Genomic DNA, 175865 nt, shown 5'->3' with positions numbered 1-175865 from the left:
GCGCGGCCGCGCCCTGCGCGCGGCGATCGCCGACGGCGTGGGCGTCGCGGTCGCCGCGGTGCCCGAAGGCCTACCCCTGGTCGCCACCGTGGCGCAATTGGCCGCCGCCCGCCGGCTGTCCCGTTACGGCGTGCTGGTGCGCGCCAACCGTGTGGTGGAGGCGCTCGGCCGCGTCGACACCCTGTGCTTCGACAAGACCGGCACCCTCACCGAGGGCCGGCTGCGCTTGACCGCGCTGGCCGATCTGGACGAGCAGTGGCAGCCCGATACCGATGCCAAGGGCGCGCGCCGGCTGCTGCGCGCCGCCGCCCGCGCCTGCCCCGATCCCGAGGACGGACCGGTGCTGCACGCCACCGACCGGGCCGTCCTGGACGCCGCCGCCGATATCCTCGGCGCGGACGCGCACACATGGGACCCCATCGACGAAATTCCCTTCGAATCCAACCGGGGATACGCGGCGGCCTTCGGGCAGACCGCGCACAAGCTGCGGCTGGTGGTCAAAGGAGCCCCCGAGGTGGTGCTGCCCAAATGCACCCGGGTACACACCGATACCGAACCCGACCGGTCGCTGACGAACCAGTTGCGCAAGAAGGCCGAATCGGTGGTGGGCGATCTCGCCGAGCAGGGCCTGCGAGTGCTGGTGGTGGCCGGCCGCGACCTGCACGAACATCCCGAAGAGATGGAGGACGTGGTCGAGGAACTCACACTGCTGGGCTTCCTCGGTATCGCCGACACTCCTCGGCCGCAGACTCCCTACCTCGTGCGCGCACTCCAGGAGAACGGGGTCGGTGTCCGGATGATCACCGGCGACCATCCGGTCACCGCCGCCGCCGTGGCCCGGCAGCTGGGCATCACCGTCGAGACCGTCACCACCGGCGCCGATCTGGACGGACTGGACGACACCGCGCAGACCGAGCTGATCGAACGCAGCACCGTCTTCGCCCGGGTCGACCCGGAACAGAAGGTACGCATCATCTCCGCGCTGCGGCGCACCGGCCATGTCGTGGGCATGACCGGCGACGGCAGCAACGACGCCGCCGCGATCCGAACCGCCGATATCGGCATCGGTGTCGCGGCGCACGGGTCGGCCGCGGCCCGCAACGCCGCCGACCTGGTACTCACCGAACCGGATCCGCGCGCGCTGCTGCATGCGCTGGTGGAAGGCCGCAGTATGTGGCAGCGGGTCGCCGACGCGGTGGCGGTGCTGGTCGGCGGCAACGCCGGAGAGATCGCTTTCACCCTGTTCGGCACCGCGCTCGGCGGTCGAGCACCGCTGGGAACCCGCCAATTCCTGCTGGTCAATATGCTCACCGATATGTTCCCGGCGTTGGCGCTGGCCCTGGCGGGCGACCAGGAGCAGCCCGAGCCGCAGGACGGTCAGCGCTGGGTCGAGCAGCGGGCCCACCAACTCGCCGAGATCCCACCCGCCCATCTCGGGGCCGACCTGGTGCGCGCCATCGCGGTCCGCGGCGTCGCCACCGCCACCGGGGCCGCGGCGGCATGGACCATCGGCCGCTACACCGGCTCGCGGCGCCGCGCCGATACCATCGCGTTGGTGGCCCTGATCGGCACCCAGCTGGGTCAGACCCTCATCTCCGGCTACCGCAGCCCGTTCGTCTGGCTCACTACCGCCGCCAGCGGTGCCGTCCTCGGCGCGATCGTGATGATCCCCGGCCTCGGCGCCTATTTCGGCTGCACCCCGTTGGGTCCGTTCGCCTGGACCATCGCGACCTCCTCGGCCTTGGCCGCCACCGCGGGTTCCACCCTGCTGCCGCGGTTGCTGCCCCCGCCAGAGCCGGCCGAACCCGAACAACTCCCGGCGCTGCCACCGGTCCTGGAAGAGTCGAACCTTCCCGTACTGGAGCAGAGCCCCAACGGCCAGGTCGTTACTCGGTAGGCTCGGTGATGTGCCGGGGCAGGTGGAGTCTGCCCCGGCACACCCGTTATTCGGCCCGCGCCAAGGCCACCCGATGCTTCTCGGGGTCGATATCCAGGATGCGCACGGTCAGCGTGGCCCCGACCGACGGTTCGGCGGACCACTCGGTGATGTGCAGCAACCCGTGGACGCCGGGCGCGACCTCGAGGAACGCGCCGAACGGCACGATATCGACCACGGTCGCTTCGAGTACCCCGCCCCGCGAATGCCGGGCGATGAAATCAGACCAGCGGGACTGTGCTGTTTCCGAATGAGACATGTCTTCACCTCCTTCCGATGTCCCTGTTTCTCATGGGATTTCGGGAAAGAGGTGGCGGGCCCCTGGCCCGCCGGGTTATCACAGCGCGGCCGGGCAACCGATCTGTGCGCGGCGTATCGCCGACCCGGCAGTCATGTCGTCGACCTTAACCCGCCATATCAGGTACCGGCGAGGGTCACTCGAAATCCCGGACCGCCGTAGACGAATTTCCTTCGGATACGAGGCTTTTACTACCCGTCGATCCCGACCGCGTACCGGTTGTGGCCATTGGGTTCTCGCGCCCTACGAAGTCTTCCCCTACACGAGTGAGCGCCGGACATGCGGCCGCCGAGACACCATGCGGGCCATGGCTCGATGTCGTGGTCCCGGTTGAATAGCGGAACATTCGAGGCCATGGTAGGCGACCTCTCGACGACACCCCGGCGGCCATCGTCGCCCGCCGCTGTGTCGAGGCGATCGACGGCACCGATAACGAGAGAATCCTCCGGCCCTGTACCCAACGGCTCCGGTCGCGTCGTTGGACGGAGTTCGTGTCCCGGACGTCTATGATGATGCCGCCATGCAGCGAACATTCGACGATTTGGTGGCCGAGGCCGAGTCGGCGCCGATGGACGGCTGGGACTTCTCCTGGCTGAACGGCCGCGCGACCGAGCAACGCCCCTCCTGGGGATATCAGCGTTTGATACGTGATCGCCTGGCCGGGGCATCCGCGGCCCTCGATCTTCAGACCGGAGGTGGAGAGGTGTTGGCGGGGGTCGGCGAACTGCCGCCCGTAATGGCCGCGACCGAATCCTGGCCGCCGAATATCGCCAAGGCGACCAAGCTGCTACGGCATTTGGGGGTTGTCGTCGTCGCCGTCCTCGACGAACCTCCGTTGCCGTTCGCCGACGCAGCCTTCGATTTGGTGATCAGTCGCCACCCGACGGCGGTGTGGTGGCAGGAGATCTCCCGCGTGCTCGAACCGGAAGGCACCTACCTGGCTCAACATGTCGGACCGGCCAGTGTTTTCGAGCTGGTTGAATACTTCCTGGGCCCGCAGCCGGAGCGAGTTCGGCGCGAACGCCACCCGGACGACGACCGGCGCGAAGCGGAGAACGCCGGCCTCGAGGTCGTCGACCTGCGGTTCGAGCGGCTGCGGGTCGAGTTCTTCGATATCGGGGCGGTCATCTACTTCCTGCGCAAAGTGGTCTGGATGGTCCCCGATTTCACCGTGGACCGCTATCGCGACCGACTCCGCGAGCTCCACGACCACATTCGAGCGGAAGGTCGTTTCGTCGCCCACTCCACCCGATTCCTGATCGAGGCGCGCAAAACGACCTGAGCGGGATCGGTCCTCGCCGTTCCGGTACGTCCCGGCCGCCATTGTCGCCGGTGCTATGCCGAGGCGGTCGAGGGCAGCTCCGATTTTCCGCGGTGGCGTCGGCGAATCGGGAGGTCGGGGTACAGCGTTCGCGTCACTTCGCGGGCCGCGTCGACCACCAGCGGCGCGATACGCTCGAGCCGCGCGGTACGCGTCTCACCGCACAGCGAGACAGCGGCGACCGGGCCGTCGTGACCGCGCACCGCCGCGCCGACGCAGGAAATCCCGCGCACCGATTCGCCCTCGTCGAAGGCGAGCCCACCGCGTAGCCGGATGCGGTTGAGCTCGTGATGGAGAGCCGCGGGATCGGCAATTGTACGGTCGGTGCACTGACGGAGAGGCCGACCGTAGAGATCATCGATGATCTCCGGCTCCAGCCACGCCAGAATCGCTTTTCCGCCGGCGGTGGAGTACGCCGGAGCATGACCGCCCACCCGGGAGGGCAGGCACGTGGCAAACCGCCCACCGATCTTGTCGAGGTACAGGCTGTCGCCACCGTCGAGCACCGTCAGGTGTACCACCATGCCTGTCTGTAGGTGCAGCTCATGCAGTAACGGTGCCGCCGCTGCCCGGATTCGGCCGTGCCGGTCGCCACCGCCGAGGCCGAGCGAACGGCGGCCCGGACCGTAGCCGAATGATGCGTGCTCGACCCAGTCCAATCGCACCAGCTGGTGCAGGATGCGGTAGGTGGTGGAGCGCGGCAGCTGAGCACGACAGGCGACCTCTTCGAGAGACAAACGCGAGGCGTGACTGTCGAACGCATCCAGAATTCGGGTCATTCGTTCGACCATGGATGAGGGCAGGTCCGGCTTTCGGATCTGCCTCGCCGGCACCGAGTTCACGACCACCTACGGCCACTGCTGTCGGCAGCGGCACCGGCACATCACGTGAGCTCGCGGCCGCCGCTCAGCACCACCGTGCCTGTCCCCCGTCGAGTGGGATCGTCGCCCCGGTCAGGTAGCCCGCATCCGGACCGACCAAGAATGCGACCGCACGACCGATATCGCTCTCGCAGTCGCCGATCCGGCCGAGCGGGATCGTCCGGATGAATTCGACGGCCTCCTCGGGGTTGTGCTCGGTCCACCATTTCAGGCCGGGTGACAGGGCATGGGGGGCCACCGCGTTCACCCGAATCCCGTCGCGCCCCCACTCACTGGCCGCGGTCCGCGTCAGCGAGCGCATCGCCTCCTTGGACGCCGCATACAACCCGTAGCCGGTGGCGTCCCAACGCACCGCGGCGGAGGTGACCATATTGATGATCGCTCCGCCGCCGCAGGCCTTCATATACGGATGGCATGCCTGCATCAACCGCAATGTGGCAACAGGCCCGGTCGTCAGGGCCTTGTCCATGAGTTTCGGGGTGATGTCGAGCAGAGGCCCGGGCGCGACCTGATTGGCATTGTTGATCAGGATGTCGATACCCCCGAAGAGTTCGACGACGTGGTCGACCATCGGCCCCAGGCGCTCGGTGTCGCCGAGATCGCACACCACCGGCGCTGCCCGCCACCGGCGGCACGGATGTGATTCGTAGTGTCGATGAGCTTGGATTCGGTTCGCCCGACCACCACTATCGTCGCGCCCGCCTCGGCGAGTGCGAACGCGATCCCCTGTCCCACCCCCTGGCCGGCGCCGGTGATGATGGCCACCTTGCCGTCCAATGTACCCATTGCCGATCTTCTCCCAACGTTCGATATGAGGTGGAGCCGCCGCGGCCCTCGGATTCTGCCCGTTCCGGCGAGATTCGCGCTGTTCACCCTGCCTTCAGCACACAACGGGTGCTGCGGTAGATCGTGGTCATACACTTGTTGCAGTGGTTGCACAGCGACCTGGTGTTCTCGTCGGCACGGATTTTGTTCACCATTTCCGGATCGCGCAGCAGCGCACGGGCGACGGCGACGAAGTCGAACCCCTCGCCCATCGCCGTGTCCATCACGGCCTTGCTGGTCACACCGCCGAGCAATACCAGTGGCATCGTCACCTGGGAACGGATCTGCTTGGCATCCTCGAGGAGGTAGGCGTCACGGTAGGGGTACTCGCGCAGAAAGTGCCTGCCGACCAGTTTGACCGGCTGCGGCATGGCCTCGGCGAACTTGTGCAGCGGGGCGTCGCCCTTGAACAGGTACATCGGGTTGAGCAATGAACTGCCGGCGGTGAGTTCGAGCGCATCCAGCGAGCCATCCGCCTCGAGCCACCGGGCCACCCGAATGGCTTCGTCCAGCCAGAAGCCGCCGGGCACACCGTCGTCCATATTGAGCCTGGCCAGGATCGCGATCTTGCCGCCGACGGCGTCACGAACGGCGCGAGCCGTCTCACGGGCGAAACGTGCCCGGTTCTCCAGCGATCCGCCGTATTCGTCCCTACGTTTGTTGATCCGCGGACTGAGGAACGAACTGATCAGATAATTGTGGCCGAAGTGGAGCTCGACCGCGTCGAACCCGGCCTCGACCGCGCGGCGCGCCGCATCGGCATGCGCCAGAACGATCCGGGTGATATCGGCCTTCGTGGCCGGTTTGGTGTAGTTCTGTGTGGTCGGCCAGAAGCCGCGGCCGGGCGCCAGTGCCGCCGTCCCGAGGTATTTGGCGGCTGCGACGGGTCCGGCATGGCCGATCTGCGCCGATACCGCGGCGCCTTCGGCGTGGACGGCATCGGTGAGTTTGCGCAAACCGGGCATCACCTCGTCGCGCCAGTAGATCTGCCCTGGCGCGGTGCGCCCCTCCGGCGCGACCGCACAATACGCGACCGTGGTCATACCGACCCCACCCGCCGCGAGTCGACGGTGGAATTCGATCAGCTTGTCGGTGACCAGTCCCTTCGGAGTCAGGCCCTCGAACGTGGCGGCCTTGATCACCCGGTTACGCAGGGTCACCGGGCCCAACTCGGCCGGCGCCAATGGGTCGACGGGACCGCCGGAAGATATCGTCATAGGGGATTTCCTTCGCTGAAGATGCCCGCACGCTAGCCATGCGTCACCACCCGCCGTGGGCGCAGTCTCACTCAGTGGTAGTAAAAGCCGGGCCTCCCGACGTGCCGTGAGAAGTTGCTCTCCGATATGCACCCTGAACGAGAGGGCCGCCACCATGACGACACCGGTGGACGCGCAATTGCGCCTGAACGAAGTGATCACGCGGCTGACCGGCCCCGGTGGCCGGTTCGAAATCACCTCCGAAGAGGTTCTCGGTACTCCCATGCCGGTTATGCGCCACCGTGGCCGAGCGGTCGGGGACCTGCTGGCCGCCTCGCAGGCCTGGGGTGACCGCGATTACCTGGTGACCTTCGACCGCCGCATGACGTATGCGCAGCATCTGGACGCGGTCGCCGCTCTCTCGACCGCGCTGCGCGAGGACTACGCGGTGACCAAAGGTGACCGGGTGGCGATCCTGGCGGCCAACAGTCCCGAATGGGTGGTGGCGTTCTGGTCGGCGCAATGCGTGGGCGCCATCGGTGTCGGCCTCAACAGCTGGTGGGCGCCACGTGAGATCGAGTACGGGCTGCGGCACTGCCGCCCGACCGTGCTGATCGTCGACGCCAAACGCGCCGACCTGCTGGCCGATATCGACACCTCGGGCATCGCCGTCCTCACCGTCGAGACGGACCTGCCGCGCCTGATCGCCGCCCACTCCGGCGCCGAACTCCCCCGGATCGATATCGATGAGGACGACCCGTCGGTCCTCCTCTACACCAGCGGCACCAGCGGTCGGCCCAAGGGCGCGTTGCATTCGCACCGTAACCTGTTGGCCGTCGTCGACTACCACCGCTTCACCGATGCGATATCGGCCGAGATGGCCGGCCGCACCTATGTCGATACGGAACCCGGTTCCGCGCGGTATCTGTTGACATCACCGCTGTTCCATATCGCGAGTCTGCACAACCTGGTCGTCCCCCGGCTCGCGACGGGGAGCACAATGGTGATGAACCAGGGTTCCTTCGACGCGGACACCGTACTGCGCCTCATCGAACGCGAGCGGGTCACCAACTGGGGGGCGGTGCCGACCATGGCGTCGAGGCTGCTCGATCACGGCAACGTCGAGAAGTACGATGTCTCGTCACTGACGGCGTTCGCGCTGGCATCCGCCCCGTCATCGACCGCGTTCAAGAACCGGCTTCGGGAGCGACTCCTCTTCGCTCGCAACGCGTTGGTCGACAGTTACGGACTCACCGAGTGCAGCACGGCGATCGCGGTCGCCTCCGCCGCCGATCTCGAACAGTATCCCGGCACGCTCGGCCGGCCGATACTCATGGCAAACCTGGAGATTCGTGACCTTTTCGGCGAATGTGTACCGGACGGTACCGAGGGAGAGGTGTGCGTACGCAGCCCGTACGTCATGCTCCGGTATTGGGATGACGAGGAGGCAACTGCCGCCGCCATCACCCCGGACCGCTGGTTGCGGACCGGGGACTTCGGTGTCCTCGAGGAAGGTCGACTACGGCTGACCGGCCGACGCTCCGACCTGATTCTGCGCGGGGGTGAGAACGTCTACCCCGCCGAGATCGAGCAGTGCCTCGATGAGCATCCCGCCGTCCACGAATGCGTCGTCATCGGTGCCGAACACGAGGATCTGGGTCAAGAGGTGGCGGCGGTGGTCGTGGCGCGGCCCGGCGCGACGGTCACCGACCAGCAGTTGCGTGAGTTCGCCGCCGAGCGGCTGTCATACTTCAAAGTGCCGACCCGCTGGCGAATCACCACGGAGCCCTTGCCGCGCAATGCGACCGGAAAAGTGATCCGGCGCGATATCACGGTCTGAGGATGCGCGAGAGGAGTTGCACGACCGGTTCGGCCGAACGTCGGTCAGTAGGTCTCCGCGAAGGATCGCGGCCACTCCGAGAGCAGCAGGTCGCACGCCGCCCGAAGGTCCGACTCCGCATCGGGGATGGTGATCCGCCCGTTGAGACAGGATTGGATGATGCCGAAAACCGCGTGGGTCAGTACCCGTATCAGCGCGGCATCCCGCTCCGTCGCTCGTTCGATACCGGCTGCGTCGTACAACAACTGCCGGAAATTCCGGTCGACCCGGGCCGTGTCCGGAACGGCGGACGCCTTGGCCGTGCTGTTCGACTGAATCATGGCGGTTGCCAATAGCGGACGACGCAGCAAACCGCGAACCATCTGCAGCAACGTATCGTGGACCGCATCCTTGGCACTCGACTCCGGATGAGTCCTCCGAGCGAACTTCGCACTCATCCGGTCGATCTGATCGAGCATGACCGAGACGAACAGATGTGTTTTCGACGGGAAGTAGCGATACAACGTGGCGACCGCCACGCCCGCGAGCTTCGCCACCTCGTGCATCTGCACACGTTCGAGCTCTTTTTCCGTGGCGAGCACAGCGGCAGCCTCGAGTATCCGTATTACCCGAGCGTGTTGCTCGGTAGAACTCGGTGCCGCAGCATCGCGCACTTCGGCGATTCTCGGCATCGCTTCCCTTTCCTCGTCGAACCGCTCACAACTCGCTTACATGCTGCCAGGCTCCCGACCCGAAAGGGGGGTCTGTCCGTTGAGTGAGATCGACACCGTCACCGACCACGCCGACATGAGGAGAACTCGACGCCGTTCACCACGACCGTTCGCTTCCCACGGATTCAACGGATATTCGGCCCGTGGGGCCGGACCGGACAATGGTGCGCTGTGCTCGCTCGGATGTCCCTGTATCACGACGGCGCTCCCAGGAGCCGATGATCACGAGGGTCAACACGACATAGAGCCAGCCGAGGAGAACGTCCACCACATAGTGCTCACCGCCGTAGACCAACGTGAACGCCATGGCCGCCGGAAACACGACCAGCACGGCTCGCCACCACCACCGCTTGGCGAACGGCCACAGCGCCACGGTCACCAGCAATGAGAACGCGGCGTGCAGGGACGGCAACGCGGCCACCGGGTTTCCCTGCGCCTCGAGCCATTCCCCACCGATATCCACCGAGCTGAGGACGAACCCGAAGCCGTTGACACGATGGACCTCCCCGGCGAGGACCCCCTCCTGCGCGGCATACCAGGGCGGAGCGGCCGGCAGCAGGATGTAGGTCAGCAGGCCGAGATACGACAGCAGCAGAACCCGGCGCATGTACCGCGACCACCGCCGCCGCGACCGCACATAGAATATGGCCGCCACGAGCCACGGCAGGATGAAATGACTCAGGTAGACCACGCCGGTGAGCGTGGTCCACCACGGGTGCCGGTCTCCGAACATCAGCTGTTGTTGCAGCCATACGGTGGGGATCGTGTCATGGAACAACCAGTCCTCCACGGCGGCCGGCTCCCGCACTCGGACGGGCATCCCGAGGGTGTCGGCGACACCCCGGCTGTGGTCGTACACCACCAGCGCCGCGATGAGCGGAACCCAGTCGGTCAGAATCCGCAGGTGTTCGCGCCACGGCCGGTCCGGGGTGTATGCCGCGATACCCGCCATGATCCAGAGGGCCTGGTATATGCGGTCGGTCGGCACACCGAATTCCACGGTCACCACGGCCAGCAGCACGAGATATCCGCACCAGATCCCACTGCGCAAGAGCCGGCGCTTCGGTGATCGCCCCGGTGTGGTCGGTGCACTGGGCACACCCATCAACCCAGTTTCCACTCCCGAGGGCTCCGGTCATGACGCAACACGAGCACGTATCGGACCTGATACCGACCGCCATCCGCCCCCATGGACCGCTGCGCCGATGCCCCGGCCGCTCGCCACCTGCTCGCGCCACCGATTTCGGTATCCGACTCCGCCGGGCCGCGGCAGCGGCGTCCCCACATGCCCGAACCGGTGGAGTAGCGGTACCCGGACCTGCCGCCGCGCCCCGGCGGCGTGTGCCGCTGGACGCGGTGGTGGAATTCCTGGACGACGAGTGGCCGGGACATCGGCACCCGGAGATCGATACCGATGCCATGGCATCGACCGCCTACGACCTTCCCGCGGAAATCGGGGGCATCCTCACCCGTCGGGCCACCGCGGCGGGTATGCCGCTCGGCGACTACCTGCGCCAGGAGTTGATCGCCTCGGCGCGGCGCGGGACGGTCGACGATGTGGTATTAGAGTTCCGTGAGGCGATGGAACGCGATCCGAACCTGATCATCAATATGGACGCCGTGCGGGCGGCGGTCCGTTACGCGCACGGCGAATAGACGCCGACCGCACGCCCGCCGCCGACCGACGCGGGAGGACGTTATCGGCGCAGCAATTGGCGGGCCAGCGCTTCGCTCCACCAGCGCTCCACTCGCTCGGGTGACCAGCCGCGTTCGTCGGTGAGCGTGGTGTAGACGTCGATATTGCACAGGGCGGCGTATATGTCGACGGCGGTGGGGCGGTCCAGACCGGGACGCAGGGTGCCGTCCGGCCAGGAGGAGAAGAGCTCGGCCCGGGTCCGGTCGGCCATACGCCGGGCCTGGTCGTAGAGGGCGACCAGTTCGGTTTCGGTGCGTCCGGCCTCACGGATCAGTCCGATGAGGTCACCGGCGCGTTCGAAAAGCCTGCGGTCGTAGCCGGCGAGCGCGGCGAGCTGTTGCTCGGGTGTGGCGGATTCGTCCAATTCGGCGAGCATCCTGGGTAGGTCGGCGGATAGGTCCGCCGCATCCACCAGCGCCCAGACCAGGCCCGTCTTGGTTCCGTATGCGGCGTAGACCGTCGGTACGGATACGCCCGCTTCCCGCGCCACGTCGCGCACGGTGGTTGGCGCCCAGCCCCGCGAGACGAACAACCGTCGAGCCGCATCCGCTATATCCCTCCGCGTGCGCTGCGCTTGGGCGTGTCGGCGCAGGGAGTCGTAGCCGCGGCGCCGGGGCGATTCTTCCACTGTTACACCTCCGATTTTCATCACCTTATATTGAATATAATACACGTAAAACCAATATGGGAGGTCGCATTCTCATGAACTTCGCGGGCGTGGCGGGCCTGAGCGGACTCGGGTTCGTACTGACAGCACTGATCGTCAACATCGTCTACGTTCGTGCCCGGCTGCCTTTCCCGATGTCGGGCAAGGACATGGACGAGGTGGTGGGCTCGTTGGCCGCCGTCGGCGACGCGTTGAAACAACCGTCGACACTCGCCCCGCTGACGTGGTTGTGCACGACGGTGTTCGCCGCGGGCCTCATGGCGGAGTTGTGGCGGCCGGATCAGGGAACCGGGGCGTGGGCGCTGGTGGGCTTCGCCGGTGTGCTCATGCAGAACGTTACGTTCGTCGGCGTGGAGGCGCTGCGATTCGGCCTGGCCGCGGCCGCACCCCACGGTCGTGGCGCGACAACAGGGCTGTGGGCGTTCAGCAATGTGTTGTTCGAGTTCAACCAGGTATTCCTCGCCGTGGCACTACTGGGTTTCAGCGTCGCGGGCACCGGCACCGGCCTGCTGTCCGACTGGCACGGTTGGCTCGGCTACCTCAGTGCGGCCCTGCTGTTCGTCTCCTCGTCGGCGAGTCCGTACAACACCGAAGGAACGAACCGTACCGCCCTCCTCGGGCTGGTCGGCTGGCTCGGATGGATCGCGTGGATCATCATCGCCGGTATCGCCCTGTTGGGCGTGGGGACAGCGTGACACCTACCGCCGCCGAGCCCACATCCCCCGACCCGATCACGACCGGACGCCGGCGCTCTCGATACGGCCTCAGCGGATGGCGTCGTCGCTGCGTGGCTCGATATCGGAAGCGGGCACGAGATTCCACCGCTCCAGTTGTTTGCGAACCTGTTCGGCGGCATCGATATTGAGCGGCCCGCTGGTCCACATCGGATAGGGCAGGTTGAGGAAGCGTTGCTCCACGACGGCACGCAAACGGTTGATACCGGGCTTGGCACGCAGCATGGCGACCTTGTCGGCGAACGACTGCGGCGGGTAGTCGACGAACATGATCGCATCCGGGTCGGCGGACGCCGGCCGTTCCCAAGAGACGCGGGTCCAGGTGTCGGCGACGTCCTCGGTTACGTTCTGCCCGCCCGCGGCCGTGAGAACGGCCTGCGGCCCGCCGAACCGGCCGCTGGACAGGATGGTGTCGCTCGCGCTGTCGAACAGGAAGATCCGCGGCGGTCGCGAGGGTTTCGGCGCTTCGGCCAGGGCGGCGAGCCGCCGGTCGATGTCGGTGACCAGTTCGGTGGCGCGCTCGGCGCGTCCGGTGATGGCGCCGAGGTTGGTCAGATCCTCGCGCAGCGCCGTCCACGGTTCCACCACCCCCCGCGGCCGTTCTCCCGCCTGCTGCCGACAGCTCTCGGTCAGCACATAGGCCGCGATTCCGTCCTTGCGGAGGGAGGCCGGGGACAGGTTCTTCGCCTCGTCGAAACCGTAGTTCCAGCCCGCGACCATGACATCGGGATGCTGCGCCAGGACCGTTTCCCGAGAGGGGGATTCGCGCGCCACCCGGTTCAGACCGTCGACCGCGTGGCCGTAATGCCTGCGCAGGGTCGCGATATCGCTGTCCATGCTCGACACGGCCACCACTTGTTCGTGCGCACCGAGCGCGAGCACCATCGAGATCATATTGCTGTCGTTGACGAACACCCGCTGAGCCGGCGCGGGAAAGCGCACTTCCTGACCACAGTTGCGGACGGTGAGAGTACCGGTCACCGGGGGCGTCGCGGTGCACGCGGCGACGGCGACGGACAGCGCGGCGACGGCGGCCGACGTGCGGAGGGAAGGTTTCACGACTTCTCCCGAGGAGTGATGAGCAGATGGTTTTCGCCGGTGTCCGGATGCCGGACCCGGGTGGCGTGCACACCGAACACGGCGTTGACCACCTCGGGCCGCAATGCCGCCTCGGGGGGTTCCAGGGGGTGGGCACGGCCGTCCTGCAGCACCAGGACGCGATCGCAGTACCGATCCGCGAGGGTGAGGTCGTGCAGGGCCAGCACCACGGTGCGGTCCAATGCGCGAACCAGGGCCAACAACTCGAGCCGATGGGTGATATCGAGATGGTTGGTGGGCTCGTCCAACAGCAGCACCGGTGTGTTCTGCACCAACGCCCGGGCCAGCAGCACCCGCTGCCGCTCGCCGCCGGAGAGCCGGTGCACCGACCGGTCGGCGACACCGCGCAGGTCCACGGCGGCCAGCGCCTCGGCGACCAGGTGTCGCTCCCGCGCGGAACCGGCGCCCCACGGTGGCAGGTACGGTGTGCGGCCCAGCGCGACCACCTCGCCGGCACACAGATCCGCGGGTGGGCGTTCGTCCTGCGCCACCAGCGCCACGGTCCGTGCCCGGCGCCGGGCCGGGAGCTCGTGCAGCACTCGACCGTCGACCCGCACCCGGCCGCGTACCGGTTCGGCCACGCCGGCCAGCACGTGCAGCAGGGTGGTCTTACCGCTGCCGTTGGGACCGACGATGCCGATGGTCTCCCCGGCGCGGACGGTGAACTCGACGCCGGTCACGACCGCGCGCCGGCCCACCGCGCAGGACAAACCGGTTACCGCCAGCACCCCGGCACGCTCGCTCCCGTCCAAGCGCGGCGTGGTCGCGGTGGCGGTCATGCGTCACCGAACCGGTAGCGACGACGACCCATCAGGATCAGGAAGACCGGGGCGCCGATAAGACCCGTGAGCACCCCGACCGGAATCTCGCTCGGCCGCACCAATATCCGACCGGCGGCATCAGCGGCGACGAGAAACAGCGCACCGCCCAGCGCGCAGACCGGCAACAGGGCACGGTGTCGCGGGCCCACCACCAGCCGGGCGGCGTGTGGTACCACCAGGCCGACGAACCCGATCCCACCCGACACCGCGACCAGCACCCCGACCAACACCGCCAGCAGCGCGTACAGCCCGGCCCGCAACCCCGTCACCGGCACCCCGACCGATGCGGCGGTATCGGGGCCCAGATGTAGCGCATCCAACCAACCCGCCGTACCCACCAACACCGACGCCGCCGACACCACCACCGCCACCGGCAGCCCGATACGCGTCCAGTCCGCACCCGCGAGACTGCCCAGCAGCCAGAACAACACCGACTGCGCCGCGGCCGGATCGCTCGAGCGATACACCAGATAACTGCTCAGTGCCGCGAACGCCGAGCCGAGTACGGTGCCGGTGAGCACCAACCGTAACGGCGTGAGCCCGCCCTGGGCCACCGCCACGGCGAATACGAGTGCCGCGGCCACCGCGGCACCGGCCAGCGCCCCACCGGACAGCGCCCACAGCCTGGCGCCCGCGAACAGGCCCGAGGTGATAACCGCCGCGGCACCCACCCCCGCCCCCGAGGAGATGCCGAGCAGGAACGGATCGGCGAGTGGATTGCGTACCAATGTCTGCATCGCCGCACCCGCCAAGGCGAGTCCGGCCCCCACAACCGCGGCCAGTACGGTGCGCGGCACCCGCAGCTGCCACACGACGGTGTCCAGTCCGAGATCCGGACCCGGGACACCGGTGAGCCGGTGGGCCAACACCTCGACCACCGCGGATACCGGTAGTGTCTCGGCGCCGAAGCCCGTGGCCGTCACCATGGCGACACCCAGCAGGGCAGCGAGCAGCGTCAGGGCGACGGGGGTGCGGATACGTGAACGTTCACGGTGCTGTAGCGGCAAGTCGCGGCCTCTCCAGGTACTGCGGCGGGGGAGGTCTGACTTCCGCCCGGCGAGGGCGGTCACAGTGACGCGACCGTTCCGGATTTCCACCGGATTCCCGCACCCGCCGATATCGGAAATCCGACTCTACCGGTAGAACAGGTCGGAGCCGCTGTTCGGGCTCGCTCCCCGCGGCACGGATGGGCAGGCGTAGACGGTGGAAAATGGCTCGATCGAGCCGATGCGCAGTGCATACCCTCGGCCGGGTGACGGATGCGACCAATCGGCAGTGGATCCTGCGGCGTCGGCCCGACGGTGGCGTGCGGGACGAGGACTTCGAATTTCGATACTCACCGATACCGGTTCCGGGGCCGGGTGAAGCGCTGGTGCGGGTGCACTGGCTGGGCATCGATCCCACTCAACGTGGATGGCTCAACGACGCCGACAACTACATCGACGCCGTACCGCTCGGTGCGGTGATGCGCGGTAGCGGTGTGGGACAGGTGGTGTCGTCGAACCACCGGGACTATCCGGTGGGCGGTTGGGTCGCCGGCATGGTGGGTTGGCAGGACTATGTCGTCGCCTCCGGCGAAGGACTCTTCGGTCTGAACGCCGTCCCCGAGGGGATACCTCCGACATTGATGCTGAGCCTGTTCGGGGCACCCGGTCTGACCGCCTATTTCGGGATGGTGGATGTGGGTCGGCCGGAGCCGGGACAGACGGTGCTGGTGTCGGCTGCGGCGGGCGCGACCGGATCATTGGCGGGACAGATCGCGAAGGCCCTGGGCTGCAGGGTGATCGGAATCGCCGGCGGGCCGGCCAAGTGCGCCTGGACCACCGGACACGCGGGTTTCCACGCCGCGATCGACCACCGCAACGACGATGTCGATGCCCGCCTGCGCGAGTTGGCCCCGGACGGCGTCGACGTGTTCTTCGACGGTGTCGGCGGGCGCATCCTGGAACACGGACTCGCGCATCTGGCACGCCACGCACGCGTCGTCCTGAGCGGTGCCATCGCGTCCGGCTACCAGGGCGTCGACCCGCCGCTCGGCCCGCGCAACTGCATGCGGCTCGCCCTCGGCCGGGCGCGGATGGAGGGGTTCATCTTCCTCGACTACGTCGACCGCTTCCCGGAGGCGTTCGAGGCACTGCTCGACTGGCATACCCGGGGAGAGCTCACGGTCGCCGAAACCGTGAGCGTCGGTCTCGAATCCGCTCCGGACGCCCTGCGCGCGCTGTTCGAGGGCGGCAATCTGGGCAAGCAACTCGTCGAGGTGGTCGAGTCTCGGCCCGACCGGTAGCGCTCGAAGCGAGGCTCGGACACCGCATCCCTACCTCATCGCTGTTGCCGATCGTGGCGGCGCTGCACGGCCACGACCTCTGCCGTATGGCGGCGGATCCGGTCGAGGAACCGCCGCAGCGACTCCGTCGGTCCCTGACCGAGTTCGGGGAGTTCATAGCCGACCCGTGGCGGAGTGGCGGGCTCCACGACACGCTCGACGAGCCCGTGAATGTCCCTCCATATCCGAAGCTTTCCTTTGGGTATGGACTTACCGGCAGAAACCTTATCGGCCTACGCTCCTCCGCATGGTCGACGACCGGGCTCGCCCGGAGAACGCACCACCATCACCGGGCAGCGGCACGCTGGATCAGCGTGCCGCTGGTGGACCCCAGCAGCATGCCGGCCAGAACGCCGCGGCCGCGGCTTCCGACGACCAGCAGCTGCGCCGAACGCGACCACTCCAGCAACCGTTCGCGTGGTATGCCGCGGGAGACCTCGCGCCGCACCCTGACCTCGGGAAAACGCTCCCCCCGTCCGGCCAATCGCTCGGCGAGGACCGCCCGCTCGACAGCGGCGACGTCGAAGGCCCCCTCCACGCTCTCCAGCAACCGGCTGAACCGTCCCGCGTAGGGGTGGGACCAGGCGTATACGGCCACCAGGTCCGTTGCCCGCAACGCGGCCTCCCGGAAGGCGGCCTCGACCGCGATATCGCTCACCGGACTACCGTCGACTCCGACCACCACCGGCCCGGAGGACGGCTGCCCGGAAACCCCGCGTACCACCACCACCGAACCGTATGCGCGGGCGGTGACCGCGTACATCGTCGAGCCGAGTCGACCCAGACCCGCCCGATCGACCGGACCGCCGATCACAACCAGGTGTGCGGACGCGGAACGCCCCACCAGCAGATCGCTCGGTTCCGCCGCGCTCACCTCGGTCTCGACCGGCACCTCGGGGGCGGTACGCCCGGCCAGTTCCGCCGCGGACGCGACGATCCGCGCACCGACCTCCCGCACGGCGTGCGCGTTCCCGAAGCCGACCGGCCCGGCGGCGAAACCGGCGAGGTCCATTCCGTGCGCGATCAGCAACCCGCGTCCGCGGTCGGTGGCCGTCCCGGCGGCCCAGACCACCGCCGCGTCGGCGGCCGGTGTGCCGTCGACACCGACGACAACCGGCGCCGAGACGAGCTGATGCGGATCACCGTAACCGGGACCATTCACGGTGCCACTCCTTCGGTACGCCGACGGGTGTTCCTGACGGTACCGGGCCTCACCCACCTTCCGGTGTAGCCCGGAACCCGGTGTTCGCGGTAGGGCCCGCGGACCGGACTCCTCGCCCCTCGAGGGTGCGGACCGGCGATGCTGCAGGTCGGAAACCGGATGCCGGGTTGAGGATGGGTTGTTATGGTGGGAGCGTGAATTCCCCGGAGGCGTCCAGACGGTAGCCGTCCGGCCTCGGTGCCGGGCGGCGTTGTGAGTGTGGGTCCCGCCGGCCCTCGAGCGGCCGGGAACGGATGGGTATTTCGCAACGCCGGACGAGGTTGATTTCTTGCTGTCGGGCGATGGTTTCGCCCGATTCTTCGACCATCGGGTGTTGCCGCGCAGCGCGATGACACCCTGTATCCGGGGAGTTGTCCTTCTATGCCCATTGTGGTGTTCGTGCTGGCTGTCGCGGTTTTCGCACAGGGCACGTCCGAATTCATGGTGTCGGGACTGCTGGAGCAGATCGCCGCCGACATGGGGGTCTCGATCGGGACCGCGGGTTTGCTGACGTCGTTGTTCGCGGCCGGTATGGTGCTCGGGGCACCGGCGATGGCGATGGCGGCCGGTCGATTGTCGGTGCGCTATTCGATGACAACGTTTTTGGCGTTGTTCTGTGGAGCTCATATCGTCGGTGCCGTTACCACGGGCTTCGCGGTATTGCTCGCGACGCGGATCGTGGCGGCGATCGCCAATGCGGGGTTTCTGGCCATCGCGTTGACCGCGCTACCGCGATTGGTCGGCCCGGCCGCGGTCGGACGCGCCACGTCGGTGGTGGTGGCCGGGGTGACGGTGGCCTGTATCGCCGGTGTGCCCGCCGGGACGTTGCTGGGTCAGCTGTGGGGATGGCGTTCGGCGTTCTGGGCCGTGGCCATCGTCGGCGGAGCGGCGCTCGCGCCGGTGTGGGCAATGGTTCCTCGTGACGTGCGTGAGGGCGATCGCCCGGACGGGCGGGGCCCATCGCCGGGGAGTGAATGGACCGTGGTACTCGCCCGGCCGGTCGGTGTCGCCGCTGTGGTCGGTGTGCTGGTCAATGCGGCCACGTTCGCCGGGTTCACCTATCTGAGGACGATTACCGTCGGTATTCCCGAGGCGGACCGACGGTGGGTTCCGATCGTGCTGGCCCTGTTCGGCATCGGGTCGTTCTTCGGCGTGACACTGGCCGGACGTTACAGCGACCGCCACCGCCGTCGGATCTTCACTGCGGGAACGGTCGTGCTCGTGGGGGTCTGGCTGCTCACCGCACTGACTGCGCACACGCTCATCGGAATATCGATCATGGCGGTGGCGGCAGGCGCGGTCGCGTTCGGTGTCGGATCGACCCTGATCGCAGCGATCGTGCAGGCCGCTACGGCCGGCGCACCGCGTATCGCCGGAGCGCTCGCGACCACCGCCTTCAATGTCGGTGCCGTTCTCGGCCCCGCAGCCGCCGGCCTGGCCGTCGACCACACCGAGGATCCCGTATCGGCGCTGTGGTGCAGTACGGCGCTCGCGGTCGCCGCGGCGGCCGTAATCCTGGTCGACCGGCGCGGACGTCTCGCACCTTCGACCGAGGTGATACGAGCCGAGGCACGGTGAGGCACCGCCACCGGCGCGCACTGTGAGGCCCGTCGTATCGGTTGTTTCAGGAGATGTCGTCGGTGGACCGAGGGCTGGTAGTGGTGACCGGCGGCAGCCGTGGTATCGGTGCCGGCCGCGGCCCGCCGTCTCGCGCGCGAGGGTTACGCCGTCCACCTCACCCACCGCAGCCGGGCCACGGCCGCCGACGATGTGGGCACACCGTCCGTGCGGCGGGTGGACGGACCCGGGCCACCTGCGCCGGCCTGGGCAGCCCCGCCGATACCGATATCCACGCCCTCGGCGGCGATCCCGACCGGGTCGACCGCCTTGCCCCTGCCCTACCGATGGGCCGCGGCGGCCGGCCCAACGAGGTCATCGAGGCCATCGCCTGCCTGATCTCCGACGCCGCTTCTTATATGAGGAGTAGCCTTCTCGACCTCGCCGACGGCCGCTGATACCGCTTTCCCGGCCGTGAAGCGGTGCCCGAGCCAACCAAGGAACCCCGACGTCAACCTTCGGTTGACGTATCGGGAATCGTCAACCTATCGTTGACGCATTGCGGGCGTGGGCTCGCGTACAGGACGACAGAATCGGGAGCGGCAGTGACGAGTATCGAGAATGCGGCGTATCGTTTCGGCGAGCCAGGAGCGAAGCGAGTGGTGATCGTGGGGGCCGGTATCGCCGGACTGTCCGCCGCACTGAGGCTTCACCGGCACGGCTGGGATGTGCTCGTCGTCGAACGAGCCGAGACTCGTCGTAGCAGCGGTTATATGGTGAATCTGCACGGACCGGGATATGACGCCGCGGAACGACTCGGCCTGCTGCCCGCGCTGACGCCGCGTGATATCGGGTTCTTCACCTCGATTCTGGTCCATGCCGATGGCCGGGAAAAGCTCACGCTACCGGCGGCTGTCGCCGAGGCGGCCGTCGACACTCGGGCGCTGACCGTTTTCCGCGGAGATCTGGAAACGGTGCTGTACGAAGCGGTGGCCAACAGTGTCGAAATCCGTTTCGGCACCACCGTGCGGACCATCGCGCAGGATGCCGACGAGGTCCGCATCACGCTGAGCGATGGCACCCGGCTACCGGCCGATCTCCTCGTCGGCGCCGACGGCCTGCACTCCCGAACCCGCGAGCTCGTCTTCGGTGCCGCGACCGATCCCATGGTGGATATGGGTCATATGGTGTGCGCCTTCCCGCTGACTCGGATATCCGATCAGGTGCCGGAGAATGCCGGCACGACATTCATCGGCCCCGGACGGACAGCGGCAGTGATGAACCTGGGCCCGGAACGGTCCTCGGCGTTCTTCACCTACCGCAGTTCGACCCCGGAGGCCGAACTGGCCCGCGGCCCGGTCGCCGCGCTCACCGCGGCCTTCGGAGATCTCGGCGCGGGTATCTCCGACGCGCTCCGCCAACTCGAGGCCGACCCCGCGTCCGCCTATTTCGATTCCGTAAGCCAAATCGTGCTGGACGACTGGAGCCGGGGCCGAGTCGTTCTCCTCGGCGACGCCGCCTGGTGCGTCACCGTCTTCGCCGGCTACGGCGCCGCGCTCGCGCTCGACGGGGCCGACCGGCTCGGCACCGCCCTGGCGGCACACGACGACATCCCCGCGGCGCTGGCGGACTGGGAAACCGCGCTGCGCCCCGAGGTACGCAAACGACAGGCTCTCGCCCGCAAGGGAATGAGCCGCTTCGCGCCGCCGACGAGGGCACATGTCCTGGCCGCCGAGCTGATGTTCCGGGCCATCGGTCTCCCGGGTATCAGACAACTGGTTCAACGTTCCATCCGGCGGGCGAACAACTGAACGAACCGCCTGCGCTCCGCGCCCGGGGCAATCAGCGCTCGTCGGCACCGCCGATCGACGACTCCGCATAAGAGCGGTGAAATACCTTGCGGCCGCGCATCTTCCGTCGAGTCATGGTCTCACGGACAAGCCGGCGTATTCGGCGAAGCCGCACGGATATGCTCGAGAATTGCCGTATGATCGAACCATTGCCGTGACTGTGGCTACTGCGTATCGACCCCGATCGAAGGTGGTGGGTCCAACAATTTCCGCGTCCATGTTCGACGAAGCGCTACCGCGTGGCGAGATCGACGGTGTCGGCCTACGGGTCGGTGCGATCATCGACCGGGGCGGAGAAGTACTACTGCTGAAACCCCATTCGACGGGGCCCATCCAACCCACCCACAAACTTCCGGGTGCCACCGTGGCCCCGGGGGAGTCCGTGGCCCGATCGGTGATCCGGGGGGTCTTCGAGGAGACCGGGTTGACCGTCACCCGAATCGGCAGCCATATCGGGGATTTCGATTACCTGTCCTCCGCCGGAAAGCCGGTGCGTCGTCTGCACTTCGCCGTGGACGTCGCGATCTTCGGTCCTATCGTGCTCGGCGCGCACGCCGGGTATCTCTGGGCCCCGTTGGACGGCGACCTGCACGTCACCCCTTCCATCCATCGGATCCTGAACACCTATCGGGATACCGTGCGCGGCTGATCGGCTTCCCACCCACCTCGACTCGATACCCCACTCGGCAACGGCCGGCGCCCGCCCGGTGATGCCGCGATGCGGTTCCCGGCATCATGAAGGAGATATCCGATATCAGTCGGGGTCGGGCGGGGCGGCGTGTTCCTCGAGGCGAGCGGCGACCGCCTCGACGGCCTCGGCGGGCGTCCGACTGCTGTGGACAACGGTGCCGCGTTCCCCTTCCTGGAGCGGTTCGATCCCGGCGAGTTGCGAATCCAGCAACGAGACGGGCATGAAATGGCCGCGTCGAGTAGAAAGCCGCTCGAGCAGTTCCGGACGTTCGGCCGTCAAGTGCAGGAAATAGATTCCCGGTACGAAAGATCGAAGTATATCGCGGTAGCGCCGTTTGAGTGCCGAGCAGGCGACCACCGCGCCGGTTCCCGCCGCCTCGCGGTCGCGCAACCAGTAACCGACCGATGCGAGCCAGGGCTCCCTGTCGGCGTCGTCCAGCGGAATGCCGGAGGTCATCTTGGCGATATTGGCCCGCGAATGGAAATCGTCCGCATCGGCGAATGGAACACCGAGCCGGGTGGCGAGCAGACGTCCCGTCGTCGTCTTACCGGTTCCCGTCACCCCCATCACGACGACATACGGCGTCCGGGACCGGTCCGACACCCCCGAGGACCCACCGGCATTCATGGGCGTCCGCGCCGCACCCGAGACCGCTGCCCGAACCCTACGATCCACCGCCGGCGGATTGGTGGCCGGGGAGCACGCAGACCGTGTCGAGACCGAGTACATGATTGAGCCGGCCGAACGCCAGCCACGATCCGATGCACATACTGAGCTCGACGATTTCGGCCTGGCTGTAGTGGGCCGTCATCCGCGACCAGAAATCCTCGTCGAGATTGTGGTGGTCGAGGGCATAGCGTTCGGCGTACTCGGCGGCCAATCGGGCACGCTCGTCGAGGGCGTCGGTCTCGCGCCAGTCGGTTACCGCGTCGAGGAAACCCGCTTCGACCTTTCGGCCGTCGCGCTCGGTGCGCCAGTCCAGGCAGAAGAGACAGCCGTTGATCTGGGCGATCCGCAGCCGGGCCGCCTCGAATTCGCGCAGTCCGAGGGTGGTGTGCGAGTACACCGCCAGAGAGAGGTTCGACGCGGCGGCGCCGATCCCGGGCACCATCTCGCCCCAGACGTAGCCGATGGGGTCCTTGCCCTCGGGGATATCAACTCTCATGACCATTCCTTCCCAGCTTTCCGACCGCGGGGCGCAGCGGGACATCGAGCGCGTCGTAGAGGCCGGGCTCGGCGGCGACGAGCCAATCGATCGCGCCGACGAGCCGCCCGACGGCGGTGGCGTTACCCCCGGCCGCGTAGTTGTCGCCCTCGTCGGTCGCCTCGACGGTGACCTCGATCCGCGGCCGGCCGTCGATGATCACCCGGTGCGCGCCCACACCGTTGGGCGGCGCGGGCCAGTCCGGCGCACACGAGGGATGGATACGAGTGATGTGCTCGATGACGATCCGGGGCCGGCCTGCCACGATGCCCTGGACCTCGAACCGCATGGCGCCCTGCGTTCCGGCATCGAACCTCCCCATCGACGCGGTATCGACCGTGGCCTCCAGCGGACACCGTTGGACGGTCTCGCGGACCTCGTCGAGCTCGGCACCGAGCGCCCTGGCCAGCAACCGGATCTGACCGCCCCACACCATGGTCGGCACCCCCGGAGCCACCATCGGCGGTAGCTCGTCCATGGGTTGTCCCATACCCACCAGGTAGCGCACCGAATCGGGCTGGTCGTAGGTCGAATAGTCGAAGATCTCCTGGCAGCGGACCGCCTCCACGACACTGCCGAGGCCGCTGATCAGCAGCGGCAGCACATCATTGCCCCATCCCGGATCAATACCGGAGACGAACAGCGAACCACCGCCCCGTTCGATCGCGGCCAACACCGGTTCCCGTATCTCCGGCGGTGCGCCGCGCTGGTCGTAGAGGGCATACAGCGCGGGGGTGACCACCACGGCGCCGATACCGACGGCACGAACGATATCGGCGAGGGCATCGTCCGGGCGGATATCACCGGATGCGGCGTACACCACGGCATCCGGGCGGGCGGCCAGCACCGCATCGATATCGGCGCCGGCCACGACGCCGAGGGCCCGATCCAGACCCGCGAGTTCGCCCGCGTCCCGGCCGGCCTTGTTCGGGTCGTGCACGAGCACGGCCGTCAGAGCGAGTTCCGGATGGGCGTCCACCGCGCGAATCGCCGCACGACCCACATTTCCGGTCCCCCATACGACCGTCGAGATCATCGGCGAATCGTAACAAGCGCCCCGCCGCGGTAGGCCGGTTCCGAGATCTTGCGGCACGGTTCCTCGGTAGTGCCGTGGGTTGTCTCGTATCGACCCGCGGGTGCGGCGCACCGGTCGGTGCGCCGCACCCGGTGGCGATCAGGGTGAGGTCACAGATCGGCGCGGACGAGTTGCGCCGCTTCCACAAGGTTGTGCAGCGATGCTTCGACCTCCGTCCGCCCCCGAGTCTTCAGCCCGCAATCGGGGTTGACCCACAACCGCTCCGCCGGAACGGCTTCGAGCGCCTTGCGCAGCGACATCTCGATCTCCGCCACGCTCGGCACCCGCGGAGAGTGGATATCGTAGACGCCCGGACCGACACCGAGATCGAAGCCGACCGCGTTCAGATCGTCGAGCACCTCCATATGGGAGCGGGCCGCCTCGATCGATGTCACGTCCGCGTCCAGTTCGGCGATGGCGTCGATCACCTCACCGAATTCCGAATAGCACAGGTGGGTGTGGATCTGGGTGGAGTCGGCGACCCCCGAGGTGGCGAGCCGGAACGCCCCGACCGCCCAGTCGAGGTAGGCGGGCCGGTCGACGGCGCGCAGCGGGAGCAGCTCGCGCAAGGCGGGCTCGTCGACCTGGATGATTCGGATACCGGCGCCCTGCAGGTCGACCGTCTCGTCCTGGATGGCGAGTGCCACCTGGTTCGCCGATTCGGCCAGTGGCTGATCGTCGCGTACGAACGACCACGCCAGGATCGTCACCGGTCCGGTGAGCATGCCCTTCACCGGCCGGTCCGTCAGCGACTGCGCGTAGGCGATCCAGTCGACGGTCATCGGGTCCGGCCGGCGTACGTCGCCGTAGAGGATCGGGGGCCGCACACACCGACTGCCGTACGACTGCACCCAGCCGTTGTCGGTGACGCAGAAACCGTCCAGCTGTTCGGCGAAGTACTGCACCATATCGTTGCGTTCGGGCTCACCGTGCACGAGGACATCCAGACCCAGTTCCTCCTGCAAGGCGATCACATCGGCAATCTCGGCGCGCATGCGCGCGCGGTACTCCGTCTCGTCGATCTCACCTGTGCGGAGGGCGGCCCTGGCGATACGGATCTGTGCCGTCTGCGGATACGAACCGATCGTCGTGGTCGGCAGCGCGGGCAACCGCAGTGCCGACTGTGCCCGCCGGCGCTGCGCCGCGGGGCTGCGTGTCGGCTTCGATCCCGTGAGCGCATCCAGTCGGGCGCGGACCGTGCCGTCATACAGTCGCGCATCGGCACGCCGCGCGGATGCGGCCGCCCGCGCCCGCGCGAACTCGTCCTCCACCGCGTCTCGACCCCGGGTCAGGGCCGTCGCGAGAGTGACGACCTCGTGGACCTTCTCGCTGCCGAAGGCCAGCCACGACCGCAGCGCGGCGTCGAACCCGGTCTCCGCGTCGAGGGTGTAGGGCACGTGCAGCAGTGAGCACGACGTCGACACGGCCAGCGTTCCCGCGCTGCCCAGCAGTGTGCCGAGAGTTCCGAGGGCGGCGTCGAGGTCGGTGCGCCAGACATTGCGTCCGTCCACAACTCCCGCCACGACATGTTTGCGCGTGAGGGCGGGCACCGAGGCGAGAGCGTCGGATCCGGCGACCAGATCGACGGCCAGGCCCTCGACACCGGTCGCGGCGAGGGCGGGCAGTGCGTCACCGAGACCGCCGAAGTACGAGGCCAGCAGGATCGCCGGACGCTCCGGTACCGCCGACAACCGGTCGTAGACCCGCCGGGCGACCGCGATTTCCTCCGGTGTCCGGTCGGCCACCAGTGCCGGTTCGTCGACCTGCACCCACTGGGCTCCCGCCGCGGCGAGTTGCCCGAAGAGCTCGACATACAGGGGTACCAGTTCGTCGACCCGGTCGAGGAGCGGCGCGTCCGAGCCCACCGCCTTCGACAGCAGCAAGAACGTCACCGGGCCGAGGACCACGGGTCGGGCGGGAACACCCAGTGTCCGGGCCTGTGCCAATTCGTCCAGGACCTTTGCCGCGTCCAGGGCGAACACCGTGGACGGGGTGATCTCGGGGACGAGATAGTGATAGTTGGTGTCGAACCACTTGGTCATTTCGAGCGGCGCCACGGTGTCGGTGCCGCGGGCCGCCGCGAAGTACCGGTCGAGCGGGTCGGCGATTCCGGCCACACGGTCGGGCAGTGCGCCGAGCATGACGGCGGTGTCGAGGACGTGGTCGTAATACGAGAACGTGCCCACCGGAATCGAGTCGAGGCCCGCCTCTCGCAGCTGCGACCACTGGGCGCGGCGCAGTTCGGCGCCGGCGGCTTCCAACCCGGCGCGGTCGAGTCGACCGGCCCAGTAGGCCTCGACGGCCTTCTTGAGTTCGCGATTCGGACCGATACGAGGTGAGCCCAGTACGGTCGCGGTGAAAGTAGCAGTCACGGTGTCTCCATGTGCTGTTGCGTGAAGGGCCACCGCCGGCAAACGGGTACACCTCATGGCCGCGGCACGGACGGCGACACATGAAGATCTACGCGCCTATTCCCCGAGGCGGTGGACCGACGGGCACGGCGTGCCCGCCACAGTCGGCAGATCTTCGGACTCGCGGGCACCCGGCGCATCCGCCGGAACCTACTGGCCGTCGCTTCCCAGGCCCATGTGCCCAGTGCTGATGACGGCGGTCGTTCCCACTCACCGCTGCGGGACAGTCCCGGACTCTCACCGGGTTCCCTCTCACACCCCGACCCACGGACCGGTGTGCTTCGACGCGCGGCCCGGTCTTCGGGGCTCCTCACGACCGTGCCGGGCGAACCAGCTGCGTCGACCAGCGTATGACACCGCTGCCCGGCGTCGATACCCCCACCCGGGACGGTTCGCTCCACGGCCCTCTCACCGTCGGCCTCCGCGGTTCCCAGGACGCGCCGCCGGGCGTACGGTCGCTCGGTTCGAGGTGAAGGTCGGATCTCGTCCCTGGGGGCCGGGCAGGATGACATCGGGTCGATACCCGCCACGAGCGCATGTCTCCGCTCGGCTCCGGGCCGCAAGTCACGCGCATGCTCCCGCGGTACCGATCCGAGCAACCGGTGGGACCCGCGCCCGAGTACCGCGGTCATCGCGGCGCGTATAGGGCGAGCGCGTCCGGTGCGCAACGGTGAGACTTTTGACAGACTCCTCTGTGATTGCCATGGGCGATCCTCCAGGATGAGACGAAGGGAGTGAGTATGGTGTCTACGTGGTAACGGGGGCAGCATCCGGCATGGGAAAGGCCGTCGCCGAGAAGCTGACGGCCGAGGGGCATCAGGTTATCGGGGTGGATATCCAGGAATCCGATATCGTCGCCGACCTCTCGACGCGGGAGGGCCGACGCGCCGCCGTCGAGGGCGTGCGGACCGCTGCGAATGGTCGCCTCGACGGTGCTGTTCTGGCCGCCGGGCTGGGCCCGGTACCCGACCCCGCGCGCCTCCCGCTGATCGCGAACGTGAACTATCTCGGAGTGGTCGAATTGCTGGAGGGCTGGCGCGACGCCCTCGCGGCGACCGGTTCCGCCCGGGTGGTCGTGTTCGGCAGCAACTCGACCACCACCACACCGCTCGTGCCCGGCCGGATGGTCCAGGCCTTTCTCGCGGGAGATACCGCGAAAGCGGTGCGGACGGCGAAAATCTTCGGCAAGAACGCGGCCCCGCTCATCTACGCGGGATCCAAGATCGCGGTGAGCCGCTGGGTACGCCGCCATGCGGTGAAACCCGAATGGGTGGGCGCGGGCATCCGGCTCAATGTCATCGCACCCGGTGCGATCCTCACCCCGCTGCTCGAGCGACAGCTCGCAACCCCGGCCGAGGCCAAGGCCATCAATTCCTTCCCGGTACCCACCGGGGGATTCGGCAAACCCGACCATATCGCGGACTGGGTATCCATGATGCTGTCCCCCGCGGCCGAATTCCTCTGCGGCAGCGTTATATTCGTCGATGGAGGTTCGGACGCCTACTTCCGGGCGGACGACTGGCCACGCAATGTCCCGCTGCGCCGCATGGTCGGCTACCTCAGGAAGTTCCGGGGGTTCGCCGCGACCCGCTGAGAAGCCGCCCCGAGACGATCCCACGACATACCCGGACGGTAGAGGCACCGGACACGCACGCGTAGGAGTACCCATGACCCATCGGCCGCTTCCCCGACGCCGGAGTCGGAAGCGGCAATCGAATCGCGGAGGAGATGCCGTAATGGGTGGGATCAGGATGGGCCGGTCGTCACCGCATGACGATTCCGCCCGTCCCGGCCGTCGTACCGGCACGGCACCGCCGCGGAACCGGCGGCGAACCATCAGCGGACCGTCGGTGGGCTCTCCACGTGCACAACCTTGACGGTGGTCATCTCGTCCAGCAATTCGGGGCCGTAGCCGAACCCGGTACCGGAACGGCCCCGGGGCTGGGCCGCGCCGCCGGGCGCACCTCCGAATACCGCGTTCACCTTCACCGTCCCGACCGGAAGCGCCCGCCACGCCCACTGGGCATTCGCCATCGAACCGGTCAGCACGGTGGCCGCGAGACCGTGGGCGTCGGCGCGTGCCTCGTCCAGGCCCGCCGCGAAATCCGACACCACACGCACCGGCGCCACCGGCCCGAACGTCTCCTCGCGCAGCACCCGCATCTCCGGCAGGCAGTCGGTGAGCACCGTCGCCGGGTACACCGCGGCATCCCCTTCCGGAATGTATCCCCCCACCAGCGCGCGCGCCCCGCCCGCGACGGCGTCGACGACATGTTCGTGCACCCGGGCCCGATGGCGGGCGTCGACCAATGGCTGCGGGTCGGCGTTCCACCGCTCGGCCCGCTCGCACAAAGCCCTGACGAAGGGCTCGGCAACCGCGGAATGGACATAGATCCGCTCCACCGAGGTGCAGATCTGCCCGGCGTTGGCGAACGCGCCGAGCGCCGCCTGTTCGGCGGCCCATCCCGGATCCACATCCGCGTCGACCAGCAGCGGATCGTTACCACCGTTCTCCAACAGCACCTTCGCCCCCGTACGCGCCGCGGCGGCCGCGAGGCGGCGCCCGGTGTCGCTGCCGCCGACATGGGCGATCACGTCCGCCTCCGGCGACGCGGCCAGCAGGGATCCCACTTCCCCGCCGCCCGGCAGGGTCCGCAGCACGCCTTCCGGAACACAGTCGGCGATCAGTTCGCCCAGTAGCATCCCGGTGCGGGAACACCGCTCACTCGGCTTGTGCACCACCGTGTTCCCGGTGACCAGTGCCGCCCCGAGCAGACCGCACGCGATGGCCACCGGATCGTTCCACGGCGTCAGCGCGACCACCACACCGCGCGGCTCGGGGATCATCAGGTCGGTAGCATCCTGGGTGCCCTGCAGCGAATGGCCACGATGGACCGGTCCGAGTTCGGCGTACTGCTCCAACGTCGCGGCTCCCGCCGCGACTCCCTCCCGCCCCGACGCGCGTGGGCGCCCGGTCTCCCCTTCCAGTATCGCGGCGAGATCGTCGGCCCGGGCCCGCACGGCGGCCGCCGCCGCGCGCAGCATCGCGCCCCGTTGCGCCGCCGGCACCCGCGCCCACTCCGCTTGCGCCGCGCGCACCTGTCGCAGCGCCTCCTCGATCTCGTCGGCCGCGGTCGTCACGGGCGGCCGCACCCCGCCGACCGCGCTGTGCAGCTGTATCGAAGCATCGGTGATGTCGGTCATGGCGGCCGGGTACCGCCACCTACGCGAGGGAAACCTGTCAATCCAACCGAAAGGTGTTCGACCGCTTGAAGAGCGAGCGGCCGGAGCTGTCCGAGGTCGATTTCCAGGTGGGCGTCCCCGGCGATCTCGACCTGGCCATGTTCGCCATGGGCCCCACCCGGATGTTCGGCCATCGCAACGCGTTCGCCGAGGCCACCATTCGCGATATCACCGAGATCCGGAAAGAGTCCGGCGATGACGTGCTGTTCCAGCTGGAACTGCCGGTGGAGACGGTGTTCGTCGCCAAGTCGGGGCCGCTGGGCGGGCTCGTCGCGAGCAGGATAGCGGCCGGTGTCCACCGCTTGGTCGCGGCGGCCCCGGTCGGCACCCGGTTCGGTGTCCATCTGTGCTTGGGCGACCTCGGGCACAAGGCATTGACCGGAATCGGCTCGACCCGTGCACTGGTGCGACCGGCCAACGCGCTGGCCGCCAAGTGGCCGGAGGGGCGCACGCTGGAGTACCTGCACGCGCCGCTCGCCGCCGGGGACGAGCCACCGCGGCTCGAGCCGGCGTTCTACCGCCCTCTGTCGGGTTTGCTGTTGCTGGAGCAGACCAGGTTCGTCGCCGGGTTCCTGCACGAGAGCCGCACTCTCGACGAGCAGCGCCGCCTGCTCGACACGATCGAGACCGCCGTGGGCCGGCAGGTCGATGTGGCCGCGGCCTGTGGGCTCGGCCGCCGAGCCGCCGAAGACGCCTACCGGACCATGGAACAGGCGCGCGGCCTGTGTGAGCAGGGCTGAACTCGGCGACAGGCACCGCCCCGGCGCCGGATGACGCCGGGCTCACCGCACCATTTCCGGCGGTGAGCGGTATTACTCCGGATTCTCCGGGGTGTACCGGTATGGGCGTTCGGTTCGGTCGACTCGCTCCTGCACGATGTTGTCGTCGTCGGCAGGGGGCTCCGGATCATGCCATTCCTCGGCCCGGCTGGACCGGTTGCCGCGCAACGTACCCTGCAGTTCGTGGGCGAGTTCGTCGTCCCGGGCGGGTCCGTGCTTACTGCTGCCTCGCTCCATAGTGTCCTCCTTTGCTGATGGGTATTCGTTCAGACGTGCCGGAGCAGCGCTCCGACGCCGTCCATCGGCGCCGCATCGGCCGTAACGGGCGTCACGGTGCCGCCACGGACCAGCGCGGCCACGGGGAGCGCCTCGTCGGCACGACAGGTTCCGCCTTCGGTAGCCGCGGCGCCGAACGCGTCCGGGTCGCGCAGGACTTCCGGGTCCAGGGTCACCGTGCGGTCGCCGAGTTTCTCGGCATTGACCAGAAGGTTGTCGGTATTGGCCGTCAGTAGCGCCGAGGCCGTGGCGGGTAACCCCGAGACGGCCAGGCCGTGATCGCGACCCCGTTCGGCGGTGAAGCGCTCCACCACGTCGTCCCGGTGCCGGCGCGCTTCCTCGGCCACGATGTCGTGAACCCGGTCGTCGAGTGCGTCGGGATCGATGCCTTCGGCCCGGCCACCGACCTCCGTTTCGACGATCCGCGCGGTGGTGGTTCCGAGCGCGCGGCGCAGGGCGGTGCGAGCCCCGACCTCCCCGGAGAGCACGACCACCTCCGCTTGGATGGACCGCGCCAGGCGGGTCAGTTCCTCGGCGACCTCGTCGATATTGCGACGGACGGTCTCCTCGGCCCGCCGCCGCATCGACAGGTGCGACAAACCGCCACCGCGAACTCTGTGCACCGGATGACCGGACCCTTCCACGGTTTCCGCCACCGGGTTCCCGTGCGCGTCCACTCCGTACAGTTCGGAACCGAGCCGATCCACCACCGCGACCACGTGCGGCACCTCGCCGGCCTCGTACTCGATGAGCGGCAACAGATACGGCAGTGGCGACACCCGGACGATCTCGCGCACCGGTGGCCGGGCCACCGGTTGGTCGACCAGGACCGCTTCGGTATCCGCGATGAGTACCCGACCGCGCCGGCCCGGTACGGGCTCCCCGCCCGTAATCGCGTCGTCCAGCAAGGCCACCGTCTCATCCGGTGCGCCCGCCTGCTCCAGACGTTCCCGGGTGAAACGCCAGCTCAGCTCCTGCCGGCGCGCGGCGTCCTCGGTATCGTGAGTGGCGTCCAGGTACAGCGAGACGAACGGCCCTCGCCGCCGCGCCACCTCGGCACTGCTCATCCCGGTCACCGGCGCCGGCTGCTCCGCCTTGCCCGACCGAATCGGGGCCGCACCGCCACGTACCGGGTCGTGTCCGAGCGACATCAGCCGGCTCCGCCATCGAGCCTGGTCCTCGGCTCGGTCCGGCCACTTCGCACGGAGTGCCGATATATCGGCAATCGTCTCGCGCATAACCAGGATATCGGCGGAATCCAGGTCTTCGCGCCGCTTACCGAGGACCGCCAGCACTCGCTTGCCGAGCGGCGGTTCCGGTTGGCCGCCGGCACCCGCCTCCTCGGTGCGCAGCCAGTCGTGCAACTCTTGCGACGGCATATTGACCAGCCGGTGGAATTCGTCCCACAGTTCGTCGTCGACACCGGTGACGGCCATGGTGGCACCTCCTCGTATCACACTGCCTGCGGTGTCAGCTTCCGCAGCTGTTCGTCCAACTGCTCGCGGTAGAAGTCGAGGAAACCGTCCGGATCGGGCCCGGCGTTCTGCATCACCAGGTGATCGAACCCGGCATCGGCATAGGGCTGGGCGGCCGCGAGAAAACGCTGCGGCTCACAGCCACAGGCGAAGGCGTCGAGAATGTCCTCTTCGCGCACGGTGCCGCTCGACGCCGCGAAATTGGCCGGGTTGGGCAGCTCACTCATCACCTTCCACCCGGTCACCGCCCACCGAGATGTTTCCAGCGCGGCCTGCGCGGCGGTATGTTCGTCCGGCGCCCAGGCCACGGGCACCTCGGCGTAGCGGGGTCCGTTCCCGCCCGCCTCGCGATAGCTCGCCGTGAGCGCCGGTTTCGGTTCGGTGGCGAACAGTCCGTCGCCCAGCTCGGCCGCCAGCCGGGCCGCCCCACGTCCACCGGCGGCTATCGCGATTACCGGCGGTTCGTCGGGCAAATCGAATACTCGCGCCGCGGACAGCCGCAGATACCGGCCCTCGTAGGACCGGTAACCGCCCTGCCACAGCAGTCGGATGATCTCCACCGCTTCGCGCAACATACGCTGCCGCTCCGCGGCATCGACGCCGAAACCCGTCCCCACCACATGCTCGTTGAGCCGCTCCCCGGAACCGAGACCGAGCGTGAACCGGCCTTCGGACAGCAGTGCGAGGGTAGCGGCGGCCTGGGCGATGATCGCCGGGTGATAGCGCACGGTGGGGCAGGTGACACCGGTGGCCAGGCCGATACGCTCGGTCTTCGCGGCGATCGCGCCGAGCACCGTCCAGGCGAACGGGGAATGACCCTGCTTGTCGAGCCACGGATGATAGTGGTCGCTGATCTCCACGAAGTCGAACCCGGCCTCCTCGGCCCGGATGGCCTGACGCACGAGTTCGGCGGGTCCGAAGGCTTCCGCGGCGAGTTTGTATCCGATCTGCATGGTTCCTCCGCGCTACGCAGGTGGTGTTATCGGACGGCTACGCGGTACCCGCGGTGCGCCGGGAGAAACAGGACGGCTCGTCCCGGAGGCCCGGCCACGAACGAGGTCCCGCGGAGACCAGGGCGTTCGGCGTCGCAACAGCGCGCCGGACTCTCGCGCTCCACCACATGGGGAGGGTTCGCGTCGCAGATATGGAGGACTGCTCGTGCCCACTCCTATCGTCTACTATCCCCTCGACACGCTCCGGGCCGTGATCGAGGCCGTGATCTGCGTGATTCACGTGTATTCGTCCGGGACACCCTGCGTCGTCCCGCCGTGAGGCCCGGATGGCGGCCGGCTGTCGGTGGTGACGACCGCGCTGAGCGGTAGCAGGGGTTCGTCCACCGCCCGACCGCGCGGTACCACCTTGCCTCGGGCGCGCCGGCTGTCGGCACCGCCGCCCAGCTGATCGCGCTGCGCGTCGTCGAGGCCGTAGAGTGCGAGATGATCGCGGATGTCTTCGGCCGCACTTTCCTGGCCGCCGACCCGGACGGAAACCTGATTCTGGTCACGCCGGAGGACTGATCGCGGGCGTCCACGGTGGGAACCGTGGACACCCCCGTCTCCGTACGATGCCGGCCGTCCACCCGGTACCCCGGCCGGCATGGAGGTGCGCGGCGGACGAGATCGGCCCGGCACAGGCCCGGCCGCGATGCCGACGAGTTGTCCATTGCCCTTCTTCTGTCGAGACTTTCGCCCACAACGGCCAGTGCACGGTATCGATGGCGCCGGAGCGACGAAGCACCGAGTCGCCGCGACCTGGCCGATCCGCGCGGATCGACCGGATTCGAGCGCCCCTACGCACCCGCCGGTCTCGCCGCTGCGCCCGGCCCGACGAGGCGATAAGGTATGGACAGTCGTCCACGTGTCTGTGCACCGCTCGGGAGGAACCTGTGGAACCGAACTCACTACCGGCTCGGCTCGTGCGCGGTTTCAACGCAGGCGTGGTGGGGCTGCTCGAGGCGCCGGTCGTCGGGTCCCTGATGGCCAAAGGGTTCGCGGTGATCACCTACGCGGGCCGGCGGTCCGGCAAGACATTCAGTACGCCCGTGAACTACCGGCGGCGCGGGGACGAGCTCCTCATCGGAGTCGCCATGCCGGACAAGAAGAGTTGGTGGCGGAATTTCCTCGGAGAGGGTGGCCCCATCACGGTGCGCCTGAACGGGGCCGACCGAAACGGACACGCGGTGGCTCGGCGCGACGAGCGCGGCCGTGTCGAGGTGCGGGTGCGACTCGACGAGACGAACTGATCAGGAGACCGGCTCGAGGCTTGCCGCCGGACTCGGATCGCGTGCCTGCCGGCCGATGCCCCCCGTGCAACGAGTACTCGAGGGCCTGTCATCGCACCCCGTTCCCGAACCGGTCGAGTAGGAACTGCTCGAATGTAACGGTGCCATAGGGGTTGTCGGGCACGAGGTTCCACCCGTCGGTATAGCCGCGCGCGATCGCTCCCGGCACACGCGGCGACAACACCGGCCGACGCCGCTTCGCGATCGAGTGGTAGGCGCGGGCCAGATCACGCATGGTACGCACCTGCGGCCCGCCCAGATCGGGCGCGCGACCGACGGGTCCGCCGACGGCCAGGGCGGTCAGCCGGTCGGCGACATCGCCGACATCGATCGGCTGGAATCGGAAACCGGCCGGACGCGGCGAATACCCCCTGCTCATATCCGACCGATGGATGACGGCCGCTACCCCGACACCCGTCGGCAAAGATTCGATCACATCGCACGAGCTTTCGGCCCCCTGAGCACGGCGGGGCGGAAAAAGCGTCGCGATTCCGCATCGGGTGCCGGGTGGGGTTCAGGTTTTTCGCCACCGTTCTAGACTTTGGTGGTCGCAGATATGACCCGCTCCCGATGGAATCGACGTGCGTGTCACCACACACTATCGGCGCCGCGCTCGCCGCCACCGGCATTTCTCGTCCCGGCAATCCACCTCGAACCCGTGGCTCGGATGGTCCGCCTCGTACCGAAGGAGAACAGATGTCCAGCTTCGACTCGACCACTGGTTTCCGCGCCTCCACCACACTCGCCACCCACCTGCAGCGCGTCCTGGCCAATCTCATCGCGCTCCACCTCAACGCCAAGCAAGCGCATTGGAACGTCGTCGGCCACAACTTCCGTGACCTGCACTTGCAACTCGACGAGATCGTCGACGAGGCCCGTGAGGCGAGCGACACCATCGCCGAACGCATGCGCGCACTCGACACGGTGCCGGACGGACGCCCCCGCACCGTCGCCGCCGCCGAGCAACCCCCGATCGACCCGGGCGAACTGGACACCGGCGTCATCGTGGACGTGATCACCACGCAACTGCGTCACACCGCGGGAGTCCTACGGGAGGTTCACGACGAGGTCGATGCCGAGGACCCCTCCACCTCCGACCTGCTACACACCATCATCGACCAACTGGAGAAGCAGGCATGGATGTTGAGCTCGGAAAATCGCGTGCGTGTCTCACGATGACACCACCCGCGCCGATCAGGCAGGGGTGGCGGTAGTAGGCCGTAACCCACAAGACCGGCGGTCCCACCGCTCGTGCGCAGGCAAGGGGGCAGTCCATGCGGATAGCGATCATCGGGTTGGGCAGGATGGGGTGCGCGCTCGCCGAGCGGTTGCTCGACAGGGGTCACATCGTGAGTGTGTGGAACCGGACCCCGGGTCGGGCCGGCACGCTCCAGGAGCAAGGGGCCCGGGTCATGGGCTCTCCGGACGACGTGGGCGACAAGCGTGACGCCGTTTTCCTCTGCCTGGCCGACGACCGGAGCACTCTCGACGTGGCGGCTCCGAAAGGCGAGGCACGAGCGGGTTGGGCGCAGACCCTGGTGGTCAATACGGGGACCGTCGCTCCCGAGGTCATCACCGCTCTTGCGCACGCGTACGGTGACAGGTTCGTCGATGCGCCGATCCTCGGCGCACCGCAGGCGCTCCGATCGGGTTCGGCCACCTTCATCGTCGGCGGCCCGGCGTCGGCGCGTGCGGCGCTGGCACCCGTGTGGCAGGGGTTCGCCGGGGCGCTCGACGCGGGAGACCGTCCCGAGAGCGCGGCGGTCCTCAAGCTGTTGAACAACCAGATGCTGCTGGTGCAGCTGGCGGCGATCGCCGAGACGATACGAGCGGGCCGCGCCGCGGGTGTCGACGACGCGGCCCTGGCTGCCACATTGCGCGCGTCACCGCTTATGGCGGCGGGTCTGCGCAACCGCATCGACGGTTTCTTCGACCCCGCCCATGCCGGTTGGTTCAGCAGCGTCCAGGCCGTCAAGGATGTGACGCTCGCCTTGGGCCTGGCGGAGGGTGATGCGCCGCTGCCGGTTACCGAGGCCGCACGCGACGCCTACCGACAGGTGGCCCGGGAGGGATGGGAAACACAGGATGTCACCGCCCTCGTCGAATACGGTCGGCGCACGCCGTGAGCGAGGCCCAAGCGAGGTCCGCGACAGTCCTTCGAGTGTCGGAAACGTTGCGAATCCCACCGCTCCGCACCGAGCCACATGCGTCGACTTCTCGGCTTCAGTGGGTGATCGGCGTCCACACGCCGGCGCCGGCGTCGCTGCCGCGGCTCATGAGTCCTTCGGCGTCCAGTAGCCGGTGCAGGATCGTCGCGTGTGGGCGGACACGCAATTCGTTCGGGGTTCCGACGTCGACGATGCGTCCCGCGTCGAGAACGGCGATGCGGTCGGCGCGATCCAGTTGGCTTCGCAGACCGTGGCCGATCGACAGGATCGCCGTGTCGTGGGTGTGGCGGTAGTAGTCCAGGTAGTCGAGGATGCGGGCGGCGAGCGGTCGGTCCAGGGCCGTGGTTATCTCATCGCATACCAGGATGCGCGGATGCGCCAGTAGGGCGCGGGCGATGGCGGCGCGCTGGAGTTGGCCGCCGGAGAGTCCGGCCGGGAACCGGGCCGCTTGGTCGGGGCCGATATCGAGGTCGAGGAGCATGTCCAGGGCGGCGGTATGGGCGTCCGTCCGGGAGAGTCCGCGCAGCCGGACCGCGGTCGCGGCGACCTGGTCGACGACCCTGCGACGCGGGTCGAACGAGGACGCGGATTCCTGCCACACGTATTGGATCGCCGCGATCTGCGCGCGGGTTCGTCTGCGTAGCAAAGGCATCGGCTCGCTGTCGACGAGTATCCGACCGGAGTCGGCGGCGAACAAACCGGCGATACAGCGGGCCAGGGCCGATTTGCCCGCGCCGGAAACACCGGTCAGGCCGAGTAGTTCACCGTGGTGCAGTTCGAGATGGATCCGGCGCAGGACGGGAGTGTTGCGAACGTTCACGGAAACATCGCGTACTTCGAGCACCGGCTCGGTCCGGCGGCGGGTCGGCCGGTTCGCGGTTTCGCGGACGGTGACCGTACGGACGCCGTCTGCCACGCGCCCGTTTTTCACGGACAGCACGTGGTCGCTGATCCGGGAGACGACGAAGGGATCGTGGGTGATGAGCACCAACGCCTTGCCGGCGCGCCGCAATCGGGCCAACTGGGCCAGCAGTATCGTCCGCGCGATCGGGTCGAGTCCGACGGTGGGTTCGTCGACGATCAACACGTCCGGTTCACGGGTCAGTACCTGGGCGAGTGCGAGTCGGACACGCTCACCGCCGGAGAACTCGGAGGGGAACTTGCGCAACAGGAGGTCGAGGACGGCATTGTCGGTTACGAAGGCGGCCGATCCCAGTGCCTGCGTGACAAGTGCCCGACGCCGATTGCGGGTGACGCGGCCTGCCCCGGTGCTCCGTTGGTGGAGGACGACGAGTTCGCCGAGCACGGCCCCGATCCGCCGCGCGGGGTTCAGTGTCGCCGCGGCGTCCTGCGGCAGGTAGCCGACCCGGACCGTGTCACCGCGGCGGATCTCGCCGGACACGGCGATCCCCGGCCGTGTGACATCGGCCAGAGCCGCGGCGAGAGTGGTCTTTCCCGCGCCGGAGGGCCCGAACAACGTCAGAATCCGGCCCGCGTGCACATCGAATGTCGCCTCGTCGAGAAGTACGGTGTTTCCGGCGCGGACGTGCAGGCCGCGCACCGAGATCACCGGTGTCGCCCACTCAGACACGGCGTGCCCGGAGTTCGGCGCGGACAGCGAGGGTTCGCGGATCGGCGAGCAGGTCGTCGGCGAGCAGGTTGATTCCGACGACCAACAGCACGATCAGCCCGGCCGGCAGCAGAACCGACCACGGTGCGATGGTGAGCGCGTCCCTGTTGGCCGCCACCGAGACCGCCCAGTCCGTCGAGGTGGTCTCGAAGCCGAGGCCGAGGAAGTTGGCGGAGGCGAGGAAGTAGACGGCGGCGGTGAACCTCATCGCCAGGTCCGCGGCGAGCGGACGTGCCAGCTCGCGGACGGCGTACCGGCCGTAGCGGTAGGCGCGGCTCTCACCCTGCATGCGGAGCGCGTCCATTACGGGTCCGTGGGCGACATCGCGTGCGGCCATCCGGACGAATCGGGCGATGGGGGCCGTCAACGCGATCCCGATGGCGCAGGCGATCGCCACCGCCGAACCCTGGGATCGGAGCGCGGCGACCATGATGACGAGCAGAGACGGCAGGCACAGGAGCACGTCCACGGGACGCATGAGCAATTCGTCGAGCCGGGCTCGGGGCGCGGCAGCGGCCGTCACGCCGATCAGGAAGCCGAGGAGATAGGCGCCGAGGACCGTCGCCGCCGCGACGAGGATGAACGTGACCCCGCCGGTGAGCGCGGCGGCCAGCACATCCCGGCCGAGTCGGTCGGTGCCGAAGGGCGACCACTCCGACGGCCCGAACGGTGCCTGCCGGTGGGACGGTGCCGAGCGGGCCACGACCGGTCCGGCGAACGCGACCAGCAACGGCACCGCCACGAACACCGAGTACACCCCGCGCCGCCACGTCATCGGCGCACACCTTCCGCGGACCGCGGGACCAGACGCTGCCCGACCAGGTCGACCACGACATTGGTCGTGATCGCGGCCGTGCCGGTGATCAGGACGATCGCCAGGATCACCGGATCGTCCCGGTCTCCGATGGCTCCGATGAGCTGCGAGGCGATCCCGGGCATGACGAACACGGCCTCCACGATCAGCACTCCGGACAGCAGCCCGCCGCCGGTACGTCCGAGTTCTTGCACGGCCGGGGTGAGGGCGTTGGGCGCGATATGCCGTATCAGCAGCGAACCCCGTGCGACGCCCAGACGACGCGCCTGGACGATATAGGGCCGGTCCAGCACATCCACGACCCCGGCCCGCACAAGTCGCACCACGGGGACGGCCACCCGGACCACCATGACGACCAGCGGAAGAACCAGATACTCGGGGCGGCGCAGGATCGTGCTCGGCTCGGTCCCGAGGAAGGTCGCGGGCAGCAGCCGGAGCTCGAGGGAGACGGAGGTGACCAGCAGGATCGCGAGGACGAAATCCGGCACCGCGTCGAGCCCGACACACAGCGTGGTGATCACGCGGTCCCGCCGCGACCCCGGACGCAGCCCGGCCGCGAATCCCACCGTCACGGCCAAGGGCACCCACAGCAGTAATGACAGCACGGCCATCAGCACGGTCACCAGGAACGGTTCGACGATCAGGTCCGCGACGGGAGCGCCGTTGGCGTAGGAGACGCCGAAGTCACCGGTCACCGCATGGGCGAGCCAGTGGAGAAACCGTTGCGCCGGGGGCGCATCCAGGCCGAGCAACTCGCGGGCCGCTTCGCGCTGCTGCGCACCGAGCACGGGGTTGCCCTGCACGTCCGCGGCGTCGCCCGGCAGCAGCAGCGACAGCGCGAACACCAGAATCAGCAGAACCAGCAGCTGCCCGACCCCGATACTCACCCGCCACAGCACGAAGCGGCCGAACGGTATCGACGACACATCCACGGACGCGCCTACCGGATCCCGACCACGACACGGTCGTCGCCGTACTGCCAGACGATTCCGGCTTCGGCGAAGCCCGCCTCGCGGGCGAAGTCCAGGTAGTCGTGGACGGACGGGCGGTCATGCACGGTGTGCTCGAAACCACCGGCGCGCAACCGGACCAGTTCGGCAAGCTCGGGCGCCTCCTCGACGGCCGTCCACCACGCCGACCAGTCCTCCGCATCGGCGGTGCCCGTCCGGCGGGCGCGGCGCGCGGTCATGGAGCGGCCCAGAGCGTCGAGTCGGGGGCCGGCGGAACCTTCGTAGAGATGGTCGCCGTTGACGAACAGGCCACCGGCCGGCAGCGCCCGCGCGCACGAGCGGATCAGGGCGCGCAGTGGTAGGCGGTTCATCCAGTGCAGCGCCGTCGTACTGACGAACGCGTCGGGGGCGCGGGCCGGCGCGAGCGAGTCGAACCAGCCGTCCTCGCGCAGATCGGCCCGGACGCTGCGGAAGCGGCGCGGGTCCAGGGTGAGATCGGCCAGGCCCAGCAGGAGCGGGTCGGCATCCACCCCGATGACGGTCGCGTCGGGAAATCGGGTGAGCAGTCGATCCGTCAGAGTTCCCGGCCCGACACCGAGGTCGACGAGCAACGGGTCGGGGCGGTCGAGCAACTCCGTCACGACGTCACCGATCACCTCGAAACGCCGCTCGCGGTCGGGCATGTAGTGCTCCTGCTGCCGATCCCACCGGTCGACCCAGTACCGCGCGCGCTCCGCGTCGAGGACGGTGCGCGTCACAGCGCCGCCGTCCGGTCGAAGCGGGCCCACTCGGGTGAATCGGAGACGGAGGCGGGCATACCGCGGTAGCGCTTGTCGGCCGCGCTGTTCCAGTGCGTGTTTCCGAAGAACACGAGTCCTCCTCGGTCGTAGAGTATTTCGTGCATGGTCCGATAGATTTCGGCATGTTTTTCGGGACCGGGGGTCGATTCGGCCCAGAGGAATTCGAACGAGGACCCCCGCAGCACGATTCGCCATTTCGTACCGTCGGCGTTCGGTTCCGCCGAGACGGCCGAGCGCGGGAGCGGCGTCATGGACGAGGCGACCTCGAACAGCCCGTCGTAGACGGCCTCCATCCGCACCTCATCGAGGAACAGCGTGTTCACACCGGGGTCGATGCCCTCCCCCGCGCCCGATCCCTGGAAGGCCGCGGTGAACGTATCGGTGGGGCCGATCGAGGTCGAGCTACGACCGCAGCCACTCGGCAATGCTCCGGCCACGAGCGCGCCCCCGATCAGGAAGCCGCGTCGGCTCGGATCGGCCGCCCGGGCTCGTCGCATGTCCTGCTCCTATCGCGCTTGCTCACGCGACGACGACATGCGGAACCGGGCCGCATGTGGCGGCTCGTTCGGCGCATCGATCAAACCCACGTGATCATGACCGCTTCGTTACCTCACCCGCAGGTATCTGGCTTCGGCTCCCGAAGGAACCTCACAGTTGCGGGACAGCCCCGGACTCGCACCGGCCTTCCCTACGGGCAGGCGTCATCCTACGCATTCTCGGTTCCACCGATCTTCCGCCGTCCCGAACGGGATTCCTCCGCCGACGCAGGACCGGACACCTCGTTGATCGCGATGGTGAGCGACTCGGTCGGCGGTAATATGACGTTCGCCCTGTCACTCATGGCCAAGGAGCACGGTGATGTGTCCTTCGTTCAGCAGGTGCTTTCCCAGCCGGTCGCCCACACCGCCTTCGCCACCGCGTTGTACCGCGAGTTCACCGAGGGCTACTTCCTGACTCCCGGGTATGTGGTGGTTCCGCGTCCGGCACACCACCGGTACGGACTACAGCGCACAGATCGCCACGTCACCCTCGCGTGCAGATTTCGAGCAACAGGCCGGCTTCCGCACCGAGGCCGCTGTCGCGCAGGTCGTGGCGATACCGACCCACGCACTGCACAGCCGAAGGAGACGCCATGTGGCTACCGAAAGCACTCCGACAGATACCGGCCGCCTCGGGCATCGCGCTCGCCGGTATCGCGACAACGATGGTACCGGCGAACGCGGAACCGCTACCGCCGACCGTGGTATTGGTACACGGTGCGTACGCCGACACCACCAGCTGGGACGGTGTCGCCCGTGAACTCCGCGCCGATGGCTACCGAGTGGTCGTCCCCGAGAATCCACTGCGCGGGCCCGCCTACGACGCGGCGGCGGTGGAGGGTGTCCTCGCCGATATCGACGGTCCGGTCGTATTGGTCGGGCACTCCTACGGCGGCACGGTCATCACCGATGTCCAGGCCGATAACGTCACCGACCTCGTCTACATCGCCGCGTTCGCCCCGCAGGAGGGCGAACCGACGCAGCTCGCCCTCGACCCGATCCGCTTCCCCGGCAGCAGGCTGCTGCCGCCCGCCCTGTCGGTGAAGCCGGCGAGCGAGGGCCTCGGTCTCGACACCTACGTGGACCCCGCCTACTTCCACGAGGTCTTCGCCCAGGATGTCGACCCGGCCACGACGGCGGATATGGTGGCCCACCAGCGGTCGCTGGCACTCACCGCCACTCTCGAACCTTCGGGGCCCACCTCGTGGTCGACAAAATCCACCTGGTACCTGGTGGCCGGTGAGGACCGCGTCATCCCACCCGCCTCGCAACGCTTCATGGCCCAGCGAATCAACGCCCATACCAGTGAGGTTCCCGCCTCGCATGCCGCACTGGTGTCCCGGCCCGCCGTGGTCGCCGGGGTGATCGAGCAGGCCGCTCGGCAGTAGCGAGAACTCCGACATCCGTGGGTCAGCGGCTCGACGTGCTCTCGGTCGCCGTCCGGTGGGCCTCGATGAAGGGTTGCAGACCGTCGAGGAGCCGCCGCACCCCGAAATCGAATGCACGTTCGGGGTCGTAGGCGGCACCGAATTCGGAGCCGGCGGCGCTGCCGACCCGAACCGCGGTGGGATACCGGTCGGGGTCGAGGACGCGGGCGAGCGCGGGCCCGAACTCCTCCCACCACTGCCGGTCGGTCAGGCCGGTCTCGGCCTCTGCGCGAAACGTGTCGACGGCGGCACGGGCGGCGCCGCGCACATAGTCGTTGACGAAGCTCACGATGAGGTCCATGGCGACGTCTCCGAGGCCGAGCCCGTCGACGGCGCGGAGTTCGTAGTCGTATTTGGCGATGAGGTGGGGGCTGGGCAGGGGCCGCCCGGCGGCGATCTGCAACAACCATGGATGAGCGAGATACATCGTCCAGTTGGCTCGGGCGACGGCCTCGATGCGGGTCCGCCAGTCGTCGCCGATATCGTCGGACATCGGGTAGTCGCGGTAGGCCCGATCGGCGAGCAGATCGAGAAGTTCGGCCTTTCCGGGCACGTATCCGTACAGCGACATGGCGGTGACACCGACATCCTCGGCGACACGCCGCAGAGTGACCGCGACCAGCCCGTCCCGGTCCGCGATACGCAGCGCCGCCGCGGCGATATCGTCCACGGACAGTTTGGGTTTCGGACCGCGCCGCGGAGGCTGCCGCCTACCCCACAGCAGTTCGAGGGTGCGTTGCGGATCGCCACGTCCGATGTAGTCCATGCCGACATCATCCCAATGACGCACGGAACGGGCTCTCCGATGGAACACGACCGTTCACCTTGGGCACCAAAATATTCCTTGACAGGAATATTCCTATTGGAGAATATATCGGTGTGGTACGTGATGTCTTCGAGGTGCTCGCCGACCCCACCCGGCGGCGGATCCTCGATCTTCTGCGGGACGGTGAACGCACTGTCGGCGAGCTCGTCGATGTACTCGGCACCGCGCAGCCCAATATGTCGAAGCATCTGAAGACGCTCGACGCGGCCGCGCTGGTACGGGTGCGGGTCGACGGTCCGCGCAGACACTATTCCCTGGCCCCGGCCCGGCTCCGGGAGATCGACGACTGGTTGGCCCCGTTCCGAGAGATCTGGGCCGATCGACTCGACGAATTCGAACGCTATCTCGACACTCTGCCCGACGAACCCGAGGAGTGATATGACCCAACTGACCGAACGGCTCGGCGATATCCTGCACGACGGCAACCGAACCGGAGTGCGATACGAACGGAACCTCGCGCACCCACCCGCGAAGGTATGGCGAGCGCTGACCGAATCCGAACATCTGCGGTACTGGTTCCCCGCGGATATCGTCGGCGAACGTCGAGAGGGCGCCGATATCCGGCTGCCGTTCTGGCCGGAATCGGTGGAACGAGCGAGCACGGAACTCGAACAGGCGGGGGTCGATACGGACGATCCGGTCCTGCCGGGGCGTATCCTCACCTGGGACCCGCCGCGGGTATTCGAATTCACTTGGGATACCGAGCATCTGCGGTTCGAGTTGATCCCACAGGAAGCCGGCACCCGGCTGATCTGCACGGTCCGGCTCGGCACGCCCGGTCCACACGGGCCGGAAGGAACGGCCGCCGGCTACCATGCCTGCCTCGACGCGTTGCGGGATCTGCTCGATACCGGCTCGGCCGGCATACCGGATACCGAGACGATCGCCGTACTCGAGCGGCGATACGCCGAGGCGATGACGTCGAACTGACCCGCCTCCCTGCCGCCATGCCCGGAGGGCAGTTCCGGCAAGGCACGGAACTGCCCTCCGGCGAGGCCGACGACTTCCTCACCCGGGCGTGCCGCGGCAGGCCCCGGGGCCACCGATCGGCTGCGGGACCGGCGCGCTCACACGGCGTAGGGGTAGGTCTCCCGGGTTCCTCGGCGTCACGGCGAGAGACGAGATCGAGGGGTTGCAGGGCGGTGGTCTCGTCGAAATGGACGAGCGCGTCGAACCGGTCGGCGGGGCGGGCGTGGAAGTAGTGGCTGCGCCGTTCGGTGTCGGGGCGGTAGACCATGCCGATGGCGCGTTCGAGGAGCGCCGAGCGAAGTGCTTCCGGTACCGGGCCACGGTCGAACCGAAGCAGGAAACGGTCGCGGCCGGTGCGGTGCAACAGATTTTCGATGCTGCCGGGCAGCGATGGTCGGACACGTTCGACGTGGGCCGGGCCGTCCCATTCGTCGGCGGCGAGGACGGTGCCGGTGTGCGTGGTGAACCCGATAAGCCGGGATACGGCGGGATGGTTCTCCCGCACGAGCCGGCCGAGATTCAACTCGCCGGCCGTCCCCCTCTCGGTGGCCCCGGCATCCCCCACATGCGAGTTATGAGCCCATACAACGATTTTCGCCTCAGAGCCGAGGCGCTGTTCCACATGGTCGCGCAACGCGGTCAGCGTGCGGAACATATGTTCATCACGCAGGTTCCACGACGACACACGGGTACCGAACATCGCTCGGTAGTACTCCTCGGCGGCCGAAACCAGCCGGGCGTTCTGTTCTGCGCAGAACCGTTCATCGGGGTCGGCGCAACCGGATTCGGGCGCGGCCGGCACGGCGACCACCACCCGGGCGGGACGCATCCGGTAGACGGCCCGCACGGCGGCGTTCATGGTGGCGCCGGTCGCCGACCCGTCATCCACCACGATCACAGTGCGTCCGGTGACGTCGAGCAGCGGACGGTCACCTCGGTATGCCCGCTCGCGGCGGCGCAGTTCCCGCCCCTCCATGCGGGCGATCCGCTCCATCACATCCGGACCGACATCCTCCGCGCGCAGCATGTCGTCACTGGTGACGAACACATCCCCACTGGCCTGGCGATAGCCCCGAACGCCGGTTCCAAGTTCGCCGGGGCACCGAGTTTGCGGACGACCAGAACGTCGAGTGGCGCGTCGAGCGCACGGGCCACTTCGTAGGCCACCGGCGCCCCACCGCGCGGCAGGGCGGGCACCACGACATCCGAATCGCGGTACCGCCCGAGCGGCTTCGAGAGCACCCGACCGGCGTCGCGCCGATCGCGGAAAACGCTTCTCGCCATACCACCGCCCTACCCGGGCCCCGGCCGCGCAAACGGACGACCGCGGCACGGGTTTGTCGCGTCCCGCGGCGGGTATCGCGACGTGGCGAGTTCGCCTGTCCGCATGAACGAGGAGGTACGTCGATGGTGGCAACCGATGCCGATCGAGTCCGGCAGGCACTCTCTATCGCGGATTTCCCGGCCGAAAAAGCGAATCTGGTGCGCTGCGCGACGCGGGCGGGCGCCGACGACGATACGGTGCGCGCGTTGAACGCGATTCCGCCCGAGTCCTATACCAATGTGGGCGAAGTCCTGCAATCGGTGAACCTGGACCCGCAGCGGTCACCGGCGGACCGGGCGGGCCGGCGGCGTACACATACCCATCCGGGCCTGGCCGAGCAGGAGAAGGAGATCTCCGGCCATCCCATCGCCGATGAGCTCGGCGAAAATCGCGACAGCTGATACGGCCGGGCCGTAATGGCTGTCGGGCACCGAACCGTTCTCGCGAAGGTGCGGGCAGCGGCCCATCCCGCTCCGGAATCCCGCCGGGAGCAGGGCGGGGAGAGTATGCGCACCGTGCTCATCGCCTTCACCGCGAACGTCGCCATCGCGGTCGCGAAAACCATTGCCGCGACGGTCTCCGGCTCGGCGTCCATGCTCGCCGAGGCCGTGCACTCCTGGGCCGATACCGGCAACCAGATCTTCCTGCTGACCGCGAACCGCCGAAGTGTGCGCCCGGCCGATCTCGACCATCCCCTGGGGTACGGGCGAGAGGCCTATGTCTGGTCGCTGCCGGCCGCGGTCGGCCTGTTCGTCGCGGGCGCCACCGTATCGGTCTGGCACGGCATCACCGAATTGCTGCACGGGAACGAGACACAGGAGGGGTACGCCCTCGCCTATCTCGTGCTCGCGGTCTCGTTCGTGTTGGAGGGTACATCGTGGATGCGGGCTACCCGGCAACTTCGGGACGAGGCCGAAACCTACGACCGCGATGTGCTCGATTACGTCCTGGAGACCTCGGACCCGACCTTGCGGGCGGTGTTCGCCGAGGACAGCGCGGCGTTGCTCGGTATCGTCATCGCCTTTGCCGGATTAGGGCTGCACCAGCTCACCGGGGCGGCAATGTGGGACGCGCTGGGGTCGATACTGGTCGGCGTCCTACTCGGCGTGATCGCCGTGGTACTCATCGACCGTAACCGGCGATTTCTGGCCGGGGAGCCCGCATCGCCGGCTATCCGGCAGGCCGTGGTGCGGCAGATCGAGGCCATGCCGGAGGTGGCGGCGGTGCGGTTCGCGCGACTCGAATACGTCGGGCCGAAGCAGGTGTCTCTGGTGGCGGGCGTCGACCTCACCGGCGATCTGGTGGAGTCTCGGATCGCGCCGACACTGCGCAGGCTCGAAGGTGAACTCGAGCACAACCGACACATCGCCGATACGGTGTTGACCGTATCGGGACCCGAGTGACCCGAATGAACGAGATGTTGGTGCTCGGTGATCACCGAGCACCAACATCTCGAAGAAAGATCAGGGCTGCCGAGGGGGTACTCCGGGCGCAGTCCCCACAGACCGGGGTTGGTTCCGGCGCATCAGCCCGGCCAACCCTCCTAGTCCGAGCAGACCGAGCAAACCCCAGAGCCCGGTCTTGTCACTCTCGTGGTCGTCGTGGTTGTCCATGGTCTGGGCCACCTGGGCAAGGTGCTCCGATGGATAGGCAGGAGTCGCTTCCGCCGCGCCCACTCCGCCCAACGTGATAACGAGGGCCGTAAATGAAACCGCGATGGTTTTGCGCACGTTCTTCACTCCTTTCCTCGTTGACGCTGCCGCTTTACCCCGTGGAACCGTGCGGAAACACCCACGCCGGATACCGGAGAGCCCGTTTGTCCTCGGCCCTGTCGGGTACTGCCGAACCGAACCACCCGCCAAGCTGTCACGGTGTCGGATCCTCGTTCGAAGGGATACGCGATGCACTACATGGACAAGGCGAAGGAGCAACTGGCCACGCTGGTCGGCAAAGTGGCCGGTGTGGTCGGCAGGGGCTCGAGCAGTTCGAGCCACCAGACGATGACCATCGAACGCCCCCGGCCCGAGGTCGAGCGCTTCTGGCGCGAACCCGAAAACCTGGCCCGAACACTCGACGGGATCGCCGAGATCCACCCGACCGAACCCGATCACCTCGAGTGGACGTTCGCTCCCGAGAGCGAGCACCCGGTCACCTGGGAGAGCACCTCCGTCGTGGAGGAGAACGGACTGCGGTTCGTCGACGCCGCCGACCCCGATATCGCGGAGATCGCGATCGGCTTCGCCGACGCCCCCCATGACCTGGGCACCGAGGTGACCATCCGGGCGATGACGCCGGCGCCGAATCTACTCACCGGTGCGGCGGCGTTCACGGCGCTCTATCGGGCACGCGCGTTGCTGCAGACCGGGGAAGCACCCACGCTCGAGCACAACCCGAGCGCGCGCGGCCACTCGACGGACCAGGAGGAATGATGCACGCACTCTGCTGGAACGGCGTCAACGACCTGGCGGTCGAAACCGTACCCGACCCCGAATTGGTCAACCCTCAGGACGTGATGGTGCAGGTCCGGCTGACCACGACCTGCGGTTCGGATCTGCATTTCATCGACGGCTACCTCCCCGGCATGCGCGAAGGGGACGTCTTCGGACACGAGTTCATGGGCGAGGTGGTGGAGGTCGGCTCGGAGGTCACCGCGACGAAGGTCGGCGATCGGGTCGTCGTCCCCTCGTTCATCGGGTGCTCCTCATGCTGGTACTGCGAGCACGACCTGTATTCGGTATGCGACACCACCAACCCGAACGCCGCCTTCCAACAGCCGGTATTCGGATACCCGACCGGCGGAATCTACGGCTACACCCATCCTTTCGGCGGTTACCAGGGTTCGCACGCCAACTACATCCGCGTGCCGTTCGGCGACGTCAACTGCTTCACGATCCCCGACGGGGTCACCGACGAGCAGGCACTGTTCTGCTCCGATGCCGTACCGACCGGCCTTATGGGAGCGGATTTCTGCGATATCGCTCCCGACGACACGGTAGCGGTGTGGGGCAGCGGTGGCGTGGGTCTGATGGCCGGACACTCCGCCCGGCTGCTCGGCGCGGGCCGCGTCATCGTCATCGATCGGTTCCCCGAGCGGCTCGCCCTGGCCCGCGAACGGTTCGACGCGATGACGATCGACTACACCGAGGTGGACAGTGTTCAGGAGACATTGCGCGAGTTGACCGGCGGCCGCGGACCCGACGCCTGTATCGACGCCGTCGGTATGGAAGGACACGGTACCGGTCTGCAGCAACTCTACGACCGCGTCAAACAGTTGCTGCGCATGGAAACCGACCGCGCCACCTCATTGCGAGAAGCGATCCTGGCGTGCCGTAAGGGCGGTGTCGTCTCCGTACTCGGCATCTATGGCCTCACCGACAAGTTCCCCATGGGCATATTGACCAACAAGAGCCTCACCCTCCGCACCGCCCAGCAGCACGGACAGCGGTACATGCCACGGATGTTCGACTACATCCAACAAGGCGACCTGGACCCCTCCTACCTGATCACCCACGATATGCCGCTGGATGACGCCGTGCGCGGCTATGACCTGTTCAAGAACAAGAAGGAAGGGTGTGTCCGGGCGGTGTTCCGGCCATGAGCGAAAGCCGCCCTCTCGGCGGCTATGTGGCGACGATCCTCGCCTACGGAACACTCGTGGCGGCGGCCACGCTGCTCGGCGGATTGACCGATCGGCGGCTGCCGCACACCATGAACGTCCGTGACCTGCTCGTCACCGCGCTGGCGGCGCACAAGCTGTCGCGTCTGGTGACCAAGGGCGCCGTCACCGCGCCGGTCCGAGCACCGTTCACCCGGCCTGCCGGGGACGGTGGTCCCGGCGAGGTGACGGAGCAGCCGAAGTCCGGCGAGGGTGTCGGGCACAGTATCGGTGGATTGCTCGGCTGTCCGTTCTGTTTCGATGTTTGGCTCATCACCGCCCTGACCATCGGTCAAGTTTTCGCTCCCGGGTGACGCATATGGTGACGGACGCGGCCGCCGCCCTGGCCGGGGCCGACTTCCTGCACTTGGCCTATGCCATCGCCCAGCAGATCGCCGAAGGCGAGCACCCGGTTCTGGTCCACTGACCCGAGAGAAGCATTCGCCCGCCCGGAGCGGCGAACCCGTCCTCCCGCCGAGGCTCGTCGGTCATCGTTCTCGAAAGCGGCCTCCCTCGGAATGATTCCGTTCCGGGGGAGGCCGTGGCAACGCTCGAGGCCGGTACTCGCGCGCGGTGATGTCACCGTTTGGTCGGGTACTCCTGACCTGTGGCGCGATCGGCGAGTTCGTCGCCGTCGGACAGTATCTTGCGCACGGCCGGCCAGAACAGCTGTTCTTCCACCGCCTCATGCTGGGATGCGACCATCACCAGGCCGGTCGCCAGGTGATTACGGGACTGCAACTCGGCGTCGCTGTTGCCGCGGCCACGCTCGAGCGACTCGGTCATGCCGAGCGCACCTTCGTGGTCCGGGCGGAGAAAAGTCAACGCGTCCATAGGTTCTCATCTCCCCCCTACGGGTGGCCGTGGGCCTGTCCTATCGTCAGGCCGGGCTGCGCTGTTCATGCGTGAACGGCTTGCCTCCCATCACCGCGGGGCTCCCCTCGGGGTTCGCGGGTAACGCCCTGGTTCTCCCGTTTCTCGGTGCCGAGCCAGTCGCGAACCGGGTCCTCGACGTACTGCCATTCCACGCCGTCGGGCCACGGTCCCTGCCCCTCGTGCCACGGGCTACGATCGGAATCCCCGTCGGACACGGTGAACGCCAGATTCTGGAAGCGGTCGTCGCCGGGCAGGACACCAGGAGGGAAGTTCACCGGCAGATCGTTGAGCGCCGCGGTGAACTGTTGGAAACGCGCGACCTCGCGGATCATCAGGAACGACATCGGGGCCGCCACCGCGCAGCGCGAGGAACAGCGGGTCGGTGGCAACCTGGTGAATGGCCTGTTCCCGGCCGTCGGCACTGGCCACCACCGGCATCCGGTCGCACGTACATCTTCGGGTGCCTGCGCCGCAGCACGAATGCCCGACCGAAGTACTGCATCGCTGCCTCGAGCTCACCGTTGACGCCACCGAACTGTCCTTGCAACAGCGTGGCGAACCGTGGGTCGGGCCGGCTCACACGCACGTCGAACTGCAGATCCTTGTTGTGGATGAACATCGCGCACCTCTGGATGGTCGTCGGGGCAAACGCCGGCGACCTACCCCGGTGCGAGCTCTCCGAACAGGAGGTCGCCACATATGACGAACCGGCCCTGCTCCGCCTGTCCGAACGGGTCGGAAGGCCGGGCAAGGCCGGTTCGTCGTCGGGCCTACATCGCCGGGAGCTGCTCCCCCTGCACTACTTCGATATCCAGTTCGAGCTTGACCGTGGTACCGACGGCGGCCACCCCCGCACGCACCACCGCGTTGTAGTCGATCGCGAAGTCATTGCGGTGCAGGAGTGTCTCGGCGTGGAAGGCGGCGCGAATACCACCCCACGGATCCGGTCCGAAACCACCGTAGATCAGCTCGAGATCGATCGGGCGACGCTGCCCGTGCAGGTTCAGCTCGCCGGGCATCACCCAGGTGTCACCGCCGGTGCGACGCATCCCGTCGCTGGTGAAGGAGATCAGCGGATAACTCTCGACATCCAGGAACTCTGCCGAACGCAGGTGGTTGTCGCGCATCGAGATACCGGTATCGATACTGGCCGCTTTGATCTCGGCGTGGCCGCAGGACCGCTCGAACGGCTCGGCGATATCGAGCCGCCCACTCACCTCGGCGAAACGGGCCTTGATACTCGCGATACCCAGGTGGCGTGCGGTGGCGATCACCGTCGAGTGCACCGGGTCGATCGTCCACGGACCGGGCGGCGGCAGCGCGACCGTGCCCACCATGGATACGAGCGTGATATCACCGAGCGATCCCGCTCCCGTCGAGGAGATCTGGACGGTCCGTGCCAGCGGCTGATACCCCGGGGCGGTGAACACCGCGGTGTGGAAACCCGGCGGCAGTGGCTCTGTGGTCACCACGCCGGTCTCCTCGGCGATCGCGCGCCCGATCTGGCGTCCTCTCATGTCCGTCACGGTCAACACCGCGTTCGGTACCGGCCAGCCCTCGGTGCTGCGCACGTAGGCGGTCAATCCGGTCATGAACGGTCCTCCGTCCCATAGCCGAGTCGCACGTCGTACCCGGCTTCGTCACCGGATACGGTGACCTGCCCGGTAACCGGTGGATAGCCGCGGGCGACGATCGTGTACTGCCCTTCGGGCAGATCGGTCACGACGTAGCGCCCGTTCTCGTCGGTTCGTGCCGTGGCGGTCACATCGCCGGCCGCGTCGAGCACTGTGATCTGGATGTCCTGCACCGCCCGTCCGCCGTCGGCCCGAGCCGACCCGGTGAGCACGGCCATCGGGGTCAGCTCGATATCGCGCCGCAGCAGACCGCTGTCCGGAACGGTGAGGGTGGTGGCGCTGGGCCGCATATGGTCGGCGACGGCCACCAGGGTGTAGATGCCCGGGACCACGCCGTGGCAGACATAGGCCCCGTCGCCCGCCGAGGCGGCGGACCCGACGACCTCGCCGCGCTGGTCGGTCACCGTGACGGTCGCGCCGGCGAGCGGCTCACCGCCGCGGGCCGACCGGACCACACCCGACAGCTCGCCGAGCCCGGTCAGGGTGAGATCCAGCTGCTGCGGCTGCTGCGCCAGCGCCACATTGACAGCCGTGGGCTGATGCCCCGGCGCCGAGACGATCAGCACATAGCTGCCCGCCCGAGGCGCGCCGATCGTATAGCCGCCGTCCGGGGTCCCGGTTGCCCGCGCGACCTGATGGCCGTGCTGGTCGATCAGCGTCAGCGCGGCACCCGGCACGGGCCGGCCATCGTCGCGTCCGATACGGCCTCCGAGCGACCCACCGTCGAGGTCGGCCCCGGAGAACTCGGCGATCGACAGGGCGGGCGCCGGAGCCGCGGCCCCGTACGCGCCGTGTCCGTTCCGTTCGGCCGGGATGTGCCCCGCCATCACACCGACCGGAACTGGTTCGGGCCGTACCTGCGGGGTGTCCTCCCACACCCGTTCCTGGTCCCGACCCGATGAGCCGGCGCCGGCGGCGACCATGGTGTCGAGCTCGGCGAGATCGTCGGGGATCTCCTCCTTCGACTCCATATGGGCCGCCGCGGTGGGATCGGCCGCCGGTTCGATATCGATCGTGCGCCGCAGCGGCCGGTTCGGCAGCAGGGTCGCGGCGATGAACGCCACCGCCGTCGCCACCGCCGCGATGAGGAAGATACGTCCGGTCGCGTCGCCGTAGGCGAAGCGGACGATCTCGGCGATCGGTGCGGGCAGCGCGGCGAGGTTGAGGTTGGCGCCGCCGGACGAGGTGGTGTGGATCCCGAGTTCGGCGAATCGGGCGGTCGACAGTTCGCTCACCCGGGTGGCCAGGACCGAGCCCAGCACGGAGACGCCGATGGCACCGCCGAAGGTGCGGAAGAAGGCGACACTGCTGGATGCAGCGCCGATGTTCTGCACACTCACCGTGTTCTGCACGGCCAGCACCAGGTTCTGCATCATCATGCCGACACCCGCGCCGGTCACGGTGATGAAGGCGCCGATCAGCCACATATGGGTGGCATGGTCCACGGTGGACAGCAGGGCGAAACCCACGACCAACAGCGCGGCACCGCCGACCACGAACCTCTTCCACTTGCCGAACCTGGTGATCAGCGCACCGGAGATCACCGAGGAAACGAGCATACCGGCCACCATCGGCGTCGACAGCAGGCCTGCGGCGGTCGGGGAGTATCCACGCGCCGTCTGGAAGTACTGGCCCAGGAAGGTGGTGGCGCCGAACATGCCGACACCGACGGCGACCGAGGCGATGATCGCCAGGGCGGTGGTGCGTTCGGTGACGATCTTCAGCGGGATGACCGGGTCCTTGACGAGGGCCTCGACCACCACGGTCGCCGCCAGCAGCAGGACACCACCGCCGACATACAGCGCGGACTCGGTGGAGAACCACTCGTAGTATCCGGCCTTACCCGCGAACGAGACCCAGATCAGGAGCACGGACACACCCGCGGTGAGCAGGGTGGCGCCGAGCCAGTCGATCGACACGTTCTTTTTGCGGGTGGTCGGCAGGCGCAGGGTGTGCTGCAGCAGGAGCAGCGCGATCACGGCCAGCGGGACGCAGATGTAGAAGCACCAGCGCCAGCCCAGCGGACTGTCCACGATGACGCCGCCGAGAATCGGTCCGCCGGTCATGGACACCGCCATCACCGCGCCCATATAGCCCGAGTAGCGTCCGCGTTCCCGCGGGGGGATGATGCTGCCGATGATTGCGACGACCAATGCGGTCAGACCGCCCATACCGACACCCTGCAGGGCGCGGGCGGCGAGCAGTAGGGCCACATTGTGCGCGAGACCGGCGATCACCGAGCCCACGACGAAGATGACGATGCTCGTCTGGACCAGCGTCTTCTTGTTGAACAGGTCGGCGAGCTTGCCCCAGATCGGGGTCGAGGCCGCGTTGGTCAGTAGCGCGGTGGTGATGACCCAGGCATAGGCCGTCTGTGAGCCCTGCAGATCGGCGATGATGGTGGGCAGGGCGTTGGCGACGATCGTGGTGCTGAGCAGCGCGGTGAACAGCGCGGCCAACAGCCCGGTCATCGCTTCCAGGATTTCGCGATGGCTCATGACGAGCGGATCGCGAGAGGCGGGCGCCTCGGTATCAGACATCGGTTCTCACTTTCGAAATCTGCTGATTCTCGTCCGCTGCGCCACAGCGAGTTCGAGAGTTGAGGGAGCTCCGGAGCCGGCAAACGAACCGGTACGCCTGTTCTGCCTCCTCCTCGGTCCAGTCGGTCAGGGTTTCCTGCAGGTGCCGGGTGTGGAAGTCCCGGACGCGGTATAGGAGGTCGCGGCCCTCAGGGGTGACCTGAACGAGGGTGGCGCGGCCGTCGCTGGGGTCGGCCTGCCGGCTGATGTAGCCGGCAGCGGCCAGTTCGGTGATATGTCGGCTCATTGCCGACGGCGTGATACGGAGACCGGCCGCGAGGTCGACCTGACGGCAGGGGCCCGCGGTATCAAGGGTGCTGAGGACACCGAGACCGCCCGGCAGGAGTTGGCCCGCGTCCGTGTGGGCCAAGGTAGCGCGAAGCGCTCGGCTGACCAGAAACAGCTCGCCGAGTAGATTCTGCGCGGTATCGGAGGAGATGGGCACGGTGACTCCAAGGGGAATTAGTTTCCTTCGCTAATTAACCATAGTTCAGTTGTTTGCGCTAATCAATTAACCAGTGGCGTCGCTCACTCCCCCACCGGAACACCCGTCCCACCGACCGTGTTACGAGTATGTGCACCGCACGGCTCGGCCCTTCCGGCGCGAATGCCGGCGCACCGATCTTCCCCATGCCCCGAGGCGGCGAAAGGAGCACTATGACGAACCTGGACACGGCGCGACCCGCGGCCGAGCCCGGTGTCGGCTCGTCTCGGGCCTGGTGGGGTCTCGGCGTACTCCTGCTGCCGGTGCTGCTCGTATCGATGGATATGTCGGTGCTGTTCCTGGCCCTGCCCACCCTCACCGTCGATCTCGATCCCACCGCGGCCCAGCAGCTGTGGATTCTCGATATCTACGGTTTCCTGATCGCCGGGCTGCTGATCACCATGGGCAATCTGGGCGACCGGATCGGACGGCGCACCATTCTATTGGTCGGCGCCACTGTGTTCGGAATCGCCTCGGTGCTCGCGGCCTTCGCGCCGAATGCCGCCGTGCTGATCACCGCGCGGGCGCTGATGGGGGCCGGCGGGGCGACTCTGCTGCCGTCCAGCCTGGCGTTGATCTCCACCCTGTTCCCGAACGAGAGGCGGCGTTCCACCGCCATCGGGGTGTGGACCGCGTTCTTCGCGGGCGGATCGGCCGTCGGGCCGATCATCGGCGGATTCCTCCTGCACCACTTCTGGTGGGGTTCGGTGTTCCTGATCAATGTCCCGGTATTGCTGATACTGCTGCTGTTCGGCCCGCTGCTGTTGCCGGAACACCGTGCGAACACCCTCGGCCCCCTGGACCTGCCCAGCGTGGCGCTGTCGATCGGCGGAATCCTGCCCGCCGTGTACGCGGTCAAACACGCCGCCGAGCACGGGCTCGACGCCGAGGCACTGCTGAGCGCGCTGGCCGGCGTCTCGATGCTGACACTGTTCGTGCGCCGGCAGCGGCGGCTGTCGGAACCGCTGCTGGATCTGCGACTGTTCGGCCGGGCACAGTTCTCGGTCGCCATCGGGTCGAGTACGGCGGGCATGATGTCGCTGGCCGGTCTCAGCTATCTGACCAGTATCTGGTTGCAGTCGGTGACCGGCCGCGATCCGCTGGCAGCGGCGCTGCTGGGGATCCCGATGGCGATCACGGTCTTCGTATTCTCCATGACCGGATCGGCGGTGGGGCGTCGGCTGGGTGTGCGATGGGCGTTCGCCTCCGCGCTGGCGGTGGCGGCGGTCGGCAATCTGCTGCTGCTCGGGGTGGGGTTGGACGGCGGCGTCGGCTGGTACATCGCCGGCTCGGCGATCGCCGGTATCGGCTACGGCGTGGTCTTCACCCTGGTCTCGGAGGTTGCGGTCGCGTCGGTACCGCCGGAACGGGCGGGGTCCGCGGTCGGAATCTCCGAGACGAGTTTCGAACTCGGCAATGCCCTCGGGCTGGCGTTGCTGGGGTCGCTGGCGGCGCTGGTGTTCCGGTCCGGCGGTGATTTCGCCCCGACACTCGGCGAGACGATCCAGCATGCCGGATCCGATGCCGCCCTGGTCACCGCGGCGCGAGAATCGTTCGTCACCGGTATCCACGCGGCGCTGACGGCCGGTGCGGCGGTCCTGCTGGCAATGGCGGTAATCGCTTTCCTCCTGGCACGCAACGGCCGCACCGAAAACGAGCGCCACCGGACGACCGGAAACCGAACTCCTGCTGTCGAAGTTCCCCCGGAACAGCACGCATAGCGATACCGGGCCGGTTCTCGCCGGTGAACGGCGGTCTCGAGTCCGCGCGAATACCACGCGGCCGACGAAGCGCCGGCGCCGGGAAATCCGGGCCCCACCGCCTGTCGGCCGCGTGGTGCACCCGTGGCCGAGGTGACAGGCCCCTCCGCGGCAGACGATGAACGTCACGCCGAACAGGGCTTCGGCGTCGACATCGCCCCGGATATGCTCAACCGGCCGCGAGTCGATCGGTCGCGTCCCGCCCGGCCGCGCTGGTGCGTCGGAGGAAGCCGGCGATCAATTCGAGTTCGGCGTCGCTGTAGTCCGCGCAGATCTCATCCATGAGCGTGTTCATACCCGCATAGTGCCGGAACAGTTCCGTGTTGCGGCCGCGCAGCGGACGAACGGTGACGGCACGACGATCGGACAAGTCACGTTCACGAACAACCCACCCTCCGCGTTCCAGCCGATCGAGGATGCCCGTCATGGTGGCGGGATGCAGACCCGCGAGACGGGCGATACCACTGGGACTGAGGGGCCCCTGCCGGTTGACGATGTCGAGGCAATCGAGATCGACATCCTTGAGATCCACCTGAGAACCGACCTGATGGTTCAGCAAAGACATATGTATGCGCAGTTCGCGCAGCGACTCCTTGACGGTCGAGACCAACCGCCTACGCTGTCGGCCCGTTCCCGCGCTCGTCTTTGCCATACTCTCCTCACATAATCCGAGACTCGGATAATACGGTGTATCGATCGTATGCCGCCCGTTCCGGGACCGCCGGAGAGGACCGCGACGGCACCGCGTCCTCGAGTATCGTGGGGGCCGAATCGGCCGAATCGAGCGTCACGACCCGGACCCACGTGGACACAGTGTCCGGATCTCACATCACCGCTGTGACCTTGCAATACGCCGCCGCGGCCTGTTCGAGCACGCGCCCACCGACATCTCCTCCTGCACTGGTGATCGTCGATTTCATCGTTGACCTCCTGACTGCCCGGTGACGGCCGGCCGCATCGGCCCATATGACGGAGCGCGGCCTCCATAACACCGGAATCGGCGCCTCTCGCCACATCCCGGACAAACTTTGCAAAATGTCCTCATTCCCGTATGATACGGATATCATATTATCAGACCTAGATAGGAAATCTATGCGTCTCACTGCCCTGACAACCTCCCCGAGATCCGCCGACACTGTCGCCGCGGGCCATGCGACAAGCGATATCCCGCCCCCGCACCCGACGGACGTGGCGCCATATCCGCCGGCGACCCACGCGCCGATACCCCTGTCGGCGACCACAGGAGACGGCCACAGGTCACAATTCGGAAGGAAAACCCGTGCGTATCATTGTTTTCGGGGCCAACGGCCCCACCGGCCGCTTACTGACCGAGCAGGCGCTCACCGCCGGCCACGAGGTGGTCGCCGTCACTCGCAGAACCGGCGAATTCCCGATCGAACACCCCCACCTGACCACGTTCGAGGGTGACGTACACGTCCCGGCCGCGGTCGACGCGGCCATAGCCGGCGGGAACGCCGTACTGTCGACGCTCGGTGTTCCGTACAGCAGGGACAAGATCACCACCTATTCCGCGGGAGTGGCCAATATCGCCACCGCGATGCGCGGTCACGGGATACGGCGAATCGCGGTCGTCTCCTCCAGCGCGGTGGAACCCCAGTCGTTCGACGACGCCGGGTTCCTGTTCAACCGCGTACTACAGCCCTTTATCGCACGCTATCTGGGCAAAACCCTCTATGACGATATGCGCGCGATGGAAGCCCTGCTCACAGCGTCCGAGCTCGACTGGACGATTGTCCGTCCGAGCGGTCTGTACAACCTGCCGACCGTCACCGACTACACGGTGACCCAGGGGCGAGCCGCGGGCAGGTTCACCTCTCGCGCCGATCTCGCCGCCTCCCTGCTCCGGCTCGCCGAGGACGACCGCTATGTCCATGCGACCGTCAACGTCGCCACGACGTCGAACAATCCGAGCATGCTGGGCCTCATCCGTACCGAGGCCCTCGGAAAGAGCTGATACGCCCGCGGTGATGCGGGGAGCGCCGGCCCGGGACGCCCGACGCTCCTACAGTTCGCTACGAACAGTCCGCGTGCCGCAACGGCCTCGCACTCGCGATGGTCGATGGGTCGAGGGCCGAGTGGAGGAGGAACCGATGATGAACACCCGCGCTTCGAGCGACCGCACCCCGAGCCGGTGGGAGGAGATCACCGCAGCCGATCCGACGCATTCGACGTGGTACGTGGAACGGTTCCGGGCCATGGCCGCGGAGGGTCAGGATATTGTCGGGGAGGCACGGCTGGTCGACGCGATGCTCGGCCGCGGCGCGCGGGTGCTCGACGCGGGCTGCGGACCGGGTCGTCTCGGCGGCTACCTGCACGACGCCGGTCACGTGGTCGTCGGCGTGGATGTCGATCCGGTGCTGATCGCCGCAGCCGAGGAGGACCATCCCGGCCCGACCTGGCTGGTCGGTGATCTCGCCGCACTGGATCTGCCGGCCCGCGGAATCGCGGCGGATTTCGATGTCATCGTATGTGCGGGCAATGTGATGACCTTTCTGGCACCGTCCACCCGGAAAGCCGTGCTGGCGGAGTTCGCGCGTCACCTGACCCCGAACGGCCGGGTGGTCATCGGATTCGGCGCCGGCCGAGGCTACGAGTTCCCGCAGTTCCTCGGCGACGCCACGGCCGGCGGGCTGACGGTGGATCTGCTGCTCTCCACCTGGGACCTGCGCCCGTTCACCGACGACTCCGAGTTCCTGGTGGCGGTGTTCTCGCGCGCGGACCGACCCTCGACCTCGGTCGACAACACATCGACGAGTTCCTGAACCACCCGGTGGACCCGCGATGATTTTCGGCCCTCCGCGAGGTCTATTCCGGTGAGGCCGTTCGGCCTCACCGGAATCAGGAGGGACCGATGTCGACCATGGACCGAAAACCCAAGAGACGGCAGCGCCTCGCCGACCACCCGACAGTCGCACAGGTCACGGCGCATCCACGCCCGGCACCGGCACCGGTTCTGGCCGCCTCCCACCTGCGGCAGATCTGCCTCGAGGCGGGCGCCGACGATGTCGGATTCGTGGCGGTCGACGATCGGCGGGTGGCCGAGGAATTGGAGCACGCGCACGCGATCCTGCCCACCGCACGCACATTCGTCTCGTTCTGCGTGCGGATGAACCGCGACAACCTGCGCAGTCCCATGCGCAGCCTGGCCAATACCGAGTTCAACCACGCCGACGACGAGACCAACGACGTCTCACGCCGCATCACCAGAGCGCTCCAGGACGCCGGATACCGCGCCGTGTACCCGTCACCCGGATACCCGATGGAGGTCGAGCAGTTCCCCGGACGGATCTGGGTGATAGCGCACAAGGTGGTCGCGGAGGCCGCCGGGCTGGGCGTTATGGGCATACACCGCAACGTGATTCACCCGAAGTTCGGTAACTTCATCCTGCTGGGCACCGTGGTCACCGATGCCATCGTCGACGAACCCGGTGCGCCATTGGATTTCAACCCGTGTCTCGAATGCAAGCTGTGCATATCCGCGTGCCCGGTCGGCGCGATCACCGACGGCGACGGATTCGACTTCCAGGCGTGCTACACGCACAATTACCGTGAGTTCATGGGTGGTTTCACCGACTGGGCCGAAACCGTCGCCGACAGCGACAGCCGGGACGAGTACCGGGCGCGGGTGACCACGGGCGAATCGTTTGCGATGTGGCAGAGCCTGTCGTTCAAACCCAACTACAAGGCCGGTTACTGTATGGCCGTGTGCCCGGCGGGCGAGGACGTCGTCGGCGCTTATGTCGACGATCGAAAGGGCCACCTCAACGGGGTCGTACGGCCGTTGCAGAACAAGGCCGAAACCGTCTATGTGCTCCCCGGATCGGCCGCTGAAGAACACGTCACGCGCCGGTTTCCGAACAAGACCCCGAAACCGGTGACCAACGGTTTCCCGGAAGAGGTCAACATCCTTCTCGACCAGATCGGCCCCCGGCCCCGCGCCCGTGATGTACCGGACTAGGACCGGTCGGGCGTGCGGCGCAATGTCGCCAGGTAGGCATAGGCGGCCAAGCGCTGCCCTGCGCGGGTGAGAGGTCCGCCCAGCCGGGTGTACCAGGTTGCCGGGCGGGAGAACGCGGTGATGACCCCGTACACGGTATCGGTGGCGCATTCGTATTCGACGGCGAACAGTTCCTCCCCCGACGCCGGGTGGCCGTCCAGGGTTCCGTAGGCGAAGCCCCGCCGGTCCGGTTCGTCGAGGACATAGATCACCCGGCACGGCGCGTGCAGCGCGATCGGGCCGGCGCCCAGCACGAGAGTTATCGCGGCGCCCGGTTCGGCCACCGGAGTCTGTGCGTGTCCGAGAATGCGCAGGCCGCGCTGTATCCGGTAGGCCAGTACGGCATCGCCGAGGCGGGCGAAATCGCCGCGGCCACGGCCGAGCGGGCGGCGCACCCGCACATGGTGATAGCCCGGCGGCAACGCATCCCGGGTGGCGCCGACTTCCGGATAGGTGAACTGAGGGTGGTCCCGGCGTTCCGACACGGCTCCATTCTGCTCCCCGCCGGCGGATCGGGTATTCGGCTCGGAATACCGCGTCATACGACGTACAGGCGTTTCCTCGATACCCGTACCCAGGACGTCCCCGGTCGGTGACACTCCGAAGAGGGCGAGCCGACCTCGCCGGATACGCGGCAGATCGCCGCTCGGACGAACCGGGGACGGGGTCGCCGCCCACGGTAACGGGCCGGATACCGGACACCGCCGCCCCGAGGAGGGCACCGATGGGTATTGCCCTGACCGACGAACACCGGGAACTCGGTGAGATCGCACGCGCGATCCTGCACGGCCGGAAGGCGCGCCGGGCGGCCCGAGGTCTGCTCGACGCCGCCGAGGAGACCCGCAACCAGATCGCCGAACGAATCCTGGGCGTGCCGCGCGACCCGCTCGTCCGCCGGAAGCCCGGACGGCGCCATCCGGCGCGGCACCGATCCGGCGGCACGTGCCGAATGCCGTCGGCGTGCCGGTCTATTCGAAGAACTGTCGGTCGGGAATGACGTTGAGCGCGACCGTCAACCGATTCGCCGCCGCGAATACGGTGATGACGAGCAGGGCTTCGAAGATCTGCGCCGGTGTGTAGTCGAGCTCTTGGAGTCGCTGGTAATCGGCGTCCGTGACCTCGTGGGTGTGCAGCGCCACCTTGGCGGCGAGTTCGGCGAGCGCCCGCTGCTTATCGGTCAGTTCGGGAACCTCGCGATAGTCCAGGCCGATGCGCGTCGCGAGGATCTTGTCGCCCAATGCCTCGGTCAACGACTTCGTGTGATTGAGACGGCAATACGAGCAACCGTTCTCGGCCGAGGTGACCGTGGCGAGCAGTTCCCTGTCGGCGTAACTCAGCTCTCCACGGGACGGATCGAGCAGCGGGAGGATGTAGTCGATCAGGCGGACGGTATTCTCACCACCGAGTCCCCACGAGTTCGCCCAGTTCGGCAGGTACCCGAGTTGCTTTTCCAGCGCGTCGAATTGAGCCCGCAGCTTCGGCGGTAGGGTGGCGCGGTCGGGTACCGGTAGGCGCGAGATGCGGACGTCGCTGTCGATATGGGTCGTCATGGGTATCTCCTGGTTCTTCGGTTCCGAAGGTCGAATCCCGTCGCGCAGCGTCCGTTCGACCTACGAAACCGGACGTTGATGGGTCCGCGACTCGGTCACACCTGCACATGATGCGGACGCGGGACCATCCGGGACAGGCTTCTGCTCACGGTGAATCAGAAGAGGTGATTCGACCGCGGTCCCGGCCACCGCACCTCGGCTGCCCTGCCTCCGGCATGCCACATCGGCCCGAGTACCACGAATCGATACCTCGGGAGACGTCCGGCGCTCAACGGCTTTCTACTGCCATCCGCACCCCCAGGGCGACGAGTACCGTGCCGCTGACCATATCGAGCCGACGTCGCACCGTGGACCGGCGAAACCAACCGCCGGCGCGGTCGACCAAGGCCGCCAGCATGAGATACAGGACGACCTCGATCGCCACCTGAAGGAGGGCAAGCAACGCGGTCGTGCCGAACAACGGCCACCCGTCCGGCACGAACTGCGGATAGAACGCGATCATGAACGCGGCGGCCTTGGGATTCGCCGGCATCACCACCACGCCCTCGCCGAAGGCCTTGCGCCGGTCCGGCGCCGAGCCGGCCGGGTACTCGAGGCCGGTCTCCGGTGTCACCTGGTACCCGCCACGCCACACCGAACGCCATGCCTTGGCCCCCAGGTACAACAAGAACCCGGCGCCGACGACGCGCAGCACGAAAAACGCGACTTCTGATGCGGCGACCAGGGCCGCCACCCCGGCGGCGGAGCACAGCGCCCACAGGTACAGACCGGTCTCGAGCCCGAGCACCGTCGGCACGGCACCGGCGAATCCGCGCACCGTGGCGCGACGCAGGATCAACGCCATCGCCGGCCCGAGCGAGGCCGAGATCAGTACCACGGCCACGACGAAGGCGGGAATCGAGGCGAGGAGGTCCATGACGGAATGGTGCCGGCGGTGCGGAGCCGGCTCAACCGGTATTCGGCCCGGCAAGCACTGTGCGAGAAGTCGAGAATTGCCCGCCGGGACAGACCGAGGAAATTCGGTGGACCCGATGTCGTATCGTGCTCTAGGGTGCGGATCATGGCTGTGGTCAGTCTGTTTCCGTAAAACGCTCCGATGGGAGCAGGGCTCGACGCTCGGCGGCGCTCAAGCGATATCGTCGCACCTTCCTGCTCTCGGCTCCGATCGACCACCGTTCGCCCGAACGAGAATCGAGACGCCCTATGTCCGCGGGTAATACCTTGTTCCCGACGGCGCGGTTCCCGTACACCCCCCAAATCTCCGGTCTCCAACGAGGCCACCGACAGCGAGCCGGAACCGCTCGCCGGGTTCGCAGCCGACACCCGCGTGGCGGCCCTCGGCGAAGACGCCCTTTTCCTCACCGGATTCGGGGCAGCGCGCCGACGCTTCCCGCGTTACCCGACCGAGCGATCACGACGGACGTCGACCTCGTCCTCGGCCGGTAACGAGAGACGTTCGCGCCCCGGGCTTGCGCGCCCATGGCGGTAGCACGGGCACCGCAAGGCGGACGCGGGTCCTTTCCGCCCGTACCGATGACTTTCGCCGGTGACGGCGGTCCAAGAAAACAACGAGTCCCCCGGTCGCTCCCCGAGCGGAGCTTGACCTGAACCATTGTCGAGGTCGTTGAGTATGAGCATGAAGATCCCACGAAGAACCGCCGACGAGGCCGCCGCCCGCTTAGACTTCGGTGATCCCACCGTGCGCACATTCGCTCAGCTGCTGGTGAACGTGCTGCTGGTGTCGTTCATCAACTTCACGGTCTGGTTCGCCCTCACGTTCTTCGTGTATCTGCGGACCCGCTCCGTCTTCGCGACCGGCATGATCGCCGGCATCTTCCTGGTCGCCATGGCCGGCACGGGAGTGTGGTTCGGCAGCATCGTCGATCACCATCGCAAGAAGACCGTGATGCAGGCATCCGCGCTCGTCTCGCTGGCGATCTACACGACCGGTCTGGTGTTCTACCTGATCACCCCGGCCGAGGAATGGCGCGACCCGGCGAGCGTGCGGCTGTGGATGCTCATCGTGCTCCTCATGGCGGGCGTGATCGCCGGCAATCTGCGGTCCATCGCGCTGCCGACCGTTGTCACGGCCATGTTCGACGAGCGGGTCCGTGACCGGGCCAACGGACTGGTCGGCACGACCAGCGGCGTCTCGCAGCTCGTGACGTCGGTAGCCAGCGCGCTGCTGGTGGGCTGGAACGGCATGCTCGGCGTGCTGGTCCTGTCCGTCGCCGTGCTCGCCGGATCGCTACTCCATCTGCGTCGGCTGCGGCTGCCCGACGCACTGGCCCACGCCGCCGCCGAGGACGAGCCGAAACGCGTGGACGTGCGCGGAACGATCCGGGTGGTCCGCGGAATCCCCGGCATGGTCGCGCTCATCGTGTTCTCGGCCTTGAACAACCTGCTCATGGGCGGGCTCATGGCCCTCATGGACCCCTACGCCCTGTCGATGATGTCGGTCCAGGCCTGGGGCATCATCTGGGGCGCGTTGAGCGGCGTGATGATCGTCGGTGGACTGTTGGTCGCCCGCATCGGGACATCGTCCAATCCGGTGCGGCTGATCCTGCTGACCAATATGGCCCTGTGGGTGGTCACGATGGCGTTCCCACTGCGGGACTCCGTGATCTGGTTGGTCGGCGGGATGGCCATGTTCATGCTGGTCATGCCATTCGTGGAGGCCGCCGAGCAGACCGTGCTGCAGAAGGTCGTGCCGTACGAACGCCAAGGCCGCGTCTTCGGGTTCGCCCAAAGCGTCGAGCAGGCCGCGTCGCCGCTCACCGCGTTCCTGATCAGTCCGATGACCCAGTTCTTCTTCATCCCGTTCATGACCGCCGGATCGGGTGCCCGGTGGATCGGTGACTGGTTCGGCACCGGCGAGGCACGCGGTATGGCGCTGGTATTCGTGCTGCTCGGCGTCTTGGGCCTGCTGTTCACCACCTACGCGCTGTCCAGTAGGCACTACCGCCACCTGAGCCGGAGCTACCGGGACGGCATGGCCGATGCGGATACCGAACAGGAGGCATCCGAGGATCCGGGCACCCACCTCGACACCGAATTCGCCGAACTCACCACGCAGTTGGCCTCGGAACGGCCCGGCACTCCCTGTGGCCTGCCCAGGGAAGCGGCATAACACACCTTCGGCTCGGTGACGTGTGGTGATACCCCGATCTCCGGGTGCTCGACCGGACCGGTCAGAGGGGCAGGTCCCGGATCAGGACGTCGAATGTCGGCGCGTTCCCCCAGCCGGGGAGCAGCGATCCGACGCGCCGCCACCCCCACCTGCGGTACGCGGCGTACGCGCGCTCGTTGTCCGGATCCACCAGCAGGGTCGCGCGCCGCTCCGGACGGCCGCGCAGTAGTTCGTCGTGTAGTTCCCGCGCGATTCCGCGGCCGGTTCGGTCGGCGTGGACCATGATCTCCGAGAGCGCGAACGTGCGTGAGCCGTCCTCGGCGGTGAATGCGGCGTGATCGCCGTCGTCGAGCCGCAAACCGCCCCACCACGCCGTATTCGGACGCAGCGGCCACCCCCAGGACTGTCCGATCGCCGCACCGTCCGCCCACGCCATCACCAGCTCGAATCCCGGTCCCCGATCGGGATGGGTGTAGGCGTCGAAACGGCGCATGAACTCGGCCGGTGTATCGAACGGGTCGCCACCCGAGACGGCGTCGACGTAGGAGTGGCGATAGATGTCCTCGACGGTGTCGCGTAGCTCGCGCGCCTGCGTGGCGCCGTAGCGACGGAATTCGACGGTAGGAGTCTCTGTCACACAGTGATCGCTTTCTGCTCGAGGTTCGCCGAAAGGGTGTCGAAACGGTGCCGGAATTCGGCTCCGCTCGCATCGTCGGCGCGGGATCGCACCGGGGCGAGGGCACGCAGCGGCCTGGCGGACGCGATGGTCTCGAGATCGTCGAGTACCGCCAGCCCCCTGTCGAGGGCGGTACGGATATCGCCGAGGCGGGCCTGCGCGGCAGCGGCGCCGGCCCGCAGACACGCGGTGTTCCGGGGGGCCGATTCCTCGCGAATCGCGGTGTCGAGCAAGGTCGCTGTTCGTTGCCATTCGCCGATATCGCCCCATCCGCGTGCTTCGTGTCCGCGGATTTCGGAGTGGTTGACGAATCGCAGCCACCGTGGGCATTCCTCGATCGGCTCGTAAGCGAGCGCGTGATCCAGTTCGCGCCAGGCGGTCGCTATGGCGCGCCCGAAACCGGCGCGGTCGCCGAGCAATCCGCGCGCTTGTGCCTCGCGGACCGCGATCAGGGCATGGATCCGACCCGGAGGGCGACCATGCATGAGGGTGCGGGCGCGGTCGACGAGTTGGAGGGCGTAGTAAGGGCTGCCGGCGCCGGTACGGGCAAGGGTCAGAGGCTGGTTCGCCGCTGTCAAACAGACATGGACAATCAGATCCTTGTCGTCTGCCTCGGTCCCCAACGCCAGAGCGTCGGCATAGCACCGACGGGCCAGCGGGTGCAGGCCCGAGTCGTAGGCGAGCCAGCCGGTAAGGACGGCGAGATTGCCGGTAGCAGCGGCGAATGCGGTGCCGGAGGCCGTCTCGTAGGTAGCGGTGTCCAGACCGTGTTTCGCCCGCGCAAGCTGCTCGACCGCGAGCCGAACCAATGTGCCACCACCGAGCTGCTGATCCTGCGCACCCAAGTGATCGACACCGGCCCGCAGGCGCCGTACGTCGGCCTGGCCGATGCGCTCGCCGAATTCCCATGCCCCGGTGGTCACCGCAACGCCGGCCACCGTTGCCACCCTTGCGAACTCGCGACGTCTCATGTCACCATCGACCTCCCACTCATACAGGCCAAATCCTCCACTCGGCCACTGTGTCCCCTCTTCACCACAATGCCGGTTCGATCCGGTTTCGGCAGCGATCTCCGCTGTGAAGCGGGCCAACTGATCGCCGTCGAGCCCGCTCAGGATCGTGTCGAGTACCTCCGCCGATCGGCCGCGCACCGGTCGATCCCATGTCGTCCGATGCCATTTCCTGATGGTCGGCAGCTGGTATCCGGTTCGCTCCGCGAACTCCTCCTGCGTCAAACGCAGCGCGGCCGTCCGAAGCGCGCGGACTTCCACCCGTGTCCATCTGCTGACGATCATCCCACCACCCCCTGCTGTCGAAGCCCTCAATGCTCGATACCGGAAGCGTATTACCTCCGGGGCGTTTTCGAGCCTTCAACGAGATCGGCTTTTGCCGGAACCTCGGTGCAGGCCCCGGGCGGCGGGCGATGCCGAACCACGACACACGCGAACCATATGTCGGTGACGCGAGCCCGGCGTCGGGCGCCGGAGCGAACGGATGAGCGGAGGGAACAGGTGGAGCGAGAACAGCACACGACATCCACCGCCTGCGATTGCGGACCGTGGATCACCGTGAGCATGTGCGGGGCCGCCTACGCCCGCGGTATCCGCGGACCGATCGAACAGGTGATGTGCCTGCTGTGCGAGCGAATGGTCGCCGTTGTCGGCGGCAGGATCGTCGAGCACTCGACCGCAGGACCCGACACCTGCGTATGGAGCGGCCTGGGGATAGTCGACGACCGCACACCGCTGCTCGCCGGAGGTATTCGATGACCCTGCCCGACCCGGCCCCCGCGCTCGTCTATCTGCGGGCGGACATCTCCGGAGACCGCTGCCGGTGGGACGAGACGCGGTTGCGCGGCCTGGCGATCCGGCTCGGCTACGAGCCCCGCGCGACCATCGTCGCCACGGCCGCTGCCGAGGGCCGCATAGAACTGCTCTTGCGCGGTGTGGAACTGCACCGGGCCGAAGCGGTGTTCGTGCCCGGACGCGAGCACCTCGACGGGCAGGTCGAGCGGGTGAAAGCCCGCATCGACATCATTGTCGATGTCGACGATATCGAAGCCCGGTGGACGCCGACCATGCGCGCGTTCCACGACAACGACGGCCCTCCCGAGGCATGGCGGTAGGTCGCCGGGTCCTGGTGATCGTTGCGGCTTGGATACGGAGATACGGCCGTTGGATCCACCCATTACTCGGGATAGCCGACGCCGGTCAGTGTTTCGGAAACTTCCCAGAGAGCGGCCTGTCGCCGGGTGTCGTGGGAGTGGGGGCTGGAGTTCACCGGTACGGGATACCCTTGGATTTCGAAAAGTCCTGAAGGACCGTAGTATTCGCCTCCCGACGCGTGTGGATCGGTGGCGGCGCGAAGAGTGGGCAGCGCCCCCATTGCGGGCGTGCGGCCGAAGAGTCGGGCGATGGCCAGGTTCGGCAGACGGAATGCCGCCGGGGAGTAGCGGAAGACCTCGGTGCTCGCCCCACCGGGGTGGGCGGCCAGAGCGATCGCGGGGGTTCCGGCGAGGCGGCGGTCGAGTTCGTAGGTGAACAGAAGGTTGGCGAGTTTCGACTTGGCGTAGGCGTTTCCGGTGGGGTCGGCAGGATCGACGGGGTCGGTGCGGCCGAAGCGGTGGGCGATACTGCCGACCGTGACGATACGGGCGGCGGGGGATGCGAGGATCCGATCGATCAGCAGGCCGGTCAAGGCGAAGTGACCGAGGTGGTTGATCCCGAATTGGATCTCGAACCCGTCCTCGGTGGTGCCGGACAGGCCGGTGACGCCGGCATTGTTGATCAGTAGGTCGATACGGTCGTACCGCCCGCGAACCGTCTCGGCCGCCGCTCGCACCGAGGCGAGACGGGACAGATCCAGCTCCGCGGTGTCGACCGTGGCACCGGGGGCTCATCGAACGATCCGGTTTGCCGCCTCCCCCGCCTTGTCCGAGTTCCGGCAGGCGAGGACAACGGTGGCTCCGTGTTCGGCCAACGCTCGAGCCGTTTCGAGGCCGAGGCCGGTGTTGGCGCCGGTGACGACGGCGACGCGGCCGCGTTGGTCGGGAATATCCGCTTCGGTCCATTTGCTCACTGTGCTTCACTCCTAACATGAACTAGCCGTTCATAGATAAAGTGAACCAATAGTTCATCTTCTACGCAAGTAGCCTGGTACGGAAGGAATCACCAGATGACCGGACAAACCGGACGGCGGGCGGACGCGCTGCGCAATCGCGCGGCGATTCTCGCCGCGACACGCGAACTCGTGATCGGCCGCGGACCCGACGTCGGGATGGACGAGATCGCCGCCGCGGCCGGCGTCGCCGTCGGCACGCTCTACCGGCACTTTCCGACAAAGAAGGACCTGGTCGAGGCGATCGTGACCGAACTGACCACGGCGATCGGGCAATCCCTGGACGCGGCACTCGCCCGCGCCGCCGACGAGCCCGCCTCGGCGGTCGACGAGCTCATCGCTCTCCTACGCAGCGTTGTGCTGGATATGCGGCAGGAACGCTTGTTGAGGTTCGCCGTCACCGGCCTGGCGGACGATCCGTTGCGGCAGGTCCAGGACCATGGCCGCACCGCCGTCGAACGGCTCGTCGCGGCGGCACATCGAGAGGGCTCGCTCTACCCCGATATCACCGCCGACGATGTGGTCCTCCTCCTCGCCACATCACCCGGCGACGACGTGCCGGAAGCCGAACAACTCCGGTGGCTCGCCCTGGCGCTCCGGGCGCTCACACCGAACCCGACACCGATCCCCGAACGATGACCGCGACCGCCCCGCGCAGATTTTCCCGAGTCGCCACGATATGGACCGCCCTCACTGTCGCCGCACCTGTTACCCGGTCCAACCCGGGCCCATGGCGTCATCGCTCACGTGGACGAAACCTCCGACCACACGGCGACCGTGGCCCCTATCGGTTCGACAGATCATCACCGGCGTCCGGCGGTTCCCAGACCATTACCGAGCCCATCCCCCACACGAGGGCGCGGGCCGGTATCAGCCGCAATGCGGCATCCCGAACCATGGAAGCAATCGAATTCCATTGCGCTACACCCCCTATATGGCGAGAACGGGCCGCAATGGACTGGGTGCGAGGGCGCCGAACCCGGTCGTACTCGTCGAGCGCGTCCTCGATATCGCCCGGCCGGTCGAGCAGGACGGCGAGGGTGACGGCGTCCTCGAGCCCCTGGTTCGCACCCTGGCCCATATTCGAGGTCATGGCGTGCGCGGCGTCGCCGAGCAGGGCGACCCGGCCGCGAACGTAGGTCGGCAGCGGGGGCAGCTCGTAGATATCGTGGCGCAGTACATCCTTCTCGTCGACGGCGTCCAGCAACGCCGGAATCGGATCGTGCCACTCGTCGAATCGGCGTCGCAGCTCGGCGAGTTCTCCCCCCGGCCCACGTTGTCCCGCAGCGGCATCGGCCGCTCCGAACATGTACACGCGGCCATCCGCCAACGCGACGATGCCGACCCGCTCACCGTGCCCCCAGGTCTCGCCACCCTCACGCAGCGGCGGCACCGGCCGGGAGGTGATCATCCGCCACGCGGTGTACCCCGCATAGCGCGGCCCGCGCGCATCGGGGCAGACCCAACGCCGGACCGCGCTGTGAATTCCGTCGGCGCCGACGACGAGATCCGCTTCGGACACCCCCGCGCTGTGCACGACCCGGACCCGCCTGCCGACGGTCTCGATTCCCGACACCGCGACCCGTAGGCGTAGCCGCGCGTCGGGGACGGCGCGGTGCAGGATCGCGAACAAGTCGGATCGGGAGATCATCACCGCCTCGCCGTAGCGCCGGACCAGTTCGCCGGTATCGGTCCGGATCAGCCACCTCCCCCCGGGGTCACGGATACCGGAGTCGGTACCCGCTATCGCCTGCTCGCGTACCGCCGCGCCCAGGCCGATCACGTCCAGGGCGCGCAGTCCGTTCGGCCACAGTGTCAATCCCGAGCCCGCTTCGCCGACCGCGTCGGCCCGCTCGAATATCTCCACGTCCCAGCCGCGCCGGCACAGTGCTGCCGCCGTCGCCAGGCCACCGATTCCGGCTCCGGCGACGATTGCCCGTCGTGGGCCTCGGCCGCTGTTCGCACTCATTCGGACCTCCACTACACTTGTAGTCGATGATAACTACAGTTGTAGTCGACTCGGACATGGAAAGGAACCTCGGGTGGCCGAAACCACCGACCGCCGCGCTCTCCTGGCCGACGCGACGATCGAGACATTGGCCGCGGCGGGAATGCGCGGACTCACCCACCGCGCCGTCGACCGCACCGCGAATCTGCCGGAAGGCTCTTGTTCCAATGTGTTCCGAACGCGACAAGCGCTCCTGAGCGCCGCGGTCGACCGGCTCACCGAACTCGACGCAAGCGAACTGGCATCCCTACCCGACCTCACCACCGCCGACCTGGACATGCTCGCCGCGGCGGCGGCCGATCTCCTCCGACACTGGACCACCACCGGTCGCACCCGAATGCTCGCCCGCTACGAACTGGCACTGGAATCGACCCGTCGCCCCGAGCTGCGCACCGCATTGGCCGCGGCCGGGACGAGCATCCGCACCCTGGCCGAGCGCATGCTCGTCGCCTCCGGCGCCCCCGAACCGGCCGTCGGGGCCGAGCTCCTGGTCGCCTACCTCGACGGGCTCGTCTTCGACCAACTCGCCGGCGCAGGCACCCTCGAGCTCACGGCCGAGCGGCTGACCCCACATATCGGCCGACTCATCCGGACGATGACCCTCCGAGAAGAGCCAGGCGCCACCCCGTGATCGACCCGCCACGATGCGTCGGATCGCTGTCCGCTAGATCACGACAGCGAAGGCGAACCCGTCCCATCCCTTCGAACCGACGGTCTGCAACACGGTGGCGTCCAGGCGCGGCTCGGCGGCGAGCAGCTCCACCAGTTCCCGGCTCGCCCGAACGGACGGATCGGTGGATGCCTCGTCGGCCAGGGCGCCGCGGCGCACGACATTGTCAACGACGATCACCGAGCCGGGCCTGGCCAGGCGCAGCGCCCAGCGCACATAGTTCGAGTTGTTCACCTTGTCGGCATCGATGAACACCAAATCGAACGGTTCAGGGTGTTCCGCCTCCAGCACCGGCAGGCTCTCCATCGCCGCGCCCACCCGAATTTCCACCCGGTCCCCGACACCGGCCCGGTCCAGGTTCTCCCGCGCCACCCGCGCATGCCGCCGCTCGTATTCGAGCGTGATCACCCGCCCCCGCTCGCCCACCGCGCGGGCCAGCCACAGCGTGCTGAATCCGCCCAGCGTGCCGATCTCCAGCACTCGGCCCGTACCGATCGACCTGGCGAGCAGATACAGGAACTTGCCCTGCGCGACCGAGACGTCGATCGGGGGAAGGCCCGCGGCGGCGTTGGACTCGAGCGTCGCCGTCGGCGCCGGGTCGTTCACCAAGTGGTCCACCACGTAACGGTCCACAGCCGCCCAATCGGATTGCGCCATATCCAGCAGTCTGCCATCACGGCACGCGGCGGCGGCCGCCGAGACCTCGGTACGGGACGGGCGTGTTCTCCCGGCCCAGGCCTTCTCGGCGACGGTTCCAGGTGGGGTGGGCGATAAAGTGTGACAACGAGTCGGCGGTCGAAGGAGAGCGCGAGCCGCTCCACCAGTTCCGAGAGCGCCATTTCGGTCTGTCTGCTCACCTCGTCGCCGAGGATCTCGTGTTCACCGCGCTCCACGCCGCCGGACAAGGCTGCGGCATCGCCGCACCGGCCTCCGATGTGGCGCACACCCGGGCCCGCCGGCCCGCCGCGTCGGGCATATCTCGACGGTATTCGCACCGTGATCGGTAAACCGGCCGAATTCGGGGAATATCCCGATGAGGACGGACGAGAGGCTATCGTGGAACTGTCTGTGATGGCGGGCGCTTCGATGTCGGCCAGAGCCGGCGCCGGCGACGCCCCCTCGGAACGCATCCTCGAGGCCGCCAAGAGTTTCCACGTCGGAGATTGATCCCCGTACCGAGCGGCACCTCGACGAGCACCACTTCAATACATCGGCGACCTGCGGTTTAGGGATACGGACCGCGGGTAGCCGCGCGGCGAAACAAGCGGACCGGCCCTGGAGGAGCTATGACCGCAGCGCCAACTCAGCGTGGTACCACACTCACGGCAGCCCGGCCTTTCCCCGCGCGGGTCGGCCCGAAGGGTTCGGCCGTCTGGAAGGTGGTGACCACCACCGACCCGAAGATGCTCGGAATCATGTACCTGGCCTCGGCGACCGGGTTCTTCCTCATCGGCGGCCTGCTGGCGCTGCTGATCCGCGCGGAATTGGCCCGTCCCGGCCTGCAGTTCCTCTCACCCGAACAGTACAACCAGCTGTTCACCATGCACGGCACCATCATGCTGCTGTTCTATGCCACACCGGTGGTATTCGGCTTCGCCAACGCCGTCCTGCCCCTGCAGATCGGCGCCCCCGACGTCGCCTTTCCGCGCCTGAACGCGTTCAGCTACTGGTTGTATCTGTTCGGCGCCACCATGGCGACCGCCGGGTTCGTCACCCCCGGGGGCGCCGCCGACTTCGGCTGGACCGCGTACGCCCCCTTGAGCAACGGACTACACTCCCCCGGCGTGGGCGTCGACCTGTGGATCATGGGCCTGGCGGTATCCGGCCTGGGCACCATCCTCGGCGCGGTCAACATGATCACCACGGTGGTATGCCTGCGCGCCCCGGGCATGACCATGTTCCGAATGCCGATCTTCACCTGGAACATCGCCGTCACCAGCATTTTGGTGCTGCTCGCCTTCCCCATCCTCACCGCCGCGCTCATGGGCCTGGCCTACGACCGACATCTGGGCGGGCACATCTACGACCCGGGCACCGGCGGCGCCATCCTGTGGCAGCACCTGTTCTGGTTCTTCGGACATCCCGAGGTCTATATCGTCGCATTACCGTTCTTCGGCATCATTACCGAGGTCATCCCCGTCTTCAGTCGCAAACCCATCTTCGGATACACCGCCCTGGTATTCGCCACCCTGGCGATCGCCGGTCTGTCCATGGCGGTGTGGGCGCACCACATGTACGCCACCGGCGCGGTGCTGCTGCCGTTCTTCTCCTTCATGACCTTCCTCATCGCGGTTCCCACCGGGGTGAAGTTCTTCAACTGGATCGGCACCATGTGGAAGGGACAGGTGACCTTCGAAACCCCGATGCTGTTCGCCATCGGCTTCCTCGTCACCTTCCTGTTCGGCGGCCTGTCCGGTGTCATCCTGGCCAGCCCGCCGCTGAACTGGCACGTCACCGACACATACTTCGTGGTCGCGCACTTCCACTACGTGCTCTTCGGCACCATCGTCTTCGCCACCTTCGCCGGCATCTACTTCTGGTTTCCCAAGCTCACCGGCCGGTTCATGGACGAACGACTGGGCCGCCTGCATTTCTGGACCACCCTCCTCGGCTTCCACACCACATTCCTGGTCCAGCACTGGCTCGGCGCCGAAGGTATGCCGCGCCGGTATGCCGACTACCTGCCCAGCGACGGCTTCACCGGCCTGAACACCCTTTCCACCATCGGCTCGTTCATCCTCGGCGTGTCCATGGTCACCTTCGTGTGGAATGTCTTCAAGAGCTACCGCTACGGCGAGGTCGTCACCGTCGACGACCCGTGGGGTTACGGCAACTCGCTGGAATGGGCCACCTCCTGCCCGCCCCCGCGGCACAACTTCTACGAACTGCCGCGGATCCGCTCCGAGCGTCCCGCGTTCGAACTGCACTATCCGCATATGTCGAAACGGATGCGCGCCGAAGCCCACGTGGGACGCGTGCCCGTCCCCGGTCTGGACGAGCGGTCGGCCGCGGAGATCGGCCCGGCCGATACCGCCCAGCGCTGAGATCGGCCTCACCCACTCCGGTCGCTTATTGTGGCTTCACGGCTTTCCCGAATGTCGGCGATCGGTAGTGGAGGCGCGGTGGTTTGTCGAGCACGCTCCGGCGCCCGAGCGCGGCTGTGGTCCGCACTCGCCGGTGCGCTGCTCCTGACCGCCTGCGTGACCAATATCGAGGACACCGGCCCGGTTCCGGAAAAGGTTCCGGTGACGAAGGTGGACGCGCTCGCGGCGCGGCTGCCGGCCCCGACCGCCGCCGCCGGTGAACTGGTGGTGGGGGTGAACGTGCCGTACCAGCCGAACGAATACCGGGACCGGCACGGGACCATCGTCGGATTCGACATCGACCTGATGGACGCCGTCACCGGAGTGCTCGGCATCCGCGCCCGCTATACCGAAGCGGCGTTCGAGAAGATCATCCCGGCCGTCCAGGCCGGCACCTACGACCTCGGCATGTCCTCGATCACCGATTCTCTCGACCGCGAGAAGCAGGTCGATTTCGTCACCTATTTCAGCGCCGGGGTGCAATGGGCCCAGCGCACCGGCCGCGATATCGACCCCGAGAACGCCTGCGGTACACGCGTGGCGGTCCAGGCCACGACGGTGGAACACCTCGAGGAGGTGCCGGCCAAGAGCGCGGCCTGCGTCGCCGCCGGGCGCGACCCCATCATCATCGAAGCGTTCGACGAGCAGAGCGCTGTCACCAACGCGCTGGTCCTCGGCCAGGTCGACGCCATGTCCGCCGATTCCCCGGTCACCGCGTACGCGATCAAACAGACCGAGGGAAAAATCGAACCGGTCGGTCCTATATTCGATTCCGCGCCGTACGGTTGGGCACTCACCAAGGGCTCGCCGCTGGCACCGATCCTGCGCGACGCGGTGCAATACCTGATGGACAGCGGCATCTACCGGCGGATCACCGCGAACTGGGGTGTGCAGGCGGGCGCGATCGGCACCTCCGTCATCAACGGCGCGAGGAGTTGAGGCGATGACCGCCGACCCGCAACCCCACGATCCGGCCGAACCGGAACCGATCCGAGCGGTCCCGCTACGCCGCCCCGGGCGCTGGATCTCCGCGTTTCTCATCCTCGTCCTGGTCGGGCTGTTCCTGTACGGCGCGGCCACCAATCCCGCCTACCGCTGGGATGTCTACCGGCAGTATCTGCGGGATTCCCGGATCGCGGCCGGGGCCGTGGTCACGCTCGAGCTGACCGTGCTCGCCATGGTGATCGCGGTCGCGCTGGGCACGCTGCTCGCGGTGATGCGGCTGTCGCCGAATCCGGTCTTCCGCGTCACCGCCTGGGTCTATCTGTGGATTTTCCGCGGCACCCCGGTCTTCGTGCAGCTCGTGTTCTGGGGCCTGGTGCCGTCGCTGTACCGGCACATCGCACTCGGGATCCCGTTCGGACCGCACTTCTTCGAACTGGACGTGCAGAGTCTGCGGGCGGCGTTCGCGTTCGCGGTGATCGGGCTCGGGCTCAACGAAGCCGCGTATATGGCGGAAATCGTGCGGGCCGGGATCAACTCGGTCGGCGAAGGACAGCGCGAAGCCTCCATCGCGCTCGGCATGTCGTGGTCACAGACCATGCGCAGGACCGTGCTGCCACAGGCGATGCGGGTGATCATCCCACCCACCGGCAACGAACTGATCAGCATGTTGAAAACGACCGCGCTGGTCACCGCGATCCCGCTGAGCACCGATCTGTTCGGCCGAGCCCGCGATATCTACGGTGTGAACTTCCTGCCGATCCCGCTGCTGTTGGTCACCGCCACCTGGTATCTGGCGATCACCAGCGTCCTCATGGTGGGCCAGTACTACCTGGAGCGGTACTACTCGCGTGGCGTCTCCCGGCAGCTGACCGCCAAACAACTCCAGGAACTGGCCGACGCCCAGGGAGGTGCCCGCTCGAAATGAGCCGGGAGACAGCATCGACACCGATGATCCGCGCCGACCGGGTCTGCAAGGACTTCGGCGCGCTGAAGGTGCTCAAAGGGATCTCGCTGGAAGTCCGGCGCGGGGAGGTACTGTGCCTCATCGGTCCGTCCGGTTCGGGGAAATCGACCTTTCTGCGCTGTATCAACCATCTGGAGCAGATCACCGCCGGACGCCTCTACGTCGACGGGGAACTGGTGGGATACCGAGAGCGCAACGGACGGCTCCACGAACTCCACCCCCGCGAGGCCGCCCGCCAGCGCCGCGATATCGGGATGGTCTTCCAACATTTCAACCTCTTCCCCCATCGCACGGTCCTCGGCAATGTCATCGAGGCGCCCACCCGGGTGAAAAAGCTGCGCAGGGCCGCCGCGACCACCCGGGCCGAGGAACTGCTCGAACGGGTCGGCCTGGCGGACAAGGCGAACGCCTACCCGGCCCAGCTGTCCGGCGGGCAGCAGCAGCGGGTGGCCATCGCCCGCGCCCTGGCCATGGACCCCAAGCTCATGCTGTTCGACGAACCGACCTCGGCGCTGGATCCGGAGCTGGTGGGGGAAGTACTGGCGGTAATGCGGGAGCTCGCGGATTCGGGGATGACGATGGTGGTGGTCACCCACGAAATGGGTTTCGCCCGGGAGGTCGCCGACCGGTTGGTGTTCATGGACCAAGGGGTGGTCGTCGAAGCGGGACCACCGGAGGAAATCCTGTCCGCCCCGCGACACGACCGCACCCAGGCATTCCTGTCCAGACTCCTGTGACGAACCGCGGCACCGGCGCGGCACACGATCCGGACCCCGCGCACTCGCCCGGTTCCCCACAGGCTCACGCCGGGCCGCGGGCGAAAAATCGGATGCCCTTCGGGCGGCGGGCAGGAATACTGACGCGCGGCCGATGAGTTGAACGAGCCACCCCCGTCTGCTCTGGTGTGGCAGGGGATATGGGTCATCGGGGACCCCGCCAGGCCATGTGCCGTTCCATCCGCGAACCCTCCGGAGGTAATCGATGTCCACCGCAATACCCGTGCGCCCGACCGGAGGGCGGACGCCGACCGTGATCCGGTTACTGGTGCTGGCGACCTTCGTGGTGATCTTGAACGAGACCATCATGATCAACGCGATCCCGCGCCTGATGACCGACCTCGAGGTCACCGAACGGGCAGCCCAGTGGGTGTCCACCGCGTTCATGCTCACCATGGCTGCCGTCATCCCGGTTACCGGGTGGTTTCTGGAACGGGTCACCACCCGTCGGGCCTACGCGATCGCGATGGGTGTCTTCATCGCGGGTACCGCGCTGTCGGCCGTGGCCCCGTCGTTCGCGGTGCTGCTGATCGGACGGGTCGTCCAGGCGGGCGGCACCGCCGTGATGATGCCGCTGCTGATGACCACCCTGATGACGGTGGTGCCCGAACACGACCGCGGTCGGGTCATGGGCAGCGTCACATTGGCCATCTCGGTGGCGCCGGCCATGGGGCCGGTCATCTCCGGTCTGGTACTGCAGGCGGGATCGTGGCGTTGGCTTTTCGTGCTGGTGCTGCCGATCGCCGCATCAGTCACCTGGTTCGGCCTGCGTCGACTGGAGAACGTCGGCGAACCGGAGGCCGGGGCGATCGACTGGCCCAGCGTGGTGTTCGCGGCTCTCGGATTCGGCAGCCTGGTGTACGGGCTCAGCCGGTTCGAGACCGGCAGTGCCGCCGTGCCCGTGTTGATCGTCGCCGCCGGACTGGTTCTCATCGGCATATTCGCGGCCCGACAGCTGCGGCTGCAGCGCACCGGCACCCCGCTGCTGGATCTGCGTATCCTGCTGGCCGGTACGTACGCCAAGGCGCTGGTGCTCATGTCGGTCGCGTTCCTGGCGATGCTCGGCTCGATGATCCTGCTGCCGCTGTACCTGCAGAACCTGCGCGGTCTGACCCCGCTCGAGACGGGACTGCTCGTCATGCCCGGCGGGCTGGCGATGGGCCTGCTGGGTCCCACCATCGGGCGCCTGTTCGACCGGATCGGCGGACGGCCGCTGGTGATTCCCGGTTCGATCGGTATCGCGGTCGCGCTCGCCGGGTTCACCCGGGTCTCGGCGAGCATGCCGTATTGGCAGCTGTTGATCCTGCACATCCTGCTCATGGTGTCGCTGGCCGCGACCTTCACCCCGGTCTTCACCCTCGGGCTGGGGGCGCTCCCGGGACACCTGTACTCCCACGGCAGCTCCATGCTGGGCACATTGCAACAGGTCGCCGCGGCCTTCGGCACCGCACTGGTGGTCACCGTCATGTCCACCCACAGCACCGCGCTGAGGGCCGAGGGAGTCGACGAGGCGGCCGCGCAGCTCGACGGTCTGCGGTTGGCGTTCGGCGTCTCCGCGGCATTGGCCCTGGTTGTGATCGCCATGGCCGTACTGCTGCCGAACCGGGCCGAGGCAACCGAGGGATCGGACGAGGACGAAAGCCGCGAGCCCGAACTGGTCAAGAGCCTCCCACACTGAGGGACCGATAAGGGGTGGTTCGGCCGCTGAGTCATCGACGGCGCAGCGGCCGAAATCGTTCTGTCCGGAGTTGTCCCGGTACTCATCGCCTCTTTCCACCCCGCCCGGCAGAACCCGGCGAATCGACTACGGCGCAGCGCGTTCGACACAGACGCGCACTGTGGCGGGCAGGATCCCCGCCGCGAGGACGCGGCCTTGCCCGGCCGGCTCGGCAGCCATCTCGACCCCGAGGGTTTCGTGAACTGCGCTCGCTGCTGTGGGCAGATCCGCTCACAGCAGCACGGGGCGAAATATACGACCCCCCGAGGCACGGTGGACGTATGGCTCACGATGACAAGGCCCCGCTGTTCAGTTGGCGGGCACGCGAACAACTGCTCGGTCGCCGCATCGTCGTCCTCGACGGCGGGCTCGACGACGACAACGGCACCCTACTGATGACGCAGATACTCACGCTCGCGGCGGAGAACCCGGACGCCGGTATCTCGCTGTGGATCCACTCCCCCGGCGGTTCGGTTCCCGCGATGCTCGCCATCCGCGACGTCATGCGACTGGTGCCGTGCGAGGTCTCCACCCTGGCTCTGGGCCTGGCCTGCAGCGCCGGCCAGTTCCTGCTGTCGTCGGGCGACCGGGGACGGCGTTTCGCCCTGCCGCACTCTCGCATCCTGATGCATCAGGGTTCCTCCGGGATCGGCGGCAGCGCGGTCGAGGTGGAGGCGCAGGCCGACGATCTGCGCCACACCGTGGAGACGGTGCTCGGTCTCATCGCCGAGGACACCGGCCAACCGTACGAGCGGGTCTACGAGGATTCACTGCACGACCGCTGGTTCACCGCCGAGCAGGCGAAGGAGTACGGGTTCATCGATCACATCGTCGACTCGTTCGCCCAGGTCGTTCCGCAGCGTCAGAAGGTCGGCATCTCATGAGCACCTACACCATTCCCAATGTCATCGCCCGGCAGCCCGGTGGCGAGCGGATCATGGACGTGTATTCGCATCTGCTCGCCGAACGGATCGTCTATCTCGGCACCCCGATCGATTCGGGCGTGGCCAACGCGCTCATCGCGCAACTGCTGCATCTGGAATCGGAGAACCCGGAGCAGGAGATCAACCTGTACATCAACTGCGAGGGCGGCGAACTGCCCGCGATGCTCGCGGTGTACGACACCATGCGATACATCAAGGCACAGGTCCACACCACCTGCGTGGGCCAGGCCATCGCGGTCGGCGCCGTATTGCTCGCCGGTGGCGAACCGTGGAAACGCGCCATACTGCCGCACGCCCGGGTGGTACTGCACCAGCCGGCGGCCCGTGGCCAGGGCGCGATCCCCGACCTGATCCTCCAGGCCGACGAGCTGGTGCGGATGCGAGCGGAAATCGAGACGATCCTGTCGCGGCACACGGGCCAGGCGCCCGAGACGCTGCGCCGCGACACCGACCGCGACCGGGTGTTCACCGCCGATGCCGCCGTGGAATACGGCCTGGTCGACCGGGTGCTGCAGTCGCGCGGGTGAGGCGGGTCAGGCCGCGAGCAACATGGCCTGCACGCCCGCCCGCGGGGTACGGGCAGGAGCGACGGCCGGGCGGGTCGAGGTGATGCGCTCCCCACGCAGCGCCTCCGACACCTGGCCGGTCAGTTCGCCCAACGAGGTGCCGAGCGCGCCCGCGAGTGCCGCGATCATCTCGCTCGACGGTTCCTTGCGGCCGCGCTCCACCTCGGACAGATACTGCGGCGAGACACCGGCCCGCCCGGCCGTCTCCGCCAGCGTCCGGCGCTGCTCCTGCCGCAGCTCACGCAGCCGAAGTCCGAGCACCTCGCGCCACAGGGGTTCTCGGACGGATTGCGGCCGCGGTCGCCGGTTCCCGTCATCGCGTCCACCGGAAATCGAATGCAGCATCGGATGCTCGCCCATAGGGCGGAGTGTACCGTCGCGACCGGTCGCACCACCCTGCATTCCGCTCTGAGTGGATATCCGCCGGCTCGCGCCGCGGCTCCCTGGCTGTCGTGACGACATGAGGGACGGCATTTCCCCTCATCGTCCGCATGCCGAAATACTGCCAATGCGGCCGCGACACCGTGGCGGTGAAGGTATTCCCGGCCTCGGCCGGGCCGAACATAGGGAATTCCCTACTCCCCCCGCGGCGTCCCGAACTGCCAGTCTTCATGTAGTTCGTACGTTATACAACACAGGCCATGATTCGGCCCCCGACACTGTGCAGGACATCGACTGTGACTGTTCACGATCCCCGCGAGAATTCCGCCGCATCCGACCACCTTTGGATGCACTTCACTCGCCTCGCATCGAGGGATGTTTCGGATACGGCGGTGATGGTGCGGGGGGAGGGGCCCTACGTTTTCGACGCTACCGGCCGCCGCTACCTCGACGGGCTGTCGGGGCTCTTCGTGGTGCAGGTCGGCCACGGCCGGTCCGAGCTCGCCGAGGCCGCCGCCCGCCAAGCGAGTGAACTAGCGTTCTTCCCGCTCTGGTCGTATGCGCATCCACCGGCAATAGAGCTGGCCGCCAGGCTCGCGGACATGGCACCGGGCGACCTGAACCGAATCTTCTTCACAACGGGCGGCTCCGAAGCCGTCGAGACGGCGTGGAAGCTGGCCCGCGCCTATCATCGGCGCACCGGTCACCCACTGAAGCACAAGGCGGTATCCCGCTATGCTTCGTATCACGGCACCTCGATGGGTGCGCTGTCGATTACCGGACTCCCCAGTGCGCGCGTCGACTTCGAGCCCCTCGTGCCTACAACCATTCGCGTTCCCAACACGAACTACTATCGACGGGACGACCGAAGCCTCGCGCCGGGTGAGTTCGGACTATGGGCTGCCGACAAAATCGCCGAGGCCATCGAGCAGGAGGGGCCCGAAACCGTCGCGGCCGTCTTCATCGAGCCGGTGCAGAATTCAGGCGGTTGCATTACGCCTCCTCCGGGCTATCTCCAGCGGGTCCGGGAGATCTGTGACCATTACAATGTCTTGCTCGTTTCGGACGAGGTGATATGTGGGTTCGGTCGGCTCGGAGCCGACTTCGGCGCGATACGATACGATTTTCAGCCGGACATCATTACTTGCGCCAAGGGATTGACATCCGGTTACGCTCCACTCGGGGCGATGATCGCTCACGATCGGTTGGTCGAACCGTTTTTGGCAGAACGTGAATGGTTCGCTCACGGATTCACGTACGGCGGGCATCCGGTGGGAGCCGCCGTTGCGCTGGCCAATCTCGACATCATTGAAAAAGAGCAGCTCAACAATCACGTGGATGCAAACAGTAGCGTATTCCGATCCTACCTCGAACGCCTCGAAGACCTTCCCCTGGTGGGTGACATCAGAGGCGACGGATACTTTTACGGAATCGAACTGGTGAAGGACAAGGAAAGTCGCGAGACGTTCAGCGTCGAGGAGAAGGAGCGGCTGCTTCGCGGCTATGTCTCGAAAGCACTGTTCGAAGGTGGACTCTACTGCCGAGCGGACGACCGCGGCGACCCGATAATCCAGCTCGCTCCGCCCCTGATCTGCGAGGAGAAACACTTCGCGGAAATAGAAGAAGTGCTACGAGCAGTGCTGAGCGAGGCCGCGAATCGATTGTGAGGGCGGACCGGACCTGTAGAAACATCTCTGTCTGCTGCCCAACCGAAAGATTCACCGTGCTCGACTCCCCTTACCTTCTCGTCGACCCCGAACGGGTGCGCCAGAACTACCGCCTCCTCGATACTGCCCTGGTCCGGGCCGGTCGGCGGGCGCGTATCCGGTTCGCCGTGAAGGCGAGCCCGGTGCCGGAAATCGTGCGCGTCCTCGATGCCGAGGGCGCCGAGTTCGACGTCGCGAGCATCGGGGAGATCCGGATGTGCCGCGAGCTCGGTGTCGACGCCGATCGCCTCTATTACGGCAACCCGATCAAGAAGGCCGCCGATATCGCCGCCGCCCACGAGCTCGGGGTGCGCCGATTCGCGTTCGACACCGAGGATGACCTGTCGCGTATCGCCGAACACGCGCCCGGCGCCCAGGTCGAATGCCGGTTCCTGGCGGCCGCGCCGCAATCGCGTACGCCGTTCGGCACCAAGTTCGGCTGCTCACCGGACGAGGCCGTTCGGCTGCTGATCCGCGCCCACGACCTCGGCCTCACGGTAGCGGGCCCGTATTTCCATGTCGGCTCGCAACAGTTGGATCCGGCCGCCTGGCGGATCGGTATCGAACAGGCCGCCGGCATTGTGAAAGGCCTGGCCGCCAAGCAGATTCCGGTCACATCGGTGAACATCGGCGGTGGTCTGCCGGTCTCCTACGTCGACACCGCGCCGAGTCCGGACGAGATCGCCGCGGTCGCGGTCGGTGCCGTCGTGGAGTTGCTGCCCGAGGCCGCCGAATTGGTGGTCGAGCCGGGGCGGGCCTTGGTCGCCACGGCCGGAGTGGCGCACGCCGAGGTGGTCGGGGTACGGACCGCACCGGACGGGCGACGTTGGGTGTATCTCGATATCGGCCGCTACAACGGTATGGCCGAGACCGAGAACGAATACATCGCATACCGCTTCGTCACCGAGCGGGACAGTGATCCCCTCGACGTGGCCGTGGTGGCCGGACCGACCTGCGACGGCGACGATGTACTGTATCAACGCACGCGAGTCCTTCTGCCGACCACATTGCGAGCCGGTGATCGCGTGCAGATTCTCGACACCGGCGCCTATACCGCGAGTTATTCGTCGGTGTCTTTCAATGGTTTTCCGCCCCTGACCGTGCATGTCTTGGGCGCTGAGGGAGAGTGAGTGGCCCATGACGGCGGAATTCACCGGCCGGCACGTGCTGGCCGAGTTCGGCGGTGTCGAGGCAGGTCTCTGCAATGATCTCGAACGCCTCGAAACAGCGTTGCGAGAATCGCTGGTGGGCGCTGATATCACTATCTGCGATATGGTGCACAAGCAGTTCGAGCCGCAGGGTGTGACCGTACTGGCGCTGCTGTCGGAATCGCACGCCTCGATCCACACCTACCCCGAATCCGGCGATATCTTCGTAGACGTGTTCACCTGCGGCAGCATCGGCGTCAAGGCCGAGAAGGCCGTATATCTGCTACGAGAGTGGTTGGCGCCCAAGGAAGTCCGTATGTCCACGGTGCACAGGGGACGGGCCGGTCAACGGGTCGAGGAGCCCGTCGGTTCGGGCCTGACCAGGATGTGGGACCTGTCGGAGGTGTTGGTCGACACCCACACCGATTTCCAACATCTGCTCATCGCGCGGACCGAGCAGGGCATCGGCCTGTTCTCCGACAACGACCGGCAGTCCACCGAGTTCTCCCAGCTCACCTACCACGAGGCGATGATGGTGCCCGCATTCGTGCTGGCCGAGAAGCTGGACAACGTGCTCATCATCGGATCCGGTGAGGGTGTGGCCTGTCAGATGTCGGTGGCGGCCGGCGCCACCCGGGTCGATCACGTCGATATCGACCGGACCGCGGTGCAGTTGTGCGCCGAACATCTGCCTTACGGCTACACCCCCGACGAACTCGCGGCGGCAGTCGAGGGTTCCGGCCCGATCCGGATGCACTATGCCGACGGCTGGGACTTCCTGGCCGAGGCCGAAGCGGAGGGCGTGCGCTACGACGTCATCGTGATCGACCTGCCCGACGAGCGGCCGGAGGACGCCCAGCACAACCGCCTCTACGAGACGGAGTTCCTGCAGCGATGTCGCGCCCTGCTCGCCCCCGGGGGCGTGCTCGGCGCCCAGGCCGGCTGTGCGACCATGTGGCGCAACGAGACCCTGAAGCGCTCCTGGCAGCGTTTCCACGAACAGTTCGGCACTGTGCTCCACTACGGCAGCGACGAGCACGAATGGTCGTTCCTGTTCGGCCGGGTCGACACCGTCGACGATCCGGTCCCCGGCATGATCGACCGCCTCGGGCAGATACCGTACAAAGCCGACACAATCGACGCCCGCGCCCTGGTGCGCGGCGCGATCGAACCGTACGCGCTGCGCAAGACGCACGCGCCGTCCTAGGTGTCACAATCGCAGCGCCGCGGCCGTAATGGTCGCAGGACGCTGCCCCGGGACCGTCCGGTAGGCGGCTCGCGCTGCCGGACGGCGGGTCGCGGTGTAGCGCTCGAGGGCTGCGGCAACGGAATCCGTATCGCGTATCGCCTTCGCCAGGGTGATCGCGTCCTCGATGGCCGAGGTCGCACCCCGCCCCGCCGCGGGAGAGACGGCGTGCGCGGCGTCGCCGATGAATACCGTGCGTGTGGTGTGCCGGACACCCTCGGGTTCCAGTTCGTAGAGCGCGATGGGCGCGCCGACTTCGGAGCGGTCCGGCACCTGGGCCACCGAGGTGCCGCGGAGTACCTCGGTGTAGGTGTCCGGGTCGACCGTATCCGTGGGGACATTGACATTTCGCCTGCTGAACCAGAACGAGCCGTCACGTTTATCGCCTACATAACCCACCACTCCCGCGGAGTGCGTCCAGAAGTGCAGCACACCCATCGGCAATTCACGGACGGGTTCCGGGCAGTGTCCGTATCGGATCAATTGACCCGTGAAGGCAGGCTCACGGAGGTCGCCCGGCATCCGCCGGGTGGCCGACCGGGCACCATCGGCGCCGACCAACAGATCACCCTCGAGAACGCCGGGATCGACCGAAGTTCCGTAAGCGCAGCCGACGCCTTCCGTATCGAGCCGTGCGCGCAGCAGGGACAGCAGGTCTCGACGCCACACATGGGTGCTCGACCAGCGGTGGCCCGGTTCGATGCGGGCGAATGAGTTCGTTCGCCCGGTTACCGTGTCCACACTGTTGACGCCGAGGACCGGAAAGCCGATCTCCCTGACGCTTTCGGCCAGACCGAGTTGGTCCAATGCGGTCAGCGCCGTCGGGCCGAGGGTCACCCATCCGCTTACCTCGGTCGCGCGAGGCGTTGCCTCGTGAACCTGGACGGTGGCGCCGATTTTCGCCAACGCCAGTGCGGCGCAGGCCCCGCCGATACCGCACCCGACAACCGTTGATCGAACCATCAGAAAAGACGCCTTCCCCGCATGCGAATCCGCTGCCGAGGCCATACGCCTCGGACATACATATCGATGGATACCATTGTGCCGAGGAACTACCGGCCCGATGGGGTCCGGCGTCGGGCGGGACACGCTTCACCGGATGATTTGCGCGGTCGGACGGCCGCGGTGCCCGGTTGCGGCGAGTCGGCGGCCTGGTCGGGTATTCCGTGGTGGCCTGTCGGGGATGTTCGCTGCCGGCGGAGCGTGGGGCCGATTTCCTGGTTCAGTGGGCCGCCCGGAGCCAGTCCCGGTAGTGCGTGGGGGCCAGGTGTGCGTCCGGTCCCGCGATGAGCGCGTCATCGGTGACGGCCGCGAACATACCGGCCGTGTCGTCGGTGACGACGGTTCGGCCGTCGTGCTGTGCCGCGAGGGTGATCCTGCCGAGTTCGTCGAGGGAGAAGACGTCCGGACCGGCGACATTACGGATACCTCGCAGCGGGGTGCCGGTGGAGACCTCGACAACCGCGTCGACGACTTCGGCGGCGGCCATCGGCTGGATGCGAGTGGCGGGCAGGCGAACGGTATCGCCGTCGGCGGTCCAGGATATGACCGCGTCCATGAATTCGAAGAACTGGGTCGCGCGCACGATGGAGTATGGCGTGGGCCCCTGCCGAAGCAGTTCCTCCTGCAGGGCCTTGGCCCGGTAGTAGTCCAGCTGCGGCACCCGATCCACTCCGACGATGGAGAGGACGACCTGGTGTCGGACACCGGCACGCTCTCCCGCGGCGAGCAAGTTGTTCATAGAAGTGCGGAAGAAGTCCAGGGAGGCCTCGTCGAAGGTCGGCGAGTTCGCCACATCGGTCACCACGTCGGCGCCCTCCAACGCCTGGTCCAGGCCCTTCCCCGTGATCAGATCGACACCGGTGGACAGCGCCGCGGGTACGGCCTCGTGTCCGGCCGCGGTCAGCTTCCGAACCACCTGGGAGCCGATCCGTCCGGTACCGCCGATGACTACGAGCTTCATGGTCTCCCCTTTCCCGGCGTGCCGTCCGGGCATGCCGCAGTTCATAGAGGTCGGTTGCACTGGTGTCCGAAGTCCTGTTCACAGCGGCGATCCGAAATCGCTGCCGTTCTTCTCTCGGCCGTGGCACGAGTGGTCGACCACCTCGCCGCACTTCCAGCATCCCATTGGCAAACCGGTGGTGGAACATGTATGCCAAAAGGGCGATGAATCCGAGCCCTGGCGGGGCAACCTGCCGCGCCGCCCCCTTCGGACCGACCGGGGCCGTGAGCTTGATATCCGCGGCCGCCAGGGGTGCGGCCGGCGCAGGGCGGTACGGGCTTGCCACCAGGATCGGTCCGGGCGCTCGGTGGTGCCGATACCCGCGCACACATTCGCCGGAATACGGGCCGGGTCCACCGCGGTGGGCGACGAATGTCGGCGAAGGCGGCGCGCTGCTGTCCCGTGGTGAGCGCCAACGTGTCTCGATCGCGCGGGCATTGCTGAAGAACGCGCCCGTCGTATTGCTGGACGAGGTGAGTTCCGCACTGGACCCGGTGAACGAGGCGGCCGTCCACGAAGGTATCGAGCGTCTGATGGCGGGCCGAACGGTGGTGATGGTGGTGCATAGGCTGCGAACCGTCCAACGCGCCGATCGCATCGTCTTTCTGGACGGTGGCCGGATCGTGGAAGCGGGCAGCCACGACGAGTTGCTGTGTCGCGGGGGCCGCTACGCCGATTTCTGGAACATCTCCATGACTTCCGTCTCGAGCGAGTGAGGAAGGCCGCCCGACGCGGAAGAAGTGGTGTCCCGTCCCGGGCGAGACGCCTTCCGCATATCGAGACCCATCCGCGGCGCCCGGGAACGATCCTCGGTGTTCGGTTTCCGGCCTTGTGCCGGCAGATGCCGCCCTCGGGGGCACCGCGAAGAAACAGTGGAAACGCAGCCATAAAACGTCGAGCGGTCGTATGCTCTACGAAAATTGGCATACGCAACAGCACGGTATCTGCCGGTGGCCGATACCGTGATTCGAGAGCCTATGATCGAAAATTGAAATCCATGCCGATATGGGTGTAGTAAACAAGGACCGCCACCGCAAACCAGCCGAGGCCGGCGAGGAACAGAGAAATCCCACTGACCGCCATTATCGTTCGACTGCGGATATAGAACACCAGGGGAACCAGTAAGCAGGCGACCGCCGGCAGAGCATACAGCAGGCAAAGGATCATGTTGAGAATGCTCTTCGTCGGCTCCGTGCCGAGAACCGGCTCCTGTTGGGGTGCCGTTGCGAACACTTCATACCGAAATGCCGCGACCGTACACGCCGCAAGAACAAGCCCCGTTCCGAACACAATCCATACCACTGGCCACAAAACGGCGGTCAGATAGCTGTTGAACTCGACATCTCCATTGCCACTACGACGCAAATCCAGGAGCAGTTGCCCTCTGCGCCACAGGAAGAATGCACCGAGCATCAGCAGTATGCCGAATATCAATATCGGTTCGCCGAACATGAAGTTCTTGAATCGTTCCGGGGACTGCAGCGGCCAAGAGAGAGTCATATGAGCACCGAGCGCGGCCAGTACCCCTCCCAGGCCGGCGAAAGACAACGCCCAACCATCGAAACTCGGCAGATTCTTCTGCTTGTACAGCCTGTAACCGAGCGTGGAGATGAGCATCATGCCGAGACCGGCCGCCATCCCCATAAGAGTGGTGTACGTGACCATTTTATTCCTAATTCGACCGGCGCTCGAATAGCGCACTGAAGTCGGTTCATCTTATGGACCGCTATTCGTATTGTCAATAGCCTTTCGATAGCCCGAGACCTCCCATGGTCGGTGATACAGCACTCCGCTGATGACCGGTAAATTCTCCATGGACGGGCCATATAACGCCCGCTCCACCACGCGCGCCGAATGCGCCTGTGGAGCGTGAGCCGCTGGTGGTGGAATTGAGAATCAACGCTGACTCGTGCCGCCTACAACAACGCCGGCGCGGACGATCGCATGGCGGGGATCGTCGACAAGTACAACCGGGTACAGGCCCGACTCGGTGGCGAAGCAAGTCGGCTGCTCCAACCTGACGACCACACCCACCAGCACCGAGATACACCATCCGTTGAACCGCCCCGGGCTCGGTGCTCGAGATACACACGAAACCCGGGGCGACCCGCCCTGGAAAAGGGCACTGATACCGGATGGGCCGAATGGCCGAAACTCAGCCGCGGCGCCCGGAAACGACCTCCTGCGCTTTGGCTTTCACGCCTTGTGTCAGCAGATGCCAACCCTCGGGGTCGCCGCGCAGGACCGCTTCGGCGGTGGATTTCATCTGCTCCCACGTGGCGTGCGGGGGGATGGGCGGCATCTCGGGATCACAGCGCACATCGAGCACTGTCGGCCGCTCGGCCGACAGTGCCTGTCGCCAGGCCGGGGCGAGGGCGTCCGGTTCATCGACCGCGACCGCGTCCAGGCCGCAGGCACGGGCGAGGGCGGCGTAGGAGACATCCGGAAGGGCCTGCGATTCCTCGAACTTCGGCGCTCCGCCCATCGATCGCAGCTCCCACGTGACCTGGTTGAGGTCGTTGTTGTGGAACACACACACCACCAGCCGCGGATCCGACCACTGCTCGCGGTAACGGTTGATGGTCAGCAACTCGGCCGCACCGTTCATCTGCATGGCGCCGTCACCGACGAGAGCGACCACCGGTCGGTCGGGGTGGGCGAACTTCGCGCCGATCGCATAGGGCACACCGGACCCCATGGTGGCCAGTGTGCCCGACAGCGAGCCGCGCATTCCACTGCGGAATCGCAGGCAGCGGGCATACCAGTTGGTGGATGAGCCCGAATCCGCGGTCACGATGGCGTTCCCCGGGATCAGCTGCGACAGCTCCCACACCACCCGCATCGGGTTGACCGGCTTCGCGTCCAACAGGGACTGGCGTTCGATGGTGCTCCACCAGCGGGTGACATTGGCTTCGATGCTGTCGCGCCAGCTGCGATCGGATTTGCGTTCCAGCAGGGGCAGCAGTTCGGTGAGCGTTTCCTTCGCGTCACCCACCAGGTTGACCTCGGTCGGATAGCGCATGCCGATCAGGGCACCGTCGATATCGATCTGCACCGCGCGCGCCTGGCCGAACTCCGGCAGGAACTGTGAGTACGGGAAGTTCGATCCGACAATCAGCAGCGTGTCACAGTCGCGCATCAGTTCGTAGCTGGGGCGCGTACCCAGCAGGCCGATCGATCCGGTCACATACGGCAGGTCGTCGGGCAGCACATCCTTGCCCAGGAGCGCCTTGGCCACCCCGGCGCCGGTGATCTCGGCCAGCTCCATGACCTGCTCGGCGGCGGCGCGGGCACCTTGCCCGATCAGGATCGCCACTCGGGACCCGCTGTTGAGGATGTCGGCGGCCCGTTCGATATCGGCGTGATCCGCGGTGCTCGTGGACCGGAGTTCGTCCGGCGGGCTGGAGGGAACCTGTTTGAACGCGTGCTCGGGCGGCTGGTAGCGCTCCTCCTGCAGGTCGGAAGGGATGATCAGCGCCGTGGGGGCGCGCCGGGCCCGTGCGATGCGGAAGGCTCGGTCCAGCGCGTTGGGCAATTGGTCGGCGACGTTCACCTCGACCAGGTAATCCGAGGCGACATCCTTGAACAGGCTCTGCAAGTCGACTTCTTGCTGGTAGTTGCCGCCCATCGCGCTACGCGCGGTTTGTCCGACAATCGCCACGACGGGGACATGATCGAGTTTCGCGTCGTAGAGACCGTTGAGCAGGTGGATCGCGCCGGGACCGGAGGTGGCGGTGCAGACGCCGACCTCGCCGCTGAATTTGGCGTAGCCGACCGCCTCGAACGCAGCCATCTCCTCATGGCGCGCCTGAACGAAGGCAGGGTCGTTGTCGGCTCGCCCGAAGGCCGCGATCAACCCGTTGATACCGTCGCCCGGATAACCGAAAACGTGCCTCACTCCCCACTCACGCAGTCGTTTCAGGACGTAGTCGGCGACCTGATCAGCCATATCCTTCTCCTGTCCGCCTCCGATGTGTCGTCTCCAGCGCGCGTACCCGGACAACCGCGTTCCAATCCATACGCATGCTCCTCGAAGGGCCGGGTACCCGCCCGCTGTTGCCGATTCCGTCTGCCGTCGTCGAGAGGATCGGGCCGAAACGGCACCTTCGAAAACCTCCGGCCATCTCCGCATTTCCACTCGGCCCCGGTGGCCGCTGGAGGCTTTACGCACCGAACTGGCCGAGCGGGTCGGCGGCGAGGTACGGTTCGATTCCGGCAGCCGCGCCACCTATTCGACGGACGCGTCGAATTATCGTGCCGTTCCGCTCGGTGTCGTCGTGCCGCACACATCGGAAGACGCGGCCACAGCTGTCGGTATCTGCCGGGAGCACGGCGTGCCGGTGGTCTCGCGCGGGGGGGGCGGCACCAGCCTGGCCGGCCAATGCTGCAACGCGGCCGTCGTCATCGACTGGAGCAAGTACTGCACCCGAGTGATCTCGGCGGACCGCGACGCGGGCACCGCCGTAGTCGAACCGGGAATCGCGCTGGACCGGCTCAATGCCGAGTTGGCGCGGACCGGACCGATGGTCGGACCCAAACCGTCGACCCACGTCAGCTGCACGATCGGCGGCATGATCGGGAACAACTCCTGCGGTTCCACCGCGCAGGCCACGGTAAAACGGTCGACGCCGTGCGACGGTTGGAAACCCTCACCTACGACGGGTTACGCGCGTGGGTCGGCCCCGGCGAGACGATGGAGACCGACGACGAGCGGGCGCGCGATCTGGTCGCGCGACTGCATACGATCGCCGACCGCTACGCCGAGGATATCCGCGCCATGTTTCCGCGGATTCCCCGCCGGGTGTCGGGCTACAACCTGGATTCGCTCCTCCCGGAGAACGGCTTCGACCTGGCCAAGCTGCTGGTCGGCAGTGAGTGCACACTGGTGAGCGTGCCGCGGGCGGAGATCGCGCTGGTTCCTCGCCCAAAAGCAATGGCACTGGCGGTACTCGGATTCGACGACATCTACGCCGCCGCCGACGCCGTACCGATGATCCTGGCGCACAGACCGGCGGCGCTCGAGGGCTTGGACCACCGGTTGATCCAACTCGAGCACAGCAGGCACCTGGCCGAGCGCGCTTCCGCTGTGGGCTCGTCTGGCCACCGCGGCGGCATCCACGATCAGGCGATCCGTCGGCACCGCCGATCCCGGCCACAGCACGTTGACGCCCGATATGTCCCCATCTCCGTCCTCTGCCCGACCCTCCGCTCGACTGCGGGTGGCCGGAACGGGCATCTCGTACGGTAGGGAAATAACTTACCGGCCGTCGAGCAACTTACTCGACCGGCGGAGTTCTTGCTCGGCCTGCCGAGCCGGCCCGGGCGGTATGCGCTGCGAGACTATTCTGGCCAGTCGCTGTTGAGAATGAGGTCGACGAAGTCGGCGCGGACGTACGAGTCATCGAAATGTTCCAGCACATCGGCGTTCATGGTGCCGAAGGTGGTGTCCGGCCGATGTTTGATGCCGTCCGTGAAGGCCTGTAAGATGCGGCGTTTGAAGTGCGGCCGAGGATGTGCCATGGTGACGGCCTCGAGCGCTTCCGGAGACAGATCGTCGCGGCCGACGCCCAGCACATCGGTTGCGACGCCCGCGTTGACGAGCGCGATTTCGGGCTCGAGGAATTCCGGCACCCCGGGGGTCGTGTGGAGCGCGATGGCCAACCAGACCTTTCGTGCGGCGGTTTCGTCGACACCCCGCTCCAGCATGAAGTCACGTGCCGCGTTCGCGCCGTCGACCTCGAATCGCAGCCTCGAGTGGCGATACCGCTCGGTGAGCCCGATATCGTGGAACATCGCACCGACGTAGAGCAGCTCCGGATCGGCCCGTAATCCCCGGCGACGGCCTCGTAGTGCGCCGAAGAGGTACACCCGACGGGAATGGTGGAACAGCAGGTCATCCTCGGCTTCACGAACGAACTCGGTGACAGCCCGCACCAGGGGGGTATCGGGGATGACGATGCCGGCAATGGTGTCGGGGGTTCGATCGGACACAGCATGGCTCCTCTCGTGGGACCTGTCACCGGCCGGCGCCGGCCCATTGGAGACACTTCACCGGAAGCTTCGATCACCGAGATCCGATCATCCGCCTCGCGTTCGTTCCCGGCTCGTGGGCTCGGAGCGTAAACCAAGCCGACCACGTCGGAAATCCTGACGCGCCAGAGGGCGCGCGAGATGTTTTTCCCGGAGCACCGCGCGGGGTGGTCCCAGGATTCGGCCCTGCCCTCACTACCTCGGCGGACATTCCCGCTGTGTCCGATCGGCATGGCGAGGTAGGTATCGAGCCGGCCCGCGCGGGCGAGAAGGATGCGGCTGCGTGGTCGGCCGGTCCTGCCGGGAGTCGAGGAAGCCGCGTAGGGCCTGCCCGTGCAGGGCGTGTAGTGCCGATGATCAATCTTGCCGCGCTCGGTCGGCGAGAGGACGCCGGTGTCGTCGTCATTGTGGACCGCCTGTGCCGACAACCCCCTTTCAGGTGAGGTCGAGAAATCGCAGCTTCCACCATCGATTGAGACTTTTTCTATCGAAAGCAGGTAGTAATCGGAAAAGTTTCACAAGATTTTTCAACGATACCGTCAAGTCCGGTTCAATTCCGGAAGGAGTGTTCATGTCTACTGCCGCATCGCTGCGTGAGATCGGCCGCCAACTCGACGATCCGGCCGCCCTGGGCCGTGCCGTCGACGAACTGCTCGCCGCACGGCCCGAGCCGCCGGCCCTGCTCGCCCTCGGCGAGCCGACCCACGGGATCGAAGCGTTACCCGGTGCTGCGCAACGAACTTCTCGGTCACCTCGTCGAACGGGGGTACCGGTCGATCGCGCTGGAGACCGATGCCTTCGCCGCGTCCGTTGTCGACGCCTATGTGGCCGGGGCCACGGCGAAGATCGATACGGTGCTCGCAACCGGGTTCAGCCACGGGTTCGGCGCCGTGCCGGGCAACCGTGAACTCGTCGAATGGCTCCGCGTGCACAACGCCGGCCACGCGCCGTCGGACCGGGTTCGCTTCTACGGCTTCGACGCGCCGGTGGAGCATTCCGGTGCGCCGAGCCCACGACGCGCACTGTCCCGGGCCACCGACTACCTGCCCGAGGCGCTGCGCCCCGAATCGGCCCGCGACCTCGACGCGCTGCTCGGCAAGGACGGCGACTGGACGAACGAGGCGGCCATGTTCGACCCGGCAGCGTCCATCGGCGACTCCGACCGCGCTCGCGCCCTGCGCATCATCGCGGACGACCTCGCAAGCGCGCTGCGCCGCGCGGCACCCGGCCTACATCCCGCCGACCCGACCGGCTACGAGCAGGCCGTGGCGCACGCGCGTACCGCCCAAGGCCTGCTGCGCTATCACGCGGCCATGGCCTGCCCCACACCCGATCGCGTGGCGACCTTGCTCGGCCTGCGCGCCGAGATGATGGCCGAGAACCTGCTCGCGATCGTTGCCCGGGAGCAGCGACGCGGACCGAGCCTGGTGTTCGCGCACAACGGGCACCTGCAGCGTGCGCAGCCCCCCATGCGGGGCGGCGCCGACGACACGAAATGGGGAAACGCCGGCGCGCTCGTCGAGCTCGCCCTCGGCGAGCGTTACGTATTCCTGGCAACCGACGCCAACCCCCACAGCGATCCGGGCACCCTCCAGGGCGCGTTGGCCGAGGCGACCACCCGACGCGCTCTGTTCCCGGCACCGGCCCTGCGCGCCGCGCTCGCCCCGTCGATCGGCACGGGCGAACCGATCGTGCCCGGCCACATCCCGCTCGGTCCGGCGGACCTGGACCGCGCCGACGCGGTCATCTTCGTCGCCGACACCGACGGAAAACGGCATCAGTACTGGTAGCCGCTCTCGATGCGGGGGCGTCGAACATGCGTGCGGTATTCACCTCGGAGATGGTACGGCCGTTCGGGTTACGGAACCCACCGTCCGCGAGACGACATTTTTGCGTGAAAACCGTTGCCTCCTTGTAGGATTCGTTATCGATATGGTCTGCACGGCCGAAATTTCAGAATCGGCCGTCCAAGACAGTTCCGCCGTATCCGAAATCGAGGCAGGAAGATGAACCACAAACTTTGGTTGATGGGTCGATCCGCGACGGTCGGCGGCCATATGCTCCGCGAGGCGATCACCCGCCCCAAGGCACGAACCATCGACGACGTACCGATATCGGGTGAGACCATCACCCCCGAGTGGCTGACGGCCGTACTGTGCCGCGATGTCCCGGAGGCCGAGGTGCTCTCGTTCGACACCGCCAACGGCAGTCACGGTACATCCACCCGGGTGGCGATCCGGGTCGAGTACAACGAGGCCGGCGAACAGGCGGGCCTGCCGACGGCGCTGTTCGCGAAGACCACGACGGCCTTCTCCCAGCGCATCCTGCTCGGCGGCGGTAAGATGATCGACGGCGAGACCCGCTTCTTCCGGGACTTCCGGCCCGAGGTCGAGATGGAGGCGCCGACCGGCTATTGGGGGGCCGCCGATTCCGCCTCGTGGCGATCGATAGCCCTGATGGAGGATATCGCCGAGACCCGCGGCGCCGAATTCGTCGAACCGAACGCACCGATCGCCCGTGACCAGATGGAGGATCTGGTACGCAATCTCGCCCGGCTCCACGGCACGTTCTGGGAGCACCCGTCCATCAAGGTCCTCAAGACCACGAACGAGGCGCTCGAGGCGTATCTCGCCGCGATCGATATGAAGAAACGCTGCGCGGTCGGCCTTCGGCGGGCGGAAGAGGTCATCCCCGAATCCCTCCACGGGCGCAGCGATCGGCTGTGGGCGGGCGTCGCCCGGGCCGTCGACCTCGCGACCAATGGTCTGCCGCAGACCCTGCTGCACGGCGACCCGCATATCGGGCAGACCTATGTGACCGCCGAGGGACGGATGGGGTTCGTCGACTGGCAGGTGGTGATGCGGGGCGGCTGGGCGCACGATTTCGCCTACACCGTCAACTCCGGTTGCGAACCCGAGGATCGGCGTGCCTGGGACCGCGAACTGCTGACGGCCTACCTGGACGAGTTGGGGCATGTCGCCAGGCGGGCACCGTCGTTCGACGAGGCCTGGCTCGCATATCGACAGCAGTCCATGTTCGCCTACGCGGCTTGGGCGTTCACGATCGGTCGAGCCGCCTACCAGCCCAAGATGCAATCCGTGGAAACCTGTCTGACCTTGTTGCGGCGGATCACCACCGCCATCGACGACAACGATTCGCTGGGAGCGCTCGGCGTCTGAACCCGAGCGCTCACGCGCGGCGATCGGCGTACTCGAAAAAGATCCGCAGTGCTGGTTTTCACGATAATTCCTCCTTTGGGGCGGGTCGCTATACCATCGATCGGTCCCACCGGGCCAGGGCGAGGCGCTCTCCGGAGCAGAGGCCCGGAACGGGGCGGCAAGTCCGAACAGCACTGCCATACAACATTTTTGGAGTTCTTTTTTGAGTACGCCCCCATCCTGGGCACAGGACCGCGTGTGCCCGGTCGTCCACGGTTCACCCGTCGATGCCGACGGCCCGCGCATACCGATGTACACGCCGGAATTCGCCGCCGACCCACACCGCTTCTACCATGAGATGCGGAGCCGTTTCGGTTCCCTGGCGCCGGTGGAGTTGGCCCCCGATGTACCCGCCACCCTGGTGATCGGTTACAGCACCGCCGTGCGGATCCTCAATGACCCCGAGCATTTCCCCGCCGACCCCCGTAACTGGCAGAAGGACATTCCCGCCGACTGCCCCATCCTCCCGCTGCTGGAATGGCGGCCCATGGCAAGCAGAAGCGCCGGGGCGGACTTCGTCCGCTACCGGCAGGCCATCACCGCGAGCATAGACGCGGTGGACCTCTACGCCATGCACGACATCGTGGAGGACATCGCCGCCCCGCTGATCAACAGCTTCTGTCAGGAGGGTCGCGCCGAACTGATCAGCCAGTACGTCTTCCCGCTGGTTTTCGAAGTCGTCAATGCCATGCTCGGCTGTCCGCCGGAGATCGGCCAGCAGGTCGCCGCCGGCACGGCCGCACTGCTCGAGGGGGTCGACGCAGAGGAGGGTAACCGCCTGCTCGGCGAGGCGCTGATGAAACTGGTGGCGCTCAAACACGAAGAGCCACGAAACGACATCACCACCGTGCTGCTGCAGCATCCGACCGAGCTGGACGATATAGAGGTGTCGACCCATGTCTCACAGGTGTACGGCACGGGGATCGAGTTCGAGCTGAACCTGATCGTCAACACGCTGCTGCTCATCCTCACCGACTACCGGTTCGGCGGCAGCGTGCTGGGCGGCAATCTGTCCTCCCGCGACGCCCTCGACGAGGTTCTGTTCAACGACCCGCCGCTGGCGAATCTGCTGATCACCTATCCGCGCCAGCCGATCCTCGTCGACAGCGTCTGGCTGCCCGCCCATCAGCCGGTCGTGATCAGCATGGCCGCCTGCAACAACGACCCCGCCATCCGCACCGACAACCTCGCGGGCAACCGATCCCATCTGGCCTGGGGTATCGGCCCGCACGCCTGTCCGGCGCAATCCCTGGCCTACCTCGTGGCCCAGGACGCCATCGATCAACTTCTCGACGCACTGCCCGAGATGCGCCTGGACATACCCGACGACACGCCCACTTGGCGGCCGGGACCATTCCATCGAGCCCTGACCGCCCTACCTGTCGTCTTCCCACCCGCCGCTCCGTTGAACGTGTCCCGCTGACCGACCGCCATCGGGACCGGCGGTGCGCTCGGCCGGTCCCGATCGCGCAACCCACCGACCTCATCGTCGCCGACGACGCCGACTTCGCCGGCCGCGGAGACGCCCACCCCGAGACCGATGAGCGAATCGCGGACCGGCGGCCATATTTACCCACGGTGGCCGCGGGTACCCGCCGTCGGGCACCTCTGCCCCGGAGCCCTCGGCTACACCGACGGAAGAGACGGACCGGACGGCGCGGGAACCGACCGCCGTCCGCAACACAGACCCCCAGGCCGGCTCGCTCGGCGGCGTCACATCGATACCACCGTCTTGAGCCACCCGTCCTCCCGGCGATCGAACGTCTCGTAGGCCTCGATCATCGAGGTCGGCTCGGCGTGTTGGGTGATGAAGCGGGTGGGGTCGATATCACCGCGCGCCACCTGCTGCAGCAGCCGGGGCACATATCGGCGGTGATTGCAGTTACCGCCCTGGACCGTGAGATTGCGGTTGGTGACCATCCCGATCGGGAAGGCGTCGAAGGTCGGCGGGTAGACCCCGAGCATCCCGATCGAGCCCGCCTTCGCGACCGCCTCCACCGCCCAACGGCCGGCGAGGCTGGGCGCGTCACCGACCAGCCACTGCCCGCCATCGGTATTGCCCTCCGGTGCGGCGCGGTGGCGTTCGCCGTCGAAGGTGTTATCGTCCACCGGCAGTTCGTCCGCGGCGGGTCCGCCCTTCGGCCGTTGGGCGTCCACGCCGACGGCCTCGATCACCCGGTCGACCCCGATTCCGCCGGTGAGCTCCCGCACTGTCGCCACGGGATCCTCGGTGTTGAAGTCGATGGTTTCGGCGTTCTGCGCCCGGGCCCGGGCCAACCGGTCGGGCAGCCCGTCGACGACCAGCACCCGGGCGGCGCCTTGTCGTTTCGCCGCCGCCACAGCGCACTGGCCTACAACTCCCGCACCCAGGACCAGGACGGTGTCACCCTCGGTGACCTGCGCGAGCCGGGCTCCGAACCAACCGGTGGGCAGTACGTCGGAGACCATGATCGCCTGATCGTCGGTCACCCCGTCGGGAATCTTGACCAGTGTGTTGGTTGCGTAGGGGATGCGCGCGTACTCGGCCTGCAGGCCGTCGACCGGTCCTGTCGCCTCCGGACCACCGAAGAAGCTGGTCCCCGCCTGCGGGCCCTTCGGGTTGGCCGTATCGCACTGGGCGTAGTAACCGCTGCGACAGTAGGCACAGTAACCGCAGGAAATGGTGGAGCACACCACCACCCGGTCCCCGGGGGTGAACCCGCGGACCGCGGTCCCTGTCTCCTCGACCACACCGACCGCCTCGTGCCCGAGGACGGTGCCCGGCACCATGCCGGGCATGGTGCCGCGCACCAGGTGCAGATCCGTACCGCAGATCGCCGAGGTGGTGATCCGGACGATCGCGTCGCCGGGTTCTTCGAGCTTCGGATCGGTCACGTCGTCGAGGCGGATATCTCCGACCCCATGCCACACAACTGCTTTCACGTCACCCTCCTCGAGGTATGTCCATCGGGTTCGTAGCGGCGCAGTATCGCTCGGCGACCTACCCGCACCGCGCGGTGCGAAACATGTCACGACGGCTGTCGCGGGCGGTTCCCCAGGTTTGGACGGATACGCGCCGGGTAGGCGCTGGGCGGACAGCCAGTGGAAGGAGGTGTGCAGGATGCAGTACGACGATTTCATCGGACAGGTGCAGAGTCGGGCCCGGCTCGCCGGCCGCGGTGAGGCGGAGACCGCGACACGGGCGACCTTGGAGACATTGGGCGAACGGATTCCGGAGGGTCTTGTCGGCAATATCGCCGCACAGCTGCCGACCGAGGCCGCGGAACATCTGCGGCGGACCGTCACCATGGGCGGCGCCGGAACCGGCGAACGCTTCGGGCGCGCGGAATTCATCGAACGGGTCGCCGCCCGGGGACACACCACCGAGCCGCAGGCGACATACCAGGCTCGGGTCGTCCTCGAGGTTTTCGGGGAGGCGACCGGCGAGGACGTGGTCGACAAGGTACGCGCCGCCCTGCCCGACGACGTTCGCACGCTGATCGACGCGGGAAGCAGCGGATCGCTCGACTGACACCGGGTTCGGCAACGGACCCGCCACCGAATGTAGTGAGGAGCTTCCATGACCGACCGGTCCCCCGACGTGATCGATATCCTCACCCACGATCACCGCGAAGTAGAGCAGATGTTCGCCGAACTGGAGACCCTGATGGGGTCGGACAGCGCGGAGTCCCGCACCCGGCGCAGGGACCTGACCGAGCAGGTCACCATCGAGTTGATACGGCATTCCGTCGCCGAGGAGGCCGAGGTCTACCCCGCGGTCAAGAAGAAGGTGAGCGAAACGGAGGCCGAGCAGGCCAAACACGAGCACGCCGAGGCGGAAGAGACGATGAAGCGGCTGGAACGGCTGCAACCGGACGATCCGCGGTTCGAGGGCGAGCTGATGACGCTGATGCAGGAGATCCGCACGCATGTCGCGGAAGAAGAGCGGGTGATGTTCCCGCATATGCGCAATATCTTCACCCCCGCCGAGCTCGCCGAACTCGGGCAGCGGGTGGAGCGGATCAAGCGGATCGCGCCGACCCGCCCGCACCCGGCGGCACCGGACACACCACCCGGGGACAAGATCCTCGGCCCGGTCACCGGTCTGCTCGACCGGATGCGCGACGCGGTCACCCACCGCGGCACCGACCGCTGAGCGGCGCCGACGGAGCCGACGTGGCCGCGTCGGCTCCGTCGATTCCGTGTTCGGCCGCCGCACCTGGCAGGACTTCGTCTGCCGCGCTCGCCCGGACCGTAGACCACACTGAGGCATTCGCATGGGTTTCGTCCGAGCAGGTCCAGGGTGGACGCCACGATGGTGTCGCCGGAGGGGGCGTATTTCGGCATCTCGGCGAAAGCGCGGCCGGGTCGATGGCGGCACCGGCCTGCTCGGCCGCGCAGACCTGCTACGCCGGTACCCGCCTGTCCCGGGTGGCGATCTCGTCGATGAACGAGCCGTCGCGGCGATCCCGCAACCGCAGCAGAGCGTTCCACGACGGCGTGCCGCGGGCATCCATCACGAGGCGACATACGGCAGCGCGAACGCATGGAACGACCAGCGTGCCATCAGCCCTTTCGGCCCCGTCGTAGTCGATCACCGCCGGGGCGGCGTGCTCGGATCTCGGGGCGGTCGGTACGCGGACATTCTCGAGGCTCGACGTGGTGACAACCCTGACACGAGCACCCACCCCCTTGCGCGGGTTGCGCGTACAGACCTGGTGTTCGGGTACCGACGCTACACCAGCCCACAACAAGGGATGTCAGGCAAGCGGCGAAAGGTGAAGCACATGAACGGGTCGGCTGCGTTATCGGGGAAGGTTGTCCTCGTTACCGGCGGGGCCTGCGGGCTCGGGGCGGCGTTTTCCCGCCGGCTCGTCGACGGTGGCGGGAAGGTCGAGGCCGCGGCTCTTTGCTTCGGTCGGTACGAGCACCGAGAACTTTGCCGGCCTCCTTCACAGTCGGGCATATGACGCTCACAGCTGTCGTCATGGACAAGCCGGCGGGCGATCACCGCGAGCTCGGACAGGCCGAGGTACGGCTGCCAGGGGAGATTGTCCGATCCACACCGGTACCTCGCGGCGCACCGAAACGGGGCCGAGCACATCGATCGACCGCTGTTCGAGGGCGCCGGCCCAGCTTCTGTTCCCGCGCCACACTTCGGTGAGTGTGCGCAACGAGGTCCGTACCGTGGCCGCGATATCGAAACCCGGATCGTAATCGCATACCTGCGCCTCACCGTGGTCGACCATGATCCACCAGCAGGCCGCCCTGCCCGCCACATCCGAGAACTCGAGCGCGAGCACCGTGCGTTCGGGTGGCCAGACGGTCAACGGCATCGTGCGCCGGATATCCCACAGCAGCAGATGCGGGTCCAGATCCTCGATGCCGAGCTCGCCGATCCAGCGTGTTGCCCAGACACCGAGAGCCTCCACGACCGTCGAAAGTTCCTCTCCCGCGGGTGTCAGCACATAGGCGGTTCGGCCGGTCGGACCGACCTCACGACGGAGCACACCCGCCTTCTCCAGCGATCGTAGCCGGCGGGAGAGCAGTGCGGGCGACATCTTCGGATTACCGCGCCGCAGCTCGTTGAAATGCCGGCTCCCCAACAACAGCTCCCGGACGACGAGCAGCGTCCACCGCTCGTCGAGCACTTCCAGCGCCTTGGCGACCGGGCAGTATTCCCCATAACCGGACACAACACCAGTACATCATCACGGGCACGAGCGGTACAGATATTGAACTGGCGGTCGCCACGCGCCGCGGCGGATTCTGAGTTATCGGCCCCACCGAGAGGAGTATCCGATGGCCCAGACCGTCTCCCCCGATATCAAAACCAAGCACCGCGCCATGTGGGCGCTGGGTGACTACCCGCGCGTGGTCGACGATGTGATACCCGAACTCGGCCGACGCCTCGTCCAGGCCTGTGCCATCGGCCCGGGCCTGCGGGTGCTCGACATCGCGGCCGGAACCGGCAACGCTGCCATTCCCGCCGCCGAAACCGGCGCGGACGTGGTGGCCAGTGATCTGACCCCGGAGCTGCTCGAGGTGGGACGCCGTATCGCGACCGAGCGCGGCGTCGACCTCACCTGGCAGCAGGCCGACGCCGAGGCCCTGCCCTACCCTTACGCTGATTTCGACGTCGTCATCTCCTGTGTGGGTGTCATGTTCGCTCCGTTCCATCGGACCGCCGCGGACGAACTGGTCCGGGTCACCAGACCGGGCGGAACAATCGGGCTGATCAACTGGACACCCACCGGTTTCATCGGCCGAATGTTCGCCGTGATGAAGCCGTACGCCCCGCCACCGCCGCCCGGTGCGCAACCGCCCCCACTGTGGGGTGAGGAGACCCATGTCCGCGGGTTACTGGGCGATCGGGTCACCGACCTCGAACTCCGGCGAGAACACGCGAACATCGATCGTTTCGCGAACGGCGACGAGTTCCGCGATTTCTTCAAGTCCAACTACGGCCCCACGGTCGCCGTGTACCGATCGCTGGCGGGTGAACCCGAACGCGCCGCACAATTGGACCGTGAACTCGCCGACCTCGCCCGCGCGCACGACCTCGGCGGCGGTCGGATGGAGTGGGAATACCTGTTGGTCACCGCACACCGAGCCTGACCCCGCGCCGGGGCGTCGACGAGCGGACCGAATGCTTACCCGCGCATACCGACGACCGGATCCCGAAACGCATCCAGGACGGCCAACCCTGCCTGTTCGCCGGAACCCGCTCCGATCGGGGCGGCGACGGCAGCCTTGGATATCGGCCTCACCAGTTCGTCATAAGCAGGTGGACGAGTGCCAGGGTGCCCAGTGCCTGCACCGCGAGCCAGGCCCGGGCCTCGGAACGGGGCAGAAACCCCGTCACCGCGAGCAGCCACATATCGAACGGTAACCAGATGCGCTCGGTTTCGGCCTTGCTGAGCCCACTCATATCCGCGACGAGGACAGCGCACACCCCGGCGGCGACCAGGATCGCCGCCGGGTCGAGGCCACACAGCCGGGCCGGCCGGAGGGCGCGGTGCAAGGCGGCGGCCGTCGCGAGACCGACCGCGCACACCGTGGCGGCGAGATTGCCCCACCACCAGTAACCGAACGGCCTGGTCTTCGCTACGCCCTGGTAGTAGCGCTCGACAACCAGGTGATACCCGTCGAGCCACCAGAACCCGGCCCCGGTGAACACCGCGACCACAACCAGCGCACCGAGCACCGCCGGCAGCAGCGGGCGCCACGTCCGGGCCGCGACGAACACGCCCACGGCCGGTATCGCCATCAGCACCAGTCCGTAGCTGAGGTAGATGCCCAGGCCGAACAGGACCCCGGACACCGCGGCGAGCGGAACCATCGCTCCCGCCGCTCGGGTGGCCAAGGCCAGCAGGGCGACTGCCCAGGTGGTGACCCCGGCGAACATCGCGTCCGCGGATACCGCGATCCAGACGGCGGCGGGAGCCGATGCCAGAAACGGCAGGGCGGCACGGGCATGCGCCTCGGCGCCGAGTGCCCGCAGAGCGACGGCCACCGCGACGGCGGCGCTGCATCCGATCAGCGTGCACATCACACCCGCCCAGGTGGCTCCGCCGAGACCGATCCGGTCGAGCAGAACGAAGAACAGCAGTGCCCCGGGAGGGTGCCCGGATACGTGGGTGGCCCAGGAATCGGGTTGGAAATCCAGGATCCGGTCGGCGAAACCGCCCAACATGGCCGGGATGTCGGTGGCACCGCCGACCTCGAACAGATACTCGTTGGGGTCCTCGAATCGATGGACGAAACCACGCTCCCAGCCGTCCACCAGGATGAGGGAAAAGGTCCAGGCGAGCGCCACGATGTAGGCGAGCCCCAACAGGGGGCGCCAGGCCAGTCGGGCCGCCACCGCGGGACCCCGGGCCACCACCGCCACCGCTATGGCGATCGCCGGGACCGTACCCCATCCGATATGCGGCAGCCAGTACCCGAATATGGGCGCGGCGGCGGCGTACAGCGATTCACGCCAGTGTTCGCCGGCTGTTCGCGGGACGACGAAGGCCACCGCGACCAGCAGCGCCGCCAGGCCGGCGCCGATCAGATCGCCGCGTATCCGGAACCGCGGTCGGGCGGTGTCGATCAGCTCCTGCACATCGGTCACCCTAGATCGCACCGGCGCGAGAAAGGGCCGGATACGTGCTCGTTCGCGACGATGTCATGGTTTCGTCACAGGTTTTTCCGGCGTTCCGCGGCCGCGGGCGCCTAGCGTTGCCACCATGACCACGGACAGCTCCGAACCGGACGCGGTAACCGTTGTGATCCCGTGCCGCAACGAAGCCGAAGCGTTGCCAAGGGTGCTCGCGGCCATCCCGAACGGATACCACTCGCTCGTGGTGGACAACGGTTCGACCGATACCACCGCGACAGTGGCCCGGGCCGGGGGCGCCACCGTGGTCGCCGAACACCGGCCCGGATACGGTGCGGCCGTCCAGGCGGGGGTGGCGGCAGCACGCACCGAACTCGTCGCGGTGTTGGACGGAGACGGTTCGATGGATCCCGCCGAACTGCCGGAACTGGTGGCGGCGGTACGCGAAGGCGCCGATCTGGCGGTGGGGCGACGGCGACCGGCCGCTGCCGGAGTGTGGCCGTGGCATGCCCGCCTGGGTAATCGGCTGGTCGCGCGGCGGTTGCGGCGACGGTATGGGCTGCCGGTGCACGATATAGGCGCCATGCGGGTGGTGGGGCGGGAACGGCTGCAGTCGTTGGGGCCGTTGCACGACCGGTTCGGCTATCCGCTGGAGCTGCTCGTGCGGGCCTCGGCCGCCGGGTGGGTGGTGGTGGAACGCGAGATCAGCTATCGGCCACGTGCCGGTGGGGTATCGAAAGTGTCCGGGTCGTGGCGCGGTTCGGTACGCGCCACCCGGGATTTTCTGGCGGTGCTGCGGTGAACGGCGGCGTACACCACGACGACGCGCCGCGGCGGGCCGGGGACGATACCGACAGCGGCGCACCCCATCCGGTGACGGTGCTGGTCGTGGCCAAGGCACCGGTCGCCGGGTTCGCCAAGACTCGACTGACCCCGCCGCTCACCCCCGTCCAGGCGGCGCGGCTGGCCGCGGCCTCGCTGCTGGACACGCTCGACGCGGTACTGCGGTGCCGGGTCGACCGGCGAGTGGTAGCGCTCACCGGTGATCTCACCGTCGCCGAATACGGCCGTGAAATCACCGAGAAACTGGCCGATTTCGATCTGATACCCCAGCGCGGCGGCGGGTTCGCGGTGCGCCTGGCCAACGCACACGCCGACGCGGCCCGGGCGGGGTTACCGGTGTTGCAGATCGGGATGGACACCCCACAACTCGGTTCGCGAGAACTCATGTGTGCCGCACAGGCGCTGTCTCCCGACGGTGACGCACTGTTGGGCCCCGCCGAGGACGGCGGCTGGTGGGGTATCGGTCTGCCCGATCCGCGGGCCGCCCGCGTTCTCGCCGATGTGCCGATGTCCACCGGACGTACCGGTGCGCTCACTCGAATCGCTTTGCGGCGCTGGGGTTATCGGGTGCGCGCACTGCCGCGGTTCGCCGATGTCGACCATTTCCGCGACGCGGTGCGGGTGGCTGCCGGCTGCACCGGCCGGTTCGCCGCGGAAATGCGCGAACTCACCGGGCCGCACGGTCCCGACCTCTCGGGGCCGATGCGTCGGTGAACGGTGTATCCGCACCGGCCCGACGGGCGCACGCCGAGCGGGTCGAATGTCTTTAACCTAAGGGGCGGACGGGTATGAGCGGTGGGGACCGTATGTGGCCGGCAGGGTCGGGATGTGGCTCGGCGCCGCGATCGTGTTCTGCTTCGCGACCGGGCCGACCGGCCATTGGATTCGGCATTCCTGGTGAGCTCCTACGCGGTACGGTCCCTGTATCCCACCTTCCTGCCCTCGGGCGGGCCGGTCGGGGCGGATAGCGAACAGTTTGCGAGCGGAGGAGCTCGCGGCGGTCGTGGTACCGCCGCGGGTGCTCTGCTTCGGCGGTGCGCTCGCGTTCGTGGGTGTACCGGCCGGAGCGAATGCCGGCACGGGATCTCGCGGTATTCGAACACGTCGGTACACACGGAATCGGCAGGATCACGGCACCCTCGGCTAGTACGGTATAGCCGCGCACAGCGCGGGCAGGGTTGGGCATCGGCGGGAAGGCGGGGAAGTACATGAACGAACCGGTTTCGTCCCGAGCGGGCGCCGTTCGGTCGCACACCGGTATGACTTCGATACAGATCGGCACCGAACCGATACCGGGCGGTACCGGGTGCGAGCTGTCCTGGGTGGAGGCCCTACCGGCCTGTTTCGGTACCACCACATCTCGGGATGGCGCGTTGTCGCCCAGGACCACGCTCGCGGAACCGCCGCGAACCGGCGAGACTCCCGCGGCCGAGTCCGCCGCCCGGACATCCGGGGGCGGTTCCCCCGGCGACGCGGTCGAGGACCGTCCGGCCGAGCCGCCGTTGGCCGCGCGCTATCGAAGCGCGGAGCCGATCGATTGGCGGGGCACCCCGGTGTACCCGATGTATGCCGAACAACTGCCGGGCACCACCGCGGAACTCACCATGATCTTGCTGTCGGCGACCCCGCCCACGGGTCTGCGCGGTTTCGGCATGGGCCTGTCGACGGTCGACGGACACATCGGCTTCGGTCACCGGTACCTGACGGGTGTGGACGTCTGGCAAGACGCCCTGGAGCGCGGGATAACCTTCGAGCTGACGGCCACGGCGCGCGGGGCGCTGTTCACCCTGACCCCGGTATGGATGGTCGAGGACGGCCGGCCGTGCTCGTGGACGGGCAACTACGGCATCGTCGTCGAACGCACCGAACCGGGTCGAACCGTGCTGTGGTGCAGTATGGGCGAGGGCCCACCGAACTTCACCGACCTCGTGGTGGAGGTGCGGATGGTCCCCACCGACGCCCCGACCGCGCCGCAACCACCGTTCACCGCCCTCGCGCTCGACGCGGACACCGCCTCGGAGCACGGCTTCGATCACCCGATACCGCGCGGACCGATACCCGTGGTATCCACTCCGGCCGACCGGGAGCCGGCCTCCGCTCCGGCTCCCACGGAATATGCGCGTATCGACCCCGCGGTCCCGCCGGCCCGCAACGCCGCCGACAACGCTCGGCGCGGCGCGGGCGATGGCCCCGGTGACGACACTGTCCCGGCAACCGGCAACCACCCCGGTGACGATCGTCTCGCCATCACCGCCCCGCTCGACTACGACCCGCGCGAACTCGGCGCACGCTCGAACGAATTCGACGAGCCGAGACCCGCCGGGCGAGACCCACGACACCTCCTCGACGAAATGAGCCGGCACGACGACGTCAGGGACTCCTACGGTGAGCACGGCGACACCCCCCGGCTCCACCGCAACGATACGGGCCGGGACGAGAGCACCGGCTGCTCTATCACCGACGATATCCGGAACCCTCGGACGGAACCTCGGCCGAAGTCCCCGGCCCCCGCGCCGGAAGAACCCGCGCCGATCTCCGATGGCCCCTCGACAGCGGACACGCCCCGGATACCGCCGGCCGACATCCGACGTCCCGCCGATCCCGCCTACCGCCGGGCTCTCTACGGACTGGGCGTGGCGATGTACGGCCTGGGTGACGACGAACGGGCCCGTATGCTGTGGGCCCGGGCCGCCTCGGCCGGGCACGCCGGCGCCGCTTACGACCTGGGTGTCCTCCATGTCCGACGCGGTGAGTTCGAGGAGGCGGAACGCTGGTGGCGGACCGCCTCCAACCGGCGAGTGGTCCGCGCCATGACCGATCTGGCCGAGCTGCTGGAACATCGCGGCGAGCACGGAGAGGCCCGGCTCTGGCGCACCCAGGCCGCCGCGGAGCACGCCATCGCCGCCGGATACCGGCGAAGCCCCATACCCTCCGACACGACGGTTTCCGCCGCGAGCCGTGCGGACCATCAACGGCTGCCGGCGGTCGGCGGGACGGCCGCGCGAAAAATGTGAACAGCGCCGAAATCAGGCACTCCTAATATGCTGCCATGTCGAGAATACGAATAGCGGCGGGAGCGAATTTTGCTCGCTCCCGCCGCCGTCGCGGCATAAATATCCGCCGTTTACACCACCGGCGTGAAATCCCGACTCGCGATATATGTCGGCCGCCGTGCCGGGGCGGCGAAAGGCTCTTCCAAAGTGTTCTCCACGCTGTTGAACACCAGGAAAATATTCGACCGCGGGAACGGCGTGATGTTATTCGCCGATCCGTGCATGATGTTCGAATCGAACAACAGTGCGGCACCGGCTGCACCGGTGAACTGGGCTATGCCGTACTTGTGCGCCAGTTCATCGATATCGGCCTGCGTCGGCACCCCGATCTCCTGCTCGCGCAGCGATTCGCGGTAGTGCTCGGCCGGAGTTTCGCCCTGACACGGCACGAAGGTACGATGCGAGCCCGGCATAACCATGAGGCTGCCGTTGTACGGATAGTTGTCGGTCAGCGCGAGGGACAGGCTCACCGCCCGCGGCGACGGCATCCCGTCCTCGGCGTGCCAGGTCTCGAAATCGGAGTGCCAGTAGAAACCGGTACCGCCGAATCCGGGCAGATAGTTGACCCGGCTCTGGTGGATATAGACGTCGGAGCCCAGGACCTGCCGGGCCAGGTCGACCACCCGGGATTCGCGCACCAGATCGGCCACGGCCGAGCTGAGCCGGTGCACCTCGAACACCGAACGCACCTGCTTGGAGGTTTTCTCCACGATCAACCGGCCGTCACCTTGCAGTTCCGGGTCGTTCGCCAGCCGAGTGATCTCGGCGGCGAACTCGGCCACTTCTACCGGGGTCAGCAATCCCCCGAGAATGGCGTACCCATCGGTATCGAACGCGGCCAACTCCGCAGCGTCGATCCGACCCCAGACCGTTGCATCGGGCCGTTCCTGATGCGGCAGTATGCCCGCGGTGCGGGTCGGATAGCGATCGATCCGATTCTGAGCCAACTCCTACCGTCCTTCCCTCGTCAGTTGGTGGGAACGGCGACCAACGGATAAACGCCGTTCTCGTCGTGGACCTCCTGCCCGGTGACGGGCGGATTGAACACACACAGCATCCGCATTCGGGTCCGTGCCTCGACCTGATGTCGTTCGTGCCCGTTGAGCAGGTACATGGTGCCCGGCCCGAGCTCGTAGGTGCGGTCGTTGTCGAAATCGGTGAGGGTGCCCTCACCCTCGACCAACCACACCGCCTCCACATGGTTGAGGTAGTGGAAGACGTGTGTGGTGCCCGCCTCGATGGTGGTCTCGTGGAACGAGAAGCCCACCCGGTCACCGCCCAGTACGATGCGTTTACTACGCCAGCCCGGACCGGCCACGTCCCGGTCCGTGCCGGTGATCTCCTCGGTGGTTCGCACAATCATCGTCGTATCTCCTCTCGGCCTCAACCGCAGACCGTGGCCACGGCATCGGTCAGAATCTGCAGCCCGTGATCGAGCTCGTCCTCGGCGATGGTGAGCGGCGGCAGCAGCTTCACCACTTCGTCGGAGGCACCCGACGTCTCGGCCAGCAGTCCGCGTTCGAACGCGACCTGGCACACCTTGCCCGCCTGCGACGCGTCATCGAAGACCAGACCGTGCACCAGTCCCCGTCCCCGCGTGGAGATACCGGAGAAGGACTGCGAGATATCGGTGAGTGTTCGGGCCACCATCGCTCCCTTGGCAACGGTCGACTTCTCCAGTTCATCGTCGGACCAGTAATGCTCCAACGCAACCTGCGCGGTGACGAAGGACGGGTTGTTACCGCGGAAGGTGCCGTTGTGCTCACCCGGCGCCCACTGATCCAGCTCCGGTTTGAACAGGACCAGCGCCATCGGCAGACCGTAGCCGCCGATCGACTTGGACAGGGTGACGATATCGGGAGTGATGCCGGCCTCCTCGAAGGAGAAGAACGGCCCGGTACGACCGCACCCCATCTGCACATCGTCGACGATCAGCAGAATGCCGCGCGCCACGCACAGCGAGGCCAGGTGTTGCAGCCATTCGATCCGCGCCACGTTCACGCCACCTTCGCCCTGCACGGTCTCCACGATGACCGCGGCGGGACGGTCCAGACCGGACGACGAGTCGTCGAGTACCCGCTCCATCCACTGGAAGTCGGCGGTGGTGTTGTTGAAGTAGCCGTCGTAGGGCATGGGGGTGGCGTTGTTGAGGGGCACCCCGGCACCGGCACGCTTGGCGGAGTTGCCGGTGACGGAGAGCGCGCCCAGCGTCATGCCGTGGAAGGCGTTGGTGAAGCTGAGCACGGTCTGGCGACCGGTGACCTTACGGGCCAGTTTCAACGCGGCCTCGACAGCGTTCGCGCCGGTGGGGCCGGGGAACTGTACCTTGTAGTCCAGTCCACGCGGCGTCAGCAGGGTGTCGCGCAGGGTTTCCAGCAGTTTGCGCTTGGCCACGGTCGACATATCGAGGCCGTGGGTCACGCCGTCGGAGGCGATGTAGTCGATGAGAGCGCTCTTGAGCAGCGGGTTGTTGTGCCCGTAGTTCAGCGCACCCGCCCCGGCGAAGAAATCGAGGAAGTCCTTGCCCGCCTCATCGCGAAGCCAGGCTCCCTGCGCGGTCTCGAAGACCGTCGGCCAGGAGCGGCAATAACCGCGAACATTGGATTCGAATTCGTCGAAGATCGTCGTGTCGGGGGTAATCATCTGTGAGCCCTTTCGGTGTTACTGGCGATCGGCGAAACGTGGTACAGGTCCTCGGCAGCGTGGCTGTCCGGGAACACATCGGGTCCGAACAGCGCGCTCTTGGTCAGCTGCGCGCCGCGGCGACGGGCCAGCGACGCGAACATGGCGACCGAGGCGGTGTTGTCCGGGGAGACGGTGGTCTCCAACGCGCGAACTTTCCCGCCGAGTGGATGGGCGGGGTCGGTGACGGTATCCGCCAACCACTCCAGCATGGCGACGCCGATACCGCGGCCGCGTTGGTCCGCGTCGACGGCGACCTGCCAGACGAAGAAGGTGGCGGGTGCTTCGGGTCTGATATAGCCGGTGATGAAACCGACCACGCGGCCGCCGACCTCGGCGACCACCGAGGTGGCGGCGAAATCCCGACACCACAGCAGATAGGCGTAGCCGGAATTGACATCCAACACCTGCGAATCGTCGGCGATCTGCCACATCCGCGCCGCATCCGCGATTCGCGGTGCGCGCAGGACGATGACGGCGGGGACGGCGGTATCGGTAGTGGTTCCCGCTTCCGCCGCGTCCGCGGCATGCGACGAGGCCGCGCCGGTCTCGGCTGCCTGCGTGGACAAACTCTGCAATGACATACAACTCCGATGTCTGCGTTCGTACCCTCCCAGGCTTGCCAATGAACTTTGAGCTGACCTGGGCGAGTTCTTTACGATCGTGTTACGGGCCTGTGACGCCCCTCTCTGTCGGCGGGCGAAATACCCCTTTTTCCGCCGCTTTCCCCGCTACGACCGGGAGGGCGATGGCGGGAAGACGAATCCGGAACCGCGCGCCCCCGCCTGGCCGTTCGGTGCATTCGACCCCGCCTTCGAGGGTGGCCACGGTCTCGGCGACCAACGCCAGGCCGATACCCGTACCGGTACCGGCGGTGGCGGACCGCGGAATCGCGCGTGATGTGGCAAAGCGTTCGAAGATCCGATCGCGGTCGGCGGCCGGCACCCCCGGCCCGGCGTCGTCGACCTCGATGACGGCCTCACCGGCGGCGCGGCACACGGTGACCGCGACCACCCCACCGCCGTGCCGGTCGGCATTCGACAGCAGGTTCACCACGGCCCGCTCGAGCTCCAGTTTGCGGCCGAGTACGGTCACCTCCTCGGTGACGGTCAGCAGTTCCATCGGACGATGGCTGTCGCGCAGTGTGTGGGCGACCAGAGCGCCCACCGAGATCGGCTCGGTGTCGCCGTGGTGCATTCCCGCCTCCACCCGGGCCAGGGCCAGCAGGTCGTCGAGCAGTCGGCGCATATGATTGACCTCCGCGGTGACCAGGTCCAAGGCCCGCCGAGACCGCTCGGGCAGATCGTCGCGATACCGGTTGAGCACGTCCACACCGGTAGTGAGAGTGGTCAGCGGGGTGCGGAGCTCGTGGCTGACATCACCGAACAGGCGGTGTTCGCGGTCGATGCGCCGCTGCAGCGAATCGACCATCCGGTTGAACGAGTCCACGGTGCCGGCCAGATCCTGGTCCCCGGTCTCGGGCATACGGATGCCGAGTTCCCCGGAGGCGATCCGGGCGGCGGTCTCCGCGACATCGCGCAGCGGTTTGAGCACCCGTCTGCCCACCCATACGCCCACCGCGGCGCCCACCAGGGTGGCGGCGAGCCCGCAGACGATCGGCAGGACGGGACGGTGCATGATCCGCTCGCCGAGGGTGCGGTTCTCGTCGCCGAGGACCGTGAACAGCGACAGCACCAACACCAGGCCCATCAGCCCGGAGGCGGCGGCGAAAGCAGTGGTCACCCGGCCGCGCAGACTCCATCGGCCCGGGCCGACGAGAATCGGCAAGCGGGCTGCGGGGTCGACATCGCCGCCGGCGAGTCGAGCATCGCTCATGGATTCAGCGCTGAGCGTCCAGCCGGTAACCGAGGCCCCGGACGGTGACCACGATCTGTGGATCCGACGGGTCTCGCTCGATCTTGGTGCGCAATCTGCGCATATGCACATCGACAATGCGTTCATCGCCGAAGAAACCGCGATCCCACACCCGCTCGAGCAGCACGGCGCGGCTGAGCACCCGGCCGGGGCTGTCGGCCAGCTCACACAGCAGGCGGAACTCGGTCAGCGTGAGGTTGATCTCCTCGTCGCCGCGGCGCACCACTCCGGCCTCGGGCGTGAGAATCAGCGGACAATCCGGCTCGGCGTCCAGCACGATCTCCACCGGGGTCTCCCGCTCGGCCGACTGGCGCGCGCGCCGGCGCAGCGCCCGCATTCGGGCGGTTATCTCCTTGATCTCGAAGGGTTTGGTGACGAAATCGTCGGCACCCGCTTCCAGCGCCGCGACGACATCGTGGGTGTCGTCGCGGGCGCTGACCACGATGATCGGCACATCGTGGTCGCGGCGAATCTCCCGTATACAGGTGAATCCGTCCATACCGCCGAGCATCAGGTCGACGATCATCACATCGGGCACACCATTGTCACGCAGGTGTGTAAGCGCGGTCTCGGCTTGTTCGGCCTCCGCGACGTCGTAGCCCTCGTCCTCCATGGCCAGGCGCAACGCGCCACGGACCCGGTCGTCGTCTTCCACGATCATCAGGTTCGCGCTCAATTTTCTTATCCCTTGCAGACACACGTGGCGTCTCGCGGTGCGGGTTTCGCATCCCCATACCGACGCGACATCCCGCTTTCTCGCTTACTCGAGCAACCCTTCGGTTAAAGGAATATCCGGATGGACCGCTCGGTAAACCTGAGGGGTGAAATAGCTCACGTACGCCCGTCGTTCGTCCGCTCCAGGCGAAAGAAATTGCTCGGCGTACCGTCTGCGCGTAACTCTTGGTAACGGAAGCTCAATTTGCGAGCATCGAATGTGGCGAACCAGTCATCCCAGTCGACCGGCCGTAGCACCGCACCGCCGTAACGGGGAAAATCCAAACGCAGCACACCAACTTTACCGTCGTCCTCACTGCCCGGGGTGGTCGCGGGATTCGCGCCGCGCCTCTCCGCCCACTGGCGGATGATCTCGTGATTCGTGGTGACCACTATCTCTCCGGGAGCGGCGGATAGGCCACCTTTCATGACGAACCTCCTTGCGGTAGGTGCGCACGGGTCGCCGGTCGAGTGTGTGGCGACCCGCACCGTCTTCTCCGCTTGGTACCCGACTTCGCAATATTGCAAACCACCGGACAGTCGAACGTCCTTCGTCCCCCGGTCACGGGCGGTTGTCACCGATGGCTGCGGTCGGCGCGGCGGTTCGTCCTACGGATCGCGGAAATCAGTTCGTTCTTGGTCATCTTCCAGCGACCGCGGATCGACAGACGGCCCGCCACCTCCAGCAGGTGCTGCTTGGAGGCGTTGGCGTCCACCCCGGAGGCGGTATCGCCCGAGGCGTTCGGGCCGCCGTGTTCGGCTCGTTCGTCGGAAGGACCCTTACCTCCCTTCTTCGCCTCCCAGTGGTCGCCCACCTTCTCGTAGCTGTGCTTCAACGCGCTGTAGGCGACCCGGTGAGCACGGGATTCGCTGCCGTATTCGTCGAGCGCGGAATCGTGCGCCTTGGCGAAGGTGCGCTGCGCTTTCTCATCGGACCGCTTCAGCGTGTCGGGCAGCTCCGACTCCTTGGCCGAACCTCGCTGCGTGGTCTTCGGCATCGCCGACCTCCTTCGGTCGCTCGTCGGTTGCTCGTGCGGTGTTCGTCTCACCGCCCGGACGAGTGTGTCCGTCTCTCCCGAGATACCCGGGCGCCGAAGGGTCAATCACGCACTATCGGGTTGATTGGGCGCGACACACCCGGGTATTCGGCGTACGGCGCACGTGGCGAGCCCAACGGCGACCGGACGAAACAGCGAACGGAAAGGACACCCCATGGCTGCCGGAGCGAACGAACCCATCGGGGCTGCCGGAGCGAACGACCCCAACCGCCCGCACCGCGAGGACGGCACCCCGTTACCCGTCCACAGCTTCCCCGACGAACCCCGAACCACTCGCACCCACGCCGGTGAGACCATCGAGGACACTCGCAACTGGCCGGGCATCATCATGGTGGCGCTGGGATTGGCGGGCCTCGCGCTCACCCTGACCGCCGCAGGCTACGGGTTCAGGGGCTGGGCGATCATCGGCGGCATCGCCACCGCGGTGCTCCTTGTGGGGGGCGTGGGGATCGTGCTCGCCGAACATCGCCGGGTCAAGATCCAGGAGGGCACCACCCTCACCGACCAGCGCGGTCACTGACCGGCCGGACCCGGCGGCGGGATCGGCGCAAGCGCGACGGTGATGTTGTCGTTGCCGCCGGACACGACGGCGAAGTCGACGAGTTCCCGGGCGGCCTCCGCCGGTGGGGACGCCGTGGCCCGCCGTGCCAGGGCGGCCGGGTCCGACAGGTAGTTCCACAGCCCGTCGGTACACAGCAGCAGCACGCCGGAACCGGTCGGATGGTAGGTCCGGATACTGCTGGCCGACCACGGCTGCGGGCCCGCGTCGGCGCCCAGCCAGCGCATGAGTGTGTGGGCGCGAGGGTCGGCCATGGCCGCCTCCTCATCCATGGCGCCCGCCTCGACGAGCGCCTGCGCCCAGGAGTCGTCGACAGTGAGCCTGCGTGACGCGACGGCGCCCTCGGGTTCCCCGGCGACCACTCGGTCGGTCGGCGGCGCGGTATTCGGCGGTACGGTTCCGGCCGTCAGCCAGTAGGCACGACTGTCCCCGACATTGGCCACGGTCACGGTGGTCCGCCCGGCGGCATCGGTGAGCACGATCGCCGACACATAGGTGCACGACGGCGCGTCGCTCTCGGTAGGGGCCAGGTTCCGCACCGCTTCGGAGGCGGCGGCCAGCCCCGCCGCGGTCGCCTCTTCGGCAGTGCGATCGCCGGCCAGCGCGGATAGGCAGGCCTCCACACCGGTGCGTACCGCGGTCGCGGACGCCACCTGCGGCTCAGGCGAGGAGGAGACTCCGTCGGAGACGGCGAGAATGGTGATCGCCCGTCGACCGGCGGTATCGTTGAGGACCGCCGCGGCCACCGCGTCCTCGTTGCGGGAGTGCGCGACGCCCCGATCGGTGACCAGGCAGACCGCGCCCAGATCGGCGTCGAACCGGTCTTGCACACGGTGCGGGTGATCGCAGTTCGGACAGCGCGGACCGCGTGCCTGGGTTCCACAGTTCACGCAGACCACGTCGGACCGGCCATCGTCGGGCAGGGCCGCGCGGTGGATCACCGGCCGGGTGACGTCCACCGGATTCGCTCCCGTCGGAAAGGTCGGCTCACTACCGGCCACACGGTTGTCGGGCGGGACGGTGATGGGCTCGGTCGCCGTGTCGAACGGGTGCGCTCCGGGCTCCGCATGCCCGGAATTCATCTCGGAACTCATCCGACCGCCGTGTTCCTCCACTGTTCCCGATAGGTGCCGAGCGCCGTCCGGCGGGTCCGCACACCGCCCCCTTCGTCTGGCCCGTTCCTACTGTCGATCGACGATAGTACGCCGCGGCAGCACAGGCGAACTCACCCGCGTTCCCATACCGCGCGCGCTGTTTTCCTGGCGGCCACCAGCACCGGGTCCCATACCGGCGAAAACGGCGGCGCGTACCCGAGATCCAGCGCGGTCACCTGTTCGACGGTCATGCCGGCGGTGAGCGCGACGGCCGCGATATCGACGCGTTTGGCGGCTCCTTCCCGACCGACGATCTGCACCCCCAGCAGCCGTCCGGTTCGGCATTCGGCGAGCATCTTCACCGTCATCGGCGAGGGATTGCGGTAATATCCGGCGCGGCTGGTGGATTCGATGGTGGCGGTGACGAATTGCAGCCCGGCGGCGTGGGCCTCCTTCTCCCGCAAGCCGGTTCGGGCGACCTCCAATCCGCAGACCTTGCTCACGGCGGTGCCGACGACACCTGGGAAGGTGGCGTATCCCCCGCCGACATTCGAGCCGATGACCTGACCGTGTTTGTTGGCGTGGGTGCCGAGCGGGATATGCCGCCGCATGCCGGTGACGAGTTCGAGCACTTCCACGCAGTCACCACCCGCCCAGATATCGTCGTGGCCGCGCACCCGCATGGCGATATCGGTGAGCAGGCCGCCGTGGGCGCCGAGTGGCAGTCCCGCGGCGCGCGCCAGGTCGGTCTCCGGATGGACGCCCATGCCCAGAACGACCACATCCGCCGGATACTCCTGCCCCGCGGCGACGGCCGCGCAAGCGCGGCCGTCGCCATCGGTGCGGATCTCGGTCACCTCGGCGTCGCCGACGACCCGTACGCCCATATCGCACAACGCGGTGCGCACCAGTGCCCCCATATCCGGATCCAGGGTCGCCATCGGTTCCGGGCCCCGGTAGACCATGGTGACCTCGAAACCGTGGCGGATCAGCGCCTCCGCCATCTCCACCCCGATATAGCCCGCCCCCACGACCACCGCGCGGCGGCCGCCGGCCGTGGTAAGCGTATCGAGGAGTGCCTCCCCGTCGTCGAGGGTCTGCACCCCGTGGACGCCGCGGGCGTCGATACCGGGCAGCGGCGGACGGATCGGGCGAGCACCGGTGGCCAGTACGAGCTTGTCATAACCGATTCGGTCCTCGGCCCCGGTGATCCGATCGCGGGTGCGCACCCACCGTTGCGCGATATCGAGTTCGATCGCCTCGGTCCCCAACCGCACATCGATGCGCCGGGCCCGATGCTCTTCGGGTGTCCGCGCTATGAGCCGGTCGCGACTTTCGACGTCGCCGGCGATCCAGTACGGGATACCGCATGCCGAATACGACGTGTGCCGGCCGCGCTCGAACACCACGACCTCCAGTTCGTCGGGGCCACGCAGCCGACGCGCCTGGGACGCTGCCGACATGCCGGTCGCGTCGCCGCCGATGATCACCAACCGCTCGGTCATATCGCCACGCTACCGAGCCGGGCGAACGGGTCGAACCCGGGTGCGCGCACCCGGGTTCGGGCCTCGGGACCGCACTCTTCGCTCGATACGGAGAGTGCGCGGGGACGGGTACTCCGAGCGGGTACCCGCCACTCAGGCGGAGCGGGCTCCGATGAGCGGGAGGCGGACGGGCATCTTCCGCCGCCGGGTTCCCGTGGTCTGCGCGCCGTGGCTGTCGGTGAAGGTGAGGACGCCGTCCTCGATCGGGCTGTTGCGCAGATAGGCTCGGTCGCGGAAGTAGCTGTTGACCACCTTCCACGGCCCACCGGTGCCCTGCCGCGGCATCACCGCGTCTCCGCGCTTGATATAGCCGGAGGTCAACGCGCCGCCCATCACCGATTCCGTCGAGCGGTCACTGTCGGAGGCGTTCACGACGAACCGGGTGAAACCCTTGTCACGCATCAGGTTCAATACCCGGCAGAAGTACTCCGCGGCCAGGTCGGCCTTGAGCGTCCAGGACGCGTTGGTGTAGCCGAGGACCATCATGGCGTTCGGAAGCCCGTCGATCAGAGCGCCTTTGTACATGACCCGCTCCCGCGTGCGGACCGGTTCACCGTCGATATCAACGGTCGCACCGCCCAGGATCTGGATGGTCAGCCCCGTGGCGGTGACGACGATATCGGCGGGGATCTCCTCGCCGGAGGCCACCCGGATACCGGTTTCGGTGAAGGTGTCGATGCGGTCGGTGACGATCGAGGCGTCCCCGCGGCGCAGCGCCTTGAACAGATCACCGTCGGGCACCACACACAACCGCTGGTCCCACGGGGCGTAGTTCGGCGTGAAATGCCGCATATCGATATTCGGGCCGACCGCGAGCCGCACCCAGCTCGAGAACAGCCGCCGGGCGAGTTTCGGCCGGCGCCGCGACAGCTGGTAGCTGCCCTGCTGGACGGCGATATTGCGGGCCCGGCCCAGCTGGTAGGTGAGCTCGGCCGGTGCCTTGATGTTCATCAGGCCCACCGCGACCGGGTCGTCGGCCGGGATGGAGGCGATATAGGTCGGCGAACGCTGCAGCATGGTCACGTGCTCGGCCTCGTCGACCATGGACGGGATCAGCGTGATGGCGGTCGCGCCGCTACCGACCACCACGACCCGTTTACCGCGGTAGTCCAGGTCTTGCGGCCAGTGCTGGGGATGGACGATCCGTCCGCCGAACTTCTCCTCACCCGCGAATTTCGGCCGGTAGCCGTTGTCGTAGTCGTAGTAGCCGGTACAGCCGACCAGGAAATCGGCGGTCCAGACCTCCTCATCGCCGGTCTGTTCCGCCACCGCGCGCACCGTCCACCGGTTGTCCGCGCTCGACCAGCTCGCCGACACCATCCGGCGACCGAACCGGATATGCGGGGTGACCCCGTATTCGTCGGCGGTTTCCTGAATGTAGCGACGGATGCTCGCGCCGTCGGCCAGCATTTTCGTACCCCGCCAGGGCCGGAATCCATAGCCGAAGGAGTACATATCCGAATCGAAGCGGATGCCCGGGTAGCGGAACAGGTCCCAGGTACCGCCGATGGCGGTGCGCCGCTCCAGAATCGCGTAGCTGCGCCCGGTTCGCTCTTTCTCCAGGTGACAGGCCACATCGATACCGGACAGACCGGCTCCGATTATCAGTACGTCGACATGCCGTGCCATCTGTGTTCCCGTCTGTTCGCGTCGGTGCACCCGACCGCGCCAGACGCACCATTGCCTGTAACCGAGAGTACATACCAACCGATGCGCGGGCGGACGATCGCGTCACACATGGAAACAGATCGCCGCGGCCCCGGTACCGTTGCCGGATGGCACGGGATCCGTACTGGAACCACAACACGCACTATCATCCGTGGCTGCTGCGCCGGATTCCCGATTCGGCCGCCACAGCGCTGGATGTCGGTTGCGGCGACGGCCTGTTGGCACGCAAACTCGCCGAGCGATGCGAGTCCGTGCTCGGCGTGGACCTCGACTCCCATGTCCTCGACAGCACCACCCCCGCTCCGCGGGTGCGGTTCCGACAGGAGGATTTCCGCCGGCTGCACGATACGTTCGAGGTAGTGACCGCGGTCGCCACCCTCCACCACGTCCCGCTCGCCGAGGGGCTCACCACGCTGCGCCGCCTCGTCGCTCCCGGCGGACTGCTGCTCGTGGTCGGGATGTGGAAGCTGACCCTGGGCAACGACTTCGGCTATCTGCCGCTGCTGCCCGCGACCTTGGCGGTGCAAACCCTGCACCGTTCCCGCCGCGGTGGTCCCGACGCGCCCATGCGCGACCCCGCCGAAACCATCGGCGAGATCCGTGCGGCGGCGGCCGAAATCCTGCCGGGGGTGCGGATCCGCCGCCGGCTGATGTGGCGGTACACCCTGCTCTGGCGGAACCCGAACTGAAACCGTACGCCCGGACCGATCGAGCGGATCGGCCCGGGCGTATCGATATCAGCGCAGCAGTTCGATGACCGGCGCGAATGTCTCCATGTTCGGCTCGAGCACGGTGATATAACCGAAGCCGAAACGTTCCCGATTCGCGCGCAGCCGGTCGGCGATCTCCCGAGGAGTACCCAGCAGCACCGTCGGCAGTTCGTCCATGCTCGCCAGTATTTCCGGCGCGACCCTGGAGCCGTATTCGTCCAGGAAATCGGCGCGCTGCTCGCGCGGTACCACGGTCTGCACGAGAATGTTCAACTCCACCTCACGCTCGCGCTCACCCAGGGCCTTGCGCACATAGGCGACCCGCTCGTCGATCTCGTCGAGCCCCGCGAAGCGCAGCACACCCTCGGAGGTCGACGCCGCGCCCGTGAACGCCACCACCGAGGCATACCGCGCGGCCAGACTCAGCAGCCGGTCGCCCCAGCCGGCGATGAGCAACGGCGGCCCGCCCGGCTGTACAGGCCGCGGCTCGTGGCTCGGATCCGCGAACAGCCTCCGCAGTGTCGTCACCGTTCGCTTCAACTGCGCGACTCGCTGCCTGCCCGTGCCGAACGGGACCTCCGCGGCATCGAATTCGTCGCGTACGTATCCCGCGCCGAGTCCGAGCTCCAACCGTCCGTCGACGAACAGGTCGGTTCCCGCGGCCTCGCGCGCCAACAGGACCGGGTTGTAGAACGGCGCATTGAGGACGAAGGTGGTCAACCGCACCCGTTCGGTGGCCTCGGCGGCCAGCACGATCGCGGGAAACGGCGGCGCCATACCGAGGTGATCGGCCACCCCGATGACGTCGTAGCCGAGCGCTTCGGCACGACGGCATTTGTCCACCCACTGCTCACGCGACTGCGGAAGGACCATATTGACGCCGAATCGGAAATCACGCTGTGCGCTCACGGAACCTGTCTACCAGCGCTCGATCCCGGGATCGAACCGCCGCGCGAGTGGCGAAACCTTTCACCGAAGAGCGTCCACGGGCGGTGCGCGGTGTCTCAGCAGTGCGTGAGGGCGGCCATCGCGCGCGGCTCCCGCCAGGACGGGAACCATTACCGCCGCCGTTGGAATCCGATGTGGTACCACCGTCCGTCGGGTCTTGACGGCGACAACCGGAGCCGGGTCCGCGGCGGGGTCTCGTCGCCGACTCCGGACACGGCGGATGAACGTAGCGCAGGCGACCACGAGTGCGGTCACCGGCACGACGCCCCTCATGCCTCGATGGTTTTCGCCGCCCACGGACGCCGTACGGACGCCGCACGGGCTTTCGGCATGGCCACCACACCGTGTCGGAGCAGACTGTCGGCGGTATCGCGCAGGGTCTCCCGCACGGGGCGCATCGTCCAGCCCAGTTCGTGCCGCGCCTTGTCGGCGCTGAGCCGTGCCGTTCCACGCGGCCCAGGGTGGGCACGGTCAACCCGCAGTCCCGGGTCCACGAGCACTACCCCGAGCACCAGCCAGTCGGGCAGACCGCGGGTGGGGACGCGGAAACCGTGCGGCCCGAACTCCGCGGCCGGCACCTCGGCCATCTCCCACATCCAGACGTGCTCACCGGCACAGATATAGCGGTTCCCGGCCGCCCCCGGCACCTCCACCCGGCGCTGAACACGGCCCGTGGGCTTGTCCGGACCACCGACGCGGCGCATGCTGGCTCTGTGATGATCGCGCCCCGATACGGTACGGGCTCCCTCGCCGATCTCTTCCCCTCGCTACTCGGGTGTTTCGGCGTACCCGGTGAACACGACCGCCTCGGATTGGGGCTGGACATCACCCGGGTATGCGTTCTGTTGGTGGACGGTCTGGGCGCCGACGCGCTCGCCGCGCACCCCGAGGCGGCACCATTTCTGTCCGGGCTGTCACCGCACCGCCTCACCGCGGGGTTCCCCACCACCACGGCCACGAGCCTGAGTTCGCTCGGAACCGGGATGCCGCCCGGCGAACACGGAATCATCGGCTATCTGCTGCGGATCCCCGAATACGACCGGGTATTCGATCCGCTGGGTTGGCGGCTGCACGGTACGCACCGGGTGGGCGATCTGCTCGACCGTCTGCCGCCCGAGAAGTTCCAGCCGCATCCGACGGTTTTCGAACGGGCGGCCGCGCAGGGGATATCGGTGACCCATGTGGCCCCGCGGCAGTTGGCCGGATCGGGGCTGACCCGGGCCGCCTTGCGCGGGGCGGATTTCCGGCCGAATACGTCCGTCGGCGATCTCGTGGCCGGTATCGCCGACGCACTGCGGGCCGCGCCGCGGGCACTGGTATACGCCTACCATGCCGACCTGGACACCACCGGACACGTCCGCGGCCCGTCCACTCGCTCATGGCTGCTGGAATTGACCCATGTGGACCGGATCGCCGCCGATATCGCCACGCAACTGCCGCCGGACGCGGCGCTGATCATCACCTCCGACCACGGCATGGTCGAATTGGACCGGCGGATCGACTACGACACCGACGACGAACTGCGTGCCGGAGTTCGCGAGCTCGGCGGCGAGGCGCGAGCCCGCCATGTCTACCCCGTCGACGGCGCGACCGCGGATGTCCGAGCGGCGTGGACGCAGCTCCTCGGCCCCGATTTCGCCGTGCTCACCCGAGCGGAGGCGATCGAACACGGCTGGTTCGGCCCACGGGTCCGCGCGCATGTCGCCGAACGTATCGGGGATCTCGTCGTGGTGGCACTCGGATCGGGCGGTATCACGCGGTCCACGGTGGAACCGGTGCAGTCGGCGCTGGTCGGACAGCACGGCTCGCTCACACCGGCCGAGATGAACGTGCCGCTGTGTGTGTTCACCCCCTGAACGCGGCCCCACCCCACCCGGTGGCAGGGCCGGCGAATGGCCACCCGGCACGGGCTCGGGCATAGTCTGGAGACATGCGGCAGGCGTCGATGCCCGCCGAGCCGACCAGGAGGAACTATCGAATGAACGCCACGATGGCACGGACCGGCCTGATCATCGCGGCCGCCGCGTCGGTGCTGGCCGGCTGCAGCGAGGTCGAGACCGCGCTCAACAAGGGTGGCGACACCCCCTGTCGGGAGTACGTCCAACAGGACTCCGACACCAAACGGGTGACGATAACCAAGTTCATCAAGGAACAGAGTCGCAGCGACCAGGAACCGCCGGGAAGTCAGGTCGACGCGGCCATCGTTTCCGTGAATCTGCTGTGCAATGTCCAGGCCAATGCCGACACCCCCATCGAGCGGGCGGATATCGCCGGGATCTTCATCCGGAAATAGGCGGGCCGCCGAATCCGTTCCGAACGCCCACGCCGGAACGGGCCGATCCGGTGTCCGCGGCGGTGACCGTGGACACCGGTGCGGCGGCGCGCCCACCGGGCCGAAAAGCCTGACGCAATCGGGCGTACGCCCGGCCGGTTCTCCCGGACCGCAGCGGTCGACCGCGCCGGGCCATGCCCATGGCTCGGGACCGGATACCCGGCGTCCGACGCGCCTCGGACGTGCCCGGGTCCGGCCGACCAGGTGTTATATGGTCGTACGAATAGTTCGCGTAGGCAACGCAGTCCACGTACGCAATAATGTGAATGCAAGTAGGCGAGGGCGATGCGGGTGTGCCGAGCGGTCCGCCGACCGCCGGCGTACCGCGCCCGAGTGCGGGAACAACCGTCGACGAGCAGTGCGAGGGAGCCGGTGTGATACGCCAGGTCAGTTCGAAACCGTCCGTGGCGGACGGCGGTGCCGGGCAGGAAACCTGATGGCATACCGCAGCGACCGGGTCGCCGTCACCGATCGGGCACGAAACGCGCTACGAGACCTGATCGAACAACACGGACCGGTATTGCTGTACCTGTCCGAGAGCAGCACCGACGATCACTCACCACACTGGTTGCTCATCCGCGATTTCCGGGCCCGCGAGGGGGATGTACTGCTGGGCCGACTGGCCTGGCACACCCAATTCTGGATGAGTGCCGGTCACTACGCGACATACGAGCGCAAACACGTCACCGTGGATGTGCAGGAGGACCCCGACCCGGCGGGTCCGCCCATGCCCGCCCGGGGCGTGCACTTCCAGCTGCGCACCCGGCAGCTCAGCGCGGCGGAGGCAGCCACCCTCGACGCCGCACCCCGCACCGGGAACGGCTCCCGTCGCAAGAAGTGAGGGCCGAGCCGCCGCGGTCAGCGACCCGGTAGGAAACGCAGGCTCCGCGCGATGGCCATCAGCACCCGCTGCCATAACTCCCGGGGGACCAGCGGCGGCGGATCCAGGTTCAGAAACCGGGTGACCACCACGGTCTGCGGTTCGGTGAACTTCAGCAGCCCCTCGGGGCCGTGCCTGCGTCCGACGCCGGAAATACCCATACCGCCCATCGGCGCGGCCGTGGTTCCCCACGCCGGGGCATAGCCCTCGTCCACGCACACCGTGCCCGCGCGCAGCCTGCGCGCGATCCGTTCACCCTCCGATTTGCTCGCCGCCCACACACTGGCGTTCAGGCCGTATTCGGTGTCGTTGGCCCGGGCGACGGCCTCGTCCACCCTGTCGACCGGATAGATCGACACCAGTGGACCGAAGGTCTCGTTGCGGGCGCATTCCATCTCGTCGGTGACCCCCGACAGGACGGTCGGCTCGAAGAACAACGGGCCCAGATCCGGACGCGGGTTGCCGCCGGCGAGTACCTTCGCGCCCTTGGCGACGGCATCGGCGACATGTTTGGCGACCGTCTCCAGCTGCGGTTCGGAGATCAGCGACCCGATATCGGTGGAATAGTCGTAGGTGGCACCCAGTCTCGCCGACTCGACGGCGGTGACGAACTTGTCGGTGAACTCGTCGGCGATCTCGCGTTGGACATAGATCCGCTCGATGGAGATACACAGCTGACCGGCATTGGAGAAACAGGCCCGTACCGCTGCCTTGGCGGCCTTGGTGAGGTTCGCGCCCCGTGCGACGATCATCGGGTTCTTCCCGCCGAGTTCGGCCGAGAAACCGATCAGCCGTTCGCCGCACTGTTGGGCGAGCACCCGTCCGGTGGCCGAGGAACCGGTGAACATCAGGTAGTCGCAGGCGTCCACCAGGGCGCGGCCGATCACGGGGCCGGGTCCCGGGAGCACGGCCAGCAGATCGCGCGGCAGCCCGGCCCGGTAGAGCAGGTCGGCGCCGGCCAGCGTCGAGAACGGGGTCCGGCTGTCGGGCTTGACCAGTACCGCGTTGCCCGCCAGCAGGGCGGGAATCGCATCGCCGATCGAGAGCAGTAGCGGATAGTTCCACGGCGCCACGACCGCCACCACCCCCTTGGGCTGCGGGCATACGGCCGCGCGGTTGAGCACGGGGAACGCCCCCGGAACGCGATGTTCGTCGAGCAGTTTCGGCGCCAGGCGCGCGAAATAGCGGGCCGCGAAGACCAGACCCATAACCTCTTCCTGCGCCGCCCAGCGGGCCTTGCCGGTTTCGGCCTGGATCACGTCCATGAGCCACTCCCGCCGCGCCACGACCAGCGCCCGGAACCGCTCGAGGACGGCGGCGCGATCGGCGGCCGAGCGGGCCGCCCAATGCTCCTGCCGGTCCCGGGCACAGACCGCCGCGTCGGCCACGTCGGCGGCGGTCGCGACCGGAACCGTGCCCAGCGGGCGCCCGGTGAAGACCTCGGGTATGGATCGGGTGGAGCGGGCCTCGGCGCCGTCGATCGCGGCGAGTGCGCTCAGGCGTTCGAAAACGACGGCTTCCGGCGCGGGCATCGTTGCCTCCTACCTGTGAGTAACTCGCAGTACCCACAATCTACCCAGATCACCCGCCGCCGGCGACGCCCACCGGTACGAACGCCCCCGCCGCATGTCAAATCGAGTCCCGATCAACGGAACCCGATATTCGTCGGACATGTTCGTCGTTTAAGTTGTGCCGATGCTCAGAGTACGGCTCGGTGTCCGCACCCGGATCCTGACAATCGCGCTCATCCCGAGTCTGACTCTGCTGGTTGCCGGTGTCGGCGGGGCGGGATACCTGATCGACGAGGCACGCCACGACAGAGAGTTCACCGAGGCGGCCCAGACCGGGATCGAGCCGACCCGCGTGCTGCTCGAGGCGGTCCAGCAGGAGCGCCGGCTCACCCTGGCGCATCTGGCCGGCGACGCGGAGGCGACCGCCGCGCTGCCCGGGGCCCGAGCCCATACCGATCGCTCGATGCAGCAGTTGGCCAACGAGACGCAGGCCCTGGTCGAGCTCGAACCGAACGTCCTGAAGAGGAATGTCGGCGACTTCGCCGCCCTGTACCTGCAACGCGAGGTGATCCGCACCAACGCCGACAACCGCACCCTACCGGCCGCCGATGCCTACACGTTCTACTCCCGTTTGCTCGACGTCATCACGGTGGGCACCCAGATCGCGGTGCGGCTGTCCTTGGACACCGAGGTCGCGGTCGAACTCGGGCTCTCCGGCCGCCATATCAATGTCATCGAGGCGCTCTCGCGGAGCAACGCGCTGACCGGTGCCGCGCTGACCGCCCACCGACCGGTCACGCTACCGGAGGACTACCGTCAGCAGACCGGCCACTACCGCAGTGAAATGAGCAAACTCGCGGGCGATTTCGGCCCCCCATTCCGCGAACGAGCCCAGGCGCTGGTCGCCTCGCCGGCCTGGAAACAGTTGGCCACGATGGAGAACGCCCTGTTCGAGCGCAGCGTGAACCGTCCCGACGAGGCCGCGTCCCCACCGCTTCCGATGGACGCGGACGAATGGGAGGCCGCCTCCGCGCAGGTCGAACACGAGCTGCTGGAACTGTGGGACGATCACAACACCGCCACCCAGCGGCTCGCGCACGATGCGGCCACCCGCGCCGCGACCCGGTCGCTGCTGATCGGACTGTCGGTGCTGCTGCTCAGCGCCGCCGCCTTCGCCGTCTCGCTGGTCCTGGCCAATCGGTTCATCCGCCGCCTGGAACGCCTCCGCGACCAGACCCTGGCCCTGGCCGACGAACGCCTGCCGGACATGCTGGAACGGCTCCGCGCGGGCGAACAGATCACCCCGGAGGAGCAGGCGCCGCGACTGGACTTCGGCCACGACGAGATCGGCTCGGTGGCCACCGCGTTCGAACACGCGCACGCGGTCGCGATCAACGCGGCGATCACCGAGGCCCGCACCCAGGAGGGCGTGAAGGCGGTGTTCCGCAGTATCGCCCACCGCAGCCAGATGGTGGTGCACCGGCAGCTGGAGATACTGGACGAGGCCGAAAGCCGCGAGGAGGATCCGGCCCTGCTGGAGACCCTGTTCCGGCTCGACCACCTGGCCACCCGGGAACGCCGCAACGCGGAAAACCTCATCATCATGGCCGGTGGCCGCCCGGGCCGACAGTGGCGCAATCCGGTCCCACTGGTGGACCTGGTCCGTAGTGCGATCGGCGAAACACTCGACTACGCGCGAGTACAGATGGCCCGGCTGCCGGATCTGCGCATCGCGGGCAACGCCGTCGGCGACCTCATCCACCTGCTCGCCGAACTGATGGACAACGCCTCCTCGTTCTCCCCGCCGAAGTCGCAGGTGCACGTCTCGGCCTCGGTCGTGGGCAAGGGGGTCGCCATCGAGATCACCGACCAGGGCATGGGTATGGCCGCCGAGGATCTCGAACGTGTCAACGAGACCCTGCGCAAGCCACCCGATTTCGGGATCGCCGCATTCTCGGCCGATTCCCGGCTCGGCATCTTCGTGGTGGCGCATCTGTCCGCCCGGCACGGGATCACGGCCCGGCTCGGCGAATCCGACTACGGTGGAATCCGAGCGGTTGTGCACGTTCCCGGAACACTGCTGACCGATCCGGCCGACGAACCGACCGAAGTGGGCGCTCTGCCGGTGATTCCCCCGCCGCGGACCGCGGCGACCAACGCGGCGGCAGCGACGCAGATGGTGAACAACCACGCCGGCGCGGCCACCCTGCTCGCGGAACCGCTGCCGGCCCCGGCGACTTCCTCCACCCCGAACGGCTCCCACCCCGCCGACGAACACGACGTCCCCACGGACCGGCACGTCGCGCTGCCCGCGACCACCTCGGAATCGGAGCCGGAACTGCTGCCCGACGGTCGGCCCGCTTTACCCCGGCGCAGCAGGCAGGCTAATGTCGCACCGCGACCGGCGAATTCGGAGGACGCTGCACCGCACCAGCCCCCCGCGGCGCAGCCACGTTCACCCGAGGAGGCCAGAGCCGTGATGGCAGCGATCGATATGGGCACCCGACAGGGTCGCAGAGCACTGCCGGACAACGGCTCCGGCACGGTGACTCCGCCGCCGGTCGGCATGTCCCCGGATGAACAGGAAGGCTAAGTGTCCAGTTCCACCCCTGGTGATCTGAATTGGCTGCTCGACGATCTCGTCGAGCGGCTCCCGGGCGTCCGGCAGGCAGTTGTGCTGTCCACCGACGGACTGCTCCTCGGCCACTCCACTGCCATGGAGCGCACGGATGCCGAACATTTCGCGGCGATGGCGTCCACCCTGCACGGTCTGGGGCGCAGCGCCGGCGGCCGATTCGGCGGCGGCGGAGTACGGCAGGCGGTGATCGAACTGGACCATGCGGTGCTTTTCGTTACTTCCGCCGGATCCAATGCCTGCCTGGCGCTGCAGGCCGCCGAGAACGCCGATCTCGGCCTGGTGGCCTACGAAATCAACCTGACCGTACAGCGGGTCGGCAACTTCCTGTCGGCCACCCCGCGCACCGGCTCTCCCGAGGTTGCGCCGCAGCAATCGTGAGTTCCGGTGAAATGTCATGACGCGTAATGGTGAGCAATGGCTCGACGATGCGGCCGGGCCGCTGGTGCGGCCGTATGCCCTCACTCGGGGACGCACCATGGGTGCGGCACACGACCTGGACATGCTCACGGTCGTGGCCTCCGTCCGACCGGCTCCCGTATTACGCCGCGTGGAACCCGAATACGCGGAGATAATTCGTCTGTGCGCCGACTCACAGTCGGTGGCGGAGGTGGCAGCCGCCTTGAAACTGCCACTGGCGGTGACCAAGATTCTCGTCGGAGATCTGATCGGTGACGGCCATCTGATCTTCCGGGCGCCGGCGCAGTCGGAGTCCGGACCCGGCGACCTCAATGTATTGCGAGCGGTACTGGATGGAATCCGAAAAATTTGACCCTGCCCGCCTCGACCCGAACGGGCCCGCCACCCTTGCCGCCTCGGTCAAGGTACTCATCGCGGGTGGTTTCGGCGTCGGCAAGACGACCATGGTGTCGTCCATCAGCGAAATCCCGCCGCTGCGCACCGAGGAGATGATCACCGAGGTCAGCGCCGGGGTGGACGATCTGTCCGGCGTCGAGTCCAAAACCACCACGACGGTGGCGCTGGACTTCGGCCGAATCACCATCGACTCCGAACTGGTGCTGTACCTGTTCGGCACCCCGGGCCAGGACCGGTTCTGGTTCCTGTGGGACGAACTGTCCCGGGGCGCGCTGGGTGCGGTGGTGCTGGCCGATACCCGCAAACTGGGCAGTTCGTTCGCCGCCATCGACTATTTCGAGCGCCGCGGGCTACCGTTCCTGGTGGCGGTGAACTGTTTCGACGATGCGCCGCGCTACACCACCGACGAGGTCCGCGACGCGCTCGATCTGGACCGGACGGTCCCGGTGCGGCTGTGCGACGCCCGTAACCGGCAATCGGCCAAGGACGTGTTGCTCAGCCTGATCGAATATCTCATCGATCGGGTCGCCAACCCCAAACTGGCCACCAAGCGCGGCTGAGCGCATTGCGCCGTTCCCCGCCGGCCACCGTAGCGGTCGCTCCGCGACGGCGACAGGTCGGTCGGGGACGAGTCGTGCGCTCGACCGGTGACCGTGCCGCAGGCCCAGGGCCGCCCGGGAACGCGGCGGCCCGACGCCTCCTCAGCGCAGTAGTCCCCCGGCACGCAGTTCGTCGAACAGCAACCGATCCACCGGGGGGACGTGTGCGCGCCGGTCGTAGCCGAACCAGGCCAGCTCCTCGATCTCGCTACCGGCGGTCAACACCCCGCGGTAGTCGGCGGTATAGCAGCTCATCCGCACCCGCGCCTCGGCATGCACGGCCTCGTAGACCCCGAGGTGCCGGACGGTATCGGGGAGCAGGGCGACGGTGAGTTCCTCTTCGATCTCCCGCAGCAGTGTCTGCATATCCGTTTCGCCCGCCTCGCGCTTCCCACCCGGCACATAGAACACGTCCTTACCACGCGGGCGGGCGCACAGCACACGGCCGTCCTCGGTGTACACCCAGGCCACCGTATCGATGAAGTCTCCGACCGGCACTTCCGTCACCCGGGCAGCCTAGCGGGGCCCAAGCGCCCGCACGCCGGGCGCCCGTGGGCCGGAAGCGGAGGATCCGGGTCGGGCGACACGCAACCGGTGCGCCCCCGCTCACGCGGCGGTGCGCAGACCCAGCCCCGGCTGCCCCAGTGCGGCGGCCAGCTGCGCGACGGCCTCGTCCAGTCCGGCGCGCGGCAGCGGCGCGCCGTCGAACATGTCCACCTCGACGGCGCCGTCGAGGAGTTCCCAGGTGCCCGCGATCCGGCCGCCCACCACGACCAGCGGCGCGATCCAACCCGCCGTCCGGCTCACCGACCGCCGGTGTGCGGCCGGGAGCAGGGCGGTATCGCCGGTACCGGGGCCGAGGACGTACTGGTCGAAGCCGCCCAGCAGGTGCACCGAGGTCACGGGGTCGGTATCGAGGAGTTCGTCGACGTCCGCGCGACACAGATGGCCGCGTCGGCCCTCGACCTCGACCTCGACCAGTTCGTCCCCCAGATCGACGAACCAGCGCCGTACGGTCGCCTTGCGGTGCGCGCCCCGGGTGAGCCAGGCGTCGAATGTTTCCGGCGTGGCCGGGCCGTAGGCGCCCAGGTAGGCGGGTATCACCAGGGCCGCGGCCCGGTCCGGGTCCGGGAGGCCGGGCCAGTCGGGGACCGCTCGGGCGGGGGTGGTGAACGTGATCGCGTTAGCGCGCATCGGCCCGTAGCACAACACTCCCTGCCAGGCCAGCGGTTTGAGCAGTGTGCCCCACCCAGAACCCAGGTGTTCGGCCGACGGGGCGAGTTCCGGTTCGGTGACCAGTTCGGCGACCAGCTCCGCCCGGGTGAGGACCGCGGTGTCGAGCAGGTGTCCAACCCGGTCGGCTAGCGTAGCCACCTGCTCCGGGGAGACTCCGAAATTACGCTGCCAGACCGGTTTCTCCCAGGTGCGCGCGGCGCCGACGAGACCGAGGCAGGCCGCCGCCAGATCCGGCGTCATGACATGCAGCGTTCCCCGCATGGCCCAGGTCTTGATCAGCTCGCCGGCGGTGAGTGCGCGCCCCACCGCATCACGTTCCGGGCTCTGCCGGCGTACTCCGACGGCCAGTTCCGCGGCGGAGGCCACCTGCGCCTGCACTCCGCACAGCCGCCGCGCCACCGCGGCGGCGTCGCCCGCGCTCCGCGGTGCGACGAACTGACGCCGTAACCGCCAGGCGAACACCTGCTCCCAGCCGACCCGGATCATCGACCCACCTTCCGCTACCCGACCTCGTTCCGTGTCGCCCGGTTCGCCGGACGCCCTCAGCACCGTAGGCCGGCTCGCCGACAAGGGCATCCGGGGCCGAGCCTCGGGTGGTATCGCCCCGGCGGCACTCGACGCCGTCACATCGAAACGCACCGATCCGGCGAAGCTGCCCCCGGCGAGGCCGCGACGGACGTACCATTCCGACGTGGCCGATGTGAATCCCCCCGCCACCCTGCGGGTTCTGGTCTACAGCAACGACGCCGACACCCGGAGCCAGGTGATCCTGGCCCTGGGCAGACGGCCGCACCCCGAGCTACCCCCGTTCGACTACGTCGAAGTGGCCACCGCACCGGTGGTCCTGCAGCGAATGGACGCGGGCGAGGTCGATCTGGCCATTCTCGACGGTGAGTCCGCGCCTGTCGGCGGTCTCGGTGTCGCCAAACAGCTCAAGGACGAGATCGAGAACTGCCCGCCGCTGGTGGTGCTCACCGGCCGGGCCGACGACGCCTGGCTGGCGAGTTGGTCGCGTGCGGAGGCGACGGCCGCGCATCCCATCGATCCGTTCCGCCTCACCGAGACCGTGGTGACACTGCTGCGGAACCGACCGGCCGCCTGAAGCACACCCGTCCCTCCCCTTGCCCGGTTTGGGCTCTGATTAGCCGCGTTTGCTCATAAATGTCAGTCCTGAATTCGATCAAATGGGTAATTGAAACCGTGATCGTGCAGTCGAAACGGTTGTAGGCTGTGCCGTAGCTCACATGAGCGCGGGAGATGACGCGATACCCCGCGAAGCCAGATTCCCCTGCAGCCCACACCTCGTCGGACGAGCCACCCTCATCCAACGAGGCCATGAGGCGATCCGGCATTGCGTGGCACCCGCCACCCACCCGAACCCCATTGAGGACGGACGGCACAACCGCCCGCTCCAGTTCGCAAGGAGGGGAAGTGCAGTCGTGAACACCGAACTGCCGATATTGGTACTCGGCGCGGTCGCCGCCGCGTTCGCCGTGGTCTCGGTGCTGATCGCCGCCCTGATCGGCCCGAAACGCTACAACCGCGCGAAACTACAGGCCTACGAATGCGGTATAGAACCCACGCCGCACGCGGTCGCCGGGGGCGCGGGAAGTATGACGGGGCAACGTTTTCCGGTGAAGTACTACCTCACCGCGATGCTGTTCATCATCTTCGACATCGAGATCGTTTTCCTCTACCCGTGGGCGGTCCATATCGATGCGCTGGGTGTGTTCGGCCTGGTCGCCATGGCGTTGTTCATCGTCAATGTCTCGGTCGCCTACGCCTACGAATGGCGTCGCGGCGGCCTGAGCTGGGACTGACGGCGCGCGAGCCGACGATAACCGGTCCCCCGCGCCCGCGGGGGCACCCCAGTAGTCGACCCCAGGAGTAACCGACATGGGTCTGGAAGAAAAACTGCCCAGCGGCTTCGTGCTCAGCACCGTCGAAGCCATGGCGGGCTATATGCGCAAAGGCTCGGTGTGGCCCGCCACCTTCGGCCTGGCCTGCTGCGCGATCGAGATGATGGCCACCGGGGCGGGGCGTTTCGACTCGGCGCGCTTCGGTATGGAGGTGTTCCGCGCCTCCCCGCGCCAGGCCGATCTGATGATCGTCGCCGGCCGGGTGAGCCAGAAGATGGCACCGGTCCTGCGACAGGTCTACGACCAGATGACCGAGCCGAAATGGGTGCTGGCCATGGGCGTCTGCGCCTCCTCGGGTGGCATGTTCAACAACTACGCCATCGTCCAGGGCGTCGACCATGTGGTGCCGGTCGACATCTACCTACCCGGCTGCCCCCCGCGACCGGAGATGCTGCTCAACGCGATCCTGGCGCTGCACGCCAAGATTCAACAGACGCCGATGGGCGTGAACCGCGAGGAGGCCATCCGCGCCGCGGAGCAGGCCGCGCTGGCGGCGACACCGACCAGCCGCATGGAGGGCCTGCTGCGATGAGCGTCGACCGCCCGGAAACCACCGGCGTCCCCACCGAATCCGAACGACCCGCCGACACCGACGAGGAGATCATCGGCGTACGCCGCGGGATGTTCGGTGTATCCGGCACCGGTGACACCTCCGGCTACGGGCGTCTGGTCCGCGAGATCACCCTGCCCGGCAGCACGCCGCCACCGTACGGCGGTTACTTCGACACGGTCGTCGAGGCACTGTGGAGTGCGCTGTCGTCCGGTGTCGGCTTCGGCACCGCGATCGAGAAGGTCGTGGTCGAGCGCGACGAACTCACCCTGCACGTGCGACGGGAACATCTGCCGGTCGTGGCCCACGCGTTGCGCGACGATCCGACGTTGCGGTTCGAACTCTGCCTCGGGGTCAGCGGCGTCCACTATCCGGACGACACCGACCGCGAACTGCACGCCGTGTACCACCTGATGTCGATCACGCACGGCCGACGACTGCGCCTGGAAGTGGCCGCCCCCGACGCCGACCCCCATATCCCGTCGCTGTACCGGGTGTATCCCACCACCGACTGGCACGAGCGGGAAACCTACGACTTCTTCGGTATCCGGTTCGACGGGCATCCCTCGCTCACCCGCATCACCATGCCCGACGACTGGCGCGGTCACCCCCAGCGCAAGGACTACCCGCTCGGCGGGATACCGGTCGAATACAAGGGCGCGCGCATCCAGCCGCCCGACGAGCGGAGGGCATACAGCTGATGAGCGAAACCGATACCAGGCCCGGCGTCACCCCCGGGCCCGGACGCGGCGGCTCGGGCGGGAACACCGACGAACGCCATCGCGAGAACGACACCACCGCCGGTTCGAACGAACCGCCCGTCGTCACCGTGGCGGGACAGGACTGGGACGATGTCGCCGAGGCCCTGCGCGGCGCGGGCGAGGAACGCATCGTCGTCAATATGGGCCCGCAGCATCCGTCGACCCACGGGGTGCTGCGGCTGATCCTGGAGATCGAGGGCGAGACCGTGGTCGAGGCCCGCTGCGGGATCGGCTACCTGCATACCGGGATCGAGAAAAACCTCGAATTCCGCAACTGGGCCCAGGGCGTCACCTTCGTCACCCGGATGGACTACCTATCGCCGTTCTTCAACGAAACCGCCTACTGCCTCGGCGTGGAGAAACTACTCGGCATCACCGAGCAGATACCCGAACGCGCCACCGTGGTGCGGGTCATGCTGATGGAGCTCAACCGGATCTCCTCGCACCTGGTGGCGCTGGCGACCGGCGGTATGGAACTCGGCGCGCTCACCCCGATGCTGTTCGGGTTCCGGGAACGCGAACTCATCCTCGACGTGTTCGAGGCCATCACCGGCCTGCGGATGAACCACGCCTACATCCGTCCCGGCGGGCTCGCCCAGGACCTACCCGACGACGGCGTGGCCAAGGTGCGCGAACTGTTGCGGCTGATGCCGAAACGGTTGCGGGACATGGAGCATCTGCTCACCCACAACCCGATCTTCAAGGCCCGCACCCGTGATATCGGCTATCTCGACCTCACCGGCTGTATGGCGCTCGGGATCACCGGCCCGGTACTGCGCTCGGCCGGACTGCCGCACGACCTGCGCAAGGCCATGCCCTACTGCGGTTACCAGACCTACGAATTCGATATCCCCACCACCGACACCTGCGACTGCTACGGCCGCTACCTCATCCGGATCGAGGAGATGAAGCAGTCGCTGAAGATCGTCGAACAGTGCCTGGACCGGCTGCGTCCCGGGCCGGTGATGGTGGAGGACAAGAAGGTCGCCTGGCCCGCCGACCTGCGTCTCGGCCCCGACGGCCTCGGCAACTCGCCCCGGCATATCGGCCGGATCATGGGCACCTCCATGGAGGGGCTGATCCACCATTTCAAGCTCGTCACCGAGGGGATCCGGGTCCCGGCGGGGCAGGTGTACATCGCGGTGGAGTCGCCGCGCGGCGAACTGGGGGTGCATATGGTCAGCGACGGCGGCACCCGCCCCTATCGCGTGCACTACCGCGACCCCTCGTTCACCAATCTGCAGGCGGTGGCGGCCATGTGCGAAGGCGGGATGGTCGCCGATGTGATCGCCGCCGTGGCCAGTATCGATCCTGTCATGGGCGGAGTGGACCGATGACCGAAATACTGTTGCGTCTGAGCACCCGGCCGGAACCCTACTCGGCCCGGGTCCGAGCGCGTCTGGAACCGGACGCGAAACAGATCATCGCCCGATACCCGCAGCCGCGGTCGGCGCTGCTGCCGCTCCTGCATCTGGTGCAGGCCGAAGAGGGTTATGTCAGCGGCACCGGGATCGACTTCTGCGCCGAACAGCTCGGGCTGACCGCCGCCGAGGTCACCGCGGTGGCCACCTTCTACTCCATGTACCGGCGCACCCCCACCGGCGACTATCACGTGGGTGTGTGCACCAACACCCTGTGCGCCGTCATGGGCGGTGACGCGATCCTCGCGGCCCTGCGCGAGCACCTGGGCATCGGGCACGGTGAGACCACCGAGGACGGCACGATCACCCTCGAACACATCGAGTGCAACGCGGCCTGTGACTACGCCCCCGTCATCATGGTGAACTGGGAGTTCTTCGACAACCAGACCCCGGAGTCGGCGCGGGCACTCGTCGAGGCCCTGCTCCGCGGGGACACCGTGACCCCGACCCGCGGCGCACCGCTGTGCACCTTCCGGGAGACCGCCCGTATCCTGGCCGGTTTCCCGGACGAACGCCCCGGAGCCCTCGACGGTGCGCCGGGTGCGCCCACTCTCGCCGGGGTGGACATCGCACGCGAACACGGTATGAGCGCGCCCGAGGTCCCCGATCCCGCCGACACCGATTCCGCCGGGGGTGCGTGATATGACGCTGACGCCCGTACTCAGCCGCAACTGGGGCCGGCCGCGCTCATGGACCCTGGACGGCTATCGCGCGCACGACGGCTACCGGGCGCTGCCGATCGCCCTGGGCATGTCCCCGGACGAGGTCATCCAGACCGTCAAGGACGCCGGGCTGCGCGGCCGTGGCGGTGCCGGATTCCCCACCGGGATGAAATGGAGTTTCATCCCGCAGGGCCCCGCGCCCGACGGCAGCGTGAAATCCCACTACCTGGTGGTCAACGCCGATGAATCCGAGCCGGGGACCTGCAAGGACATCCCCCTCATGCTCGCCGAGCCGCATGCCCTGATCGAGGGGGTGATCATCGCCGCCTACGCCATCCGCGCCGGACACGCCTTCATCTACCTGCGTGGCGAAGTCGTCCCCGTGCTGCGGCGCCTGCAGGTCGCCGTCACCGAGGCCTACGCCGCCGGGCTGCTGGGCCGGAACATCCTCGGCTCCGGCTACGACCTCGAACTGATCGTGCACGCGGGCGCGGGAGCCTATATCTGCGGCGAGGAAACCGCGCTGCTGGACTCCCTGGAGGGCCGGCGCGGTCAGCCCCGCCTACGGCCACCGTTCCCCGCGGTCGCGGGCCTGTACGCGAGCCCGACCGTGGTCAACAACGTGGAATCCATCGCCAGCGTCCCACCCATCATCCACAACGGCACCGCCTGGTTTCGATCCATGGGCAGCGAGAAATCCCCCGGGTTCACCCTGTACTCGCTGTCCGGCCACGTCACCCGACCCGGACAGTACGAGGCCCCGCTGGGCATCACCCTGCGGGAATTGCTCGGCTACGCCGGCGGTGTGCGCACCGGACACGAACTGAAGTTCTGGACACCGGGCGGCTCGTCCACCCCGCTGCTCACCGCCGAACATCTCGACCTTCCGCTGGACTACGAGAACGTGGCGGCCGCCGGCTCCATGCTCGGCACCAAGGCGCTGCAGATCTTCGACGACACCACCTGCGTGGTACGGGCGGTCCTGCGCTGGACGGAGTTCTATGCGCACGAATCCTGCGGTAAGTGCACACCGTGCCGTGAGGGTACCTACTGGCTGGTTCAGCTGCTCACCCGACTCGAGGCCGGCAAGGGAACCGAGGCCGACCTGGAGAAGCTGAACGATATCTGCGACAACATCAACGGCAAATCGTTCTGCGCCCTCGGTGACGGTGCCGCCAGTCCGATCGTCTCCTCACTGAAGTATTTCCGCGACGAGTATCTCGAACACCTACGGCACGGCGGCTGCCCGTTCGATCCCGCCCGCAGTACCGCCTGGGCCGGTGCCGCGCCCGGAGAGGGAGCCCGATGACCGCCACCGTACGCACCGACACCAGCAGCAGCCGGCCCGCCGACCTGGTCAGCGTCACCATCGACGGCACCACCGTCAGCGTTCCCGTGGGCACCCTGCTCATTCGCGCCGCGGAACTGATCGGCATCCAGATCCCCCGCTTCTGCGACCATCCGCTGCTCGACCCGGTCGGCGCCTGCCGCCAGTGCCTGGTGGAGGTGGAGGGCCAGCGCAAACCGGTGGCCTCCTGCACCATGGCCGTCACCGACGGAATGGTCGCGCACACCCAGCTCAGCTCCCCGGTCGCCGAGAAGGCCCAGCAGGGTGTGATGGAACTGCTGCTGATCAATCATCCACTGGACTGCCCGGTCTGCGACAAGGGCGGCGAATGCCCGCTGCAGAACCAGGCCATATCCACCGGTCGCGCCGAAACCCGCTTCGAGGGCACCAAACGCACCTATCCCAAACCGATCCCATTGTCGGACGCGGTTCTGCTGGACCGGGAACGGTGCGTCCTGTGTGCCCGCTGTACTCGGTTCTCCCAGCAGATCGCGGGTGATCCCTTCATCGAGCTGATGGACCGCGGGGCGTTGCAGCAGGTCGGCATCGCCGACGCCGAACCCCTCAACTCCTATTTCTCCGGCAACACCGTGCAGATCTGCCCGGTGGGAGCGCTCACCGGCACCAGTTATCGGTTCCGCGCCCGCCCGTTCGACCTGGTGTCCAGCCCCAACGTCTGCGAGCACTGCGCCTCGGGCTGCGCCCAGCGCACCGATCACCGCCGCGGCAAGGTTCTGCGTCGGTTGGCCGGCGACGACCCGCAGGTGAACGAGGAATGGAACTGCGACAAGGGCCGCTGGGCGTTCACCTACGGCACCGAACCCGATCGGATCACCACTCCGCTGCTGCGCGCCCCGGACGGTGAACTGGCCCTCTGTTCCTGGCCCGAGGCCCTCGCCGCCGCCGCGCGCGGCCTCCGCGCGGCGGCCGACGGCGTGGGGGTACTGGTCGGCGGCCGGGTCACCCAGGAAGACGCCTACGCGTACGCCAAATTCACCCGGGTGGTGCTGGGGACCAACGATATCGATTTCCGGGCCCGCGTCCATTCCGACGAGGAGGCCGATTTCCTCGCCGCCCGCGTCGCGGGCCGGGGCGGCACGCCGAGCTATGACGGTCTGGCCGCCGCGCCGGTCGTACTGCTCGTCGGTTTCGAACCCGAGGAAGAATCGCCGATCGTCTATCTGCGCCTGCGCAAGGCGGCCCGCACCCGCAACCTGCGGATCTACTCCCTGGCCGCCTACGCCTCCCGCGGGCTGGACCGGATGTCGGGCACGCTCATCCCGACGATACCGGGCGCGGAGGCACGTCTGCTGGACACCATTCGGGCATACGGCTCACCCGCCGGCGATCCGCATCCGGCCCGAACAAAAGACGAATACCCCGACTCCGCAACAGAATTCGACGAGATCGGCCGGCTGCTCCGGCAGCCGGGTGCGGTGATCATGGTCGGGGAACGGGCGGCCGGCGTGCCGGGCGCCCTGTCGGCGGCGGTGCGGCTGGCCGACGATACCGGTGCCGCACTGGCCTGGGTGCCACGACGGGCCGGTGAACGCGGCGCGGTGGAGGCCGGTGCGCTGCCCGGCCTGCTGCCGGGCGGGCATCCGCTGATCGACGCGCGCGCCCGCGGCCGGGTCGGTGAGGTGTGGAACGTCACGAAGCTGCCCACCGAACCCGGTCACGATACCGATGGCATCCTCGCCCGGACCTCCGACCGGCGCGCGCTCCTTGTCGGTGGTGTGGAACTCGTCGACCTTCCCGATCCGGACGGGGCACGGGCCGCGTTGGACACCGCCGGTTTCGTCGTCGCGCTCGAACAGCGACACAGCGAGATCACCGCCCGCGCCGATGTGGTCTTCCCGGTGGCCACCGCCATGGAGAAGGCCGGAACCTTCCTCACCTGGGAAGGTCGCCCGCGTCCCTTCGACGCTGCCTTGGGCGAGAGCACCGTCCGGCGCACCGCGGCACCGCTGTCCGACCAGCGGGTCCTGCACACCCTCGCCGCCGAAATGGGGGTATCGCTGGGGCTGCCCGACACCGCCGCCGCCCGTGCCGAACTCGCCCGGATCGGCACCTGGGACGGACCTCCGCCCCCCGACCCGACACATCTGCCCCACCCGCTCCCCCATCCCGAACCCGACACCGCGATCCTGGCCGGTTGGCGGATGCTGCTGGACCGGGGGCGCATGCAGGATGGGGTCCCCGAGTTGGCCGGTACCGCCCCGCCGCCGGTGGCGCGACTGTCCGCGACCACCGCGGCGGAAATCGGTGCCACCGAAGGCGAACCGATCACCGTGAGCACCGAGACCGGCGCCGTCACGCTGCCCCTGGCCGTCACCGAGATGCCCGACCGGGTGGTGTGGCTGCCGCTGAACTCGCCCGGATCTTCGGTGTACGCCGACCTGGGCGCCCGGCCCGGTGGCGTCGTAGCCCTGCGGCGCGCCGACGAGCGGACGGAGGAACACCATGTATGAGCTGTCGCTCTTCGGCCACGACCCCCTGTGGCTGGTTCTCGCCAAAGCGGTCGCCGTCTTCGCCTTCCTCCTGCTCACCGTGTTGTTCGGGGTGCTCGCCGAACGCAAGGTGGTGGCCTGGATGCAGATGCGCGTCGGTCCGAACCGGGTGGGCCCCAAAGGGCTGCTGCAAAGCGCCGCCGACGGAGTGAAGATGGCGTTCAAGGAGGATATCGTCCCCGCCATCGTAGACAAACCGATCTTCGTCCTCGCCCCCGTCCTCTCGGTGGTCCCGGCGATCATGGCCTTCGCAGTGATCCCGTTCGGCCCCGAGGTGTCGATCCTCGGTCACACCACCGCGCTACAGCTCACCGACCTGCCCGTAGGGGTGCTCTACATTCTGGCGATCACCTCCATCGGCGTCTACGGGATCGTGCTCGCCGGATGGGCGTCCGGCTCGACGTATCCGCTGCTGGGCGGGCTACGGTCCACCGCGCAGGTCATCTCCTACGAGATCGCCATGGCCCTGTGCTTCGCGGCGGTATTCCTGCTCGGCGGCACCATGGCGACGTCCGGGATCGTCGCCGCGCAGAACGACACCTGGTACGTCTTCCTGCTGCTGCCGTCGTTTCTCATCTACTGCATCTCCATGGTCGGTGAAACCAACCGGGCACCGTTCGACCTGCCGGAGGCCGAGGGCGAGCTGGTCGGCGGTTTCCACACCGAGTACTCGTCACTGAAGTTCGCCATGTTCATGCTCGCCGAATACGTGAACATGACCACGGTCTCGGCCCTGGCGACCACCATGTTCCTCGGTGGCTGGGCGGCGCCGTGGCCGTTGAACCTGTGGTCGGGCGCGAACAGCGGCTGGTGGCCGCTGCTCTGGTTCACCGCCAAGGTGTGGATGTTCCTGTTCGTGTTCATCTGGCTGCGCGGCACCCTGCCGCGGCTGCGTTACGACCAGTTCATGAACCTGGGCTGGAAACTACTCATCCCCACCTCGCTGTTGTGGGTGATGTTGGTGGCCGCCGCCCGGGTCGCCGAGAACGAGGGCCACCACGTCCGGACACCCGTCCTCGTGATCGGCGGAGTGGCGATCACCGCGGCGATGATCGGCCTGTTCCTGCGTGCCGGCCGCGCCCCCGCGACCGCGCCGCCGCCCGCGGAGCCCGTACCCGCCGGACCGCGCGGCGGCGCCGAACCATCCGGCGGCACGGAGGTATTCCTCGGGTTCCCGGTGCCGCCGCTACCGGACCGACCCGCCCATATCCGCCTCGACCCCGGCCTGCTCGAACCGCTCGCGGGATTCGCGGTCACCGCCGCCACGATGTTCAAGAAACCCAATACAGAGTTCTATCCCGAGCAGAAGGTGCCCACCGCGCCCCGCTATCACGGCCGCCACCAACTCAACCGGCACCCGGACGGGTTGGAGAAGTGTATCGGCTGCGAACTGTGCGCCTGGGCCTGTCCCGCCGACGCCATCTTCGTGGAGGGCGCCGACAACACCGAGGAACAGCGGTACTCCCCCGGTGAACGATACGGCCGCGTCTACCAGATCAACTACCTGCGCTGCATCGGCTGTGGACTGTGCATCGAGGCATGTCCGACGCGGGCGCTCACCATGACCAACGACTACGAACTCACCGACGACAATCGCGCCGACCTGATCTACGAGAAGGACCGGCTGCTGGCCCCGCTCGAACCGGGAATGCAGGCACCCCCGCACGCCATGCGGCCCGGCACCACCGAGGCCGACTACTACCTGGGCACCGTCCGCGGCGCCGAGGAACGGCCCACCGAGGCCGCGGAAGGAGGCTCCCGATGACACTGGCGAGCGCACTGGCCGGCGCGGCGCCGCTGGCCGCCGAACCGCTCACCCGCGCCGGGACCGGCGAGACCGTGCAGTTCTGGATACTGGCCCCGCTGGCCCTGATCGGCGCGCTCGGCACGGTATTCGCCGCCAAGGCCGTCTATTCGGCGATCTGCCTGGCCACCACCATGATCGCGCTGGCCATGATGTACATCGCCCAGGACGCGCTGTTCCTCGGGGTGGTACAGATCGTCGTCTACACCGGCGCGGTCATGATGCTGTTCCTGTTCGTACTCATGCTCGTCGGCGTCGACTCGGCCGAATCGCTACGCGAAACCCTGCGCGGCCAGCGGATCGCCGCCGTGGCGGTCGGCGCAGGGTTCGGACTACTGCTCATCGCCGGCATCGCCCGCGGCGTCCGCAACTCCGCGGTCGAATTTCCCGCCACCGGGTTCGGCGGACGCAATGTAATCGCCGATCTGGCCGAATTGATCTTCGTCCGCTACGTCTGGGCATTCGAACTCACCGGCGCGCTGCTCATCGCCGCCACCATCGGCGCCATGGTGCTCGCCCACCGGGAACGCTTCGGTCCGCGTATGGACCAGCGGGAACTGTCGCGCCGCCGGTTCCGCGACCCGGAACACGGCCGACCCACCCCCCTGCCCACACCCGGCGTCTACGCCCGGCACAACGCCGTCGACATTCCCGCCCGACTACCGGACGGCTCCTTCGAGGAGCTGTCGGTCTCGACGATCCTGCGGCACCGCCGTACCCGGGCCCTCACCGAGGCCGCCGTCATCTCGGTGGGTTCGGAGGGCAACGGCACCGGCTCCGACGAGGAAGGCACACGGTGAATCCGGAAAACTATCTGTTCCTGTCCGCGCTGCTGTTCACCATCGGCGCCGCCGGGGTGCTGTTGCGGCGCAACGCCATCGTGGTGTTCATGTGCATCGAGCTCATGCTCAACGCGGTCAACCTGGCCTTCGTGACCTTCGCCCGGCTGCACGCGAATCTGGACGGTCAGGTGTTCGCGTTCTTCACCATGGTGGTCGCCGCGGCCGAGGTCGTGGTCGGTTTGGCCATCATCATCACCATTTTCCGCGCCCGTCGCTCGACCTCGGTCGACGACGCCAACCTGTTGAAGTTCTGACGTGGATACCGCAACGCTGTGGCTGCTGCCCGCCCTGCCCCTGGCCGGCGCCGCCGTACTGCTGCTCGTCGGACGCCGCGCCGACGCCTGGGGCCACCTGCTCGCCACCCTGGCCGCACTCGCGTCCTTCGCGCTGGCCCTCGTCGCCTTCGCCGGCATGCTCGGCCGCGCAGATACCGAACGCCCCATCGCGCTGAAGTTGTTCAGCTGGGTGCCGGTCGGCGGTCTACAGGTCGATTTCGGGCTCCAACTCGATCAGCTGTCGATATGCTTCGCGCTGCTGATCACCGGGGTCGGCTCGCTCATCCACATCTACTCGATCGGATATATGAGCGACGATCCGGGACGGCGCCGATTCTTCGCCTACCTCAACCTGTTTCTCGCGGCCATGCTGCTGCTGGTGCTGGCGAACAACTACCTGGTGCTGTATCTCGGCTGGGAGGGCGTCGGTCTGGCCTCCTACCTGCTGATCGGCTTCTGGTATCACAAACCGTCGGCGGCCACCGCGGCCAAGAAGGCGTTCGTGGTCAACCGGGTCGGCGATATGGGCCTGGCCCTGGCCATGATGGTCATGTTCACCACCTTCGGCTCCCTCGGCTTCACCGAGGTCTTCGGCGCCGCGCCGGCGGCGGGCGACGGCACCCTCACCGCCATCGGGTTGCTGCTGCTCCTGGCGGCCTGCGGTAAATCCGCGCAGGTGCCGCTGCAGTCCTGGCTCGGTGACGCCATGGAGGGCCCCACCCCCGTGTCGGCGCTCATCCACGCCGCCACCATGGTGACCGCGGGCGTGTACCTGATCGCCCGCTCCAACCCGGTCTACGACCTGGCCCCCACCGCGCGGGCCGGGGTGGTGCTGGTCGGCGCGGTGACCCTGCTGTTCGGCGCGATCATCGGCTGCGCCAAGGACGACATCAAGAAGGCGCTCGCCGCCTCTACCATGAGCCAGATCGGCTATATGGTGCTCGCCGTCGGGCTCGGCCCGGCCGGATACGCCGTCGCCATCATGCACCTGCTCACCCACGGCTTCTTCAAGGCGGGCCTGTTCCTCGGCGCCGGGTCGGTGATGCACGCGATGAACGACGAAACCGATATGCGGCGTTACGGCGGCCTGCGCACCCTGCTGCCGATCACCTACGTCACCTTCGGGCTCGGATACCTGGCTATCATCGGTGTGCCTCCGTTCGCCGGATTCTTCTCCAAGGACCGGATCATCGAGGCCGCCTTCGCCGCCGGGGGTGCCTCCGGCCCGATCCTCGGCACCGTCGCCCTGCTCGGCGCGGGACTCACCGCGTTCTACATGACCCGGGTGATGCTGCTGACGTTCTTCGGGGAACGCCGCTGGAAGCCGGACACCCACCCGCACGAAGCCCCCGCCGTCATGACCGGTCCGATGGTCCTGCTGGCCATCGGCTCGGTGGCCTCGGGCGCGCTGTTCGTCTGGGGTTCCTCGCTCCAGCACTGGCTCGCACCCGTCGTCGGGGAACATCACGGTGAGCCCGTACTGCCCGTTCCGGTGATCACCGCGCTGGCGCTGACCACAGTGGCCGCGGGTGTCGGATTCGCCTATGCGCGGTACGCACGCGCCGCGGTCCCCGAGACCGCGCCGGAGGCGGTGAGCGCGATAACCGTAGCCGCCCGACGCGACCTGTACGGGGACGCGGTCAACGAGGCCGTGTTCATGCGTCCCGGCCGCTACCTGACCCGTTCACTGGTCTTCGTCGACAACCGCGGTATCGACGGTCTGGTCAATGGAACGGCCGCGGCCATCGGCGGGCTGTCGGCGCGGATCCGCCGGGTACAGACCGGTTTCGTCCGGTCCTATGCCCTGTCCATATTGACCGGCGCGGCCCTGGTGGCCGCGGCCCTGCTGGCGGTGAGGATCTGGTGAGCACCATGCCCTGGTTGTCCATACTGTGGCTCCTGCCCGTGGTGGGCGCGGCCGTCGTCCTGCTGCTGCCCGCCTCCCGGGGACTCATGGCCCGCCGGCTCGGTCTGCTCGTCTCGGTGGCCGTTCTCGCGGTGGCGATCGGTCTGGCCGTGGCCTTCGAACCGGGCGGCGAACACTTCCAGTTCGTCGAATCGGTCCGTTGGATACCGGCTTTCGGTGCCGGCTACACGCTCGGCGTGGACGGCATCGCTCTGGTTCTGATCCTGCTCACCGCCGCGCTGGTGCCGGTGCTCCTCGTCGCGGGCTGGCACGACGACCGTGAGGTCGGCACCGGTCGGCGCGTGGCACACACCTATATCGCGCTCACCCTGCTGGTCGAGGCGATGGTGCTGGTCTCCTTCCTCGCCCTCGACATCCTGCTGTTCTACGTGTTCTTCGAGGCGATGCTCATTCCGATGTACTTCCTCATCGGTGGATTCGGGCCACGCACCGACGCGGCGCCGATCCGCGGGCAGCGTTCCCGGGCGGCGGTGAAGTTCCTGCTGTACAACCTGTTCGGCGGGCTCATCATGCTCGCCGCCGTCATCGGTCTGTACGTGCTCACCGTGCGGGAGGACCTCGGCGACGGGTCGGCGGGAACCTTCGATCTGCGCACCGTGATCGAGGCCGCCAACAGTGGGCAGCTGGGCGCCGGGCCCGCGGTGCTCAACGCCCTGTTCCTGGGCTTCATGTTCGCCTTCGCCGTGAAGGCGCCGCTGTGGCCGCTGCACACCTGGCTGCCGGATGCCGCGGTGGCCGCCACCCCGTCCAGCGCGGTGCTGATGATGGCGGTGGTCGACAAGGTCGGCACCTTCGGGATGCTGCGCTACTGTCTGCTGCTGTTCCCCGACTCCGCCCAGACCTACGCACCGCCGGTCATCGCCCTCGCCGTGATCGGCATCCTCTACGGCGCCCTGCTGGCCATCGGACAGACCGATGTGATGCGGCTGATCGCCTACACCTCCATCTCGCACTTCGGTTTCATCATCCTCGGCATCTTCGCCATGACCAGCCAGGGTCAGGCCGGGGCGACGCTGTACATGGTCAACCACGGCATCTCCACCGCGGCGCTGTTCCTGGTCGCCGGATTCCTGGTGTCGCGGCGCGGTACCCGGCTCATCGCCGACTACGGCGGTGTCCAGAAAGTCGCGCCGGTCCTGGCGGGCACCTTCCTCGTCGCGGGTCTGGCCACCCTATCGCTGCCCGGGCTGGCACCGTTCATCAGCGAATTCCTGGTCCTGGTCGGCACATTCGGCCGGTACCGGGTCGCGGCCGTGGTCGCCACCGCCGCACTGGTATTGGCCGCGATCTATGTGCTGTGGCTGTACCAACGGATGATGACCGGCCCGGTGACCGAGGGCAATCACGGGATCAAGGACCTCGCACCCCGGGAACTCGCGGTCGTGGTTCCGCTCCTCGGCGCGCTCATCGTGCTCGGGGTGTATCCGAAACCGATGCTGGAGTTCATCGACCCCGCGGTGAACCGAACCCTCACCACCATCGGCATCCACGATCCGCAACCCACCGCCCCGGCGACCCCGGAGGCGAGCACGGCGAATACCGGAGGCGCGCACCATGAGCGGTGAGCTCGAAATCGGGACGGTCCTGGCCGCGTCCGTCCCCACGCCCAGTATCGAATATCACGCACTGGCCCCGATGCTCATCGTCTTCGGCGCCGCCGTGCTCGGAGTGCTGGTGGAAGCGTTCCTGCCGCGACGGGTCCGCTACCCCGTCCACCTGGTGCTCACCGTCGCGGCGCTCGCCGCGGCACTGGTGGCGGTGCTCCTGTTGGCGGGTACGGAAACCTCCGCCGTGGGCGGTGCGGTCGCGATCGACGGAGTGACCCTTTTCCTGCAGGGAACCCTGCTGGTGGTGGCAGTCCTGGCGGTGCCGGTCCTCGCCGAACGCGGCCCGCTGCCCCGGCCGCGGTCCGGTCCGGGAACCTGGAGTCGCGCCGCGGCCACCGCCGCCTACGTGATGGACGCCTTCACCCCGCAGGCCTCGGCCGTACCCGGCAGCACGGCCGAACGGTCCGCCGAGCGCGCCGGGGTCGGCGCCACCGAGGTGTTCCCACTCGTCCTGCTGGCGCTCGGCGGCCTGCTGCTGTTTCCGGCGGCCGGCGATCTGCTCACCATGTTCGTGGCGCTCGAGGTGCTGTCGCTGCCGCTGTACCTGCTGTGCGGGCTGGCCCGCAGACAGCGACTGCTGTCGCAGGAGGCGGCGATGAAGTACTTCCTGCTCGGCGCGTTCTCATCGGCCTTCTTCCTGTACGGGGTGGCACTGCTGTACGGGCAGGCGGGCACGGTACGCCTGCCCGGTATCGCCGATGCCATCGCCGCGGATACCGGCGAGTCCACCCTGGCGCTGCTCGGGGTGGCCATGTTGGCGGTCGGCCTGTTGTTCAAGATCGGCGCGGTGCCGTTCCAGGCCTGGGTGCCCGATGTGTACCAGGGTGCTCCGACGCCGATCACGGCGTTCATGGCGGCCGCCACCAAGATCGCCGCGCTCGGCGCGATGCTGCGCGTCCTGCACATCGCCGTCCCGGGGTTGGTCAACGATTGGCGTCCGGTGCTCGCGGCCGTCGCCGTGGCCACCATGCTGATCGGTGCGATCATGGCCATCACCCAGACCGATATGAAGCGCATGCTGGCGTATTCGTCGGTCGCGCACGCCGGTTTCCTGCTCACCGCGCTGGTCGCCGCCAACGCGTCCGGTATCTCCTCGGTGCTGTTCTATCTCGTCGTCTACGGACTCGGCACGCTGGGTGCGTTCACACTGGTGGGCCTGGTGCGTGACGCCGACGGCACCGAGGCCACCGCCCTGCCCCGGTGGGCCGGACTGGGCAGACAGGCACCGTGGCAGGCGGCGGTCTTCGCGCTGCTGTTGCTCTCCTTCGCCGGGATCCCACTGACCGGCGGCTTCGTGGCGAAGTTCGCCGTATTCCGGGCCGCGGCCGAGGGCGATGCCGCGGCTCTGGTCGTGGTGGGCGTGATCGCCAGTGCCATCGCGGCCTTTTTCTACGTCCGGGTGATCGTGCTGATGTTCTTCACCGATCCACCCGCCGACGCCCCGGTGGTTACCGCTCCGAAACCGACCACGGTCGTCGTCGCCATAACGGCCGCCGTCACACTGGTGCTCGGAATCGTCCCGCAGCCGCTGCTGGATCTGACCGAGCACGCCGGTATCTTCATTCGGTAATCGGTGGCCGGCCGGCGGACCGGCCATCTGGATCGAGGTCCGCGGCAACCGGCCCGGACCGCTGTGGACCGGGCAGCGCGGCCGACCGTCTCCGGCATCACCCAAGTCGTCCTCGCCGTCGGCACCGATGCCGGCCGCTCGTGGCTGCGCCCGCACACCGCGCGCCACACCCACGGCACCCGGCTCCGTCGGGGCGGCGCGGATACCGTCCGGGCCCCATTCCTCCAGGGACCCGGCACACCCCGATTCACCGATGTCGGGCGGTTACGACGCAGCCGCGTAAAGCACTTCCCGCAGTCCTGGTAAGGCTTCGCGGTCGGCGCGCCAGATCAGACGCAGATACAGCCGAACCGAGGCCGTATCCAGTGGCAGCCGCACCAGTGAACCCGCGGCCAGTTGCTCTCGTACGGCGAACTCGGGCAACAGCGCTATGCCCAGGCCGCGCTCGGCGCAGGCGCGGGTTACCGCTATCCCGCCGGTGTGGACCCGTTCGACGTCCCGGCCCAGCAGGAGCTCTCCGGCAAGCCAGAAGGAGCAGGATGGAGCGTTCACCAGCAGCCGCCGGCCCCGCAGATCGTCTCGGGTCAGGACACCGACGCTACCGAGGGGATGGGTGGGCGCGGCGACCAGGGTGAACGGTACTTCCTCCAGATCGAGGTAGTCCAACGGGGCAGGCGGCAGGTCGAAGCCGAGTTCGCCCAGAGGGCCCGCGGTGTCCAGGATCATCGCCGCCTCCAGCCGACCGGTGGCGACCGAGTTGAGCAGCCCATCGCGGTCGGCATCGGTATGCAGGGAGATGTCCAGGTCTGGTCGGCGTTCGGCCAGACGAACCAGCACACCGGGCACATGAGTGGCCGCAATGATCTCCAACGCACCGAACCGCAGCCGGGGCCGGGTGGCCAAGACCTCGCGCCGGGCCTGCTCGGCTTGGTCGAGCAGCCGCTGTGACCACAGCAGAAGCCGATCCCCCGCCGGAGTGAGGGTCATCCCGCGCGGCGCGCGATCGAACAGGGCAACGCCCAGGGATTTCTCCAGGGTGCGGATCTGCTCGGAGACCGAGGACGGCGCGAGGCCGAGCGCCACAGCGGCGGCGGTGACCGTGCGATGAGCCACAACCGCCTCGAAAGTGCGCAACTGGCGCAGTTCCACCGGACCCCCTGTCGATCTCTGGCTGCGACGCTCCAGCATACGGCGCGTTCGGAGATTCCGAACGGTTCCTGCGGGAGGGGCGGTGGCGCCGCCCGCATCCCGATCAGAGACTGAGCGGCACAATCCCTCTGCCTATCCGGAGACACCCTGATGCCCACTGCTTCCCTCGACTTTCGTCGATGCGCACGCCCACTTCTGGCAGGTGAGCACGCATGATTGGTATCCGATGCTGCGCGCCGCCAGGCCGGCGCTCTACCGCGACTATCTGCTACCCGACTACCTGGCCGACGCGGGCGCCGCAGGCGTACACGTCACCGGCCTGGTCCATGTCTCGGCAACCACCGCCGCCGGGGCTTTCCTGCATGAGACCCGGTGGCTGAACCAACTCCATCGGGACACGGGCCGACCTTCGGCGATCATCGGCGCCATCGACCCGCAAGCTCCCTTCCGGACCATCGCACAGCAGACGCTCGCCCAAGCCGCCGGCTCCGCCTTTCGTGGAGTACGTGTGTTCGCCGGTCTGGACCCGGTCGAGACAACCTCGGCGGAACTGCTCCGGCTCCTCGGCGAGCACAATCTGGTCTTCGACCAGATCATCCGTCCCGCGGAGGTGACCGCCTATCTCCCATTGATCGAAAAAGCCCACGACACAGCTATCGTGCTGGAACATGCGGGCCTGCCAGAGGGCACTGAGCCCGAACCGTTCCGACAGTGGCGCGACGGAATCGCCAAGCTCGCCGCCCTGCCCAATGTCGATTGCAAGATCTCCGGGCTGGGAGCGGCGCTGGGAAGCACCACCCCTGAAGTACTGCGCCCGTTCGTGGAGACCTGTCTGGAACTGTTCGGCATCGACCGCTGCTTCTTCGGCAGCAACTTCCCCGTCGACGGCATCGCCGGAAGCTACACCCAACTGCTGGCCAGCTACCAGGTGATCACCGCACCACTCAGCGACCAGGACCGGCGCAATCTTTTCTCCGTCAACGCCACCCGCCGTTACCGGCTCGGCTGAGCAGCATCTCCACCCACATCACCGAACCCACGTGCCCACACCCTCATGGCAGGTTACCGGCGTATTCGGGTCGACCCTCATCTACCGGAGTGGCATCCTCGTGAGCGGAACCACATGTACTATTAGTTGATTAACGCAAGTAATGAACCTAAGTTAATTACATAGAGCGACCAACCACGGCAGGGGGCCACCATGGCCGTATCGTCCGAGACCGCGCAAAGCCTCATGGAGGAGCTCTTCCTCATGGGCCGCGCCTTTCGCAGCACCCTCGCCCCAGCCGTGGAAGGCCGGCTCCTTCCCGGCGCCCTCGGGGTACTGGTCGTCCTGGAAACCATCGGCCCGTGCCGTCAGGTGGATCTAGCGGGCGAGATGCGCATAAGCCCTTCAGCCCTGAGCAGGCATATCACCGAACTGGTGACGGCCGGGTACATGAGCCGCCACGCCGATCCCACCGACGGCCGCGCAACTCTCGTTGAAATCACCGACAACGGCCGCGAACTACTGCACCGCGTCCGAATATCCCGAGCGCGCAGTATGCAGAAGGTCTTGGCCGATTGGACCGATGATGAAGCCGACCAAGCCCGCGCCGTCGTACACAAACTCCGGAATTCCCTCCTCACCCATGCTCATCGAAGCGCCGCGGCCGGGCAATAGCGGGCACGCCGCGAAAGTCGGATAATCCATGCGCCGATGATCTTGCCGAGCCGGACACCGAGAAGGTGCGCGCACGACGAGCCGATGGACGGCAAGGTTTCTATGTGGGCTCTATTGCTTCGATGGTTTGTGGTAGGAATTACATAGTTCGATGCGTATATCCGAATATCGGCAAGTAGTCTCTTCAAGAGCCTCTCCCATCCGAGCCTATGAAGCGCGCGGCCTCCACGCCGCCGCCTGCGGCGCATCGGGGAGCCGATCGTCAGACGACCAGGGCGTTCATAACGCCGACCGCACTCGCCGCGATCGCGCCGCCGAGCATCCCGCCCACGAGCATCTTCGGCGAGGCCAGTGCCCCACCGTGCCATTTCTCCCAGGCGAACTGCCCTCCGGCGAGGGTAACCCCCATAATTCCGGACAGCAGGGCGAACCAGGTGAAATAGCGGACGAGTTCGAGGATCTCGGCCGACAGCGGCGGTGCCTCGGGTGCCGGATCGGCGACCTGGGCGACGACCATCCGAGTAAGAGCTATCTCGTGCAGTGCGTACATCATCATGCTCATCCCGATAAGGGTTCGTCGGATCGTTGGAGCATCTGACACAGAACAGCAAAAGTATCCAATCCGTATCTGCCAGCGTCAACAGGTAATTCGGCCACCACCCTTGACGACACAGGGCCTATCGGGCGGCGCTGTACGCGCCGGCCCGATCTGTCCGACCCGCGGGGGCGGGCCGGGGCGAAGGACCGCGAACGGGGATGCGGTGCCGGCACCCACACGGCTTCACATCGGCACCGCGAGAAGACCATCAGGTCCAGAGCGTGGCGATCGCTACGTTGACAATGCCCAGACCGCCCGCCGCATGCGTCATCCAGGGCAGCTCCTTGCCGCGTTTGCCCTCGGCGCGGCCCATTTCGGCGAAGGCGGCGACCAGGAAGGCGACCACGAGCTTCACACCGATCTTCACCATGTTCAGATCTTTGTCGAGCGAGCCGATGGACTCGGCCATCCCCACCAGGACCAGACCGGTGATGATCTGCAGGCGCGCACCCCAGACCATGACGGAGTTGACGGCAGGCTGCCCTGCCACATAGCCGCCGACCAGCGCCGCCATACCGAGTAGGTGTGTGACGATCACGACGTTGTAGACGAAATCCATGAGACGGAACGCTACTCGATCACACAGCCACCTACTACATATGGTCGTAAACAGTGGAGTGCGATCTCGCACACGTCATTCTGCTCATTTACCCGCCCGGTGCCGGACCGACTCGTCCCATGACACTTCGCCGCCGCCGCTCCGGAAGGGTCCCGATGACCAACGCGCCATCTCGTCCCAGCGACACGGGAAGCTACCCTCCATCCGCATGCGGACCTGCTCTGCCGGTTTATCAGAGGTCGCCCACCGTCTTCGGAATGCCTTTACCGGCTTGGCGACAAAGTTCGAGAACCACGATCCCCCACGTACCCGGGACGAGATCTCCCACCTGAAGGGCTTTGGTACTACCGGATACAGGAGAGGGCGGAGGGGCTGTCCTATCCGGAACGAGATCTCGGTCGCCGATGGGCGCGGTACGAACCACTCGGTCCTGTCGACCCACAATTCAATTACCATGGCTACACATTCAGTCGTAACGGTGAAGCAGGCCGGTTTCCCGGCGCGAATGTCGACCGAGCCCTCGCCGAGAACGGGTTTCGCCGGGTAGCCGACGAAAGCACTGCCACTTCCGGAGATGTCGTGGCCTACCGGGCAGAACCCGGAGACGACGAAGACATCGGGATGATCAACCATTCGGCCGTGGTCGCGAAGGTTGGACCCGACGGCATTCTGGTCGACTTCGGACTCGGCACACTGACCACGGCCCGGCCCGAAATCGCCGAATTCGATCCTCGATTCGGCCCATACGAGATATACACCACCGACCGCCCGGACGGCCGGTTCCTCACCTCTGTCACCGACTCGGAAATGCCCGCACCCCAGTGGCCGTATTCACCCGACGAGGCGGCGGACGGCGCGCGGTAACCGGGCACGAGCCCCCGCCGGCTCACGCACCCCCGGAACCGTGGGGTAACGCCACGCGCCCGACCTGTGACCGAGAACGCCGCGCCGATCACGTTTGCCACGGCACCTGCCGGGTAGTCCAACACTGACTCTCTCGTCGAACACCATCCGGGTGGTTGCGAAGGGGGGCGAGTTGACGGGCATCGGGTGGCTAGGAGAAGTGAGTGTCGGTTGTTCTCGTGCTTCAGGCACGGGGTCTCGGTGATTTGCTCACCGCGGTCCCGGCGCTGCGTGCGCTGCGCCGGACCAGGCCCGACGACCACCTCGTACTCGTCTCTCAGCCTCGGCTGCGTGCGGTCGTCGATCTGATCGCCACCGTCGACGATATGGTGCCGATCGCCGTGCCGAACAGTCTGCGCTGGGACGGTCCCACTCCCGATCTGGCGGTGAATCTGCACGGCCCCGGCACCACGCCCCTGGTGGAGCTGTCCAAGACGGGTGCCCGCCGTATTCTCAGCTATCGGAATCCGGCCTTTCCCGAAATTCCCGGTCCCGAGTGGCAGGCCGATCGGCATCTCGTCGACCGGTGGTGCCACCTGCTCGAATTCGACGGAATCGGCGCCGATCGGCGCAACCTCGGTCTGGTACCGCCGGTGGCCACCACCAGCCACCGTGACAGTGTGGTCGTGCACATCGGCGCGGGCGCGGCCGCACGGCGCTGGCCGGCCGACCGGTTCGCGGCGGTAATCCGGCATCTGCTGGTACTGGGCCGAGAGGTCATCGTCACCGGCGACGAGTTCGAACGCGACCGCGCCCTCGATATCGCAGCCCGTGCAGGGCTGTCGGTGGAGCGGGTGGTGGCCGGCGAGCAGAACCTCATCGAACTGGCCGCGACCGTGGCCGAGGCCGCGCTGGTGCTGTGCGGCGATACCGGCGTCGCACATCTGGCCACCGCGTTCGGCACCCGCACCGTGCAACTATTCGGCCCCACACCGCCACGCCAGGGCGGGCCGCCGCCGCATCTGCTCGGCAGGCACGAGGTGCTGTGGGCGAACCAGACCGGCGATCGCGAGTCCGATACCCCCGATCCCGGTCTGTTGCGGATCGGGGTGACCGAGGTCATCGCGGCGGTGGACCGGCAGCTGACCACCCGCAGCCGCACCGAGTCCGGTCGGATGTCCTATCGGCGGGTGGGCTGAGGCAGGGAGCGACCCCCCGTCACGGCTCGGGCGTCGTCGAGAGCCGCCGCATAGGAGGCCAGCGCGCTCGGCCAGAACTGCTCCAGATAGTCACGGACATCGCCGAGGCCCCGCGGGTCCAGCGAGTACAACCGCCGATTACCCGCCGCCCGCACCATTACCAGCCGCGCATTCCGGAGAACCCGCAGATGCTGGGATGCCGCCGAACTGCTGACCCCGACGGTCCGGGCCAGCTGCCCGACCGATCGGGGCCCGGTCCGCAATGCCTCGAATATCGCACGGCGGGTCGCATCCGCGAGCGCTACCAGGGCGTCCACCCTGTAAGTCACCACTGAAACAGTGTGGGCGATTCGGACACGCCTCGGCAAATACCCTTTCGTATTGCATTCCCCCTGGTGAGAGAGATAATCCCGAGGTCTCGTTACCGTCCGGTGACGACAGGCCGAGCGATTTACCGTCACGTGACGGTTGCCACAGAATTGCCCCCGGACACGGAACCGGTCGTAGCTTCATGGTCATGCCCGTGATCTTTCCGTTACCGTTTCGCCGGGAAGCCGTGACCGGCCGTCGCCATCCGATCACCGCACAGGTTGTCGCCGCCACCACGGCGTTCGGCGCCGCACTGGGCCTGCTCGCGGCAGCCACCACCGATACCGACCGAGCCGATATCACCACGGTCGCCGCCACCCGGGAAGCCGGGCCCCCGGACACGGCCGCCGTTGCCGAGCAGGCGGCCGCCCCGCAGTCGGCCGCTCCGGCGGGCTTCGCTCCCCTCCGAGCCCTCATCGAACACCGACCGCATACCGTGCGTCCGGTCGACGCTCCTGTGAGCTCCACCTTCGGCGCCCGGTGGGGCACGGTGCACAGGGGTATGGACTTCGCGGGCCAGATGTACGCGCCCATCAAGACGGTGACCGACGGCGTGGTGATCGAGGCCGGTCCCGCCACGGGCTTCGGGCTGTGGGTGCGTGTCCAGCAGGACGACGGCACCGTCGGCGTGTACGGCCATATGCAGGATATTCTCGTCCACGTCGGTCAGCCGGTGCGCTCCGGTGACGTGATCGCCACCGTGGGCAGCCGCGGCCAGTCCACTGGTCCCCACCTGCACTATGAGGTGCACCAGCCCGGGGGTGCGGCCGTCGACCCCATGCCGTGGATGGCCGCGCGCGGGGTGGACGTCTCACACTGACCCGATCCGCCGGCGGCGAACACCGGTACACCGCCCGGCTCCGGTCCCAGCGAAATGTAGACATGGTACCGGGGTACTGATCGCGAACAGCACTTCGGCGGGACGCGACATCAGTGCCCCGGTTCCTACGTTCGGGCAATGGTCACCACCGATCCCGACGCCGCATCCCACAACCTCGGTCCCACTTCGGATACCCGCCCCGAGTCCCCCGCCACCATCACCGGCCGATTTCACCGCCCGCTGTTGTGCACCGTGGCAGTGATGGCCGTTGTGATCGCGTGTTCGGCCATCGGCATGATGGTGGACGAGCGCACCCTGCTCGGTGAGTCGCTCTGGCTCAAACCGTTCAAATTCGGAGTGGCGTTCGTCCTCTACTCACTCACCCTGGCCTGGTTGCTGTCGCTCCCGCATACCGGCCGCCGGGTTACCTGGTGGATGGGCACCATATTCGCGGTCACCGGAATCATCGACGTCGGTTTCATAGTGCTGCAGGCGGCCCGGGGTACGTTCAGCCATTTCAACACCGAAACCGACGCGGTGAACAGTATCGGCCAGATCGTCTTCGCCTCGGGCGTGCCCGGCCTGTTCGTCGCGAACCTCATACTGGCCGTGATCGTTTCATGGCGTCCCCGGGTGGACCGTCCGACCGTATGGGCGATTCGCTCCGGTCTGGCCCTCGCCGTCACCGGTATGGCACTGGGCTACACCATGGGATTCACCGGCACCCAGGTGGTCCGCACCGCGGACGGCCGCGTGATCGAACTGGCCGCCGGGCACACCGTTGTCGACGCCCGACTCCGCGCCGAACTATCCGCACCCGACGCCGCACCCGGACTTCCGATCACCGGATGGAGCATGGTCGGCGGAGACCTGCGGATACCCCATTTCCTCGGATTGCACGGCATCCAGGTGCTGTTGGCGGCGGTGGTCCTGACGGCCTGGCTCGCCCACCGGCACCCGTCGCTACGCGACGAGCGGTTCCGTACCCGGTTGATCGGACTGCTCGCCCTCGGCTGGGCGGGAGCGATCGCGATCACATACTGGCAGGCCATGCGCGGACTACCGCTGTTGCGCCCCGACGGCGCCGTACTCCTGGCCGCGGGGACAACGGCCGCGCTCCTGGTCGGCGGATTCGCCGCGGTGACGCCGCGTCGCCCGACGCGATCACACCGACCGGGGCTCAGCGCAGCCGCTCGGCCTCGCGGGTCAGCGCGACCAGGGTCGCGCTGAGACCGACCAGTTCCGCGGTATCCGCGCCCTCGCTGATCGCCGTCGCCACATCCTCGGCCGCACAGCGGGCGGCGAACCAGCGATCGGCCAGATCGGCGGCTTCCTGAGCACTGAGGATCACCGAATCGGCGGGAATCCCGGTACCCTTCACATTGTTGCGATGTTCGTAGGCTCGCTGCCGGCAGGACTGACGACAATACCGACGACGACGTCCCGAGGGCGAATCCACGATCTCCCGCCCACACCACGAACACGACAACGACCGGCGCGACATGACCCGACACCCTAATAGCTATCGCGCCCGATCACACAACGGGCACGGCCGACCGGCATTGCGCCGGAACAGCGTAGAATAATCGGGTTCTCCCCTACCCGGGAACGAAACAGCCCGCACGAACGTTGACAGAACACAGGGTTTTCGGCCGACCGGCACCAACCGACCGGCCCGGCCCTCGGTTCGCACCTCGGCAAACGGCCCACGAACACGACCGACCCGGTCCGCGTTTCACCCGGCCTACCGACAACGCAACACGCACGGTTCGCGGCTCGGCGTCGCGTTATCGTGCCTGGCGGCGCCGCGCCGAAGGCACGGCATAAAACACAGAGAGGACCTGTACAGATGGCAGATCGCGTACTCCGGGGTAGTCGGCTCGGAGCGGTGAGTTATGAGACCGACCGCGACCATGATCTGGCACCGCGCCGGATTGCCCGGTACCGGACCGACAATGGCGAAGAATTCGACGTTCCATTCGCCGACGAAGCCGAGATCCCGCCCACCTGGCTGTGCCGCAACGGCCAGGAGGGTGTGCTGATCGAGGGCACCACGCAGGAGGCGAAGAAGGTCAAGCCGCCGCGCACGCATTGGGACATGCTGTTGGAGCGGCGCAGCAAAGAGGAACTCGAGGATCTGCTCAAGGAGCGTCTGGAGCTGTTGAAGTCGCGCCGTCGCGGCTGAGTGCTTTCTACCCACGCGGCGGTGGTCCGCCGGGTGGACACCCACCGACTGCGGAGAGGCCGCCCACATCCGAAGAATTCGGTGTGGGCGGCCTCTTGCGTGTCTCGATATCCCGGCCGTGTACTCTCGGCGCGGTCCGCAGGTGCCGGCTCAGCGGCTGGCGACCTTACGGTATTGCAACAACGCCAGCGGCATGGCGACGACCAGAATGCCCACCGAACACATGACGGCGTATTCGATACAGTGATCGGCGGCCCAGCCGGTGGGGGTCCCGAACGTCGGCGGTGAGCTGTTGTCGAACAGTTTTCGACCGGCCGCCGAGACGGCGGTAATGGGATTCCACGCGGCGATGGTGCGCAGCGGACCGGGCAGGGTTTCGGCGGAGATGAACGCCGATGAGATGAACGACAACGGGAACAGCCAGATCAGCCCGGCGCTCTGCGCGACCTCGACCGTGGGCGACAGCAACCCGGTGAGCGCCCCGACCCAGGACATGGCGAAAGCGAACAACAGGATCACGCCGAAGGCGAGGGCGGCGTCGGCGAGGGAGCCGTGGACACGCCAGCCGACGATATACCCACAGCCGACCATCACCAGCAGGCTGAGGACATTGACCACCAGATCCGACAGGGTGCGTCCCATCAGCACCGCCAACCGGGACATCGGCAGTGTCCGCATCCGGTCGATGATCCCGGTGTGCAGGTCACCGGCCAGACCCACGGTGGTGAAGGCGGCGTTGAACGCGACGGTCTGGGCGAAGATCCCGGCCAGCAGGAATTCTCGGTACTGGCCGCCGCCCAGCGAGGCGCCGAAGACGTAGGCGAAGAGGAAGACGAACATCAGCGGCTGGACGGTGGCGGTCACCAACAGGGTCGGTACCCGAAGAATGGTCAGCAGGTTGCGGTAGGCGACGATCGCGCTGTCCCGAACCATCCGCCCACGCGGCGACAGTTCCGGCGCCGATGCAGTGCTCCCGGCGGCCGAGGCGCTCTCGACGGAGCTTTCGGTATCGGGTGTTTCCTTTCGGACCGCTGTGTCGGCGGTACTCACGACATGATCTCCTCGGGTACATCGTCGGTGTCCGGCTCGGGCAGCGGGGTGGCCGTGGTGCCGGTGAGGGACAGGAAGACGTCGTCCAGGCTGGGTCGGTGCACGGAGGCGTCGACGACGCACACCCCCGCGTCGTCGAGGCGGCGCAGGGCTTCGACCATGGTGCGCGAACCATCCCCGACCACCACCGACACGTCCTCGGTGCCGGGTTCATGGGTGGGCTCACCGATTCCGACCTGGGCCAGCACTGTCAGTGCGGGCTGCGGTTCCTGACCGGTCGCCAGGGTGACGGTGAGCCGATCCCCGCCGATGGAGGTCTTGAGCTCGTCGGCGGAGCCGCGGGCGATGACCCGACCGCGGTCGATCACGGTGATCCGGTCGGCCAACCGGTCGGCTTCTTCCAGATACTGGGTGGTGAGCAGCACGGTGGTGCCGTCGCTCACCAGATCTCCGATAACACCCCACATATCGAGGCGGGCGCGCGGATCGAGGCCGGTGGTGGGTTCGTCCAGGACAACCACCGGCGGCCGGGCCACCAAGGCCCCGGCCAGGTCGAGACGTCGGGCCATGCCACCGGAGTAGGTACCGGCCGGCCGCTGCGCCGCGTGGTCGAGACCGAACGCGGTGAGCAGTTCCCGAGCGCGGGCCGCCGCTTGCCGGTGCGACATGCCGTAGAGCCGTGCCACCATACGCAGGTTCTCGTATCCGGTGAGATTGGCGTCGACGGCGGCGTATTGACCCGACAGACCGATCCGTTTCCGCGCCGCCGCCGGGTCGGCGAGTACGTCTACCCCGGCGACGCGCACCGAACCGGCACACGGCCGCAGCAGCGTGGTGACAACACGCACCGTGGTGGTTTTGCCGGCACCGTTGGGTCCCAACAGCCCCATCACGGTACCCGCCGGGATGTCGAGATCGATGCCGTCGAGCACTCGTACCCGACCGTAGTTCTTGACCAGGTTGCGAATCTTCACCGCCAGACTCACCGGTCCGTCTCCTTTTCCTCGAGGTGCCGCCACAGGATGGGACCGATCACCGCAAGCGCGTCGGGCGTGGTCATCTCGGCGTGGGTGCAGGGCAGCGGGTGTTCGTGCACGAGGCCGGTGATATGACCTTGCCAGCTACCGGCGCTGCGATCACGGTTCTCCCGGTTCACCGAGTCGGCGGCGGCGGTGAAGAACAGCAGGTCGCCCTCGTAGATCCCCGGCCGAAAACCGTGCGCCGCAACGGTGCCGTCGGCGTATCCGGCATAGAGCCGTTCCAGGTGCTCGACGGTCAGCGCGGCGAACGGACCCGGCCGGGCACGAAGGAGTTCGGCGGCGTCGCCCAGGCTCATGTCGGGATCGAGTTCGCCGCCGTCGGACACCACGTCGGCGCCGAATTCACCGACGATCTCGGCGATACTCGGCATTGCCCGATCCAGTAGTTCGTCGGAGAGCCGGTAGCTGTCCATCATGGCCAGCAGCGCGACCCGTTCACCCGCCCGTTGCAGGCGCACCGCGATCTCGTGCGCGATCAGACCGCCCAATGACCAGCCGAGCAGGTGGTAGGGCCCATGCGGCCGGACCGACCGGATATGCGCCACATAGTGGTCGGCCGCGGCGGCGATCGAGTCGAATCCGGGATGTCCGGCCACATGCGGCGCCTGCAGGCCATAGACCGGCCGATCCGGGGGCAGATGCGCGAGTAGACCGGAGTAACACCAGGCCAGCCCGATGGCGGGGTGTACGCAGAACAGCGGGGCCGCCGAGGTTTCCGTGACCGGCCGCAGCGGCAGGATCGTGGCCAGTGCCTGCGTCATGGCATCGTCGGTGGACCCGGCGTCGAGCCGGGCGGCGATGGCGGCGGGCGTGGAACCGCCGAACATCAACTGCACCGGCAGGTCGATACCGTCGGCGCGCATCCGCGCCACGACCTTGGTGGCCAGCAGCGAATTGCCGCCCAATTCGAAGAACCCGTCGTCCACACCGACCCGTTCCACCCCGAGCGCCTCGGCGAATGCCGCGCAGAGCAGGGTCTCGGTGCGGGTGGTGGGCGCCCGATAGCCTTCGGCGCCGGCGAACACCGGTTCCGGCAGGGCCTGGCGGTCGAGCTTACCGACGGGCGTAAGCGGCACCCGGTCGATCGGCATGATCGACTGTGGGACCATATAGTTCGGTACCAACTCCGACAGGTAGGCGGTGAGCTCGGCCGGGGTCGGGGTATGGCCCGCTCTCGGCTTCACATACGACACCAGCGCCGTCGCGCCGGCCGCGGTGCGGTGTCCGATGGTCAGCGAGAACTCCACCGCGTCGTGCCGGGCCAGCGCCGCGTCGATCTCACCGAGTTCGATCCGGAAGCCGCGGATCTTGACCTGATGGTCGGTACGGCCCATATAGCCGATGGCGCCCGGCCCGCCGTCGGCGGACGGCAGGATGCGCACCAGATCGCCGGTGCGGTACATCCGCTCCCCCGGTTTGCCGAAGGGATTGGCGACGAACCGCTGTGCGGTGAGTCCCGGCCGGTCGTGGTAGCCACGCGCCAGCGCCGCGCCCGAGAGGAACAGTTCCCCGGTGACACCCAGTGGTACCGGCCACAGCCGGGCGTCGAGGACGCAGACGTCGACACCGCGGATCGGCGCCCCGATCGGAGTGGGCCCGTCCGGCCGCAGGGGTGGCGACATGACGGTGACGATGGTGGTCTCGGTGGGGCCGTACGCATTGTGCAACCGGCGGCCCGGTGCCCACCGGTTGACCAGTTCCGGCGGCAGCGCTTCCCCGCCGACGAGCACGTTCTGGAAGTCGGTGAGACCGGTCGGGTCCACAGTGCCCAGCGCCGAGGTGGTGATGAAGGCGTGGGTGATGCGTTCACCGGCCAGGACCCGGCCCAGTTCGGCACCGCCCACCACACCGGGCGGGGTGACCACCAGGGTGGCCGCACCGCCGAGGGCCAGCAGCAGGTCCAACATGGCCGCGTCGAAGCTCGGTGTCGCGAAGTGCAAGACGCGGCTGCCGGGCCGGACCTCGAAGCGCTGCGCGGTTTCGGCGGCGAAATTGGACAGGCCGCCGTGGGTGACCACGACGCCCTTCGGGGTTCCGGTCGAACCGGATGTGTAGATGACATAGGCGGGATGTCCCGTACGCAACGGGACGATCCGCTCCCGATCGGTGATCGGATCGGCGGCCGCCTCGAGCACCTGTTCACGGATTTCGGGATCGTCGAGCACCAGCCATTCGGTGGTGTCGATCTCGCCGGACAGTGCCGCACGGTGGGCCGAGAGCGTGACCCCCAGGGCCGCACCGGAATCGGAGAGCATATGCGCGATCCGGTGCGGCGGATAGCCGGGATCGACCGGGACGAAGGCGGCACCGGCCTTGGAGACCGCCAGCATGGTGGCCACCGATTCCACCGATCGCGGAATTCCCAACGCCACCAGGCTTTCCGGCCCCACCCCGATTCCGATGAGCAGCCGGGCCAGTTTGTTGCTCCACCGGTCGAGTGCGTCGTAGGTGATCTCGGTGTCACCGGCACGCAGCGCCACCGCCTTCCGGTCGACCGCGGCCGCGGCGGCGAACACCTCGGGGAGGGTGACCGGCCGGTCGGGGCGGGCGCCGCGCACGGGGACCAGCGCGGACAGTTCGGCGGGGTCGAGCAGGTCCAGGTCACCCACCGCCGACGCGGAATTCGCGGCGACCGCACACAGCAGCCGGACCAGCCGGTCACCGAAGCGTGCGGCGGTGGATTCGTCGAACAGGTCGGTGCTGTAGTTGACCGCCACGGTGATCCCGTCCGGTTCGCGGTCCGGGGTGCGGGATTCGGTAATCGTGAACTGCAGGTCGAATTTGGCGATACCACCGTCGGTCTCGACGGTGTCGATGCGCAGACCCGGCAGTTCCAGTGTCCCCACCGGTTCGTTGCGCACCGACAGCATTACCTGGAACAGCGGGTGATGGGCCTGCGACCGGACCGGGTTGAGCACCTCCACCAGACGTTCGAACGGCAGATCCGCGTGGGCGAAGGCATCGAGGTCGGTCTCGCGGACGCTGTCGAGCAGCGCGGTGAACGACAGGTGCGGTTCGACCCGGGTGCGCAGGACCAGGGTGTTGACGAACATCCCGACCAGAGGGTCGAGGGCCGGATGGTCCCGGCCGGCGATCGGGGTGCCGACGGCGATATCGTCGCTGCCGCTCATGCGGTGCAGCAGCACCGTCAGCACGGCGTGCAGCACCATGAACAGGCTGACATTGTGGTGTGCGGCGATATCGTGCAGTTCCCGGTGGACCTCCGCATCGAGAGCGCAGCCGACGGTACCGCCGCGGTAGGAGGGAACGGGCGGGCGCGGGCGGTCGGTGGGCAGGTCGAGCAGTTCCGGCAGCCCGTCCAGCGTGCGACGCCAGTAGTCGAGCTGTCGGCTGATCGGCGAGTCCGGATCGGCCTCGGAGCCGAGCAGGTCCCGCTGCCACAGCGTGTAGTCCACGTACTGGATCGGCGGGATCTCCGGCCGCGGGTCGATACCGGCGAGGACGGCGCGATAGGCGGCGGCCATATCCACCGCCAAGGGTTCCAGCGACCAGCCGTCCATGGCGATGTGGTGCACCACCAGCACCAGGATGTATTCATCCGGGGCGTCGGCCACGGTGAGCAGCGTCGCGCGCAGCGGCACCTCGGCGGCCAGGTCGAACCCGGGGGCGGTGAGCCGCTGGATCGTCTCGGCCGCCTCCTCGGAGAGGACGGTGATCTCGTCCAGCGGGACCACGGCGTCGATGGGGCCGAGCACCACCTGCGCAGGCTCACCGTCGATCTCCGGGAAGACCGTGCGCAGGGTTTCGTGCCGTTCCTGCAGGCAGTGCAGCGCGGTGGCCAGGGCGACCCGGTCCGGTTCGCCGCGCAGCCGCAGGACAACGGGAACGTTGTAGGCGCCACCGCTGCCCTGCTCCGCCGCACCGGTATCGAAACGGTTGAGGAACCAGAGCCTGTGCTGCGCCGCCGAGAGCGGGATCCGTTCGGGGCGTTCCCGCCGGGTCGGCTCCGGCCGGTCGTCACGTCCGGCACCGGTGTCGAGCAGGGCCGCGATCTCGGCCACCGTCGGCGCCGCGAAAACGGTGCGCACCTCCAGCCGGGTGCCGGTGGCGGCGGCGAGCCGGGCCACCAAGCGGGTGGCCAGCAGCGAGTTGCCGCCGATATCGAAGAAACTGTCGTCGGCGAACACGGTCTCGGCGTCCACCAGCTCGCCCATGACTTCGGCGACGAGGCGCCCCGTCCCGGTGGCGGGCGGACGTCCGGTCCGGTCGGTGGTGAACAGCCGGGGTTCCGGCAGGGCGTCGATATCGAGTTTGCCGACCGGGGTCAACGGGATCTCGTCCAGCAGGGCGAGGGCGGCCGGCACCATATGCGCGGGCAGCCGTTGTGCGGTATGCGCCCGCAGGCTCTCGGGTTCGGGTGGCCGGGCCGGGTCGGCGGGCCGGACGAAGGCCACGATACGATTGGCGCCGGCCATCCGCCGGACTGCGGTATGCGCGAATCCGACCCCGGGGTGATCGTCGAGCGCCGCGGTGATCTCACCGAGTTCGATGCGGAAACCGCGCACCTTCACCTGATGGTCGCTGCGGCCCAGGTACACCAGTTCGCCGGCGGCGTTCCAGCGCACCACATCGCCGGTGCGGTAGAGCCGGGCGCCGGCGGGGCCGTACGGATCGGCCACGAACCGGGTGGCGGTGAGACCGAAGCGGTCGACATATCCGCGGGCCACACCGGGTCCGCCGAGATACAGCTCTCCGGGGACGCCGACCGGCACCGGACGCAACCGTTCGTCGAGTACCAGGGCGCGGGTTCCCCGGGCGAGGGTGCCGATGGTGATCGGCCCGCCGCTGTCCAACTCCCCGAGCGTGATCACGATGGTGGTCTCGGTGGGACCGTACACATTGAACATGCGGCGTCCCGGCGCCCATCGCGCCACCAGTTCCGGCCCGTAGGCCTCCCCGCCGACCATGAGGCCGCGCAGGTCCGGCAGCGGCCACCGGTCGCGGTCGATGGTGGCCAGGGCGGCGGGGGTGATGAAGGTGTGGGTGACCTGTTCGCGGGTCATCAGCTCGGCCAGTTCGTCGCCGCCGTACACATCCGGCGGCACGATGACCATGGCCGCGCCCGAGCCCACCGCCAGCAGCAGGTCCAGGACCGCGGCGTCGAAACTGGGCGAGGCGAAATGCATGGTGCGCGCACGGTGATCGGTGCGCAGCCGGTCGCGGAATTCGGCGGCGAGCTCGGACAGTCCGCCGTGGGTGACGGCAACGCCCTTGGGTTTCCCGGTGGAACCGGAGGTGTAGATCACGTAGGCGAGATCGGCGAGCCGGACCGGACGTACCCGATCGACATCGGTGACCGCGTCTTCACTCACGGCGGCTTCCGAATACGCTGGATCGTCGGACAGCAGCCAATCTATGTCCCCGCCGCCCGCCGTCCGAAGTCGCTGGGCATGGGCGGAGTGGGTGATACCGAATGCGCAACCGGAGTCGGTGAGCATATGGGCGATCCGCTCGACCGGATAGTTCGGGTCCACGGGGACGAACGCGGCACCGGCCTTGGTGATCGCGAGCACGGTTGTCACCGAGTCGACCGACCTGGTCAGTCCCATCGCCACCCGATCGCCGGGACCGAGTCCGCGGCGGATCAGCATCCACGCCAGCCGGTTCGACCGTCGGTCGAGTTCGGCATAGTCGAGGACGGTCTCCCCCGCGCGGACCGCGGGTCGCCATGGATATACCGACGCGGTCGCGGTGAATACCGCGGCCAGGGTGCGGGGTATCCCGCCGGCCGGCCCGTGCGCCGGGGTGAGCCGGGCACGTTCGAACTCGGTGCGGGTGTCGATATCGCGGATCGGTACATCGGGATCGGCGCCTACCGCGGTGAGCACTCGAAGAAACCGGTAGGCCAGGGTTTCGATCGTGCGTACGTCGAAAAGCTCGGTGGCGTAGACGAATTCGATATCCGTCGCCCCGTCGGCGAGTTCGCCGACGCGCAGCTCCAGATCGAATTTGGCGCGCGCGATATCGAGTTCCCGGGCGGATACGGTGAGTCCCGGCAGCTCCAACTCGGGCAGCGAACCATCCCGCACGGTCAAGGCGACCTGGAACAGCGGGTGGCGGCCGGTGATGTGCGGATCGCGGCCGAGTTCGTCGACCACCCGCTCGAACGGGATATCGGCGTGGGCCAGTGCCGCGAGCTCGGTGTCCCGGTCGGCGCGCAGCAGCGCGGTGAAGGCGAGGTCGGGGTCCACCTCCGAACGCAGCACCACGGTGTTGACGAACATGCCGACGAGGTCGTCGAGCATGCTGTGGGTGCGGCCCGCGACCGGGGTGCCGATGGCGATATCGCGACCGCCGGTCACCGCGCGCAGCAGCACCGCCAACGCCGAACGCAACACCATGAACGGGCCGACCCCCTGGGCACGGGCCAGTTCGTCGAGGGCGCGGGCCACCTGCGCGGGGATCGTGCGGCGCACCACCGCGGCGTCCTGGGTGGGTACGTCGGGGCGGGGACGGTCGTAGGGCAGCGGCAGTTCTTCCGGCAGGTCGGCGAGCCGATCGCGCCAATAGGCGAGCTGTCGGGCGGCCGGACTCTCGGGATCGGTATCGCTACCGAGGTATTCCCGCTGCCAGAGCCCGAAATCGACGTACTGCACCGGAAGCGGCGGCCATATCGGCGCTCCGCCGCGACACCGTGCCGTATAGGCGATGGCGAGGTCACGGGTCAGCGGTCCGAGCGACCGACCGTCCACGGCGATATGGTGCACCACGATACCGAGCAGATGCCGTCCCGGCCCGGTGCGCAGCAGAACCGCCCGCAGCGGGGTGCCGGTGGTGAGGTCGAAGCCGCCGAGGGCCAGGTCCCGCAGTATTGTTTCCGCGGTCACGGTGGATACGTCCCGGGGTTCCGGGTCGGACAGTGCCCGGTCCGCGGGCAGCACCTGCTGGTGGGCGCCGTCACCGTCCTCCGGGAAGACGGTGCGCAGTATCTCGTGCCGTTCGACGATATCGGCCAGCGCCGCGCGCAGCGCCGCCACGTCCAGGTCACCGGCGATATCGAGGACGAAAGCGATGTTGTAGGCATTGGATTCGGGGGCGAACCGGTTGAGGAACCACAGCCGCTGCTGCGGCAGCGACAGCGGAATCCGGTCCGGACGCGGAATACGAGCGGTGAGCGGGAGCCGGCGAACGGCCGGCGCCTGCGCGATCCGTTCGGCCAGCGCGGCGACGGTCGGCGCGTCGAAGACGGCACGCACCGGCAACTCCACCCCGAACCGCTCGTCCAAAGCGGTGGCCAGCCGGGTGGCCAGCAGCGAATTACCGCCAAGATCGAAGAATCCGTCCTCGGCACCGACGCTCGCACGCCCCAGCACGTCGGCGAACACCTCGGCGATTCGCTGTTCGGTCTCGGTGACCGGCCCCCGCGAACCCGCCCCGGATTCCCCGATGAACACCGGTTCGGGCAGGGCCTTGCGGTCGAGTTTGCCGGACGGGGTCTTCGGCAGTTCGTCCAGGACGGTGACCGCGGCGGGCACCATGTAGTCGGGCAGCAGCCCGCGCGCGGTTTTCCGGATCGCCGCCGGATCGACCGGGCCGGCCACCGTCACATACGCGGCGAGTCGTTGCCGGTCGTGGGTATCGGTGTGCACCACCGTGAGCGCGGAGCGCACCCCGGGATGCGCGCGCAGCGCATGGTCGATCTCGTGCAGTTCGATCCGGAAGCCGCGAATCTTGATCTGGTCGTCGGCGCGGCCGAGGAACCGCAGCCGCCCGGACCGTTCGACCACCACCAGATCGCCGGTGCGGTACATGCGTTCCCCGCGACGGCCGAGCGGGTTGGCGAGAAAGCGGCCGGCGGTGAGACCGCGCCGGCCGTGGTAGCCACGGGCCAGGCCAGGCCCGGACAGATACAGCTCACCGGGTGTGCCCGGCGGTACCGGCCGCAGCCGATCGTCCAGGACGAACAGCCGCATACCGCGCACCGGGTGCCCGAGCGGCACCGGCCGCCCGGCCCGCATGGGGCCGGAGACGGTCGCCGCGACCGTGGCCTCGGACGGACCGTACATATTGTGCATGCGATACCGGGGCGCCCAGCTGTCGACGAGTTCCTGGCTGCAGGACTCGCCGCCGACCATGACGGAGTGCAGCGTATCGAACCCCTCCGGCGGGACGGTGGCCAGCGCGGCCGGGGTGATGAAGGCATGGGTCACCCGTTCGGTGCGCAGGAAGGCCGCCAGTTCCCGCCCCCCGTAGATATCGGCGGGAGCGACCACCACGGTGGCGCCCGTGGCGAACCCGAGCAGCAGTTCCAATACCGAGGCGTCGAAGCTGGGCGAGGAGAAGTGCAGGGTACGGGACCGGTCGGTGACGCCGAACAGGTAGCGCTGCTCACCGGCGAACGAGGCCAGTCCGGCGTGGGTGACGATCACCGCTTTCGGGATGCCGGTGGAGCCGGAGGTGTAGATGAAATAGGCCGGGTGGGCGGTGCGCAACGGCCGATGCCGGTCGGCGTCGGTGATCGGCGCCGCCGAATATGCGGCGCAGGCGTCGGTGAAAGCCGGTGTACCGAGCACCAGCCAGGTACCGGATCGTCCGGCGGGCCAAGCGGGCAGACCGGCATGGTGTTCCGGGCCGGTGATACCGAGCAGCGCCCCGGAATCGGCGAGCATATGCGCGGTCCGCTCGCGCGGGTAGGCGGGGTCGACCGGCACGTACGCGGCGCCGGTTTTGGCGACCGCCCAGACGGCGGTGATCGAGTCCAGGCCGCGGGGCAGGGCGACCGCCACCACCGTTTCCGGTGCGGCGCCGTGCTCGATGAGTATCCGGGCAAGCCGGTTCGACCGCTCGTCCAGCTCACGGTAGGTGGTGTCGCGTGTGCCGTAACGGACCGCGACGGCGTCCGGAAGCCGTTCGGCGATCTCGGTGAACATCCGGGCCAGGGTGGTCGGCGGTTCGGCCGGACCCCCCGCGATGGGTACCAGGTTCGCGCGCTCATGCCGATCGAGCAGGTCGATATCACCGAGTGGACGCTGTGGCGCGGCGACCACCGCCTCCAGGACGGTCACGAACCGACGGGCGAACGCCTCGACAGTTCGGGCGTCGAGAATATCGGTGGCGTAGCCGAATTCGGCGCGCAGTTCACCGTCGGTGCCGTCGTCGTGGATCTCCAGCTGGAGGTCGAACTTGGCCACATCGGTGGCCAGCGGCAGGATCTCGGTGCGTACCCCGGGCAGATCCAGGTGCAGGTCGGGTGCGTTGTCGTAGGACAGCATCACCTGGAACAGCGGATGCCTCGATCCGGAGCGCTCCGGATTGACCAGTTCCACGAGCCGCTCGAACGGTACGTCGGCATTGGCGAATGCGTTCAGATCGGTTTCCCGGATGTGGTCGAGCATCCGGTCGAAGCCGGCGGCGGGATCGACGGCGGTGCGCAGGACCAGCGTATTGACGAACATGCCGACCAACTCGTCCAGCGCCGGATCGGAGCGGCCCGCGATCGGGGTGCCGATGACGATATCGGTGCTGCCGCACAGCCGCGACAGCAGCGTGGCCAACGCAGCGTGCACCACCATGAACATGCTGACACCGCGTGCCGCGGCCAGCTCGGTCGCCTCGCGGCGGGTTTCGGCCGAGATGGTGAAGGCGACCCGCGACCCGACGGTGGACCGGTGCAGGGGCCGTGGCCGGTCCAACGGCAGGTCGAGCTGGTCCGGCAGCCCGGCCAGCTCCGAACGCCAGTAGACGATCTGCCGGCTGAGCGCGCTCGCCGGATCGGTTTCCTCGCCGAGCAGCTCGCGCTGCCAGATCGCGAAATCGGCGTACTGCACCGGCAGCGGCGTCCACCGCGGCGCCCGGCCCTCGGCGCGGGCCGCCACCGCGGCCATCAGGTCTCGTGCCAGTGGGGCGATGGACCAGCCGTCGCCGCAGATATGGTGCAGCACCAGGACGAACACATGGCGGTCGGTATCGGTGGCATACAGCGCCACCCGGATCGGGGCCTCGGCACGTAAATCGAAGGCGCGGCCGGCGAATTCCCGGACCAGCGCGGTGGTATCGGCGCCGTCGGCATCGATCGCTTCCAGGCTCAGCGGAATATCGGCGGCGGGGTGCACCAGCTGGTAGGGGCCTTCCGGGGTTTCCGGGAAGGTCGTGCGCAGGCTTTCGTGCCGTTCCAGCACATCGGTCAGGCCCGCGCGCAGCGCCTCGATATCGGGGCTGCCGTCCAGGACGACGGCGAGCGGCATGTTGTAAAGGGCGGCGTGTTCGGCGAACCGGTTGAGAATCCACAACCGCTGTTGAGCGGGTGACAGCGGTACTCGTTCGGGTCGTTCGACCGGGACCAGGCTCGGCGCGACGATATCCGTACCGTCGGCGGCGAGGCGTTCGCTCAGCGCGGCGACGCTGCCCGCCTCGAACAGGTCGCGAATGGTGAGCCGCACGCTCAGGGCGGCATTGATCCGCGCTACGGCCCGCGCCGCGACCAGGGAGTTACCGCCCAGTTCGAAGAATCCGTCCTCGATCCCGACCTCGTCGAGGGAGAGCAGGTCGGCGAATATCTCGGTGAGGGTCCGCTCCGTCTCGGTGCGCGGCGCGGTTCGCACTCGTTCCTTGTTGTCGGCGGGTGCGGGCAGCGCGGCCCGGTCGATCTTGCCGTTGCTGTTGAGCGGCAGCTCGTCGAGCGCGATCACCGCGGTAGGCACCATATAGGCGGGCAGTGTCCGCGACACCCGGGCGCGCACCGCCTCGGTATCGATCCCGGCCGACTCGCCGTCGCCGCCGCGGGCCGGAACCACGTAGGCGACCAGCCGATCACCGGCAGCCCCGGCGTGCGCGACGCAGACCGCGCGGGCGATGCGGTCGTCGGCCAGCAGTGCCGCCTCGATTTCGCCGAGCTCGATGCGCAGACCACGGATCTTGACCTGGAAGTCGGTGCGGCCCAGGTATTCCAGCACACCGGCGGTACCGTCGGAAGCGTCGTCGATGGGGCGCCAACGGGCCAGATCCCCCGTGCGGTACATTCGCCCGCCCGGGGTGAAGGGATCGGCGACGAACCGTTCGGCCGTCAGCGGTGACTGGCCGAGGTATCCGCGCGCCAGTTGTGCCCCGGCCAGATACAACTCGCCCACCGCTCCCGGCGGCACCGGACGCAGTCGGGTGTCGAGCACATAGGTCCGGGTGTTCCACACCGGCGAGCCGATGGGCACACTCGCGGGGTCGGGTGGGCAGGACCAGTAGGTGACGTCGACGGCGGCCTCGGTGGGACCATAGAGGTTGTGCAGCCGGGTTCCCGGCAGCACCGCGTGGAAATCGCGCACGGTCGCGGCCGGCAGTGCCTCGCCGCTACAGAACACCCGGCGCAGTCCCGTGCAGCCGCGCGTATCGGCGTCGGTGACGAAGACCGACAGCATCGATGGCACGAAATGTGCTGTGGTGATGTGTTTTTCCGCGATGATCTCGGTCAGGTACTGCGGATCGCGGTGCCCGTCGGGGCGGGCCAGCACCAGCCGGGCACCGACCTGCAGGGGCCAGAAGAACTCCCATACCGACACGTCGAAGGTCGCGGGGGTCTTCTGGAGTACCGCGTCGGTGTCGTCGAGCGGGTATTCGTGCTGCATCCAGCGCAGCCGGTTCACGATGGCGCCGTGCGCGGTACCCACGCCCTTGGGTGTTCCGGTGGACCCGGAGGTGAAGATGACATAGGCCAGGTGGTCGCCGCGCAGTGGCCGGATCCGGTCGGTGTCGGTAATCGGTGCCGGGTCCATCCCGGACAGGTCCAGACCGTCGAGCGCGAGTGTCGGAGTGTGGTCGGGCAGGGCGACACCCTCGCGGTCCACGACCAGCACCGCGACCGGTTGGGCGCGGGCCATGATCCGGGTCAGCCGCTCGACCGGGTGTTCCGGGTCCATCGGCAGATACGCGGCACCGGCCTTGATGATCGCGTACATTCCGACCACCAGTTCGAGGCTGCGCCGCAGGCACAGTCCGACCACCCGGTCCGGTCCGGCGCCGCAGGCGATGAGCAGACGGGCCAGCCGATTGGCGCCCTCGTCGAGTTCGCGGTAGGTCAGCGACTCGTCCTCGAATTCCACGGCCACGGCATCCGGGCAGGCGGCCACTCGCTCGGTGAAGAGATCGGCCAGAGTGGCCGGAGCGGCCTCGACGGCGGTGTCGTTCCACGCCCGCAGGACCAGGTGCCGTTCGGCCTCGGTGATAACCGGCAGGGCGAACGCGGGAGTTCCGGGCGGGGCGGTGAGGAATCGGTTCAGAAAGTCGAGGAAACGCTCGTGGTGGGCCGCCAGTTCGGCCTCGCCATAGAGCTGCGAGTTGGCTTCGAAGTCGAGGTGGATCCGGTTGCCGGCACCGTAGTAGAGGTTGACCGACAGGTCCTCCACCGGACCGGTCGCCATCACCTGCGGCGACCCCTCCACATCACCGAACTGCAGGCTGTTGCGGAACAGCATGACGTTGATCATCGGCCCGAAGAACCCACGCGAGCCCCGGGAATGGCCGCAGTCGCGGCGGATGTCCTCGTGCCGGTAACGCTGATGCCGCAACGCGCCGGTGATCTGCTGTTGCACGATGCGCACCGCGTCGTGAACCGTGGTGTCGACGCCGAATCGAACCCGCAGCGGCACCACGTTCGACACCACTCCGGCCGAGCGGCGTAACGCGACGGTCGTGCGGGCGGAGACAGGCAGGCTCAGCACCACGTCGTTCTCGCCGGTCACCGCGCGCACATAGCAGGCCAGCGCGGCGGCGAACACACTCGGCTGCGAGGCGTTCAGTGTTTCCGCCACCACCGTCACCGCCGCCTCGGTGCGTTCGTCGAGCGTCGTGGCGGCCAGGCGCCGGCCCGGATCGGGGGTGGACGGCGGGTTGGCGACGGTGGACAGGGTGAGCACCTCACCCACACCGTCCAGTAGTTCCCTCCAGTAGGCACCGTCGGCGACGAACCGGTCGGAATTGCGGTATTCGATTTCACCGGCGTACAACTCGGCCAGGGGCATGGCCCGCGATACCGACGGTTCACGCTGCTGCTCGAGAGCGGTGTAGACCTCGGCGGTGCGGGTGTTGCCGTTCATGGCGCCGTAGCCGTCGATGAGAATGTGGTGGGCACGCGAATACCAGACGTAGTCGTGGTCGCCGGTGCGCAGGACCGCGTTGATGATGAGTGGATCGCGTTCCAGGTCGAAGGGGGCGCGGGTGGCCTCGTCCATCCAGCGCCGCGCGGCGGCGGACGGGTCGGGTTCGTCGCGCAGATCGACCCGGATGAAGGCGGGCTCCGACTCGGAATCGAGAATCTGGTACGGAACCCCGTCGATGGTCACGAGGCGCAGCAGATCCATTTCCGTTTCCCGCCCGAAGCGTTCGATGGCGTCGAACAGCCGGTCGGTATCGAGGTCACCGTGGATTTCGACGGACTGGGCGATGATGAGCGGGACATCAGGTCGGATGCGTTGGGCGTACCAGATGCCCATCTGAGCGGGCGACAGCGGAAAGGCTTGTGCTGATAGTTCACCGGCCGACAAGGCACCGATTTGATCGGTGGCCACAGATCTCATCAATCACTCCGTTCTACCGCTGGTTGACACTTCTCCCCGAGCACCGTCGCGGCGGGCGAGAAAGCACCGGACGTAGGACCTGATCCACGCCCTATGATTCGGAACATTCGGGGGAGCGGATGGCCGGATACGGAATCGTTGCACAGCTGTGAGCAATCGCCGATATGCCGCGCCGAACAGGTTAATCTTCCGCAAAACGGACATGCCGGACAACGATATTCGGATGCGCAGGCCGGAAGATCACGCACACGACCGACCGTGACGATTTCAGTAGCTATCGGCGAGCGAATGGCAAATTACATGATCGTTACCGACGCCGACCACCATCCGGCGTCGAGGATCACCCGAGATGACGGTGGGCAACCCGGCCCGCCCACGGCCCCGCGGATCAGGATGCGACGGACTCGGCGGCGGCGGGGGGTACGCCCGTTCGGCCGCGTCGGCCGGTTCGCCGGACAGTAACGATGAGCACCAGGCCGACCGCGGTCGTCACCACGGCGGCCAGTTCCGGCATCGGACCCAGCCGTGTGGCGAGCGTCGTCGAATCCCGCAGCGGCAGCCGGGCGACCAGCACATCCGGTTCGAACAGCGGGGTCCGCTGCTGTACGGCGCCGTCCGCGGTGATGATCGCGCTCACCCCTGAGGTCGCGGCGACGACCAGCGCCCGCCCGTGCTCCACCGCACGCACCCGCGACATCGCCAACTGCTGGTAGGTCATCTCACTGTCGCCGAAGGTGGCATTGTTCGTCGGGACGGTGAGCAGTTGCGCGCCTGCCCGCATGGCCTGATTGAAGGCGCGGTCGAAGGCCACCTCGTAGCAGGTGGCGACACCGATATCGATCCCGGCGGCGTGTACGGTCCCGTCGCCGTGTCCGGGAACGAAATAACCCGCCCGGTCGGCATAGGGGGAGAACAGCCGGAAAAACCCGCGCATCGGCAGATATTCGCCGAACGGCTGGACGATCTTCTTGTCGTGTCGCTCACCGGGGCCTTCGTCGGCGGTCCAGACCAGAACCGAATTCGTGGTGGTCCGATCGTCGTTCACCAGGACGGCGCCCACCAGGACAGGGGCGCCTATCCGCCGCACGGCGCGCTCGATGACGGCCGCGGCGTCGGAGTTGCGCAGCGGGTCTATATCGGAGGAATTCTCCGGCCAGATCACCAGATCCGGCGCCGGGACCAGACCGGCGGCGACCTCGTCGGCGAGCTGTTCGGTCCGCCGGGCGTGATTGTCGAGGACGGCGCGGCGCTGGGCGTTGAAGTCCAGTCCGAGCCATGGGACGCTGCCCTGGACGGCGGCCACGGTGATCACCGCATCCCCCTCTCGGGGCGCGGGGAGCGTAGTGCGCAGCAGGAGGCCCGCGAGCGGCAGCAGAACACAGCCCGCGGCGGCCACGGCGACGGCGAGGCGGGAATGCCGCACAGCCGCAACGTCGGTCGCGGTCGTCGTGGTGTCCGCTTCCTCCACCCCTCCCGGCTTCGACCCCACACCGGTGATATACGGCCGCAGGGCCGATACGAGCGCGGTCCCACAGGTGCCGGTGAGCGCGACGGCGAACCCGATGAGCGGGGCACCACCGAGTGAGGCCAGCGGCAGATACCAACCGTCGGCCTGCCCGAAAGCCAAGCGCCCCCAAGGGAATCCGCCGAACGGGAAACTGGACCGCCCCCATTCGGCGGTGGTCCAGGCCGCCGCGATCCACAGCGGCCATCCGGGCAGCGTGCCGAGCAGTCGGGCCGCCACCCCGAACAGGCCAATATAAACCGCGCAGGCGGTGGACAGCGCCAGCCACGGCAGCGGGCCGACATAGATGCCGGTCCACGGCAGCAGCGGCAGGAAAAAGCCCAGTCCGGCGAGCAGGCCATAACCGAACGCGCCGCGCAGCCGGGGTGTTCCGCGCAATACGAGGGCGAGCAGCGCGATTCCCGCCGGTGCGAGGAACCACCACGGCCGCGGCGGGAAACTGCCGAACAACAACAGCCCGGCCACAACCGCCCCCACCGACCGCACCGATACCGGGTGGTGGTCGAACCGGACGAGCAGACCGGCGATCCGCCGGCGCACGGACTCATTCGCCATGGATCGTCACTCCCCGACGTACCGTGCGC

Annotated in this window: 155 protein-coding genes, 8 pseudogenes and 2 riboswitches; of the genes and pseudogenes, 86 read left to right on the top strand and 77 right to left on the bottom strand. The window is 67.6% G+C overall.

The genetic code is table 11. The features are described from left to right. Positions 1–1897: cation-translocating P-type ATPase (locus ON20_RS13060; RefSeq protein ID WP_157228825.1), on the top strand; the 1897-nt coding region annotated here is incomplete at its 5' end. A gap of 46 nt (positions 1898–1943) precedes the next feature. On the opposite strand, the gene ON20_RS13055 is transcribed toward ON20_RS13060, so the two are convergent. Then, on the bottom strand, positions 1944–2195 hold the full coding sequence (locus ON20_RS13055; RefSeq protein WP_040835541.1) for a S1 RNA-binding domain-containing protein: 252 nt from the start codon (positions 2193–2195) through the stop codon (positions 1944–1946). Between the two features lie 559 nt (positions 2196–2754). Between ON20_RS13055 and ON20_RS13050 the strand changes: the two genes are divergently transcribed. Continuing rightward, positions 2755–3516 (top strand): methyltransferase domain-containing protein, encoded by a 762-nt coding sequence (locus ON20_RS13050; protein WP_040835615.1) that lies wholly within the window; start codon positions 2755–2757, stop codon positions 3514–3516. A 53-nt stretch (positions 3517–3569) separates the two neighbouring features. Here ON20_RS13050 and ON20_RS13045 read toward each other — a convergent pair whose 3' ends face one another. From ON20_RS13045 to ON20_RS13035, 3 genes and pseudogenes are all read right to left on the bottom strand, one after another. After that, positions 3570–4346, bottom strand: a complete 777-nt coding sequence (locus ON20_RS13045; protein ID WP_083864891.1) for an IclR family transcriptional regulator — start codon at positions 4344–4346, stop codon at positions 3570–3572. Positions 4347–4461: 115 nt separating this feature from the next. After that, positions 4462–5222 (bottom strand): annotated as a pseudogene (locus ON20_RS13040) (SDR family NAD(P)-dependent oxidoreductase). A gap of 83 nt (positions 5223–5305) precedes the next feature. After that, positions 5306–6478 carry an NADH:flavin oxidoreductase gene (locus ON20_RS13035; RefSeq protein WP_040835540.1) on the bottom strand — a complete coding sequence of 391 codons (1173 nt, stop codon included), beginning with the start codon at positions 6476–6478 and terminating at the stop codon, positions 5306–5308. Between the two features lie 154 nt (positions 6479–6632). On the opposite strand from ON20_RS13035, the gene casG reads away from it, so the two are divergent. Next, positions 6633–8297, top strand: coding sequence for a steroid-24-oyl-CoA synthetase (gene casG / locus ON20_RS13030; protein ID WP_040835539.1), 1665 nt, complete (start codon positions 6633–6635; stop codon positions 8295–8297). 44 nt (positions 8298–8341) lie between these two features. Here casG and ON20_RS13025 read toward each other — a convergent pair whose 3' ends face one another. Together ON20_RS13025 and ON20_RS13020 are read right to left on the bottom strand one after the other, a co-directional pair. Next, positions 8342–8968 carry a TetR/AcrR family transcriptional regulator gene (locus ON20_RS13025; RefSeq protein ID WP_040835538.1) on the bottom strand — a complete coding sequence of 209 codons (627 nt, stop codon included), beginning with the start codon at positions 8966–8968 and terminating at the stop codon, positions 8342–8344. A gap of 136 nt (positions 8969–9104) precedes the next feature. Next, positions 9105–10112, bottom strand: a complete 1008-nt coding sequence (locus ON20_RS13020) for a phosphatase PAP2 family protein (RefSeq protein ID WP_083864890.1) — start codon at positions 10110–10112, stop codon at positions 9105–9107. A 32-nt stretch (positions 10113–10144) separates the two neighbouring features. Between ON20_RS13020 and ON20_RS36360 the strand changes: the two genes are divergently transcribed. Continuing rightward, entirely contained in the window at positions 10145–10663 is a 519-nt protein-coding gene (locus tag ON20_RS36360) for a hypothetical protein (protein WP_157228824.1), read from the top strand. A gap of 41 nt (positions 10664–10704) precedes the next feature. Here ON20_RS36360 and ON20_RS13010 read toward each other — a convergent pair whose 3' ends face one another. Next, on the bottom strand, positions 10705–11331 hold the full coding sequence (locus tag ON20_RS13010) for a TetR/AcrR family transcriptional regulator (RefSeq protein ID WP_245547203.1): 627 nt from the start codon (positions 11329–11331) through the stop codon (positions 10705–10707). A gap of 74 nt (positions 11332–11405) precedes the next feature. On the opposite strand from ON20_RS13010, the gene ON20_RS13005 reads away from it, so the two are divergent. Then, a complete protein-coding gene (locus ON20_RS13005; protein ID WP_040835611.1) occupies positions 11406–12065 on the top strand; it encodes a hypothetical protein in 660 nt (219 codons plus the stop codon). 69 nt (positions 12066–12134) lie between these two features. Here the strand turns inward: ON20_RS13005 and ON20_RS13000 are convergent, their stop codons facing one another. Genes ON20_RS13000 through ON20_RS12990 form a run of 3 tightly spaced genes read right to left on the bottom strand, consistent with a single transcriptional unit; the run spans position 12135 to position 14949 of the window. Continuing rightward, positions 12135–13163 (bottom strand): ABC transporter substrate-binding protein, encoded by a 1029-nt coding sequence (locus ON20_RS13000; protein WP_040835536.1) that lies wholly within the window; start codon positions 13161–13163, stop codon positions 12135–12137. Next, the gene (locus tag ON20_RS12995; protein ID WP_051162337.1) at positions 13160–13981 is read right to left on the bottom strand and encodes an ABC transporter ATP-binding protein; all 822 of its coding nucleotides are present in this window, start codon (positions 13979–13981) and stop codon (positions 13160–13162) included. The genes ON20_RS13000 and ON20_RS12995 overlap by 4 nt, the downstream gene beginning before the upstream one ends. Then, positions 13978–14949, bottom strand: coding sequence for a FecCD family ABC transporter permease (locus tag ON20_RS12990; RefSeq protein ID WP_051162366.1), 972 nt, complete (start codon positions 14947–14949; stop codon positions 13978–13980). The genes ON20_RS12995 and ON20_RS12990 overlap by 4 nt, the downstream gene beginning before the upstream one ends. 326 nt (positions 14950–15275) lie before the next feature. On the opposite strand from ON20_RS12990, the gene ON20_RS12985 reads away from it, so the two are divergent. Then, positions 15276–16310, top strand: coding sequence for an NADP-dependent oxidoreductase (locus ON20_RS12985; RefSeq protein ID WP_040835608.1), 1035 nt, complete (start codon positions 15276–15278; stop codon positions 16308–16310). Positions 16311–16345: 35 nt separating this feature from the next. Here ON20_RS12985 and ON20_RS36355 read toward each other — a convergent pair whose 3' ends face one another. Both ON20_RS36355 and ON20_RS12975 read right to left on the bottom strand, forming a co-directional pair. After that, positions 16346–16498, bottom strand: a complete 153-nt coding sequence (locus ON20_RS36355; RefSeq protein ID WP_157228823.1) for a hypothetical protein — start codon at positions 16496–16498, stop codon at positions 16346–16348. 137 nt (positions 16499–16635) lie between these two features. Then, complete coding sequence (locus ON20_RS12975; protein ID WP_051162335.1) at positions 16636–17511, bottom strand: universal stress protein; 876 nt, start codon at positions 17509–17511, stop codon at positions 16636–16638. 420 nt (positions 17512–17931) lie between these two features. On the opposite strand from ON20_RS12975, the gene ON20_RS12970 reads away from it, so the two are divergent. From ON20_RS12970 to ON20_RS12960, 4 genes are all read left to right on the top strand, one after another. Further along, positions 17932–19128: a Cmx/CmrA family chloramphenicol efflux MFS transporter gene (locus ON20_RS12970; RefSeq protein ID WP_040835535.1), complete on the top strand. Its 1197-nt coding sequence runs from the start codon at positions 17932–17934 to the stop codon at positions 19126–19128. Between the two features lie 62 nt (positions 19129–19190). Then, complete coding sequence (locus ON20_RS41010; RefSeq protein ID WP_157228822.1) at positions 19191–19565, top strand: Rossmann-fold NAD(P)-binding domain-containing protein; 375 nt, start codon at positions 19191–19193, stop codon at positions 19563–19565. Positions 19566–19712: 147 nt separating this feature from the next. Then, positions 19713–20918 carry an FAD-dependent oxidoreductase gene (locus ON20_RS12965; RefSeq protein ID WP_040835534.1) on the top strand — a complete coding sequence of 402 codons (1206 nt, stop codon included), beginning with the start codon at positions 19713–19715 and terminating at the stop codon, positions 20916–20918. Positions 20919–21150: 232 nt separating this feature from the next. Then, positions 21151–21606 carry an NUDIX hydrolase gene (locus tag ON20_RS12960; protein ID WP_218002508.1) on the top strand — a complete coding sequence of 152 codons (456 nt, stop codon included), beginning with the start codon at positions 21151–21153 and terminating at the stop codon, positions 21604–21606. 105 nt (positions 21607–21711) lie between these two features. On the opposite strand, the gene ON20_RS12955 is transcribed toward ON20_RS12960, so the two are convergent. The 4 genes from ON20_RS12955 to metE all read right to left on the bottom strand — a co-directional run bounded on the left by ON20_RS12955 (position 21712) and on the right by metE (position 26299). Beyond that, positions 21712–22275, bottom strand: coding sequence for a gluconokinase (locus tag ON20_RS12955; protein WP_051162333.1), 564 nt, complete (start codon positions 22273–22275; stop codon positions 21712–21714). A 37-nt stretch (positions 22276–22312) separates the two neighbouring features. Next, positions 22313–22813, bottom strand: a complete 501-nt coding sequence (locus ON20_RS12950) for a carboxymuconolactone decarboxylase family protein (RefSeq protein ID WP_040835532.1) — start codon at positions 22811–22813, stop codon at positions 22313–22315. Further along, positions 22803–23888 (bottom strand): NAD(P)H-dependent amine dehydrogenase family protein, encoded by a 1086-nt coding sequence (locus ON20_RS12945; RefSeq protein ID WP_040835529.1) that lies wholly within the window; start codon positions 23886–23888, stop codon positions 22803–22805. Before ON20_RS12945 ends, ON20_RS12950 begins: the two co-directional genes overlap by 11 nt. Before the next feature lie 149 nt (positions 23889–24037). Further along, entirely contained in the window at positions 24038–26299 is a 2262-nt protein-coding gene (metE, locus tag ON20_RS12940) for a 5-methyltetrahydropteroyltriglutamate--homocysteine S-methyltransferase (RefSeq protein ID WP_040835526.1), read from the bottom strand. 128 nt (positions 26300–26427) lie between these two features. Next, positions 26428–26621: riboswitch (cobalamin riboswitch) on the bottom strand. A 468-nt stretch (positions 26622–27089) separates the two neighbouring features. Between metE and ON20_RS12935 the strand changes: the two genes are divergently transcribed. Further along, a complete protein-coding gene (locus ON20_RS12935) occupies positions 27090–27932 on the top strand; it encodes an SDR family oxidoreductase (protein ID WP_040835524.1) in 843 nt (280 codons plus the stop codon). Between the two features lie 242 nt (positions 27933–28174). Here ON20_RS12935 and ON20_RS12930 read toward each other — a convergent pair whose 3' ends face one another. After that, complete coding sequence (locus ON20_RS12930) at positions 28175–29542, bottom strand: aldehyde dehydrogenase family protein (protein WP_040835522.1); 1368 nt, start codon at positions 29540–29542, stop codon at positions 28175–28177. 65 nt (positions 29543–29607) lie between these two features. Between ON20_RS12930 and ON20_RS12925 the strand changes: the two genes are divergently transcribed. Beyond that, positions 29608–30321, top strand: coding sequence for a hypothetical protein (locus ON20_RS12925; RefSeq protein WP_157228821.1), 714 nt, complete (start codon positions 29608–29610; stop codon positions 30319–30321). A gap of 72 nt (positions 30322–30393) precedes the next feature. On the opposite strand, the gene ON20_RS12920 is transcribed toward ON20_RS12925, so the two are convergent. From ON20_RS12920 to ON20_RS12910, 3 genes are read right to left on the bottom strand one after another with little or no spacing between them, the layout of a single operon-like run. Further along, positions 30394–30597 (bottom strand): hypothetical protein, encoded by a 204-nt coding sequence (locus ON20_RS12920; protein ID WP_040835520.1) that lies wholly within the window; start codon positions 30595–30597, stop codon positions 30394–30396. 29 nt (positions 30598–30626) lie between these two features. Further along, entirely contained in the window at positions 30627–32072 is a 1446-nt protein-coding gene (locus ON20_RS12915; RefSeq protein WP_051162328.1) for an Rv2629 family ribosome hibernation factor, read from the bottom strand. Positions 32073–32089: 17 nt separating this feature from the next. Further along, positions 32090–33064, bottom strand: a complete 975-nt coding sequence (locus ON20_RS12910) for a TIGR03557 family F420-dependent LLM class oxidoreductase (RefSeq protein WP_040835519.1) — start codon at positions 33062–33064, stop codon at positions 32090–32092. 932 nt (positions 33065–33996) lie between these two features. On the opposite strand from ON20_RS12910, the gene ON20_RS12900 reads away from it, so the two are divergent. Then, complete coding sequence (locus ON20_RS12900; RefSeq protein WP_040835515.1) at positions 33997–34353, top strand: nitroreductase/quinone reductase family protein; 357 nt, start codon at positions 33997–33999, stop codon at positions 34351–34353. An 88-nt stretch (positions 34354–34441) separates the two neighbouring features. Here ON20_RS12900 and ON20_RS12895 read toward each other — a convergent pair whose 3' ends face one another. Continuing rightward, positions 34442–34771 (bottom strand): SDR family oxidoreductase, encoded by a 330-nt coding sequence (locus tag ON20_RS12895; protein ID WP_218002507.1) that lies wholly within the window; start codon positions 34769–34771, stop codon positions 34442–34444. A 317-nt stretch (positions 34772–35088) separates the two neighbouring features. On the opposite strand from ON20_RS12895, the gene ON20_RS12890 reads away from it, so the two are divergent. Both ON20_RS12890 and ON20_RS12885 read left to right on the top strand, forming a co-directional pair. Further along, a complete protein-coding gene (locus ON20_RS12890; RefSeq protein WP_040835514.1) occupies positions 35089–35571 on the top strand; it encodes a Dps family protein in 483 nt (160 codons plus the stop codon). Positions 35572–35666: 95 nt separating this feature from the next. Then, the gene (locus tag ON20_RS12885; protein WP_040835512.1) at positions 35667–36518 is read left to right on the top strand and encodes an NAD(P)-dependent oxidoreductase; all 852 of its coding nucleotides are present in this window, start codon (positions 35667–35669) and stop codon (positions 36516–36518) included. 97 nt (positions 36519–36615) lie between these two features. Here the strand turns inward: ON20_RS12885 and ON20_RS12880 are convergent, their stop codons facing one another. Genes ON20_RS12880 through ON20_RS37625 form a run of 5 tightly spaced genes read right to left on the bottom strand, consistent with a single transcriptional unit; the run spans position 36616 to position 41251 of the window. Further along, positions 36616–38151: an ABC transporter ATP-binding protein gene (locus ON20_RS12880; protein WP_083864888.1), complete on the bottom strand. Its 1536-nt coding sequence runs from the start codon at positions 38149–38151 to the stop codon at positions 36616–36618. Beyond that, positions 38144–38965, bottom strand: a complete 822-nt coding sequence (locus tag ON20_RS12875; RefSeq protein ID WP_040835510.1) for an ABC transporter permease — start codon at positions 38963–38965, stop codon at positions 38144–38146. The genes ON20_RS12880 and ON20_RS12875 overlap by 8 nt, the downstream gene beginning before the upstream one ends. Then, positions 38962–39936 (bottom strand): ABC transporter permease, encoded by a 975-nt coding sequence (locus tag ON20_RS12870; protein WP_245547202.1) that lies wholly within the window; start codon positions 39934–39936, stop codon positions 38962–38964. Before ON20_RS12870 ends, ON20_RS12875 begins: the two co-directional genes overlap by 4 nt. An 8-nt stretch (positions 39937–39944) precedes the next feature. After that, a complete protein-coding gene (locus tag ON20_RS12865; RefSeq protein WP_040835508.1) occupies positions 39945–40712 on the bottom strand; it encodes a class I SAM-dependent methyltransferase in 768 nt (255 codons plus the stop codon). Beyond that, entirely contained in the window at positions 40709–41251 is a 543-nt protein-coding gene (locus tag ON20_RS37625) for a hypothetical protein (protein WP_040835506.1), read from the bottom strand. The genes ON20_RS12865 and ON20_RS37625 overlap by 4 nt, the downstream gene beginning before the upstream one ends. 101 nt (positions 41252–41352) lie before the next feature. Then, a riboswitch (cobalamin riboswitch) is annotated at positions 41353–41469 on the bottom strand. Positions 41470–41482: 13 nt separating this feature from the next. On the opposite strand from ON20_RS37625, the pseudogene ON20_RS40555 reads away from it, so the two are divergent. Beyond that, a pseudogene (locus tag ON20_RS40555) lies at positions 41483–41704 on the top strand (alpha/beta hydrolase fold domain-containing protein); the annotation flags it as partial. 182 nt (positions 41705–41886) lie between these two features. Then, a complete protein-coding gene (locus ON20_RS12855; RefSeq protein WP_040835504.1) occupies positions 41887–42681 on the top strand; it encodes an alpha/beta fold hydrolase in 795 nt (264 codons plus the stop codon). Positions 42682–42703: 22 nt separating this feature from the next. Here the strand turns inward: ON20_RS12855 and ON20_RS12850 are convergent, their stop codons facing one another. Next, positions 42704–43486 (bottom strand): TetR/AcrR family transcriptional regulator, encoded by a 783-nt coding sequence (locus tag ON20_RS12850; RefSeq protein ID WP_040835502.1) that lies wholly within the window; start codon positions 43484–43486, stop codon positions 42704–42706. A gap of 113 nt (positions 43487–43599) precedes the next feature. Here ON20_RS12850 and ON20_RS12845 point away from each other — a divergent pair, with 113 nt between their 5' ends. Further along, positions 43600–43923, top strand: a complete 324-nt coding sequence (locus ON20_RS12845; protein ID WP_040835500.1) for an ArsR/SmtB family transcription factor — start codon at positions 43600–43602, stop codon at positions 43921–43923. A 1-nt stretch (position 43924) separates the two neighbouring features. After that, positions 43925–44476 carry an SRPBCC family protein gene (locus ON20_RS33085; protein WP_051162323.1) on the top strand — a complete coding sequence of 184 codons (552 nt, stop codon included), beginning with the start codon at positions 43925–43927 and terminating at the stop codon, positions 44474–44476. A 274-nt stretch (positions 44477–44750) separates the two neighbouring features. Here ON20_RS33085 and ON20_RS41005 read toward each other — a convergent pair. After that, positions 44751–45491: pseudogene (locus ON20_RS41005) on the bottom strand (erythromycin esterase family protein); the annotation flags it as partial. Positions 45492–45922: 431 nt separating this feature from the next. Between ON20_RS41005 and ON20_RS12830 the strand changes: the two are divergent. Beyond that, entirely contained in the window at positions 45923–46240 is a 318-nt protein-coding gene (locus ON20_RS12830) for a DUF2795 domain-containing protein (RefSeq protein ID WP_218002506.1), read from the top strand. A 105-nt stretch (positions 46241–46345) separates the two neighbouring features. Next, positions 46346–47242, top strand: coding sequence for a cation diffusion facilitator family transporter (locus ON20_RS12825; protein ID WP_245547210.1), 897 nt, complete (start codon positions 46346–46348; stop codon positions 47240–47242). Positions 47243–47302: 60 nt separating this feature from the next. Here ON20_RS12825 and ON20_RS37925 read toward each other — a convergent pair whose 3' ends face one another. Then, positions 47303–47569, bottom strand: coding sequence for a WGxxGxxG family protein (locus tag ON20_RS37925; protein ID WP_051162364.1), 267 nt, complete (start codon positions 47567–47569; stop codon positions 47303–47305). A gap of 171 nt (positions 47570–47740) precedes the next feature. Between ON20_RS37925 and ON20_RS12815 the strand changes: the two genes are divergently transcribed. From ON20_RS12815 to ON20_RS12805, 3 genes are read left to right on the top strand one after another with little or no spacing between them, the layout of a single operon-like run. After that, positions 47741–48268, top strand: a complete 528-nt coding sequence (locus tag ON20_RS12815; protein WP_040835498.1) for an SRPBCC family protein — start codon at positions 47741–47743, stop codon at positions 48266–48268. Continuing rightward, on the top strand, positions 48268–49437 hold the full coding sequence (locus ON20_RS12810; RefSeq protein WP_040835591.1) for a zinc-dependent alcohol dehydrogenase: 1170 nt from the start codon (positions 48268–48270) through the stop codon (positions 49435–49437). Before ON20_RS12815 ends, ON20_RS12810 begins: the two co-directional genes overlap by 1 nt. Then, positions 49434–49808 (top strand): DUF1360 domain-containing protein, encoded by a 375-nt coding sequence (locus ON20_RS12805; protein ID WP_245547201.1) that lies wholly within the window; start codon positions 49434–49436, stop codon positions 49806–49808. Before ON20_RS12810 ends, ON20_RS12805 begins: the two co-directional genes overlap by 4 nt. A gap of 265 nt (positions 49809–50073) precedes the next feature. On the opposite strand, the gene ON20_RS12800 is transcribed toward ON20_RS12805, so the two are convergent. The 5 genes and pseudogenes from ON20_RS12800 to ON20_RS12780 form a co-directional block, all read right to left on the bottom strand. Continuing rightward, positions 50074–50280 (bottom strand): hypothetical protein, encoded by a 207-nt coding sequence (locus ON20_RS12800; protein ID WP_245547200.1) that lies wholly within the window; start codon positions 50278–50280, stop codon positions 50074–50076. A gap of 94 nt (positions 50281–50374) precedes the next feature. Continuing rightward, a pseudogene (locus ON20_RS12795) lies at positions 50375–50989 on the bottom strand (manganese catalase family protein). Positions 50990–51140: 151 nt separating this feature from the next. Beyond that, positions 51141–51962 carry a YceI family protein gene (locus ON20_RS12790; protein WP_040835496.1) on the bottom strand — a complete coding sequence of 274 codons (822 nt, stop codon included), beginning with the start codon at positions 51960–51962 and terminating at the stop codon, positions 51141–51143. Further along, a complete protein-coding gene (locus ON20_RS41000; protein WP_083864887.1) occupies positions 51959–54544 on the bottom strand; it encodes an MFS transporter in 2586 nt (861 codons plus the stop codon). Before ON20_RS41000 ends, ON20_RS12790 begins: the two co-directional genes overlap by 4 nt. Further along, positions 54537–55028 carry a MarR family winged helix-turn-helix transcriptional regulator gene (locus tag ON20_RS12780; RefSeq protein ID WP_051162321.1) on the bottom strand — a complete coding sequence of 164 codons (492 nt, stop codon included), beginning with the start codon at positions 55026–55028 and terminating at the stop codon, positions 54537–54539. Before ON20_RS12780 ends, ON20_RS41000 begins: the two co-directional genes overlap by 8 nt. Before the next feature lie 212 nt (positions 55029–55240). On the opposite strand from ON20_RS12780, the gene ON20_RS12775 reads away from it, so the two are divergent. After that, positions 55241–56788, top strand: a complete 1548-nt coding sequence (locus ON20_RS12775) for an MFS transporter (RefSeq protein WP_083864886.1) — start codon at positions 55241–55243, stop codon at positions 56786–56788. Between the two features lie 208 nt (positions 56789–56996). On the opposite strand, the gene ON20_RS12770 is transcribed toward ON20_RS12775, so the two are convergent. Continuing rightward, positions 56997–57479, bottom strand: a complete 483-nt coding sequence (locus ON20_RS12770) for a MarR family transcriptional regulator (protein WP_040835495.1) — start codon at positions 57477–57479, stop codon at positions 56997–56999. A 627-nt stretch (positions 57480–58106) separates the two neighbouring features. Here ON20_RS12770 and ON20_RS12760 point away from each other — a divergent pair. From ON20_RS12760 to ON20_RS12750, 3 genes are all read left to right on the top strand, one after another. Next, complete coding sequence (locus ON20_RS12760; protein ID WP_040835493.1) at positions 58107–58802, top strand: NAD(P)-dependent oxidoreductase; 696 nt, start codon at positions 58107–58109, stop codon at positions 58800–58802. A 139-nt stretch (positions 58803–58941) separates the two neighbouring features. After that, complete coding sequence (locus ON20_RS12755; protein WP_051162362.1) at positions 58942–59610, top strand: class I SAM-dependent methyltransferase; 669 nt, start codon at positions 58942–58944, stop codon at positions 59608–59610. A 98-nt stretch (positions 59611–59708) separates the two neighbouring features. Beyond that, positions 59709–60806 carry a 4Fe-4S binding protein gene (locus ON20_RS12750; protein WP_157228826.1) on the top strand — a complete coding sequence of 366 codons (1098 nt, stop codon included), beginning with the start codon at positions 59709–59711 and terminating at the stop codon, positions 60804–60806. Here ON20_RS12750 and ON20_RS12745 read toward each other — a convergent pair. Next, positions 60803–61330 carry a DUF1990 domain-containing protein gene (locus ON20_RS12745; RefSeq protein WP_040835582.1) on the bottom strand — a complete coding sequence of 176 codons (528 nt, stop codon included), beginning with the start codon at positions 61328–61330 and terminating at the stop codon, positions 60803–60805. The two genes, ON20_RS12750 and ON20_RS12745, sit on opposite strands and share 4 nt — an antisense overlap. A gap of 239 nt (positions 61331–61569) precedes the next feature. Here ON20_RS12745 and ON20_RS40995 point away from each other — a divergent pair, with 239 nt between their 5' ends. Beyond that, positions 61570–61842 (top strand): hypothetical protein, encoded by a 273-nt coding sequence (locus ON20_RS40995; protein WP_040835491.1) that lies wholly within the window; start codon positions 61570–61572, stop codon positions 61840–61842. Here ON20_RS40995 and ON20_RS12735 read toward each other — a convergent pair. Both ON20_RS12735 and ON20_RS12730 read right to left on the bottom strand, forming a co-directional pair. Then, a complete protein-coding gene (locus tag ON20_RS12735; protein WP_040835490.1) occupies positions 61814–62395 on the bottom strand; it encodes a peroxidase-related enzyme in 582 nt (193 codons plus the stop codon). The two genes, ON20_RS40995 and ON20_RS12735, sit on opposite strands and share 29 nt — an antisense overlap. A gap of 268 nt (positions 62396–62663) precedes the next feature. Further along, positions 62664–63311 carry a LysE family translocator gene (locus ON20_RS12730; RefSeq protein WP_040835489.1) on the bottom strand — a complete coding sequence of 216 codons (648 nt, stop codon included), beginning with the start codon at positions 63309–63311 and terminating at the stop codon, positions 62664–62666. A 714-nt stretch (positions 63312–64025) separates the two neighbouring features. Here ON20_RS12730 and ON20_RS12725 point away from each other — a divergent pair. Next, positions 64026–65525 carry an MFS transporter gene (locus ON20_RS12725; protein WP_083864884.1) on the top strand — a complete coding sequence of 500 codons (1500 nt, stop codon included), beginning with the start codon at positions 64026–64028 and terminating at the stop codon, positions 65523–65525. Positions 65526–65586: 61 nt separating this feature from the next. Here the strand turns inward: ON20_RS12725 and ON20_RS12720 are convergent, their stop codons facing one another. Both ON20_RS12720 and ON20_RS38830 read right to left on the bottom strand, forming a co-directional pair. Next, complete coding sequence (locus ON20_RS12720) at positions 65587–66162, bottom strand: GNAT family N-acetyltransferase (RefSeq protein WP_040835488.1); 576 nt, start codon at positions 66160–66162, stop codon at positions 65587–65589. Beyond that, the gene (locus tag ON20_RS38830; RefSeq protein WP_040835487.1) at positions 66159–67496 is read right to left on the bottom strand and encodes a helix-turn-helix domain-containing protein; all 1338 of its coding nucleotides are present in this window, start codon (positions 67494–67496) and stop codon (positions 66159–66161) included. The genes ON20_RS12720 and ON20_RS38830 overlap by 4 nt, the downstream gene beginning before the upstream one ends. A gap of 216 nt (positions 67497–67712) precedes the next feature. Between ON20_RS38830 and ON20_RS12710 the strand changes: the two genes are divergently transcribed. Then, positions 67713–67970: a hypothetical protein gene (locus ON20_RS12710; RefSeq protein WP_157228817.1), complete on the top strand. Its 258-nt coding sequence runs from the start codon at positions 67713–67715 to the stop codon at positions 67968–67970. Then, entirely contained in the window at positions 67967–68326 is a 360-nt protein-coding gene (locus ON20_RS12705) for a hypothetical protein (RefSeq protein ID WP_040835485.1), read from the top strand. The genes ON20_RS12710 and ON20_RS12705 overlap by 4 nt, the downstream gene beginning before the upstream one ends. 62 nt (positions 68327–68388) lie before the next feature. Here the strand turns inward: ON20_RS12705 and ON20_RS12700 are convergent. Continuing rightward, a pseudogene (locus ON20_RS12700) lies at positions 68389–69279 on the bottom strand (oxidoreductase). A gap of 96 nt (positions 69280–69375) precedes the next feature. Between ON20_RS12700 and ON20_RS12695 the strand changes: the two are divergent. Next, complete coding sequence (locus tag ON20_RS12695) at positions 69376–69957, top strand: TetR/AcrR family transcriptional regulator (RefSeq protein WP_040835484.1); 582 nt, start codon at positions 69376–69378, stop codon at positions 69955–69957. Between the two features lie 145 nt (positions 69958–70102). Here ON20_RS12695 and ON20_RS12690 read toward each other — a convergent pair whose 3' ends face one another. Then, the gene (locus tag ON20_RS12690; protein ID WP_040835481.1) at positions 70103–71287 is read right to left on the bottom strand and encodes an FAD-dependent monooxygenase; all 1185 of its coding nucleotides are present in this window, start codon (positions 71285–71287) and stop codon (positions 70103–70105) included. Positions 71288–71360: 73 nt separating this feature from the next. Between ON20_RS12690 and ON20_RS12685 the strand changes: the two genes are divergently transcribed. After that, the gene (locus ON20_RS12685; RefSeq protein ID WP_086008974.1) at positions 71361–71957 is read left to right on the top strand and encodes a TetR/AcrR family transcriptional regulator; all 597 of its coding nucleotides are present in this window, start codon (positions 71361–71363) and stop codon (positions 71955–71957) included. Between the two features lie 33 nt (positions 71958–71990). Here the strand turns inward: ON20_RS12685 and ON20_RS12680 are convergent, their stop codons facing one another. Beyond that, on the bottom strand, positions 71991–72653 hold the full coding sequence (locus ON20_RS12680; RefSeq protein ID WP_040835479.1) for an O-methyltransferase: 663 nt from the start codon (positions 72651–72653) through the stop codon (positions 71991–71993). A 276-nt stretch (positions 72654–72929) separates the two neighbouring features. On the opposite strand from ON20_RS12680, the gene ON20_RS37920 reads away from it, so the two are divergent. The 8 genes from ON20_RS37920 (at position 72930) to ON20_RS12640 (ending at position 80952) form a co-directional block, all read left to right on the top strand. Beyond that, complete coding sequence (locus ON20_RS37920) at positions 72930–73163, top strand: hypothetical protein (RefSeq protein ID WP_040835478.1); 234 nt, start codon at positions 72930–72932, stop codon at positions 73161–73163. Positions 73164–73282: 119 nt separating this feature from the next. Continuing rightward, positions 73283–75040, top strand: coding sequence for an aa3-type cytochrome oxidase subunit I (gene ctaD, locus ON20_RS12670; RefSeq protein ID WP_051162319.1), 1758 nt, complete (start codon positions 73283–73285; stop codon positions 75038–75040). A gap of 51 nt (positions 75041–75091) precedes the next feature. Beyond that, positions 75092–76018, top strand: coding sequence for an ABC transporter substrate-binding protein (locus tag ON20_RS12665; protein WP_051162317.1), 927 nt, complete (start codon positions 75092–75094; stop codon positions 76016–76018). 4 nt (positions 76019–76022) lie between these two features. After that, positions 76023–76949 carry an amino acid ABC transporter permease gene (locus ON20_RS12660; protein ID WP_040835477.1) on the top strand — a complete coding sequence of 309 codons (927 nt, stop codon included), beginning with the start codon at positions 76023–76025 and terminating at the stop codon, positions 76947–76949. Further along, positions 76946–77725, top strand: coding sequence for an amino acid ABC transporter ATP-binding protein (locus ON20_RS12655; RefSeq protein WP_083864883.1), 780 nt, complete (start codon positions 76946–76948; stop codon positions 77723–77725). The genes ON20_RS12660 and ON20_RS12655 overlap by 4 nt, the downstream gene beginning before the upstream one ends. A 244-nt stretch (positions 77726–77969) precedes the next feature. Next, positions 77970–79442, top strand: a complete 1473-nt coding sequence (locus ON20_RS12650) for an MDR family MFS transporter (protein WP_040835475.1) — start codon at positions 77970–77972, stop codon at positions 79440–79442. A 320-nt stretch (positions 79443–79762) separates the two neighbouring features. Next, on the top strand, positions 79763–80365 hold the full coding sequence (locus tag ON20_RS12645; RefSeq protein WP_040835474.1) for a ClpP family protease: 603 nt from the start codon (positions 79763–79765) through the stop codon (positions 80363–80365). Beyond that, positions 80362–80952, top strand: coding sequence for a ClpP family protease (locus tag ON20_RS12640; protein WP_040835473.1), 591 nt, complete (start codon positions 80362–80364; stop codon positions 80950–80952). Before ON20_RS12645 ends, ON20_RS12640 begins: the two co-directional genes overlap by 4 nt. A 6-nt stretch (positions 80953–80958) precedes the next feature. On the opposite strand, the gene ON20_RS12635 is transcribed toward ON20_RS12640, so the two are convergent. Next, the gene (locus ON20_RS12635) at positions 80959–81351 is read right to left on the bottom strand and encodes a helix-turn-helix domain-containing protein (RefSeq protein ID WP_083864882.1); all 393 of its coding nucleotides are present in this window, start codon (positions 81349–81351) and stop codon (positions 80959–80961) included. Positions 81352–81632: 281 nt separating this feature from the next. On the opposite strand from ON20_RS12635, the gene ON20_RS12630 reads away from it, so the two are divergent. Genes ON20_RS12630 through speD form a run of 3 tightly spaced genes read left to right on the top strand, consistent with a single transcriptional unit; the run spans position 81633 to position 85433 of the window. Further along, positions 81633–83039 carry an aspartate aminotransferase family protein gene (locus tag ON20_RS12630; RefSeq protein WP_083864881.1) on the top strand — a complete coding sequence of 469 codons (1407 nt, stop codon included), beginning with the start codon at positions 81633–81635 and terminating at the stop codon, positions 83037–83039. Between the two features lie 56 nt (positions 83040–83095). Next, positions 83096–84208 carry a type III PLP-dependent enzyme gene (locus ON20_RS12625; protein WP_040835472.1) on the top strand — a complete coding sequence of 371 codons (1113 nt, stop codon included), beginning with the start codon at positions 83096–83098 and terminating at the stop codon, positions 84206–84208. A gap of 7 nt (positions 84209–84215) precedes the next feature. Next, positions 84216–85433 carry an adenosylmethionine decarboxylase gene (gene speD, locus ON20_RS12620; RefSeq protein WP_040835470.1) on the top strand — a complete coding sequence of 406 codons (1218 nt, stop codon included), beginning with the start codon at positions 84216–84218 and terminating at the stop codon, positions 85431–85433. A gap of 3 nt (positions 85434–85436) precedes the next feature. On the opposite strand, the gene ON20_RS12615 is transcribed toward speD, so the two are convergent. Next, positions 85437–86435 carry an FAD-dependent oxidoreductase gene (locus ON20_RS12615; RefSeq protein ID WP_157228816.1) on the bottom strand — a complete coding sequence of 333 codons (999 nt, stop codon included), beginning with the start codon at positions 86433–86435 and terminating at the stop codon, positions 85437–85439. A gap of 259 nt (positions 86436–86694) precedes the next feature. Then, positions 86695–87435, bottom strand: coding sequence for an SDR family oxidoreductase (locus ON20_RS12610; RefSeq protein WP_040835569.1), 741 nt, complete (start codon positions 87433–87435; stop codon positions 86695–86697). Between the two features lie 407 nt (positions 87436–87842). Here ON20_RS12610 and ON20_RS12605 point away from each other — a divergent pair. Next, positions 87843–88190, top strand: a pseudogene (locus tag ON20_RS12605) (ATP-binding cassette domain-containing protein); the annotation flags it as partial. A 259-nt stretch (positions 88191–88449) separates the two neighbouring features. On the opposite strand, the gene ON20_RS12600 reads toward ON20_RS12605, so the two are convergent. Together ON20_RS12600 and ON20_RS12595 are read right to left on the bottom strand one after the other, a co-directional pair. Next, a complete protein-coding gene (locus ON20_RS12600; protein ID WP_051162315.1) occupies positions 88450–89139 on the bottom strand; it encodes a DUF981 family protein in 690 nt (229 codons plus the stop codon). A 490-nt stretch (positions 89140–89629) separates the two neighbouring features. Further along, complete coding sequence (locus tag ON20_RS12595; protein WP_040835462.1) at positions 89630–91423, bottom strand: thiamine pyrophosphate-requiring protein; 1794 nt, start codon at positions 91421–91423, stop codon at positions 89630–89632. A gap of 181 nt (positions 91424–91604) precedes the next feature. On the opposite strand from ON20_RS12595, the pseudogene ON20_RS40990 reads away from it, so the two are divergent. Beyond that, a pseudogene (locus tag ON20_RS40990) lies at positions 91605–92554 on the top strand (FAD-binding oxidoreductase); the annotation flags it as partial. 260 nt (positions 92555–92814) lie between these two features. Here ON20_RS40990 and ON20_RS12580 read toward each other — a convergent pair. Next, positions 92815–93465, bottom strand: a complete 651-nt coding sequence (locus ON20_RS12580; RefSeq protein ID WP_040835459.1) for an HD domain-containing protein — start codon at positions 93463–93465, stop codon at positions 92815–92817. Between the two features lie 610 nt (positions 93466–94075). Between ON20_RS12580 and ON20_RS12575 the strand changes: the two are divergent. The 3 genes and pseudogenes from ON20_RS12575 to ON20_RS12565 all read left to right on the top strand — a co-directional run bounded on the left by ON20_RS12575 (position 94076) and on the right by ON20_RS12565 (position 98145). Next, positions 94076–95294: pseudogene (locus ON20_RS12575) on the top strand (erythromycin esterase family protein). Positions 95295–95531: 237 nt separating this feature from the next. Then, complete coding sequence (locus tag ON20_RS12570) at positions 95532–96683, top strand: aminoglycoside phosphotransferase family protein (RefSeq protein WP_245547196.1); 1152 nt, start codon at positions 95532–95534, stop codon at positions 96681–96683. 202 nt (positions 96684–96885) lie between these two features. Next, complete coding sequence (locus ON20_RS12565) at positions 96886–98145, top strand: cytochrome P450 family protein (RefSeq protein WP_040835456.1); 1260 nt, start codon at positions 96886–96888, stop codon at positions 98143–98145. A 290-nt stretch (positions 98146–98435) separates the two neighbouring features. On the opposite strand, the gene ON20_RS12560 is transcribed toward ON20_RS12565, so the two are convergent. Further along, positions 98436–99644, bottom strand: a complete 1209-nt coding sequence (locus ON20_RS12560; protein WP_040835455.1) for an alcohol dehydrogenase catalytic domain-containing protein — start codon at positions 99642–99644, stop codon at positions 98436–98438. Between the two features lie 178 nt (positions 99645–99822). Here ON20_RS12560 and ON20_RS12555 point away from each other — a divergent pair, with 178 nt between their 5' ends. Together ON20_RS12555 and ON20_RS12550 are read left to right on the top strand one after the other, a co-directional pair. Next, positions 99823–100233: a DUF2267 domain-containing protein gene (locus ON20_RS12555; protein ID WP_040835454.1), complete on the top strand. Its 411-nt coding sequence runs from the start codon at positions 99823–99825 to the stop codon at positions 100231–100233. A gap of 48 nt (positions 100234–100281) precedes the next feature. Beyond that, complete coding sequence (locus tag ON20_RS12550) at positions 100282–100857, top strand: hemerythrin domain-containing protein (RefSeq protein ID WP_040835453.1); 576 nt, start codon at positions 100282–100284, stop codon at positions 100855–100857. Between the two features lie 829 nt (positions 100858–101686). Here ON20_RS12550 and ON20_RS12540 read toward each other — a convergent pair. After that, the gene (locus ON20_RS12540; RefSeq protein WP_051162313.1) at positions 101687–102397 is read right to left on the bottom strand and encodes a winged helix-turn-helix transcriptional regulator; all 711 of its coding nucleotides are present in this window, start codon (positions 102395–102397) and stop codon (positions 101687–101689) included. Positions 102398–102503: 106 nt separating this feature from the next. Between ON20_RS12540 and ON20_RS12535 the strand changes: the two genes are divergently transcribed. Beyond that, positions 102504–103319, top strand: coding sequence for a class I SAM-dependent methyltransferase (locus tag ON20_RS12535; protein ID WP_040835451.1), 816 nt, complete (start codon positions 102504–102506; stop codon positions 103317–103319). A gap of 148 nt (positions 103320–103467) precedes the next feature. On the opposite strand, the gene ON20_RS12530 is transcribed toward ON20_RS12535, so the two are convergent. Next, positions 103468–104820, bottom strand: a complete 1353-nt coding sequence (locus ON20_RS12530; protein ID WP_040835450.1) for a hypothetical protein — start codon at positions 104818–104820, stop codon at positions 103468–103470. Positions 104821–104935: 115 nt separating this feature from the next. Between ON20_RS12530 and ON20_RS12525 the strand changes: the two genes are divergently transcribed. The 3 genes from ON20_RS12525 to ON20_RS12515 all read left to right on the top strand — a co-directional run bounded on the left by ON20_RS12525 (position 104936) and on the right by ON20_RS12515 (position 108662). Beyond that, entirely contained in the window at positions 104936–105607 is a 672-nt protein-coding gene (locus ON20_RS12525; protein WP_040835449.1) for a glycosyltransferase family 2 protein, read from the top strand. A gap of 71 nt (positions 105608–105678) precedes the next feature. Further along, on the top strand, positions 105679–106362 hold the full coding sequence (locus ON20_RS12520; protein WP_051162358.1) for a TIGR04282 family arsenosugar biosynthesis glycosyltransferase: 684 nt from the start codon (positions 105679–105681) through the stop codon (positions 106360–106362). Positions 106363–106907: 545 nt separating this feature from the next. After that, complete coding sequence (locus tag ON20_RS12515; protein WP_157228815.1) at positions 106908–108662, top strand: tetratricopeptide repeat protein; 1755 nt, start codon at positions 106908–106910, stop codon at positions 108660–108662. Positions 108663–108772: 110 nt separating this feature from the next. On the opposite strand, the gene thpD is transcribed toward ON20_RS12515, so the two are convergent. The 8 genes from thpD to ON20_RS12475 all read right to left on the bottom strand — a co-directional run bounded on the left by thpD (position 108773) and on the right by ON20_RS12475 (position 114970). Continuing rightward, complete coding sequence (gene thpD, locus ON20_RS12510) at positions 108773–109648, bottom strand: ectoine hydroxylase (protein ID WP_040835447.1); 876 nt, start codon at positions 109646–109648, stop codon at positions 108773–108775. A 20-nt stretch (positions 109649–109668) separates the two neighbouring features. Further along, the gene (locus ON20_RS12505) at positions 109669–110064 is read right to left on the bottom strand and encodes an ectoine synthase (protein ID WP_040835445.1); all 396 of its coding nucleotides are present in this window, start codon (positions 110062–110064) and stop codon (positions 109669–109671) included. 20 nt (positions 110065–110084) lie between these two features. Further along, on the bottom strand, positions 110085–111344 hold the full coding sequence (gene ectB / locus ON20_RS12500) for a diaminobutyrate--2-oxoglutarate transaminase (RefSeq protein WP_040835443.1): 1260 nt from the start codon (positions 111342–111344) through the stop codon (positions 110085–110087). Continuing rightward, entirely contained in the window at positions 111341–111817 is a 477-nt protein-coding gene (ectA, locus tag ON20_RS12495) for a diaminobutyrate acetyltransferase (protein ID WP_245547206.1), read from the bottom strand. Before ectA ends, ectB begins: the two co-directional genes overlap by 4 nt. A gap of 232 nt (positions 111818–112049) precedes the next feature. Then, complete coding sequence (locus ON20_RS12490; RefSeq protein ID WP_051162311.1) at positions 112050–113219, bottom strand: sensor histidine kinase; 1170 nt, start codon at positions 113217–113219, stop codon at positions 112050–112052. 4 nt (positions 113220–113223) lie between these two features. Continuing rightward, positions 113224–113934 (bottom strand): response regulator transcription factor, encoded by a 711-nt coding sequence (locus ON20_RS12485; RefSeq protein ID WP_040835441.1) that lies wholly within the window; start codon positions 113932–113934, stop codon positions 113224–113226. 155 nt (positions 113935–114089) lie between these two features. After that, positions 114090–114365 carry a hypothetical protein gene (locus ON20_RS12480; RefSeq protein WP_245547194.1) on the bottom strand — a complete coding sequence of 92 codons (276 nt, stop codon included), beginning with the start codon at positions 114363–114365 and terminating at the stop codon, positions 114090–114092. 182 nt (positions 114366–114547) lie between these two features. Beyond that, positions 114548–114970, bottom strand: coding sequence for a ChaB family protein (locus ON20_RS12475; protein ID WP_040835439.1), 423 nt, complete (start codon positions 114968–114970; stop codon positions 114548–114550). Positions 114971–115184: 214 nt separating this feature from the next. On the opposite strand from ON20_RS12475, the gene ON20_RS40250 reads away from it, so the two are divergent. After that, the gene (locus ON20_RS40250) at positions 115185–115550 is read left to right on the top strand and encodes a hypothetical protein (protein WP_040835437.1); all 366 of its coding nucleotides are present in this window, start codon (positions 115185–115187) and stop codon (positions 115548–115550) included. Here the strand turns inward: ON20_RS40250 and ON20_RS12465 are convergent. The 3 genes from ON20_RS12465 to ON20_RS12455 all read right to left on the bottom strand — a co-directional run bounded on the left by ON20_RS12465 (position 115544) and on the right by ON20_RS12455 (position 119856). Further along, the gene (locus ON20_RS12465) at positions 115544–116683 is read right to left on the bottom strand and encodes a PP2C family protein-serine/threonine phosphatase (protein ID WP_086008976.1); all 1140 of its coding nucleotides are present in this window, start codon (positions 116681–116683) and stop codon (positions 115544–115546) included. The two genes, ON20_RS40250 and ON20_RS12465, sit on opposite strands and share 7 nt — an antisense overlap. 131 nt (positions 116684–116814) lie before the next feature. Then, the gene (locus tag ON20_RS12460; RefSeq protein WP_040835435.1) at positions 116815–118188 is read right to left on the bottom strand and encodes an FAD-dependent oxidoreductase; all 1374 of its coding nucleotides are present in this window, start codon (positions 118186–118188) and stop codon (positions 116815–116817) included. A 132-nt stretch (positions 118189–118320) separates the two neighbouring features. Continuing rightward, the gene (locus tag ON20_RS12455; RefSeq protein ID WP_051162307.1) at positions 118321–119856 is read right to left on the bottom strand and encodes a flavin-containing monooxygenase; all 1536 of its coding nucleotides are present in this window, start codon (positions 119854–119856) and stop codon (positions 118321–118323) included. 146 nt (positions 119857–120002) lie between these two features. Here ON20_RS12455 and ON20_RS12450 point away from each other — a divergent pair, with 146 nt between their 5' ends. Continuing rightward, positions 120003–120584, top strand: coding sequence for a class I SAM-dependent methyltransferase (locus ON20_RS12450; RefSeq protein ID WP_040835433.1), 582 nt, complete (start codon positions 120003–120005; stop codon positions 120582–120584). 48 nt (positions 120585–120632) lie between these two features. On the opposite strand, the gene ON20_RS12445 is transcribed toward ON20_RS12450, so the two are convergent. Continuing rightward, a complete protein-coding gene (locus tag ON20_RS12445) occupies positions 120633–121514 on the bottom strand; it encodes an LLM class F420-dependent oxidoreductase (protein WP_040835430.1) in 882 nt (293 codons plus the stop codon). Positions 121515–121822: 308 nt separating this feature from the next. Continuing rightward, the gene (locus ON20_RS12440; protein ID WP_040835428.1) at positions 121823–122257 is read right to left on the bottom strand and encodes a Rossmann-fold NAD(P)-binding domain-containing protein; all 435 of its coding nucleotides are present in this window, start codon (positions 122255–122257) and stop codon (positions 121823–121825) included. A gap of 9 nt (positions 122258–122266) precedes the next feature. Here ON20_RS12440 and ON20_RS12435 point away from each other — a divergent pair, with 9 nt between their 5' ends. From ON20_RS12435 to ON20_RS36335, 3 genes are all read left to right on the top strand, one after another. Next, positions 122267–123409, top strand: a complete 1143-nt coding sequence (locus ON20_RS12435; protein WP_174361882.1) for an alkaline phosphatase family protein — start codon at positions 122267–122269, stop codon at positions 123407–123409. Between the two features lie 122 nt (positions 123410–123531). Then, positions 123532–123846 (top strand): hypothetical protein, encoded by a 315-nt coding sequence (locus ON20_RS12430; protein WP_040835425.1) that lies wholly within the window; start codon positions 123532–123534, stop codon positions 123844–123846. Between the two features lie 475 nt (positions 123847–124321). Continuing rightward, the gene (locus ON20_RS36335; protein WP_040835423.1) at positions 124322–124726 is read left to right on the top strand and encodes a DUF779 domain-containing protein; all 405 of its coding nucleotides are present in this window, start codon (positions 124322–124324) and stop codon (positions 124724–124726) included. 17 nt (positions 124727–124743) lie between these two features. Here the strand turns inward: ON20_RS36335 and ON20_RS12420 are convergent, their stop codons facing one another. Further along, the gene (locus ON20_RS12420; RefSeq protein ID WP_040835421.1) at positions 124744–126297 is read right to left on the bottom strand and encodes a succinic semialdehyde dehydrogenase; all 1554 of its coding nucleotides are present in this window, start codon (positions 126295–126297) and stop codon (positions 124744–124746) included. 163 nt (positions 126298–126460) lie between these two features. Here ON20_RS12420 and ON20_RS12415 point away from each other — a divergent pair, with 163 nt between their 5' ends. Genes ON20_RS12415 through ON20_RS12400 form a run of 4 tightly spaced genes read left to right on the top strand, consistent with a single transcriptional unit; the run spans position 126461 to position 130287 of the window. After that, a complete protein-coding gene (locus tag ON20_RS12415) occupies positions 126461–128869 on the top strand; it encodes a sensor histidine kinase (RefSeq protein ID WP_040835420.1) in 2409 nt (802 codons plus the stop codon). Continuing rightward, positions 128870–129292: a roadblock/LC7 domain-containing protein gene (locus ON20_RS12410; RefSeq protein WP_040835419.1), complete on the top strand. Its 423-nt coding sequence runs from the start codon at positions 128870–128872 to the stop codon at positions 129290–129292. A gap of 16 nt (positions 129293–129308) precedes the next feature. Next, positions 129309–129683, top strand: a complete 375-nt coding sequence (locus tag ON20_RS12405) for a DUF742 domain-containing protein (RefSeq protein ID WP_040835417.1) — start codon at positions 129309–129311, stop codon at positions 129681–129683. Beyond that, complete coding sequence (locus ON20_RS12400; protein ID WP_083864876.1) at positions 129664–130287, top strand: GTP-binding protein; 624 nt, start codon at positions 129664–129666, stop codon at positions 130285–130287. Before ON20_RS12405 ends, ON20_RS12400 begins: the two co-directional genes overlap by 20 nt. A 141-nt stretch (positions 130288–130428) precedes the next feature. On the opposite strand, the gene ON20_RS12395 is transcribed toward ON20_RS12400, so the two are convergent. Then, complete coding sequence (locus ON20_RS12395; protein ID WP_040835416.1) at positions 130429–130833, bottom strand: NUDIX hydrolase; 405 nt, start codon at positions 130831–130833, stop codon at positions 130429–130431. Positions 130834–130932: 99 nt separating this feature from the next. Beyond that, positions 130933–132048 (bottom strand): winged helix DNA-binding domain-containing protein, encoded by a 1116-nt coding sequence (locus ON20_RS12390; RefSeq protein ID WP_040835415.1) that lies wholly within the window; start codon positions 132046–132048, stop codon positions 130933–130935. A gap of 205 nt (positions 132049–132253) precedes the next feature. Between ON20_RS12390 and ON20_RS12385 the strand changes: the two genes are divergently transcribed. The 14 genes from ON20_RS12385 (at position 132254) to nuoN (ending at position 148758) form a co-directional block, all read left to right on the top strand. Further along, positions 132254–132664: an Rv3143 family two-component system response regulator gene (locus ON20_RS12385; protein ID WP_040835553.1), complete on the top strand. Its 411-nt coding sequence runs from the start codon at positions 132254–132256 to the stop codon at positions 132662–132664. A gap of 337 nt (positions 132665–133001) precedes the next feature. After that, positions 133002–133382, top strand: coding sequence for an NADH-quinone oxidoreductase subunit A (locus tag ON20_RS12380; protein ID WP_040835414.1), 381 nt, complete (start codon positions 133002–133004; stop codon positions 133380–133382). A gap of 76 nt (positions 133383–133458) precedes the next feature. After that, complete coding sequence (locus tag ON20_RS12375) at positions 133459–134013, top strand: NuoB/complex I 20 kDa subunit family protein (protein ID WP_040835412.1); 555 nt, start codon at positions 133459–133461, stop codon at positions 134011–134013. Next, positions 134010–134732, top strand: a complete 723-nt coding sequence (locus ON20_RS12370; protein WP_040835411.1) for an NADH-quinone oxidoreductase subunit C — start codon at positions 134010–134012, stop codon at positions 134730–134732. Before ON20_RS12375 ends, ON20_RS12370 begins: the two co-directional genes overlap by 4 nt. After that, positions 134732–136129, top strand: coding sequence for an NADH-quinone oxidoreductase subunit D (locus tag ON20_RS12365; RefSeq protein ID WP_245547193.1), 1398 nt, complete (start codon positions 134732–134734; stop codon positions 136127–136129). The genes ON20_RS12370 and ON20_RS12365 overlap by 1 nt, the downstream gene beginning before the upstream one ends. Continuing rightward, positions 136126–136854 carry an NADH-quinone oxidoreductase subunit NuoE gene (nuoE, locus tag ON20_RS12360; protein ID WP_040835410.1) on the top strand — a complete coding sequence of 243 codons (729 nt, stop codon included), beginning with the start codon at positions 136126–136128 and terminating at the stop codon, positions 136852–136854. Before ON20_RS12365 ends, nuoE begins: the two co-directional genes overlap by 4 nt. Position 136855: 1 nt before the next feature. Continuing rightward, positions 136856–138184, top strand: coding sequence for an NADH-quinone oxidoreductase subunit NuoF (gene nuoF / locus ON20_RS12355; protein WP_040835409.1), 1329 nt, complete (start codon positions 136856–136858; stop codon positions 138182–138184). Next, positions 138181–140694 carry an NADH-quinone oxidoreductase subunit G gene (locus ON20_RS12350; RefSeq protein WP_051162305.1) on the top strand — a complete coding sequence of 838 codons (2514 nt, stop codon included), beginning with the start codon at positions 138181–138183 and terminating at the stop codon, positions 140692–140694. The genes nuoF and ON20_RS12350 overlap by 4 nt, the downstream gene beginning before the upstream one ends. Beyond that, positions 140687–142498, top strand: coding sequence for an NADH-quinone oxidoreductase subunit NuoH (gene nuoH / locus ON20_RS12345; RefSeq protein ID WP_040835408.1), 1812 nt, complete (start codon positions 140687–140689; stop codon positions 142496–142498). The genes ON20_RS12350 and nuoH overlap by 8 nt, the downstream gene beginning before the upstream one ends. Beyond that, positions 142495–143337 (top strand): NADH-quinone oxidoreductase subunit J, encoded by an 843-nt coding sequence (locus ON20_RS12340; RefSeq protein WP_051162303.1) that lies wholly within the window; start codon positions 142495–142497, stop codon positions 143335–143337. The genes nuoH and ON20_RS12340 overlap by 4 nt, the downstream gene beginning before the upstream one ends. Then, positions 143334–143633, top strand: coding sequence for an NADH-quinone oxidoreductase subunit NuoK (gene nuoK / locus ON20_RS12335; RefSeq protein ID WP_040835407.1), 300 nt, complete (start codon positions 143334–143336; stop codon positions 143631–143633). The genes ON20_RS12340 and nuoK overlap by 4 nt, the downstream gene beginning before the upstream one ends. A 1-nt stretch (position 143634) precedes the next feature. After that, entirely contained in the window at positions 143635–145521 is a 1887-nt protein-coding gene (gene nuoL / locus ON20_RS12330) for an NADH-quinone oxidoreductase subunit L (protein WP_040835406.1), read from the top strand. After that, entirely contained in the window at positions 145518–147146 is a 1629-nt protein-coding gene (locus ON20_RS12325; protein ID WP_040835405.1) for an NADH-quinone oxidoreductase subunit M, read from the top strand. Before nuoL ends, ON20_RS12325 begins: the two co-directional genes overlap by 4 nt. Continuing rightward, positions 147136–148758 carry an NADH-quinone oxidoreductase subunit NuoN gene (gene nuoN / locus ON20_RS12320; RefSeq protein WP_051162301.1) on the top strand — a complete coding sequence of 541 codons (1623 nt, stop codon included), beginning with the start codon at positions 147136–147138 and terminating at the stop codon, positions 148756–148758. Before ON20_RS12325 ends, nuoN begins: the two co-directional genes overlap by 11 nt. Positions 148759–149022: 264 nt before the next feature. Here nuoN and ON20_RS12310 read toward each other — a convergent pair whose 3' ends face one another. Next, entirely contained in the window at positions 149023–149907 is an 885-nt protein-coding gene (locus ON20_RS12310; protein ID WP_040835403.1) for a LysR family transcriptional regulator, read from the bottom strand. A gap of 157 nt (positions 149908–150064) precedes the next feature. On the opposite strand from ON20_RS12310, the gene ON20_RS12305 reads away from it, so the two are divergent. Together ON20_RS12305 and ON20_RS12300 are read left to right on the top strand one after the other, a co-directional pair. Next, a complete protein-coding gene (locus ON20_RS12305; RefSeq protein ID WP_083864875.1) occupies positions 150065–150916 on the top strand; it encodes an amidohydrolase family protein in 852 nt (283 codons plus the stop codon). A gap of 192 nt (positions 150917–151108) precedes the next feature. After that, entirely contained in the window at positions 151109–151570 is a 462-nt protein-coding gene (locus tag ON20_RS12300; RefSeq protein WP_040835402.1) for a MarR family winged helix-turn-helix transcriptional regulator, read from the top strand. 262 nt (positions 151571–151832) lie between these two features. Here ON20_RS12300 and ON20_RS12295 read toward each other — a convergent pair whose 3' ends face one another. After that, the gene (locus ON20_RS12295) at positions 151833–152132 is read right to left on the bottom strand and encodes a hypothetical protein (protein WP_040835400.1); all 300 of its coding nucleotides are present in this window, start codon (positions 152130–152132) and stop codon (positions 151833–151835) included. Positions 152133–152376: 244 nt separating this feature from the next. Continuing rightward, positions 152377–152727 (bottom strand): hypothetical protein, encoded by a 351-nt coding sequence (locus tag ON20_RS12290; protein WP_040835398.1) that lies wholly within the window; start codon positions 152725–152727, stop codon positions 152377–152379. A 579-nt stretch (positions 152728–153306) separates the two neighbouring features. Between ON20_RS12290 and ON20_RS12285 the strand changes: the two genes are divergently transcribed. After that, positions 153307–153591, top strand: coding sequence for a hypothetical protein (locus tag ON20_RS12285; protein ID WP_040835397.1), 285 nt, complete (start codon positions 153307–153309; stop codon positions 153589–153591). A 203-nt stretch (positions 153592–153794) separates the two neighbouring features. Next, entirely contained in the window at positions 153795–154769 is a 975-nt protein-coding gene (locus ON20_RS12280; RefSeq protein ID WP_040835396.1) for a glycosyltransferase family 9 protein, read from the top strand. Here ON20_RS12280 and ON20_RS12275 read toward each other — a convergent pair. Continuing rightward, positions 154751–155101, bottom strand: a complete 351-nt coding sequence (locus ON20_RS12275) for an ArsR/SmtB family transcription factor (RefSeq protein ID WP_051162298.1) — start codon at positions 155099–155101, stop codon at positions 154751–154753. The two genes, ON20_RS12280 and ON20_RS12275, sit on opposite strands and share 19 nt — an antisense overlap. A 185-nt stretch (positions 155102–155286) precedes the next feature. Between ON20_RS12275 and ON20_RS12270 the strand changes: the two genes are divergently transcribed. After that, positions 155287–155958 carry a M23 family metallopeptidase gene (locus ON20_RS12270; RefSeq protein ID WP_051162348.1) on the top strand — a complete coding sequence of 224 codons (672 nt, stop codon included), beginning with the start codon at positions 155287–155289 and terminating at the stop codon, positions 155956–155958. A gap of 138 nt (positions 155959–156096) precedes the next feature. Then, complete coding sequence (locus tag ON20_RS12265) at positions 156097–157188, top strand: hypothetical protein (RefSeq protein WP_086008972.1); 1092 nt, start codon at positions 156097–156099, stop codon at positions 157186–157188. On the opposite strand, the gene ON20_RS12260 is transcribed toward ON20_RS12265, so the two are convergent. Beyond that, complete coding sequence (locus tag ON20_RS12260; RefSeq protein WP_040835395.1) at positions 157139–157462, bottom strand: hypothetical protein; 324 nt, start codon at positions 157460–157462, stop codon at positions 157139–157141. The two genes, ON20_RS12265 and ON20_RS12260, sit on opposite strands and share 50 nt — an antisense overlap. Positions 157463–157807: 345 nt before the next feature. Between ON20_RS12260 and ON20_RS12255 the strand changes: the two genes are divergently transcribed. Then, positions 157808–158143, top strand: coding sequence for an RNA polymerase-binding protein RbpA (locus tag ON20_RS12255; protein WP_040835394.1), 336 nt, complete (start codon positions 157808–157810; stop codon positions 158141–158143). Positions 158144–158293: 150 nt separating this feature from the next. On the opposite strand, the gene ON20_RS12250 is transcribed toward ON20_RS12255, so the two are convergent. The 4 genes from ON20_RS12250 to lnt all read right to left on the bottom strand — a co-directional run bounded on the left by ON20_RS12250 (position 158294) and on the right by lnt (position 175836). Further along, positions 158294–159076 carry an ABC transporter permease gene (locus ON20_RS12250; RefSeq protein ID WP_040835543.1) on the bottom strand — a complete coding sequence of 261 codons (783 nt, stop codon included), beginning with the start codon at positions 159074–159076 and terminating at the stop codon, positions 158294–158296. Between the two features lie 113 nt (positions 159077–159189). Then, a complete protein-coding gene (locus tag ON20_RS12245; RefSeq protein ID WP_040835393.1) occupies positions 159190–160179 on the bottom strand; it encodes a daunorubicin resistance protein DrrA family ABC transporter ATP-binding protein in 990 nt (329 codons plus the stop codon). Beyond that, positions 160176–173756: a non-ribosomal peptide synthetase gene (locus ON20_RS12240; RefSeq protein ID WP_083864874.1), complete on the bottom strand. Its 13581-nt coding sequence runs from the start codon at positions 173754–173756 to the stop codon at positions 160176–160178. The genes ON20_RS12245 and ON20_RS12240 overlap by 4 nt, the downstream gene beginning before the upstream one ends. A gap of 388 nt (positions 173757–174144) precedes the next feature. Beyond that, positions 174145–175836: an apolipoprotein N-acyltransferase gene (gene lnt / locus ON20_RS12235; RefSeq protein WP_051162296.1), complete on the bottom strand. Its 1692-nt coding sequence runs from the start codon at positions 175834–175836 to the stop codon at positions 174145–174147. Positions 175837–175865: the final 29 nt, after the last annotated feature.

The organism is Nocardia brevicatena NBRC 12119, assembly GCF_000308495.1.
GTDB classification, from domain to species: Bacteria; Actinomycetota; Actinomycetes; order Mycobacteriales; family Mycobacteriaceae; genus Nocardia; species Nocardia brevicatena.
This window is presented reverse-complemented; position numbering and strand designations above follow the sequence as displayed.

What these genes read in the sequence shown, in the direction of transcription:
- ON20_RS12420 (WP_040835421.1), bottom strand. Translation starts at nt 126,297, where the DNA reads ATGCCCGCGCCGGAAGCCGTCGTTTTCGAACGCCTGAGCGCACTCGCC.
- ON20_RS37920 (WP_040835478.1), top strand. Translation starts at nt 72,930, where the DNA reads ATGTGGCGCACACCCGGGCCCGCCGGCCCGCCGCGTCGGGCATATCTC.
- ON20_RS12955 (WP_051162333.1), bottom strand. Translation starts at nt 22,275, where the DNA reads ATGAATGCCGGTGGGTCCTCGGGGGTGTCGGACCGGTCCCGGACGCCG.
- ON20_RS12460 (WP_040835435.1), bottom strand. Translation starts at nt 118,188, where the DNA reads ATGACCGAGCGGTTGGTGATCATCGGCGGCGACGCGACCGGCATGTCG.
- ON20_RS12490 (WP_051162311.1), bottom strand. Translation starts at nt 113,219, where the DNA reads ATGAGCGATGCTCGACTCGCCGGCGGCGATGTCGACCCCGCAGCCCGC.
- ON20_RS12660 (WP_040835477.1), top strand. Translation starts at nt 76,023, where the DNA reads ATGACCGCCGACCCGCAACCCCACGATCCGGCCGAACCGGAACCGATC.
- ON20_RS13045 (WP_083864891.1), bottom strand. Translation starts at nt 4,346, where the DNA reads ATGGTCGAACGAATGACCCGAATTCTGGATGCGTTCGACAGTCACGCC.
- ON20_RS12725 (WP_083864884.1), top strand. Translation starts at nt 64,026, where the DNA reads ATGAGCATGAAGATCCCACGAAGAACCGCCGACGAGGCCGCCGCCCGC.
- ON20_RS12350 (WP_051162305.1), top strand. Translation starts at nt 138,181, where the DNA reads ATGACCGCCACCGTACGCACCGACACCAGCAGCAGCCGGCCCGCCGAC.
- nuoH (WP_040835408.1), top strand. Translation starts at nt 140,687, where the DNA reads ATGTATGAGCTGTCGCTCTTCGGCCACGACCCCCTGTGGCTGGTTCTC.
- ON20_RS12650 (WP_040835475.1), top strand. Translation starts at nt 77,970, where the DNA reads ATGTCCACCGCAATACCCGTGCGCCCGACCGGAGGGCGGACGCCGACC.
- ON20_RS12365 (WP_245547193.1), top strand. Translation starts at nt 134,732, where the DNA reads ATGAGCGAAACCGATACCAGGCCCGGCGTCACCCCCGGGCCCGGACGC.
- ON20_RS12770 (WP_040835495.1), bottom strand. Translation starts at nt 57,479, where the DNA reads ATGGCAAAGACGAGCGCGGGAACGGGCCGACAGCGTAGGCGGTTGGTC.
- ON20_RS12525 (WP_040835449.1), top strand. Translation starts at nt 104,936, where the DNA reads ATGACCACGGACAGCTCCGAACCGGACGCGGTAACCGTTGTGATCCCG.
- ON20_RS12645 (WP_040835474.1), top strand. Translation starts at nt 79,763, where the DNA reads ATGGCTCACGATGACAAGGCCCCGCTGTTCAGTTGGCGGGCACGCGAA.
- nuoF (WP_040835409.1), top strand. Translation starts at nt 136,856, where the DNA reads ATGACGCTGACGCCCGTACTCAGCCGCAACTGGGGCCGGCCGCGCTCA.
- ON20_RS12920 (WP_040835520.1), bottom strand. Translation starts at nt 30,597, where the DNA reads ATGGAGCGAGGCAGCAGTAAGCACGGACCCGCCCGGGACGACGAACTC.
- ON20_RS12600 (WP_051162315.1), bottom strand. Translation starts at nt 89,139, where the DNA reads ATGGTCACGTACACCACTCTTATGGGGATGGCGGCCGGTCTCGGCATG.
- ON20_RS12815 (WP_040835498.1), top strand. Translation starts at nt 47,741, where the DNA reads ATGCACTACATGGACAAGGCGAAGGAGCAACTGGCCACGCTGGTCGGC.
- ON20_RS12825 (WP_245547210.1), top strand. Translation starts at nt 46,346, where the DNA reads ATGCGCACCGTGCTCATCGCCTTCACCGCGAACGTCGCCATCGCGGTC.
- ON20_RS12595 (WP_040835462.1), bottom strand. Translation starts at nt 91,423, where the DNA reads ATGGCTGATCAGGTCGCCGACTACGTCCTGAAACGACTGCGTGAGTGG.
- ON20_RS33085 (WP_051162323.1), top strand. Translation starts at nt 43,925, where the DNA reads ATGACCCAACTGACCGAACGGCTCGGCGATATCCTGCACGACGGCAAC.
- ON20_RS12270 (WP_051162348.1), top strand. Translation starts at nt 155,287, where the DNA reads ATGCCCGTGATCTTTCCGTTACCGTTTCGCCGGGAAGCCGTGACCGGC.
- ON20_RS12750 (WP_157228826.1), top strand. Translation starts at nt 59,709, where the DNA reads ATGGACCGAAAACCCAAGAGACGGCAGCGCCTCGCCGACCACCCGACA.
- ON20_RS13025 (WP_040835538.1), bottom strand. Translation starts at nt 8,968, where the DNA reads ATGCCGAGAATCGCCGAAGTGCGCGATGCTGCGGCACCGAGTTCTACC.
- ON20_RS12400 (WP_083864876.1), top strand. Translation starts at nt 129,664, where the DNA reads ATGGAATCCGAAAAATTTGACCCTGCCCGCCTCGACCCGAACGGGCCC.
- ON20_RS12630 (WP_083864881.1), top strand. Translation starts at nt 81,633, where the DNA reads ATGATTCGGCCCCCGACACTGTGCAGGACATCGACTGTGACTGTTCAC.
- ON20_RS12405 (WP_040835417.1), top strand. Translation starts at nt 129,309, where the DNA reads ATGACGCGTAATGGTGAGCAATGGCTCGACGATGCGGCCGGGCCGCTG.
- ON20_RS12465 (WP_086008976.1), bottom strand. Translation starts at nt 116,683, where the DNA reads ATGAGTTCCGAGATGAATTCCGGGCATGCGGAGCCCGGAGCGCACCCG.
- ON20_RS12475 (WP_040835439.1), bottom strand. Translation starts at nt 114,970, where the DNA reads ATGCCGAAGACCACGCAGCGAGGTTCGGCCAAGGAGTCGGAGCTGCCC.
- ON20_RS12610 (WP_040835569.1), bottom strand. Translation starts at nt 87,435, where the DNA reads ATGAAGCTCGTAGTCATCGGCGGTACCGGACGGATCGGCTCCCAGGTG.
- ON20_RS13050 (WP_040835615.1), top strand. Translation starts at nt 2,755, where the DNA reads ATGCAGCGAACATTCGACGATTTGGTGGCCGAGGCCGAGTCGGCGCCG.
- ON20_RS12655 (WP_083864883.1), top strand. Translation starts at nt 76,946, where the DNA reads ATGAGCCGGGAGACAGCATCGACACCGATGATCCGCGCCGACCGGGTC.
- ON20_RS36335 (WP_040835423.1), top strand. Translation starts at nt 124,322, where the DNA reads ATGGCATACCGCAGCGACCGGGTCGCCGTCACCGATCGGGCACGAAAC.
- ON20_RS13055 (WP_040835541.1), bottom strand. Translation starts at nt 2,195, where the DNA reads ATGTCTCATTCGGAAACAGCACAGTCCCGCTGGTCTGATTTCATCGCC.
- ON20_RS12340 (WP_051162303.1), top strand. Translation starts at nt 142,495, where the DNA reads ATGACACTGGCGAGCGCACTGGCCGGCGCGGCGCCGCTGGCCGCCGAA.
- ON20_RS41000 (WP_083864887.1), bottom strand. Translation starts at nt 54,544, where the DNA reads ATGTCTGATACCGAGGCGCCCGCCTCTCGCGATCCGCTCGTCATGAGC.
- ON20_RS12440 (WP_040835428.1), bottom strand. Translation starts at nt 122,257, where the DNA reads ATGCGCCGCGTCGGTGGTCCGGACAAGCCCACGGGCCGTGTTCAGCGC.
- speD (WP_040835470.1), top strand. Translation starts at nt 84,216, where the DNA reads ATGACGGCGGAATTCACCGGCCGGCACGTGCTGGCCGAGTTCGGCGGT.
- ON20_RS12450 (WP_040835433.1), top strand. Translation starts at nt 120,003, where the DNA reads ATGGCACGGGATCCGTACTGGAACCACAACACGCACTATCATCCGTGG.
- ON20_RS12680 (WP_040835479.1), bottom strand. Translation starts at nt 72,653, where the DNA reads ATGGCGCAATCCGATTGGGCGGCTGTGGACCGTTACGTGGTGGACCAC.
- ON20_RS12455 (WP_051162307.1), bottom strand. Translation starts at nt 119,856, where the DNA reads ATGGCACGGCATGTCGACGTACTGATAATCGGAGCCGGTCTGTCCGGT.
- ON20_RS12850 (WP_040835502.1), bottom strand. Translation starts at nt 43,486, where the DNA reads ATGGACTACATCGGACGTGGCGATCCGCAACGCACCCTCGAACTGCTG.
- ON20_RS12535 (WP_040835451.1), top strand. Translation starts at nt 102,504, where the DNA reads ATGGCCCAGACCGTCTCCCCCGATATCAAAACCAAGCACCGCGCCATG.
- nuoN (WP_051162301.1), top strand. Translation starts at nt 147,136, where the DNA reads ATGAGCGGTGAGCTCGAAATCGGGACGGTCCTGGCCGCGTCCGTCCCC.
- ON20_RS12735 (WP_040835490.1), bottom strand. Translation starts at nt 62,395, where the DNA reads ATGACGACCCATATCGACAGCGACGTCCGCATCTCGCGCCTACCGGTA.
- ON20_RS12885 (WP_040835512.1), top strand. Translation starts at nt 35,667, where the DNA reads ATGCGGATAGCGATCATCGGGTTGGGCAGGATGGGGTGCGCGCTCGCC.
- ON20_RS12690 (WP_040835481.1), bottom strand. Translation starts at nt 71,287, where the DNA reads ATGAGTGCGAACAGCGGCCGAGGCCCACGACGGGCAATCGTCGCCGGA.
- ON20_RS12810 (WP_040835591.1), top strand. Translation starts at nt 48,268, where the DNA reads ATGCACGCACTCTGCTGGAACGGCGTCAACGACCTGGCGGTCGAAACC.
- ON20_RS12890 (WP_040835514.1), top strand. Translation starts at nt 35,089, where the DNA reads ATGTCCAGCTTCGACTCGACCACTGGTTTCCGCGCCTCCACCACACTC.
- ON20_RS36360 (WP_157228824.1), top strand. Translation starts at nt 10,145, where the DNA reads ATGACGCAACACGAGCACGTATCGGACCTGATACCGACCGCCATCCGC.
- ON20_RS12790 (WP_040835496.1), bottom strand. Translation starts at nt 51,962, where the DNA reads ATGACCGGATTGACCGCCTACGTGCGCAGCACCGAGGGCTGGCCGGTA.
- ectB (WP_040835443.1), bottom strand. Translation starts at nt 111,344, where the DNA reads ATGATTACCCCCGACACGACGATCTTCGACGAATTCGAATCCAATGTT.
- ON20_RS12390 (WP_040835415.1), bottom strand. Translation starts at nt 132,048, where the DNA reads ATGATCCGGGTCGGCTGGGAGCAGGTGTTCGCCTGGCGGTTACGGCGT.
- ON20_RS12730 (WP_040835489.1), bottom strand. Translation starts at nt 63,311, where the DNA reads ATGGACCTCCTCGCCTCGATTCCCGCCTTCGTCGTGGCCGTGGTACTG.
- ON20_RS12875 (WP_040835510.1), bottom strand. Translation starts at nt 38,965, where the DNA reads ATGACGTGGCGGCGCGGGGTGTACTCGGTGTTCGTGGCGGTGCCGTTG.
- ON20_RS12695 (WP_040835484.1), top strand. Translation starts at nt 69,376, where the DNA reads ATGACCGGACAAACCGGACGGCGGGCGGACGCGCTGCGCAATCGCGCG.
- ON20_RS12615 (WP_157228816.1), bottom strand. Translation starts at nt 86,435, where the DNA reads ATGGTTCGATCAACGGTTGTCGGGTGCGGTATCGGCGGGGCCTGCGCC.
- ON20_RS12755 (WP_051162362.1), top strand. Translation starts at nt 58,942, where the DNA reads ATGAACACCCGCGCTTCGAGCGACCGCACCCCGAGCCGGTGGGAGGAG.
- ON20_RS12800 (WP_245547200.1), bottom strand. Translation starts at nt 50,280, where the DNA reads ATGACCGAGTCGCTCGAGCGTGGCCGCGGCAACAGCGACGCCGAGTTG.
- ON20_RS12290 (WP_040835398.1), bottom strand. Translation starts at nt 152,727, where the DNA reads ATGGATTTCGTCTACAACGTCGTGATCGTCACACACCTACTCGGTATG.
- ON20_RS12430 (WP_040835425.1), top strand. Translation starts at nt 123,532, where the DNA reads ATGAACGCCACGATGGCACGGACCGGCCTGATCATCGCGGCCGCCGCG.
- ON20_RS12950 (WP_040835532.1), bottom strand. Translation starts at nt 22,813, where the DNA reads ATGAGAGTTGATATCCCCGAGGGCAAGGACCCCATCGGCTACGTCTGG.
- ON20_RS12910 (WP_040835519.1), bottom strand. Translation starts at nt 33,064, where the DNA reads ATGCAGATCGGATACAAACTCGCCGCGGAAGCCTTCGGACCCGCCGAA.
- ON20_RS40250 (WP_040835437.1), top strand. Translation starts at nt 115,185, where the DNA reads ATGGCTGCCGGAGCGAACGAACCCATCGGGGCTGCCGGAGCGAACGAC.
- ON20_RS12830 (WP_218002506.1), top strand. Translation starts at nt 45,923, where the DNA reads ATGGTGGCAACCGATGCCGATCGAGTCCGGCAGGCACTCTCTATCGCG.
- ON20_RS12855 (WP_040835504.1), top strand. Translation starts at nt 41,887, where the DNA reads ATGTGGCTACCGAAAGCACTCCGACAGATACCGGCCGCCTCGGGCATC.
- ON20_RS12930 (WP_040835522.1), bottom strand. Translation starts at nt 29,542, where the DNA reads ATGACCGACATCACCGATGCTTCGATACAGCTGCACAGCGCGGTCGGC.
- casG (WP_040835539.1), top strand. Translation starts at nt 6,633, where the DNA reads ATGACGACACCGGTGGACGCGCAATTGCGCCTGAACGAAGTGATCACG.
- ON20_RS12635 (WP_083864882.1), bottom strand. Translation starts at nt 81,351, where the DNA reads ATGGGCGAGCATCCGATGCTGCATTCGATTTCCGGTGGACGCGATGAC.
- ON20_RS40995 (WP_040835491.1), top strand. Translation starts at nt 61,570, where the DNA reads ATGGGTATTGCCCTGACCGACGAACACCGGGAACTCGGTGAGATCGCA.
- nuoE (WP_040835410.1), top strand. Translation starts at nt 136,126, where the DNA reads ATGACCGAAATACTGTTGCGTCTGAGCACCCGGCCGGAACCCTACTCG.
- ON20_RS12240 (WP_083864874.1), bottom strand. Translation starts at nt 173,756, where the DNA reads ATGAGATCTGTGGCCACCGATCAAATCGGTGCCTTGTCGGCCGGTGAA.
- ON20_RS12260 (WP_040835395.1), bottom strand. Translation starts at nt 157,462, where the DNA reads ATGTCGCGCCGGTCGTTGTCGTGTTCGTGGTGTGGGCGGGAGATCGTG.
- ON20_RS12570 (WP_245547196.1), top strand. Translation starts at nt 95,532, where the DNA reads ATGGGTCGATCCGCGACGGTCGGCGGCCATATGCTCCGCGAGGCGATC.
- ON20_RS12250 (WP_040835543.1), bottom strand. Translation starts at nt 159,076, where the DNA reads ATGGTTCGGGACAGCGCGATCGTCGCCTACCGCAACCTGCTGACCATT.
- ON20_RS12805 (WP_245547201.1), top strand. Translation starts at nt 49,434, where the DNA reads ATGAGCGAAAGCCGCCCTCTCGGCGGCTATGTGGCGACGATCCTCGCC.
- ON20_RS12515 (WP_157228815.1), top strand. Translation starts at nt 106,908, where the DNA reads ATGACTTCGATACAGATCGGCACCGAACCGATACCGGGCGGTACCGGG.
- ON20_RS12705 (WP_040835485.1), top strand. Translation starts at nt 67,967, where the DNA reads ATGACCCTGCCCGACCCGGCCCCCGCGCTCGTCTATCTGCGGGCGGAC.
- ON20_RS12915 (WP_051162328.1), bottom strand. Translation starts at nt 32,072, where the DNA reads ATGGCCGTCACCGGTGTCGACGACGAACTGTGGGACGAATTCCACCGG.
- ON20_RS37625 (WP_040835506.1), bottom strand. Translation starts at nt 41,251, where the DNA reads ATGCGACGAGCCCGGGCGGCCGATCCGAGCCGACGCGGCTTCCTGATC.
- ON20_RS12895 (WP_218002507.1), bottom strand. Translation starts at nt 34,771, where the DNA reads ATGAGCAGGGGGTATTCGCCGCGTCCGGCCGGTTTCCGATTCCAGCCG.
- ectA (WP_245547206.1), bottom strand. Translation starts at nt 111,817, where the DNA reads ATGTGGCAGATCGCCGACGATTCGCAGGTGTTGGATGTCAATTCCGGC.
- ON20_RS12370 (WP_040835411.1), top strand. Translation starts at nt 134,010, where the DNA reads ATGAGCGTCGACCGCCCGGAAACCACCGGCGTCCCCACCGAATCCGAA.
- ON20_RS38830 (WP_040835487.1), bottom strand. Translation starts at nt 67,496, where the DNA reads ATGATCGTCAGCAGATGGACACGGGTGGAAGTCCGCGCGCTTCGGACG.
- ON20_RS12945 (WP_040835529.1), bottom strand. Translation starts at nt 23,888, where the DNA reads ATGATCTCGACGGTCGTATGGGGGACCGGAAATGTGGGTCGTGCGGCG.
- ON20_RS13035 (WP_040835540.1), bottom strand. Translation starts at nt 6,478, where the DNA reads ATGACGATATCTTCCGGCGGTCCCGTCGACCCATTGGCGCCGGCCGAG.
- ON20_RS13005 (WP_040835611.1), top strand. Translation starts at nt 11,406, where the DNA reads ATGAACTTCGCGGGCGTGGCGGGCCTGAGCGGACTCGGGTTCGTACTG.
- ON20_RS12555 (WP_040835454.1), top strand. Translation starts at nt 99,823, where the DNA reads ATGCAGTACGACGATTTCATCGGACAGGTGCAGAGTCGGGCCCGGCTC.
- ON20_RS12505 (WP_040835445.1), bottom strand. Translation starts at nt 110,064, where the DNA reads ATGATTGTGCGAACCACCGAGGAGATCACCGGCACGGACCGGGACGTG.
- ON20_RS12295 (WP_040835400.1), bottom strand. Translation starts at nt 152,132, where the DNA reads ATGAGCATGATGATGTACGCACTGCACGAGATAGCTCTTACTCGGATG.
- ON20_RS12970 (WP_040835535.1), top strand. Translation starts at nt 17,932, where the DNA reads ATGCCCATTGTGGTGTTCGTGCTGGCTGTCGCGGTTTTCGCACAGGGC.
- ON20_RS12995 (WP_051162337.1), bottom strand. Translation starts at nt 13,981, where the DNA reads ATGACCGCCACCGCGACCACGCCGCGCTTGGACGGGAGCGAGCGTGCC.
- ON20_RS12640 (WP_040835473.1), top strand. Translation starts at nt 80,362, where the DNA reads ATGAGCACCTACACCATTCCCAATGTCATCGCCCGGCAGCCCGGTGGC.
- ON20_RS13020 (WP_083864890.1), bottom strand. Translation starts at nt 10,112, where the DNA reads ATGGGTGTGCCCAGTGCACCGACCACACCGGGGCGATCACCGAAGCGC.
- ON20_RS12775 (WP_083864886.1), top strand. Translation starts at nt 55,241, where the DNA reads ATGACGAACCTGGACACGGCGCGACCCGCGGCCGAGCCCGGTGTCGGC.
- ON20_RS12265 (WP_086008972.1), top strand. Translation starts at nt 156,097, where the DNA reads ATGGTCACCACCGATCCCGACGCCGCATCCCACAACCTCGGTCCCACT.
- lnt (WP_051162296.1), bottom strand. Translation starts at nt 175,836, where the DNA reads ATGGCGAATGAGTCCGTGCGCCGGCGGATCGCCGGTCTGCTCGTCCGG.
- ON20_RS12550 (WP_040835453.1), top strand. Translation starts at nt 100,282, where the DNA reads ATGACCGACCGGTCCCCCGACGTGATCGATATCCTCACCCACGATCAC.
- ON20_RS12665 (WP_051162317.1), top strand. Translation starts at nt 75,092, where the DNA reads ATGTCGGCGATCGGTAGTGGAGGCGCGGTGGTTTGTCGAGCACGCTCC.
- ON20_RS12375 (WP_040835412.1), top strand. Translation starts at nt 133,459, where the DNA reads ATGGGTCTGGAAGAAAAACTGCCCAGCGGCTTCGTGCTCAGCACCGTC.
- ctaD (WP_051162319.1), top strand. Translation starts at nt 73,283, where the DNA reads ATGACCGCAGCGCCAACTCAGCGTGGTACCACACTCACGGCAGCCCGG.
- ON20_RS12990 (WP_051162366.1), bottom strand. Translation starts at nt 14,949, where the DNA reads ATGGTGACGGCCACGGGCTTCGGCGCCGAGACACTACCGGTATCCGCG.
- ON20_RS12255 (WP_040835394.1), top strand. Translation starts at nt 157,808, where the DNA reads ATGGCAGATCGCGTACTCCGGGGTAGTCGGCTCGGAGCGGTGAGTTAT.
- ON20_RS12300 (WP_040835402.1), top strand. Translation starts at nt 151,109, where the DNA reads ATGGCCGTATCGTCCGAGACCGCGCAAAGCCTCATGGAGGAGCTCTTC.
- ON20_RS12415 (WP_040835420.1), top strand. Translation starts at nt 126,461, where the DNA reads ATGCTCAGAGTACGGCTCGGTGTCCGCACCCGGATCCTGACAATCGCG.